226 protein-coding genes, 1 tRNA gene and 1 pseudogene (2 of these 228 running past the window's edge) are annotated in these 222223 nt (G+C 64.0%); 129 read left to right on the top strand and 99 right to left on the bottom strand.

Annotation, left to right across the window (positions count from 1 at the left end; genetic code table 11):
- Positions 1–583 carry the 3' portion of a TetR family transcriptional regulator C-terminal domain-containing protein gene (locus AC5STI_RS03030; RefSeq protein WP_495445532.1) on the top strand. It extends 32 nt beyond the left edge of the window, so only the last 583 of its 615 coding nucleotides appear in the window; its start codon lies beyond the left edge, outside the window; it ends in the stop codon at positions 581–583.
- An 88-nt stretch (positions 584–671) separates the two neighbouring features.
- Here the strand turns inward: AC5STI_RS03030 and preA are convergent, their stop codons facing one another.
- The 8 genes from preA to AC5STI_RS02990 all read right to left on the bottom strand — a co-directional run bounded on the left by preA (position 672) and on the right by AC5STI_RS02990 (position 8652).
- Complete coding sequence (preA, locus tag AC5STI_RS03025) at positions 672–1976, bottom strand: NAD-dependent dihydropyrimidine dehydrogenase subunit PreA (protein ID WP_495445531.1); 1305 nt, start codon at positions 1974–1976, stop codon at positions 672–674.
- A 52-nt stretch (positions 1977–2028) separates the two neighbouring features.
- Entirely contained in the window at positions 2029–3363 is a 1335-nt protein-coding gene (locus AC5STI_RS03020) for an NAD(P)-dependent oxidoreductase (RefSeq protein ID WP_495445530.1), read from the bottom strand.
- Positions 3364–3518: 155 nt separating this feature from the next.
- A complete protein-coding gene (locus AC5STI_RS03015) occupies positions 3519–4160 on the bottom strand; it encodes a cupin domain-containing protein (RefSeq protein ID WP_495445529.1) in 642 nt (213 codons plus the stop codon).
- Positions 4161–4248: 88 nt separating this feature from the next.
- A complete protein-coding gene (locus AC5STI_RS03010) occupies positions 4249–4647 on the bottom strand; it encodes a RidA family protein (protein ID WP_475051537.1) in 399 nt (132 codons plus the stop codon).
- Positions 4648–4767: 120 nt separating this feature from the next.
- A complete protein-coding gene (locus AC5STI_RS03005; RefSeq protein ID WP_495445528.1) occupies positions 4768–5505 on the bottom strand; it encodes an SDR family oxidoreductase in 738 nt (245 codons plus the stop codon).
- The gene (locus AC5STI_RS03000) at positions 5502–6830 is read right to left on the bottom strand and encodes an FAD-binding oxidoreductase (RefSeq protein ID WP_495445527.1); all 1329 of its coding nucleotides are present in this window, start codon (positions 6828–6830) and stop codon (positions 5502–5504) included. Before AC5STI_RS03000 ends, AC5STI_RS03005 begins: the two co-directional genes overlap by 4 nt.
- On the bottom strand, positions 6827–7246 hold the full coding sequence (locus tag AC5STI_RS02995; protein ID WP_495445526.1) for a GtrA family protein: 420 nt from the start codon (positions 7244–7246) through the stop codon (positions 6827–6829). Before AC5STI_RS02995 ends, AC5STI_RS03000 begins: the two co-directional genes overlap by 4 nt.
- On the bottom strand, positions 7243–8652 hold the full coding sequence (locus tag AC5STI_RS02990; RefSeq protein ID WP_495445525.1) for a UbiA family prenyltransferase: 1410 nt from the start codon (positions 8650–8652) through the stop codon (positions 7243–7245). The genes AC5STI_RS02995 and AC5STI_RS02990 overlap by 4 nt, the downstream gene beginning before the upstream one ends.
- Positions 8653–8884: 232 nt before the next feature.
- Between AC5STI_RS02990 and AC5STI_RS02985 the strand changes: the two genes are divergently transcribed.
- Positions 8885–10291, top strand: a complete 1407-nt coding sequence (locus tag AC5STI_RS02985) for a hypothetical protein (protein ID WP_495445524.1) — start codon at positions 8885–8887, stop codon at positions 10289–10291.
- 441 nt (positions 10292–10732) lie between these two features.
- A protein-coding gene (locus AC5STI_RS02980; RefSeq protein ID WP_495445279.1) for an IS3 family transposase occupies positions 10733–11892 on the top strand; the annotation gives its coding sequence in 2 pieces (ribosomal slippage) (positions 10733–10991 and positions 10991–11892; 1161 coding nt in all).
- Between the two features lie 731 nt (positions 11893–12623).
- Here the strand turns inward: AC5STI_RS02980 and AC5STI_RS02975 are convergent.
- Entirely contained in the window at positions 12624–12890 is a 267-nt protein-coding gene (locus tag AC5STI_RS02975) for a DUF2312 domain-containing protein (RefSeq protein ID WP_475051459.1), read from the bottom strand.
- A gap of 193 nt (positions 12891–13083) precedes the next feature.
- Here AC5STI_RS02975 and AC5STI_RS02970 point away from each other — a divergent pair, with 193 nt between their 5' ends.
- Positions 13084–13302 (top strand): hypothetical protein, encoded by a 219-nt coding sequence (locus AC5STI_RS02970; protein WP_475051457.1) that lies wholly within the window; start codon positions 13084–13086, stop codon positions 13300–13302.
- Between the two features lie 20 nt (positions 13303–13322).
- Here AC5STI_RS02970 and AC5STI_RS02965 read toward each other — a convergent pair whose 3' ends face one another.
- On the bottom strand, positions 13323–13538 hold the full coding sequence (locus AC5STI_RS02965) for a hypothetical protein (RefSeq protein ID WP_475051454.1): 216 nt from the start codon (positions 13536–13538) through the stop codon (positions 13323–13325).
- Between the two features lie 290 nt (positions 13539–13828).
- Between AC5STI_RS02965 and AC5STI_RS02960 the strand changes: the two genes are divergently transcribed.
- Genes AC5STI_RS02960 through AC5STI_RS02945 form a run of 4 tightly spaced genes read left to right on the top strand, consistent with a single transcriptional unit; the run spans position 13829 to position 16012 of the window.
- Entirely contained in the window at positions 13829–14692 is an 864-nt protein-coding gene (locus AC5STI_RS02960; RefSeq protein ID WP_490399492.1) for an MBL fold metallo-hydrolase, read from the top strand.
- A 21-nt stretch (positions 14693–14713) separates the two neighbouring features.
- Positions 14714–15142 carry a YeeE/YedE family protein gene (locus tag AC5STI_RS02955; protein WP_495445523.1) on the top strand — a complete coding sequence of 143 codons (429 nt, stop codon included), beginning with the start codon at positions 14714–14716 and terminating at the stop codon, positions 15140–15142.
- The gene (locus AC5STI_RS02950) at positions 15142–15576 is read left to right on the top strand and encodes a DUF6691 family protein (RefSeq protein WP_490399494.1); all 435 of its coding nucleotides are present in this window, start codon (positions 15142–15144) and stop codon (positions 15574–15576) included. The genes AC5STI_RS02955 and AC5STI_RS02950 overlap by 1 nt, the downstream gene beginning before the upstream one ends.
- Before the next feature lie 10 nt (positions 15577–15586).
- Positions 15587–16012, top strand: coding sequence for a protein tyrosine phosphatase family protein (locus tag AC5STI_RS02945; protein ID WP_495445522.1), 426 nt, complete (start codon positions 15587–15589; stop codon positions 16010–16012).
- A gap of 322 nt (positions 16013–16334) precedes the next feature.
- Here the strand turns inward: AC5STI_RS02945 and AC5STI_RS02940 are convergent, their stop codons facing one another.
- From AC5STI_RS02940 to AC5STI_RS02920, 5 genes are all read right to left on the bottom strand, one after another.
- The gene (locus AC5STI_RS02940; RefSeq protein ID WP_495445521.1) at positions 16335–17642 is read right to left on the bottom strand and encodes a FliM/FliN family flagellar motor switch protein; all 1308 of its coding nucleotides are present in this window, start codon (positions 17640–17642) and stop codon (positions 16335–16337) included.
- A gap of 84 nt (positions 17643–17726) precedes the next feature.
- Positions 17727–20405, bottom strand: a complete 2679-nt coding sequence (locus AC5STI_RS02935) for an ATP-binding protein (RefSeq protein WP_495445520.1) — start codon at positions 20403–20405, stop codon at positions 17727–17729.
- Positions 20405–20749 carry a hypothetical protein gene (locus tag AC5STI_RS02930; RefSeq protein WP_490399498.1) on the bottom strand — a complete coding sequence of 115 codons (345 nt, stop codon included), beginning with the start codon at positions 20747–20749 and terminating at the stop codon, positions 20405–20407. Before AC5STI_RS02930 ends, AC5STI_RS02935 begins: the two co-directional genes overlap by 1 nt.
- Positions 20746–21126, bottom strand: coding sequence for a response regulator transcription factor (locus AC5STI_RS02925; RefSeq protein WP_495447723.1), 381 nt, complete (start codon positions 21124–21126; stop codon positions 20746–20748). Before AC5STI_RS02925 ends, AC5STI_RS02930 begins: the two co-directional genes overlap by 4 nt.
- A 92-nt stretch (positions 21127–21218) precedes the next feature.
- A complete protein-coding gene (locus AC5STI_RS02920; protein WP_495445519.1) occupies positions 21219–22526 on the bottom strand; it encodes a short-chain fatty acyl-CoA regulator family protein in 1308 nt (435 codons plus the stop codon).
- A gap of 231 nt (positions 22527–22757) precedes the next feature.
- Here AC5STI_RS02920 and AC5STI_RS02915 point away from each other — a divergent pair, with 231 nt between their 5' ends.
- The 8 genes from AC5STI_RS02915 to AC5STI_RS02880 all read left to right on the top strand — a co-directional run bounded on the left by AC5STI_RS02915 (position 22758) and on the right by AC5STI_RS02880 (position 29681).
- A complete protein-coding gene (locus AC5STI_RS02915; protein ID WP_475051439.1) occupies positions 22758–24104 on the top strand; it encodes a substrate-binding protein in 1347 nt (448 codons plus the stop codon).
- Positions 24105–24234: 130 nt separating this feature from the next.
- Positions 24235–25257 (top strand): branched-chain amino acid ABC transporter permease, encoded by a 1023-nt coding sequence (locus AC5STI_RS02910; protein ID WP_475051437.1) that lies wholly within the window; start codon positions 24235–24237, stop codon positions 25255–25257.
- A 3-nt stretch (positions 25258–25260) separates the two neighbouring features.
- Positions 25261–26463 (top strand): branched-chain amino acid ABC transporter permease, encoded by a 1203-nt coding sequence (locus AC5STI_RS02905; RefSeq protein WP_475051435.1) that lies wholly within the window; start codon positions 25261–25263, stop codon positions 26461–26463.
- Positions 26464–26475: 12 nt separating this feature from the next.
- On the top strand, positions 26476–27231 hold the full coding sequence (locus tag AC5STI_RS02900) for an ABC transporter ATP-binding protein (RefSeq protein WP_495445518.1): 756 nt from the start codon (positions 26476–26478) through the stop codon (positions 27229–27231).
- Between the two features lie 12 nt (positions 27232–27243).
- Positions 27244–27999: an ABC transporter ATP-binding protein gene (locus tag AC5STI_RS02895; protein ID WP_421056005.1), complete on the top strand. Its 756-nt coding sequence runs from the start codon at positions 27244–27246 to the stop codon at positions 27997–27999.
- Between the two features lie 278 nt (positions 28000–28277).
- Entirely contained in the window at positions 28278–28529 is a 252-nt protein-coding gene (locus AC5STI_RS02890; protein ID WP_495445517.1) for a PepSY domain-containing protein, read from the top strand.
- A gap of 61 nt (positions 28530–28590) precedes the next feature.
- Positions 28591–29127, top strand: a complete 537-nt coding sequence (locus tag AC5STI_RS02885) for a cytochrome b/b6 domain-containing protein (protein WP_495445516.1) — start codon at positions 28591–28593, stop codon at positions 29125–29127.
- 2 nt (positions 29128–29129) lie between these two features.
- On the top strand, positions 29130–29681 hold the full coding sequence (locus tag AC5STI_RS02880) for a helix-turn-helix transcriptional regulator (protein ID WP_475051428.1): 552 nt from the start codon (positions 29130–29132) through the stop codon (positions 29679–29681).
- 7 nt (positions 29682–29688) lie between these two features.
- Here the strand turns inward: AC5STI_RS02880 and AC5STI_RS02875 are convergent, their stop codons facing one another.
- On the bottom strand, positions 29689–31185 hold the full coding sequence (locus tag AC5STI_RS02875; RefSeq protein WP_495445515.1) for a class I adenylate-forming enzyme family protein: 1497 nt from the start codon (positions 31183–31185) through the stop codon (positions 29689–29691).
- 88 nt (positions 31186–31273) lie between these two features.
- Here AC5STI_RS02875 and AC5STI_RS02870 point away from each other — a divergent pair, with 88 nt between their 5' ends.
- The 4 genes from AC5STI_RS02870 (at position 31274) to aat (ending at position 34559) form a co-directional block, all read left to right on the top strand.
- Entirely contained in the window at positions 31274–31810 is a 537-nt protein-coding gene (locus tag AC5STI_RS02870) for a LuxR C-terminal-related transcriptional regulator (RefSeq protein WP_475051424.1), read from the top strand.
- A 179-nt stretch (positions 31811–31989) separates the two neighbouring features.
- Complete coding sequence (gene accB, locus AC5STI_RS02865) at positions 31990–32493, top strand: acetyl-CoA carboxylase biotin carboxyl carrier protein (RefSeq protein ID WP_495445514.1); 504 nt, start codon at positions 31990–31992, stop codon at positions 32491–32493.
- Between the two features lie 9 nt (positions 32494–32502).
- The gene (accC, locus tag AC5STI_RS02860; protein ID WP_495445513.1) at positions 32503–33852 is read left to right on the top strand and encodes an acetyl-CoA carboxylase biotin carboxylase subunit; all 1350 of its coding nucleotides are present in this window, start codon (positions 32503–32505) and stop codon (positions 33850–33852) included.
- 74 nt (positions 33853–33926) lie between these two features.
- Positions 33927–34559 carry a leucyl/phenylalanyl-tRNA--protein transferase gene (aat, locus tag AC5STI_RS02855; RefSeq protein WP_495445512.1) on the top strand — a complete coding sequence of 211 codons (633 nt, stop codon included), beginning with the start codon at positions 33927–33929 and terminating at the stop codon, positions 34557–34559.
- Here aat and AC5STI_RS02850 read toward each other — a convergent pair.
- The 6 genes from AC5STI_RS02850 to AC5STI_RS02825 form a co-directional block, all read right to left on the bottom strand.
- Positions 34523–34885 (bottom strand): DUF2155 domain-containing protein, encoded by a 363-nt coding sequence (locus AC5STI_RS02850; protein WP_495445511.1) that lies wholly within the window; start codon positions 34883–34885, stop codon positions 34523–34525. The genes aat and AC5STI_RS02850 overlap by 37 nt on opposite strands.
- Positions 34882–35334, bottom strand: a complete 453-nt coding sequence (gene mlaD, locus AC5STI_RS02845) for an outer membrane lipid asymmetry maintenance protein MlaD (RefSeq protein WP_490399508.1) — start codon at positions 35332–35334, stop codon at positions 34882–34884. The genes AC5STI_RS02850 and mlaD overlap by 4 nt, the downstream gene beginning before the upstream one ends.
- A gap of 23 nt (positions 35335–35357) precedes the next feature.
- Positions 35358–35744 (bottom strand): NADH:ubiquinone oxidoreductase subunit NDUFA12, encoded by a 387-nt coding sequence (locus tag AC5STI_RS02840; RefSeq protein WP_027237966.1) that lies wholly within the window; start codon positions 35742–35744, stop codon positions 35358–35360.
- A gap of 135 nt (positions 35745–35879) precedes the next feature.
- Complete coding sequence (locus tag AC5STI_RS02835) at positions 35880–36245, bottom strand: RidA family protein (RefSeq protein ID WP_495445510.1); 366 nt, start codon at positions 36243–36245, stop codon at positions 35880–35882.
- Positions 36246–36387: 142 nt separating this feature from the next.
- Positions 36388–37656 (bottom strand): ATP-dependent Clp protease ATP-binding subunit ClpX, encoded by a 1269-nt coding sequence (clpX, locus tag AC5STI_RS02830; RefSeq protein ID WP_475051411.1) that lies wholly within the window; start codon positions 37654–37656, stop codon positions 36388–36390.
- A gap of 149 nt (positions 37657–37805) precedes the next feature.
- Entirely contained in the window at positions 37806–38438 is a 633-nt protein-coding gene (locus tag AC5STI_RS02825; protein WP_058287204.1) for an ATP-dependent Clp protease proteolytic subunit, read from the bottom strand.
- 255 nt (positions 38439–38693) lie between these two features.
- Between AC5STI_RS02825 and AC5STI_RS02820 the strand changes: the two genes are divergently transcribed.
- Positions 38694–39701, top strand: a complete 1008-nt coding sequence (locus AC5STI_RS02820) for a GlxA family transcriptional regulator (RefSeq protein WP_490399511.1) — start codon at positions 38694–38696, stop codon at positions 39699–39701.
- A 330-nt stretch (positions 39702–40031) separates the two neighbouring features.
- A complete protein-coding gene (locus tag AC5STI_RS02815; protein ID WP_495445509.1) occupies positions 40032–41471 on the top strand; it encodes a hypothetical protein in 1440 nt (479 codons plus the stop codon).
- A gap of 68 nt (positions 41472–41539) precedes the next feature.
- Here the strand turns inward: AC5STI_RS02815 and AC5STI_RS02810 are convergent, their stop codons facing one another.
- From AC5STI_RS02810 to AC5STI_RS02770, 9 genes are all read right to left on the bottom strand, one after another.
- The gene (locus AC5STI_RS02810; RefSeq protein WP_495445508.1) at positions 41540–42691 is read right to left on the bottom strand and encodes a c-type cytochrome; all 1152 of its coding nucleotides are present in this window, start codon (positions 42689–42691) and stop codon (positions 41540–41542) included.
- Positions 42675–43946, bottom strand: coding sequence for a sulfite dehydrogenase (gene soxC / locus AC5STI_RS02805; RefSeq protein ID WP_495445507.1), 1272 nt, complete (start codon positions 43944–43946; stop codon positions 42675–42677). Before soxC ends, AC5STI_RS02810 begins: the two co-directional genes overlap by 17 nt.
- A 117-nt stretch (positions 43947–44063) precedes the next feature.
- The gene (soxB, locus tag AC5STI_RS02800) at positions 44064–45761 is read right to left on the bottom strand and encodes a thiosulfohydrolase SoxB (protein WP_495445506.1); all 1698 of its coding nucleotides are present in this window, start codon (positions 45759–45761) and stop codon (positions 44064–44066) included.
- A gap of 99 nt (positions 45762–45860) precedes the next feature.
- Positions 45861–46712, bottom strand: a complete 852-nt coding sequence (gene soxA / locus AC5STI_RS02795) for a sulfur oxidation c-type cytochrome SoxA (RefSeq protein ID WP_495445505.1) — start codon at positions 46710–46712, stop codon at positions 45861–45863.
- Between the two features lie 75 nt (positions 46713–46787).
- A complete protein-coding gene (gene soxZ, locus AC5STI_RS02790) occupies positions 46788–47117 on the bottom strand; it encodes a thiosulfate oxidation carrier complex protein SoxZ (RefSeq protein WP_475051398.1) in 330 nt (109 codons plus the stop codon).
- 44 nt (positions 47118–47161) lie between these two features.
- Positions 47162–47578: a thiosulfate oxidation carrier protein SoxY gene (gene soxY, locus AC5STI_RS02785; protein ID WP_475051397.1), complete on the bottom strand. Its 417-nt coding sequence runs from the start codon at positions 47576–47578 to the stop codon at positions 47162–47164.
- A gap of 58 nt (positions 47579–47636) precedes the next feature.
- Positions 47637–48113: a sulfur oxidation c-type cytochrome SoxX gene (soxX, locus tag AC5STI_RS02780; RefSeq protein WP_475051396.1), complete on the bottom strand. Its 477-nt coding sequence runs from the start codon at positions 48111–48113 to the stop codon at positions 47637–47639.
- Positions 48114–48240: 127 nt separating this feature from the next.
- A complete protein-coding gene (locus tag AC5STI_RS02775; RefSeq protein ID WP_495445504.1) occupies positions 48241–48822 on the bottom strand; it encodes a thioredoxin family protein in 582 nt (193 codons plus the stop codon).
- A gap of 19 nt (positions 48823–48841) precedes the next feature.
- Positions 48842–49579: a cytochrome c biogenesis CcdA family protein gene (locus AC5STI_RS02770; protein WP_495445503.1), complete on the bottom strand. Its 738-nt coding sequence runs from the start codon at positions 49577–49579 to the stop codon at positions 48842–48844.
- Between the two features lie 109 nt (positions 49580–49688).
- Here AC5STI_RS02770 and AC5STI_RS02765 point away from each other — a divergent pair, with 109 nt between their 5' ends.
- The 11 genes from AC5STI_RS02765 (at position 49689) to mdoH (ending at position 63631) form a co-directional block, all read left to right on the top strand.
- Positions 49689–50072, top strand: coding sequence for a hypothetical protein (locus AC5STI_RS02765; RefSeq protein WP_490399565.1), 384 nt, complete (start codon positions 49689–49691; stop codon positions 50070–50072).
- Positions 50073–50132: 60 nt separating this feature from the next.
- Complete coding sequence (locus AC5STI_RS02760) at positions 50133–50471, top strand: ArsR/SmtB family transcription factor (RefSeq protein ID WP_475051393.1); 339 nt, start codon at positions 50133–50135, stop codon at positions 50469–50471.
- A gap of 20 nt (positions 50472–50491) precedes the next feature.
- Positions 50492–51550 (top strand): YeeE/YedE family protein, encoded by a 1059-nt coding sequence (locus tag AC5STI_RS02755; RefSeq protein WP_495445502.1) that lies wholly within the window; start codon positions 50492–50494, stop codon positions 51548–51550.
- 171 nt (positions 51551–51721) lie between these two features.
- Positions 51722–53755: a PhoX family protein gene (locus AC5STI_RS02750; RefSeq protein WP_495445501.1), complete on the top strand. Its 2034-nt coding sequence runs from the start codon at positions 51722–51724 to the stop codon at positions 53753–53755.
- A gap of 154 nt (positions 53756–53909) precedes the next feature.
- The gene (locus AC5STI_RS02745; RefSeq protein WP_495445500.1) at positions 53910–54380 is read left to right on the top strand and encodes a DUF302 domain-containing protein; all 471 of its coding nucleotides are present in this window, start codon (positions 53910–53912) and stop codon (positions 54378–54380) included.
- A gap of 147 nt (positions 54381–54527) precedes the next feature.
- Positions 54528–56141 carry a thiamine pyrophosphate-binding protein gene (locus tag AC5STI_RS02740; RefSeq protein WP_495445499.1) on the top strand — a complete coding sequence of 538 codons (1614 nt, stop codon included), beginning with the start codon at positions 54528–54530 and terminating at the stop codon, positions 56139–56141.
- Positions 56128–57327, top strand: coding sequence for a CaiB/BaiF CoA transferase family protein (locus AC5STI_RS02735; RefSeq protein WP_495445498.1), 1200 nt, complete (start codon positions 56128–56130; stop codon positions 57325–57327). Before AC5STI_RS02740 ends, AC5STI_RS02735 begins: the two co-directional genes overlap by 14 nt.
- A gap of 261 nt (positions 57328–57588) precedes the next feature.
- Positions 57589–58950, top strand: coding sequence for a tetratricopeptide repeat protein (locus tag AC5STI_RS02730; protein ID WP_495445497.1), 1362 nt, complete (start codon positions 57589–57591; stop codon positions 58948–58950).
- Positions 58951–58974: 24 nt separating this feature from the next.
- A complete protein-coding gene (locus tag AC5STI_RS02725; RefSeq protein ID WP_495445496.1) occupies positions 58975–60237 on the top strand; it encodes an OpgC family protein in 1263 nt (420 codons plus the stop codon).
- Positions 60234–61742, top strand: a complete 1509-nt coding sequence (locus AC5STI_RS02720; RefSeq protein ID WP_495445495.1) for an OpgD/OpgG family glucan biosynthesis protein — start codon at positions 60234–60236, stop codon at positions 61740–61742. Before AC5STI_RS02725 ends, AC5STI_RS02720 begins: the two co-directional genes overlap by 4 nt.
- 2 nt (positions 61743–61744) lie before the next feature.
- Positions 61745–63631, top strand: coding sequence for a glucans biosynthesis glucosyltransferase MdoH (gene mdoH / locus AC5STI_RS02715; RefSeq protein ID WP_495447722.1), 1887 nt, complete (start codon positions 61745–61747; stop codon positions 63629–63631).
- 257 nt (positions 63632–63888) lie between these two features.
- Here mdoH and AC5STI_RS02710 read toward each other — a convergent pair whose 3' ends face one another.
- Together AC5STI_RS02710 and AC5STI_RS02705 are read right to left on the bottom strand one after the other, a co-directional pair.
- Positions 63889–64728, bottom strand: a complete 840-nt coding sequence (locus AC5STI_RS02710) for a CE1 family esterase (RefSeq protein WP_495447721.1) — start codon at positions 64726–64728, stop codon at positions 63889–63891.
- Entirely contained in the window at positions 64725–65198 is a 474-nt protein-coding gene (locus AC5STI_RS02705) for a rhodanese-like domain-containing protein (RefSeq protein WP_495445494.1), read from the bottom strand. The genes AC5STI_RS02710 and AC5STI_RS02705 overlap by 4 nt, the downstream gene beginning before the upstream one ends.
- Before the next feature lie 281 nt (positions 65199–65479).
- On the opposite strand from AC5STI_RS02705, the gene AC5STI_RS02700 reads away from it, so the two are divergent.
- From AC5STI_RS02700 to selD, 7 genes are read left to right on the top strand one after another with little or no spacing between them, the layout of a single operon-like run.
- Entirely contained in the window at positions 65480–68341 is a 2862-nt protein-coding gene (locus tag AC5STI_RS02700; protein WP_495445493.1) for a monovalent cation/H+ antiporter subunit A, read from the top strand.
- A gap of 2 nt (positions 68342–68343) precedes the next feature.
- Positions 68344–68697, top strand: coding sequence for a Na+/H+ antiporter subunit C (locus tag AC5STI_RS02695; protein ID WP_475051377.1), 354 nt, complete (start codon positions 68344–68346; stop codon positions 68695–68697).
- Entirely contained in the window at positions 68697–70235 is a 1539-nt protein-coding gene (locus AC5STI_RS02690) for a monovalent cation/H+ antiporter subunit D (RefSeq protein WP_495447720.1), read from the top strand. Before AC5STI_RS02695 ends, AC5STI_RS02690 begins: the two co-directional genes overlap by 1 nt.
- Positions 70232–70729 (top strand): Na+/H+ antiporter subunit E, encoded by a 498-nt coding sequence (locus AC5STI_RS02685; RefSeq protein WP_475051376.1) that lies wholly within the window; start codon positions 70232–70234, stop codon positions 70727–70729. Before AC5STI_RS02690 ends, AC5STI_RS02685 begins: the two co-directional genes overlap by 4 nt.
- Entirely contained in the window at positions 70726–70995 is a 270-nt protein-coding gene (locus tag AC5STI_RS02680; protein WP_421056042.1) for a K+/H+ antiporter subunit F, read from the top strand. Before AC5STI_RS02685 ends, AC5STI_RS02680 begins: the two co-directional genes overlap by 4 nt.
- A 9-nt stretch (positions 70996–71004) precedes the next feature.
- Positions 71005–71403: a Na+/H+ antiporter subunit G gene (locus AC5STI_RS02675; RefSeq protein ID WP_495445492.1), complete on the top strand. Its 399-nt coding sequence runs from the start codon at positions 71005–71007 to the stop codon at positions 71401–71403.
- Between the two features lie 48 nt (positions 71404–71451).
- Positions 71452–73614, top strand: a complete 2163-nt coding sequence (selD, locus tag AC5STI_RS02670; protein ID WP_495445491.1) for a selenide, water dikinase SelD — start codon at positions 71452–71454, stop codon at positions 73612–73614.
- A gap of 171 nt (positions 73615–73785) precedes the next feature.
- Here selD and mnmH read toward each other — a convergent pair whose 3' ends face one another.
- On the bottom strand, positions 73786–74838 hold the full coding sequence (gene mnmH / locus AC5STI_RS02665) for a tRNA 2-selenouridine(34) synthase MnmH (protein WP_495445490.1): 1053 nt from the start codon (positions 74836–74838) through the stop codon (positions 73786–73788).
- 163 nt (positions 74839–75001) lie between these two features.
- On the opposite strand from mnmH, the gene AC5STI_RS02660 reads away from it, so the two are divergent.
- Entirely contained in the window at positions 75002–75493 is a 492-nt protein-coding gene (locus AC5STI_RS02660) for a MarR family winged helix-turn-helix transcriptional regulator (protein WP_495445489.1), read from the top strand.
- A 4-nt stretch (positions 75494–75497) separates the two neighbouring features.
- Here AC5STI_RS02660 and AC5STI_RS02655 read toward each other — a convergent pair whose 3' ends face one another.
- The gene (locus AC5STI_RS02655) at positions 75498–76187 is read right to left on the bottom strand and encodes an SOS response-associated peptidase (RefSeq protein WP_495445488.1); all 690 of its coding nucleotides are present in this window, start codon (positions 76185–76187) and stop codon (positions 75498–75500) included.
- 90 nt (positions 76188–76277) lie between these two features.
- Between AC5STI_RS02655 and AC5STI_RS02650 the strand changes: the two genes are divergently transcribed.
- Complete coding sequence (locus AC5STI_RS02650; protein ID WP_495445487.1) at positions 76278–78026, top strand: tetratricopeptide repeat-containing sulfotransferase family protein; 1749 nt, start codon at positions 76278–76280, stop codon at positions 78024–78026.
- 6 nt (positions 78027–78032) lie between these two features.
- Here the strand turns inward: AC5STI_RS02650 and AC5STI_RS02645 are convergent, their stop codons facing one another.
- Complete coding sequence (locus AC5STI_RS02645; RefSeq protein ID WP_490399537.1) at positions 78033–78341, bottom strand: DnaJ family domain-containing protein; 309 nt, start codon at positions 78339–78341, stop codon at positions 78033–78035.
- A 152-nt stretch (positions 78342–78493) separates the two neighbouring features.
- On the bottom strand, positions 78494–80074 hold the full coding sequence (locus AC5STI_RS02640) for a bifunctional metallophosphatase/5'-nucleotidase (protein ID WP_495445486.1): 1581 nt from the start codon (positions 80072–80074) through the stop codon (positions 78494–78496).
- 253 nt (positions 80075–80327) lie between these two features.
- Here AC5STI_RS02640 and AC5STI_RS02635 point away from each other — a divergent pair, with 253 nt between their 5' ends.
- The 3 genes from AC5STI_RS02635 to arsC are packed head-to-tail and all read left to right on the top strand — an operon-like array spanning position 80328 to position 82059.
- The gene (locus tag AC5STI_RS02635; protein WP_495445485.1) at positions 80328–80666 is read left to right on the top strand and encodes a DUF952 domain-containing protein; all 339 of its coding nucleotides are present in this window, start codon (positions 80328–80330) and stop codon (positions 80664–80666) included.
- A complete protein-coding gene (locus tag AC5STI_RS02630; protein WP_495445484.1) occupies positions 80663–81721 on the top strand; it encodes a quinone-dependent dihydroorotate dehydrogenase in 1059 nt (352 codons plus the stop codon). The genes AC5STI_RS02635 and AC5STI_RS02630 overlap by 4 nt, the downstream gene beginning before the upstream one ends.
- Positions 81718–82059, top strand: a complete 342-nt coding sequence (arsC, locus tag AC5STI_RS02625) for an arsenate reductase (glutaredoxin) (RefSeq protein ID WP_495445483.1) — start codon at positions 81718–81720, stop codon at positions 82057–82059. Before AC5STI_RS02630 ends, arsC begins: the two co-directional genes overlap by 4 nt.
- A gap of 112 nt (positions 82060–82171) precedes the next feature.
- On the opposite strand, the gene AC5STI_RS02620 is transcribed toward arsC, so the two are convergent.
- Genes AC5STI_RS02620 through AC5STI_RS02610 form a run of 3 tightly spaced genes read right to left on the bottom strand, consistent with a single transcriptional unit; the run spans position 82172 to position 84433 of the window.
- A complete protein-coding gene (locus AC5STI_RS02620; protein WP_495445482.1) occupies positions 82172–83491 on the bottom strand; it encodes an MATE family efflux transporter in 1320 nt (439 codons plus the stop codon).
- Positions 83492–83495: 4 nt separating this feature from the next.
- Complete coding sequence (locus tag AC5STI_RS02615; RefSeq protein ID WP_421056055.1) at positions 83496–84014, bottom strand: PaaI family thioesterase; 519 nt, start codon at positions 84012–84014, stop codon at positions 83496–83498.
- On the bottom strand, positions 84011–84433 hold the full coding sequence (locus AC5STI_RS02610; protein ID WP_475051358.1) for a PaaI family thioesterase: 423 nt from the start codon (positions 84431–84433) through the stop codon (positions 84011–84013). The genes AC5STI_RS02615 and AC5STI_RS02610 overlap by 4 nt, the downstream gene beginning before the upstream one ends.
- 124 nt (positions 84434–84557) lie before the next feature.
- Between AC5STI_RS02610 and AC5STI_RS02605 the strand changes: the two genes are divergently transcribed.
- From AC5STI_RS02605 to AC5STI_RS02565, 9 genes are all read left to right on the top strand, one after another.
- Complete coding sequence (locus tag AC5STI_RS02605; RefSeq protein WP_475051356.1) at positions 84558–84926, top strand: MerR family transcriptional regulator; 369 nt, start codon at positions 84558–84560, stop codon at positions 84924–84926.
- 413 nt (positions 84927–85339) lie between these two features.
- On the top strand, positions 85340–85741 hold the full coding sequence (locus AC5STI_RS02600; RefSeq protein ID WP_475051355.1) for a MerR family transcriptional regulator: 402 nt from the start codon (positions 85340–85342) through the stop codon (positions 85739–85741).
- A gap of 75 nt (positions 85742–85816) precedes the next feature.
- Positions 85817–87598: an acyl-CoA dehydrogenase C-terminal domain-containing protein gene (locus tag AC5STI_RS02595; RefSeq protein WP_495445481.1), complete on the top strand. Its 1782-nt coding sequence runs from the start codon at positions 85817–85819 to the stop codon at positions 87596–87598.
- A gap of 73 nt (positions 87599–87671) precedes the next feature.
- Entirely contained in the window at positions 87672–87884 is a 213-nt protein-coding gene (locus AC5STI_RS02590; RefSeq protein ID WP_008556741.1) for a hypothetical protein, read from the top strand.
- A gap of 26 nt (positions 87885–87910) precedes the next feature.
- Entirely contained in the window at positions 87911–89059 is a 1149-nt protein-coding gene (locus AC5STI_RS02585; protein ID WP_495445480.1) for an acyl-CoA dehydrogenase family protein, read from the top strand.
- 278 nt (positions 89060–89337) lie between these two features.
- Positions 89338–89970, top strand: coding sequence for a glutathione S-transferase family protein (locus tag AC5STI_RS02580; protein WP_495445479.1), 633 nt, complete (start codon positions 89338–89340; stop codon positions 89968–89970).
- Between the two features lie 10 nt (positions 89971–89980).
- Positions 89981–91192, top strand: a complete 1212-nt coding sequence (locus AC5STI_RS02575; protein ID WP_495445478.1) for an acetyl-CoA C-acetyltransferase — start codon at positions 89981–89983, stop codon at positions 91190–91192.
- The gene (locus AC5STI_RS02570) at positions 91192–91677 is read left to right on the top strand and encodes a cupin domain-containing protein (RefSeq protein WP_495445477.1); all 486 of its coding nucleotides are present in this window, start codon (positions 91192–91194) and stop codon (positions 91675–91677) included. Before AC5STI_RS02575 ends, AC5STI_RS02570 begins: the two co-directional genes overlap by 1 nt.
- Positions 91674–93875, top strand: coding sequence for a 3-hydroxyacyl-CoA dehydrogenase NAD-binding domain-containing protein (locus AC5STI_RS02565; protein WP_495445476.1), 2202 nt, complete (start codon positions 91674–91676; stop codon positions 93873–93875). The genes AC5STI_RS02570 and AC5STI_RS02565 overlap by 4 nt, the downstream gene beginning before the upstream one ends.
- Positions 93876–93945: 70 nt before the next feature.
- Here the strand turns inward: AC5STI_RS02565 and AC5STI_RS02560 are convergent, their stop codons facing one another.
- The 3 genes from AC5STI_RS02560 to AC5STI_RS02550 all read right to left on the bottom strand — a co-directional run bounded on the left by AC5STI_RS02560 (position 93946) and on the right by AC5STI_RS02550 (position 96541).
- On the bottom strand, positions 93946–94626 hold the full coding sequence (locus AC5STI_RS02560; protein WP_475051344.1) for a Hint domain-containing protein: 681 nt from the start codon (positions 94624–94626) through the stop codon (positions 93946–93948).
- A gap of 182 nt (positions 94627–94808) precedes the next feature.
- Complete coding sequence (locus tag AC5STI_RS02555) at positions 94809–95474, bottom strand: sulfotransferase family 2 domain-containing protein (protein ID WP_495445475.1); 666 nt, start codon at positions 95472–95474, stop codon at positions 94809–94811.
- A 143-nt stretch (positions 95475–95617) separates the two neighbouring features.
- Positions 95618–96541, bottom strand: coding sequence for a DMT family transporter (locus tag AC5STI_RS02550; RefSeq protein ID WP_495445474.1), 924 nt, complete (start codon positions 96539–96541; stop codon positions 95618–95620).
- 75 nt (positions 96542–96616) lie between these two features.
- Between AC5STI_RS02550 and AC5STI_RS02545 the strand changes: the two genes are divergently transcribed.
- The 3 genes from AC5STI_RS02545 to AC5STI_RS02535 all read left to right on the top strand — a co-directional run bounded on the left by AC5STI_RS02545 (position 96617) and on the right by AC5STI_RS02535 (position 100285).
- The gene (locus AC5STI_RS02545) at positions 96617–98245 is read left to right on the top strand and encodes an AMP-binding protein (protein ID WP_495445473.1); all 1629 of its coding nucleotides are present in this window, start codon (positions 96617–96619) and stop codon (positions 98243–98245) included.
- 104 nt (positions 98246–98349) lie between these two features.
- Positions 98350–99360 carry a hypothetical protein gene (locus AC5STI_RS02540; protein ID WP_490399553.1) on the top strand — a complete coding sequence of 337 codons (1011 nt, stop codon included), beginning with the start codon at positions 98350–98352 and terminating at the stop codon, positions 99358–99360.
- 112 nt (positions 99361–99472) lie between these two features.
- Positions 99473–100285, top strand: a complete 813-nt coding sequence (locus tag AC5STI_RS02535) for a class I SAM-dependent methyltransferase (protein WP_495445472.1) — start codon at positions 99473–99475, stop codon at positions 100283–100285.
- Positions 100286–100370: 85 nt separating this feature from the next.
- On the opposite strand, the gene AC5STI_RS02530 is transcribed toward AC5STI_RS02535, so the two are convergent.
- The 6 genes from AC5STI_RS02530 to AC5STI_RS02505 form a co-directional block, all read right to left on the bottom strand.
- Positions 100371–101714, bottom strand: a complete 1344-nt coding sequence (locus AC5STI_RS02530; protein WP_495445471.1) for an SPOR domain-containing protein — start codon at positions 101712–101714, stop codon at positions 100371–100373.
- A gap of 180 nt (positions 101715–101894) precedes the next feature.
- Positions 101895–102527, bottom strand: coding sequence for a uracil phosphoribosyltransferase (gene upp, locus AC5STI_RS02525; protein ID WP_475051332.1), 633 nt, complete (start codon positions 102525–102527; stop codon positions 101895–101897).
- 75 nt (positions 102528–102602) lie between these two features.
- Positions 102603–103814: a phosphopentomutase gene (locus AC5STI_RS02520; protein WP_495445470.1), complete on the bottom strand. Its 1212-nt coding sequence runs from the start codon at positions 103812–103814 to the stop codon at positions 102603–102605.
- Complete coding sequence (locus tag AC5STI_RS02515; protein WP_495445469.1) at positions 103814–105118, bottom strand: thymidine phosphorylase; 1305 nt, start codon at positions 105116–105118, stop codon at positions 103814–103816. Before AC5STI_RS02515 ends, AC5STI_RS02520 begins: the two co-directional genes overlap by 1 nt.
- The gene (locus AC5STI_RS02510) at positions 105118–105534 is read right to left on the bottom strand and encodes a cytidine deaminase (protein ID WP_495445468.1); all 417 of its coding nucleotides are present in this window, start codon (positions 105532–105534) and stop codon (positions 105118–105120) included. Before AC5STI_RS02510 ends, AC5STI_RS02515 begins: the two co-directional genes overlap by 1 nt.
- Before the next feature lie 66 nt (positions 105535–105600).
- Entirely contained in the window at positions 105601–106689 is a 1089-nt protein-coding gene (locus AC5STI_RS02505; protein WP_495445467.1) for a cupin domain-containing protein, read from the bottom strand.
- A 164-nt stretch (positions 106690–106853) separates the two neighbouring features.
- On the opposite strand from AC5STI_RS02505, the gene AC5STI_RS02500 reads away from it, so the two are divergent.
- The 4 genes from AC5STI_RS02500 (at position 106854) to AC5STI_RS02485 (ending at position 113312) form a co-directional block, all read left to right on the top strand.
- Entirely contained in the window at positions 106854–109127 is a 2274-nt protein-coding gene (locus AC5STI_RS02500) for an NADP-dependent malic enzyme (RefSeq protein ID WP_495445466.1), read from the top strand.
- Positions 109128–109175: 48 nt separating this feature from the next.
- Positions 109176–109568 (top strand): GFA family protein, encoded by a 393-nt coding sequence (locus AC5STI_RS02495; RefSeq protein ID WP_495445465.1) that lies wholly within the window; start codon positions 109176–109178, stop codon positions 109566–109568.
- A 263-nt stretch (positions 109569–109831) separates the two neighbouring features.
- Entirely contained in the window at positions 109832–111721 is a 1890-nt protein-coding gene (gene prpE / locus AC5STI_RS02490; RefSeq protein WP_495445464.1) for a propionate-CoA ligase PrpE, read from the top strand.
- Between the two features lie 145 nt (positions 111722–111866).
- A complete protein-coding gene (locus tag AC5STI_RS02485) occupies positions 111867–113312 on the top strand; it encodes an amidase family protein (RefSeq protein WP_495445463.1) in 1446 nt (481 codons plus the stop codon).
- Positions 113313–113750: 438 nt separating this feature from the next.
- Here the strand turns inward: AC5STI_RS02485 and AC5STI_RS02480 are convergent, their stop codons facing one another.
- Positions 113751–114512 (bottom strand): NAD kinase, encoded by a 762-nt coding sequence (locus tag AC5STI_RS02480; protein WP_490399563.1) that lies wholly within the window; start codon positions 114510–114512, stop codon positions 113751–113753.
- Between the two features lie 169 nt (positions 114513–114681).
- On the opposite strand from AC5STI_RS02480, the gene glyA reads away from it, so the two are divergent.
- The gene (glyA, locus tag AC5STI_RS02475) at positions 114682–115977 is read left to right on the top strand and encodes a serine hydroxymethyltransferase (protein WP_495445462.1); all 1296 of its coding nucleotides are present in this window, start codon (positions 114682–114684) and stop codon (positions 115975–115977) included.
- 6 nt (positions 115978–115983) lie between these two features.
- Positions 115984–116571: pseudogene (locus tag AC5STI_RS02470) on the top strand (hypothetical protein); the annotation flags it as partial.
- Between the two features lie 243 nt (positions 116572–116814).
- On the opposite strand, the gene AC5STI_RS02465 reads toward AC5STI_RS02470, so the two are convergent.
- Positions 116815–117180, bottom strand: coding sequence for a hypothetical protein (locus AC5STI_RS02465; RefSeq protein ID WP_475051319.1), 366 nt, complete (start codon positions 117178–117180; stop codon positions 116815–116817).
- A 61-nt stretch (positions 117181–117241) separates the two neighbouring features.
- Between AC5STI_RS02465 and AC5STI_RS02460 the strand changes: the two genes are divergently transcribed.
- A complete protein-coding gene (locus AC5STI_RS02460) occupies positions 117242–118042 on the top strand; it encodes an alpha/beta fold hydrolase (protein ID WP_475051318.1) in 801 nt (266 codons plus the stop codon).
- Here AC5STI_RS02460 and AC5STI_RS02455 read toward each other — a convergent pair.
- The 3 genes from AC5STI_RS02455 to AC5STI_RS02445 form a co-directional block, all read right to left on the bottom strand.
- A complete protein-coding gene (locus AC5STI_RS02455) occupies positions 118039–118227 on the bottom strand; it encodes a hypothetical protein (protein WP_495445461.1) in 189 nt (62 codons plus the stop codon). The genes AC5STI_RS02460 and AC5STI_RS02455 overlap by 4 nt on opposite strands.
- A gap of 96 nt (positions 118228–118323) precedes the next feature.
- Positions 118324–119316, bottom strand: a complete 993-nt coding sequence (locus AC5STI_RS02450; RefSeq protein WP_490398475.1) for a sterol desaturase family protein — start codon at positions 119314–119316, stop codon at positions 118324–118326.
- A gap of 23 nt (positions 119317–119339) precedes the next feature.
- Complete coding sequence (locus AC5STI_RS02445; RefSeq protein ID WP_495445460.1) at positions 119340–120098, bottom strand: class II aldolase and adducin N-terminal domain-containing protein; 759 nt, start codon at positions 120096–120098, stop codon at positions 119340–119342.
- Between the two features lie 109 nt (positions 120099–120207).
- On the opposite strand from AC5STI_RS02445, the gene AC5STI_RS02440 reads away from it, so the two are divergent.
- The 8 genes from AC5STI_RS02440 to AC5STI_RS02405 all read left to right on the top strand — a co-directional run bounded on the left by AC5STI_RS02440 (position 120208) and on the right by AC5STI_RS02405 (position 126041).
- Positions 120208–121098: a LysR family transcriptional regulator gene (locus AC5STI_RS02440; RefSeq protein WP_495445459.1), complete on the top strand. Its 891-nt coding sequence runs from the start codon at positions 120208–120210 to the stop codon at positions 121096–121098.
- Between the two features lie 240 nt (positions 121099–121338).
- Positions 121339–122040 carry a 7-cyano-7-deazaguanine synthase QueC gene (gene queC / locus AC5STI_RS02435; RefSeq protein WP_495445458.1) on the top strand — a complete coding sequence of 234 codons (702 nt, stop codon included), beginning with the start codon at positions 121339–121341 and terminating at the stop codon, positions 122038–122040.
- A complete protein-coding gene (gene queD, locus AC5STI_RS02430; RefSeq protein ID WP_495445457.1) occupies positions 122040–122393 on the top strand; it encodes a 6-carboxytetrahydropterin synthase QueD in 354 nt (117 codons plus the stop codon). Before queC ends, queD begins: the two co-directional genes overlap by 1 nt.
- A complete protein-coding gene (gene queE / locus AC5STI_RS02425; protein ID WP_495445456.1) occupies positions 122390–123097 on the top strand; it encodes a 7-carboxy-7-deazaguanine synthase QueE in 708 nt (235 codons plus the stop codon). The genes queD and queE overlap by 4 nt, the downstream gene beginning before the upstream one ends.
- 16 nt (positions 123098–123113) lie before the next feature.
- The gene (gene queF, locus AC5STI_RS02420) at positions 123114–123578 is read left to right on the top strand and encodes a preQ(1) synthase (protein WP_495445455.1); all 465 of its coding nucleotides are present in this window, start codon (positions 123114–123116) and stop codon (positions 123576–123578) included.
- 205 nt (positions 123579–123783) lie between these two features.
- On the top strand, positions 123784–124704 hold the full coding sequence (locus AC5STI_RS02415) for an MBL fold metallo-hydrolase (protein ID WP_495445454.1): 921 nt from the start codon (positions 123784–123786) through the stop codon (positions 124702–124704).
- A 10-nt stretch (positions 124705–124714) separates the two neighbouring features.
- Complete coding sequence (locus tag AC5STI_RS02410; RefSeq protein ID WP_495445453.1) at positions 124715–125104, top strand: rhodanese-like domain-containing protein; 390 nt, start codon at positions 124715–124717, stop codon at positions 125102–125104.
- 250 nt (positions 125105–125354) lie between these two features.
- A complete protein-coding gene (locus tag AC5STI_RS02405; RefSeq protein ID WP_475051304.1) occupies positions 125355–126041 on the top strand; it encodes a hypothetical protein in 687 nt (228 codons plus the stop codon).
- Here AC5STI_RS02405 and AC5STI_RS02400 read toward each other — a convergent pair.
- The 4 genes from AC5STI_RS02400 to AC5STI_RS02385 form a co-directional block, all read right to left on the bottom strand.
- Complete coding sequence (locus AC5STI_RS02400; protein WP_490398484.1) at positions 126018–126749, bottom strand: helix-turn-helix domain-containing protein; 732 nt, start codon at positions 126747–126749, stop codon at positions 126018–126020. The two genes, AC5STI_RS02405 and AC5STI_RS02400, sit on opposite strands and share 24 nt — an antisense overlap.
- A gap of 159 nt (positions 126750–126908) precedes the next feature.
- A tRNA-Leu gene (locus tag AC5STI_RS02395) sits at positions 126909–126994 on the bottom strand.
- Positions 126995–127099: 105 nt separating this feature from the next.
- Entirely contained in the window at positions 127100–127705 is a 606-nt protein-coding gene (locus tag AC5STI_RS02390; RefSeq protein WP_495445452.1) for a tetratricopeptide repeat protein, read from the bottom strand.
- Between the two features lie 66 nt (positions 127706–127771).
- Positions 127772–128242 (bottom strand): Lrp/AsnC family transcriptional regulator, encoded by a 471-nt coding sequence (locus tag AC5STI_RS02385; RefSeq protein ID WP_475051186.1) that lies wholly within the window; start codon positions 128240–128242, stop codon positions 127772–127774.
- Between the two features lie 125 nt (positions 128243–128367).
- Between AC5STI_RS02385 and putA the strand changes: the two genes are divergently transcribed.
- The 3 genes from putA (at position 128368) to AC5STI_RS02370 (ending at position 133185) form a co-directional block, all read left to right on the top strand.
- A complete protein-coding gene (gene putA / locus AC5STI_RS02380) occupies positions 128368–131781 on the top strand; it encodes a bifunctional proline dehydrogenase/L-glutamate gamma-semialdehyde dehydrogenase PutA (protein ID WP_495445451.1) in 3414 nt (1137 codons plus the stop codon).
- Positions 131782–131834: 53 nt separating this feature from the next.
- Entirely contained in the window at positions 131835–132605 is a 771-nt protein-coding gene (locus AC5STI_RS02375) for a rhomboid family intramembrane serine protease (RefSeq protein WP_495445450.1), read from the top strand.
- A gap of 202 nt (positions 132606–132807) precedes the next feature.
- A complete protein-coding gene (locus AC5STI_RS02370) occupies positions 132808–133185 on the top strand; it encodes a GFA family protein (protein WP_495445449.1) in 378 nt (125 codons plus the stop codon).
- A gap of 139 nt (positions 133186–133324) precedes the next feature.
- Here the strand turns inward: AC5STI_RS02370 and AC5STI_RS02365 are convergent, their stop codons facing one another.
- Positions 133325–134110, bottom strand: coding sequence for an inositol monophosphatase family protein (locus AC5STI_RS02365; protein ID WP_019295568.1), 786 nt, complete (start codon positions 134108–134110; stop codon positions 133325–133327).
- A 191-nt stretch (positions 134111–134301) separates the two neighbouring features.
- Here AC5STI_RS02365 and curA point away from each other — a divergent pair, with 191 nt between their 5' ends.
- Positions 134302–135321, top strand: coding sequence for an NADPH-dependent curcumin/dihydrocurcumin reductase (gene curA, locus AC5STI_RS02360; RefSeq protein WP_495445448.1), 1020 nt, complete (start codon positions 134302–134304; stop codon positions 135319–135321).
- A gap of 97 nt (positions 135322–135418) precedes the next feature.
- Here curA and AC5STI_RS02355 read toward each other — a convergent pair whose 3' ends face one another.
- Positions 135419–136324, bottom strand: coding sequence for a LysR family transcriptional regulator (locus tag AC5STI_RS02355; RefSeq protein WP_495445447.1), 906 nt, complete (start codon positions 136322–136324; stop codon positions 135419–135421).
- A gap of 98 nt (positions 136325–136422) precedes the next feature.
- Between AC5STI_RS02355 and metF the strand changes: the two genes are divergently transcribed.
- The 3 genes from metF to AC5STI_RS02340 all read left to right on the top strand — a co-directional run bounded on the left by metF (position 136423) and on the right by AC5STI_RS02340 (position 138446).
- Positions 136423–137292, top strand: a complete 870-nt coding sequence (gene metF / locus AC5STI_RS02350; protein ID WP_495445446.1) for a methylenetetrahydrofolate reductase [NAD(P)H] — start codon at positions 136423–136425, stop codon at positions 137290–137292.
- A 64-nt stretch (positions 137293–137356) separates the two neighbouring features.
- Entirely contained in the window at positions 137357–137836 is a 480-nt protein-coding gene (locus AC5STI_RS02345; protein WP_475051173.1) for a PaaI family thioesterase, read from the top strand.
- Positions 137837–137930: 94 nt separating this feature from the next.
- On the top strand, positions 137931–138446 hold the full coding sequence (locus tag AC5STI_RS02340; protein WP_495445445.1) for a DUF2867 domain-containing protein: 516 nt from the start codon (positions 137931–137933) through the stop codon (positions 138444–138446).
- A gap of 93 nt (positions 138447–138539) precedes the next feature.
- Here AC5STI_RS02340 and AC5STI_RS02335 read toward each other — a convergent pair whose 3' ends face one another.
- Genes AC5STI_RS02335 through AC5STI_RS02325 form a run of 3 tightly spaced genes read right to left on the bottom strand, consistent with a single transcriptional unit; the run spans position 138540 to position 143091 of the window.
- Complete coding sequence (locus tag AC5STI_RS02335) at positions 138540–139616, bottom strand: T6SS phospholipase effector Tle1-like catalytic domain-containing protein (protein WP_495445444.1); 1077 nt, start codon at positions 139614–139616, stop codon at positions 138540–138542.
- On the bottom strand, positions 139594–141891 hold the full coding sequence (locus AC5STI_RS02330) for a xanthine dehydrogenase family protein molybdopterin-binding subunit (protein WP_495445443.1): 2298 nt from the start codon (positions 141889–141891) through the stop codon (positions 139594–139596). The genes AC5STI_RS02335 and AC5STI_RS02330 overlap by 23 nt, the downstream gene beginning before the upstream one ends.
- A gap of 48 nt (positions 141892–141939) precedes the next feature.
- Positions 141940–143091 (bottom strand): type III PLP-dependent enzyme, encoded by a 1152-nt coding sequence (locus AC5STI_RS02325; RefSeq protein ID WP_495445442.1) that lies wholly within the window; start codon positions 143089–143091, stop codon positions 141940–141942.
- Positions 143092–143196: 105 nt separating this feature from the next.
- Between AC5STI_RS02325 and AC5STI_RS02320 the strand changes: the two genes are divergently transcribed.
- Positions 143197–143634: an Lrp/AsnC family transcriptional regulator gene (locus AC5STI_RS02320; protein WP_495445441.1), complete on the top strand. Its 438-nt coding sequence runs from the start codon at positions 143197–143199 to the stop codon at positions 143632–143634.
- A 3-nt stretch (positions 143635–143637) separates the two neighbouring features.
- On the opposite strand, the gene AC5STI_RS02315 is transcribed toward AC5STI_RS02320, so the two are convergent.
- Positions 143638–144519: a LysR family transcriptional regulator gene (locus AC5STI_RS02315; protein WP_495445440.1), complete on the bottom strand. Its 882-nt coding sequence runs from the start codon at positions 144517–144519 to the stop codon at positions 143638–143640.
- 139 nt (positions 144520–144658) lie between these two features.
- Between AC5STI_RS02315 and AC5STI_RS02310 the strand changes: the two genes are divergently transcribed.
- The 17 genes from AC5STI_RS02310 (at position 144659) to AC5STI_RS02230 (ending at position 161978) form a co-directional block, all read left to right on the top strand.
- Positions 144659–145660, top strand: a complete 1002-nt coding sequence (locus AC5STI_RS02310) for a sterol desaturase family protein (protein ID WP_495445439.1) — start codon at positions 144659–144661, stop codon at positions 145658–145660.
- 317 nt (positions 145661–145977) lie between these two features.
- Entirely contained in the window at positions 145978–149049 is a 3072-nt protein-coding gene (locus AC5STI_RS02305; protein WP_495445438.1) for a valine--tRNA ligase, read from the top strand.
- A 184-nt stretch (positions 149050–149233) separates the two neighbouring features.
- Complete coding sequence (locus AC5STI_RS02300) at positions 149234–149527, top strand: DUF1330 domain-containing protein (RefSeq protein ID WP_490398501.1); 294 nt, start codon at positions 149234–149236, stop codon at positions 149525–149527.
- Between the two features lie 43 nt (positions 149528–149570).
- Positions 149571–150032, top strand: coding sequence for a tellurite resistance TerB family protein (locus AC5STI_RS02295; RefSeq protein WP_490398634.1), 462 nt, complete (start codon positions 149571–149573; stop codon positions 150030–150032).
- Positions 150032–150472 (top strand): tellurite resistance TerB family protein, encoded by a 441-nt coding sequence (locus AC5STI_RS02290; protein WP_475051159.1) that lies wholly within the window; start codon positions 150032–150034, stop codon positions 150470–150472. The genes AC5STI_RS02295 and AC5STI_RS02290 overlap by 1 nt, the downstream gene beginning before the upstream one ends.
- On the top strand, positions 150469–151242 hold the full coding sequence (locus AC5STI_RS02285) for a phosphate/phosphite/phosphonate ABC transporter substrate-binding protein (protein ID WP_495445437.1): 774 nt from the start codon (positions 150469–150471) through the stop codon (positions 151240–151242). The genes AC5STI_RS02290 and AC5STI_RS02285 overlap by 4 nt, the downstream gene beginning before the upstream one ends.
- A gap of 134 nt (positions 151243–151376) precedes the next feature.
- Positions 151377–152156 (top strand): ABC transporter ATP-binding protein, encoded by a 780-nt coding sequence (locus AC5STI_RS02280; protein ID WP_475051155.1) that lies wholly within the window; start codon positions 151377–151379, stop codon positions 152154–152156.
- 46 nt (positions 152157–152202) lie between these two features.
- Positions 152203–152910, top strand: coding sequence for a transporter substrate-binding domain-containing protein (locus tag AC5STI_RS02275; protein ID WP_495445436.1), 708 nt, complete (start codon positions 152203–152205; stop codon positions 152908–152910).
- Between the two features lie 111 nt (positions 152911–153021).
- Positions 153022–153906, top strand: a complete 885-nt coding sequence (locus AC5STI_RS02270; protein ID WP_475051151.1) for an ABC transporter permease — start codon at positions 153022–153024, stop codon at positions 153904–153906.
- Entirely contained in the window at positions 153903–154709 is an 807-nt protein-coding gene (locus AC5STI_RS02265; protein ID WP_475051150.1) for an ABC transporter permease, read from the top strand. Before AC5STI_RS02270 ends, AC5STI_RS02265 begins: the two co-directional genes overlap by 4 nt.
- A gap of 191 nt (positions 154710–154900) precedes the next feature.
- A complete protein-coding gene (locus AC5STI_RS02260) occupies positions 154901–156235 on the top strand; it encodes a glutamine synthetase family protein (RefSeq protein ID WP_490398505.1) in 1335 nt (444 codons plus the stop codon).
- Between the two features lie 70 nt (positions 156236–156305).
- Positions 156306–156986, top strand: a complete 681-nt coding sequence (locus AC5STI_RS02255) for a type 1 glutamine amidotransferase (protein WP_475051147.1) — start codon at positions 156306–156308, stop codon at positions 156984–156986.
- The gene (locus tag AC5STI_RS02250) at positions 156986–158344 is read left to right on the top strand and encodes a glutamine synthetase family protein (protein ID WP_495445435.1); all 1359 of its coding nucleotides are present in this window, start codon (positions 156986–156988) and stop codon (positions 158342–158344) included. The genes AC5STI_RS02255 and AC5STI_RS02250 overlap by 1 nt, the downstream gene beginning before the upstream one ends.
- Positions 158345–158449: 105 nt before the next feature.
- The gene (locus AC5STI_RS02245) at positions 158450–159760 is read left to right on the top strand and encodes an NAD(P)/FAD-dependent oxidoreductase (protein ID WP_495445434.1); all 1311 of its coding nucleotides are present in this window, start codon (positions 158450–158452) and stop codon (positions 159758–159760) included.
- A gap of 147 nt (positions 159761–159907) precedes the next feature.
- A complete protein-coding gene (locus AC5STI_RS02240) occupies positions 159908–161113 on the top strand; it encodes a DegT/DnrJ/EryC1/StrS family aminotransferase (RefSeq protein WP_495445433.1) in 1206 nt (401 codons plus the stop codon).
- A gap of 92 nt (positions 161114–161205) precedes the next feature.
- Positions 161206–161727, top strand: a complete 522-nt coding sequence (locus AC5STI_RS02235) for a hypothetical protein (protein ID WP_495445432.1) — start codon at positions 161206–161208, stop codon at positions 161725–161727.
- A gap of 65 nt (positions 161728–161792) precedes the next feature.
- The gene (locus tag AC5STI_RS02230; RefSeq protein ID WP_495445431.1) at positions 161793–161978 is read left to right on the top strand and encodes a hypothetical protein; all 186 of its coding nucleotides are present in this window, start codon (positions 161793–161795) and stop codon (positions 161976–161978) included.
- 87 nt (positions 161979–162065) lie between these two features.
- Here the strand turns inward: AC5STI_RS02230 and phaR are convergent, their stop codons facing one another.
- The gene (gene phaR / locus AC5STI_RS02225; protein WP_475051138.1) at positions 162066–162623 is read right to left on the bottom strand and encodes a polyhydroxyalkanoate synthesis repressor PhaR; all 558 of its coding nucleotides are present in this window, start codon (positions 162621–162623) and stop codon (positions 162066–162068) included.
- Positions 162624–162822: 199 nt separating this feature from the next.
- On the opposite strand from phaR, the gene AC5STI_RS02220 reads away from it, so the two are divergent.
- Positions 162823–163692, top strand: a complete 870-nt coding sequence (locus tag AC5STI_RS02220; RefSeq protein WP_495445430.1) for an NAD-dependent epimerase/dehydratase family protein — start codon at positions 162823–162825, stop codon at positions 163690–163692.
- Between the two features lie 117 nt (positions 163693–163809).
- A complete protein-coding gene (locus AC5STI_RS02215) occupies positions 163810–165558 on the top strand; it encodes a tetratricopeptide repeat protein (protein ID WP_495445429.1) in 1749 nt (582 codons plus the stop codon).
- Positions 165559–165664: 106 nt separating this feature from the next.
- On the opposite strand, the gene AC5STI_RS02210 is transcribed toward AC5STI_RS02215, so the two are convergent.
- Entirely contained in the window at positions 165665–166114 is a 450-nt protein-coding gene (locus tag AC5STI_RS02210; protein WP_495445428.1) for a phasin family protein, read from the bottom strand.
- Between the two features lie 132 nt (positions 166115–166246).
- Positions 166247–168049, bottom strand: coding sequence for a PHA/PHB synthase family protein (locus AC5STI_RS02205; protein WP_495445427.1), 1803 nt, complete (start codon positions 168047–168049; stop codon positions 166247–166249).
- Between the two features lie 133 nt (positions 168050–168182).
- Between AC5STI_RS02205 and phaZ the strand changes: the two genes are divergently transcribed.
- Together phaZ and AC5STI_RS02195 are read left to right on the top strand one after the other, a co-directional pair.
- Positions 168183–169457 (top strand): polyhydroxyalkanoate depolymerase, encoded by a 1275-nt coding sequence (phaZ, locus tag AC5STI_RS02200; RefSeq protein ID WP_475051131.1) that lies wholly within the window; start codon positions 168183–168185, stop codon positions 169455–169457.
- 4 nt (positions 169458–169461) lie between these two features.
- Entirely contained in the window at positions 169462–170034 is a 573-nt protein-coding gene (locus AC5STI_RS02195; protein ID WP_495445426.1) for a DUF6151 family protein, read from the top strand.
- Here the strand turns inward: AC5STI_RS02195 and AC5STI_RS02190 are convergent.
- The 3 genes from AC5STI_RS02190 to AC5STI_RS02180 all read right to left on the bottom strand — a co-directional run bounded on the left by AC5STI_RS02190 (position 170031) and on the right by AC5STI_RS02180 (position 172153).
- On the bottom strand, positions 170031–170753 hold the full coding sequence (locus AC5STI_RS02190) for an alpha/beta fold hydrolase (RefSeq protein WP_475051129.1): 723 nt from the start codon (positions 170751–170753) through the stop codon (positions 170031–170033). The genes AC5STI_RS02195 and AC5STI_RS02190 overlap by 4 nt on opposite strands.
- A gap of 122 nt (positions 170754–170875) precedes the next feature.
- On the bottom strand, positions 170876–171301 hold the full coding sequence (locus AC5STI_RS02185) for a VOC family protein (protein WP_495445425.1): 426 nt from the start codon (positions 171299–171301) through the stop codon (positions 170876–170878).
- Positions 171302–171403: 102 nt separating this feature from the next.
- On the bottom strand, positions 171404–172153 hold the full coding sequence (locus tag AC5STI_RS02180; protein WP_475051126.1) for an alpha/beta hydrolase: 750 nt from the start codon (positions 172151–172153) through the stop codon (positions 171404–171406).
- Positions 172154–172286: 133 nt separating this feature from the next.
- On the opposite strand from AC5STI_RS02180, the gene AC5STI_RS02175 reads away from it, so the two are divergent.
- On the top strand, positions 172287–173291 hold the full coding sequence (locus AC5STI_RS02175) for an Lnb N-terminal periplasmic domain-containing protein (RefSeq protein WP_495445424.1): 1005 nt from the start codon (positions 172287–172289) through the stop codon (positions 173289–173291).
- Positions 173292–173392: 101 nt separating this feature from the next.
- Here the strand turns inward: AC5STI_RS02175 and AC5STI_RS02170 are convergent, their stop codons facing one another.
- On the bottom strand, positions 173393–173641 hold the full coding sequence (locus AC5STI_RS02170) for a hypothetical protein (RefSeq protein WP_475051124.1): 249 nt from the start codon (positions 173639–173641) through the stop codon (positions 173393–173395).
- Between the two features lie 280 nt (positions 173642–173921).
- On the opposite strand from AC5STI_RS02170, the gene thrS reads away from it, so the two are divergent.
- The 5 genes from thrS (at position 173922) to AC5STI_RS02145 (ending at position 178621) form a co-directional block, all read left to right on the top strand.
- Positions 173922–175868, top strand: coding sequence for a threonine--tRNA ligase (gene thrS / locus AC5STI_RS02165; RefSeq protein WP_490398516.1), 1947 nt, complete (start codon positions 173922–173924; stop codon positions 175866–175868).
- Between the two features lie 231 nt (positions 175869–176099).
- Complete coding sequence (locus tag AC5STI_RS02160; RefSeq protein WP_475051121.1) at positions 176100–176405, top strand: BufA1 family periplasmic bufferin-type metallophore; 306 nt, start codon at positions 176100–176102, stop codon at positions 176403–176405.
- Positions 176406–176473: 68 nt separating this feature from the next.
- Entirely contained in the window at positions 176474–177328 is an 855-nt protein-coding gene (gene bufB, locus AC5STI_RS02155) for an MNIO family bufferin maturase (RefSeq protein WP_495445423.1), read from the top strand.
- Positions 177325–178080 (top strand): HvfC/BufC N-terminal domain-containing protein, encoded by a 756-nt coding sequence (locus AC5STI_RS02150; protein ID WP_495445422.1) that lies wholly within the window; start codon positions 177325–177327, stop codon positions 178078–178080. The genes bufB and AC5STI_RS02150 overlap by 4 nt, the downstream gene beginning before the upstream one ends.
- Positions 178081–178084: 4 nt before the next feature.
- The gene (locus tag AC5STI_RS02145; protein ID WP_475051115.1) at positions 178085–178621 is read left to right on the top strand and encodes a DoxX family protein; all 537 of its coding nucleotides are present in this window, start codon (positions 178085–178087) and stop codon (positions 178619–178621) included.
- A 74-nt stretch (positions 178622–178695) separates the two neighbouring features.
- Here AC5STI_RS02145 and AC5STI_RS02140 read toward each other — a convergent pair whose 3' ends face one another.
- Both AC5STI_RS02140 and AC5STI_RS02135 read right to left on the bottom strand, forming a co-directional pair.
- Positions 178696–179064 (bottom strand): hypothetical protein, encoded by a 369-nt coding sequence (locus AC5STI_RS02140; protein ID WP_495445421.1) that lies wholly within the window; start codon positions 179062–179064, stop codon positions 178696–178698.
- A gap of 42 nt (positions 179065–179106) precedes the next feature.
- Positions 179107–179424 carry an ArsC/Spx/MgsR family protein gene (locus AC5STI_RS02135; protein ID WP_495445420.1) on the bottom strand — a complete coding sequence of 106 codons (318 nt, stop codon included), beginning with the start codon at positions 179422–179424 and terminating at the stop codon, positions 179107–179109.
- Positions 179425–179615: 191 nt separating this feature from the next.
- Between AC5STI_RS02135 and AC5STI_RS02130 the strand changes: the two genes are divergently transcribed.
- Entirely contained in the window at positions 179616–179822 is a 207-nt protein-coding gene (locus tag AC5STI_RS02130; RefSeq protein ID WP_475051112.1) for a cold-shock protein, read from the top strand.
- A gap of 71 nt (positions 179823–179893) precedes the next feature.
- Here the strand turns inward: AC5STI_RS02130 and AC5STI_RS02125 are convergent, their stop codons facing one another.
- Both AC5STI_RS02125 and AC5STI_RS02120 read right to left on the bottom strand, forming a co-directional pair.
- Positions 179894–180373 (bottom strand): dihydrofolate reductase, encoded by a 480-nt coding sequence (locus AC5STI_RS02125; RefSeq protein ID WP_495445419.1) that lies wholly within the window; start codon positions 180371–180373, stop codon positions 179894–179896.
- Positions 180374–180391: 18 nt separating this feature from the next.
- Positions 180392–181225 carry a thymidylate synthase gene (locus AC5STI_RS02120; RefSeq protein WP_475051110.1) on the bottom strand — a complete coding sequence of 278 codons (834 nt, stop codon included), beginning with the start codon at positions 181223–181225 and terminating at the stop codon, positions 180392–180394.
- Between the two features lie 247 nt (positions 181226–181472).
- Between AC5STI_RS02120 and AC5STI_RS02115 the strand changes: the two genes are divergently transcribed.
- The 3 genes from AC5STI_RS02115 to AC5STI_RS02105 all read left to right on the top strand — a co-directional run bounded on the left by AC5STI_RS02115 (position 181473) and on the right by AC5STI_RS02105 (position 184315).
- The gene (locus AC5STI_RS02115) at positions 181473–182375 is read left to right on the top strand and encodes a HupA family protein (RefSeq protein ID WP_495445418.1); all 903 of its coding nucleotides are present in this window, start codon (positions 181473–181475) and stop codon (positions 182373–182375) included.
- A gap of 3 nt (positions 182376–182378) precedes the next feature.
- Positions 182379–183812 (top strand): surface lipoprotein assembly modifier, encoded by a 1434-nt coding sequence (locus AC5STI_RS02110; protein ID WP_495445417.1) that lies wholly within the window; start codon positions 182379–182381, stop codon positions 183810–183812.
- 74 nt (positions 183813–183886) lie between these two features.
- Positions 183887–184315: a VOC family protein gene (locus tag AC5STI_RS02105; protein ID WP_475051104.1), complete on the top strand. Its 429-nt coding sequence runs from the start codon at positions 183887–183889 to the stop codon at positions 184313–184315.
- A 134-nt stretch (positions 184316–184449) separates the two neighbouring features.
- Here the strand turns inward: AC5STI_RS02105 and AC5STI_RS02100 are convergent, their stop codons facing one another.
- On the bottom strand, positions 184450–184641 hold the full coding sequence (locus AC5STI_RS02100; protein WP_495445416.1) for a hypothetical protein: 192 nt from the start codon (positions 184639–184641) through the stop codon (positions 184450–184452).
- Between the two features lie 10 nt (positions 184642–184651).
- Positions 184652–184891 carry a YdcH family protein gene (locus AC5STI_RS02095; RefSeq protein ID WP_475051102.1) on the bottom strand — a complete coding sequence of 80 codons (240 nt, stop codon included), beginning with the start codon at positions 184889–184891 and terminating at the stop codon, positions 184652–184654.
- A gap of 143 nt (positions 184892–185034) precedes the next feature.
- Here AC5STI_RS02095 and AC5STI_RS02090 point away from each other — a divergent pair, with 143 nt between their 5' ends.
- Positions 185035–185958 (top strand): hydrogen peroxide-inducible genes activator, encoded by a 924-nt coding sequence (locus tag AC5STI_RS02090; RefSeq protein ID WP_475051101.1) that lies wholly within the window; start codon positions 185035–185037, stop codon positions 185956–185958.
- Positions 185959–186483: 525 nt separating this feature from the next.
- Here AC5STI_RS02090 and AC5STI_RS02085 read toward each other — a convergent pair.
- The 3 genes from AC5STI_RS02085 to AC5STI_RS02075 form a co-directional block, all read right to left on the bottom strand.
- The gene (locus AC5STI_RS02085) at positions 186484–186981 is read right to left on the bottom strand and encodes a MarR family winged helix-turn-helix transcriptional regulator (protein WP_475051100.1); all 498 of its coding nucleotides are present in this window, start codon (positions 186979–186981) and stop codon (positions 186484–186486) included.
- A 76-nt stretch (positions 186982–187057) separates the two neighbouring features.
- Complete coding sequence (locus AC5STI_RS02080; RefSeq protein WP_495447719.1) at positions 187058–187315, bottom strand: succinate dehydrogenase assembly factor 2; 258 nt, start codon at positions 187313–187315, stop codon at positions 187058–187060.
- A 7-nt stretch (positions 187316–187322) separates the two neighbouring features.
- Entirely contained in the window at positions 187323–187739 is a 417-nt protein-coding gene (locus tag AC5STI_RS02075; protein WP_475051097.1) for a helix-turn-helix domain-containing protein, read from the bottom strand.
- 96 nt (positions 187740–187835) lie between these two features.
- Between AC5STI_RS02075 and AC5STI_RS02070 the strand changes: the two genes are divergently transcribed.
- Positions 187836–189038: a pyridoxal phosphate-dependent aminotransferase gene (locus AC5STI_RS02070; RefSeq protein ID WP_495445415.1), complete on the top strand. Its 1203-nt coding sequence runs from the start codon at positions 187836–187838 to the stop codon at positions 189036–189038.
- Positions 189039–189052: 14 nt separating this feature from the next.
- Positions 189053–189466: a hypothetical protein gene (locus AC5STI_RS02065; RefSeq protein ID WP_495445414.1), complete on the top strand. Its 414-nt coding sequence runs from the start codon at positions 189053–189055 to the stop codon at positions 189464–189466.
- A gap of 21 nt (positions 189467–189487) precedes the next feature.
- On the opposite strand, the gene AC5STI_RS02060 is transcribed toward AC5STI_RS02065, so the two are convergent.
- A complete protein-coding gene (locus AC5STI_RS02060; RefSeq protein WP_495445413.1) occupies positions 189488–190267 on the bottom strand; it encodes a hypothetical protein in 780 nt (259 codons plus the stop codon).
- A 145-nt stretch (positions 190268–190412) separates the two neighbouring features.
- On the opposite strand from AC5STI_RS02060, the gene AC5STI_RS02055 reads away from it, so the two are divergent.
- Complete coding sequence (locus AC5STI_RS02055) at positions 190413–190775, top strand: PRC-barrel domain-containing protein (protein ID WP_495445412.1); 363 nt, start codon at positions 190413–190415, stop codon at positions 190773–190775.
- A 13-nt stretch (positions 190776–190788) separates the two neighbouring features.
- Here the strand turns inward: AC5STI_RS02055 and AC5STI_RS02050 are convergent, their stop codons facing one another.
- Entirely contained in the window at positions 190789–191232 is a 444-nt protein-coding gene (locus AC5STI_RS02050) for a nucleoside deaminase (protein ID WP_495445411.1), read from the bottom strand.
- A 173-nt stretch (positions 191233–191405) separates the two neighbouring features.
- On the opposite strand from AC5STI_RS02050, the gene AC5STI_RS02045 reads away from it, so the two are divergent.
- Positions 191406–191774: a DUF1428 domain-containing protein gene (locus AC5STI_RS02045; protein WP_495445410.1), complete on the top strand. Its 369-nt coding sequence runs from the start codon at positions 191406–191408 to the stop codon at positions 191772–191774.
- 25 nt (positions 191775–191799) lie between these two features.
- Here the strand turns inward: AC5STI_RS02045 and AC5STI_RS02040 are convergent, their stop codons facing one another.
- Positions 191800–193182, bottom strand: coding sequence for an MATE family efflux transporter (locus tag AC5STI_RS02040; protein WP_475051086.1), 1383 nt, complete (start codon positions 193180–193182; stop codon positions 191800–191802).
- A gap of 117 nt (positions 193183–193299) precedes the next feature.
- Between AC5STI_RS02040 and AC5STI_RS02035 the strand changes: the two genes are divergently transcribed.
- Positions 193300–193950 (top strand): TIGR02453 family protein, encoded by a 651-nt coding sequence (locus tag AC5STI_RS02035; protein WP_495445409.1) that lies wholly within the window; start codon positions 193300–193302, stop codon positions 193948–193950.
- Between the two features lie 3 nt (positions 193951–193953).
- On the opposite strand, the gene AC5STI_RS02030 is transcribed toward AC5STI_RS02035, so the two are convergent.
- The 6 genes from AC5STI_RS02030 to parE all read right to left on the bottom strand — a co-directional run bounded on the left by AC5STI_RS02030 (position 193954) and on the right by parE (position 200832).
- Complete coding sequence (locus AC5STI_RS02030; protein WP_495445408.1) at positions 193954–194868, bottom strand: nickel/cobalt transporter; 915 nt, start codon at positions 194866–194868, stop codon at positions 193954–193956.
- A gap of 1 nt (position 194869) precedes the next feature.
- The gene (locus tag AC5STI_RS02025) at positions 194870–195505 is read right to left on the bottom strand and encodes a DUF1007 family protein (RefSeq protein ID WP_495445407.1); all 636 of its coding nucleotides are present in this window, start codon (positions 195503–195505) and stop codon (positions 194870–194872) included.
- Positions 195506–195568: 63 nt separating this feature from the next.
- Positions 195569–196510 carry a polyphosphate kinase 2 gene (ppk2, locus tag AC5STI_RS02020; RefSeq protein WP_475051080.1) on the bottom strand — a complete coding sequence of 314 codons (942 nt, stop codon included), beginning with the start codon at positions 196508–196510 and terminating at the stop codon, positions 195569–195571.
- 181 nt (positions 196511–196691) lie between these two features.
- Positions 196692–197300, bottom strand: a complete 609-nt coding sequence (locus tag AC5STI_RS02015) for a carboxymuconolactone decarboxylase family protein (RefSeq protein WP_495445406.1) — start codon at positions 197298–197300, stop codon at positions 196692–196694.
- Positions 197301–198046: 746 nt separating this feature from the next.
- On the bottom strand, positions 198047–198844 hold the full coding sequence (locus AC5STI_RS02010) for a hypothetical protein (protein WP_495445405.1): 798 nt from the start codon (positions 198842–198844) through the stop codon (positions 198047–198049).
- A gap of 29 nt (positions 198845–198873) precedes the next feature.
- Complete coding sequence (gene parE, locus AC5STI_RS02005; protein ID WP_490398536.1) at positions 198874–200832, bottom strand: DNA topoisomerase IV subunit B; 1959 nt, start codon at positions 200830–200832, stop codon at positions 198874–198876.
- A gap of 313 nt (positions 200833–201145) precedes the next feature.
- Between parE and AC5STI_RS02000 the strand changes: the two genes are divergently transcribed.
- The 6 genes from AC5STI_RS02000 (at position 201146) to AC5STI_RS01975 (ending at position 206442) form a co-directional block, all read left to right on the top strand.
- Positions 201146–202561: a pyridoxal phosphate-dependent decarboxylase family protein gene (locus AC5STI_RS02000; RefSeq protein ID WP_495445404.1), complete on the top strand. Its 1416-nt coding sequence runs from the start codon at positions 201146–201148 to the stop codon at positions 202559–202561.
- Between the two features lie 590 nt (positions 202562–203151).
- Positions 203152–203913 (top strand): hypothetical protein, encoded by a 762-nt coding sequence (locus tag AC5STI_RS01995; protein WP_490398539.1) that lies wholly within the window; start codon positions 203152–203154, stop codon positions 203911–203913.
- A gap of 28 nt (positions 203914–203941) precedes the next feature.
- Positions 203942–204598, top strand: a complete 657-nt coding sequence (locus AC5STI_RS01990; protein WP_495445403.1) for a DNA-3-methyladenine glycosylase I — start codon at positions 203942–203944, stop codon at positions 204596–204598.
- 18 nt (positions 204599–204616) lie between these two features.
- Entirely contained in the window at positions 204617–205297 is a 681-nt protein-coding gene (locus tag AC5STI_RS01985) for a hypothetical protein (protein WP_490398541.1), read from the top strand.
- Positions 205298–205451: 154 nt separating this feature from the next.
- A complete protein-coding gene (locus AC5STI_RS01980; protein WP_475051068.1) occupies positions 205452–205886 on the top strand; it encodes a DMT family transporter in 435 nt (144 codons plus the stop codon).
- A gap of 139 nt (positions 205887–206025) precedes the next feature.
- On the top strand, positions 206026–206442 hold the full coding sequence (locus AC5STI_RS01975; RefSeq protein WP_495445402.1) for a hypothetical protein: 417 nt from the start codon (positions 206026–206028) through the stop codon (positions 206440–206442).
- A gap of 41 nt (positions 206443–206483) precedes the next feature.
- Here AC5STI_RS01975 and AC5STI_RS01970 read toward each other — a convergent pair whose 3' ends face one another.
- The 8 genes from AC5STI_RS01970 to AC5STI_RS01935 form a co-directional block, all read right to left on the bottom strand.
- On the bottom strand, positions 206484–206825 hold the full coding sequence (locus tag AC5STI_RS01970; RefSeq protein ID WP_495445401.1) for a zinc ribbon domain-containing protein YjdM: 342 nt from the start codon (positions 206823–206825) through the stop codon (positions 206484–206486).
- 79 nt (positions 206826–206904) lie between these two features.
- Positions 206905–207222 (bottom strand): bactofilin family protein, encoded by a 318-nt coding sequence (locus AC5STI_RS01965; RefSeq protein ID WP_475051063.1) that lies wholly within the window; start codon positions 207220–207222, stop codon positions 206905–206907.
- A 139-nt stretch (positions 207223–207361) separates the two neighbouring features.
- Positions 207362–208006 (bottom strand): hypothetical protein, encoded by a 645-nt coding sequence (locus AC5STI_RS01960; RefSeq protein WP_495445400.1) that lies wholly within the window; start codon positions 208004–208006, stop codon positions 207362–207364.
- Between the two features lie 268 nt (positions 208007–208274).
- Positions 208275–208589: a hypothetical protein gene (locus AC5STI_RS01955; protein WP_495445399.1), complete on the bottom strand. Its 315-nt coding sequence runs from the start codon at positions 208587–208589 to the stop codon at positions 208275–208277.
- Between the two features lie 14 nt (positions 208590–208603).
- Complete coding sequence (locus AC5STI_RS01950) at positions 208604–209287, bottom strand: ABC transporter ATP-binding protein (RefSeq protein ID WP_495445398.1); 684 nt, start codon at positions 209285–209287, stop codon at positions 208604–208606.
- Positions 209280–210566, bottom strand: a complete 1287-nt coding sequence (locus tag AC5STI_RS01945; protein ID WP_495445397.1) for a lipoprotein-releasing ABC transporter permease subunit — start codon at positions 210564–210566, stop codon at positions 209280–209282. Before AC5STI_RS01945 ends, AC5STI_RS01950 begins: the two co-directional genes overlap by 8 nt.
- Positions 210567–210848: 282 nt before the next feature.
- Positions 210849–212207, bottom strand: a complete 1359-nt coding sequence (gene proS, locus AC5STI_RS01940) for a proline--tRNA ligase (protein WP_495445396.1) — start codon at positions 212205–212207, stop codon at positions 210849–210851.
- A 171-nt stretch (positions 212208–212378) separates the two neighbouring features.
- Positions 212379–213980 (bottom strand): BCCT family transporter, encoded by a 1602-nt coding sequence (locus tag AC5STI_RS01935; RefSeq protein WP_495445395.1) that lies wholly within the window; start codon positions 213978–213980, stop codon positions 212379–212381.
- A gap of 287 nt (positions 213981–214267) precedes the next feature.
- On the opposite strand from AC5STI_RS01935, the gene AC5STI_RS01930 reads away from it, so the two are divergent.
- The 5 genes from AC5STI_RS01930 (at position 214268) to AC5STI_RS01910 (ending at position 220306) form a co-directional block, all read left to right on the top strand.
- Positions 214268–215632, top strand: a complete 1365-nt coding sequence (locus AC5STI_RS01930) for an FAD-dependent oxidoreductase (protein WP_495445394.1) — start codon at positions 214268–214270, stop codon at positions 215630–215632.
- Positions 215629–216606 (top strand): isopenicillin N synthase family dioxygenase, encoded by a 978-nt coding sequence (locus AC5STI_RS01925; RefSeq protein WP_495445393.1) that lies wholly within the window; start codon positions 215629–215631, stop codon positions 216604–216606. Before AC5STI_RS01930 ends, AC5STI_RS01925 begins: the two co-directional genes overlap by 4 nt.
- Before the next feature lie 286 nt (positions 216607–216892).
- On the top strand, positions 216893–217966 hold the full coding sequence (locus AC5STI_RS01920; RefSeq protein ID WP_490398635.1) for an AI-2E family transporter: 1074 nt from the start codon (positions 216893–216895) through the stop codon (positions 217964–217966).
- A 5-nt stretch (positions 217967–217971) separates the two neighbouring features.
- Positions 217972–218679 (top strand): HdaA/DnaA family protein, encoded by a 708-nt coding sequence (locus AC5STI_RS01915; protein WP_495445392.1) that lies wholly within the window; start codon positions 217972–217974, stop codon positions 218677–218679.
- A gap of 52 nt (positions 218680–218731) precedes the next feature.
- The gene (locus tag AC5STI_RS01910) at positions 218732–220306 is read left to right on the top strand and encodes a Ppx/GppA family phosphatase (RefSeq protein WP_495445391.1); all 1575 of its coding nucleotides are present in this window, start codon (positions 218732–218734) and stop codon (positions 220304–220306) included.
- Positions 220307–220321: 15 nt separating this feature from the next.
- Here AC5STI_RS01910 and AC5STI_RS01905 read toward each other — a convergent pair whose 3' ends face one another.
- A complete protein-coding gene (locus AC5STI_RS01905) occupies positions 220322–220702 on the bottom strand; it encodes a hypothetical protein (protein WP_141890694.1) in 381 nt (126 codons plus the stop codon).
- 185 nt (positions 220703–220887) lie between these two features.
- On the opposite strand from AC5STI_RS01905, the gene AC5STI_RS01900 reads away from it, so the two are divergent.
- On the top strand, positions 220888–221937 hold the full coding sequence (locus AC5STI_RS01900) for a hypothetical protein (protein WP_495445390.1): 1050 nt from the start codon (positions 220888–220890) through the stop codon (positions 221935–221937).
- 54 nt (positions 221938–221991) lie between these two features.
- Here the strand turns inward: AC5STI_RS01900 and AC5STI_RS01895 are convergent, their stop codons facing one another.
- Positions 221992–222223 carry the final stretch of an endonuclease/exonuclease/phosphatase family protein gene (locus AC5STI_RS01895; RefSeq protein ID WP_495445389.1) on the bottom strand. The gene runs 764 nt beyond the window's last position, so the window shows 232 of its 996 coding nt (coding positions 765–996); its start codon lies off the right edge, out of view; it ends in the stop codon at positions 221992–221994.

Here is a 222223-nt window from a genome sequence, read left to right as displayed (position 1 = left end):
GAAGAAGAATCGCGCTGCCATCCTGGAAGCGGCGCTGGACGTGTTTTCCAGCCACGGCTTCCGCGGCGCGACCGTGGATCAGATCGCAAAGGCGGCGGGGCTGTCGAAACCGAACCTTCTTTACTACTTCCCTTCCAAGGAAGCCATTTTTAACGAACTGATGACGGGGCTGCTGGACACCTGGCTGGACCCCCTGCGCAGCCTGAACCCTGAGGGCGATCCGCTGGAGGAGATCCTCGCCTATGTGCAGCGCAAGCTGCAGATGAGCCGGGATTTCCCGCGCGAAAGCCGCCTTTATGCCAATGAAATCGTACAGGGTGCACCGCGGCTGCGCGAGGTGATCGCGACCGACCTAAAGGTGCTGGTGGAGGAAAAGGCGCAGCTGCTGCAGGACTGGATGGATGCCGGGCGGATCAACCGGGCGCACCCCCAGCACCTGTTGTTCTCGATCTGGTCGCTGACTCAGCATTACGCAGATTTCGACGCCCAGGTGCGCACGCTGATGGGGGAAGAAGACCCGTTCGACGCCGCGCCGGAGTATCTGGAAACCCTGTACCGTCGGATGCTTACGCCCAAAAGCTGACATGAAAAAGGCGGTCCGGATAGACCGCCCTTTCCTCTTGCTCCAAACACCCCCGCCGGAGGCACGTGCCCGTCAGAGCGCGTTTTTCTCACTCCGCGGCCGTGGCCGACGGGTTGTTCGGATGCGTAGTCCAGTTGGCATACTCGCCCGAGACCACCTCGCCGGTCCGCTCGTCGATCTGGCCTGCGGGCACCTCCTCCATGGTAACGCAGCCTTCCACCGGACAGACGTTCACACAAAGGTTGCAGGCGACGCATTCGTCGTCCTTCACGGTGAACACCCGGTCTTCGCTCATCGCAATTGCCTGGTGCGAGGTGTCCTCGCACGCCGCGTAGCAGCGGCCGCATTTGATGCAGTCGTCCTGGCTGATCTTGGCCTTGGTCACATAGTTCAGGTCCAGATACTGCCAGTCGGTTACATTCGGCACCGCCATGCCGATGAAGTCCTGGGTGGAGGTGTAACCTTTCTCGTCCATCCAGTTCGACAGGCCCGAGATCATTTCCTTCACAACGTTGAAGCCATAGGTCATCGCCGCGGTGCAGACCTGCACGTTGCCTGCGCCCAACGCCATGAACTCCGCCGCGTCGCGCCAGGTGGTGACGCCGCCGATGGCGGAAATCGGCAGGCCGCGGGTCTGCGGGTCGCGGGCAATTTCCGCCACCATGTTCAGAGCAATCGGCTTTACCGCCGGGCCGCAATAGCCGCCGTGGGTGCCCTTGCCGCCAATCGTCGGCTCCGGCGCCATGCTGTCGAGGTCCACCGAAGTAATCGAGTTGATGGTGTTGATCAGGCTGACCGCATCGGCGTTGCCGGCGTGCGCCGCCCGCGCCGGGTGGCGGATGTCGGTGATGTTCGGCGTCAGCTTCACGATCACCGGTTTGGAATAGTATTTCTTGCACCACTCGGTGACCATCTGGATGTATTCCGGCACCTGCCCCACCGCGGAGCCCATGCCGCGCTCGGCCATGCCGTGCGGGCAGCCGAAGTTCAGCTCGATCCCATCGGCGCCGGTGGCCTCGACCTGCGGCAGGATGTCTTTCCACGCCTGCTCCTCGCACGGCACCATGATTGAGACGATCACGGCGCGGTCCGGGTAGTCTTTCTTGACCCGGGTGATCTCCTCCAGGTTGGTCTGCAGCGGCCGGTCGGTGATCAGCTCGATATTGTTGAGGCCCAAGAGGCGGCGGTCAGCGCCCCAGATCGCGCCGTAACGCGGGCCGTTCACATTAACCACCGGCGGGCCTTCGGCACCCAGCGTCTTCCAGACCACGCCGCCCCATCCGGCCTCAAAGGCACGGCGGACGTTGTATTCCTTGTCAGTCGGCGGCGCGGAGGCCAGCCAGAACGGGTTGGGGGATTTGATCCCCAGAAATTCTGTTGTCAGATCAGCCATTTGATCTCTCCTCTTAAGGCCAGCTCGGACCGGTCTCCCGGTCTTGGCTTGCTCAGCCCATCAGGCTGGAGTGAATGTCCATTGCAGCGTCGCGGCCTTCCGCCACGGCGGTCACGGTGAGGTCCTCGCCGCCCGATGCGCAATCGCCCCCGGCCCAGACTCCAGCCACGGAAGTGCGCCCGTTGGCGTCCACCTTGATCTTGCGGCCCTCCAGCGCCAGCGCGTCCGGCTGGCCTTCCAGCGTCTGGCCGATCGCCTTGAACAGCTGATCCGCGGCCAAACGCACGGTCTCACCGGTGCCGGAAACCTTGCCGTCCGTGACCTGAGTATACTCCAATTCCACCTCTGCTGCTGCGCCATTGCCGTGCACCGCAACCGGCATCACGTTGAACATCAGTTTGACGCCCTTGGAGGCCGCCAAGTCCTGCTCAAACCGGCTCGCGCCCATCTCCTCGCGGCTGCGGCGGTAGGCGATGGTAACGTTTTCGGCGCCCAAAAGCTTGGACTGCACCGCGGCATCAACGGCGGTCATACCGCCACCGATCACCACCACGTTTCGGCCCACCGGCAGCGCCGTCAGATCGTCCGCCTGCCGCAACTCAGCGATGAAGTCCACCGCGTCGCGGACACCGTCCATATCCTCGCCCGGCGCGCGCAGGGCATTGACCCCGGCCAGACCGATGGAGAGGAACACCGCGTCATACGCCTCCTTCAGCGCATCCAGCGACAAGTCGTCGCCGAGTTTCTTGCCGTAGTCCATGGTGATGCCGCCGATCTGCAGCAGCCAGTCAACTTCGCGCTGCGCAAAGTCGTTGGTAGTCTTATAGGCGGCAATACCGAATTCATTGAGGCCGCCGGCCTTGGACCTGGCGTCATATACCACCACGTCATGGCCCAGCATCGCCAGCCGGTGCGCCGCAGACAAACCCGCAGGGCCCGCCCCCACAACGGCCACCTTCTTGCCGGTCGCGGCGGCGCGGGTGAAGGGATGTTCCCCCTTCGCCATCAGCGTGTCGGTGGCATAGCGCTGCAGGCGGCCGATCTCGACCGGCTTGCCTTCTGCCGTCTCCCGAACGCAAACCTCTTCGCACAGGGTTTCGGTCGGGCAGACCCGGGCGCACATGCCGCCCAGGATATTCTGCTCCAGAATGGTGCGGGCCGCGCTTTCGGGATGGCCTGCCTGGATTTCCCGGATGAACTGGGGAATGTCGATGCTGGTCGGACAGGCCGTCATGCAGGGCGCGTCATAGCAGAAATAGCAGCGATCGGCGGCCACGGCGGCCTCATGCGCTTCATAGGGCGGGTGCAAGTCCGAGAAATTCTCAGCGATCCCGGCAGCGTCAAGCCGCGCTGCCTGAATGCCGGATGCCTGATGGCTGGTCGCCATTGGGTGTCTCCCTGATTTTCGGTTGTTCTTGCTAATCAGAGTGCCACAGTCTGATTTTTTATCAACTGGTAAAATTTTTCAGGCAGGCAAAAATTTTGCCGCCCCCGGAGGAGCGGCATGCAAGAGACTGTTTTGAAAATATAAAACCGCGATGCCTATTCAGCAGTCATTTGCGCAAGATGGCCTGTTTTCATCCATACTTTCGCGCCGCCGGGACCGGCCTGGGCCTCCAGCCGGCTGCCAGGCGGCAGGCGGAGCCAATCCCAGCGGGCGAATTCCTCGCCGTTTTCGCTGTAGCTGCCTTCGACCACAAAGACCTCCAGCCCGCCGGGCGCCTCCAGGTTGACCGCCTGATCAGGCGCCCAGGTTTGCAGCGTCACCGTCTCGACCGCGTCCTGAAACAGCTGCTGCTGAGAGGTGCTGTCATCGGTGCGGGATTTGACCTCGGTGCGGTCCGCGGGGTCGAACTGGTGCAGCTTGACAAGGATCACCGCCCCCTCTACCGCGGCGGGCGTGTGGCTGGTGGTGGGTGGATTGCGGACATAGGAGCCCGCGGGAAAATCGCCGTGCTCATCCTGGAACACGCCGTCCAGCACCAGGAACTCCTCGCCGCCGTCATGCACATGAGGATCAAAGGCGGACCCCGGCGCAAAGCGGACGATGGTGGTGGCGCGGGCAACCTCCTCGCCGACGCGGTCGAGCATCTTGCGCTCTACCCCCGGAGCCGGGCTGGGCACCCAGGGCGTGTCCTCGAAATGCACCGCGGCGCGTTTGGTGAAGTCGGCATTGATACGCATGTCTCTCTCCCCTGACTGCGCCAGCCAATGTGGCGGCTGGCCGGGGGCAAGGGAAGAGCGTTCACGAAACCGTGCTTGATCCGCAGCGTCAGCCGGGCAGCACGGCTGTGGCTTCGATTTCCACTTTGGCTTCATCCTCGACCAGCGCCGAGACGACGACCATGGTCATGGCCGGGAAGTGATAGCCCATCACCGCGCGGTATGCTTTGCCGACTTCCGCCTGGTGGGCGAGGTATTCCGCCTTGTCAGTTACATACCAGGTCAACCGGGTGATGTCTTCGGCGGTGCCGCCTGCGGCTTCGACCACCTCCAGAATGTTGCGCAGCGCCTGGCTCATCTGGCCGATGAAATCTTGCGCCTCGAAAACCTGTTCCGCGGTCCAGCCGATCTGGCCGCCGACAAACAGCAGCTTGCCCTCTGCAACCATGCCGTTGGCGTAACCTTTGGCGGGCTTCCACCCTTCGGGATGCACACTGATGGCCGGCATGGCTGGGCTCCTTTACTGATAATGCCTGCTGCCGACAATAGCGCCGCGGCGGGATTTATTTCAAGCTTAAAACTTATAAGCCTGAAGCAAACCCGCCTTGTAGAGCGGGTGCGCTGCTGTTCAGATGCTCATCTTCTTGAACACGCCTTCCGGGATGTTGCGGATGATCAGCATGATCAGCCGCCAGACCGGCCGCACATAGACGATGCTTTTTTGCTTGGCGGTGGCATCGGTGATGGCGCGGGCGACTTCCTCGGGCTGGGCGGTCAGCTTTTCCGGCAGGTCCATGCCTTCGGTCATCTGCGTGGCGACAAAGCCCGGTAGAACGGTGACCACATGCACGCCCTGGCGGGCCAGCCGGTTGCGCAAGCCGGACAGGAAGGCGGTAAAACCTGCCTTGGCGGAGCCGTAAACGTAATTGGTGGCACGGCCGCGGTCGCCGGCAACCGAGCTGATGCCGACCAGTGTGCCGGAACCGCGCTGCTCGAACCGGCTGGCCAGAACCGACAGGATGCTGGCCGGGCCTTCTAAGTTGCTGCGCAGCACGCGCGCCGCGGCGGCGGGGCTGGTTTCGCTCTCGGCCTGCTCTCCCATGAACCCAACCGCGCAGACCGCAATACCCGGCAGCTCAGGCAGCGCGTCGGCAAAGCCCTCGTGATCCTCCAGCGCCAAGGCATCGAATTCATGCAGGGTGACCGGCACGCCGTGGCGCAGTTCCAGATCGGTCTTCTGAGGGTCCAGATCGCCGGCATTGCGGGCGGCCAGCTGCACCGGGTGGCCTTGCGCAGCATAGGCATGAGCGACCGCCAGGCCGATGTCAGACCGGGCGCCAAGGATCAGAACGGGGGATTTGGTCATAGCGAAAGCCTTTGCGACTGGGCGGACTGGAAGGATGGGTGCAGCCCGGACATCTGCCGCATCCCGGCAAATTCTGCCGCCCTGGGGTCGGCAGCGCGCAGCGTGTCCCGGTTCATCCGGCTATCCTTGGCCAGGTAGAAACGGCCGCCGTGGGCTATGGTGATACGGTCGAGCTCCTGCATCAGCAGCAGGCTGCGGCGGTTGACCGGGAAGTCCAGCGCCAGCGTGTAGCCCTCCAGCGGGAAGGAAAAAGGGCTGTCCTGCGGCCCCAGCCGTTTGAGCACCGCCAGGAAAGACCCCTGCCCGGCGGCGGAGATCGCCTGGAGCAAGGCGCGCAAGCCCGGCCGCGCGCTATTGAGCGGCAGCACGCATTGGAACTGGGCAAAGCCCTTGCGCCCGTAGATCCGATTCCAGCCCAAAAGCGCGTCGAGCGGGAAGAAGTAGCTGTCATAATCGGTGATCTGCCGACCGGCTTTGCGGGCACCCGCCCAGTAATAGGCAGCATTGAATGCGCGCACGGTGAAACGGTTCAGTGCAAAGGATGGGAACACCGGCGGCACGGTGCGCTTGCCTGCGCCGGGGACAGCATAGGGCCGCGCCACCTGTTCATAGCTGAGCTCCTGAAGTCCGGCATGTTCCCCCAGCATAACCAGCGACCGGCCCAGCGTGTCCCCGCCTGCCAGGCAGTCGATCCAGGCAACCGAATAGGTTGCGGCGGCGGAGCGTTCGAAGATTTCGATGGCAGCGTCGAGATTTGCCGCCGGTAGCGTCTCCTGGCGGATCCAGGCAGAGGGCACCTGGCGCAGGCGGATGGCGGCCCGAAGGATCACGCCAGTCAGCCCCATGCCGCCAGCGGTCCAGTTGAATAACTCGCTGTTTTCCCGGGCAGAGCAGCGGCGGACCGTGCCGTCCGCCCCCATCACATCGACCCATTCCAGGCAGCTGCGGAAGCTGCCGTCCTTATGGTGGTTCTTGCCATGCACATCGGCGGCAATCGCACCGCCCAGGGTCACGAACTTGGTGCCCGGCACCACCAGCGGAAACCAGCCGCGCGGCAGGAAAGCTGAGATGATATCGCCCAGCAGCACGCCGCTTTCCGCCACCAACAGGCCGGTCTCCGTATCAAAGGCGATCATCTTGCTGAAATGGCGCATATGCAGCGTCGCTGGCACGCCCGCCGCGCTGTCGCCATAGGCGCGGCCGTTGCCGCGGGCGATTACGGAAGGATTGCGGGCGATCAGCTCCTGCAGCTCCGCCTCGCTGCGCGGCGCTAGCAGCTGCGCCTGGGTGACGGGGTAGTTGCCCCAGCCGGACAGCCGCCTCATTCCGCCTCCGCAGTTCGACTGGCAAAAACGAAATGCCGGTCCAGCTGGTATTTCACCGTGTAGCCGATCACCAGCCCCAGTATCGCCCCGGTCTCGCGGGCCGCATCGGTGCCCCAGGTAAGCCAGAACAGCGTCTCGGTGATCCAGAACACTGCCGTGGTCGCAACCCCCATCACCGAGTACAGTAAAAATGTCCGGCCCTGGTGTTTCAGGCCGCCCTGCTGGTCAAAGAAGATCCAGCGCTTGTCGAGCAGGTATTTGACCACCAGCCCGGCCAGGGTTCCTGCGGCCATGGCGGCGGTGAAATAGGCACCGGTCTCCCCCGCCTGCAGCACCGCGCGCTGGGTGGCGAGGTTCACAGCAGTGGCAGCCGCCGCAAATGCGGTGTAGCGGACCAGAAGCTGCTGCAGGGTCATATCGCGCTGCTCCAGACCGCAAAGGACATCGCGATCAGGAAGCACAGCTGGCTGCCGCGGTCGCGCGCCGCATAGACCACCGGGTCGTCGTGCATCTGACCGCGGTGGGCCAGCATCACCGTGCTGGTGATCCAGTAAAGCAGCACGCAGCAAATCCCCCACAGCCCCTGCGGAGTGGTGTAAAGCCCGGCCACCGCCGGCGAGTTGAGGTAGAGTGCCAGAACCAGAACCGAGACATAGCCCGCGGCGATGGCGATCATCGCGATCACTGGCAGGTCGTCAACATGGTAGCCGCGCCCCTTGGCAGTCAGCTGCTGGCGCTTGGCGCTGTCGACCAGCTCCGCCTGGCGTTTCACAGCGGCCAGCGAAAAGAAGAAGAAGATGGAAAACGCCAGCAGCCAGACCGACAGCGGAATCCCGGTGGCCGCGCCGCCCGCCGCGATGCGGATGGTGTAAAGCCCGGCCAGCAGGCAGATGTCCATCACGATCATCCGCTTGAAATGCAGGGAGTAAGCCGTTGTCATCGCGTAATAAAGCAGGATGACGCCCAGGAACAGAAGACCCAGCGGCAGGGCCGCCGCCAATCCGCCCAGAAACAGCGCCGCCGCCATCCAGCTGCCGTGCTCGATCGGGATGCGACCCGCAGCAAAGGGCCGGAAGCGTTTGCGCGGATGAGCGCGGTCGGCGTTCAGATCCAGCAGGTCATTCACCACATAAACGCTGGAGGCGATCAGGCTGAACGAGAGGAACGCCAGCAGTGACTGCATCAGGGTGACCATGTCCAGCTGATGCGCGGCCAGCATCGGCAGGAAGACCAGGATGTTCTTGAGCCACTGATGCGGCCGCAGCGCCTTGAAATACGCGGCCGGAGAGGTCTCCGCCGTTGCCAGGTGTTCGGTGTCGGAGGCGGCCTGCTCTGCCTTCTGGCGCAGTGCCGGGGCGGCGTTCACCGTGACCGCCTTGGCCGCCAGCCGCCAGACCGGCAGATCGGCAGGGGAGTCCCCCATATAGGCAAAACCGCCCGCGCCAAACCGGCTTTGCAGAAAGTCCGCCTTGACCGGCCCTTTGAGGTTTTCGGTGCCGCTGGAGCCATGCACCTCGTCAAACAGGTCCAGATGGGCCGCAATCTCATCTGCGATGGACTGATCGCTGGCGGTCACCAGCGCTGTCTGGCCGCCGCGCTGCCGCCAGTCCCTGACATACTCCATCACCTCCGGGTCATAAGGGAGGCTTGCCGCGTCGATGCGCGAGGTGCCGGCCAGATGCTGCTTCAGCGCCGCCCGCCCCTGCAGAAGCGCGACCGCCGCGGTAAGGGGGCTTTTCCAGTCGCGGCCGAAGGACGACCAGAAGCTTTCATAGAGGATATTGCTGCGCAGCAGGGTGCCATCCAGGTCGACGGCGAGCATGCCGGGCTGCCCGGCCGGAAGCGATGAAACTGTCGTCAAATGAAGTCAACCGAAAGAAGGTTTTGTCCCTGCTCCGCTTGTACCAGCAGCTCTGCTTTTTGGCTAGGTGTCAACTTGCCAGCGCCGGAACCGCCTGTTGCACCGATGCCTGCGCCGCAGGTGTTGTCCAGCGCGGGGAATTTCCTGCACGTGCCGGGTCGCATATAACCGGGAAAAAGCTTTGAGGTCTGGCATGACAACTCCTCCACACGCTCCCGGCACGGCGCCTTCACCGGCGCTCGGGCCGGCTTCGCTGCCGCGTGAAACCACGGTATTCACCCTTGCCGCTGCGGTGATCGTGCTGGTGTCCCGGGCCCTGGCGGCGCTGCTGCTGGAGATCCGCCCCGATCCCGTCCACCTCTCCGAGGCGTACCAGCACCTGCCGGTGCAGCAGCTGCATGACGGGCTGCTGGATGCGCTGATAACCTTGCATTCGCAGCCTCCGTTCTGGAACTTCCTGCTGGGGCTGGCGGCCAAGGCCTGCAATGCGCAGGAGGCCTGCATGATCCAGCTGATCTGGGGCAGTCATGTGCTGCTGACGGTCGTGACCGCAGCCAGCATGTTCGCAGCCCTGCGCCTGCTAACCCCGTCGCGGCGGATGGCTTGGCTGCTGCCGCTGGCCTACGTGCTGTCGCCGGCCGTGTTCTATTACGAGAACTTCATCCTCTATGCCCATTTCACTGCAGCGCTTTTTGCCCTGTCCTGCCTTTGCGTCCTGATGCTGCTGAAAACGCGCCGGACGCTGTACTTCCTGCTGTTCTGTGCCTTTCTGGCGGTCCTGTCACTGACTTGGACGCTGTTTCACCCGATATACATCCTGCTGGTTGGCGGCCTGGTGCTGTACAAGGCCGGTGCCGGACCGCTGCGCGCCGCCATTCTGGCCCTGACGCTGGCGGTGTCGCTGCTGCCGTCGGTCAAGAACAAGGCAGTCTTTGGCATCTTCAGCTCGGGCAGCTGGCTGGGTCTGAACGTCTCGCAAGTGGCGCCGGAGCGGATTGAGGGCTGTTCCTTCAAGACCTTTGCCGAGACCCATGGGCTGATCGGCCGGCACGTGGGCAGCGCACTGAATGATCCGCGGATGATCACTTATTCCAAGTCCTGCCTGAAGAAATCGCTGGAGGTGATTTCGGCCAGCCCCCTGCGGTATGCTGCCGGTGTCGTTGTGCGCGCCTCCACCAGCCTGTCGCTGTGGCCGAACGAATACCTGTTCCCGCCGCTCAATTGGGACCGCTTCCCCAAGCTGCCCGACACCCATCGGGTGCTGACCGGAGACAACAAGATCGTGATTGATCCCAGCCTGTCGCGGTTCCTGACCCTGGCGCTGAACCTGTTTGCGGTGATTGCGCTGGTGGAGCTGGCGCGCCGGGACCAGGAAGAGGCAAGGCGGGCGTTCTTCCAGGTGATGCTGCTGTCCGTGGTCTTGTTCCTGGGGGTGGCGCACGCGGTGAACGGTCCCGAGCAGGAGCGCATGCGCTATACCCTGCATCCGCTGTTTTGGGGGCTTTATGCGGTGGTGGTCTTGGAGGCTGGCCGCCGCCTCAGGCGGCTGGCCGGGCGCGCGGGTGCAGAGAACCTGCCTTCGGCAGACGGCTCGCGCTAACCACGGACGAAAGCATGTACCCGAAAGACCTCAGCCGAATGCCACGGGAGAAAGCAGAACGGGCTAGAATGGAACCGGAGAAACCGCTTTAGAGGATCAATCTTCCTGCCTAAATCCGCTTGACTGGGACGCCCCGTTAACGAGGTTCAGACCCTAGTTGGACCTGCCTTCAGATTTGAGGGGATGTCTTCTGTCAGCCGTAGAGGTCTCGTCTTTCAACATAAAATTCGCCGCATAACCGTGGATTATGATCGAGAGCAGAATGGTTAGAACTGCGATACGCCAAACAGCGTCGATGTCACTGAACTCTGCATGCGTTTGAGCGTAGGCAATGTAGAAAACCGTTCCCATTCCTCGAATTCCGAAGAAGGCCATGACCTGCCCCCCGCAAAATCCCTCACCATGAAGTAGAGTCTGCCCAACCTATGTAGGAGCAGACGAATGCGTAAGAGCCGTTTCACCGAGGCGCAAATCATTGGGATGATCAAAGAGCAGGAAGCCGGGATGCCGACAGCAGAGGTGTGCCGACGGCACGGCCTGAGCCCGGCGACCTTTTACAAGCTGAAGTCCAAATATGGCGGCATGGAGGTTACGGAGGCCGCGCGGCTGAAGGCGCTGGAAGATGAGAATGCCAAGCTGAAGCGGCTGCTGGCAGACACGATGCTCGACAACGTGGTTTTGAAAGACCTGCTGGGAAAAAGCTGACGACACCGAAAGAGCGGCGAGAGGCAGCGCTCACTGCGATGCGGGATCACGGCATCTCGCAGCGCAGGGCCTGCCGGCTTGTCGGTGTCGACCCCAAGACGGTCCGGCGCGAACGCCCGCCCGACCATCCCGAGATCCGCCAGGAGATGAAAGAGATCGCTGGCAAACGCCGCCGGTTCGGCTACCGGCGGATCGGCGTGCTGCTTGAGCGCAAAGGCATGATCATGAACCACAAGAAACTCTACCGGCTCTACCGCGAAGAAGGCCTTGCGGTAAGGAGGCGGCGGGGCCGCAAGCGTGCCCGGGGCTCGCGAACGCCGATGCCTGAAGCCACGCAGCCCAACCAGCGCTGGTCCCTGGACTTCCTGGCGGATAGCTTCGGCGCGTCGCGGAAATTCCGCATCCTGGCCGTGAATGATGACTGCTGCCGGGAAAACCTGTGCCTGGCCGCGGACACCAGCATTTCAGGAGAGCGCGTTGCCCGGGAGCTGGACGCGCTCGTCCGGATCTACGGGAAACCCGCTTGCATTGTCAGCGACAACGGCACGGAATTCACCAGCCGGGCAATCCTGAAATGGGCCGACAGGAACGGCGTGGATTGGCATTACATCGACCCCGGAAAACCGCAGCAGAATGCCTTCATCGAGTCGTTCAACGGCAGCCTGCGGGACGAGCTTCTCAATGAAGAGCTGTTCGATACCCTGGACGATGCCCGCCGCAAGCTGGCGCTGTGGCGCTACGATTACAACAACGTCAGGCCCCACTCTTCGCTGGGGAACAGAACGCCAAAGCAAGCGCGGCAGGCGCTTGAGCTATTTGAGGGTTCCGCGCCCGCCGCGCTTGCCAAGCCCGAAACCGACGACTACCAAAATCAAACCCGCAGACTCTCCTCATGAGCGAGGGACCAGCGGGGGGCAGGTCATCCGGCTTGTGCCGCTTGTTCGCCATTCTCAGTCCTCCGTTACCTAAACATAACGGTAGGCCAGTTCAGTTACGGACATGGGAAGTTAGCAGAAAGGCACCAAATCAGCCTAAGTTCAGGTTGGATCAGCCAAGGGACTGAGTGTCACGGTGTGAAGGAAACCCAGGAAGCTCTCTAGAGCCCTACCGCAGCGTTGTACGGCGTTCTCTTGTCTATTTTTCGATCAGACTTCTAAATCTGCAGTGTTAGCGTTCCATACTGACACGCATTTCACAGCACCTTCGAATAGACATAACAGACAGACTTCAATTTCAGTCGTAGGAATGCTGCCCGCGCCATCCAGTCCCAACTCTTTACGAAAGAAAACGTACCAACCAGAAAAGACCACATCACAACCATAATTGGCGCAATGATCTATATAGGCCAGACCTTACTTCTTCCGGCGCTGAAGGCGCCGAAACAAAAGTGCGGGCCTTAGGGAGAGGATCTGCCTTTATTGCTTCTACAAGCGCGTCAGACATTCCTCGGTGGTACCCGCTTAGTCGCGAGTAGAAGCCAGGGTTTATCCCTCAATACATAACTTGAGTGTTCGTTGCCCGCTGGCCCGGAACAACTGCGCCACCTGAGGGCTACGCTATTCCGGGCAAGCTGTCGACATGAACCCTCTTACCGAGAACTTGTCCTTAAAAGCACGTGTAAGCGCTTTTATTTCATGTCCAAGGCTTCCTTGTACATTTCCAGCACCGCCTCTTCTTCGGCGATGTCGTTCTCGTCGCGCTTGCGCAGGGCGATGATTTTGCGCATCACCTTGGTGTCATAGCCGCGCCCCTTGGCTTCGGCCATCACTTCCTTCTGCTGCTCGGCGATGGTCTTCTTCTCTTCGTCCAGACGCTCGAACCGCTCGATAAACTGGCGCAGTTCGCCAGCGGTCACACGGTAGTTTTCGCTCTTTTCGTCTTCGGTGATGTCCATCTGCGGCTCCGTCGGCACATGCTGTCTGTTGCTGTCGGAGCAAGGGGATAGCGTCCCGCCCGCCGCGCCGCAAGCCGGGAAAGCGGCAGAGCCGCGCCAAGCGGCAAAATCCGGCACCTGCGCCCGCACGGCTTGCACGCGCGGCCCGGATCAGCTACGCGCGGCGCAGCGAAAAACCCGCAGGAGCACGCCTATGTTCGATCTTATTGTCTGGACCGGAGCCGCCTTGTCCGTTGCCGGGCTGCTTGGGCTGGTCTGGTGCATCATCAAGGTCGCACGCGCCCGCCGCCAGAAACTGGATGACGACGCGCTGCGTGCTGTGGTGCAATCGGTGCTGCCCTATAATCTGGGCGCCCTGTTGTTGTCGGTTTTGGGCCTGATGCTGGTGATGGTGGGAATTTTCCTGGGCTGAAGCCTGGCTCGCCCCTGCCGTCAAACCGGCATATTGTCGAACATCTCTTCCACCGCTTCTTCGCACAGCGCGGCTTCCAGCCGGCGGAACCGGCGCGGGACTTCTGCGCCCTTTTTGCGCATGTGATCCAGCAGCCGGATGAATTCGGGCCGCATCGCCAGCCGGGTGGCTCCGGTCTCCCGCTGAATTCTGCTTTCCAGCTGTTCGACGGTGTGAAACAGATCGTCCATTGTCATAAGCAGTCCTCCCTACGTCCTGCGATTTTGACAGTATTTCGCAACAGGAATACGAAATCCCGCAAAAATTGTTCTCCATGCCGTAAATTTGCGCATCTTTTACGGCCTGCTGCCGCTTTTGCGGCTTTACTAAACACCCCGGCATGCTAGCGCAGCGCCGCATCGCCCACCTTGACACACATCAGACTGCTGCGATGATTTCAAGGGCGCCTGCCGCTCTCAGCACTGGCGGCCTTGAAACATATTCTCAAATCGATATATGATTTCCCATCATCCAGGGAGACTGACAAATGACCCCCGCCGTCAAAGCTTTTTTCGACGAAGCCACCAACACGGTGTCTTATGCAGTGCGCGATCCGGAAGGCACGGCCTGCGCCATCATCGACTCAGTCCTGGACTTTGACCACGCGGCCGGGCGCACCAGCACTGCCTCCGCCGACACCATCATCGCCTGGGTCAAAGCCGAGGGGCTGCGGGTGGAGTGGATCCTGGAAAGCCACGTGCATGCCGACCACCTGTCCGCCGCCCCCTATCTGCAAGAGCATCTGGGCGGTAAGATCGGCATCGGCGACCAGATTACCGTGGTGCAGGACACATTCGGCAAGGTGTTCAACGAAGGCACCGAGTTTCAACGCGACGGCAGCCAGTTCGACCAGCTGTTCCGCGAAGGCGACAGCTTCATGATCGGCCAGCTGCGCGGCGAGGTGCTGCATACACCCGGCCATACACCGGCCTGCCTCACCTATGTGATCGGCGATGCCGCCTTTGTGGGCGATACGCTGTTCATGCCCGACTTCGGCACCGCCCGCTGCGATTTTCCAGGCGGCTCCTCTGCCGACCTTTACAATTCCATCCAGAAAATCCTGGCGCTGCCGGATGAAACCCGGATCTTCGTCGGCCATGACTACAAGGCGCCGGGCCGCGACGACTATGCCTGGGAAACCACCGTGGGCGAGCAGAAAGCGCTGAACGTGCATGTGGGCGCGGGCCGCAGCATCGAGGAATTCGTCGAAATGCGCGACGCCCGCGATGCGACGCTGGGAATGCCGCGGCTGATCCTGCCATCACTGCAGGTGAACATGCGCGCAGGCCAGATGCCTGAGCCGGATGACCAGGGCGATGTGTTCCTGAAGATCCCGGTCAACAAGATCTGACCGGGCCAGCGGAGAAAAATGATGCAAGCAGACTGGATTTGGGGACTGGGCGGCGGCCTGCTGATCGGGCTTGGCGGCGCAGTGTATCTGCTCGGCAACGGCCGGATCATGGGTGCCAGCGGTATCCTGGGCGGGCTGCTGGATGGCAGCGGCCGCAACACCGCGGCAGAGCGGATCGCCTTCATCGCCGGGGTGATTGGCATGCCGCTGCTGATCGCGTTGCTGACTGGCGGCACTCCGGATACCCATGTCACAAGCAATGCTGCGGTTCTGGTGCTGGCCGGCCAGCTGGTGGGCATCGGCACGCGCGTTGCCAATGGCTGCACCTCCGGCCACGGGGTCTGCGGCATTTCCCGCCTGTCCCTGCGCGGGATTGCGGCCACTGCGGTCTTCATGCTGGCAGGCGTCCTCACACTCGCGGTGCTGCGCCAGATGCTGGGGGTGATCTGATGCTTCGTATTATCCTGGCTTTGCTTGCAGGCAGCCTGTTCGGGGCAGGACTGATGCTGTCAGGCATGACTGACACCGCCAAGGTGCAGGGCTTCCTGGATATCTTCGGCCATTGGGATCCCACCCTGGCCTTTGTGATGGGCGGGGCGCTGCTGCCGATGGCGCTGGCATGGCGGTTGACCGCAGGCCGCAAACCCGCCGCCGGCGGAAGTTTCCCCTCCCCGCCCTCTGCAGAGCTGGACCGGCGGCTTGTCCTTGGTTCGGTGCTGTTCGGCATCGGCTGGGGCCTGGTGGGCCTCTGCCCCGGCCCGGCAATGGCCTCGCTCAGCTATAACAGCTGGCAGGGTGCGCTGTTCCTGGCGGCGATGGCATGCGGCATGATAGCCGCCCCTGCGGTCAGCCGGCATCTGGACCGGGGCGCCGCAAACGCGTAAGGACTCACCCATGGAAGCACGCGTAATCACCCCCCGCTATTCGGTCTCGCCGCAGATCTCGGCTGAGGATCTGCCCGCCATTGCCGCCGCCGGTTACAAGACTGTGATCTGCAACCGCCCGGATGAAGAAGTGCCGCCCAGCCATCAGGCCGAGGCGATCCGTGCCGCGGCAGAGGCAGCCGGGCTGCGGTTTGAGGTTCTGCCTCTGACCCATCAGACCATGACGCCGGAGAACGTGGCGCTGCAGCGGGAGCTGTATGAGGGCGGCGAAGGCCCGGTGCTGGCCTATTGCGCCTCCGGCACGCGCAGCTCTGTGGTCTGGGCCCTGAGCCAGGCAAGCGACATGAGCGCGGACGATATTCTGGAGAAAACCGGCGCGGCTGGCTATCAGCTGGATGGGCTGCGCCCTGCGCTGGATTCACTGGCAAGCCGCTGAGCCGTTGACCGGAAGTGTGCCTGCCCCAGCATGGCAGGCGCTTCCAAGCACTCAGCTCTTTGACCCAATGTTTACACCGCGCACCGAGCGGTAATGGAAGGGGCGCCTCCTGTCAGCGCTGATGGGTGCGGGCGGAAGGCGCCGCAATCGTTCAGAGGAAGGGACTGAACGTCTGGCATCGCTTCGGGCGCCGTGCCTCAACCGCTTCCGGACTGCCGGCCGGTGCGGGGGACCGTATCCAGGACATTTACTGGTCTGGCGTATAGGGCTGCGGGTCAATCGCCTGAGCAAGGCCGCGACCAGACAGTTCCAGCTGATTCAATCAGCCGTTTTCCGTCAGCGCGCTGTCCAGGCCGGCCAGCTGCGAGATTTCTGCTGCCGCATCGCCCGACTCGAAATCGCCGAGGTCGGCGGCAGGCAAGTCAGGCAGATCCGGCAGGTCGGGAAGGTCCGGCAAGCCGCCGTCCAGGCCATCCATGCCCAGCCCGCCATCGCCGTCAAGGCCGGACAGGTCCAAGCCATCCAAGCCGGCATCCATTGCCCCCATACCGCCGCTCATTCCGCCGCCATCCAGCGCCGGGGCTGCCTCCAGCGCGGGCAGTCCGTTATCTTCCATCGGGTCCTGCAGCCCCTGGTCGGCGATGCCCATCCCAAGCGCCGGCGGGCCATCCGGCATCGCATCCATGCCAGCGCCGTCGGAGAACGCCATATCGTCCGCGCCGGCATCGCTGACCAGCGTGGTTCTGGGCTGGTTCAGACGGACCGCACGGGCTCCGTTCATCTGCCCCAGCCGCCCTTGCGCCACCGGCTTGCCGCCGATGGTCAGCAAATCGGTTTCATAAAGGTAGGCTTGATCCAGCGGCAGCGTGTCGCCAACCTTCAACCCGGCAAAGTCGCGCAGCGGCACGCGCATCTTGCACAGAACCGCCGTCAGCTCAGCGCGGATTGAATCGAGGTTACGGCCCAGTGACGGCCCCTGGGAGCCGCCGCCCTGACCGTCCTGCAGTTCCTCCGCCGTGGGTTCCGGCAAGATCAGCTTCATCACGCCCTGCATGGCGCCGCAGGCAAGATCCAGGTTCAATTCGATCACCCGGTAATCCTCAGCCTCCAGCCCCAGCACCAGGCTGCGCACGTTCTCAACCTGTGCGCCAAAGCGGTATCCGGAGAAGATGGCCTGATCCGCGTGGCCATCCAGCATCGACATGACCTTGGCAAAGGTGCGTTCCAGAAATTCGGCGGTCATGGCAGCATCGGTGGGGGTATAGACGCGTTCAGCCGGCGCCTTGCCGATCACCGCGCCAATTGTCTGCTGCTGGATCAGCGCGGTCACGGTGGCCGCGTCCATGCTGGCCGCACCGATCCGCCCGTTCGGGCAATCCAGCACCACCAGAAGATCCTTGTCGGACAGGTTCTGGGCAAGATCCTCAGGGATGCGATTGCACTGGCGGGCCGCCAGCACGGCCATCGGAAGCTCGCACAGATCCGCAGCCGCGCGCGCGACAGAACGGCGCAACGCCTTCAGCGTCAGGGAGCTGTTGATCGCCCCGGCGCCTTCCTTGGTTGCTGCCAGCTTGCGTGCAAGCACACTTTGCTTACCGCTGCCCGCCTGTGCTGCTTCTGTCTCAGACATAGGCTGTTTAACCTGCCCCATACGCGTCCCGTTTCCTTGGTTTTACCCGAAAGGAGGTTAACAACTTCTGTATTCCCGCGCAGGTTACGCCGCCTTTTCGCCCGCGGCGGGTAAGGAAACCCGGAAAGCGCCGCCGCTGCGCCCAGGCAGATAGCGGATATCGCCGCCAAGCCGCTGCATGACCTCGCGGCAGATCGCCAGACCCAGCCCGGCCCCGCCCGCGCGTTCAGGGCTGACGCGGGAAAACTTCTCGAAAATCATCTGCTGGAAATCCGCAGGCACGCCGCTGCCATTGTCCGTGAAATCAATATGCAATTGCCCGCCGTCGGCCGTGGTGGAGATGGTCAGCTCCGGGTCGTCCGCGTCGCAGTATTTCTGAGCGTTGGCGATCAGGTTGATGAACACCTGCGCCAGCCGGTCGAGGTCGGAGGAGATGCGGTATGCCTCCGCCTCGGGGCTGCGGGTCACCTTGAGCGGCCTGTCTGACCCCGCCAGAGCAGCGGCGACCGCGTGGTCCAGCACTTCCGTCAGGGTGCCTGCCGTCATGTTGAGGCTCACCTGGCCGTTCTCCAGCACGCTGAGGTCCAGAAGGTCGTTGAGCAGCCGGGTCAGCCGCAGCGTCTCGTCATGGATGATGCCGGCATAGTGGCGCTGCTCCTGCGGGCTGAGCTGAGCGTCGTCGCGCAGGATTTCCGAAAACGCCCGGATCGACGTCATCGGCGTGCGCAGCTCATGGCTCACCTGGCTGAGAAACGCGTCTTTCTGCTCTGAAATCTGCGTAAGTTTCTCGTTTGTTTCCCGCAACTTGCGAGCCGTTGCCGACAACTCCGCCGATTGCGCCTCCAGACGGCTGGAGTATTCCAGCATCTGCGCCGTCTCATCCGCCACCGCCAGCAGATCCTGCACCGAGACCGACGAGCCGCCAACGATCTGCCCGATCATCGCATGCGCCGCCGCAGCCCCGATGGAAGCACTGAGCTCGCGCTCCAGCCGCTCCAGGAAGGCAGGCGTCGGCTCCGGCAGCGGGCCGCGGCCGCCCTGACGCAACCGTTCCCGCTGGAAGAAGGCCTGCGCCTCGGAGGCACCGAGGATCCGCTGCGACATGATCATCAGGTCCTCGGATTGCGCCACAGAGCCGGTCCAGCCGCGCGGGCCCGCGGAATGGTCGAAGACATTGACAAACTGCGCGCCCTGCAGCCGCTCCAGCGGGCTGGGGAAGCTCATCAGCGAGACCAGGCAGAAGGCCGTGGCATTGAGGCTCATCGACCACATTACCGCGTGCACCGTCGGGTCCATTCCCTCGATCCCGAACAACGCTTCGGGCCGCAGCCAGCTGAGGCCGAAAAGCCCTTCACGCAGGATGTGTTCCGGCAGCAGGCCGCCGCCGAGTGCGGGCAGCAGCATCGTATAGAGCCAGATGGCAAAGCCCACGGTGAGACCGGCTAAAGCACCGCTGCGGGTGGCGCCGCGCCAAAACAGCCCGCCAACCAGCGCCGGCAGGATCTGCGCCACTCCGGCAAAGGAGATCAGGCCGATAGCCGCCAGCGCGGCAGCGCCGCCCGAGAGATGATAGTAGAAATACCCCAGCGCCATGATCACCGCGATCGACACCCGGCGGGAGAACAGCACCACGTCGCGCACATCGCCGGAAACCGAGGCCTGGCGGCTTTGCAGCCGCAGCCAGACCGGCATCACGATATGGTTCGACACCATCGTCGACAGCGCCATCGCCGCCACGATCACCATCGAAGTCGCGGAGGAAAAGCCGCCAAGGAAAGACAGCACAGCCAGCCCCTGCTGGCCTTGCTGCAAGGGCACCGTCAGCACGAACATGTCCGGGTTGGCACCCGCGGGCAGCAGCTCCAGTCCGACAACGGCGATCGGCACCACGAACATGGAGATCAGCAGCAGATAGAGCGGGAACGCCCAGGAGGCGATGCGCAGGTGGCGCTCGTCCTCATTCTCCACCACCATCACCTGGAACATCCGCGGTAGGCAGACAAAGGCGGCAGCCGCGAGGAAGGTGATGGTTGCCCAGCGGCTGCCGTCGACGTTCCACTGGCCGATCTGCGAGGCATCAATGCGCTGCAGCGTCTCACCGACACCGCCGGCCACACCCCAGACCACAAAAACCCCCACTGCCAGCAGCGCCGCCAGCTTGACGATGGCCTCGAGTGCAATGGCAGTCACCACCCCGTGGTGGCGTTCATTGGCGTTGAGGTTTCGGGTGCCGAACAGGATTGCGAACACCGCCAGCCCGGCGGCCACCCAGAACACGGTCGAGGTCTCGTTATAGCCGCGTATGGGGTCGGCTTCGGCGAAGATGGCAAAGGACAGGGTCACCGACTGCAGCTGCAGCGAGATATAGGGGGTGACGCCAATCACGGCGAGGATGGTCACCCCGGTGGCCAGCAGGTTCGATTTGCCATAGCGCGAGGATATGAGGTCGGCGATGGAGGTGATCCGCTGGCTGCGCCCGATCCGCACCAGCTTGCGCAGGCCCCACCACCAGCCGATCATGACCAGCGAAGGGCCGAGGTAGATGGTCACGAACTCCAGCCCGGAGCGCGCTGCGTAGCCGACCGCGCCGTAAAAAGTCCAGGCGGTGCAATAGACCGACAGTGACAGCGTGTAGATCAGCGGCGAGCGCATCCAGGCCGCACTGCGGCCGCGGGAGGCCATCCGGTCGGCCCAGAAGGCGATGAAGAACAAAAACGCCACATAGGCAAGGCAGACAAAGGCCAGCACGTTGAGGGAGGCCATCAGCCGTCCTCCCCGTGATCCGGCCGGTCACCGGGCAGCCCTGCCCCGTCCGGCCCTCCGCCGGTCCAGTGATCGGCCCATCGCTGCACCGCCATGCTGAAGACAAAACAAGCGCCGATCAGCCCGATCCAAACCGAAAACACATAGATAACGGCCGAAGACATGCTGACCCCGTCCCGGGCCGCCGGATGGGTGGACGCCTCAGGCCACAACAGCGGCAGCGCCAGCAGCAGCGCCCCCAGCACCGGCAGCAGCCGGGCGATATCCATCAGGCGGCGGCGGCGGTAAGTCTGGCGCTCCGCGCGGGTGCCCGTTTGCTCTTTGGCGCCGCCCTCCCGGGTCATCCCTGCCCGGCCTGGGCGTGCAGGTCCCGCACTGCGGTCAGCACCTCGGCATTGGAAAAGGGTTTGGTCATGAAACGGGTGACGCCCGCTTTCTCCGCCATCTCGCGGTCGCGCATCTGGCCGCGGGCGGTCAGCATCAGCACCGGCAGCGCCTGCATGGCGCTCTCGGCGCGCAGTTCGCGGACAATCTCCAGCCCGCTCTTGCCCGGCAGCATCAGATCGAGAATCACCAGGTCGGGATCGGCATCCCGGATCACCTCGACAGCGGTAGCGCCATCGGTATGCGCATCCACACTCCACCCGTCCCGGGTCAGCAGAAACCGGATGGCCTCGGTGATATTCGGCTCATCTTCGATCAGTACAACATGCCTGCCCATCAGCAGAATTTCCTCCCGGCGCTCCTTGCCGGACAAGCCGGCACAGGCACGCATTCCTTTTTGCGCAGGTTAGCCCCGCGGCCATGCGGCTGTCAAAACTCTTCCTTCAGGATCGACGGCTCGCGCCGGGCCGGACAGCCCTGGCGCGGGCAGATCCGGCAGCTAGCGCCAACCGGCTGCGGGTCCTGCGGGTCCTGCGCCTCCTGGCCGCCGGGCAGGATCAGCATCACCGCCCGGTACAGCGGGTCGGCCCCGAAATCCGGCATCTCCAGCGGCCAGGCGACCGCCATGCAATCAAAGGCCGCGGCATTGCGCCCCTGCTGCACCACTCTGCGCCGCACCGGCACATGCGCGCGCACCAGTGCGGTATAAAGCGGCCACAGCGGACAGGACGCCCCGAAGCGCGGCATGGCAAAGCCGGTGACCGGCTTGCGGAACAACAGCGTGCCGGAGGCATCGCAGATCACCAGCCCGGCTTCCCGCCCCAGCACCTCCTCCGGCAGCGCGGCCAGACGCCGCAGCACCACTGGCAGGCTGCAACCGAACTGCCGCGCCAGCGCCACCGGGTCGAGCCCGCCAGAGCGTATCTGGCGCGACAGTGCCGGCAGCGGCATGGCGCGGGCATCTGCCTGGTATTGCTCCAGCGCAGCGCGGGCCAGGCTGCGGGCGGCTTCGCTTACCAGCTCGGGAGCGTCCCGCACCAGATCCTCCGGTGCAGCAGCGTCCTCCTCCAGTGCCGGGAAGTGGAAACGGCTGGCCTGCAGGAAGGCTTCGGCCTCCTCCTGCGGCATCCCACGGCGGTCCTCGCCGGTATCCCCCTCATCCAGAAAACTCACCAGCGCCCGGCTGCTTTCCGACAGCCGCAGCGAATCCTCGTTGAGGTTTTTATGAAAGCGGTCGCGCCATTCCGGCTCCAGCTCACCGGTTTCCGCCAGGATCGACGCGGTGGAGCGGATCGCGGCGGCGGTCGACAGCACCTCATGCACCGAGGCCGCCAGATTGGGGTCATGGGTCAGCCGGTCCGACAGGGTTTCCACCGTCCGCTCCAGCGTGGCGATGCGGCGGTGGCCGGCGGCCAGCACCTCGGCCCAGCCGGGAAAGCGGCCTGCAAATTCGTCCACCCGGTCCAGCTCCGCCACCGGCACGCCGCTGTCTGCTGCCGCCTCCCGCAGGGTGGAGATCAGCGCCGCCTCCGCCCCCTCGCTCAGCATCGAGGGTTCGACCCCCAAAACCCCGGCAATGCCGACCAGAAGCTTGCCGCCGATTCTGCGCCGGTTGTGCTCAATCAGGTTGAGATAAGAGGCTGAAATCCCTGCCTCCCGCGCCAATTCGGCCTGACGCAATCCAAGGATGAGCCTGCGCTCGCGGATCCGGCTGCCAGTGAGGGTGTCGCGTGCCATTCAGGCGGGCCTCCCAAAACACTTCCAATTCAAGGGCTTTCTGCAACGCAATATAACTTTGTTTACAGTATGCCGCGGAATATTGTTCATTTATTTACAGAATTTTCAAGCTGCAAAAGGGTTTTATTGCTTGGGTTTACATGACGCTCTCATACTGATTTTGCACGAACAGTGCTGGTACCGCGCAGAAGTGAGGAGCTGCAAGGCACCAATCATATTAGGGAGGAATACATGTCTAAATTTGACGTTTCGCGTCGTGGTGTCCTGAGGACCGGCGCACTCGCAGGCGCCGGTGTGGCGCTGCCGACTATCTTTACCGCCTCTTCCGCCGCCGCTTTCACCAATGAGCCGACCGGCGGCACCGTCACCCTGGGCTTCAACGTGCCGCAGACCGGCCCCTATGCCGACGAAGGCGCAGACGAGCTGCGCGCCTATGAGCTGGCGGTCGAGCATCTGAACGGCGGCGGCGACGGCGGCATGATGAACACCTTCAGCTCCAAGGCGCTGCAGGGCAGCGGCATTCTGGGCAAGAAGGTGGAATACGTCACCGGCGACACCCAGACCAAATCCGACGCCGCCCGCGCCTCCGCCAAGTCGATGATCGAGAAGGACGGCGCGGTGATGATCACCGGCGGCTCCTCCTCCGGTGTGGCAATCGCCGTGCAGGGCCTCTGCCAAGAGGCAGGCGTGATCTTCATGGCTGGTCTCACCCACTCCAACGACACGACCGGCAAGGACAAGAAGGCCAACGGTTTCCGCCATTTCTTCAACGGCTACATGTCGGGTGCAGCGCTGGCGCCGGTGCTCAAGAACCTCTATGGCACCGACCGTATCGCCTATCACCTGACAGCCGACTACACTTGGGGCTGGACCCAGGAGGAATCGATCGCCGCCGCCACCGAGGCGCTGGGCTGGCAGACCGTGAACAAGGTCCGCACACCGCTGGCCGCCACCGACTTCTCCTCCTACATCGCTCCGGTGCTGAACTCGGGCGCCGACGTGCTGGTGCTGAACCACTATGGCGGCAACATGGTGAACTCGCTGACCAACGCGGTGCAGTTCGGCCTGCGCGAAAAGGTGGTGAACGGCAAGAACTTCGAGATTGTCGTGCCGCTCTACTCCCGTCTGATGGCCAAAGGCGCCGGTGCCAACGTGAAGGGCATCCACGGCTCCACCAACTGGCACTGGACGCTGCAGGACGAGGGCTCCAAGGCCTTCGTGAAATCCTTCGGCACCAAATACGGCTTCCCGCCGAGCCAGGCCGCGCACACCTGCTATGTGCAGACCCTGCTTTACGCGGATGCGGTCGAGCGCGCAGGCAGCTTCAACCCCTGCGCCGTTGTGGAAGCGCTGGAAGGCTATGAGTTCGACGGCCTGGGCAACGGTCCGACGCTCTACCGTGCCGAAGACCACCAGTGCTTCAAGGATGTTCTGGTGGTGCGCGGGAAAGAGAACCCGACCTCGGAATTCGACCTTCTGGAAGTGGTCGAGGTCACCCCGCGGGCACAGGTGGAATACGCACCGGATCACCCGATGTTCGCTGGCGGCAACCTGGGCGCCTGCAACCCGGGCGCATAAGCCAGCCACAGGGCGCCGGAACTTTGAAAAAATTCCGTGCCGGATTCCGTACCGGAATCCGGCTGCCCCAACCGGCCCGTCCGCTCCCCCGCCGGACGGGCCATCCCGAACCTGACGCACGGTGGGACCCATGGACGCCATTCTCCTGCAAATCCTGAACGGGCTCGACAAGGGCTCGGCCTATGCGCTGATCGCGCTGGGATTGACACTTATCTTCGGCACGCTGGGCGTGGTGAACTTTGCCCATGGGGCCCTGTTCATGATCGGCGCCTTCTGCGCCGTTACCCTGCAACGCATTCTGAACCTCAGCTATGAGGTAGTCGACGAGACCCAGACCGACTTCCTCGGCAACCCTCTCAAGGTGAAAACCCCCTATGTCGAGGCCTGGTTCGGCCCCGAATTCGGCGGTGCCATCATCGACTGGGCGGTGCCGCTGGCGATCCTCTTTGCCATCCCGATCATGATCGGCGTCGGCTATGTGATGGAGCGCGGGCTGATCAAGCATTTCTACAAACGCCCCCACGCCGACCAGATCCTGGTGACCTTCGGTCTCGCCATCGTGCTGCAGGAAGTGGTCAAGTATTTCTACGGCGCCAACCCGATCCAGACCCCGGCGCCGGACGCGCTGAACGGAGTGGTGAACCTGGGTGCCGTGATCGGCATGGACATCATCTATCCTGTCTGGCGCGTGGTCTATTTCTTCTTTGCCGTGCTGATCATCGGCGGCATCTTCAGCTTCCTGCAATTCACCACCTTCGGCATGGTGGTGCGCGCGGGCATGGCCGACCGCGAGACAGTGGGCCTTCTGGGCATCAACATCGACCGCCGCTTCACAATCATGTTCGGAATCGCCGCCGCCGTCGCGGGCCTGGCCGGTGTCATGTACACGCCGATCAACTCCCCCAATTACCACATGGGCATGGACTTCCTGGTCCTCAGCTTCGTGGTGGTGGTTGTCGGCGGCATGGGCTCCCTGCCCGGCGCGGTGCTGGCGGGCTTCCTGCTGGGCATTCTGGAGAGCTTTGCCTCGATGAACGAGATCAAGTCGCTGATCCCCGGCATCGACCAGATCATCATCTATGTGGTCGCAATCATCATTCTGCTGACCCGCCCGCGGGGCCTGATGGGCCGCAAAGGCGTGATGGAGGACTAAGACATGTTCGGACTGGACAAAAGAGACACTTCCCTGCTGATCATCGTCGCCATCCTGACGCTGTTTGCACCCTTCATCCTGAACCCCTTCCCGGCCGGCAGCGCCATGGCGCAGTTCAACGCGGGCTATCCGGACCTGATGCAGCGGTTCGTGATCTTCGGGATCTTCGCCATCGGCTTCAACATCCTGTTCGGCCTCACCGGCTACCTGTCGTTCGGCCATGCTGCCTTCCTCGGCGTCGGCTCCTACTCCGCCGTCTGGATGTTCAAGCTCATCGGCATGAACGTGATCCCGGCCATCGTTTTGTCGGTGATCGTCGCGGGCCTGTTTGCGCTGCTCATCGGCTTCATCAGCCTGCGCCGCTCAGGCATTTACTTCTCGATCCTGACGCTGGCCTTTGCGCAAATGTCCTTCAACCTCGCCTATTCGGTGCTGACCCCGATCACCAACGGTGAAACCGGCCTGCAGCTGACGCTGGAAGATCCCCGTATCCTGGGCGTCTCCGCCACCGCCGACGGCTCGATCCCCGTGACCAACCTGTTCGGGCTGGAGATGCGCTCCACATTCGAACTCGCCGTGGGCCCCTGGGCGTTCCAGTTCAACGCAGGCTATTACCTCTGCGCGCTGATCATGCTGGCCGCCTTCTACCTGGCGATCCGCATCTTCCGCTCGCCTTTCGGCATGATGCTGCGGGCGGTGAAGTCGAACCAGCAGCGGATGAACTACACAGGCCTCAACACCCGGCCCTACACCCTGGCTGCCTTTGTGATCTCCGGCATGTATGCGGGCCTTGCAGGCGGGCTGATGGCCTCGATGGACCCGCTGGCCGGGGCTGAGCGGATGCAGTGGACCGCCTCCGGCGAAGTCGTCCTGATGACCATCCTGGGCGGTGCCGGCACGCTGATCGGCCCGGTGCTGGGCGCAGGCTTCATCAAGTACTTCGAGAACATCTTCTCCAAGATCAACGACAACGTCCTGCACACCTGGTTCAGCTTCCTGCCGGACGGGATGGAGGACGCGGTCGTGTTCCTGATCCACCCCTTCATCGGCAAGGGCTGGCACCTGACCCTCGGCATCCTGTTCATGCTGGTGGTGATCTTCCTGCCCGGCGGCCTGGTCGAAGGCGGCCAGCGGATCAAGGGCTGGCTCAGCCGCCGCAAGGCCAAAGACAGCAACGCCTCTGGCGAAACCAACCCCGCGGAATAAGGAGACAGAACAATGGGTATCCTTGAAGTCAAAGACGTGGGGAAACGGTTCGGCGGCCTGCAGGCGCTGTCCGATGTGAACCTCAGCGTCAAGGAAAACTCGGTCCACGCGATCATCGGACCGAACGGCGCGGGCAAGTCCACCCTGCTCAATTGCCTGGTGGGCAAGCTGATCCCCGACACCGGATCCGTCATGTTCGACGGCCAGTCGGTGCTGGGCCGCGCGCCGTATGAAATCAACCAGATGGGCATCAGCCGCGTGTTCCAGACGCCTGAGATCTTCGGCGACCTGACGGTGCTGGAAAACATGATGATCCCCTGCTTTGCCAAACGGGACGGCGCGTTCGAGCTGAACGCCCTGTCCGCGGTGCTGCGGCAGAAGGACATTCTGGAAAAGGCCGAGCACATGCTGGAAGAGATGAACATGGCAGACAAGCGGCACATGCACGCCGCCGCCATGTCCCGCGGCGACAAGCGGCGGCTGGAGATCGGCATGTGCCTGAGCCAGGAGCCGCGCCTGCTGCTGCTGGACGAGCCGACCGCGGGCATGGCGCGGGCCGATACCAACAACACCATCGACCTGCTGAAACAGATCAGCGATGAGCGCGACATCACCATCGCCATCATCGAACACGACATGCATGTGGTATTCAGCCTCGCCAACCGGATCACGGTTCTGGCCCAGGGCACGCCGCTGGTCGAGGACGATCCGCAGAACATCCGCGGCAACCCGAAGGTGCGTGAAGCCTATCTGGGCGAGAGCGCGTAAAGGAGAAACACCATGAATGTGAAACCCGATTTCTCCAAGAACGCCAATGTGGCCTCCACCGCCCCGGCATTCCTGTCGGTCTGGGATGTGCACGCCTACTACGGCGAGAGCTACATCGTGCAGGGCATCAACTTCAACGTCCACGAGGGCGAGATCCTGGCGCTGCTGGGCCGCAACGGCGCGGGTAAGACCTCGACCCTGCGTTCGATCGCCCGCACCGGCTCGCCGATGGTAACCCGCGGCGAGATCTGGCTGGACCACAAGCCGCTGCACAAGATGACGTCGTATGAGGCCGCCGCCGAGGGACTGGGCCTGGTGCCCGAAGACCGCCGCATCATTCCCGGCCTGACGGTCGAGGAAAACCTGCAGCTGGCGCAGATCGCGCCGCCCATCGGCTGGTCGCTGGAGCGCCTCTATGACCTGTTCCCGCGCCTTGGCGAACGCCGCAAGCAGGAGGGCGTGACCCTGTCAGGCGGTGAGCAGCAGATGCTGGCGATTGCCCGGGCGCTGGCCCGCGACATCAAGGTGCTCTTGCTGGACGAACCCTACGAGGGCCTGGCGCCGGTGATCGTCGACGAGATCGAAAAGACCCTCATCCACATCAAGGAACAGGGCATGACAACCATCATTGTCGAGCAGAACGCGGTCCGCGCCCTGGAACTGGCGGACCGTGCAGTGATCCTCGATACCGGCGGCATCGTCTTTGACGGCACCGCCGCCGAGGTCCTGGCCAACGAAGAGCTGCGCGCCGAATACCTGGCGATCTGAGGCGCGCGCCAAGCCATACATCTCCGTCTTGCCGGCCACCCGCGTGCCGGCATTGGCAGACTGAGGCCGGCTCTCCCCTGAGCCGGCCTTTTTTGCAAACTGCTGGGCCTAAGCCGTAAACATCAGTTTTTGCCGCAATAAACCCCGGTTATACGGCCCCGGTTTCTGCACCCCTCCAACTTGGCGCCTATTCTTCGCAGCCGCTCCGGACGCGATGTCTCTGCCACAGCCCGCGCCATTCCGGCACGGCACCTGACAGGACACAGAAAGGACACCCCATGCGCCACTCGCTGAAACTCCTCGCCCTTGCCCTCGCCCTGCCCGCCGCGGCGGCATTTGCTTCCGAGGGTACACCCAGCGCCGAAACCCAGGCCAAGATCCGCGACCTGCTGACCGCGCAGGGCTATGACGTGCGCAAGATCGAAAGCGAAGACGGCCAGTACGAAGCCTACGCCCTGAAGGACGGCAAGAAATACGAGGTCTACCTGAACGGCAAGCTTGAGGTGGTGAAGATCGAAGAAAACGACTGAGCCCTACAGACCAGCACACCGGGCGCCAACTCCCGGCGCCCGCTTTGATAGGAGGGCTGAAATGCGCCGCACATACGTCTGGGACCCTGTGGTCCGGCTGTTTCACTGGTCGCTGGCCGCGGGCTTTGCCGCCAATGCGCTGTTCACCGATCCGGAGGGCGATCTTCATCTTTACATCGGCTATGCCATTGCCGCGCTGATCGGCATCCGGGTGATCTGGGGCCTCATCGGCAGCCGCTATGCGCGGTTCTCCAGCTTTCCGCCTGATGCCGGTGCTGCGGCCAGTCAGCTCAGCGATATCGCCACGGGGCGGATCCGGCGGCATCCCGGCCACTCTCCGCTGGGCGCGCTGATGATCTACAACCTGCTGCTGACGATCAGCGGCATCGCCTTCACCGGCTATCTGATGACGACCACCCCATTCTGGGGCGTCGAATGGCCGGAAGAGCTGCACGAAATGCTGGTCTCCTGGGCCGAAATCTCCATCGTTCTGCATGTGGCAGCGGTGCTGTTCGAAAGCCGCCGGACCAAAGTCAATCTGGCGCGTGCGATGGTCACTGGCTACAAGGAGATGCCCGGCACCTCAGCGGAGACCTGACAATGCGCCAGAACCGGCAAGACCCGGCCAAACCCTGGATCCTGATTGCCGTCATCGCCGTGCAGGCCCTCTGCGCGGCGGTGTTCCTTGGCGATGTGATTGCGGATCTCAGCGGGCTCGAGGCTGGTGAGACCGACGACGGCGAACGCAGCCACACATATATCGAAGGGCTTGCCGCGCTGGCGCTGACCGCAGCCATCGTGATCGAAACCCGCATTCTGATGTGGCTGCTGCGGCGCAAGGCGCATCTGGAGGAAAGCCTGAGTTCGGCACAAGCCGCGATTCAGGAGGTGATCGACACAGAGTTCGCCACCTGGAAACTGACGCCCGCCGAGCTGGATGTTGCGACGTTCCTGGTCAAGGGCCTCAGCACCGCCGAAATCGCCGCCATGCGCGGCAGTGCCGAGGGCACCGTCAAAGCGCAGCTCAATGCGATATACCGCAAGTCCGGCACCGCCAACCGGGCCGAGCTGATGAGCCTGCTGATCGACACCATGATGGGCCAGCGCCAGACCGGCCGCGGCGAAGGCACCGCCGCGGCCCGGCCGGCCTGATCCAAGATCAGACCAGCTTCCGCAGTTCCGTCTTCAGCACCTTGCCGTAATTATTCTTGGGCAACGCCTCAATCCGCAAATACGCCTTGGGCCGTTTGAACCGCGCGATCCGGCTGTTGCACAGGTCATCTAGTTCCGCGTCAGGCGCATCCCCAACGACAAAGGCCACCACTTCCTCGCCCCAGTCTGCATGAGGCCGGCCCACCACCGAGACCTCGCGCACCTGCGGGTGCATCAGCAGCACCTCCTCCACCTCGCGCGGATAAACGTTGGAGCCGCCGGTGATGATCATGTCCTTGGAGCGGTCCTGCAGTGTGAGGTAGCCGTCTTCGTCCAGCACCCCCATGTCGCCGGTCATAAGCCAGCCGTTGATAAGCGTCTTCCCTGTCGCCTCCGGGTTCTGCCAATAGCCCGGCATCACAGCATCCCCGCGCACCATGATTTCGCCGTGGCTCCCTGCAGGCAGGAACTCCCCCTCCGGTGTGCCGATCCGCACCTCCACCACGCTTTGCGCCCTGCCGACGCTGGCCAGCCGCTCGCGCCAGCGCGGATGCGTGCGGTCCTGCACGTCATGGCGGGGCAGCGCGGTGATCGCCATCGGGCATTCGCCCTGGCCGTAAACCTGCACGAAGACCGGGCCGAAATGATCCACCGCCTCGATGATATCAGCGGCATACATCGGCCCGCCGGCATAGACCACGGTCCGGAGCCCCTCCCCCTTGCAGCCCAGCCGTTTAGCTTCCGAGGTCATTCGTGTGACCATCGTGGGTGCTGCAAACATGTGGACGCGCCCGAAATGAGCGGCGAGGCCGAAGATCTCAGTTTCATCAAATGCGCCCGACTCAGGGCAGACATGGCGGGCGCCGGCCAGAACATGCTGGAGCGCATAGATCCCCGCCCCATGACTCATCGGCGCGGCATAAAGCGCGTGATCTTCGGCGCTCACCTGATCCACGTCGGCGAAATAGGCAATGGCCATGGCCGTCAGCATCCGGTGGGTGATCATCACCCCCTTGGGCCGCCCGGTGGTGCCCGAGGTATAAAACAGCCAGGCCAGGTCCTCCGGCAGACGCGAGGCAGGCTCCGCCACCGGTCCGGCATCCAACGCTGCCGCGTATTCAGCGCCGGCAATATCCACGCAGCGCACAGCGGCACCGGTTTCCGCGACCGCCTCGGTCAGCCCCGGAGAGGTGAACACCAGTTTTGCACCTGAGTTTTGCAGGATGAACTCTGCCTCCTTGCCGTGCAGCTTGGCATTGATCGGCACAGCCGCCGCGCCGGCATACCAGATACCGTAAAGCGCACTCAGGTAGTCCGGGCAGTTCTTCATGAAGATGCCGACCCGGTCGCCGGGTGAGACGCCCTGCGCCAGCAGCCAGCCCGCCACCGACGCCGCCCGCGCATGGAACTCTGCATAATCCGCCACCAGCTCCTGCCCCAGAAACAGCGCAGGCCGCGCCCCCTCCGCCGCTGCCATCCGCTGCAGCCACACTGCTATGTTCATCTGCTCCTCCCGGTGCCCAATTGCCCGCCACAAGGCGCGTCACGGCAACCCCTTCAATTTACCGGAATAACCGGGCTAAGAATACCATATGAGCGATCTTGCCTTTGACCATGCCCCCGTGGGCCTTGCCGTGCTGGAACGCCGCGTCATCACGCGGTGCAATCTGCAGTTTGCCGCCACCTTCGGCGGCGCTCCCGCGGACTATACCGGGATGCTGGTAGCCGGTCTCTACCCCAGCCAGGAGGATTTCAACCGTATCGGCGCCCTGCTGCAGCGGCCTGAGGCGCAAAGCGGCAGCTACAGCGACGAGCGCATCATGCGCCGCCGCGCCGGGGAGTTGTTCTGGTGCCGGGTGCGCGGCCGTTCGGTCACGCCAGGGGCGCCGTTCCAGACCGGCATCTGGTCCTTTGCCGATATCTCCGAGGACCGCCCGGTGGTCTCCCTGACCCCGCGGGAGCGCGAAGTGGCGATCCTCACCTGCAAGGGGCTGTCCGCCAAGGAAATCGGCAAGCAGCTGGATCTGTCCTACCGCACCGTGGAAACCCACCGCGCCCGCCTGCTGCAAAAGTTCGGCGCCCGCAAGCTCCCGGAACTGGTGGCAAAGCTGACGGGAATGCCGCTCTGAGGCAGCACCCGAAGGTTGACCGCGGCAGGCAATTGCAAATCCGTCAATCCGCCTCCATGTTACGGCAAGCATCGACAGCGCTTTCCTTGCGGTAATCCTTGCCCTATAAGCGCGCTAATTTCCTGCCTGCCGGGCCTCATGGGCCTGGGCGGGCATGTCGGAACCGGCTTGAGGACAAAATGACGAACAAATCTCACGAAGCGGATGTGGCATTCATCAAGGCGCTGGCGGAACTGCTGCGCGAAAACGATCTGACCGAATTGCAGGTCAAGCGGGAATACGGCGAGGAGGACAGCCTCAATGTCCGCGTCTCGCGCCAGACCGCGATGGCTGCCGCACCGGTGCAGATGGCCGTGCCCGCCGCCGCCGCCCCCGCCCCGGTTGCTGCCGCTGCAACTCCGGCTGCCGCAGCCGCGCCTGCCGCCGCCAACGACGATCCGGCCAGCCACCCCGGCGCCGTGACCTCGCCGATGGTCGGTACTGTGTACCTGCAGGCTGAGCCGGGCGCGCCCGCCTTTATCTCCGTGGGCAAGCAGGTCAGCGAAGGCGACACCCTGCTGATCGTCGAGGCGATGAAGACCATGAACCACATCCCGGCGCCCAAGGCAGGCACCGTGAAGCGCATCCTGGTCGAAGACGGCGCCGCCGTTGAATTCGGGTCGCCCCTGGTCATCATCGAATAAGGGTCTGCCATGTTTGACAAGATCCTGATTGCCAACCGCGGCGAGATCGCCCTGCGCGTGATCCGTGCCTGCCGGGAAATGGGCATCAAGTCGGTCGCGGTGCATTCCACCGCCGACGCCGACGCGATGCACGTGCGCATGGCCGATGAATCGGTCTGCATCGGCCCGCCGTCCGGCGCGCAAAGCTACCTGTCGATTCCCGCCATCATCTCGGCGTGCGAGATCACCGGCGCCCAGGCGATCCACCCGGGCTACGGCTTCCTGTCGGAAAACGCCAACTTCGTGCAGATCATCGAGGACCACGGGCTGACGTTCATCGGCCCCTCGGCCGAACATATCCGCATCATGGGTGACAAGATCACCGCCAAGGATACCGCCAAGAACCTCGGCATTCCGGTGGTTCCCGGGTCCGACGGCGGCGTGCCCGACATTGCCGCGGCCAAAAAGGCCGCCAAGGACATGGGCTACCCGGTCATCATCAAGGCCACCGCCGGCGGCGGCGGCCGAGGCATGAAGGTGGCCAAGGACGAGAAAGAGCTGACCTCAGCCTTCTCCACCGCCCGCTCCGAGGCCAAGGCCGCCTTCGGCAATGACGAAGTCTACATGGAGAAATACCTCCAGAAGCCGCGTCACATCGAAGTCCAGGTCTTTGGCGACGGCAAGGGCACCGGTATCCACCTGGCTGAGCGCGACTGCTCCCTGCAGCGCCGCCACCAGAAGGTGTTCGAGGAGGCCCCCGGCCCCTGCATCACCCCGGAAGAGCGCGCCAAGATCGGTAAAATCTGTGCCGACGCCATTGGCAAGATGGGCTATTCCGGCGCCGGCACCGTCGAGTTCCTGTATGAAGACGGCGAGTTCTATTTCATCGAGATGAACACCCGCCTGCAGGTGGAGCACCCGGTGACCGAAGCGATCTTCGGTGTCGACCTGGTGCGTGAGCAGATCCGGGTAGCCGAAGGCCTGCCGATGTCGTTCACCCAGGACGATCTGGAGATCAACGGCCACGCCATCGAAGTGCGGATCAACGCCGAGAAACTGCCGAACTTTGCCCCCTGCCCGGGCAAGATCACCCAGTACCACGCCCCCGGCGGCCTGGGTGTCCGGATGGATTCGGCGCTCTATGACGGCTATTCGATCCCGCCCTACTACGACTCGCTGATCGGCAAGCTGATCGTGCACGGCCGCGACCGGACCGAAGCACTGGCGCGCCTGAACCGCGCCCTGGGCGAGCTGATCATCGACGGTATCGACACCACCGTGCCGCTGTTCCATGCGCTGTTGCAGGAGAAAGACATCCACACCGGCGACTACGGCATCCACTGGCTGGAACGCTGGCTGGAAGAGAACACGCCGGCCTGACATCTGACGGGGCGCGCCATTGGCGGCGCCCCGTTTTACTTTTCCCTGCATTTTCCCGTTATACTGCCAGCACCATGAGCTTGACTGCGGACCTTCTGCTGCACGCCTATTCCGCCGGTGTTTTCCCAATGGCCGAACACCGCGACGACCCGGACGTGTTCTGGGTCGATCCCAAGCGGCGCGGGATCCTGCCGCTGGACGGTTTCCGCATCTCCCGCTCCCTGGCCAAGCGCATCCGCAACGGCGGCTTTGAAATTACCGTGAACCGCGACTTTGCCGGGGTGGTCGACGGCTGCGCCGACCGGGCGGAGACCTGGATCAGCGCCGAAATCCGCGACCGCTATCTGGAACTGCATATGATGGGCAACGCCCATTCACTGGAGGTCTGGCATCAGGGCGTGCTGGCCGGCGGCACCTATGGCGTCTCGCTGGGCGGTGCGTTCTTCGGTGAAAGCATGTTCTCGCGCCGCCGCGACGCCTCCAAAGTGGCGCTGGCCTATCTGACCGACCGGCTGGTGCAGGCGGGATTCACTTTATGCGACACCCAGTTCCTGACCCCGCATCTGGCCTCGCTCGGCGGTATCGAGGTCAGCCGCGCCCGTTACCGCGCGCTGCTGCGGGAGGCCTTGTCTCAGGATGCGGATTTCACCCGCCCCGCGGTGCCATCGCCTCAGCTGCTGCTGCAGCGGATGACCCAGACATCATAACGGCTGTGGTCCAGCGCGTTCAGCGCCGGGCTGGAGGCGATCATCCAGCCTTCGAACTGCACCGCGCCGTCATCGGGGTTACGCACGGTGAGAAAGGCAAAGGCGTCCCCTGTCGGGTTGTCCGCCGGATACCGGCACTCCGACACGGTGACCAGAACTCCGAACATCTCCGCACTGGCGCCAACGGCGACTTCGGCGTCCATGCTGTGGCCGTTGACCTTGTCCAGCGCCCGCAGCACCGCTGCGGTCCCTTGCGCCGCCTGCTCCTGCGCCACCGCAGGCAGCGCCAGCACAGCGGCTGTCAGGGCTGCGGCCAGGCGTTTCACGACTCTTCCCCGCCGCCTGCGACGAATTTGACCAGCAGCGAAATCAGGCTGACCGCACCTTGCGTGTCCTCGATCTCGTCGCCTGCCTCAAAGGCAAACTGAGAGCCGCCGGGCATAATCTCGACGAAATTGCCGCCCAGCAAACCTTCGGAAGAAATCACCACCGCGCTGTCATCGGGGATTTCGATCCCTTGCTTCACCGAAAACCTGGTGTCGGCGCGGAAAGTCTCGGGGTTCAGATCGACGCCGGTCACGGTGCCGATCTTGACGCCCGCCAGCCGCACATCGGTGCCGACGCTGACGCCCTCCAGCGATCGGAAAGACGCGCTCAGGTCATAGGTGGCGCCGGCGCGCGACAGGCCCGCCGCCTGCCCTGCATAAACGGCAAACGCAACCGCGGCGGCCAGCACAACACCGCCGGCAAAAACTTCAGTAGGATTGTGGGACATGTAACCAGCCTTCTGGCAGATGTTTATTCAGGCACCCAGGCCTCGTAGTCACGGCGCTCCTTAGGCTCGCCGCCCGCGCGGATAGAGCCAGCCGGCGCATAGGCCATCATGGTGCCGGTCAGGTTTTCCTGGTGCGGCTTTTCCCAGGCCTTGTGTTTCAGCGGCTTCTCGCTCGGCACCTCGTCAAAGGTACGGTGCAGCCAGCCGTGCCAGTCCGGGCTGACGCGCGAGGCTTCCACTTCGCCGTTGAACATCACCCAGCGCTTGCTGTCGTCCGCATTGCGGTAGAACACGTTGCCCTGATCGTCTTCCCCCACCTTGATGCCCTTGCGGGCGGTGAAGATCCGGGTGTTCAGGGTGGAGCCGTTCCACCAGGTCACAGCGCGCAGAAGAGTGTTCAGGATTCCCATGGATGCCTCCGGAGTTTTCCGACCTTGATATGGCCCAATTTCCCGCCAAGGTCCAGTGGCTTGCGCCCTCTCTGGCGGCCTTGCGGCGGGAACGGGCAGATTTGCCTCTGCCCCATTGGCGGGGCGTTTGCCGGCTCAGCTTTCCGCCGGTGCCAGCGCTGTCACCTCGATCTCGATGCGGAACTTGGGATCAATCAGGTTGCACTCAATCATCGTTGCCGCCGGCGGGTTGGCGCCAAAGGTCTCAGCCAGAACCGGCCAGCAGGGCTCAAACTCTGCCGCGTCCGGCAGGTAGTAGTTGACTCGCACCACATCGGCAAAGCTGGCGCCCGCTTTCTCCAGCGCCGCGCCGATGGTGTCCAATGCCGACTGGCACTGCGCCACTACATCCTCGCCCTGCCCGACGGTTCCGGCCACATGCACAAAACCGCCCGCAACTACGGCGCGGCAATAGCCGATCTTGGCCTCGAATTCACCGCCGGAGGAAATCCGTTTGATCATAGCCCTTTACCTTCTTCTGGCTGAAAATATCCCGGGGGAGCAGCGGCGGCTGCTGCGGGGGCAGAGCCCCCCAAGCCAAGCCGTCCTCCAAAAAAGAAACGGCGCGGAAGAAACCGCGCCGTTTGAACCAAGTTCTATCCGCTCACCCCGCAGACGCCGGCTCTTTCTCGGCATCCGCGTGGATCATCAGCGGCTGCGCGTCTGAGGTCACCGCCTCTTCGTTCACGACCACCTTGGTCACGCTGTCCATGCCCGGCAGATCGAACATGGTATCCAGCAGGATGTCCTCCATGATCGAGCGCAGGCCACGGGCGCCGGTCTTGCGTTCGATCGCCTTGCGGGCAATCGCCTTCAGCGCCTCGTCGGTAAAGTCCAGCTCGGTGTCTTCCAGTTCGAACAGGCGCTGGTACTGCTTGACCAGGGCGTTTTTAGGCTGGGTCAGAATGGTGACCAGCGCGTCCTCGTCCAGGTCCTCCAGCGTCGCCAGAACCGGCAGACGGCCGACAAATTCCGGGATCAGGCCGAATTTCAGCAGGTCTTCCGGCTCCAGGTCCTGGAAGATCTCGCCGACGCCGCGGTCGTCGTTGTCGCGCACATCCGCGCCAAAGCCCATCGCCGAACCCTTGCCGCGCTGCGCGATGATTTTGTCGAGGCCGGCAAAGGCGCCGCCGCAGATGAACAGGATGTTGGTGGTGTCCACCTGCAGGAACTCCTGCTGCGGATGCTTGCGCCCGCCCTGCGGCGGAACGGAAGCCACTGTGCCTTCCATCAGCTTCAGCAGTGCCTGCTGCACGCCCTCGCCCGACACGTCGCGGGTGATCGAGGGGTTTTCCGACTTCCGGGTGATCTTGTCGACCTCGTCGATATAGACGATGCCGCGCTGCGCACGCTCGACGTTGTATTCCGACGCCTGCAGCAGCTTCAGGATGATGTTCTCAACATCCTCGCCCACGTAACCGGCCTCAGTGAGCGTGGTGGCATCCGCCATGGTAAAGGGCACATCCAGGATCCGCGCCAGCGTTTGGGCCAGCAGCGTCTTGCCGCAGCCGGTGGGGCCGATCAGCAGGATGTTCGACTTTGCCAGTTCAATGTCCGAACCCGCTTTTTGCGCATGATTCAGACGCTTGTAATGGTTGTGCACCGCAACCGACAGCACCCGCTTAGCGGTGGCCTGGCCGATCACGTAATCATCCAGCACCTGGCAGATGTCCTTGGGCGAAGGCACCCCGTCGGTGGCCTTCAGCCCGGAGGCCTTGGTCTCTTCACGGATGATATCCATGCACAGTTCAACGCATTCATCGCAAATGAATACGGTGGGGCCTGCGATCAGCTTGCGCACTTCATGCTGGCTCTTGCCGCAGAAGCTGCAGTAGAGGGTGTTTTTGCTGTCGCCGCCTGAATTCGTCGCCATGGTCTACCTTTCAGTCCGCCCGGTCCGCTGCACCCGCGCTGCGGGGCATTTCATCTTTCTGCCAGCTTAAGCCAGTGCTTAGGCCGCCACAATGTGAAAGTGCGCCCCAAATTCACCGCGGGGCGCACCGCTGTTCACAAGATCAGGCGTCAGGCCTGCTCGTCATCGCCTTTGGCTCGGTTTTCAACGATCTCGTCGATCAGACCGAATTCCTTGGCCTCTTCCGGCGACATGAAATTGTCGCGCTCCAGCGCGTTCACCACGGTGTCATAGTCCTGGCCGGTGTGCTTGACGTAGATCTCGTTCAGGCGCTTCTTCAGCTTCAGGGTCTCTTCGGCGTGGATCATGATATCGGTCGCCTGGCCCTGGAAACCGCCAGAGGGCTGGTGCACCATCACGCGGGAGTTCGGCAAGCTGAAGCGCATGCCCTTTTCGCCGGCGGTCAGCAGCAGCGAACCCATCGACGCCGCCTGGCCGATCACCAGGGTCGAGACCTTGGGCTTGATGTACTGCATGGTGTCATAGATCGACAGGCCAGAGGTCACAACGCCGCCGGGCGAGTTGATGTACATCGAGATTTCCTTGGACGGGTTTTCCGCCTCAAGATGCAGCAGCTGCGCCACGATCAAAGAGCTCATGCCATCGTGAACCGGCCCGTTCACAAAGATGATCCGCTCCTTCAGCAGGCGGGAAAAGATGTCATAGGCCCGCTCGCCCCGGCTGGTCTGCTCAACCACCATCGGGACCAGGGTGTTCATGTATGTTTCTCTGGGATCAATCATTTCGACCTGCCTGCTTTGAATTATGTCCGGCACCATACCCGACAGAGTGTTACCCGAGTCTTAGTATCGCCCCATTTGACCTGCAAGGGGCGGCGGGCATTTTACGCTGCCGCAAACCTGCGTGCGGTGTCGCAATCCGCAGGAACGCTGTCGCTATCCTAGGGCTGCGCCGGGCGGCAGCGCCTTAGGTAGCAAAACCAAGTCCGAATTCCGCCCGGCTGCTGTGCTGCCCGGGTGCTGCGCTGGGGTCCCGTCATGGCCGATGACAGTTTCGTTCAGAAAGGCGCCGCCGCCAATCTCGCCATCCCGTTCGAGGGCGAGCCGCAGGATTTCTATTTCCTGCTGCTGCCCAAGGCGACGATGCTGCCCGTGGCCGCCGCCATCGAACCTTTGCGCATCGCCAACCAGGTCACCGGCACACGGCTTTACCGCTGGTACATCATGACAGAGGACGGCCAGCCGGTGCGCTGCTCCAACGGCATGGTGGTAACGCCGGACACCCCGCTGCAGCCGCTGCCTTCGGATTCGCTGGGTTTTGTCTGTGCAGGCGTCGAACCGCACGCCGCCGCCAGCGAGGTCACCCTGAACTGGCTGCGCCGCGAAAGCCGCTTTGGCCGCTCCATCGGCGGCATCTGCACCGGCGCCTTTGCGCTGGCCCAGGCCGGGCTGATCAAGAATCACAAGTTCACCCTGCACTGGGAAAACCAGCCGGGCTTTCTGGAGAGCTACCCGAACCTGGAGCCCTCGCCCAATATTTTTGAGATCTCGGGTCCGCTGATGACCTGCGGCGGCGGCAATGCCGCAACCGACATGATGCTGCACCTGATCGAGGAACGCCACGGCAAGCAACTGGCGATCATCGTCGCCGACATGTGCCTGCACGTGCGCTCCGGCGGCCAGGCGGCACCGCAGAAATCGAACTATGCGGTGGCCATCGGCAGCCGCAACCAGCGCCTGCTGAACGCGCTGCAGCTGATGCAGGAATCAATCGAGGAGCCGCTGTCGATCGGCGAGCTGTGCGACCGGCTCGACATCTCCCGCCGCCAGTTGGAACGGCTGTTCTCGCGCTATCTGAACCAAAGCCCGATGCACGTCTATTTCGACATGCGCCTGAGCCACGCCTTTGCGCTGATGAACGAAACCTCGATGTCCGTCACCGAGATCGCGCTGGCCTCGGGCTTCAACTCCGCCACCCACTTCTCGCGCCAGTTCAAGCGCAAGTTCGGCGCTTCCCCGCATTTCTTCCGCAAGGGCTGGAGCTGAGCGCCGCTCTGCCCGAAGAAATGGCTGAGCTTGAGGCGCCCCGCCCCGGCGGCGCACTGCAGTGATGCCGCGGTGCAACGCTTACTTGCGTTCTCAATCCATGGTAGCACCAGCCACATATTTGCCTGATTTTTTCTCTATCCCAAGCCACACGCCAAAGGAGATCAAGAAGAAGACACCACACCTGCCGGAATCTGCAGTCCGGCACAGGCCCCCAGCAGCCGGATCGGCCGGATAGAACTTTTTAGCTGCCCATTAATACCCCCGCTCCCCCTCCACCCATTTCAGGAAACGGAGCGACTTAATTTCATTAACCCATCAGGTATTCCCATGCACCGTTTCCCAGTCACCGACCTGCCGCAAGACAGACGCGCGGCGGGCAGCAGCACAAGCACGTTCTTAACGGCTTGTGCCGTGGCGGTCCCGGTGCTGCTCGCCGTGTCGGCGGGGAACCTTGCGGACCCGATAGTCCGTTACGACGACTATCCAGCCCTGTTGGCCCAGCCCGAAGGGTTTTGGCAGAAAACCCTGACCGAAGGCCGCTGGCTCAACTACCTGTGGCACCTGCGCGGCGTCGTCACGCCGGCCTGGCTGAATTTCGTTCTGTTCCAAATCCTGTGGGGTGTGACCGCAGCCGCCATTGCCACTGCCGCAACCCCGCCCGGCAACCGCAGATGGTTTGCCATCGCCTTGGCTCTGACCCTGCTGCCCGCTCCACCGGTATTTCTGATGGCGCCCTGGTCCAGCACTCTTATCCCCGGGTTTGCGGTGCTGGCGCTGTTTGCCTGCCTCGCCCTTGTGCTGTCACAAGCCGCGCTGCGCTGGCTGCTGCCGCCGTTCACGCTGCTTGCATTCACCGCCTACACCACCTTCCCGCTGATCCTGTTCGCGATCTGCCTGATGAGCACCCGTCAGCGCTCGCTGCGGGATCTCACCGGTCTGGTGATCCTGTTCGGGGCCAGTTTCGCCGCTGCCGTGCTGGCGGTCTATACCCTGAACTGGCAGGCGCACGGTGTCTTTGGCATCCCGCTGGACCCCGCCCGCAGCCCCGACCCGGCGCGGGATCTGGCAGGGCTGTGGCCGCATCTGCCGCTGCTGAAAGAAACACTGTCGGTCCTGCTCGGCAAGCTCAGCTTCCAGTCCACGCCGGTTCTGCTGTTTCACCTGTGCCTGATGAGTACTGCCACAGCTGTGCTGCTGCGCCGCCAGCCGCTCGAGGCGCTGTATCTCTGGACCGCGCTTGCGGCAGGGATGGCCCTGATGGCCCTGCAGGTACTGAAACTGGGCGTGACAATCCCGGTGCGGGCCTTTCATTTCACTTGGATCCTCTATGCGGTTCTGATCGTGCGCGCCGCGCAGGAACTCAGCCGCGGCCCTGGCCTGCCGGGGCGGCTGGCGCGCAATGCGGTGCTGCTGGTTGCGCTCAGCTACCTGGTGCAGACTGCGGTGCAATTCACCCGTTTTCGCGACTGGCAGCACGAGACCCGCGCGATGGCCGCCGCCATTGCCGCGCAACCGGGGCCGGTCTACGCCACTGGCAGCATTCTGGACCACCCGGCAGCGCGCAAGGCAGGGCTTCACCGGGCCAGCAGCCTGGCCAGCCGGCTGGAGCTTCTGACCGGGCGCCAAGTCTCCCTCTGCGGGACAGCTCCCGAAACCTGCGCCCATCTGCCGCCAGACCTGCGCAGCCCCGCGCCGGAGCCGCAGCCGCGAGCCCGGCTGGAACGTTTCAAGGGCGCAAGCGTCCTTGTGTTCCCGCCGCGGCAATAGAAGGTCCGGCTCCCAAGTGAAAAAGGGCGCCTTTAGCGCCCTTTCTCAACACCCTTCAGGGCTGCTGCTTACTGTGAATAGGACTGCAGATAGGCGATCACCGCCTCAATATCGCTTTCTTTCTTCAGCCCGGCAAAGGACATCTTGGTGCCCTTCATGTACTTCTTGGGCTTAGCCAGAAAGGCCGCCAGCTCAGCTTCATCCCAGACCAGTCCGCCTTCCGCCGCGGCCTTCATCGCCTTGGAATAGCGGAAGCCTTCCTCATGCCCCGCCGGCGCACCGACGATGCCGTTCAGGATCGGCCCGGTCTTGGACTTGGCGCCCTCGCCGACCTGGTGGCAGGCCTTGCACTTTTTGAAGGTCTTCTCCCCCTTGGCCACCAGCTCCGGGTCAAGAACCGCAGCAGTTTCAACAGGTTCTTCAACCGCCTCTTCCGCTGCTGCTTCCTGCACTGGCGCGGCTTCAGCAGGCGCTTCTGCGCTTTCCTCCTCCGGCGTCACATCCAGCACCAGGGCGCGCATGGTGATCTCGACGTTTTCCTTGCAGTTCTCCATGCAAGGCTCCAGGTTCCAGAAGTGCTTTTCCGCCTCCAGCCGGTCATCCAGAATGAAACCATCCGCATTCGGAAGCTCGACCTGCATGAAGGTCTCGTCGGAAAGAACGAACTCGTCATCCACCAGATCGTTGGAATAGAGGATATAGGCCACGATGGCATAGACCTCATCCGGCGTCAGCGACTGCGCATCGCCAAACGGCATCGACCGGTTCACGTAGTCCCAGGTGGTCGATAAGTAGGGCCAGTAGCTGCCCACCGTCTTCAGCGGGTCCTCATGGTCCAGCGTACCCTGCCCGCCTGCCAGCTTGGGCCAGTTGCCCACGCCCTCGGCAAAATCGCCATGGCAGACCGCGCATTTCTCGGCAAAGACCTCCTCACCGGTGAACACATCACCCGAGCCCGCAGGCAAGCCGGTGCCATCCGGCGCCACGTCCAGATCCCAGGCCGCGATTTCCTCCGGCAAGGCCGGACGGCCCAGGCCGAATTTCTCGGCCGCAACAGGCCCAGCACCCAGAGCCGCCAGCGATGCAGCCAATAGAATGTTCCGCCCGGCCGGCAGGCCGGGCAGCGCCTGTCCGCCCCCATGGGCGGGCGCTTCGCTTTCCGCCCGCGGCCGGGCGCTGCCCTCTGCTCGGTTGTTCAGCCTGTTAGGAAACCTCGACATTTTCCGCCTCCCCGTTTGCCTTGACCCACCAGGTCTGGATGGCGTTGTTGTGATAGATCGAATTCAAGCCCCGCACCTCGCGCAGCTGCGCCTTGGTGGGCTGCACATAGCCGGAAGAATCCTTGGCCCGGCTCTGCAGCAGCATCTCTGAGCCGTCCCAGTTGATATCCAGGTAGAACCGGGTCAGCGCCTTGTCCGTTCCCGGCGCCGCCAGCCGCGCCTCGGCCCAGGTTTTGCCGCCGTCCAGCGACACATCCACTCCAGTGATCGCGCCGCGGCCCGACCAAGCCAGGCCGGTGATCACCAGCGGCCCCGCGCCATGCTTGATGGGCGCCTGCGGGCTGGGGCTGGTGACGACGGATTTCGCATCCATCTCCCAGGTCCACTTGCGGCTGACGCCATTGGCCAGCGTGTCGGTGTATTTTGAGGTCTCCTCGCGGCTTTCGACCGGCTGGTCCATGACCTCGACCCGGCGCAGCCATTTGACCCACATGTTGCCTTCCCAGCCCGGCACCACCAGCCGGACGGGATAGCCATGCTCCTTGCGCAGCGCCTCGCCATTGGCCTTGAAGGCGACCAGCACGTCGTCCATCGCCTTCTCCAGCGGGATCGAGCGCCCGTTGGAGGACGCATCCGCGCCTTCCACATAGACCCATTTGCCTTCGGGCTTGACGCCTGCTTCCTCCAGCAGCGTCCGCAGGGACACGCCGGAGTATTCCATATTGTGGATCATCCCGTGGGTGAACTGCGCGCCATTGAGCTGCGCGCCCGCCCATTCCATGCCGGAGTTCGCCGCGCATTCGCAGAAATAGACACGGTTCTCACGCGGGAAACGCTCCAGGTCTTCGTAAGTGAACACCAGCGGCGTATCGACCAGACCGTTGATCATCAGCCGGTAATCTTCCTTGCGCAGCTCGATGGCACCCGAATGATGACGCTCGAACGCACAACCCTGCGGCGTGATCGTGCCGTCCAGCGCATGGATCGGCGTGAAGTTGATCGAACTGATGGTGTCCGCCGTCAGCCACTCCACATTGCGGCGCACCACGTCGCTTTCGTATTTGATCGGAAGGCCATAGGGCGTGGCATCCACCCCCTCGCCCAGACCGCTGGCCCACTCCTGCACTTCGGTGATCAGCGGATCGGGTGTTGCTGCCTTGGCAGCCCCGGCCGCCACTGCCCCTGCGCCAGCCGCTGCCGCCCCGGTCAGGAACTGGCGGCGCGAGGGCGCCAGGCTCTTGGCGTCGTCACTCATTTTTCTTTGCCTCCTTACATAGATAAATTCACGTTCGTGAATTCAACTGCGCAAAATTTTTTCGGTCTGCCCGCCGCCAGGGCGGGTGTGATCTGCCCCTGCCGGGGCAGGCGCTGATTAGGCGCCCGCCACCTGCACGGAGGTATTCGGATTCAGGCTCACGGTGCCGAGCTTGCGGATATGATCCTCAACCACATCCCAGATCATCGGCCCTTCGGTACCCTCGTTCACGCTGGCCCAGCCGGCCACCACATAGGATTTCGCCGGGTCGATCGCCTCGCCCGTTTTCAGCAGCGTCATCTCGCTGATCCGCTCGCCCTGCGGCTTGGTGATATCGATCCGGTAGCCCATGCCGCCGATCCGCACCATGTCGCCGCCCTGCTGGTAATAGGGATCCGGGTTAAAGATGTTGTCGGCCACGTCCTCCAGGATCACCTTGATGAACTCGCCTGTCATCTCGCTCCGGTAGGCCTCGCCGTAGGACATCGAGGTCACGTTCCAGATATCCTCGCGGGTGATGTCGTCCCCCGGCACCAGCGACGGCCCCCAGCGCACGCCGGGCGACATGGCGATATCCGCTTCCCGCTCGCTCAGCAGCGCATCGCAGATCAGGTCGTCCCAGGTGCCGTTGAAGTTGCCGCGGCGGTACAGCAGCGTATCGGTCTGGCCTATCACCTCTTCCAGCTGCGCCTTGTAAGGCGCGCGTTCGGCCTCGATCAGCTGCGCCACCGCAGGGTCCGGCGCTATCACGTCCGAGAACACCGGGATCAGCTTGTGCCGCAGCCCCATCAGCTGGCCGTCGCGCACATCCAGATCCACGCGGGAGACGAATTTACCGTTCGAACCGGACGCAATGATATGCGTCTTGCCGACCAGCACCGGCTCCGGCAGCGCGTCGTGGGTGTGGCCCGACAGGATCACGTCGATGCCCTGCACCTTGCCGGCCATCTTCTTGTCGACGTCAAAGCCGTTGTGGCTCAGCACCACCACCAGATCCGCGCCCGCCGCGCGGACCTCATCCACCATCATCTGCATGTTCTCGTCACGGATGCCGAAGGAGTACTCCGGGAACATCCAGCGCGGGTTGGCGATCGGCATATAGGGGAAGGCCTGGCCGATCACCGCCACCTTGGCGCCGCCGCGCTCAAAGAACTTGTAGGGCTTAAACAGCTCTGCCGGCTCATCCCATTCCGCATCAAAGATGTTCTGGCCAAGCGCGGCAAAGGGCAGGCCCTCGACAATCTCGTTCACCCGGTCGCTGCCCAGCGTGAACTCCCAGTGAAAGGTCATCGCATCCGGCTTCAGCGCGTTCATCACGTTGACCATGTCCTGGCCTTGCGTGTGATGGCAGGTGTAGGAGCCATGCCAGGTGTCGCCGCCGTCAAACAGCAGCGCATCGGGACGGTCGGCACGGATGGAGTTGATGATCGTCGCCACCCGGTCCATCCCGCCGACACGGCCGTACATGGCGGCCAGCGCCGAGAAATCATCATAGGTCAGCGCATAGGCCGAGGGGCTGCCGTCAGCGATGCCATAGGCCTTGCGGAAGTCCGCGCCGGTGATGTGCGGCACATGGCCCTTGTTCTCGCCAACCCCCAGATTGATCGACGGCTCGCGGAAATAGATCGGCTTAAGCTGCCCGTGAATATCGGTCACATGGATCAGGCTGATGTTGCCAAAGGTGTCAAACTCCAGCAGCTGGTTCTGGGTCAGCGACTGCTGCGCAGCCAGCCGCGCCCAATTGCCAAAGCCTGACGCCCCCACCATGGCCGAGGCGGCCATGGAAACCTGCAGAAAATCGCGGCGCGAGATCATGTGTACCGGTATCCTGTATGCTCACGCGACATATTCACGTGAATGAATGTTTTAGAAGAGACACGCCCCGCACCTGGAAACAGGCGCGGGGCGCAAAGATCAGTTGCGGACGGAAGGAGCTTCGACCGACAGCCCGTTGCCGCGCGAGGCGACATAGAGTTCCAGCGCGACAAACTCCGCCGAGCCCGGCTTGTAGGTCTCGGCGCGGGTGTCGCGCACGCAGCCCTTAAAGCGCGCATGCGCGGTGTTCAGCTTGGTGTTCTTCAGACGGTACACCGGGAAGCCGTTGATCTGGCCCTGGCTCAGATGGTCGGCGCGGATCATGTTGCCATAGTTGTCCTCATGGCAGTTCGCGCAGGACAGCTCCAGCTGGCCGGTGCGCGTGTAATACATCTCCTTGCCCTTCTCCCAGGTCGCCTGGACCGGGCCGTCGATGGCCACGTTCACCGGCATCCCGCGGGACTGGACCGAAATCAAAGCCTCCATCGCGGCCATCTTGCCGCCGGAGTATTTCCACTTCTCGGCGCCCATCTGGTTTTCGCGGCAGTCGTTGATCTGCATGTTCAAGGTGCGGACTTCGCCGGCGGCTTCGTTCCACTTCGGATACACCGCGCGCACGCCTGCCATGCTTTCCTCGACATCGCCGTGGCACGACGCGCAGGACTTGCCCTCGGAGCCGTCGGCAGTGTCCCAGGCTTCCTGCGCCTGATCGACAAACACCATCGCCGGGTTTTCGAAGTCATCCATCTGCAGGGCCTGCGTCTCGTCGGAGCGGAAGTGCCAGCCCGACATCACCTCATCCAGCACATCCGCCACATGGGCGGGTGCTGCGGCCTTGGTGACCATCTCGATATCCTCGTTGACCACCAGCTTGTCGTCATCGGGGCCTGCGCCCGCTGCCATCGGCAGCGCCAGCACTGCGGCAATTGCTGTGATTGCCTTTTTATTCATTCCTTTTCCTCCCTTGGGTGCCTGCCCTGCCCGGTTCACACCGGACAGGACGCGTGCCTGAAGATCCGGAACGGATCAGCCGATGGCGATTTTCTTCTTGGTGTCGTAGACGGAGCCGTCGTCGTCATACCAGGTGAAGACGAACTCGCCCGCTTCCGGCACGGTCGCGTCGAACTCGAAATACGGGTTGGTGGAGATCGCGGGCTCCATTGCGACGTCCAGCACCATGGTGCCGTTGAACTCGCAGGTGAAGCGGTTGATGATCGAGCGCGGGATCAGGTTGCCTTCCTTGTCCTTGCGCTGGCCGCTTTCCATCTTGTGGCTGATCAGCGTCTTGATGGTGACCGCCTCACCGGCGGCAGCGGTTTTCGGGACCTTGACGCGGGGTTTAACACCGGATGCCATGTCTTTAATTCTCCTTAGGAATTCCGTTCAGGGAGCGGGCGGCCTCAGCCGCCGCAGCCGCCGATGGTGACTTTGACGGTGGCGCTGGCCTTGGCAAAGGAGCCGTCTGCCATCTTGGCAACCGCAACCACGTCCTGGGTGCCTGCCAGGCGGATCCGGGTGGAGGCCGACTGCTGCGCTGCGCCTGGGCCGAAGTTGAAGGTTGCAACACCCGGTTCCGGGTTGCCGGTTGCCAGCACCAGGATCGCAGTGGCGCCCGGCGCCTCGACCGAAACCGGAACGGTGTTGCCGTTTTCGGCAATCTCGGGCGCGGTCAGGGTCACGCCCCCTTCGGCCATATCGGCACCGCCGGTAAAGGCGGCGATCCGGTCATCCGCCGCCGCAGTCGCACGGAACGGCAGCACGGTAACCACGGCAGCGCCCAGGCCCATCGCCAGGGTCTCACGGCGTGAGAACTCCATCATATCTCTCCTTTGAATTCACATCGGTGCGGAGCGCGGGACGCCCCCCGCCCGTGCCTTACTCTTCTTTCAGCGTCGCGAGGAACGCGACCACATCCTCGATCTCCTGCGCCGTCAGGATCGGCGGCAGCGGCTCAGCCCCGGCCTCGCCGGTATAGGCATCGCCCGGACGGATGAAGCCCTCGACCTTGTAGAAGGCCGGCATCATCGTGTCCTCGAATGTCATCTTGGCATTGGCGATCAGGCCGCGCAGCTCTTCCTCGGTCCAGCGGTCGCCGGCGCCATCCAGCGACGGGCCGATTTCGCCATGGAACGGCACATCCGCCAGGGCTGTCACCTGATGGCAGGCCACACAGTTGCCCTTGGACTTGGTGCCGGCAATCACCGCGCCGCTGGCCGCATCGCCGGCAACGCCGGTCAGCGAGGCTGCAACCTCACCCGATTCGCCATACTCCACCGCCTTCGGAGCAACCTCCCCGGCCAAAGCCGCAGTCCCGGCCAGGCTTAGCGCCAGTGTCAGAGATGTAAGCTTCATGTTTCCTCCCATTGGCTGCCGCTTTTACCGGGCGGCTTGCTTAGCTTTGCATACCGTAGGGCACAGCGCCCCCGCTACGCAACAACAAATTCATTATTGTGAATTTTTGTAAATGATGCGCAAATCGTCAGTCTGTGGACCCATTGTTGCGCTCCTGAATGCGGCGCGCGTGATAGCGCTGGAAATCTTCCCCGTTATCAAGCGCATAGCGCTTTTCATTGACCCATGTAAACATGTCCTGCGTGGTTCCCGCGCCAAATGCGCCAGGCATGATCGCCACCGCGGCCTCGGGTGCTGTGGCATTGTCCCCCACCTCTTCGGGCAGGAACAGAATCGTCGGCGTGAACAGCACCCCCCATTTGCGGGCCATGTCCTTCTCCGCCAGCGTCTCGCCATCAAAGTCGGTGACCTCCACGTCGCCGTAAAGGTTCAGCTGCACGACAAAGAAATTGTCCTCGATATACTGGCTGATCTCCGGCCGGGGAAAGATCTCCTCATGCATCTTGGTGCAATAGACGCAGCCGCGCTGCTCAAAGATCAGCGCCAGCCGTTTGCCCTCGCCGTTGGCCTCCTCCAGGTCCTCGCGCAGGTCCTTGAAGGTGTCCCGCATCCACGACGTCTTGTGCAGCCCGTCGTCGCCCAGCTCCGCCGCTGCCAGCGGCCCGGCCAGAACCACGACCATTAACACTTTCGCAATACTTCTCAGCATGTTGACCTCCAAACCTAACTTAACCGATTGCGCTGAACCCCGGCACCCAGCGGATCATCGCCTCAGCGATCAGCCGCACCCCGCCGGTGGCGATCAGCACCGCAAACAGAACCAGCATCGCGCCCATGCCTTTCTCGACCCAGGCAAAGGCGCTGCGGTGGCGCGCGACCCAGCCCAGAAACGGCTTGGCAAACAGCGCCGCCACCACAAAGGGCGCCGTCATGCCCAGCCCGTAGACCAGCAGCAGCACCCCGCCCCGCCACACCTCGCCCATGCCGGAAGCAATCATCAGGATCGACGCCAGCGCCGGCCCGACGCAAGGCGTCCAGCCGAACCCGAACGCCAGTCCCATCAGATAAGCACCCAGCACGGTGGACGGCTCCGCGCTGCTCTCCATCCGCGCCTCGCGGTACAGCAGCGGGATCTTCACCACGCCCAGAAAATGCAGCCCGAACAGCAGCAGCAGCGCCGCCGCGCCATAGGACAGAACCTCCAGATACTGGCCGAACAATTGCCCCAGCGCGGTTGCCCCCATGCCCATCAGCATGAACACCGTGGTGACCCCGGCGGCAAAACACACGGCCGACACCAGCAGCCGCCGCTGCGCACCCACGGCAATCGCCCCGTCCCCGCGCAGCTCTGCCATCGACAGCCCGCCCATGTAGGACAGGTAAAACGGCACCATCGGCAAAATGCAGGGGGTGAAAAAGCTCAGCAAACCTGCGATCAAGGCGCCAAACAGGGTAATTTCGAGCATCGCACCCCCAAAAGGCCCCACGCGAACGTTATCCGGGCCCGGCTTGTGTCATTCACATATTCGAATTATGTTGTTTCTAACGGTACCGTCAACAGATGGAATGAAACGCATGCGCTCCTTCCGGCATTTGGCTGCAGCTGCGGCCATAGCCTTTGCAACGCTGCCCGCCTGGGCGGCGGAACTGGTGATGGTCGAACAGCCGGGCTGCGAGTGGTGCGCCCGCTGGAACGCGGAGATCGCCCCGATCTACCCCAAAACGGCTGAGGGCAAATACGCGCCCTTGCGCCGGGTGGATCTGCGCGCCCTGCCCGATGATTTGCAAGTTACCCGCAGGGTCATGTTCACACCGACCTTCCTGGTGGTCGAAGACGGACAGGAGCGCGCCCGCCTCGAAGGCTACCCGGGTGAAGATTTTTTTTGGCCTTTGCTTGCAGATTTGCTAAGCGCCCATACAGGGTTTGTTGATAATACGAACTCAAAGGGCGGCAGCTGACCGCCCTGTTGGGGCAAGTGATAGGAGTGCGGCACCGCGGTGCCGCTCAGGAGACGGCACATGGCACTACCACAGTTTACCGCTGACATGGACCCGGAGGAGATGGACCGGATGGTCGAAAACGCGACCAAGGCGTCCAATTTCCTCAAGGCGATCAGCCACGAGGGCCGGCTGATGATCTTGTGCCATCTGGTCTCCGGCGAGAAATCCGTCACCGAACTGGAGGAGCTCTTGTCGGCCCGCCAGGCCGCCGTCTCCCAGCAGCTCTCCCGCCTGCGTCTGGAAGGGCTGGTCATTCCCCGCCGGGAAGGCAAGGCGATTTTCTACCGGCTGGCAGACGACAAACCCCGCCGGATGCTGGAAGTGGTCTATGACCTGTTCTGCAAGGACGACGGCTGAGGCCCGATTGAAATCCTGACATGTTTGACATCCTGACAGAACACCAGTTGGCCGCCTGCATCGGGCTGCTGGGCGGTGTGCTGCTGGGGCTTGCCGCCCGGCTGGGGCGGTTCTGCACTTTGGGAGCTATCGAAGACCTGCTGTATGGCGGTTCGTCCCTGCGGATGCGGATGTGGGGTGTGGCCATCGGTGTGGCGGTCACCACCAGCTTTGCACTGATCGGGCTGGGCCTGGTGGATGCGGGCCAGTCCTTTTACCTGTCGATCCGCTGGATGCCCGCCGCCTCGATCCTGGGCGGCCTGATGTTCGGCTACGGCATGGCGCTCAGCGGCAACTGCGGTTATGGCGCAATTGCCCGGCTGGGCGGCGGCGACCTGCGCAGCTTTGTGATCGTGCTGGTGATGGGCGTTTCCACTTATGTCGTCCTCGCAGGCCCCCTCGCCCCCGTGCGCAACTATTTCTTCGCGCAGCAGGACGTCACCAATGAAATCCCGCCGGGACTCGCCCATTACGCCGCCGCCTGGAGCGGGCTGCCGCTGGCCGCTATCGGCACCGCCGCGGGCCTGCTGATCCTGCTGCTCTCCCTCGCCAATGCCGAACTGCGCCGCGACAGGCAGGCGCTGTTCTGGTCCGCGGTTGTGGGGCTTGCAGTCACCTCCGGCTGGGCCGGAACCACCTTTGTAAACACCGCAGGGTTCGAGGCGCTGCCGGTGGTTTCCCACTCCTTCTCCGCTCCTTTGGGCGAGACGATCCTGTGGACCATGACCGGTTCCCTGCGACCGCTGTCCTTTGCCGTCGGCTCCATCGCCGGGGTCTGGACCGGCGCCTTCCTCGGCTCGCTGATCAAGGGCCACTTCCGCTGGGAAGCCTGCGAAGACCCGCGCGAGCTGCGCCGCCAGATCATCGGCGCCGCGATCATGGGCACCGGTGCCGTCATCGCCATGGGCTGCACCGTCGGCCAGGGCCTCAGCGCGTTTTCACTGCTGGCGGTATCGGCTCCGGTCACCATGCTGGCGATCTTTGCCGGCGCCGCCATCGGGCTGCGCCAGCTGATCGAAGGCTTCCGCCCCGCAGAATAATCCGCTGTCCCCGCGGGGACAGACCGGGGTTTCAGATTGCCCGCGCAAATGTGAAGTCTTGGTTAATTTTCATTAACGATTACATACGTGTTACACGCCATTCCTAAGACATCCGGGTGTATCCGCCCCGCATCCACCGCATAGACGCCCCATAACACTCCGGAGACCGCCGTGAACCGTAAGCAGATCATCAAAGACCCGCAAAACGGAAACAAGGCGGAAGCTTTTGAAGCCTCCGACGACCTTCCGGTGAACCCGGCCCCCAGCCGTACCATCGGCGATGTAATCGCCGCCCGCTATGGCCGCCGCGCAGTGCTGAAAGGCATGCTGGGCACCTCTGCCGCCACTGCCCTGTTCGGCACCTCCGCCCTGACCGCTCCGCGCCAGGGCAACGCCGCATCACCTGCTGCCCAAAGCCGCTATGCCTTTGACGAGCTGGAATGGGGCAATGATGAAACCCACCATGTGGCGCCGGGCTACGACGCCGATGTCCTGCTTCGCTGGGGTGATCCGATCTATGGAGACGCGCCTGAATTCGACGTGATGAACCAGACCGCGGAAGCCCAGCTGCAGCAGTTCGGCTATAACAACGACTACGTCGGCTTTGTGCCGCTCAACGCTGACGGCACCCGCGGCCTGTTGTGCGTGAACCACGAATACACCAATGAAGAGGTGATGTTCCCGGGCCTCGGCCGCCAGGACAAGGCGGAGTTCGCTGGCATGACCCGCGAACTGACCGAGATCGAGATGGCGGCGCATGGCGGCTCTGTTGTGGAGATCGTCCGGGGCCCAGATGGAAAGTGGGCCGTTGTGCGCGACGGCGCGATGAACCGCCGGATCTCGCCTTTGAACACGGTGATGGCTATCGACGGCCCCGCCGCAGGCCATCCGCGAATGCAGACCAGCGCCGATCCCAGCGGACGCGAGGTTATCGGCACCCTCAACAACTGCGCCGGCGGCATGACACCCTGGGGCACCTGGCTGATGGCCGAGGAGAATTTTCACGGCTATTTCTGGACCGACCGCCTCGACGCCGAAGGTGAGCCGGACCTTTCCGGCCAGCCGGAGGCGGCGCAAATGGCGCGCTACGGCGTTCCCGGCATGTGGTACGCCTGGGGCAAGTACCACGACCGCTTCAATACCGGCAAAGAACCCAATGAAGTGAACCGTTTCGGCTGGGTTGTTGAGGTCAACCCGATGGACCCGCTGTCGAAACCGGTGAAGCACACCGCCCTGGGCCGTTTCGCCCATGAGGGCGCGGAAACCACCCTGTCCCAGGACGGGCGGCTGGTGGTCTACATGGGCGACGATGCGCGGTTTGAGTATGTCTACAAATACGTCTCCGGCGGCACGGTGTCAGAGGACCGCGCGGCCAACTCCCGGCTGCTGAGCGAAGGCACGCTCTACGTGGCCCGGTTTGAGGCGGACGGCACCTGCCGCTGGCTGCCGCTGGTGCATGGCCAGGGTCCGCTGACGGCAGAAAACGGCTTTGCCAGCCAGGCGGATGTGCTGATTGATGCGCGGCTGGCGGCGGATGCGCTGGGGGCCACTCCGATGGACCGGCCCGAGGATGCCTCGCCGCGCGGATACGGCACAGCCTATGTGATGCTGACCAACAATTCCAAGCGCAAGGCCGGCCAGACCGATGCCGCCAACCCGAGGCCGGAGTCGCGGTTCGGGCATATCATCGAGATCCGGGAGGACGGCGGCGACCACGCAGCCGCAAGCGGCCGATGGTCGATCCTGGTGAAATGCGGCGACCCGGAGATTGCCGAGGTCGGTGCGGAATGGCACCCGGAGACGTCGCAGCACGGCTGGTTCGGCTCCCCCGACAACAGCGCGATGGACGCAGAGGGGCGGCTGTGGGTGGCCACCGACCAGGGCCGCAAATGGGGCAAGACCGGCAAGTCGGATGGGCTTTACGGGCTGGAGACCGAAGGCAGCCTGCGCGGCCATTCCAAGCTGTTCTTCCGCTGCCCGGTGGGGGCTGAGCTGTGCGGCCCTTGCTTTACCCCGGACGGTGAGGCGCTGTTTCTGGCCGTGCAGCATCCCGGCACCGACGGCACCAAGGACCTGAAGGGCTTCGGGCGCGCTTCGACGTTTGACGACCCGGCCACACGCTGGCCGGATTTTGATCCGCAAATGCCGCCGCGGCCCTCGGTTGTTGTGGTGACCAGACAGGGCGGCGGCAAGATCGCCGTCTGATCCGGACTCCGCCGTTATCAAGCGGAGCGCGCCCCGCCCGGGGCGCGCGCAGGGTTCAGCCCTGGCGGGCCGCCTGCCGCCTGACGCACGCGATTGTGAGCAGCAAGGCCGCCGGCGTGCTTTAATAGCGGGAGAAACACCGTGGAGACCTGCCATGTATGCCAAGCGCCTGACAGCCGTCCTGTTCCTTGCAACCTCTGCCGCAACCGCCGGAGGCATCGCGCCGCGCGACGGCTGGGCGGTGCATGAAACCGCAAAACCCTATGCGCAGCTGATCGAAGACGTCAAAACCGCCGCCAAGGCCGAAGGGCTGGGGGTGGTCACCCAGGCGGGCCCCACCCAGGCGGCAGCGGCCCGCGGCATTACCATTCCCGGCAACCGTGTCATTGGCCTGTTCAACAATGACTTCGCGGTGAAGATCCTCGCCCTCTCCACCGCCGCAATGATCGAGGCGCCGGTGCGGATGTATGTGACCGAGGAGGCGGACGGCAACGCCACCCTGTCCTACAAGCTGCCCACCTACGTCTTTGCGCCTTACGCGGACGAAGGCGGCGCAGGGCTGGCGGCCCTCGCTGGCCAGCTCGACCGCCGCTTTGCGCTGATCGCCGGACGGGCGCTGAAATAACCGCTCCGGGCTGTTTCCGCGATGCTGCCGGCAGCGCAAGGAATGCGCCGGTTTCCGCCGCAGCATTTCTCACACTGGCGTGAGCGGGCTTGCGCGCGGGCGCAGCCTCGGCAATCTGGCGGTAATTCAACGGATTGGACGGACAAGATGACAGATCCCTTGCGCGCAGCCGACGTTCTGGCCCGGCGGCTTTACGAGGCGGGCTGCCGCCATGCTTTCGGGATGCCCGGCGGCGAGGTGCTGACGCTGGTTGATGCGCTGACCAAGGCGGGCATCGCCTTTCACCTGGCCAAGCATGAAAACTGTGCAGGCTTCATCGGCGAAGGCGTTCACCATGCGGACGGTGCGCCAGTCATTCTGGTCGCCACCCTTGGCCCCGGCGCGCTGAACGGCATCAACGTGGTCGCCAACGCCCATCAGGACCGGATGCCGATGCTGGTGCTGACGGGCTGCGTCGACGCGGCGGAGGAGCAGAGCTACACCCATCAGGTCCTCGACCACCGCGCGGTCTTTGCCCCGATCACCAAGGCTACCTTCCGGCTGGACGCAGACGCCGCGGACCTGATCGCCGACAAGGCGGTTGCGATCGCGACAGAGCCCCGCAACGGGCCGGTGCATATCGACGTGCCGATCTCAACTGCGGACGCGCCGGCCAGAGAGCGCAGCATCCGCCGCGCGCCTGCAAGTGCAACCGTGCCAAGCGGCGAGGCACTGGCGCAAGCGCGTTCCTGGCTGGCAGCCTCGGCACGCCCGGTGGCGGTGATCGGGCTGGATGCGCTGCAGGAGAACGCCGGTACTGCCCTCCGCACCTTCCTCGAAAAACACCAGATCCCCTTCGTCACCAGCTACAAGGCCAAGGGCATCCTCCCCGAGGATCACCCGCTGTGCCTTGGCGGAGCGGGCCTGTCTCCGCTGGCGGACAAACACCTGCTGCCGCTGGTGCGGGAAGCCGATCTGGTGCTCTGCATCGGGTACGACCCGATCGAGATGCGCCCCGGCTGGCGCAATGTCTGGGACGTGGAGACCCAGAACGTCATCGACATCGCCCCCGAGGCCAACACCCACTACATGCACCAGGCGGGCCTGAACTTCCTGTCCGCCATTGCCCCCACGCTGGAGGTGCTGTCCGATGGCACCGAACCGCGCGAGACCTGGTCCCGCGGCCGCCCGGCCGCTGTAAAGGCGGCGCTGGCAGAGGCTTTCCCGCAAGACGACGACTGGGGGCCTGCCGGTGTCATCGCCGAATGCCGTGCCGTGCTGCCCCCGGATACCCTTGCAACCGCCGACAGCGGCGCCCACCGCATTCTGCTGAGCCAGATGTGGGAGTGTTCCGAGCCGCGCGGCCTGATCCAGTCCTCAGCGTTGTGCACCATGGGCTGCGCGGTGCCGATGGCGATCGGCCGCAAACTGGCGCAGCCAGAGCGGCCCGTGGTCAGCTTCTCCGGCGATGCCGGGTTTCTGATGGTTGCGGGCGAACTCTCCACCGCAGCAGAGCTGGGCGTGGCCCCTGTCTTCGTGGTTTTTGCGGATGCCAGCCTTGCGCTGATCGAACTCAAGCAGCGGCAGCGGCAGCTTGCCAACGGCGGGGTGGATTTTGCGGAACACGACTTTGCCGCGATGGGCCGGGCCTTTGGCGGCAATGGGGTGACGGTGACCAGCCGTGCCGAACTGCGCGCCGCCTTGCAGGACGCGCTGACAGCAGACAAGTTCACAGTGATTTCGGCAGTGATCGAACGCGGAGGCTACGATGGCCGCATCTGACATGCTCCCCCACGGCGCCCTGAACGGGGTCAAGGTTCTCGACCTCTCCCGCATCCTGGCTGGGCCCACCTGCACCCAGCTGCTGGGCGATCTCGGCGCCACCGTGATCAAGGTGGAAAACCCCAAGACAGGCGGCGATGACACCCGGCAGTGGGGACCGCCCTATGTGACCGATGCGGACGGAAATCAATCCGACCTCTCGGCCTATTTCATGGCCGCCAACCGCAACAAACGCTCGGTAGCCATTGATATTGCAACGGAAGAAGGCCAGCAGGCCATCCGGCGTCTGGCGGCCGAGGCCGATATCCTGATCGAGAACTTCAAACCCGGCGGGCTGGCCAAATACGGGCTGGATTACGCCAGCCTCAAGGATGATCTGCCCGGCCTGATCTATTGCTCCATTTCGGGGTACGGCCAGACCGGCCCCAACAGCCACAAGCCCGGCTATGACATCATGGCCCAAGGCTTTGGCGGCATCATGTCCCTGACCGGAGAGCCGGACGGCCAGCCGATGAAGGCAGGCGTCGGCATCGCTGATGTGATGTGCGGCATGTACGCCTGCATCGGCATCCTGTCCGCCCTCCACCACCGGGAAAAGACCGGCGAAGGCCAGCAGATCGACCTGGCGCTGGTCGATGCCCAGATCGCCTGGCTGATCAACGAGGGCGTCGCCTATCTGAACACCGGCCAGATTCCCAAGCGCCGCGGCAATGAGCATCCCAGCATCATGCCCTATGGCGTGTATGAGACCTCGGACGGGCACGTGATCCTGGCAGTGGGCAACGACAGCCAGTTCTGCCGCTTCATGGAGTTCCTCAAGCTTGAGGGCCTGGCCGAGGATGCGCGGTTTGCCACCAACCCGGCCCGTCTGCAGCACCGCGATGCGCTGAATGCGATCCTGATCCCGTCCGTGCAGCGGTTCACCACGGATGAGGTTCTGGCCGCCATGGAGGCCCGCAAGGTGCCTGCCGGTCCGGTGCAGAATCTGGAGACCCTGTTTGCCACCGGCCAAGTCGAAGCCCGCAATATGGCCATCGGCATGGACACCGCGGCCGGTCCGGTCAAGCTGTTGGGCAACCCGCTGAATTTCTCCCGCACGCCGGTGACATACCGGCACGCGCCGCCCCGCTGCGGCGAAGGCACGGAGGAGCTGCTGGGGTCCGACTCGCCCTTTGACGGGTCTTGAGCAGGCAGAACCGCGGCGGCTTTCTGCCAAGTGTTACAGTTTCCGGCAAATCACCGCCAAAACAGCGCGGTATTTGCCGGCTGCTGACCGCGCCTCTTGCAGAAATTTGCCCGGGAAACCTACACATCCGGTGAAATTTCCGGCCAGGCGCACACAGGCTATCACCAAACCGCGAGCAGGGTTCGCCCGGGCCAATCCTATGGCCTACTGTTCAGCAGGACACAGACACTGCGCTCAATTCAGAACAATGATTGGACTCTCATGACGCATGATATCTTCGGCCAAGACAGCAGCCTGACCGATGCAGCCGCACAGCAGAATTGGAACGCCGTGCAGCTGGGAGTTCTGTCCCACGCAGCCGTGACCGCGGATCACCTGGGCGCGGTGCTGACGGCCGCGCCGGAGTTTGCCCTGGGCCATGCGATCAAGGGGCTGTCGCTGCTGATGCTGGGGCGCTCTGAGCTGGTGCCGGCTGCGCGCGAAGCGCTGCGCGATGCCAAGGCCTGTTACGAGGGCGCCCTGCCGCGTGAGCGCAAATACGTGGATGCGCTGGAAAACTGGCTGGCCGGCCACCCCACCCTGGCGATCCAGCGGATGGAAGAGGTGCTGGACGTCTGCCCGCAGGACACCCTGGCGATGAAGCTCAGCCACGGCATCCGCTTTATCATGGGCGATCCCGCAGGCATGCGCGCCTCGATCGAGCGGGTGCTGCCGGCCTACGCGCCGGACCATGCGGGCCGCGGTTACCTGCTGGGCTGCCATTCCTTTGCGCTGGAGGAAACCGGCGATTATGAGCGCGCCGCCAATGCCGGGCGGCAGGCGCTGTGGATGGCGCCAGATGATGCCTGGGGCCTGCATGCAGTGGCGCATGTGCACGACATGACCGGCAACGCCGAGGCCGGGCTTGACTGGCTGCACGGCCGCGAGGAAGCCTGGGCGCATTGCAACAACTTCCGCTATCACGTCTGGTGGCACAAGGCGCTGATGCACCTGGACCTGGGCCAGATGGATGAGGCCATCGCGCTTTATGACACCGAGGTGCGCAAGGACCGGACAGACGACTACCGCGACATCTCCAACGCGACCTCGCTGCTGTCGCGGCTGGAGCTGGAGGGGGTGGATGTGGGCAGCCGCTGGGAGGAGCTGGCGAATCTCTGTGCCGCCCGGACCGAGGACGGCAGCCTGATTTTTGCCGATCTGCACTATCTTCTGGCCCTGACCGGGCACCGCAAGGAAGACGCTCACCGGCTGGTGCAGCGGATTCACGCCGATGCGGAACGCGGCGGCACCGAGGCGCGGGCGCGCATGGCGAACCCCGGCTGCGCCGCCGCGGACGGGCTGGAAGCCTTCGGAGACGGTAATTACAAGGCCGCTTTCAACCACTTATCCACAGCCCGCGCCACCCTGCAGCTGGCCGGCGGCAGCCACGCGCAACGCGATGTTTTTGAACGCATAACCATAGACGCGGGAATCCGCTCAGGCCAGCTTGACGAAGTCGAAGCAATCCTTGATGACCGCCGCGCCAAGCGGGGCGGCGCAGAGGACAACTATGCGCTTGCCCGCCGCACCCTGATTGCCGAGGCCCGGGATCCGTCCGGGGCCAAAAGCGTACCTGCCGAATAAGACCCTCAAGGACCAAAACCACAGATGTCCAGCGTTGCGCCCTTTCCCGGGCCTCAGAAAGACCCAGCTGCCGCCAACCGCGCAGTGCCCCCGCCGCAGGCGGTCCAGACGCGCGTGCGCGACCCGCGGCTCGACTTCTACCGCGGCATCGCCATGTTCATCATCCTGGCAGCCCATATCCCGGGCAACCGCTGGGCGGGATGGATCCCGGCGCGGTTCGGGTTTTCCGACGCAACCGAGATCTTTGTGTTCTGCTCCGGCATGGCTTCCGCCATCGCCTTCGGCAGCTCCTTTGACCGCCAGGGATGGTGGCTGGGCACTGCCCGCGTCGCCTACCGCTGCTGGCAGGTCTACTGGGCCCATATCGGGCTGTTCTTCTTCCTTGCCGCATCAATGGCGGCACTGGACCTCTATGGCAGCTTCGACAAGAGCTATATCGGCTCCTTGAACCTGCACTGGTTCTTCAACAACACCGTGCAGCAGCTCACCGGCATCTTTACCCTGACCTATGTCCCCAACTACTTCGACATCTTGCCGATGTATCTGGTGGTGCTGCTGCTGATGCCGCTGATGATGGGGCTGGAGAAGGCCGGGGTGTGGGCCGTGGCGATGGCGTCGGTGCTGATCTGGCTTACCGCTAACCCCTACATTCTCGGCCTCGGCCCCAACGGCGTCTCGCTGCCGGCAGAGCCGTGGTCCGACCGCGAGTGGTTCTTCAACCCCTTCGGCTGGCAGCTGCTGTTCTTCACCGGTTTTGCCTTCATGAAGGGCTGGCTGCCCAAGCCGCCGGTTTCCAAGGTGCTGGTTGTGCTCGCCGCCGGTTTCGTCATCTTCTCCGCGCCCTTCGGCTCCGGCAAGGTGCTGGGCTGGGTCGAGTACTGGAACATGGATCTGGCCGATGCCATCCGTGAAACCTGGAAACCGAGCAGCGAATGGCGCGAGAAAACAGACTTCGGCCTGCTGCGCTATACCCACTTCCTGTCGCTCGCCTATCTGGGCTGGGCCGCTGCCGGTGAGGGAGGAAAACGGCTGATTGCCACCGGCCATTCACTGGCTGCAAGAATTTGGTCCGTATTGTTGCAGGTCGTTACCAAAGTCGGCCAGCAATCGCTTGCGGTCTTCGTGTTTTCGATGGCGCTGGCCCGCTTCATCGGCTTTGCGCTTGACCAGACCGACCGCGCGGTTATGACCACGGCATTCGCCAATCTCATTGGATTTTTCCTAATCATTGGCTGCGCTTACGGCGCCGCCTGGTTCAAGTCACAACCCTGGAGAGCCAAGAAATGAGCTCTTTTTCCCGCCGTACCTTCCTGGCTGCCGCGCTTGGCAGCACCGCCCTGTCCGCGCTGCCCGGGCTGGCCAGCGACGCCGAGCCCTTCAGCCGCGACGCGGTGGTGGCCAAGGCCCGCGCGCTGGCCGCAGAGGACTATGCCGAACGCCCGGCTGTGCCGCAGGACTGGCTGGACCAGTCCTATGACGACTACAAGGCGCGCTGGTTCCGCAGCAAGGACGCGCTGTGGTCCAAGACGGACCGCAGCTACAACGTCGATTTCTTTCTGCCCGGGCTCTATTTCCCGCGTGCGGTTCAGATCAACACCGTGACCGGCGGGCTGGCACAGCCCGTGGCCTTCGACCTGTCGCTGTTTGACAAGACCGACAAGGCGCCAGAGCTGACAACCGAGGGCCACCTCGGGTATTCCGGCCTGCGCCTGCGCACTGTTCTTGATGATCCCACCCAGAAGACCGAATTCTGCGTTTTCCAGGGGGCCAGCTATTTCCGCGCCATCGGCATCGGCAATGCCTACGGGCTGTCGGCCCGCGGCCTGGCGCTGAAGACCGCAGATCCCGAGGGCGAAGAGTTCCCCGAGTTCATCGAATTCTGGCTGGAGGCCCCTGCCCCCGGCCAGCGCCACATGGTGGTGCACGCGCTGATGGACTCGCCCTCCGTTACCGGCGCCTACCGGTTCACCATCACCCCCGGCAGCAGCACGGTGATGGAGGTGGAGGCGACCCTGTTCGCCCGCGAGGACCTGAACCACGCGGGCCTTGCGCCGCTCACCTCGATGTTCCTGTTCGACGCCACCAACCGCAACCGCTTTGACGACTTCCGCCCGGCGGTCCATGACAGCGACGGCCTGCTGGTGGTCAACGGCAACGGCGAAACCCTGTGGCGGCCGCTGGCCAACCCCACGCGGCTGCAGGTCTCGTCCTTCGTCGATGACAACCCGCGCGGCTTCGGCCTGATGCAGCGGTCGCGCAAGCTGTCGGATTTCAACGACCTGGAAGCGTTTTACCACAACCGTCCCTGCCTGTGGGTGGAACCCAAGGAGGACTGGGGCAAGGGTGCCGTCACCCTGGTGGAAATCCCCGCCGACAAGGAAATCTACGACAACACCGTTGCCTACTGGCGCCCGCGCGAGCCCTATGCCGCCGGATCGGAGATCAGCCTCAGCTACCGCCTCACCTGGGGCGAGGAGCCGGTGCTGCCGATGCCGCGGGTGATCGACACCGCCGAGGGTGCCCGGATCTTTGGCGGGCCGGGCCGGATCGTCACCATCGACTTTGACGCCCACCCCCTGTTCGAGGACGGGCCCGAAGCCCTTGACGTGCACATTCACTCTCCCCATGTGGCGACCAGCGAAGGCGTGCTGCAGCGCAACCCGGAAACCGGCGGCCTGCGTCTCGCCTTCTACTTCGATCCTGGCGATCAGGATCACGTTGAACTTCGCGCCCAGCTCAGGAAAGACGGCAGCCCCGCTTCCGAGGTCTGGCTTTACAGGTGGACCGCATGAACATGGACCGCATGACCACATGTGATCTTATGCCCCCGGAACAGCCGCTGGCGATGCCGGAGCAGGATTTCAGCAAGGACTTCAGGGACGCCGCCGCCCCCGGCGACGCTGCGCCCCGCCAGGTGGCGCTGTGGCGCCTGCTGGCGTTTTCGCCGGCGATGGCCGCCACGGGTGTGCTCACCTGGGTGATGCAGGGCTGGTTCGCCGATGATGGCTTTTCCGTGCTGGAAGCCGTTCTGCTCGCACTGATCGCCTTCAACTTCTTCTGGATCGCCTTCACCGTCTCCACCGTGCTGCTGGGCCTTTACGGCCTGTCGCGCCGGGAAAAGACCGTGGCGCGCGGCCCCGCGCGCCCGATGAAGGTGGCGCTGCTGATGCCGGTCTACAACGAAGTGCCCTGGTATGTGCTGGGCAACGCCCAGACCATGCTGCAAGAGCTGCACGGCCGCGGCGGCCAGCATGAATACGCGATGTTCATCCTGTCCGACACCCGCGACGACGGGATTGCCGAACAGGAACGCGCCAGCGTCGAGGCGCTGCGCACCATGCTGCCCGAAGGCGCTGAGCTCTACTACCGCCGCCGCGCCGACAACGAAGGCCGCAAGGTCGGCAATATCTCCGACTGGGTACGCCGCTGGGGCGCAGGCTATGAGGCTATGCTGGTGCTGGACGCCGACAGCCTGATGACCGGCCGCGCCATTGCCCGCCTTGCCGATGCGCTGGCCCGCGATCCAAGCGCCGGCCTGATCCAAAGCTATCCGCAGCTCATTGGCGCACAGTCGGTCTTTGGCCGCATGCAGCAGTTCGCAAATGGCGTCTATGGCCTCGCGCTGGCCGAGGGCCTGGCCCGCTGGGCCGGGCATGAGGGCAACTACTGGGGCCACAACGCCATCATCCGCACCCGCGCCTTTGCCGCCTGTGCCGGCCTGCCGCTCCTGCGCTCGCGCTTCGGCGGCGGTGAAAAGCTGATCATGAGCCATGATTTCGTCGAGGCCGGCCTGCTGCGCCGGGCCGGCTGGTCGGTGCGCTTCCTGCCCCGCATCCGCGGATCATATGAGGAAACCCCGGCAACCCTGATCGACCACATCCTGCGCGACCGCCGCTGGTGCCAGGGCAACCTGCAGCACCTCAATCTGCTGCACGCCAAGGGCTTCCGCGCGATCTCCCGCTTCCACCTGTTTGCGGGCGCCATCGGCTACCTGATGGCACCGGTGTGGTTTGCGCTGCTGGTCCTTTGGGCCATCATCGGCCGCAGCGAAGAGGCGTCCGTCATCAGCTATTTCAGCGAGGCCAACCCGTTCCGCCCCAACTGGCCGGATATGTCGGAGCCCAAGCACGTGCTGGTGATCATCCTGATCTACGCGATGCTGCTGGCCCCCAAGATCCTGGCGGCTGCGGCTCTGCCGCTGACCGGCAGCCGGTTTTCCGAATACGGCGGGCCGGTGCATTTCGCGCTGTCCTTTGTGTCCGAGGTGATGCTCGCGATCCTTTATGCGCCGATCCTGATGGTGCAGCAGATGATCGCGGTGTTCCGCACCGCCCTTGGCCTGCAGCGCGGCTGGGCGCCCCAGGCCCGCGACGGCGGCAGCTACTCCTTGCGCACGCTGCTCACCTGCCACGCGCTCGAAACTGTCAGCGGCGTTGCGCTCTGGGCCGGAATTCTGACCGGCACCGTATCGCTGTGGCTGGCCCCGATTGCGCTGTCGCTGGTGCTGGCGGTGCCGCTGTCGGCACTGTCGGGTGTCAAGACAGTGAACCGCATCCGCCACTGGATGGCCACGCGGGAGGAGTTCACCGAACCCCAGATCACCCGCGCCGCCCGCGCCGCCCGCGCTGAGCTGAAGGCGCTGCTGGACGGCAGCCCCGTCCGCGGCACCCCGGCAGAGTAAGCCCGAACCGTAGGGGAAAGTCTCCCGCGCCCGCAGGATACCCCGGCTGCGCCGGGACATCCTTGGCAGCCTTGGGCCCGGCGCCGCGCTGACGCGCTTAAACGCCACGACCTGTCCAAGGGCAGTCCGCCGCCATCACAGAACCACAGCAGCGCGCCCACAAGGGCGCGCTGCCGGGCCCAACGCTTTGACGGAAATCTCTGATTTACGGGCAAAGGGGCTGGAGGCCGCGGCCCGGACCGGGTGCTACGGCACGTTCAGCGCACAGCCGGTTCACTCTCGAACCAATCCGCCATCCAGCCCGCCCAGCCCTTGGGCACCGTATGGCCACCGTCAAACAGCACCATTTCGATATCCGCCCCCGGCCCGCAGTCCCAGCGGCGGCGCAGCAGGCCGTCTTCGCTCCATGCTCTGTCCGGCGCATGAGAGGTGCAGCCATTGACCTGCCGCCACAGTTCCAGCCCGGCAAAGATGTCGCCCTGCTCCCAGCGCCCGCCGCCCAGCACACGGCCTTCCAGCGGCACCACCTCGTCGCGCCAGCCATGCACCTGCAACAGCCGCACCGGTCCCTCGCAGCGCTCCGGCTGCGGCCGCCAGAAGCCACCCGACAGCGGCGCATAGGCGGCAAAGGCCCCGGAGTCGCGGCAGGCCAGGTAATGGACCATGAAGGCACCTGCGGAAAACCCGGCGAGGACGGTCTGCGCCCGGGACGTGCCAAACCGGCCCGAGGCATCTGCCAGCACCGAGGCAAAGAACGCGCCTTCGTCCCGGCCTTCATCAAAAGGGCCGAAGCCCCAGTTCTGCGGCCCGGTGCCGCCGCGTTTGCGGCCCTCCGGTGCAATCACTGCGTAGCCGCGTGCCGTAAGCCCCTGCACAAGCGCCGCGTTCTTCAGCACTTGCGCACCGCTGCCGCCGTAGCCGTGCAGGAACATCACCACCGGCAGCGGCGCAGCGGACGCCTCCGGCAGCACGATGTGATAGCGGCCGTCCTCCACCGCACAGGGCTCCGGCTCCGCGCCGCAGCCCGCTGCCGCCCCGCTGGCCCATGCCGCAAACAGCGCCGCAGCCGTGGCGCCCTTGGCCAGCCCCCTGATCACCCCTGCCACCGGGCCACCGGCAGGTTGCCTGCAATCCACCCGGGTCCTGCCGCAGAGCCCAGCATGCCTTCGGGGACGTCGATCACATTGGTGAAGCCCGCCTCCGCCAGCGCCAGGGTCATCCGCGCCGAGCGCACGCCCCGGGCGCAGATCAGCGCCAGCGGAACGGCCCGGTCCGGCCCCGCCACCGCCTGCAAGGCGGCCAGGAAATCTTCGCGCCGCATGTCGATCTGGTGGCTGCCCACGGGCACCCCCGACGCGCGCCATTCCTGCGGCGTGCGGATGTCCACCAGGATGATGCCGCCGTCCCGGGCCGCGGCAAAAGCCTCTGCCGCGCTCAGCCGCGGCTGGTCATGCGCGGGCGGCTGCCTGCGGTGCCACCAGTAGCCAAAGCCGCCTGCGGCCGCCGCGCCGCCCAGCAGCATCAGCCGCCGCGTCAGGGTTGCAGTATCCGCCTGTGCTCCGGGCATTTGGCCTCCGCATCTCCGCTTTCCGCCACTGGGCCGTGGTCCTGCCCCCAGATCTAGCAGCTTGAAGCTTTCCAATCACCAGAAATGGAGGGTTTCGGACAGTCAAGTTCTTGTTATTGCGCGCGCATCCCCCAAATATAGGCGCAACAATAGTATCAATTCCGTCCCGGGGCTGCGGCATTCTTACCGTATCAGGGGCGGCGGGGGTGGTTCTGGGCTAAAAAATTGCTTAGCACTGGACCAAAAAATAACGACGCGCCAACCCGACAGGAGACCTGCACGTGTCCCTTTTCCTGATTGCGGCCCTGCCCTTTCTCGGAGCCGTCTTCCCAGCGCTTTTGATCCGCGCCGGACGCAATGCCGCAGCTTCAGCCGCCGGGCTGACCACATTCCTCGCCTTTACGGGTCTGATGCTGCATATCCCGGCCATCTTCCGCGGCGAGACGGTATTTGCCGCAGTGGATTGGCTGCCCGCCCTTGGCCTCAACGCCCATTTCTTCCTCGACGGGCTGGGCTTCCTGTTTGCGGCGATGATCCTCGGGATCGGCCTGCTGATCATCCTCTACGCCCGGTTCTACCTCTCGCGCGAAGATCCGATGGGCCAGTTCTACAGCTATCTCTTGCTGTTTCAGGGCGCCATGGTCGGTATCGTTCTGTCCGACAACATCCTGCTTTTGCTGGTGTTCTGGGAGCTTACCTCGCTCAGCTCTTTCCTGCTGATCGGCTATTGGAAGCACCTGCCCGAAGGCCGCCAAGGCGCGCGGATGGCGCTGGCCGTGACCGGATCCGGCGGGCTGGCGATGATTGCGGGGATGCTGATCCTGGGCCATATCGCAGGCTCCTATGACCTCAGCGTGATCCTGCAGAACAAGGAGGCGATTCAGGCCTCGCCCCTGTATCTGCCCGCCCTGATCCTGATCCTTCTGGGCGCCTTCACCAAATCGGCGCAGTTCCCTTTCCACTTCTGGCTGCCGCACGCGATGGCCGCGCCGACGCCGGTGTCGGCCTACCTGCACTCCGCCACCATGGTGAAGGCCGGGCTGTTTCTGATGGCGCGGCTGTGGCCGGTTCTGGCAGGCACGCCGGAATGGTTCTACATCGTTGCCACCACCGGCCTTGTCACCATGCTGATCGGTGCGGTGATCGCGCTGTTCAAGGATGACCTCAAGGCGCTTTTGGCGTTTTCCACCGTCAGCCACCTGGGCCTGATCACCATGCTGCTGGGCTTTGGCACCAAGTTCGCCGCGGTCGCCGCGGTCTTTCACATCATCAACCACGCCACTTTCAAGGCGGCGCTGTTCATGACCGCGGGCATTGTCGACCATGAGGCCGGCACCCGCGACATCAAGCGCCTTGGCGGATTGCGCCACCTGATGCCTGTCACCTTCACCATTGGCACGGTGGCAGCGCTGTCGATGGCGGGAGTTCCGCCTCTGAACGGTTTCCTGTCCAAGGAGATGATGCTGGAGGAAGCCTCCCACACCATCTGGAACGGCTCGCACCTGATCGTGCCCGCACTGGTCACGGCAGCCGCGGTGTTCTCGGCGGCCTATTCCTTCCGCTTCATCGCCCATGTCTTCCTTGGCCCCAAGCGCGAGGATTACCCCGGCCACCCGCATGACCCCAACACCGGCATGTGGATCGGCCCGGCCTTCCTGGTGCTGCTGGTGGTGCTGATCGGCTTTGCCTCGGCCAAGATCGCAGGCCCGATGGTCGCCACCGCCGCCAGCGCGGTGATCGGCGGCGAGAAGCTGCCCTATTACTCGCTCAAACTCTGGCACGGGCTGACCCCGGCGCTGTATATGTCGATCTTTGCGGTGATCGGCGGTGCGGTCCTGCTGGCGCTGCATAAACCGCTGGCGCGCGCCTGGGATGCGGCCCCGCGGCCCGAAGCCAAGGTGATCTTTGAGGGCCTTATCGGCGCCTTCACGCGTCTCAGCCAGGCAGTGACCGGCGGGCTGCACAACGGTGCCCTCACCCGTTACTCCGCGGTGATGGTTACCTTCACCGTGGTGATTGCCTACCTGGCCTATCGCGGCGGCACCCTGGGCCCGCCGACGCGCAGCTTGCAGGAACCCGGCCTGCTGCCGGTGACCGGCTGGTTCGCCCTGGTGGTGGCGACGCTGTTCATCGTGGTGAAGCACCGCAACCGGCTCTTGTCGCTGGTGCTGATCGGCGTGATCGGCCTGGTGGTGTCGATGTCTTTCAACTACCTCTCGGCGCCGGACCTGGCGCTGACCCAGATCTCGGTCGAGGTGGTGACCATCATCCTGATGCTGCTGGCGCTGAACTTCATGCCCAAGGAAACCCCGGTCGAAACCCCGGTGCTGACCCGTGTGCGCGATGGCGCCATTTCGGTGGTCGCGGGCCTGGGGGCAGGCGGGCTGATCTATGCGCTCCTGATGCGCGATTTTGCCTTCCCGACAATCTCGGATTTCCACCTCGCCAACTCCTACAAGGGCGGCGGCGGCACCAATGTGGTGAACGTGATCCTGGTCGACTTCCGCGGCTATGACACCTTTGGCGAGATCATCGTGCTGGGGATCGCCGCGATGGTGATCTTTGCCCTGACCGAGGCGGTGCTGGGCTCCCGCGTGCGTGCTTACCTGTTGAACCGCGAGCCGGACCTGCCGCAGGCGGGCGACAGCCACCCGCTGATGATGGTCGTGGCGACCCGGGTGATGATGCCGCTGGCGCTGATGGTGGCGGCCTATATCTTCTTCCGCGGCCACAACCTGCCGGGCGGCGGCTTTATTGCAGGCCTGGTCGCAGCAATTGCGATCATCATGCAGTACATGGCCTCGGGCTTTGCCTGGGCGACCGAGCGGCAGCGCTATCCCTACCACGCCATTATCGGCTCCGGCGTGCTGATTGCCGCCTCCACCGGCATGGGCGCCTGGTTCAACGGGATGCCGTTCCTGACCAGCGCCTTCGGCTATATCCACTGGGAACCGCTGGAGGAGTTCGAATGGGCCACTGCCGCGCTCTTTGACCTCGGCGTCTTCCTGGCGGTTGTGGGCGCGGTGCTGCTGGCACTGGAAAGCCTGTCGCGCTTCGCCTGGCAGCCGGGCATCAGCTCTGAACACGCGATGGACATCAACCCGGCCCGCGAGGACGCGGCCAAGACCGGGACGGAGGGATAAGCATGGAACTTCTCGTCGCCTCGGCCGTGGGCATCCTGACTGCGGCCGGCATCTACCTGATCCTGCGCCGCCGCAGCTTCCCGGTGATCCTGGGCCTGTCGCTGATCACCTATGCCGTGAACGTCTTCCTGTTTGCCTCCGGGCGGCTGATGACCGCCGCACCGCCGATCCTCAACAAATACGAGGAGGTGGTTTATACCGATCCGCTGCCGCAGGCGCTGGTGCTGACTGCCATCGTGATCTCCTTTGGCATGACCGCGGTGGTGGTGATGATCGCGCTGGGGGCCTTCCTGTCGTCGCGCGATGACCGCACCGCCCTGCCCGCAGAGCCCGAAGGCGCTGGGGAGGACGCATGATGGAGCACCTTCTGATCGCGCCGGTGGTGCTGCCTGCCCTGGTCGCGCCGTTCATCATCATGGTGCTGCGCCACCACCTGGACCTGCAGCGGATCTTCTCGGTCGCCAGCGCGGTGCTGCTGGCCGGCGTGACCCTGGCCCTGGCCGCGCAGGCGGCGGACGGCACCGTCAAGGTCTATGAGCTGGGCGACTGGCCCGCGCCCTTTGGCATTGTGCTGGTGCTGGACCGGCTGTCGGGCATGATGATCGTGCTGACCTCGCTTTTGGCGCTGCCGGTGCTGCTTTATGCCATCGGTTCAGGCTGGGACACCCGCGGCAGCAACTTCCACGCGCTGTTCCAGTTCCAGCTGATGGGCATCATGGGCGCCTTTCTGACCGGCGACGCCTTTAACCTGTTTGTCTTCTTCGAGGTGCTGCTGATCGCCTCCTATGGCCTGATGATCCATTCCGGCGGCACCCGCCGGTTCCAGGCCGGCGTCCAGTACGTGGTGTTCAACCTTCTGGGCTCGACCCTGTTCCTGTTCGCGCTCGGCACGCTGTATTCGGTGACCGGCACGCTGAATATGGCCGACCTCGCGGTGAAGGTCTCGCAGATCCCGGCCGAGGATACCGCCCTGCTGCGGGCCGGTGCGGTGATGCTGCTCCTGGTCTTTGCCATCAAGGCGGCGCTGCTGCCGCTGCATTTCTGGCTGCCCTCGGCCTATGCCAACGCGCCGATGCCGGTGGCGGCGCTGTTTGCCATCATGACCAAGGTCGGCGCCTATTCGATCCTGCGCATGTACACGCTGGTCTTCGGCCCTGAGGTCGAGGCCACCTCCGGGCTGACCGAAAGCTGGCTGCTGCCCGCCGCGCTGCTGACGCTGATTGCAGGCGCGGTCGGGGTGCTCGGCTCCAACAAGATCGGCCGCCTGGCTGCCTTTGGCGCTATCGCCTCAATGGGCACGCTGCTGATTGCGGTGTCGCTGTTCACCCAGACCGCCACCGCCGCCGCGCTTTACTACCTGGTGCATTCCACCCTGGCCGCGGCGCTGCTGTTCCTGGTTGCCGACCTGGTGATGGAGCGGCAGGGCGGCTGGATCCTGCCGCAGCTGCCGATGCCGCAGACCGGGCTGATCTCGGCGCTGTTCTTTGCCGCCGCCATCGCGCTGGCGGGGATGCCGCCGCTGTCGGGATTCCTGGGCAAGCTGCTGGTGCTCGATGCCACCCGCGGCTCCGAACTCGCCACCTGGATCTGGGCGGTGATCCTCATCGGGTCGCTGATCACCATCATCGGCATGGCGCGCGCAGGCTCGCTGCTGTTCTGGAAAGGCCACGGCCTGCCGCAGCAGAACACCGGCACCAGCGAGGAGCCCCCGGTGGAAGATCTGGCCTCCAGACCGGCCCCGCTGCCGTTTGTCGCGTGCTTCGGGCTTCTGGCAGGGCTTGTGGCGCTCACCGTCTTTGCGGGCCCCGCCACCCGCTATGCCGAGGCCACCGCGGCGCAGCTCTTTGCGCCTGAAGCCTATATCGGTACCGTGCTGGGGGAGGAGGAGAAATGAAACTGTTCCGGCGGCTGCTGCCGCACCCATTGCTCACACTGCTGCTGACCCTCACCTGGCTGCTGCTTGTCAACGGATGGTCGCTGAACTCGCTGCTCTTCGGCTTTATGCTGGGGGTGCTGATCCCGTTTTTCACCCAGCCCTACTGGCCCAACCGGCCGCGGCTCAGCAAACCGCTGAAGATCGCGGAATACGTCCTGGTCGTTCTGATGGACATCATTCAGGCCAATATCATCGTGGCCCGGATCGTGCTGTTCAAACCCAACGCCGACCGCCGCCCCAACTGGATCACCATCCCGCTGGACCTGAAAACGCCCGAGGCGATCACCGCCCTGGCGGGCACCATCACCATGACGCCCGGCACCCTGTCGGCGGATGTTTCGGACGAGGGCCACGCGCTGCTGGTCCACTGCCTGGACGCGCCTAACCCGGACGCGGTGCGCGACGAGATCAAACAGCGCTATGAGCGCCGGCTGATGGAGATCTTCGAATGATCGAAAACGCTGCCTATTTCGCCTTTGCCTGTTTCGCCCTGGCGATGCTGATGAACCTGTGGAAGGTCGTCACCGCCCCGGATATCGCCGACCGCATCCTGGCGCTCGATACCATGTTCATCAACGCCATCGCGCTGATGGTGCTTTACGGCATGGCGCTGGGGACCGAGATGTTCTTTGAGGCGGCGATGATCATCGCCATGCTCGGCTTTGTCTCCACCGTGGCCTACGCGCGCTTCATCCTGCGCGGCAACATCATCGAGTGAGGGGGAAAGATGGCAAGCCTGTTTGAATTCCTTGTCGCCGCCTTCCTGGTGATTGCCGGGATCTTCGGCATTGTCGGCTCCTTCGGGCTGATCAAGCTCGACGATCCGATGTCGCGCCTGCACGCGCCGACCAAGGCCACCACCCTGGGGGTCGGCGGGGTGCTGCTGGCGTCGCTGCTGCATGCGGCAGTGTTCGAGGAATATGTCTCGATCCACGAGCTGATGATCACCATGTTCCTGTTCCTGACCGCGCCGATCACCGCGAATTTCATTGCCAAGGTGCATATTCACCGGCAAGAAACCCGCGAAACCATGCCCCCGGCGGGCGAGGATGACCATTGGGCCACCCATGACACGCCGGAGGACGAGGAACAGAGAACCGCAGGCCGCCCGGACGCCGCGCAATAAGCGCTGCCGCGACACCGGGACAGGCCCGCCGAAGAGGCAGGACAGCATATGGAACCTTCGCGATTGCCGCTCACCCGCGACCTGGTGCTGATCGGCGGCGGTCACACCCACGCGCTGGTGCTGCGCAAATGGGGCATGCGGCCCCTGCCCGGCGCCCGGCTGACGGTCATCAACCCGGGTCCCTCCGCACCTTATTCCGGCATGCTGCCCGGCTTCGTGGCAGGCCACTACGCGCGCGAGGAGCTGGACATCGACCTGGTGCGCCTTGCGCGTTTTGCAGGCGCCCGCGTGGTGCTGGGCGCGGCAGAGCATATCGACACGGCTTCCCAACTGGTGCATGTGCCGGGCCGCCCGCCAATTGCCTATGACGTGGCCTCGATCGATGTCGGCATCACCTCTGCCATGCCGGACCTGCCGGGCTTTGCCGAGCACGGCATCCCGGCCAAGCCGCTGGGACGCTTCGCCGCCCAGTGGGCCGCCTTCCGCGAGGGCAGCGGCCCCGCCCATGCCGCGGTGATCGGCGGCGGCGTTGCCGGCGCGGAGCTGATCCTGGCCATGGCCTATGCCCTGAAATCCCGCGGCCGCCTGGCCCAGGCGACGCTGATCGACAGCGACCAGGCCTTGCGCGCCATCGGGGACACCGCCCGCCGCAAGCTCCTGCGCGCTCTGGTGGAACAAGGCGTCCGGCTGGAGGAGAACGCGCCGGTCGAGCGGATCGAGGACGGCTATATCGTCCTGCAGGACGGGCGCGAGGTCCTGTCGGATTTCACCACCGGCGCCGCGGGCGCCCGCCCCTACGGCTGGCTCGCAGACAGCGGGCTTGACCTGCAAGACGGGTTCATCCGGGTGGGTGAAACCCTGCAAACCTCCGCCGCCAATGTCTTTGCCGCGGGCGACTGCGCCCATATGGACTTTGCCCCGCGCCCCAAGGCCGGCGTCTATGCCGTGCGCCAGGCCCCGGTGCTCTGCCACAACCTGCGCGGCCTCCTGACCGGAGATCCCTTGCGCAAGTACCGCCCGCAGAAGGATTACCTGAAACTGATCTCCATGGGCTCCAGGGAAGCGCTGGGGGAGCGTTTCGGCACCACACTGGCGGGGCCGATGATGTGGAGCTGGAAGGACAGGATCGACCAGGCCTTCATGGAGAAGTTCCGCGACCTGCCTGCGATGGACCCGCCTGACCTGCCGGCCGAACACACGCAAGGCATGGAGGAGGCGCTGGGGGACAAGCCCCTCTGCGGCGGCTGCGGCGCCAAGGTCGGCCGCGGCGCGCTGCTGGGCACGGTGGCCGGGCTGAACAGCCATGGCCGTGATGACATCACCCCCCTGCCCGGCGACGATGCCGCGCTGCTGACCACCGGCGGCGTTAAACAGGTCATCAGCACCGACCACCTGCGCAGTTTCACCAACGACCCGGTCATTATGGCCCGCATCGCCGCCGTGCACGCGCTTGGCGATATCTGGGCAATGGGCGCGGCCCCGCAGGCAGCCACCGCCAACCTGATCCTGCCGCGCATGTCGCAGGAATTGCAGTCCCGCACCCTGCAGGAAATCATGGCAGCCGCCACGGAGGTCATGCAGGACGCAGGCGCCGCCATCGTCGGCGGCCACACGTCGCTGGGTGATGAGCTGACCGTGGGCTTCACTGTTACCGGCCTCTGCCCCCGCGCCCCGATCACCCTTGCAGGCGCCAAGCCCGGCGACGCGCTGATCCTGACCAAGCCCATCGGCTCCGGCGTGCTGATGGCCGCCGAGATGGCGGGCGAGGCCAAGGGAGACTGGGTGGCCGCCGCGCTGGAGCAGATGAGCCAGCCGCAAGGCGCCGCCGCCCTCATCCTGCAGGACGCCCATGCCATGACCGACGTGACTGGCTTTGGCCTCCTCGGCCACCTGCTCGGCATCTGCGAGGCCTCCCGCGCAGGCGCCGAGGTCTTCACTGGTCAGGTGCCCCTGATGCAGGGCGCCGCCGAACTGGCCGAGCGCGGCATCCGCTCCTCGCTGCTGCCTGCCAACCAGGCGGCGCTGCCGGAGTTGAAAACCGCCGGCTGGCAGGACCTGCTGTTCGACCCGCAAACCGCAGGCGGACTCCTGGCGGCTGTTGCCGCAGACCGGGTGGAAAACCTGCTGGAGCAGCTGCGCGCTGCGGGCTGCCCCGCAGCCATTATCGGCAAAGTGACGTCAAACCCGGGGGCAATCACGTTCAGCAGCTAACGGCTGCCGGTCCAAGGAAAACTCCGGACCGGATAGAAGCGCTGCTCCTGGCCTTCTCCTTTGCAAAAATACTCCCGCCGGAGGCGCGCTGCGCGCTAGCGCAGCGCCACGCCCAACGGGAGCGGGGCATCCCAGATGCCCCGGCGACGGGCGGGAGTGCGCTGCTGCCGCTTATAATCCTGCCATGATCCCTGCAATTCGGGCCGCCACCGCATTCAGGCCCGGCTCGTCCAGGTCAGCGGCCTCCACCGTGGCGGCCACCTCCGCCCCGATCGCGGCGCGGGACTTGCGGTAGGCGGGATCGTAATGCTCTGTCATCAGCGCCCCGGTCAGCCCCTCCTTGTCCCCCTCGGCGATATGCTCAAACCAGCCGTCCACCACCGCCCCGGAGCGGTGCGCGCGCAAGGGGCCCAGCTTCTCGCGCAACCGGTCCGCGTCCGACAGGATGTCGTCATAGGCCTGCACCAGATACCGGCAGCGCGCTGCCACCGGCACCTCCAGTTCGATCCTAGGCGCCTGCTTCATGGCATCCCAGACCGCAGGCGGAATGATCCGCTGGCCGATCTTGTTCGATTCCGCCTCGACCAGCACCGGCCGGGCCGGGTCCAGCCGCATCAGCGCCCCGGCAACCGCGGATTCAAACGCCTTTTGCGAGGGCTGCGGCGTCGGCATATCCCCCAACAGGGAACCGCGGTGATTGGCCAGCCCCTCCAGGTCCAGCACCTGCACGCCCAGCTCTCCGGCACGTTTCAGCACCTCGGTCTTGGCCGACCCGGTATAGCCGTCCAGCGCCACCAGCCGGTGCGGCAGCGCGGTCTCGTACATTGCCTTGTGCACCAGCCGGCGGTAGGTCTGATAACCGCCCTGCACCACCTCGGCACGCCAGCCGATCTGCTGCAGCATCCAGGTGAACGACCCCGACCGCTGGCCGCCGCGCCAGCAATAGACCAGCGGCTTCCAGCCCCCCTCATGGTGGCTCAGGCTCTGCTCGATGTGGTTCGCGGCATTGCGGAACACCAGCGCCGCGCCCAGCTTGCGCGCCTTGAAGGGGCTCTCCTGCACATAGATGGTGCCGACCTCAGCGCGCTCCTCGTTGTTCAGAACCGGCAGGCTGATCGCACCGGGCACGTGGTCCTCGGCGTATTCCGCCGGGCTGCGCACGTCGATCACGGTATCGAACCCGTGGCCATAGAACTCTTGCAGGGAGGTGAATGTCAGCGCCATGGCCCATGCCTACCGCGCCCCATGCGCAAGGAAAAGCCGCAAATGCCCGCTCCGCGGCAATAATACTTGCGCGGACTGCGCACGGGGCAGTAAGGCAAACGGAGCGAACAGACCAGCCCGGGCAGAAGGCCCCGCGGCGCCGCACCGGCAAGGACCAGGCCCCATGGACACCGACCCTTTGGACATACACGCACTGCCCGGCCATCTGATCCGGCGGCTGCACCAGATCTCCGTCGCCCAGTTCATGGAGCGGATGGCCGCGGAAGGAGTCGATCTGACCCCGGTGCAGTTCTCCGCCATGGCCGCCATGCGCCGCCATCCGGGCATCGACCAGGCCTCGGTCGCGGGTCTGATCGCCTATGACCGCGCCACCCTGGGCAAGGTGGTGGACCGGCTGGTGGACAAGGGACTGGTGGCGCGCCGGATCTCTGCCGCGGACCGCCGCGCCCGCGAGGTCAGCCTGACCCGTGACGGCGAGGCGCTTCTGGAGCGGCTTTTGCCGGTGGTTCAGGCCGCCCAGCCCGCAATATTCACCGGCCTCACCGAAGCGGAGCAGGAAACCTTCGTGGCGCTGCTGCGCAAGGCAACCCTGGCCGCCAACGAGCTGAGCCGGGCGCCGCAGCGCGACCTGCCCGGCAGCCAGGCGGCCGAATAAACGCTCAGATCAGGTGCCCGCGCGGGGTGTCGCCCTCTTCAAACGGCTCGATCAGCTCCGGCCCTTCGGCGCGGTTGGAGTTCACCGCCGGATCGACCCGGTGATACTCCAGGATTCCTTCCGCCCCCGGCTGCATCAGCGCCGCGGCGCCATGCCCCTCCTCGCCCAGCCATTTGCCCCAGTCCTCAGGCTCCAGGATCAGCGGCATCCGGTGGTGGATCGCCGACAGCCCCTGATTGGCGGCGGTGGTGACAATGGCGCAGGTCTTGACGGGATCCTCCGCCCCCCAGCTGCGCCACACGGCGGCGAACGCCAGCGGCGCGCCGTCGCTGCGGTATATATACCAGGGCAGCCGGGCGCCCTCCTCCGACTTGGTCCACTCATAAAACCCGCTGGCCGGGATCAGGCAGCGCCGCTCGCGGCAGGATTTGGCAAAGGCGGGCTTCTCCGCAATCGTCTCTGCCCGCGCGTTGATCAGCAGCGGCCCGGCGGTTTCCGTCTTGTACCAATGCGGCAGGAAGCCCCAACGCATCGCCACCAGCTGCCGCCCGGCCTCCCCCGCCTGCACAACATGCACCGGGTTGGTCGGGCAGACGTTGTAATCGGGCACCTTGGGCAGATCGTTCGCGGGCTGCGCCGCAAACAGCTGTGCCATTGCATCCGCAGGCAGGGTTGTGGCAAATCGTCCGCACATGCTGATTTCTAACCCGGGCCGGGGCGCAGATGCAAAACTTCCCTTGGCCGCCGGTTTTCAGCCGCCCTGACAGGATGATAGATAGACCTCATGACTCTTCAGAATGATCTCCAGTCCGCCTTGGGCTTTCTCAATCAGGGCAAGTTCAAACAGGCGCTGAAACAATCCAAGGGCGGCATGAAGCGGCACAAGAGCCACCCGGACTTTCCCAATATCGCCGGCATCTCCCTGTCCGGCCTGGGCAAGCACCGCGATGCCGTCCCGTACTTCAAAAAGGCGCTGGCGCTGGCCCCCGGCTTTCACGACGCCCGCAAGAACCTGGCGCAGACGCTGCTGTTCCTGCACCAGGGCGAGCAGGCGATGAAGCTGCTGGAGCGGGTGCTGAAGGACCAGCCCGTAGATCAGGCGGCACTGTATCTGCAGGCGCAGGCGCATCTGGTGATGAACGCCCCCAAGGCCGCGATTGAGACCGCCACCGCTGCGCTGGCCCGCGACCCGCGTCAGCCGCGGATGCTGCGGCTGCGCGCCACTGCCTGGAACACGCTGGGCGATGAAAAGGCGGCGCTGGCGGATTACCAGGCCGCGCTCAAGGTGAACCCCAACGACGCCGACGCGCTGCAGAACGCCAGCCTGCTGCTGGCCCGCCTGATGCGACAGGATGAGGCCACCGAGGCCGCGCAGAAGGCCGTCGCGGTGGCCCCCCAGAACGCCGAGGCCCGCAGGCGCCTCGCCAGCCAGCTGATCTCCAACGGCGACTCCGCCGCAGCCCGCGACCACTGTCTGGCGATCCTGGAACTGGACCCCAAGGACACGCAAGTGCTGGAGATGCTGGCGCGTATCAACAGCCGCGAGCAGAACGCGGAGCTGCTGCCGGTGGCGCAGAAGGCGTTGAGGTCCGCCGCCCCCCACTCGCTCGACCGCGCCAACGTCAGCTTTGCACTCGCCCGGATTGCCGATCAGGCCGGCGAGAAGGAGGCTTTCGCCGCGCACAATGACGAGGCCAACGCCTGTATGGCGGCACAGACCCCCTATGACTACGAGGAAAGCGAACGCCAGTTCAGCCGCATCATGGCGGCCTTCCAGGGCCAGATCGCTCCGGCAGAGACCACTCCAGAAGGCCCGCGCCCGATCTATGTGGTGGGGATGCCGCGCTCTGGCACCACGCTGACCGAAACCGTGATCGGCCTGCACCCGAATGTATTCCCGCTGGGCGAACGCGGCGTGCCGGCCTTCCTGCTGCACCCCTACCTGGACAAGGATCAGGACTTCACACCCGAGGCCGCCCGCACTTTCGCGGCCGAGGACATCAGCCGCCTGCCGGACATGCCCGAAGGCACCGCAGCCTATGTCGACAAGATGCCCGACAACTACCGCCTGCTGGGCCACCTTGGCACCGCCTACCCGGATGCACGGTTCGTTCACCTGTGCCGCGACCCGCGCGATGTGGCGCTGTCGATCTGGCGCGGCTATTTCTCCGGCAGTTCGCTCACCTATGCCTATGACCTCAATGCGATGGCGCACCGCTTCAACCTCTACGGCCGGCTGATGCAGCACTGGCGGCAGGTGATGCCGGGGCGGATTTATGACTTGCGCTATGAAAGCTTCGTTGCCGATATCGAGGGTGAAAGCCGCAAGCTGGCCGCGTTCTGCGGACTGGACTGGGTCGAGGACATGGCCCACCCGGAACGGCACGAGGGCCAGGTGCTGACCCTCTCAAACACCCAGGTCCGGCAGACGGCGCACACCCGCTCGATCGGCAAGTGGGAGAAATACGCCGATGTGCTGGCGCCGTTCATCGACGGGCTGGACCCGGAAATCTGGCCGGAAATCAAAGGGTAAGAGGACCTACTTCGCGTAGGCCTTGCGGGCCAGCTCGATCCGCGCGTCCATCATCGACATCTCTTTCAGGATCTCCTGCCGGCGGCTGCGGTCGCCGGTCTCGCGCAGTTCCGCCCGCAGCCGCTGCAACTCGCGCGACAGGCTGACGAACTCCGGCACCCCGCCGCTTTCACGAACCAGCCGGTTGACCAGCTCGTTTTCCGGGTCATCGCATTTGGGCAGCGGCTTGCCTGCGCCTGCGAGATTGTCAAAGGCGCCATCCTTCTCGGCGGCTTCGATGCGGGCGTTGATGAGGTCGATCAGCGGATGGTCCATGGGGGCATTCTGCCATGCCGCCAAGCCACCCGCCAGCCCGTTAACGAAGCGCCGGCAAAGGTTGCCAGCCTCTCAAAATAATGCGGCAGCCCTCCTGCCCGAATGTTTCGCGCGCGAAACATTGGATCCGGTCCGGACCTATATGCGAACGCTTAGTTCACCTGCGCAATCCGCCCGTCGGTATAGGGCGTATACGGGCCTTGCGCCGCCAGATACTCGGCCAGAACATCGGCCAGGTCGGGGCCGAAGTCATAGGCGTTCTTGTCGTCGCCTTCGAACATCGCATAGCCGTCACCGCCATTGCGGACATAGTCGTTGGTGACCACCACATAGGTCTTGGCGGGATCAATGGGAACGAAGCCATCCCTCTCTGCCACCATCACCTCGGTGATGCGGCCCGCATTCGGCGCGGCAGAGCTGTCCCAGCTGAATTTCAGCCCCGCCACCTGCGGGAAGCGGCCCTTGACGTCCTCGACTTGGCTGACGCCGTTCTCCAAGGCCTCCACCAGCGTTTTGCCGTCAATTTCGAAAGTGGAAAGCGTGTTCTGGAATGGCAGGATGGTCAGCACCTCGCCCATGGTGACCTCCCCCGCGTCCAGGCTGGCACGGATCCCGCCAGAGTTCGCGATGGCGATGGTCACGCCCTGGTCCTTCACCCGGTCGAGCATCGCGTCAGCCACCAGATTGCCCATCTGGCACTCCTGCACCCGGCACACATCGCGGCTGCCTTCGACGGGTTCCGCGGCCTCCGCCACTACCTTATTGCGGATCTCGTCCAGCGGCACGGCCAGCTCCGCGATACGGTCCAGTGTGCCCGCGTCCTCGCTGACCGCCGCGTCCATGATCAGCGGCTCGCCAAAGGCGCTGACAACATTGCCTGCATCGTCGAAGGTCACGTTCAGCTCGCCCAGGAACTTGCCATAGGCATAGGCCTGCACGATCTGCACCCCGTTCACCACGGTGGGATACGGTCCAACAGCCTTGTCCGAGGTGTTGGACAGATAGGTGTTCGAATGACCGCCGACGATCACATCGACTCCGGTGGTTTCCGCCGCCACCCGCTGGTCGACGCCATAGCCAGAGTGGCTGAGCACCACGATCTTGTTCACCCCTTCGGCGGTCAGCCGGTCCACCTCCGCCTGCACCGCCGCCACCGGGTCGGAAAAATGCACGTTCTCGCCGGGGCTCGCCAGTTCATGCGTGTCCTCCGGCGTCAGGCCAATCAGGCCGATCCTCTCGCCGCCCCGCTCGATCACCGTGGATTTCCTCAGCACATCGGCCAGCGCAGGCTCGCCCGAGACATCCGCATTGGACATCAGGACAGGAAAACCCACCGCATCCATGAACCCGCGCAACACCTCCGGGCCGTCGTCGAACTCATGATTGCCGACGGTCATGCCGTCATACCCTAGCTTGGTCATGAACTCCGCCGCGGCCTTGCCCTTGTAATAGGTGTAGAACAGCGAGCCCTGGAACTGGTCGCCGCCATCCACCAGGATCGCATTCTCCGCCCGCGCCCGCGCGTCCGCTATGGCCGTCACCAGCCGCGCGGTGCCGCCAAAGCACTCACCCTCAGCCTGATCCTCGGCATCGCAGGTGCTGTCGTATTTGTTGATCGGCTCGAACCGCGAGTGGAAGTCGTTGGTGTGCAGGATGGTCAGCTTGTACTCCGCCGCCGCCGCACCGGCGGTCAGGGCCAGGGCTGCAACCGATGTGAGAATGCGTGCAATCATGAGGAGCGCTCCCGTTGTTCCGTTTTGACCAAGCCTGCGCCCAAAGCCCGCGCCGGTCAAAGGGGAAAAGACAGAAGTCTGTGTCCCCTCACGTCAGCAGGACATATTGGTCCGGGCAAAAGCCCGGGCCGCGCCCGACCCTCCCCACGGGAGGGCGCTTTCACACCCTCCCAGGGTCAGGCGCGGCCCTCCGAAATTGCAGTTATCCCCAATCCCCCTTGATTCATCCGCCGACGCAGGGCATCAGGCCTGCATGCTGATTTACAAGATTTTCCGGGCGGACGAATGGGCCGCGCTGCAAGCCGAGGGCGAGACGCCGGGCGCGCCGATTGATGTTGCGGACGGCTATGTCCATTTCTCCACCGCAACCCAGGCCGCGGAAACCGCGGCCAAGCATTTTGCCGGCGCCGAGGAGCTGACCCTGCTGGCCTGCGATACCGATGCCATGGGCGATGACCTGAAGTGGGAAGTGTCCCGCGGCGGTGCCGAGTTCCCGCATCTCTACCGCAACATCCGCATGTCCGATGTGGTCTGGGCCAAGCCGCTGCCGCTGGTGGAGGGCAGCCACCGGTTCCCGGAGGAGATGGCATGAAGCTGAGTGAGAAGCTGGCCCTGGCGGCGATGCACCGGATTGATCCGGAAGCAGCGCACGGGCTGTCGGTCAAGGCGCTGACCATGGGGCTCGCGCCTGCCCCCGGCCCGGTGACTTCGGCGCGGCTGAAGACCACGCTGGCGGGGATTGAGCTGCCGAACCCGGTTGGTCTGGCCGCGGGCTATGACAAGAACGCAGAGGCGCTGGCGCCGCTGGCGAAATCCGGCTTCGGCTTCATTGAGGTCGGCGCAGCAACGCCCCGCCCGCAGCCCGGCAACCCCAAACCGCGCCTGTTCCGCCTGACCGAGGACAAGGCGGCGATCAACCGCTTCGGCTTCAACAACGAGGGCATGGAGGCGATTGGCATGCGCCTGTCGCAGCGGCCGCGCGATGCAGTGATCGGGCTGAACCTGGGCGCCAACAAAGACAGCGCCGACCGCGCTGCGGATTTTGCCAAGGTGCTGGCGCATTGCGGCGCGCATCTGGACTTCGCCACCGTCAATGTGTCCTCTCCCAACACTGAGAAGCTGCGCGACCTTCAGGGCAAGGCGGCGCTGTCGGCGCTGCTGGCGGGGGTGATCCAAACTCGCGACAGCCTCAGCCGCCGGGTGCCGGTTTTCCTGAAGATCGCCCCGGATCTGGACCGCGCCGGGATCGAGGACATTGCCGCCGTCGCCGTTGAGAGCGGCATCGATGCGGTGATTGCCACCAACACCACCCTGTCGCGCGACGGCTTGCGGAGCGCCCACAAGGGCGAGGCCGGCGGGTTGTCCGGTGCGCCGCTGTTTGAGAAATCCACCCGGGTTCTGGCGCAGCTGTCGGAGCTTCTGGAGGGCCAAGTGCCGCTGGTCGGTGTCGGCGGCATCAGCACGGCGGAACAGGCCTATGCCAAGATCTGCGCCGGCGCCTCGGCGGTGCAGTTCTACACCGCGATGGTCTATGGCGGGCTGTCGCTGGCGGGCGATATTGCCCGCGGGCTGGATGAATTGCTGGCCCGCGACGGGTTTGAGAACGTTGCGCAAGCGGTTGGCACGAAACGGAAGGACTGGCTGTGATCACCTATTGGCATAACCCGCGTTGTTCGAAGTCCCGGGCCGGTCTGGCGCTGCTGGAAGAGCGCGGTGCTGAGGTCGAGCCGCGGCTCTATTTGCAGGACGCACCGTCAGTTGAGGAGATCAAGCAGGTGCAAGCCGCGCTTGGCGTATCCGCGGTGGAGATGATGCGAACCGGCGAGAAGGTCTTCAAGGAGCTGGGCCTGAGCAAGGACAGCGCCGAAGAAGATCTGCTGGCCGCAATGGCCGCGCATCCGATCCTGATCGAGCGCCCGATTGCGATCAAGGACAGCAAGGCGGTTATCGGCCGCCCCACTGAGGCAATCGAAGAGCTTCTGTAACCGTTTCCCGGCGCGGGAAACGGCCAAAAACCCTGCGAGGATTTTTTTGGCGCAAAGCGCCTGTTTTCCGTGCCGGAAAACGGGCCGGAATTCTCGCAGAATTCCGGTACGCTCAAGCCCCCACCTGCGCCTCCAGCCGCGGATAGCGCAGGCCCAGGGTCACTCCGCGGGCAATGTTCAGCACCATCAGCGATGCCCACAGCCCGTGGTTGCCGAACGCAGGCACCAGCAGCAGCAGCGCCAGCACGTAGGCCGCCACCGCCTGCACCATCGCCCGCCGCATCTCGCGGGTCCAGGTGGCGCCGATGTAGATGCCGTCAAACATGTAGCTCGCCACGCTGAGCACCGGGGCCAGCACTACCCAGAGCAAATAGACACGGCCTGCGTCGCGCACCTCGGGCGCGGTGGCCATCAGGTCGATCACCGCAGGCCCGGCCAGGGCAAATCCCGCCCCCAGCAGCAGCGCGCCGCCGGTGCTCCATTGCGCGGCAATCACCGCCGCACGGCGCAGCCTGACGCGGGCCCGGGCACCGACTGCACCGCCCACCAGCGCTTCGGCGGCAAAGGCAAAGCCGTCCAGCGCAAAGGCGGTGACCGACAGGAATTGCAGCAAGATCTGATTGGCGGCGAGGTTCACGTCGCCGACGCCGGAGCTGATGAACAGAAAGGTGGTGAAGGACCCCGTGAGCAGAACCGAGCGCACCATGATGTCGCCGTTCACCTGCATCATCCGCTTGAGCCGCACCGCATCGAACACCCGCGCCCAGTCGCGCCATTGCTCGCCCGCAAAGGCATCGCGGCACAGGTACAGCCCCAGCGCCAGACCGGTCCATTCGGCAATCAGCGTGGCCAGGGCGACACCCTCCACGCCCCAGCCCAGGCCCAGCACGAACCACAGGTCCAGAACGATGTTCAGCCCGTTCATCCAGACCTGCAGCAGAAACACGCCGCGGGTGCGCTCCACCGCGATCAGCCAGCCGGTGACGGCATAGAGCGCAATGGTGGCAGGCGCGCCCCAAATCCGGATTTCAAGGTAATCGCGGGCCAGGCTTTCGACCTCGGCACTGGCGGGAGCCAGCGCAAAGGCGCCCCAGAACACCGTGGCTTGCGCGATGACGAACAGCGCTCCGGCGGCAAAGGCCAGGAGCAGGCCGCGCGTCAAGAGCGCCCCGGTTTCGGCCCAGTCCCCTGCCCCGCGCGCCTGCGCGGCGAGGCCGGTGGTGCCCATGCGCAGGAAGCCGAAGATCCAGTAAACTGCCGCCAGGATCGCGGCACCGATGCCGACTGCGCCAATCGGTGCGGCCTGCCCCATCTGGCCGACCACGCCGGTGTCCACGGCCCCCAGTATCGGCACGGTGACATTGGACAGGACAATCGGCAACGCGATGCTGAGCACCCGTTTGTGGGTGATGTCCGAAGCCGCGCTGGTCATGGGGTCAGTCCTTGCCGTTCGCGTCCTGCGGCATCAGGAAATGGCCGGTGGCCTGGGCAAACAGCTTGTCCTTGTGGTCCTGCCAGGCCTCCACATGCACCGAGGCATAGCGGCGGCCGGAGCGGTTCACCCGGGCGCGGGCATAGGCGTCGCGCGGCAGGCCGGAGCGCAGGTAGTCGACAGTGAAGTCGATGGTCTTGGGCTGGCGCGGCAGGTTGCCCTTGGCCATCTCCGCCGGGTCCAGATCGCCGGATTCGATGCGCGGCCAGAGGAAGGACCAATTGAGAGTGACCATCGACGTGATTTCCAGAAACGCCGCGGTCACGCCGCCGTGGATGGCCGGCAGAAACGGGTTGCCGATCAGCTTGTCATCGAAGTTGAGCTGCGCCGTCAGCTCATCGCCGCGGCGGTCGAAGGTCACGTTCAGGAAGCGGATGTACGGCACCGAGTCCACCAGCGCCGACAGCGCGGCATCGCGGCGCTGCTTGACCACCTGGATCGGTTCGGGACGGGGGCGGCTCAAAATTTCTTCTCCACGGTAAAGGCGCCTGCGGCGGTGGCGACGGGGCGGTCCGCGTCCTCATCCATCGCCACGGCGCGGACAAAGGCAACGGTGCGGGTGATGTGGTGGCAGGTGGCGCGGGTGGTGATCGCCTGGCCGGGTGTGGCGGGCCGCATATAGTCGATGCGCAGGTCGATGGTGGCGGTGCCGCCGGGGGCCGAAGGGTGGCTCATCACCGCCGCGCCGCAGCATGTGTCCATCAGGGCCGACACCGCGCCGCCGTGAATCACCCCGGTCGCCGGGTCGCCGATCAGCTTTTCGTCATAGGCCATGCGGATCTCTGCAGTGCCGTCGCCGATCTCCGTCAGTTTCATCCCCAGTTGCTTGGCATGGGGGATCGCTTCGATGAACTGGCGAGCGAGCTGGGTCTTGTCGGCCATGGGGCTGTCCCTTTGAAATCTCTGCCCTATCTTTGGCTGCGGCCCGGCGAAAGCGCAAGTGTGCCGCCACGGAGGTTGCACTGTTCGCTGCAAGTGCATAGGTTCCCGGCAAGGGAGACGACGGATGACCGACAACAGATTGTCATTCAAAGAAATGTGCGCAGAGTTCGACGTTACGCCGCGGACGCTGCGCTACTATGAATACATCGAATTGCTGCAGCCGGACCGCGAAGGCCGGTCGCGGTATTACGGTGCGCGGGAGCGCGCCCGGATGAAGCTGATCCTGCGCGGGCGCAAATTCGGCTTCCAGCTGGAAGAGATCCGCCAGTGGCTGCTGATCTATGAGGAAGAGGGCAACGACGCCCAGAACCACGCCTTTATGGAAATGGCCGACCGCCAGCTGGTGGAGCTGGAAAAGCAGCGCGAACAGATCACCGAAGCCATCGACGAGCTGAGCGCGCTGCGCGCCAGCACCAAGGCGCAGCTGAAATAAGATGCCAGGTCCGGCTTGGCGCAAGCGCCTGCCGGACTAGCGCCCCCTCCGGCGGGATGGCGCCGGCACCGCGTGCTGGCCACCTTTTCCCTGCCTGCCAGCTCTCATTTCTGAACAAGCTTCTGCACCGCAATAGCACCGGCCCGCGTGACGCAGGCAGGCGCTGGCCCGGTGCCTGCGGCCTGCGTTCCGGCCACCGGATTCGGCCCTGCCCGCCCCTTTCAAGCAGGGGCCGCTGCCGGTCGGGCCTCTGCCCTTCATTGATACGTTGCGTCATTTAACGTTCGTTTTGCGAACTGTTACCGCCCCCAGAAGTGACGCAACGTACAACTTACGTAAACGTAAAGTCAGTCTTGATCGAAAAGCCGGAAGTGCTCAGCTTAGGGCTGCACCAAGCCGTAAGAGTGACGATGATGACAGAGAAAACCATGACCATCCGCGAGATGTGCGAGGCCTTTGACGTAACGCCCCGTACCTTGCGGTTCTACGAAGCCAAGGAACTGCTGTTCCCGATCCGTGACGGCCAGAAGCGGCTGTTCACCAAACGCGACCGCGCCCGCCTGAAGCTGATTCTGCGCGGCAAGCGGTTCGGGTTCAGCCTGGAGGAAATCCGCCAGCTGCTGGACCTGTACCATGTCGGCGACCAGCAGGTGACGCAGCTGACCAAGACATACGAGATTGCCAAGGACCGGCTCAACGATATGGAGCGCCAGCGCGAGGAGCTGACCGAGGCGATCGAGGACCTGAAAGACCAGCTCGCCTGGGGTGAAAAGATGATCGCCTCAATGCGGGCCCAGAAAAAGGCTGCCGAATAGGCAGCCGACCTGCCCCATCTGCCGGCTTGTCCGGCACCCAAACCAAGTCCAACAAGCCCCCCGAAGAGGATCCTAATGCCTTCTTATACAGCCCCCGCGAAAGACGCTCAGTTTATCCTGCATGATGTCCTGAAGGTCTCCGGCCAGGATATTCCCGGCTACAACGAGCTGGAGCCGGAGTTCACCGGTGCCGTGCTGGAAGAAGCGGGCAAGATCGCTAGCGAAGTGCTGCACCCGCTGAACGTGGTGGGCGACCAGGAGGGCTGCCGCCTGGAAAACGGCGTGGTCTACACGCCCAAAGGGTTCCTGGAAGCCTTTGAGCAGGTCAAGGAAGGCGGCTGGCCGGGCATCGACATGCCGGAAGAGTTCGGCGGCCAGAACATGCCCTATGTGATCGGCACCGCAGTGGGCGAGTTCTTCTCGGCCGCGAACCAGGCGTTCACGATGTACCAGGGCCTGACCCACGGCGCCGCTTCGGCGATCCTGGCGCATGGCACCGATGAGCAGAAGAACACCTATCTTCCCAAGATGGTCTCCTGCGAGTGGACCGGCACCATGAACCTGACCGAGCCGCATTGCGGCACCGACCTGGGCCTGATGCGCACCAAGGCGGAACCGCAGGGCGACGGCAGCTTCCGCATCTCCGGCCAGAAGATCTTTATCTCCTCCGGCGATCACGACATGGCGGACAACATCGTGCACCTGGTGCTGGCCAAGATCCCCGGCGGCCCCGAGGGCATCAAGGGTGTCAGCCTGTTCATCGTGCCCAAATTCCTGGTGAACGAGGACGGTTCGCTGGGCGAGCGCAACGGCGTCTCGGTCGGCAAGATCGAAGAGAAGATGGGCATCCACGGCAACTCCACCTGCGTCATGAACTATGACGGCGCGGTGGGCTGGCTGCTGGGCGAAGAGCACAAGGGCATGCGCGCCATGTTCACCATGATGAACGAAGCGCGCCTGGGTGTCGGCATGCAGGGTTTGGCGCAGGCCGAGGCCGCCTATCAGAACGCGCTGGAATACGCCAAGGACCGGCTGCAGGGCCGCGACGTGACCGGCGCCAAGAACCCGGACGGCCCGGCCGATCCGCTGATCGTGCACCCGGACATCCGCCGCTCGCTGATGGACCAGAAAAGCTTTGCCGAGGGCGCGCGCGCATTCCTTCTGTGGGGCGCCACCCTGATCGACCAGGCGCACCGCGCGGGCGACAAGGACGCTGACGGGCTGATCTCGCTGATGACCCCGGTGATCAAGGGCTTCCTGACCGATCAGGGTTACGACATGACCGTGCAGGCGCAGCAGGTCTATGGCGGCCACGGTTACATCGAGGAATGGGGCATGTCGCAATACACCCGCGACGCCCGCATCGCGATGATCTACGAGGGCGCCAACGGCGTGCAGGCGCTGGACCTGGTGGGCCGCAAGCTGGGCCAGCACGGCGGCAAATACGTTCTGGCGTTCTTTGATCTGGTGAAGAGCTTCTGCCAGGAAAACAAAGATATTTCCGAGGACTACACCAAGGACTTCATCAAACCCCTGCAGGCGGCCTCCAAGGATCTGCAGGCGGCTGGCATGTTCTTCATGCAGAACGGCATGAAGGATCCCAACCATGCGCTGGCGGGCTCTTATGACTTCATGCATCTGTTCGGTCAGGTCTGCCTGGGCCTGATGTGGGCCAAGATGGGCAAGGCGGCGCAGGAAGCGCTTGACGCCGGGGCCGATGACGCGGCGTTCTATGAGACGAAGCTCGCAACCGGCCGGTACTATATGGCACGTCGGCTGCCCGCCACCAAGCTGCACCTGGCCCGCATCGAAAGCGGCGCGGACACGGTGATGGCACTGGACGCGGACGCCTTCTGATGCCTTTGGGCGCCCCTTCGCGGGGCGCCCGGACCAGCCCCGGCCGGTGCCTTGACATGCAAAGGACCGAACAATGCCGAAACGATTCCGCCTGACCCGCCGCTTCCCTGTCGCGATGACCGAGGACGGCTACCGCAAGCTCAGGAAGTTTGCCCAGGAGGCCGGGCTGGATGAGGGAGAAGCGCTGTCATTCCTGTTCGAGCATTTCGACAGTGTGACGGACCAAGAGAACCTGACCCACCGGCTGCGGCTGTTCAACGCCGAGCTGGAGGCACGCAAGAAATAGGGCCGCACGCGGCCAAGGGGAGAGAGATGACCAGCACGCAGTCCGCATGGATGACCGAAGAGCACCAGATGCTTGCCGAAATGACGGCTCAGTTCATCACCAATGAATGGACGCCCAAGTTCGAGACCTGGCGCAAGCAGGGCATGATGGACCGGGAGACCTGGCAGCAGGCCGGCGAACTGGGCCTGCTGTGCCCTTCGGTTCCCGAAGAACACGGCGGCGCGGGCGGCGATTTCGGGCATGAAGCTGTGATCCTGATGGAAGGCAGCCGCGCCAATCTGGCGAGCTGGGGCCACGGCATCCACTCCGGCATCGTGGCGCATTACATCCTGTCCTACGGGACAGAGGAGCAGAAGGCGCGCTGGCTGCCGAAGATGGTGAGCGGCGAGCTGGTCGGCGCGCTGGCGATGACGGAGCCCTCCACCGGCTCCGACGTGCAGGCGATCAAGACCAAAGCGCTGAAAGACGGCAACGCCTACCGGCTGTCCGGGCAGAAGACCTTCATCACCAACGGCCAGCACGCCAACCTGATCCTGGTCGCGGCCAAGACCGACCCGGCGGCGGGTGCCAAGGGGGTGTCGCTGGTGGCGGTGGAAACCGACGGCGCCGCGGGCTTCAGCCGCGGCCGCAACCTCGACAAGATCGGCTGCCACGCGGCGGATACCTCCGAGCTGTTCTTTGATAACGTGGAGATCCCGCCGGAGAACATCCTGGGCGGTGCCGAAGGCCAGGGCTTCTACCAGATGATGCAGCAGCTGCCGCAAGAGCGCCTGATCATCGCCTGCGGCGCGGTTGGTGCGATGGAAGGCGCGGTGGAGCGCACCGTCGCCTACTGCAAGGAGCGCGAAGCCTTTGGCGGCCCGATCCTGCAATTTCAGAACACCCGCTTCAAGCTGGCCGAATGCCTGACCAAGACCAAGGTCGCGCGCGCCTTCCTCGACGAATGCATCGCCGAGCACCTGGAGGGCAAGCTGACCGTCGAAAAGGCGGCGATGGCGAAATACTGGATCACCGACACCCAAGGCGAGGTGCTGGACGAATGCCTGCAGCTGCACGGCGGCTATGGCTACATGCAGGAATATGCGGTGGGCGAGATGTGGGCCGATGCCCGGGTGCAGCGGATCTATGGCGGCACCAATGAGATCATGAAGGAGCTGATTGCGCGGTCGCTGTAGGCGCAGGGGCCGCGGCCGCGACGCGGGAGGCCGATGATGGATTTTGAGTATTTGGGGAAAGATGAAGCAAAGGCAGTGTCCCTGCCCCCAAGCCTTCGCCAAATGGGCAGGGACGTCTTCACCTTTCACGGCCATCGGCTCTCCAGCCTGTACCGCAAGACCAGGGTAGCACGCCGCGCGCAGACGCGGGTTAATGCCCCATCATCTTTCCAAAAATACTCCACGGGGGCGCGGGGGTGTGAAACCCCCGCTCCGCCAGCAGACACAGGGAGCAACACATGACAATCAAACTGCATTGCTTCGGCGAAAGCGGCCATTCCTACAAGGCAGCCTTGGCGCTGGAGCTGTCGGGCCTGGCCTGGGAGCCGGTGTTTGTCGATTTCTTCGGCGGCGCGCACCGCACCGAGGATTACCGCGGCCTCAATGTGATGGCCGAAGCGCCGGTGCTGGTGGACGGCGATCTGCGCCTGTCGCAGTCCGGCGTGATCCAGCAGTACATCAGCGACAAGACCGGCAAGTTCGCAGGCGCGCCGGAAGACAAATACGAAGTTCTGCGCTGGGTCCTGTGGGACAACCACAAACTCTCCAGCCAGGCCGGCATGACCCGCTTTCTGATGAACTTCATCCCCGAAGACAAACGCCCGCAGGAGGTGATTGCCTTCATGCAGGGCCGCCTGAAGGCTGCCTTTAAAACCCTGGACACCCATTTGCAGGGCCGCGAGTGGATCGTGGGCGACGGCGTCACCAACGCCGATCTGACCTGCTGCGGCTATCTGTTTTACCCGGAGCCCTTTGGCTTCGACCGGGCCGCATGGCCCCATATCGACGCCTGGCTGGACCGCATCAGCGACCTGCCCGGCTGGAAACACCCCTATGACTTGATGCCCGGCAATCCGTCGGACCGGGCCTGAGGAGAGCAAGATGACAGACGCATATATCTATGACGCGCTGCGCACCCCGCGCGGCAAGGGACGCAAGGACGGCTCCTTGCATGAGGTGACCTCGGTCCGCCTTTCCGCCCTGACGCTGAACGCGATCAAGGAGCGCAACAACCTGGAAGGCCACGCGGTCGAGGATGTGATCTGGGGCAACGTGACCCAGGTGATGGAACAGGGCGGCTGCCTGGCGCGCTCGGCTGTTCTCGCCTCGGACCTGGATGAGCGCATTCCGGGCCTCGCCATCAACCGCTTCTGCGCCTCGGGCATGGAAGCCGTGAACCTGGCCGCAAACCAGGTGAAGGGCGGCGCGGGCGATGCCTATATCGCGGGCGGTGTGGAGATGATGGGCCGGGTGGCCATGGGCAGCGACGGCGCGGCGATTGCCGTTGACCCGAGCCTCGCGATGGAGACCTATTTCGTGCCGCAGGGTATCTCGGCAGATATCATCGCAACCGAATACGGCTTTACCCGCGACCAAGCCGACGCACTGGCGATGGAGTCCCAGCGCCGCGCGGCGAAGGCGTGGGAAGAGAAGCGGTTTGAGAAGTCGGTGATTACCGTGCGCGATCAGAACGGCCTGCCCATCCTGGATCATGACGAATACATGCGCCCCGGCACCGACATGCAGGCGCTTGGCTCGCTGAACCCGGCCTTCCAGATGATGGGCGAGCAGATGCCGGGCTTCGACAAGGTGGCGATGCTGAAGTACCCGCACCTGGAGCGGATCAACCACATCCACCATGCGGGCAACTCCTCTGGCATCGTGGACGGCGCCGCGGCGCTGCTGATCGGCAACAAGGAGTTCGGCGAGAAGCACGGGCTGACGCCGCGCGCGCGGATCAAGGCGACCGCCAAGATCGGCACCGATCCCACCATCATGCTGACCGGCCCGGTGCCGGTGACCGAGAAGATCCTGGCCGACAACGGCATGCAGATCGGCGACATCGACCTGTTCGAAGTCAACGAAGCCTTCGCCTCTGTCGTGCTGCGCTTCCAGCAGGCGTTCGACGTCGACCCGGAGCTGGTCAACGTCAACGGCGGCTCCATCGCCATGGGCCACCCGCTGGGCGCCACTGGTGCGATCATCATCGGCACCCTGCTGGATGAGCTGGAGCGGCAGGACAAGCAGACCGGCCTCGCCACCCTGTGCATTGCATCCGGCATGGGTGCAGCCACCATCATCGAGCGGGTCTGATGCCGAAGCTGGACCTTTCCCAGCTCCCCTGGCGGACCGGCTCGGGCTACCCCGGCAAGCTGGCTGAGGCCTGTGCCGGCCGCAGCGTGCAGCCGCTGGGCGATCCGGGCGGGCTCAGCCAGTTCGGCGTCAACATCGTGCGGCTGGAGCCGGGCGCGATGTCGTCCCTGCGCCACTACCACATGGAGCAGGACGAGTTCGTGATGGTGACAGAGGGCACCTGCACCCTGATCGACGATCAGGGTGCGCACGAGATGCTGCCGGGCGATTGCGCCGCCTTCCCGGCGGGAGACGAGAACGGCCATCATCTGGTGAACCGGTCGGACAAGCCTGCCGCCTTTCTGGTGGTGGGCACCCGCACCGCAACCGAGACCGGCTATTACAGCGATTTGGACATGATGGTGAAATTTGCCGAAGGGCAGTTCACCTTCACCCGTAAGGACGGCAGCCCGCTGACGGCTGACCAGACTGGAGAAGATACATGAGCGATTTCAAATACGACGTGGACGCGGACGGCGTCGCAATCATCACCTGGGACGCCGAAGGCAAGAGCATGAACGTCCTCACCCGCGAGGCATTCGGCCTGGTGGAAGAATACGTGGACCGTGCGCTGGAAGACGAAGCCGTCAAAGGCATCGTCATCACCTCCGGCAAGAAAGACTTTGCCGGCGGTATGGATCTGAACGTGCTGGCGACGATCCGCGAGGAATCCGGTGACAACCCGGCGCAAGGCCTGTTCGACTTCACCATGGGCGGCCACCGCATCCTGCGCAAGCTGGAGCTGGCGGGCATGGACCGCAAAACCAAGAAGGGCGGCAAGCCGGTGGCCTGCGCCATCAACGGCACCTGCGCGGGCATCGGCACCGAGATTGCGCTGGCCTGCCATCACCGGGTGATGACCGACAACCCGAAGGCCAAGATCGGCCTGCCGGAAATCATGATCGGTATCTTCCCCGGCGGCGGCGGCACCATGCGCTATTCCCGTATGGTGGGCGCGATGGCGGCGGCTCCGGTCCTGCTCGAAGGCAAGATGATGGACCCGAAGAAGGCCAAGGGCGCGCAGCTGATCGACGCCGTGGCCGAGGATCCGCTGGCGGCGGCCAAGGAATGGGTGCTGAACGCCAAGGACGCCGATCTGGTCAAGCCCTGGGACGCCAAGGGTTACAAGATGCCGGGCGGCGCGCCCTATCACCCCGCGGGCTTCATGACCTTTGTCGGCGCCTCGGCAATGGTGCACGGCAAGACCCAAGGCGCGTTTCCGGCGGCCAAGGCGCTGCTGTCGTCGATCTATGAGGGTGCGCTGGTCGATTTCGACACCGCGCTGAAGATCGAGGCAAGGCACTTCACTTCGGTGCTGATGAACCCCTCGTCCTCCGCCATGATCCGCTCGCTGTTCCTGAACAAGCAGGCGCTGGAAAAAGGCGCAGTGCGGCCCAAGGGCGTGCCGGACCAGTCGGTCAAGAAGGTCGGCGTGCTGGGTGCCGGCATGATGGGTGCCGGTATCGCGCTGGTCTCCGCCCAGGCGGGCATGGAAGTGGTGCTGATCGACCGCGACCAGAAGGCTGCCGACAAGGGCAAGGCCTATTCCGCGTCCTATATGGACAAGGGCATCAAGCGCGGCAAGGCGACCGAGGAGAAGAAGGAAGCGCTGCTCGGCCAGATCACCGCGACCACCGATCTGGAGGCGCTGAAGGGCTGCGACCTGATCATCGAGGCGGTGTTCGAGGATCCGGGCGTCAAGGCCGAGATGACCAAGAAGGTCGAGGCGATCATCCCCGAAGACTGCATCTTTGCCTCTAACACCTCTACCCTGCCGATCACCGAGCTGGCCAAGGCGTCCGGGCGTCCGGAGCAGTTCATCGGCATCCACTTCTTCTCGCCGGTTGAGAAGATGTTCCTGGTGGAGATCATCAAGGGCAAGGAAACCGGGGACCGCGCGGTGGCCAAGGCGCTGGACTATGTGCGCCAGATCCGCAAGACGCCGATCGTGGTGAACGATGCACGCTTCTTTTACGCCAACCGCTGCATCATCCCCTACATCAACGAAGGGATGCGGATGATCACCGAGGGCGTCTCGCCCGTCCTGATCGACAACGCGGCGCGGCAGCTGGGCTTCCCGGTGGGACCGGTGCAGCTGACCGATGAGACCTCGATTGATCTGGGCGCCAAGATTGCCCGCGCCACCAAGGCGGCGATGGGCGATGCCTATCCGGAAAGCCCGGCGGACGATCTGATCTTCTGGATGGAGGAACAGGGCCGTCTGGGGCGCAAGGCCAACGCCGGCTTCTTCGAGTATGACGACAAGGGCAAACGCGTTGAATACTGGAAGGGCCTGCAGGAGAAGTACCCGCTGGCCGCCGAACAGCCCGATCTGATCGAAGTGCAGGAACGGCTGATGTTTGCGCAGGTGCTGGAAGCGGTGCGGGCGCTGGAGGAAGGCGTGCTGATGGACATCCGCGAGGGCGACGTGGGCGCGATCCTGGCCTGGGGCTTTGCGCCTTGGTCGGGCGGGCCGCTCAGCTGGCTGGACATCCTGGGCACGCCATACGCAGCCGAGCGTTGCGACAGCCTGACGGAGAAGTTCGGCGAGCGTTTCACCTGCCCGGCGCTGCTGCGCGAGATGGCGGAGAAGGGCCAGAGCTTCTACACCCGCTTTGCCCCGGAAGACTCCGCGGCGGCCTGACGGCCTCTGTAAACACAGAACGGCCAGGGATGACCCTGGCCGTTTTCAGTTGAAATTCCGGTGCCGCCTATCAGCTCAGCGGCGGCTGGCAGTCTGCCCGGACCCCGCCGGCGCCAGGGGCGGTCCAATGCTCATCCTCAGCCATGATCGACAGCACCAGCCCGCGCGCCTCCTCGGGCGGCAGCACCCTGTAGGCGCTGTCCTCCTGGAAAACCCGGCCGCACATCAGGTTGCGCGGCGCGGCTGAAAAGCCCAGCATACCGGCCTCCAGATAGATCACCTGGTCCTGAGCAAAGCGCGGCGTGACCAGATCCAGCTGCGCGCCCGGATGCATGCGGCGGATGCCGCGGTAGCCTTCCAGCGCGCAGGCCGGAACAACAGCAAATGGGTCGCCCTGTGCGTCCTCGACCAGCTCGCTCTCCAAGAGCACGCCCTGATCCGGCATCAGCCACAGGGGCACCCGGTTCATCAGCGCATCCCGCGGCACCAGCAGCGGGCAGCGGGCCGGTTCCAGCTCGCCCTCGCCCGGCAGGATGGTTTCGCGCTGCAGTTCCGCAATCACCTGCATTCCGTGATCAAAAGTCAGCACCTTGTCGCCCGGCGTCAGTGCCTCCACCGGACGCCAGCCCAGGTTGGAGGCCACATGCGTGCCCGCCAGAAAACCGCCCTGACCCACAGGGATCAGGGGAAAGCCGCTGTTCATGGCGCGTTCCATCGGCACCTGTGAGCGTTTCAGAAGCCAATCCAGCATCTGCGTTCCTTTCCTGCAGCCAAGGCGGCGCGCCCTTTGGCCGATCCGATCTTTTCTTTTATTCCTTGCCGCTTATGGGCCGGAATTGAGGCAAAAAACGGTCAATGTTTACGTTTTCGCGCCAATCAGGATGGCCGGTGCCGGTTCAAGTCCCAGCCTGCCAATCTCAGCGCTGCATCACGTCACTTGGATAGGAGGGAATCGTTAAAAGAGTATTCAAATTGCGCGATATCCTGCGCGCAGGCGGTGGCAATGGCGTCAGCTGAGGCATCGTCATAATAGGGCCGCCAGTCGCGCTGCCGTCCGCTTTCGTTGGCACGCGGCAGATCCAGCGCAAAGCCGAGATGGTCGAACAGCGGCTGCGCGTCGTCCTTGAAATGCTCCAGCCGGATATAGAGACCGCATTGCTCAGTCCCGTCGGCATGGCACATGTAGGAGGACGCCGGGCTGCCGCGGAAGGCTTTGATGACATCAGGGTGCTGCACAAAGGCGCGGAACGCCAGACTTTGCGCCAGGCCGATTGCCGGATGATCAAAGCTTTGCTCCCGCAGCCAGTGATAATAGCTCACCGCGCGGTCCCAGGGGTTGCGCACCATGGTAAAGGCAAACAGCCCGCGCAGGGTTTCTTCCGGCACCAGCCCCTCGATATCGGCAAGGGAGGAGTGCTTCCACAGACGGCCGCGCGCCTGTGCGTCCTTCAGCCGGCGGCGGCGTTTCAGCGCTTTCGGCGTGTCGCCCAGCATCATGTCGTCCGCCATGGCGCGCGCCTCCAGCGCCAGCGACAGCGCGGTGCCGCCGGTCTTGGGAATATGGATAAAGACGTACCGGCGGCCTTGGGACAGGATCATGAGCAAACCCTATGGCATTGATCCGGAGATGGAAATGCCGATCCGCACCCGCTGGCTCAGACGCCCCCGCCATTTCACCTTTGCAAAAATACTCCGGGGTGAATTGGCCCGAGGGGCCAAGAGGGGCAGCGCCCCTGCCCCGGCTATCGCGACCGCAGCGCGATGGTTGACCCCGCCGCGATGATCAGCGCGATCCCCAGCAGCTGCCAGACGTTCAGGGCTTGCCCCCAATAGGCCCAGGCAACGCCCGGGCCGACGATCATCACCGAATACTCGAACACTGCCACAAAGGACGCCTCGCCCAGCTGGTAGGCCTTGGTGATCAGGAACACGCCGCCGACCGCGGCGCAGCCCTGCAGCAGGATCAGATGCGATATATCCCACAGCGGCCAGACCCATCCGCGGGTGACAAAGCCATCGGCGCCCGCGGGCACCGCCTGCGGCCAGATCTCCAGCCCGGCCAGCAGCATCGCGCCCAGAAAACCCTGGGCCAGCAGGTAGATGAACAGCATCGCGACCGTGCTTTCCCCCTGGCAGTACAACCCGGTCGCCAGCGAACCGAGCGCATAGAACAGCCCGCCCGCCACCGGCACCAGGATCAGCCAGTTGAAGGCCGCGGGATCAGGCTGCAGCACCATCAGCACGCCTGCAAAGCCGCAGAGCACCGCCGCAACCCGGACCCAGCCGATCCGCATTCTGAGGAACAGGACAGAGATCACCACGATCAGAATCGGCGAGGTGAACAGCCCCGCCAGCGCCTGCGCAATCGGCATCAGCGCCACGGCGGAGAAGTAAAACACCATCGACACCGCCACCAGAACCGCGCGCAACAGCACGGCGCCGAAGTTGCGGCAGCGGAGCCCGCCCAGCCCGGCCCGTGCCATCAGCCACAGGAACGGCAGCGCCACAAAGCTGCGCATCAGATAGAACTGCCCCAGGCCGATATGCTCAGCCATCAGCGGCACGGCATTGTCGGTGATGCCGATGATCAGCATGGCCGCAAGCATGGCTTGGGCTGCTGCCGCCTGGCTGCTGGTCTCCGCATTAAGCGTTGCTGTTTGTTTCATGCTCTTCCCATTGCCCGCAACTTTCCGCAATATCTGTTCTCTAAACGACATCAAAGTGATTCAGGGAGGAAACTGATGGGGTGGATGGCGGATGAAACCGGTCTGGAGAAGACCGCCGCGAATTATGTGCCGCTGACGCCGCTGTCGCATCTGAAACGGGCGGCGCAGGTGTTCCCGGACCACTTGGCAGTAAGCTATGGAAAGCACCGCAAGACTTATGCCGAATACCACGAGCGCTGCAGCCGCCTCGCCTCGGGCCTGGCGAAGCTGGGGGTGAAGCCTGGCGATGTGGTGGCGACCCTGCTGCCCAACATCCCGGCCCAGGCCGAGGCGCATTTCGGCGTGCCTGCCTGCGGCGCGGTGCTGAACACCATAAATACCCGGCTGGATGCGGGCACGGTGTCCTACATCTTTGATCACGGCGAGGCCAAGGCAGTGCTGGTCGACCCCCAGTTCCTGGAACTGGCCGAGGCCGCGGTGGAGGAGATGGACGGCCCTGCCCCGGTCTTGATTGAGGTGGCAGACGATCAGGCAAGCTGGCACGCGACCGGCCGGCATACGGAATATGAGGCACTGCTGGCCGGCGGCGATCCGGAGTTCCAGTGGATCATGCCTGAGGACGAGTGGGAAAGCCTGGCGCTGAACTACACCTCCGGCACCACCGGGCGGCCCAAGGGCGTGGTCTACCACCATCGCGGCGCCTATCTGATGACCATGGGCACGGTGGTGTCCTGGCGGATGGTGCTGCACCCGGTCTATCTGACCATCGTGCCGCTGTTCCACTGCAACGGGTGGAACCACACCTGGATGATGCCGCTGGTCGGCGGCACCCTGGTGTGCTGCCGCGATATCAGCGCGCAGAACATCTACAACGCCATCCATTACGAAGGCGTCACCCATTTCGGCGGCGCGCCGATCGTTCTGAACATGCTGGTCAACGCCCTGGACGAAGAGCGCCGCACGTTCGATCACACGGTCGAGGTGTTCACCGCAGGCGCCCCGCCCGCCCCGGCAACGCTGTCGAAGATCGAAGACCTCGGCTTTAACATCACCCATGTCTACGGGCTGACCGAGACCTTCGGGCATGTCACCGAATGCTACTGGAAGGCAGGCGAATGGGACGGGCTGGACAAGGCGGGCATTGCCGCCAGGAAGTCCCGCCAGGGTGTCGCGATGCCGATGCTGGAGCCGGTCGTGGTACGCGACAGCGAACACAATGTGCTGCCGATGGATGGCCAGAGCCAGGGTGAGATCGCGCTGCGCGGCAATGTGGTGATGAAGGGCTATCTGAAGAACCCGGACGCCACTGCCGAGGCCTTCAAGGGCGGCTATTTCAACTCCGGCGACCTCGCCGTGCAGCACCCGGACGGCTATATCCAGATCGCCGACCGCGCCAAGGACATTATCATCTCGGGCGGCGAGAATATCTCCTCTGTCGAGGTGGAGGGCGTGCTGATGGCGCATCCTGATGTGCTGCTGGCCGCGGTTGCGGCGATGCCGGATGAGAAATGGGGCGAGGTGCCTTGCGCCTTTGTAGAGCTGAAACCCGGCTCCAGCACCGACGAGGCCGCGCTGATCGCCTTCTCGCGGGAGACCCTGGCGGGGTTCAAGGCGCCCAAGAAAGTGGTGTTCCAGGAGCTGCCCAAGACCTCTACCGGCAAGATCCAGAAGTTCGAACTGAGAAAAATCGCCAAGTCACTCTAAGATTTTCGGACGAAATGGCATCCGGGGCGGCAAAGCAAATTGCCGCCCCTGTTTTATGTGATTATTCTGGCGGCAATCAAAAACACGGGGGCCGGGCAGGCTGCATGACGGCATTGAAGGAATTTGAGCGGCTGGAGGCTGCGGGCTTGTGGCGCGCAGATCCTGAGGCACAGCGGCGGGATGTAATCATCTCGCTGGGCGATGCGACGCTGACCATTGCCAGCATGAACGACCGCCCTTTGGCGCATTGGTCGCTGGCCGCGGTGGAGCGCGCCAATCCCGGCGAATTTCCGGCCCTCTTCCACCCTGATGGCGACCCTGGCGAGACGCTGGAAATCACCCAGGACGAGACCGCAATGCTGGAAGCGATTGCACGGGTGCAGAACGCCATCGGCCGGTCCCGCGCGCACCCCGGGCGGCTGCGTGCGGTGAGTATCCTGGGGGTCCTCGCGCTGGTTCTGGCGCTGATGGTGCTCTGGCTGCCGGGGGCGGTCACCCGCCATGCCGTCAGCGTGGTGCCTGAGATCAAGCGCAAGGCCATCGGCCAGGCCCTGCTGGGCCGGATCGAGCGGGTCTCCGGCCCTGCCTGCGCCACCCCCGAAGCCGCCCCGATCCTGAGGGACCTGGCGCAGCGGACCGGGGTCCGGCAGCTGGCGATCCTGCGCTCCGGCATTCCCGGCAGCCTGCATCTGCCCGGCGGCATCGTGCTGCTGAACCGGTCCTTTGTTGAGGACTTCGAAGATCCGGCGGTTGCGGCCGGCGCGATCCTTGCTGAACGCGCGCGCGCTGAAGCCAGCGATCCGATGCACGAGCTGCTGCAGGCAGGCGGGGTGACAGCCGCGTTCAAGCTGCTGACCACCGGGGATCTGGACCGGTCCACGCTGGACGCCTATTCCGAAGCCACCCTGGCCAGCCCGCGGCCCGCTGTGCCGGACCAGGTGCTGCTGGCGGAGTTCGCCCGCGCCGCCCTGCCCTCCTCGCCCTATGCCTATGCGCTGGACATCACCGGCGAGTCGGTTCTGGGGCTGATCGAGGCCGACCCGATGGCCGGCCGCGAGTTGCAGCCGGTGCTGAACGACCGCGACTGGGTGCAGTTGCAAAACATCTGCGGCTGACGCTGCCTGCTGCCCTCCGGCCCGCTTGAAGTCCGCGGCAATCGCCTGAAGGTGCCGGATCTGCTATGATCCGCCGCATCTGGGCACATGCACATTCAGGGGGGATTGCGCCATGCCGGGGAAAGCAACCAGTTTCACGGGGGATATTCCAAGCCATTACGACAAGGGCCTGGGACCGGTCATCTTTCATGACTATGCAGATGATCTGGCGGACCGGTGCCGCCGACACAGCCCGAAAGATGTCCTGGAGCTTGCCGCAGGAACCGGGATCGTGTCGCAGCGGCTGAGGAGGAGGCTGCCTGCGGAAAGCAAACTGACCGTCACGGACCTCAACGAGCCGATGCTGAAGCTGGCGCAGGCCAAGCTGTCCGGCATCACGAATGTATCTTTTCACGCTGCCGATGCGATGGAGCTTCCTTTTGAGGACGGCAGCTTTGACCTGGTTGCCTGCCAGTTCGGGGTGATGTTCTTTCCGGACAAGGCTGCCGCCTTCCGGGAGGCCGCGCGGGTGCTGAAACCCGGCGGGCACTATCTTTTCAGCGTCTGGGCACCGATGGCGCAGAACCCGTTTGCGGAAATTGCCCACGCCGAAGCAGCACAGTTTTTTCCCGATGATCCGCCGGGGTTCTACAAGGTGCCGTTCCACTATGGCGATACCGCGGCTGTGACCGCAGACCTGAATGGTGACGACTGGGCAGATGTCAGCCACGACGGGGTCAGGCTGGAAAAACCCATCGGTGACGCGGAGAGATTTGCCGAAGCGCTGGTCTATGGTAACCCGCTGATCGAAGAAATCCGTTCCCGCGGCGGGGTGGATCCCGACGAAGTCGCCAGTGCCATTCTCGACGCCTTGCGCCGCCGCTTCGGGCCGCCGCCGTTGCAAATGCCCCTTGCCGCTGTCGTGTTTACCTGCCGGCGGCAATAGCAGCCCGCCGCGGGCTTTTGCCGGCAACACAACGTCAAAAGGCCGGGCAGAAACCCGGCCTTTGCATCCGATTGCGCCAATGATGCTACTTGCTGAGCCGGGCGCCGCTGAAACCTGCGCGCTGCACCTTGGCCAATGCCGCTGCTGCCTGGCCGCTATCGCGGTACGGTCCCGCCAGAACGACCTTAAGCGGCTTCCCCTTGCGGCTGACGGTCCCCATCCGCACCGGCAGGCCGGACGCCGCCAGCTTGCGGGCGGCGGCCCGGGCCTGATCCGCGTTTGCATAGGTTGCGGCCCGGACATAGCGCTGCGCGGTCACGGCTTGCTTGGGCGCAGCCGCGCCGGGGGCAGAGCGAGTGGAAAGGCGCAGCTTTGATACCCTGGCCTCAGCCGGGCTGCGGCGGGCTTCGCGCGGCAGCCTGACCGTGGGGCGGTCGAGCGGCAGCTGCACCAGTTTGCGCGGCACGCCGTCGCTCCAGATTTGCGCCATCTGCGCGTCCCCTTGAGGCGTGCGGACACCGCGCATGGGGTTCAGGCGGCCATCCGCGCGCTCCACCATCAGATACCCGGCAGGAGCCTGGGAGAAGCCGGTCACCACCGCGGGGCGCACCGTGCGTGTCGCCCGCTGCGGGTTCAGGCGGCCGTCGGTCCAGACCGGGCGGTAGCCCTTGGGCACCGTGAAACTGTTGCTGAGGCGTCGGTCCTGATGGATGTGTGCCTGGACAACACGTGTGTTGGGTGTCAGCCGCAAAGAGGATTGCGGCCCAACGTAGGTAACAGGCGGGGCTGTTTGCGGACCGCAGCGCGCGCCGGTGGAGTTCGTGTACTTGCGGCTGATTTCCGAAATACCTGCGCAGGGGCTGCCGGCGGGGGGCTGCGGCGCAGCAGCGGCCGGTGCCGGTGCCGGTTTCGGGGCCGTACGCACCACTTTTCTGGCTGCGGGTTTGGGCGACGGGGCGGCCGCGGTGGCTGGACGGGCGCTGGTGGTTTGCGGCGTGCGCCGCGGCTTGGCGGTGGTCACCACCTTGGGCGGCGGGCTGGCTGCCGCCGGCTGGGCCGCGGCAGGCGCGGGTTTCGCGGGGGCCGGCTTGGCGGCTGCGGACTGGGCGGGCTGCTGGCTGGGTTCCAGCGTGATCAGTTCCGGCGCCGAGGCTTGCGGCTGCTGCCGTGTGGTCCCGGCCAGCCTGGTCGGTTTGTATCCGCAAACCTGCTTGCGCGAGCGGGTTACCCGCGGCACCCAAGTCACATTGCCGTCAATGCCCGCCCGGATGTAAACACAACCGCGGCTGTCGACGAATTGCCGCCCCTTGTAAGAGGCTGGCGGATATTCGGACGGCGGGCTGGACGGACGCAGGGTTTGTGCCTGTATACCTGCTGCGCCTGTTGTCCCCGCGATGATGGCCAGTGCAATAATTCTAGTTATTTTCATTCCTGCGCCCCACAAAATATGGCTGCAGGATGCCCGACTATGGTCAGTGAGTAAAGATTCTGCGGCAACAATACGGCCGCATCCCGGCAATTTTTGCGCCAATTGAACCTAATTGGCACCGGTTCCGGATTGTCCCGGAAAGCGGCCAAGGCGCGCGGCGGCGCCTTGGCACACCAGCGGTCATTTGGTGCCGAACATCCGGTCGCCGGCATCGCCCAGGCCCGGCAGGATATACCCCTTGGCGTTGATCTCGCGGTCCAGCGAGGCGGTGACGATCGGCACGTCGGGGTGGGCTTCCTTCATCTTGGCAACGCCCTCGGGCGAGGCCAGCAGGCACAGGAAGCGGATGTTGTTGGCACCGGCCTCCTTCAGCAGGTCGATGGCCGCAGCCGAGCTGTTGCCGGTGGCCAGCATCGGATCCACAGCAATCACCAGCCGGTCCTTCAGCCCTTCGGGCGCCTTGAAGTAGTATTGCACCGGCTGCAGGGTTTCCTCGTCGCGGTAGAGGCCGACAAAACCGACACGGGCCGAGGGGATCAGCTCCAGCACGCCGTCGAGCATGCCGTTGCCCGCGCGCAGGATCGAGACCAGCGCCAGCTTCTTGCCCGCCAGGATCGGCGCTTCCATTTCCTCCATCGGGGTTTCGATGTTGGTGGTGGTCAGCGGCATCTCGCGGGTGATTTCATAGGCCAGCAGCTGGGTGATCTCGCGCAGCAGGCGGCGGAAGCCCGCGGTGGACGTGCCCTTGTCCCGCATCAGGGTCAGCTTGTGCTGCACAAGCGGGTGATCAACAACGGTCAGGTGGTCGGTCATGGGGCACTCCTCAGATTTGGTTGCAGCGCTTTTACGGCCTTCGCCGCGGCAGGCAAGCGGGATTTGACCATGAGGTCAAAGAAAACTCTTGCCGGGGCCTTGGGCCGGGACATTCAGGTGGGCCGCAATGGAGACGCCCACATCGGCGAATTTGACCTGCCCGATGGGGCCCGCGTCAAGCCCCGCGATCAGCACCGGCACCTGTTCACGGGTGTGGTCGGAGCCGGGCCAGCTGGGATCATTGCCATGATCGGCGGTCAGCACCAGCATGTCGCCCTTGCGCAGCTTGGGCAGCAGGCGGCCGATTTCGCCGTCGAACCACTCCAGCGCACGGGCATAGCCGGAGATATCGCGGGTGTGGCCGTACAGGCTGTCGAATTCGACGAAGTTGGCGAATGTCAAGCTGCCGTCCTCCGCCGTCTCCACCGCTTCAACCAAGTGCTCCATCAGCCTGGCATCAGAGCCTTTATTCAGTGTGTCGATACCGGACATGGAGAAGATATCGCCGATCTTTCCAATGGCGTGGACCTTGCCGCCCGCCTGCTGCACCCAGTTGGTCAGCACCGGTGCCGGCGGGGTGATGGCGTAGTCGCGGCGGTTGGTGGTGCGGGTAAAGCCCTCCTCCACCGAGCCAAGGAAGGGACGCGCAATGACCCGGCCCACCTTCATCGCGTGCAGGCGCGGGGCGATGGCTTCGCACAGTTTCAGGAGACGGTCGAGGCCGAAGGTCTCCTCATGCGCGGCGACCTGGAAAACGCTGTCGGCGGAAGTGTAGCAGATCGGTTTACCTGTCCGCATGTGCTCCGCGCCGAGGTCGTCCAGAATTACCGTGCCGGAGGCGTGGCAGTTACCCAGGATGCCATCGGTGCCCGCCTGCTCCGCGACGAAGGCGGTCAGGTCATCGGGAAAGGACGGCGCCTGATCAGGGAAATAGTGCCAGTCCCAGGGGACCGGCAGGCCCGCCAGCTCCCAGTGGCCTGAGGGCGTGTCCTTGCCGCGGCTCAGTTCGCGGGCGCAGGCCCAACGGCCCTGCGGCTCTGCCTCCAGGCCCGGAAACGGGACCGAGGACGCCAGCCGCATTGCTGCGCCGAGACCGAGGCGTTCCATGTTCGGCACGTGCAGCGGCCCGCTGCGGCCGTCCTCCGCTTTGCCGGCAGCGCAGGCCTGGGCGATATGGGCCAGCGTATTGGCGCCCAGGTCCGGCAAGTCGCCATTGAAGAAGGTCCCGGCATCCGGCGCGCCGCCGATGCCGGCGGAATCCATCACCACAAGAAAGGCACGGGGCATCAGGAGATCCTTTCGTGAACCAGCGGCGGCAGGGCGTCCGGCGCCTCCCCGATGGAGATTGCCGCGAGAATGGCCGCCTCCGCCACCTCTGCCGCATCATCGCTGGCCGCGTGGATGCGGGCAAGAGTGTCCCCTGCCCCGACCTGCTGGCCCAGGCGGACGATGTCCGAAATACCGACGCCGGGGTGGATGCGGTCGCTTTCCACCATGCGGCCGCCGCCCAGGCTGACAACGGCCAGCCCCAGCGCCTCGCCGTTCATGGCAGAGATATGACCCGCCGATGGTGCCTTGACGTCACGCACGACTTCGGCGCCGGGCAGATGGTCCTGCCACGTGGCGGCAAAATCCGCAGGGCCGCCCAAGGCCGATATCATCCGGGCAAAGCGGTCCGCAGCGCGGCCATCGGAGAGCGTGGCGGCGATCTGAGCCGCGCCCTTTGCCGCATCCGCGGCCAGACCGGCGTGGGCCAGCAGCTCGCCGCCCAGCACCGCGGAGATTTCCGCCAGCGGGCCGGACCCATCGCCTGTCAGCACCTGCATTACCTCCGCCACTTCCAGCGCGTTGCCAAGCGCGGGCGCCAGCGGCTGGTTCATATCGGTGATCAGCGCCGAGGTCCGGCAGCCCGCCGCGTTGGCCGTATCGCAAAGCGATTGCGCCAGCGCGCGGGCCTCATCCGCGGTTTTCATGAAGGCGCCGGAGCCGATTTTCACGTCCAGCACCAGCGCGTCCGGGGAGGCGGCCAGTTTCTTGGACAGGATCGAGGCGGTGATTAGGTCGACGCTTTCCACGGTCGCGGTCACATCGCGGATGGCATAGAGCCGCTTGTCCGCAGGCGCTATCTGGGCAGTAGCGCCGACAATGGCGCAGCCAGCAACCCGCATCATGCCCCGGAGATGGTCTTCGCTGACGTTGATGGAGACGCCGGGAATGGCCTCCAGCTTGTCCAGAGTGCCGCCGGTGTGCCCAAGCCCGCGCCCTGAAATCATCGGCACATAAGCACCGCAGGCCGCAAGCGCCGGCGCCAGCAGCAGCGAGACGCAGTCCCCCACCCCGCCGGTGGAATGCTTGTCCAGCACCGGGCCGTCCAGATCCCATTGCAGCACATCGCCGGTGTCACGCATCGCCAGCGTCAGGGCGCGGCGGCCCTCGACGCTGAGGCCTTGCAGGCAGACGGCCATGGCAAAAGCCCCGGCCTGCGCGTCAGAAACCGCGCCGCTGGCCAGTCCTTCGGCAAACCAGCGCAAGTCCACTTCGCCCGGTGTCTCGCCGCGCCGGAGCTTGGCGTTGATGGCACGGGCGTCCATCAGCTCCGCTCCATGTGATCCGCGTCAAAGGCCCCCGGCAGCAGGCCGCCAATGGTGGTCTCCTGCTCAGCGCCGTCGGTGGTCGCCATGATGACCTTCACATCGCCGCTGGCGAATTCCTTGATCTTCTGACGGCAGCCTCCGCAGGGCGTGATCGGGGTCGGGCAGTCTGCGATCACATAGACCTCTGCCAGCTCTTTCTCCCCCGCAGCCACCATCGCCGCAATGGCGCCCGCCTCGGCACAGGTGCCTTCGGGATAGGCGACGTTTTCGACATTGCAGCCAACGTAGATCTGGCCGGAGGCAGAGCGCACGGCAGCGCCGACCTTGAAGTTGGAATAAGGCGCGTGGGCGTTTTCGCGGACGGCGGCGGCAGCGGCTTTGAGGCTCATGGCGATTCCCCGGTTTTTGATCATTTGGTCAAGATGCCGCAGGATAGCGGAAACGGCCCGGGAAGCGAAAGCCCCCCGAGTGCGGTTCCGTCACTGCCCCAGCATGGTATTGAACACGCCGGGCAAGGTCACCTCCAGCAGTTCCACGTCCTGCGACGGCTCGCTGAGGCGGGTCTTCATGCCGGGCGGGATGACAAAGGCGTCGCCCTGCTCCAGCCGGTAGGGCTCGCGGCCCTCGCCCTCCAGCGTCACCTCGCCGTTCATGACGAACGTGAAATGGATGTCAGTGTCGTGCGCCGCCCATTGCGGCGCGCCCTCGCCCCGGCGCACCACTTGCACGCCGGCCACGCCCTTGGTGTTCTCGGCAATCGTGGTGTCGCGGCAGATGTAGCCCGGCAGGCGGAACGGCATCCACGCGGCGCCCTCGGCCTTGTTGTAGACAAAGCGCTGGCCCTGCCATTCCCGTTCGGGGCGGTAGTGCGGGGTCGGCAGGGTCATCTCGTGGTCGATTTCAGTGACATGTTCTGCCGGCACGCCGATCTCGATCACCTGCACGTTGTCGCTGGCCTCCAGCACCCGGTGGCGGATTTCCGGCGGCTGGATGAAGCAATCGCCCGCAGTCAGCCGCATCTTGTCGCCCTGGTCCTCATAGACCACATCGACCCAGCCGTGGATGCAGAAGATCAGCTGGAAGCCGACGCGGTGGAAATGCACCATGTCCGGCACTGGGCCGCCGTCCGGGATGCGGATGTGGCTGGCAATGATCGAGCCGCCCAGCCGGTCCGGCACCAGGTCGCGGTAATGCATCCCCGCGCGGCCGATGATCCAAGGCGCCTGATCCTTGAGGCGTCGGACGACGAAACTGTGCACCGTTTCCGGCATCACCATCGGCGGGTGGCGTTCCTTGATCTCCACCCTGGTGCCATTGGGCGCGGTCAGGCGGCGCTGGCCTTCGGCAAATCCATCAGGATCTTCTGTCAGAATGCGGATTGTGCCGGGGCTTTCCTCCGCCCCCTTTTCGATGCGCAGGCGCAGCCCGTGGCCGGAAAACACCGCAATCCGCGGATCATCCGCCGGGTAGATCATATCCATCTTCATACCCAAGACTTTGGTGTAGAACGGAATATCGTCGCGCAGTTCCTGCGTGGGCAGTCGGATTTCAGCGATTGTATCGCTCACGTTTTCACTCCCTTTTCATTTGCCCGGAACTGTGGCCGCGGGGCAGGATTTATGCAAGAAGCCGCCGCTTGCCCGCCGCCGCGGCCAATTGCGTCAGTTTAGGCTAGGTTTCCGGCAGGAAAAATGGTTTAACACTAAACAATACCCTTTCCGAGGAGCGCCAGATGTCCGATTCACAGAACTTGCGCCAAGCCGCGCTCAACTATCACGAGTTTCCGCGCCCCGGTAAGCTGGAGATCCGCGCCACCAAGCCGATGGCCAACGGGCGCGATCTGGCGCGCGCCTATTCGCCCGGCGTCGCAGAGGCCTGCACCGAGATCAAGGCGGACGCGGCCAACGCCGCCCGCTACACCTCGCGCGGGAACCTGGTGGCGGTGGTGTCCAACGGCTCGGCGGTTCTGGGGCTGGGCAACATCGGCGCGCTGGCCTCCAAGCCGGTGATGGAAGGCAAGGCGGTTCTGTTCAAGAACTTCGCGGGCATCGATTGCTTCGACATCGAAGTGAACGAAAGCGATCCCGAGAAGCTGGCAGATATCGTCTGCTCGCTGGAGCCGACATTTGGCGCGATCAACCTCGAAGACATCAAGGCGCCGGACTGCTTTGTGGTGGAAAAGATCTGCCGCGAGCGGATGAACATCCCCGTCTTTCACGACGACCAGCACGGCACCGCGATTGTGGTGGGGGCCGCGGCCAAGAACGCGCTGCATGTGGCGGGCAAGTCGTTCGAGGATATCAAGATCGTCTCCACCGGCGGCGGCGCGGCGGGGATTGCCTGCCTCAACATGCTGGTGAAGCTGGGCGTGAAGCGGGAAAACATCTGGCTGTGCGACATTCACGGGCTGGTTTACGAAGGCCGCGAAGAAGACATGAACCCGCAGAAAGCGGCGTTCGCGCAAACCTCGGACCTGCGCACGCTGGACGAGGTGATGGACGGCGCGGACCTGTTCCTGGGTCTTTCCGGTCCCAACGTGCTGCAGCCGGAAATGGTGAAGAAGATGGCGGACCGGCCGATCATCTTTGCGCTGGCCAACCCGACGCCGGAAATTATGCCCGACCTTGCGCGCAAGGTGGCGCCGGATGCGATCATCGCCACGGGGCGCAGCGATTTTCCCAACCAGGTCAACAACGTGCTGTGCTTCCCCTTCATCTTCCGCGGGGCGCTGGACGTGGGCGCGACCGAGATCAACGATGCGATGCAGATCGCCTGCGTCGACGGCATCGCCGAACTGGCCCGCGCCACCACCTCGGCGGAGGCTGCGGCGGCCTATAAGGGCGAGCAGCTGAATTTCGGTGCCGACTACCTGATCCCGAAACCCTTTGACCCGCGGCTGGTGGCGGTGGTGTCCTCTGCCGTGGCCAAGGCGGCGATGGAGAGCGGCGTGGCCACCCGGCCGATCGACGATCTGACAGCCTACAAGCAGCGCCTGAACCAGACCGTGTTCAAATCGGCCCTGCTGATGCGCCCGGTGTTCGAGGCCGCCCGCGCCGCCGCCCGCCGTATCGTCTTTGCCGAGGGCGAGGACGAGCGGGTGCTGCGTGCCGCGCAAGCGATCCTGGAGGAGACCACCGAAACCCCGATCCTGATCGGCCGCCCCGAGGTGATCGAACGCCGCTGCGAAAAACTGGGGCTGGACGTACGCCCGGGCCGCGATTTCCAGCTGGTGAACCCGGAAAACGACCCGCGCTATTACGATTACTGGAACAGCTATCACAAGGTGATGCAGCGCCAAGGCGTGACGCCGGATCTGGCCAAGGCGATCATGCGCACCAATACCACCGCCATCGGCGCCATCATGGTGCACCGGGGCGAGGCCGACAGCCTGATCTGCGGCACTTTCGGCGAATACCGCTGGCATCTGAACTATGTGCAGCAGGTGCTGGGCGGCAACAGCTATTCCCCGCATGGGGCGCTGTCGATGATGATCCTCGAGGACGGGCCGCTGTTCATCGCCGACACCCATGTGCGGATCGAACCGACGCCGGAGCAGATTGCCGAGACCGTGATCGGCGCCGCCCGCCACGTGCGCCGCTTCGGGATCGAGCCGAAGATCGCGCTGTGCTCGCAGTCGCAGTTCGGCAATATCTCCTGCGATACCGGCAGCCGCCTGCGGGACGCGCTGGAGATCCTCGACGATAAGCGCCGCGACTTCGGCTATGAGGGCGAGATGAACATCGATACCGCCCTGGACCCGGAGCTGCGGGCGCGGATCTTCCCCAACTCGCGGCTGGAAGGCGCAGCCAATGTGCTGATCTTTGCCCATGCCGATGCGGCCTCCGGCGTTCGCAATATCCTGAAAATGCGGGCCGGCGGGCTGGAAGTGGGGCCGATCCTGATGGGCATGGGCAACCGCGCCCACATCGTCTCCCCCTCGATCACCGCGCGCGGGCTGCTGAACATGGCCGCCATTGCCGGCACCCCGGTGGCGCACTACGGTTAACTGCGCGGCCGCGAATTACCGCTGGCCGCCCATCCAGGGAGGCCAGCCATGAAAGGGCATTGCCACTGCGGCGCCGTGCATTGGGAAAGCCAGGCCGAGGCGGCCTGGAGCTGCTATTGCCACTGCGCCGACTGCCGCCGTATTTGCGCGGCACCTGTCACCGCATTCTTCGGACTGCCACATGAGGCGGTCAATTGGTCCGGTGCGGAACCCAAGGTCTACAATTCATCGGAAGGCGTCGAACGCCTGTTCTGCTGCGCCTGCGGCACCCAGATGGCCTACCGCACCGCCCGCGATCCGGTGAACATTCACCTCTACACGGCCACGCTGGAAAGCCCCGCCGCTATGCCGCCCAGGTTCCATGTGTTCCATTCCGACCACGTGAGCTGGCTGGAGCTGAAAGACAGCCTGCCGCGCTACGCCAAATCCTCTACCGGGTGATTCCCGGCGGCAGGGCCTGCGGGGCCGCAACTGAATTTGCAGGTTTGCAAAATTTCGGCGCCTTCCCGGATTATTCTGCAGCAAACTCCGGTTTGCAAAGCAGACGGGCTGCAAACCGGCCAAGACTTGTAAATCTGGTAAACCATCTGCGCAAATCCGGGTGAAACCTGTAAATTCCTTGACGAACCTTGCGTACGGAAACGGCAAAACTTGCCCGCTCCCCGGTTCCTCGCCTACCCATTTGGCAGGAGGAGATAGACACCATGGGATATCAGGACATTTACGCCGCCTGGAAACAGGACCCGGAAGGTTTCTGGATGGAGGCCGCCAAGGGCATCAGCTGGGACGAGGCCCCGAAGCAGGCGCTGTTTGACAAGGGCGACGGCCTTTATGAGTGGTTTGCCGATGCCAAGGTGAACACCTGCTACAACGCTGTTGACCGCCATGTCGAAGAGGGGCGCGGCGAGCAGACCGCGATCATCTATGACAGCCCGGTCACCCATACCAAGCGCGAAATCTCCTATGTCGAGCTGCGCAACCGCGTGGCCACCCTGGCCGGCGCGCTGCGCGCCAAGGGGGTGGAGAAAGGCGACCGCGTCATCATCTACATGCCGATGATCCCCGAGGCGCTGGAGGCGATGCTGGCCTGCGCCCGCATCGGCGCGGTGCATTCGGTGGTGTTCGGCGGCTTTGCCTCCAACGAATTGGCGGTGCGGATCGATGATGCCAAGCCCAAGGCGATCATCGCTGCCTCCTGCGGCATCGAGCCGGGCCGCATCGTGCATTACAAGCCGCTGCTGGATGGCGCCATCGACCTGGCGGAGCACAAGCCGGAGTTCTGCGTGATCTTCCAGCGCGAGCAGGAAGTGGCGGAGCTGATCCCGGGCCGCGACGTGAACTGGCACGGCTTCCAGTACGGCGTGGAACCGGCCGAATGCGTGCCGGTCGAGGGCAACCATCCCTCCTACATCCTCTACACCTCCGGCACCACCGGCCAGCCCAAGGGGGTGATCCGCCACACCGCAGGCCAGCTGGTGGCGCTGAACTGGACCATGAAGAACATCTACAACGTCGATCCCGGCGATGTGTTCTGGGCCGCTTCGGATGTGGGCTGGGTCGTGGGCCACAGCTACATCTGCTACGGGCCGCTGATCCACGGCAACACCACCATCGTGTTCGAGGGCAAGCCGGTCGGCACCCCGGATGCAGGGACCTTCTGGCGGGTGATTTCGGAGCATAAGGTCAAAAGCTTCTTCACCGCTCCCACCGCCTTCCGCGCGGTGAAGCGGGAGGATCCCAAGGGCGAGTTCGTCAAGAAGTACGACCTCAGCTGCCTCAGCCAAGTGTATCTGGCGGGCGAGCGCGCTGACCCGGACACCATCACCTGGGCGCAGGAGCAGCTGAAGGTGCCGGTCGTTGACCACTGGTGGCAGACCGAGACCGGCTGGTCGATTGCCGCCAACCCGCTGGGGATCGAGGAGCTGCCGACCAAGCTTGGCTCGCCTGCGGTTCCGATGCCGGGCTATGAAGTGGATATCCTTGACGAGGGCGGCAACCCGGTCGCGGCGGGCGAGCTGGGCGCGATTGCGGTAAAGCTGCCGCTGCCGCCGGGCACGCTGCCGACCCTGTGGAATGCGGAAGAGCGGTTCAAGAAGAGCTATCTCACCACTTTCCCTGGCTATTACGAGACGGGCGATGCCGGCATGAAGGACGAGGACGGCTACCTCTACATCATGGCGCGCACCGATGACGTGATCAACGTGGCCGGCCACCGGCTGTCGACAGGCGGCATGGAAGAAGTACTGGCGGGCCATCCGGATGTCGCCGAATGCGCGGTGATCGGCGTGGCGGACAGCCTCAAGGGGCAGATGCCCGTGGGCTTCCTGTGCCTGAACGCGGGTGCGGACCGCGATCATGGCGAAGTGGTGTCCGAGGTCGTGAAACTGGTGCGCGAGAAGATCGGCCCGGTGGCTGCCTTCAAGCTGGCGGTTGTGGTCGACCGGCTGCCCAAGACCCGCTCCGGCAAAATCCTGCGCGGAACCATGGTGAACATCGCTGACGGGACCCCGTGGAAGATGCCCGCGACGATCGACGATCCCGCGATCCTGGACGAGATCACCACGGCGCTGCAGACCATCGGCTACGCCAAGTAACGCGCGCGTTTCCCGGCACGGGAAACGGCCAAAAATCCTGCGAGGATTTTTTGAAGGCTCCGCCCGCAGGCGGAGCCTGTTTTCCGTCCGGTTTTGCTTGCAACTCCGCCCTGCCCGCCTAGGCTGCGGCCAGGGAGGCTTGAGCATGACAAAACCGGAACTCTGGCAACTGAGCGCCACTGAACTGACAGCCCTGACCCGCGCCGGGGATCTGAGCGCCGAGGACGCGGTGCAAGCCTCCATCAGCCGGATGAACGCGGTGAACCCCGGCCTGAACGCAGTGGTCGAGGATCTGAGTGCCGAGGCGCTGGAACGCGCCCGCGCGCTGGACACGGCGGGTGCAAGCGGCGCACAGCCCGGCCCGCTGCAAGGGGTGCCGGTCACCATCAAGATCAACGTTGACCAAAAGGGCCACGCCACCTCCAACGGCGTTACCGCGCTGAAAGACCTGATTGCCCCGGGTGACGCCCCCGTGGTGGAGAACCTGCACAAAGCCGGCGCGGTGGTGATCGGGCGCACCAATACTCCGGAGTTCTCCTTCCGCGCAGACACAGAGAACCCGCTGTTTGGCCGCACCCATAACCCCTGGGGGCGCCATATCTCGCCCGGCGGATCCTCGGGCGGCGCAGGGGCGGCCGTGATGGCCGGGATCGGCGCGCTGGCGCACGGCAATGACATCGGCGGCTCCCTGCGGTTTCCCGCCGCGGCCAACGGCGCCGTGACGGTAAAGCCGGGCCTGGGCCGGGTGCCTGCCTGGAACCCCAGCCAGACGGCGGAACGCGGGCTGCTGGCGCAACTGATGTCTGTGCAGGGGCTGATCACCCGCACGGCAGAGGACCTGCACCTGTCGATGCCTTCGCTGATTGCCGCCGATCCGCGCGACCCCTTCCATGTGCCGATGCCCTGGCGCGGCGCGGCGCCTGACGGCCCCATCAAGGTTGCCTTTACCAAGAACACCCACGGCTATGATCTGCACCCGGAGGTCGAAGCAGCGCTCGACCTTGCCCGCGATGCGCTGGCAGATGCCGGGTATGCTGTCGAGGAGGCGGAGCCGCCGAATGTCTTTGAGGCCGGTCGCGCTGGCTACCGCGCTTTGATGGGAGAAATCTATGCGCTTATGAAGCAGGACGTGGATGCCGCCGGCTCGCAGACCGTGCGGGATATCTTCGCCGTCTACTTCCAGGAGTTTCCGCCCTTCTCCGGCGAGGAGCTGTTGCAGATGATGGCCAAACGCACCCATTACGCGCGGCAATGGTCACTGTTCATGGAGGACTACCCGCTGGTGCTGTCACCCTTCCTGCCGCAGCCATTCTTCCGGCCCGACCGCGACACCGAGGGCGCGGATGGCGTGCATGAGGTGCTGGGGTGTGCCGTCTATTCCTACGCGATGAACTTCCTCGGCCTGCCTGCCGCCTCCGTTCCGGCCCGGCTGGCGAAGCTGCCCAACGGCCCCCAGCCGATCAATGTGCAGATCGCCGCCCGCCGCTGGCGCGAGGACCTGGCTGTGGACGCCTGCGCCGCAATCGAGGCCCGCGCCGGCCGCATGTGCCTGCCGCTGTGGGAGAAGATGCAGTCTGGTTGCACTGCGTGATCCGGAAGGTTTCAAGCCAAAACGGCGGCGTGCCGGCTTGTGGCCCTGAACAGAAAAAAACCCGGCGATGCTCACTCAACCCAAGTAGCGCTGAGGGCGAAGAAGCGCTGAAGGCACCTTGCCTCCGCAATGGATATGGCTCCGCAATAAACGCTTAGGTCCCGGGGAACGGAGTAAACCGCCCCCGGGGAACTTCCATACCCAGTCAACTCACTACATACGGCAGCCGTCCCGACACACCAGGCGTACCCGGCTTGGGGCACAGGCTCCCTGGGCGTTACCGGCGGAAAACAATGACACTGGTTACTCGAAACACACCGGCACGGCACCGTGGCGCGTCAGCCCTGCGGCAGACGCCATCCACATCTGCCTGTGGAAAAGCATCGCATGGAATCCTTACCGGGAAGTTCACAAACTCGTGAATGTCCCGTTAAACAGTTAAGTAAACTGCTCGGAAATAAGCCTTTCTTCCAGCCCGTGGCCGGGATCGAACAGGATCTTGTGGCGGATCTCCGGATCGGTGCGGATCTCGACCCAGTCTATATCGGCCACCGAAATCGAGTCCGCGTCGGCCATCACCGGGCGCTTGTCCGCCTCGAGCACGTCAAACCGCACCATTGCGTTGCTGGGCAACAGCGCGCCACGCCAGCGCCGCGGGCGGAAGGCGGCAATGGCGGTCAGGGCCAGCACATCGGCCCCGATCGGCAGGATCGGCCCATGCGCCGAGTAGTTGTAGGCAGTGGAGCCGGCAGGGGTGGACACCAGCGCCCCGTCGCACACCAATTCCTCCATCCGCACCCGGCCGTCCACCGACACCCTGAGCCGCGCCGCCTGCGGGCCAGCACGCAGCAGCGACACCTCGTTGATTGCCAGCGCCTTGTGCACCTCGCCGCGGCGGTCCATGGCGGTCATCGACAGCGGGTTGATGATCTCCTTCACCGCATCGCCAAGCCGCTCGATCAGCCCGTCCTCGCGGTATTCATTCATAAGAAAGCCGACGGTGCCGCGGTTCATGCCGTAAACCGGCGCCGGGTGATCGACCATTGTGTGCAGGGTGCGCAGCATGAAGCCGTCGCCGCCGAGCGCCACGATAATGTCAGCCTCTTCGGGGGGCACTTGCCCATAGCGGCGGGTCAGTTCGGCGAGGGCTTTCTGGGCAACCTCCACCTCGCTGGCCAGAAATGCGATTCTCAAACCCATCAAATCTGTTTCCGGTATTAGGCAACTGGTTCCGAAACAATCACAGCTTTCCGCCAAAGGCCATAGTTGCCGTTCTGTCGCAGGGAAATGTCGCTTTACAGGCTTCCTGCGCAAAGATGTTTCCGATAGGAAATCCCTCAATTCTGACCCCTGCTCAAACGGAGCCACCATGACTGAAGCGACCCGTGATCCCGGCTTTTTCACCCAATCCCTCGCCGAGCGCGATCCTGAGCTTTATGCCTCGATCACCGCGGAACTGGGCCGCCAGCGCGACGAGATCGAGCTGATCGCCTCGGAGAACATCGTCTCCGCCGCGGTGATGGAAGCGCAAGGCTCGGTGCTGACCAACAAATACGCGGAAGGCTACCCGGGACGCCGCTACTACGGCGGCTGCCAGTATGTCGACGTCGCCGAAAACCTGGCCATCGACCGCGCCAAGCAGCTCTTTGGCTGCGAATTCGCCAACGTGCAGCCGAACTCCGGCTCGCAGGCCAACCAGGGCGTGTTCCAGGCGCTGCTGAAGCCCGGCGACACCATCCTCGGCATGGATCTGGCCTCCGGCGGCCACCTGACCCATGGCGCGGCGCCGAACCAGTCGGGCAAGTGGTTCAACGCGGTGCATTACGGCGTGCGCCAAAGCGACAACCTGATCGATTACGACCAGATCCAGGCGCTCGCGACCGAGCACCAGCCGAAGCTGATCATCGCCGGCGGCTCCGCCATCCCGCGCCAGATCGACTTTGCCAAGTTCCGCGAAATCGCCGACAGCGTCGGCGCCTACTTCATGGTCGACATGGCCCATATCGCGGGCCTGATCGCGGCCGGTGAGCACCCCTCGCCGTTCCCGCATGCGCATGTGGCCACCACCACCACCCACAAGACCCTGCGCGGGCCGCGCGGCGGCATGATCGTGACCAATGACGAGGCCATCGCCAAGAAGGTGAACTCGGCGATCTTCCCCGGCATCCAGGGCGGCCCGCTGATGCATGTGATCGCAGGCAAGGCGGCGGCCTTCGGCGAGGCGCTGAAGCCGGAATTCAAGGCTTACCAGAAGCAGGTGCGGGCCAACGCGGCGGCGCTGGCGGATCAGCTGATCCAGGGCGGGCTGGACATCGTGACCGGCGGCACCGACACCCACGTGATGCTGGTCGACCTGCGTCCCAAGGGCGTGACCGGCAACATCGCCGACAAGGCGCTGGGGCGGGCCCATATCACCACCAACAAGAACGGCATCCCGTTCGACCCGGAAAAGCCCACTGTGACCTCCGGCCTGCGCCTCGGGACCCCGGCCGGCACCACCCGCGGCTTCGGCGAGGCGGAGTTCCGCCAGATCGCCGACCTGATCATCGAGGTGATCGACGGGCTGGCCGCCAACGGTGAGGAAGGCAACGCCGATGTGGAGGCCTCGGTGCGCGCCAAGGTCGCGGAGCTCTGCGCCAGGTTCCCGCTGTACCCGAACCTGTAAGCCCTTATGGGGACTGAGAAACCGAACCGCCGCGGCCCAGCAGCCGCGGCGGTTTTCTGTTGGCAGCAAAGGAAGTTCTCCCGCGCCCCGCCGGAGCATTCCGGATGCCCTTGCGGGCATCCCGGATGCACCGGCACGGGCCTTGGGCCCGGCAGCGCCCCTTGCAGGGGCGCTGCCCGCGCCGTGCGGCAAGCACGGCGCCCAGCCCAACGTTTTCGGGGCTGCCGCAGGCAGGCCGGGAAGGGGCGGGAGCGTCTGGCCTCGAATTCTGGTTTTTTCAGACCATGGACCGTTCGATCCCCCCCGTATGGGACGCGTCAGATTGAACCGAACCCGGCGGCTGAAGCGCTGTTTGGGAGACTGGATGCGCAAGCGCCTGCCTCTGGCGATCAGCGAATTCCGAATGTTGGCCTTGAAGCAGGGCTGAGCCGCAATCTTTGGCCCCCTGCTTTTGGCAGTGCTGATTTTCCGCGGCTGAATCTGGCAGCCGGAGTGAGGGCTGGCGGCGTTTTTTTTCAACATTTACCTGTGGCTGCCGAGAATGCAGGTACAGGCACCAGGACCTGGCTGTATAACGGGCAGGTCAGCGGCGAGTGGGTTAGCCACGCCAAGATGGGGTCTTGGTACCTGCTGATGCATTTCAGCTTCGTCACCGTCACGCTGGTCTTCCGCGAGGTGCTATCCCCGGCAGCAACTGGCCAGATCCCGGATTTCGCGCTCGCCGGGGCGCCTTCCGGATATGCCAATCCGCGGCGGCCCGGTTTCTGCGGAACGCGGCTTCCGCCGGATTTGAACTGCGCTCAAAGCACTGGGTGCGGCGGCAACGTATGCGGGAAATCAGATCAGCCCGCGCCAGCGCAGGACCACGATCAGCAGGATCAGCACCACCAGAATGGAGAACGCGATATTGCCAAGGATGCCCAGCCAGAAGCCTTTGCGCCGGTCGGCAATGTCGATTTCCTTGAGATGCGCCTTAACCTCGCGGGCGGCGCCGCGCAGCGGTTTTTCGTCCACGGTCTGCCGCAGCTTGGGGTGTTCCAGCGCCGGCAGGGCATCGGCAATTTTCATGCCCTGCTTGTAGATCCGGCGCGGCAGGCGGCGGCGGACGCGTTTCAGCGCGGCGGCGAGGTCGCCGGAGGCATGCTCGCGCTCCTTCAGCAACATGCGGATCTCTTCGATATCCTGGTCCAGGCTGGCGGCCATTCCGGCACTCTCCCTCAACTGCCTATTGCCGCCACCCTAGCCTGCGGCGGCGCCCGTCTCAATGGGGCTGGCAAGCCTCCGCCTGCCCGGCTATCAAGGCGGCATGCTGAACACGATCACTCATGGCTCTGCCACCGGACAACCGCCGCTTCTGATTGCCCACGGTCTTTACGGCTCGGCCCGTAACTGGGGCGTCATCGCCAAACGCCTGTCGGATGAGCGGCTGGTCGTGGCCGTGGACATGCGCAACCACGGCGACAGCCCGCGCACGGACAGCCACACCTACCCGGAGCTGGCAGAGGATCTGGCCGAAGTTATCGCGGCGCATGGCGGGCAGATGGATGTGATCGGCCATTCCATGGGCGGCAAGGCTGCGATGATGCTGGCATTGAACCACCCCGAAGCGGTGCGCCGCCTTGTGGTCGCCGACATTGCGCCCGTCGCCTACGGCCACACCCAGATCCAGTTCATCGACGCCATGCGCTCAGTCAGCCTCGAAACAATCGAGCGCCGCCCCGAGGCCGCAGCGCAGCTGGCGGAGGCCGGGGTGGAGCCGGCGCTCCAGAGCTTTTTCACCCAGTCGCTGGACCTGCCGAACAAGCGCTGGAAGCTGAACCTGGATACGCTGGCGGATCAGATGCCCAGTATTATGTCCTTCCCGCAGACAGAGGCGTCCTGGCAAGGGCCTGCGCTGTTTCTGTCGGGGTCCGAGTCGGATTACGTGCTGCCGGAGCACCGGGATGAAATCCGCGCGCGCTTCCCCTCTGCCCGGTTTGCCAAGCTGCCCGGCGCGGGCCATTGGCTGCACGCCGAGAAACCGCGGGAGTTTGAGGCCGCCGCGCGGGTATTCCTCAACGCCTAGGCGCCGCGGGCATAGAGCTGCTTGGCGACCAGCCAGGCGACCGGCATTCCCGCAACCGCTCCTGCCGCTGCCGAAGCGAGAATCGCCTGAACCGAGACCATTCCTGCCACCAGAACCGCGATCACGCCAACGCCTGCCAGGCTGCTGCCGATCAGTGAATAGAGGATGGATGCAAGGCGCAACATGGGCTTTCTCCTATGCCTTCGACTGTCTTGCGCACGGGCATATGGATTCGCGAATATATACGCCTTGATCCTGATCAGTTTGCACCTGAAGCAATCCTAGCGGGTATACATTTGTTTCTTGAAGGCCCGGGTCCTGTCCGTCGCTGCGGCTGAGCCGTCGTGATAGGTGCCGAACCATTTGTCGAAGGGAATTTCCGAAGTGCCGTAGTTGCACTCGAAATACCGGTGATGCAGCTGGTGGAAGAAATCGCCGGCCTTGGCGGCCTCTGTTCCCCCCGCAATCACCCGCTCGAAGCCGGAATGGGACAACACAGGGCTGATCTGCTGGAACATCGCATGAAACGCGAGGTGCAGCGGATGCGAGGGCACGATCAGGTGGATGAAATAGGTGGTGAAGTAGAGCAGGTTTTCATACCAGTGGTTGGAAATCCCCGACCACGGACCAGTGTTTACGTTGCGATGGTGCACCGCGTGGACGTGTTTGTAGAGCCGCGGATGATGCTCCAGCCGGTGCACCCAGTAGAAATGCAGGCCGGACCACATCGGGATCAGCAGCATCCAGAGCACGCACCAGACCGGCGCTTCTGCAAATGTCACCACCGGCACCCAGCCGTTGGCCATCAGCCAGTAGATGCCCCATTGATAGACCGTGGCCACCGTGATGGCGCTGCCGAGAGTCCACCAGATGTTGTCCAGCACCTGGTTTTTGAAAGTGAAGGTGCCGTTGCCGCGGGACAGGTCGCGCTTGTCGAACTTCTTCTGCATGCCCTGGCCCTTGCGCATGTAGAGCCACCAGTGGAGCCCCCCGGCCACCGCCGCCTGCGGCAGCAGGTTGGCGAGCCAGACCTGCAGCATCCAGCCAGGCCGGAATTCGGCCATGTCAGCCAGCGGCGGCAGCAGCCAGGCATAGATGGCAAGCGCAAGCAGGAAGCAAACCGTCAGCGCTGTAATCTCCAGCCAGGCGCCGCGGTACCAGGCAAGCACCGCCGCGGGCCTCGGCGGCCAGCTGAACAAAGGGTTGAGCGGCACCGGCCCCTTGGGGCGGTAGTGCCAGCGCTCAGCTTCGCGGTCGGGGATTGTGCCGTGCATCGGGCTGCCTCCTGCCTGGTGTCTCAGGTTGCGTAGTTGGAACCTTCGTCGTCGAGGATCGCTTTCAGCTCCGCCAGGTGGCGTTCCGCCTGATCCGGGTAGTCCTCCAGTTCCTGCGCGGTTTTCTCGGCGATCTCGTCGCTCAGCACCCGCAGTTTCCGGCCGGTTTGCAGGGCGCGGATATAGGTCTCCGCAGCGCGCTCGAAGTAATAGAGCCGGTTGAAGGTGTCCGCGACGCTGTCGCCGATCACCAGCACGCCGTGGTTGCCCATGATCATGGTTTTGACCTTGGGGTCGGTCAGCATCGAGGCGCAGCGGGCGCCCTCGTCCTCAAACGCCAGACCGCCGAAATCACCGTCAACCACATAGCGGTTGTAGAAGGTGGCGGTGTTCTGGTCGATCGGCGGCAGGGTGCTGTCGGCGAGGCAGGCCAGGACGGTCGCGTGGATCGAATGCACATGCATCACACAGCGCGCGTGCGGGCAGAGCCGGTGGATCGAGCCGTGCAGCCCCCAGGCGGTGGGGTCCGGCGCGTCGGGGCGCTCCATTGTCTTGGGGTCGTTTGCGTCAAGCAGCAGCAGATCCGAAGCCTTTACCCTTGCGAAATGCACCTGGTTCGGGTTCGTCAGGAACTGGCTGCCGTCCTCATTCACGGCAAGGCTGAAGTGGTTCGCCACTGCCTCATGCATGTTCAGCCGCTCGGTCCAGCGGAAGGCCGCGGCCATGTCGACGCGCTCCTGCCAATGGGTGAGGTTCGGGTTCACCGCTGTTTGCTTGTTCATCTGCACCTCCAAAGCCGGTTTACCTAGTGGTGCCAGCCGCATTCCCTGCTGACAAACGATTGATTCAACCGCTATGCATTAATTGAACTAATGCATAGGTCGCGCATCCATGTCTTCGCCCGTTTCGCCATCACCTTCCCTGCCCCCGCTCACCTGGCTGCGCGCCTTTGAGGCCAGCGCCCGGCACCTGTCCTTCACCCGTGCCGCCAGCGAGTTGAACCTGACGCAATCCGCAATCAGCCAGCATGTGCGCAGCCTTGAGAACTTCCTGGGCCGGGAGCTGTTCATCCGCAAAACCCGCGCGCTGGAGCTGTCGGAGGCCGGCGCCAATTACATGCCGATTGTGCGGGAGGCCTTTGACCTGATCGCGGCGGGCACTCAGGCCTTTACCGGCGGCGACCAGGGGCGGCATCTGGTCCTGCAATGCAATATGGCATTCTCAGTATTCTGGCTGTCTCCGCGCCTGCCGCGGCTGTATGCGCGTTTCCCTTGGCTGGTGCTGAACATCGTGACCCCGATCTGGGACCCGGAGCGGCATGCCGCCTCTGCCGGAACGGAAATCCGGTTCGGCCGCCCCAATGACATGTCGGCGGCGGCGGTGCGGCTGACCCGCGACCGGTTCTATCCGGTCTGCGCGCCGGGCTATCAAGGCGGCGAGTTTGATTTCAGCACTGCGACCCTGCTGGATTGTGCGGGCGTCACAGGCTCTTGGGGGGCGTGGTTCAAGTCACAGGATCTGCCGTTTGACCGCAACCATGAGATCAACCTGGCTTCCACCTACGTGATTGCCATGACGGCTGCGGTGAATGGCGCGGGCATGGCGATGTCGCATGACACGCTGGCGGGCGGGCTCTTGGAGAGCGGGCAGCTGGTCCGCGCCAGCGGTCATTCGGCGGAGCTGCTGGAGAACTATTTTCTGATGCCGCCGCCCAGCCATGCCAGCACCCCGGCGTCGCGGGCGTTTCTGGAGTGGCTGGAGGGGGAGATGCCGCCAATTTAGAAAGTTCCGCCCGGCGGCACGCCGGGCAGCGCCCGTCCGCCCCCATGGGCGGGCGCTTCGCTTCCGCCCGCGGACGGTCGCCGCCCTTTTCATGCGCTCACTAGCTTTGAATTTTCAACTTTTCCCTACAAGTCCTGCCGAATGTTCGCAATACGCCCGTACCTTGCACCATTACCCGCTTGCTGCTAAACGCGCGGCACCGGTCGCAGCCTACCCGGTCACCAAAACAAGGGTTCAAACATGAAGACTATCGTTATCTGCTCGGGCGGGCTGGATTCCGTTTCGCTTGCCCATATGGTCGCTGAGGAGCATCAGCTGACCCGTCTTGTCTCCTTCGATTACGGCCAGCGCCACAAGAAGGAACTCGACTATGCCGCCGCCGCAGCCAAACGGCTCGGCGTGCCGCATGACATCATCGACATGAGAGGCATCGGCGCCGCGCTTTCCGGCTCGGCGCTCACCGATGACATCGACGTGCCGGACGGCCACTACGAGGAAGAGACCATGAAGGTCACCGTGGTGCCGAACCGCAACGCGATCATGCTCACCATCGCCTATGGCATTGCCGCTGCAAACGGCGACGACGCCGTGGCCACGGCGGTGCATGGCGGCGACCACTTCATCTATCCGGACTGCCGCCCGGCCTTTACCGAAGCGTTTGACGCCATGCAGCGCGCAGCACTCGACGGCTACGCCAACGTGCAGCTCTACACCCCGTTTGTGCATCGGACCAAGGGCGACATCGTTACCGCCGGCGCCAAGCACAACACGCCCTTTGCCGACACCTGGTCCTGCTACAAGGGCGGGGAGAAGCATTGCGGCCGCTGTGGCACCTGTGTGGAACGGCGCGAAGCGTTCCATCTGGCAGGCGTTGAGGATCCGACGGAGTACGCCGACCCCGATTTCTGGAAGGCGGCAATTGCCGCCAAGGACGGCGCCTGATGTTCCGGATCACCAAGGAGTTCCATTTCTCCGCCTCGCATCAGCTGACCCATCTGCCTACGGACCACCAATGCGCCCGGCTGCACGGCCACAACTATGTCGTGGTGGTGGAACTGGCGGCCAAGGAGCTGAACAGCGACGGGTTCGTGCGCGACTATCACGAGCTGAAGCCGCTGAAGGACTATATCGACGAAACCTTCGACCACCGGCACCTGAACGACGTGCTGGAAGGGCATTCGACGGCGGAGAACATGGCCAAGCACTTCTATGACTGGTGCCATGAGCGGTGGCCGGAAGTCGCCGCCGTGAAAGTCTCGGAGACCCCGAAAACCTGGGCGGAGTACCGGCCGTGACCCTGCGCATCGCGGAAATCTTCGGCCCCACGATCCAGGGCGAAGGCGCCCTGATCGGGGAACCAACGGTGTTTGTACGCGCAGGCGGCTGCGACTACCGCTGCTCGTGGTGCGACAGTATGCATGCGGTCGACAGCGCCCACCGGCATGACTGGGCGGTGATGGCGCCGGAACAGGTCATGGCCGAGGTGCGCCGCCTGTCGGGTGGCAAACCGCTGACGGTGTCGATTTCCGGAGGGAACCCGGCGATCCAGGACTTCGCCCCGGTGATCGCCTACGGCAAGGCGGAAGGCTACCGTTTTGCCTGCGAGACCCAAGGATCGGTCAGCAAGCCGTGGTTTGCCGATCTGGATACGCTGGTGCTGAGCCCCAAGCCGCCCACAAGCGGCGAAACGGTGGACTGGAAGGCCTTTGACCGCTGCCTTGAAGCGGCCGAGGGCTGCGGTCAGGCGGTGATGAAGATCGTGATCTTTGACGACAAGGATTACGCCTGGGCCAAGGCCGCCGCCGAACGCCACCCGGAGCTGCCGCTGTACCTGCAGCCCGGCAACCCTGAGGTTGACCCGGACCTGCCGGTCGACTTGCAGCAGGCCACGGACCGGCTGCTGTGGCTCATCGAAAAAGTGACCGGCGACGGCTGGTTCACCCCCCGCGTCCTGCCCCAGCTGCATGTGCTGGTCTGGGGCAACAAGCGCGGCGTCTGAAGACAAGGAACCTGATATGTCCGACAGCATCTACAGCAACCTGAAACAGCTGGGCGGCGACACCATCGTGCCCGCCAGCCCGGAAGAGGCGGAACTGGAGCGTGTCCAGAACCCGCAGGCCGATGTGGCCTATAACGTGCGTTTCACCGCGCCGGAGTTCACCTCGCTCTGCCCGATGACCGGGCAGCCGGATTTTGCGCATCTGGTGATTGACTATGTGCCTGGCGAATGGCTGGTGGAAAGCAAGTCGCTGAAGCTCTTCCTCACCTCCTTCCGCAACCACGGCGCCTTCCACGAGGATTGCACCGTTTCCATCGCCCGCCGCCTGGCGGACTTCCTGGAGCCGCAGTGGCTTCGCATCGGCGGCTACTGGTATCCGCGCGGCGGCATTCCGATCGACGTGTTCTGGCAGACCGGCCCGATGCCCGAAGGCGTCTGGATCCCGGACCAGGGCGTGCCCCCCTACCGCGGCCGCGGCTGAGCGGATTTTGCAGTACGAAATGGAAACGGCCCGCGAGCACTCAGCTCCCGGGCCGAATTTTTTTGCAGCACGTTTCACCCGCAATTTCCGCGGCGGCGCCCGGCATGTGCTGGAACCGGTCCTCTATCCAAGCGTTAAGCTGATAACGCCGCGGATCCAAATCCTGCGGCCTTCGGCAAAGCGTATGCGTAACGGAGGGCAACTTATGGCAAAGGATTACACCCAAGGGGACCGCATCGTCCGGCATTCCCCCGCAGGCGATGGCAACAGCCCCGAAGTCTGGGGCCTGTACGAGCCGGAAACCGGGTCAGTGCAATACATCTGCGCGGATCCGCAAACACGGAAGGCAGCGCTGATCGACGTGGTCTGGGATTTCGACACGCAGAGCGCCCGCACCACGCAGGACAGCATCGACCACGTGATGCGCGTGGTCGAGAATGAAGGGCTGGAGCCCGCCTGGATTTTGGACACCCATCCGCACGCCGACCATCTGATGGCCTCGGCCCGGCTGAAAGAGCGCACGGCAGCGCCAACGGCCATCGGTGAAAAGGTGCGCGACATCGCTGAGCTGTGGCGCGATTACTACCACATGCCGGACGCGTTCGATCCGGGGCGTGACTTTGACCGCCTGCTGGCGGATGGAGATACTTTGGAGCTAGGCAATCTGCAGATACGGGTAATGCTGTCGCCCGGGCACACGCTGGGCTCGGTCACCTATGTCTGCGGCGACGCGGCCTTTGTGCACGACACGCTGATGCACGTCGACGTTGGCACTGCGCGGGCGGATTTCCCGGGCGGGTCGGCGGAAGAGCTGTGGCAGTCGATCCAAGCTATACTGTCCCTGCCGGAAAAAACCCGGCTCTTCATCGGCCATGACTACGGCACCGATGACCGGGACACCCCGGCTTGGGAAGCCACCGTGGGCGAGCACCTGGAGCACAATCCGCACGTGAAGGCGGGCACCCGGAAGGAAGACTGGATCGCGCAGCGCGAGGAGCGCGACGAGACGCTCGCCCTGCCGGACCGGATGCTGGCAGCACTGCAGGTGAACCTGCGCGGCGGCCGCTTTGCCAAGGCCGAAAGCGACGGCAATCACTACCTGAAAATCCCCGTCAACAAATTCTGAGGTGAGACCCATGGCACTCAGCGTGAAGGAGATGATCGAATCCGCCCGGGCGCAGATCAACAAGGCCAGCCCCCATGAAGCACATGCCGCGGCCGGTACGGGCAACCTGATCCTGGATGTGCGCGAAGCCAATGAGCTGCAGCAGGAGGGCACCGTATCCGGCAGTCTCCACGTCCCCCGCGGCCTGCTGGAATCCAAAGCCGATCCGGACAGCGGCGGCGCCGAGTCCGCACTCACCACCCGGCGTGACGACACGAAAGTCTATGTGCTCTGTGCGTCCGGCGCCCGCGCAGCGCTGGCCGCGCATACGCTCTGCCAAATGGGCTTTGACGCCGCTCTCATTGAAGGTGGATTGGAAGGATGGAAAGATGCCGGCCTTCCGGTTCAGCAATCAGCATAGAGCCGTCCGGCAGCTGTGACCGGACGTTGCCGGGCGCGCCCCGCAGCGCCTCGTCAAACCTGTTTCACAGCAGTTTGTTCTTGGGGCAGCCGTAATAACCCCATGCAGCCGAAAGCTGCATTAATGGGACTCGAAAACCGGTCAATTTTTTGAAAAAATGTTTAAGATTTTATGCAACTCTCACTCTTTGGCGGCGCCAACGGGAGTTTCAGGCTATTGGGAGGGAAAAATTAAATAACGGGGGACCTTAATGAATTCGCTCGATATGGGAAAAACACTTTCAGGCTACTTGCATACGCTTTCGCAGGCTGGCCTTCAGATCGAAATGTTCACCGATTTCGAGAAAGTGCCCGCAACCGCTGCCCTGTCAGGCCGCCAGTTCCAGATGCCGGGTTTTGCAATTGAGCGCGCCGACCACACCGAGAATTCGGCCTTTTGGCTGTTTCTGAAGGAGAATGGCACCTATATCGGCGGCGCGGCGGCGATGCTGCAGGACCTGGGCCGCGAGACTCTGGCGGAATTCCTGCTGCGCACCTCCCGCCACCAGTTTCCCAATGCGGCAGGCGGCGGTGTCGAAAGCGTTGCTGAGCCGCTGGCGCGTGAAGTCAGCGGGCGGCTGGCCTATATCGGCGAGCTGAATTTCCTTCCGGGCCGCCGCGGAAAGCGGGCGGAGCGGCTGGCGCCATTCATGCGGACCTTCCAGATTCTGGCGATCCAGAAATGGGACGTGGACTGGATCTATGCGTTCATTCCAGACCGTCACATGCAAGCGCGGCTGGATCTGGTCTATGGCTTCAGCCGGGCGATTCCCCGCGCGCAGAAATGGCGCGCCCCGGAACCGGAAGTGCGCAGCAGCACCGAATGGTTTGTCGGCTCCTCCCGGCTGGAGATGGAGCACATGCTGCAAAGCGACCTAGCCGAATTTGATATCCTGTGAGAAATTCGCCACCAGCAGCTTGCCGTCCGGCAAGTAGACCGGCGCGAGAACCCGCCGGTACTGCCGGGTAAAGCGGCGGCCGTTCAGCAGCTTTACGTCAAGCGACGGGTGGGTGATGACCGGCTCGCCGCGGTTGATCGCCTCGCTGTGGGCCATCACCAGATCGGCGTTAACCTTGTCGCTGAAGCCGTTCAGCGTGTCCCGCAGCTGACCGCTGCTGGACACCTCAAAGCAGATGGAGGCGAGGCTGTGGGCTCCGGACTGGATCGGCTGGATGCGGTTCTTCTCCGGATCCGGCGGATCAAACATGTCCACCGCGTGCTGCAGCTGATCAAAGCCCTCCAGCCGCCCGCTGTTGGAAAACCACCAGTCCAGGAAATCCTGCAGCGAGACGTCCGTGCCGCAGTACTGCCGGGTGCGGGCAGCGGCCTGCATCTGCGCGTTCAGGATGTCAAAAGCCTTGCTGCTGTGCCCGCCTGCCTGGCGTTCCGGCAACAGCTCCAGCGCCGTCGTCTCAGATGCAAAGTAATGAAACGACACCCCAAGCCCGCGCGCCAGTGCATCAAGGGTGCTCCAGCCGATCTCGCGCTCATTTTTGAGCGCACTGTTGAAAGTGCCATAGGGAATGCCGCATTTCAGCGCTGCTTGGCGGTTGGACAGGTTCATGTCCGCGAGCAGCGCGGAGATTTTTTCGTGTATCAGCGCCATGTGTTAAAGATCTTTCACATTTCAACCGACATCTTGCACAAAACTACCGTTACAGCAATGCAATCTTTACGTGATCACGCCATGTTTCGATTGCTCTGGAGCCAAAGCCGGATCCAGCCGCGGCTGGTGCTCTAGGGGCATTTGCTGCTGAGAAAACAATGGTGCGGACGGCGGGACTCGAACCCGCACGGCCATAAGGCCAGGAGATTTTAAGTCTCCGGTGTCTACCATTCCACCACGTCCGCGTGCAGCATCTGATGCGCTGCCACAACAGCAGGTCTAGCCTCCTGATTTCAGGCGGACAATCGCTTTTCGGCGTTTGCCGGGAATTTTCTGGGTTCCGTGTGCGACTACAATTCAACGTCCCCTGCCCCCGGCGGCGCCAGCGGCCCGCCCGGATCGGCCAAATAGCGCTCCGGCAGCCAGGGATTCAGCGCCAGCGCCGCGGCCAGCGCCTCCCGCGCCTCCTCCATCCGGGACAAGCCGTAAAGCGACAACGCCCGCCCGCTCATCGCCGCGACATGGCGCGGCGAAAGCTCCAGCGCCCGGTCAAGATCCCGCAGCGCCGCGGCAAAATCCCGGCGCAGGTAATGCACAAAGGCGCGCTGGTTGTAGCCCTCCGCGTACTCCGGGCAATAGTCGATCAGCTGGTCGAAATCCTCCAGCGCGCCTAGGAAATCAAAAGACGAGCGCCGGGTCATGCCACGGTTCAGGATCTCTTGCGCGCGCTCATCCGGAGCATCGGCCCAAAACTCCCACATCCGGTTGGCGATCTCGCGGGCCTGCGCCTCGCTGTCAGCCTCCTGAACCTCGCTCAGCAGCGCTTCAAGCGGAGTGCTGTGGTCAGGCGCGGACGGGCAATCCGCCGCGGCAGCCTGAGAAATCAGCGGCACGGCGGCAGCCACCAAGACAAAACAGACCGGAATATGCGGGGCGCGGAACACAGAACAGGACATGCCCTTATGCTGGCACAATTACGGCTTCGTTCAAGTCAACTGTGCGCGCGCTGCATCCGCAACGCCCTATAGCGGCCCCAGCGCCCCGTCCTCCTTCACGGCCTCCATCGCGACATAGGTGGAGGTCGAGGAGACATGCGGCAGCGAGGATATCTTTTCCCCCAGCACCGCCCGGTAGTCGGTCATCGAGCGGGTGCGCACTTTCAGCAGGTAGTCGAAATGCGAGGCCATCATGTAGGCCTGTTCAATCTCCGGCAGCTTGGATACCGCCGCGTTGAATTTGGCCAGAGCCGCCTGCCGGGTGTCGTCCAGCTTAACCTCGACAAAGGCGACGTGGTCCAGCCCCAGGCGGATCGGATCGACCAGCGCACGGTAGCCGGTGATGATCCCCTCCGCCTCCAGCCGCCGCAGCCGGGTTTGGGTCGGAGTTTTCGACAGGCCGATCCGGCGGGCAAGATCAGCGATGGAGATCCGTCCGTCCTCCGCCAGCACATTCAGAATCGCGCGGTCGAACCTGTCGATGTCGGAGAAGGCCATTTGAACCTCAAATTCTCATCTTTTCATCCATTCGACCTGCTTGTGTCACATTTTCGGGCGATTGTCCCGCGTGAAAGCGTGTAATCTAAGCAAAAGCCCTGCATGTTTTCTGTGGAGTTCCCTGCATGACCACCCAACCCAAGCTGCGTTACCGGATCGATGCCGGCACTTACGCCGATCAGACCGCCATGCGCGACCAGCTGATTGCCCAAGCCGCCCTCTCCGAGGCCGACCGCGCCCGTATCTGTTCAAATGCCGCCGCCCTGGTGCGCGACATCCGCGGCCATTCGGCGCCTGGGATGATGGAGGTTTTCCTCGCTGAGTACGGCCTGTCGACCGAGGAAGGCATCGCCCTGATGTGCCTTGCCGAGGCACTGCTGCGGGTGCCGGACGCCGACACCATCGACGCGCTGATCGAAGACAAGATCGCGCCTTCCGACTGGGGCAAGCACCTGGGCAAATCCACCTCCTCGCTAGTCAACGCCTCCACTTGGGCTCTGATGCTGACCGGCAAGGTGCTGGACGAGGAGCGCAGCCCCATCGGTGCCCTGCGCGGTGCCATCAAGCGCTTGGGCGAGCCGGTGATCCGCACCGCAGTCAGCCGCGCGATGAAGGAAATGGGCCGCCAGTTCGTGCTGGGCGAAACCATCGAAAGCGCGATGAACCGCGCCGCCGGGATGGAAGCCAAGGGCTACACCTATTCCTATGACATGCTGGGCGAAGCCGCCCGCACCGAGGCCGACGCGTCGCGCTATCACCTGTCCTATTCCAAGGCGATTTCGGCGATTGCTGCCGCCTGCAATAGCGACGACATCCGCAAGAACCCCGGCATCTCGGTGAAACTGTCGGCGCTGCACCCGCGCTATGAGCTGGCGCAGGACGCCAGCGTGATGGAGCATCTGGTGCCGCGCCTGAAGGCGCTGGCGCTGCTGGCCAAAGCCGCCAAGATGGGCCTGAATGTCGACGCCGAGGAAGCCGACCGGCTGTCGCTGTCGCTGGAAGTGATCGACGCCGTGGTCTCCGACCCGGCGCTGGCGGGTTGGGACGGCTTTGGCGTGGTGGTGCAGGCCTACGGGCCCCGCACCGGACTGGCGATCGACGCGCTGCATGAGATGGCCGAGAAGTACAACCGCCGCTTCATGGTGCGGCTGGTGAAGGGCGCCTATTGGGATACCGAAATCAAGCAGGCGCAGGTCGAGGGTGTCGACGGCTTCCCGGTGTTCACCTCCAAACCGCTGACCGACGTTTCCTATATCTCCAACGCCCGCAAACTGCTGGGGCTGACGGACCGGATCTACCCGCAGTTTGCCACCCATAACGCTCATACGGTCGCCGCTATTCTGCATATGGCGGATGGCATGGATAAGGGTCTTTACGAATTCCAGCGCCTGCATGGCATGGGCGAGACCCTGCACCAGATGGTGCTGGAGCAGAACAAGACCAACTGCCGGATCTACGCGCCCGTCGGCGCGCATCGCGACCTGCTGGCCTACCTGGTGCGGCGTCTGCTGGAAAACGGCGCCAACAGCTCCTTTGTGAACCAGATCGTGGACGAAAACGTGCCGCCGGAAGTCGTCGCCGCCGACCCGTTCGCCGCGGTTGAAGACATTACCCGCAAGATCCCGACCGGGCCGGAGCTCTATTCGCCGGAGCGGCCGAACTCCAAGGGCTTCGACCTGGGCCACGCGCCGACGCTGGCGAAGATCGAAGAAGCCCGCGCGCCTTGGCGCAGCCACCAGTGGCACGCCGGGCCGCTGCTGGCCGGCGATGCCCAGCCGGAGGCCGCAAAAGACGTGACCAGTCCGACCGACCTGAGTGTCGCCGGCACCGTCAGCCAGTGCAGCCCCGAGGATATCGAACTGGCGCTGGCCGTGGCCGACCCTTGGGATGCTCCGGCAGCAGAGCGCGCTGCCATCCTGAACAAGGCCGCGGATCTCTATGAGGAGAACTTTGGCGAGCTGTTCGCCATCCTTGCCCGCGAGGCCGGCAAGACCATTCCCGATGCCGTGGCGGAGCTGCGCGAAGCGGTGGATTTCCTGCGCTACTACGCGGCGCGCATTCCCGATGCGCCGCCCGCAGGCATCTTTTCCTGCATTTCGCCGTGGAACTTCCCGCTGGCGATCTTCACCGGTCAGGTTTCGGCCGCGCTGGCCGCGGGCAATGCGGTGCTGGCCAAACCTGCAGACCAGACGCCGCTGATCGCCCACCGCGCCGTGCAACTGATGCACGAGGCCGGGGTGCCGCGCAGCGCCCTGCAGCTGGTGCCGGGCCGCGGCAGCGTGGTCGGGGCGGCCATCACCTCTGACCCGCGCGTCAACGGCGTTGCCTTCACCGGCTCCACCGCCACCGCCCTGCGCATCCGCAAGGCGATGGCCGACAACCTGCAGCCGGGCTCGCCGCTGATCGCGGAGACCGGCGGCCTCAATGCAATGATCGTCGACTCCACCGCGCTGCCGGAACAGGCGGTGCAGGCGGTGATCGAAAGCGCCTTCCAATCCGCGGGCCAGCGCTGCTCGGCGCTACGCTGCCTGTACCTGCAGGACGACATTGCCGACACCGTGCTGAAGATGCTGAAGGGCGCGATGGACTGCCTGAAACTGGACGATCCCTGGCACCTGTCCACCGACAGCGGCCCCGTCATCGACGAAGGCGCCCGCGCAGGCATCCTGGCCCACATCGACCAGGCCCGGGCTGAAGGCCGGGTCATGAAGGAGCTGATGGCGCCGCAGGGCGGCACCTTTGTGGCGCCCACGATGATCGAGGTGCCCGGCATCAGCGCGCTGGAGGAGGAGATCTTTGGCCCCGTCCTGCATGTAGCGCGGTTCAAGTCGCACGAACTGGACCAGGTGATTTCCGACATCAATGCAACCGGTTACGGGCTCACCTTCGGGCTGCACACCCGCATCGACGACCGGGTGCAGCATGTCTGCGACCGGGTGCATGCGGGCAACATCTACGTGAACCGCAACCAGATCGGCGCGATTGTCGGCAGCCAGCCCTTTGGCGGCGAGGGCCTGTCCGGCACCGGCCCCAAGGCAGGCGGCCCGTTCTACCTCAACCGCTTCTGCGCGCCGGACCGGCAGCAGGTCAACGACGAGTGGGAGACCGAAGCTGCAGGGCTTCCCGGGGCAAGCGGCGTGCCCGCGCAACCGATGACCACCTCCCTGCCTGGCCCAACCGGTGAATCGAACCGCCTGACGGTCTCGGCCCGCCCGCCGCTTCTGTGCATGGGCCCGGGGCCGGAGGCCGCCGCGGAACAGGCAAAACAGGTGATCAGCCTCGGCGGCACCGCGATTGAGGCGCATGGCCTTCTCGGGCTGAACCAGCTGGAAACCATCGAAGGCATCTCCGGCGTGCTGTGGTGGGGCGATGAGAAAACGGGGCGCGACATTGAGCAATGCCTTGCCAAGCGCGACGGCCCGATCATCCCGCTGATCCCCGGCAAGCCCGACCGCGCCCGCGTTCTGGCAGAGCGCCACGTCTGCGTCGACACCACCGCCTCGGGCGGCAACGCGGCGCTGTTGGGCGGCAACGCCTGAGCTACCGGCGCTAAGCACTTGACGCTGGGCCCTTTCCGGCCCAGCGTTCCTCCATGTTTCCGATCCGCGACCACAACCCGTCCGGCCGCAGGCCATATGTCGTGTATGCGCTGATGGCGGCGAATATTCTGGCCTATTTCTATTACTCGGCCAGCTACGCCTCGCCCCTGGCGCTCGCCTACTTCTATGACGCCTACGCTGTGGTGCCGGCCGAGATCAGCCGCGGTTACGGGTTTGAGACGCTCATCACCTCACTCTTCATCCATGCAGGGTTGATGCACCTGGGCGGCAACATGCTGTTCCTGTGGATCTTCGGCGACAACCTGGAGGATGAGATGGGGCATATCCCCTTCCTCCTGTTCTACCTCGCCAGCGGCATTGGCGCCGGGCTGATCCATGTGATGTCAGCGCCCGGCTCCATGGTGCCCACCGTGGGGGCGTCCGGTGCGATTGCAGGCATCATGGGCGGCTACCTGCTGATGTTCCCAAAGGCCCGCGTCGATATCCTGCTGATACTGATTGTCTTTTTCCGCATCTTCTCGATCCCCGCCTTTGTCATGCTGGGTTTGTGGCTGGCGATGCAATTCCTCGGCGGCCTCGGCGCGGATCCCGACCAAGGCGGCGTGGCCTATTGGGCCCATGCCGGAGGATTTGCTGTCGGGCTGATCCTGTGCCTGCCCCTGTGGCTGCGCCGCGGCGGCCCGGCGTTCTGGAACCGCACCCACGGCCAGCCGCCGCATCCGGAAAACGAGTATGAATACTCCGCTAGCCGCATCCCCAAGCTGCCGCGCAAGAAGCGCAATCCCGGGCCTTGGGGAAAGTGAAGCCCCCAGCAGCGCCGTGCTTATAGTGACTGACGTAAAGGACAAAAGCGGCCTGCAGGACCATGGGAACAGGTGACTGGTTAACTCGCAGGCCGCTCCCCCGACGGGCATCGGGGTAAGGAAACGGTAGAGCTGCACTGGAGAATTTTGCGGGGAATTATTGACGGAGTTGCTCAGACTCCACCAATCAAAGGAACCTAACGTGACACACCTGAAAGCCACCTGCCACTGCGGCGCTGTTGAGATCGAGGCGGAGTTCCCTGAAGGCCTCGCCTCTGCCGCGCGCTGCGACTGTTCCTTCTGCCGCCGCCGCGGGGCGGCTGCCGTCACCGCCCTGACCGCCAGCCTGAAGGTGCTGAAAGGGGAGGAAAACCTCGGCCTCTACACCTGGGGCACCCACACGGCCAAACACTACTTCTGCAAGACCTGCGGCATCTATACCCACCACCAGCGCCGCTCTGACCCCAAGGAATGCGGTGTGAACTTGGGCTGTATCGAGGGCGGCAACCCGCGCACGCACGCTGAGACCTATGGCGAGATCCCGTGGAACGACGGGGTGAACCATCCGTCGGATCAATAACTCTTACGCCCGGCCGATAGGCCGGACAGCGCCCGTCCGCCCCCTTGGGCGGGCACTGCCGTCATCGTAGAAAATACCCTCCGCAACAAAAAACGCGGCACAGAGGCCGCGTTTCAAAATCTCATTTTCTCAGGCCGGTTCAGCCGCGGATCACCTTGGCGAAGTTCTCGAAGATCGGCTCGTTCGAGCAGACGACGGAACCGCTGTCGATGATGCCTGCCTCCGGGTCGATCGCCTCGGCCAGGCCGCCAGCCTCCTTCACGATGATGATGCCTGCGGCCAGGTCCCACGGGTTCAGGCGGCGCTCCCAGAAGCCTTCGTAGCGGCCAGCGGCCACATAGGCCATATCCAGCGCCGCGGAACCCCAACGGCGCACACCAGCGCAGGCGGGCATCAGGCGGGCCAGATCCTGCAGGGTCAGCGGCAGGTCGGCGCGGCCGCCGAACGGCACGCCGGTGGCAAAGATGGACTCGATCATCCGGTGGCGGCCCGACACGCGGATCCGGGTGTCGTTCATCCAGGCGCCTGCGCCCTTCTCGGCAAAGAACATCTCATCCTTGGCAGCGTCATAAACCACGCCCGCAACGATCTTGCCCTTGTGTTCCAGCGCAATGGAGATCGCCCAGTGCGGCAGCCCGTGCAGGAAGTTGGTGGTGCCGTCCAGCGGGTCGACGATCCAGCGGCGGGTCGGGTCTTCCCCCTCGATCTCGCCGCCCTCTTCCGCGATCCAGCCATAGGTCGGGCGGGCATTGCGCAGCTCTTCCTTGATGATCTTCTCGGCGGCGATGTCGGCCTTGGAGACAAAATCGCCTGCGCCTTTCATCGACACCTGCAGGTTTTCCACCTCGCGGAAGTCTTTCACCAGGGAACGGCCGGCCTTGCGGGCGGCTTTGATCATCACATTGAGGTTTGCGCTGCCAATCATGTCTGCAGAATCCTGTCACGTCGGGGAGATGCCGGGTCAAACCGTGCCTATACGCCCCCTGCCCCCAATTGCCAAGGGGCTTTACCGGAAAGAGGGTATCGGCTCTGACGCCCGGTCACAGCCCGGTAAGCGGTTGAATTCCGCCCCGGCGAGGCCCAGTCTCGGCTGCAAATAATCGAAGGAGAGCTTTCATGCCCGACCAAATGCAGCGTATCGTGCTGGCCAGCCGCCCCGAAGGCCAGGCCAGCGACGAGAACTTCCGCCTGGAAAGCGTGGACATGCCTCAGCCCGGTGATGGCGAAGTGCTTGTGAAGGTTCACTATATGTCGCTGGACCCCTACATGCGCGGGCGCATGAATGCAGGCAAGTCCTATGCCCCGCCGGTCGAGATCGGCGAGACCATGACCGCTGGCGGCGTAGGGGAAGTGATTGCCTCCAACAGCCCGGACTTTGCCCCCGGCGACTTTGCCCTCGGCGCCTTCGGCTGGGCCAGCCACGCCTGCGCACAGGCCCCCGACATCCGCAAGCTGGACCCGGATATGGCGCCGCTCACCACCGCGCTTGGCGCTCTCGGCATGCCGGGGTTTACCGCCTGGCATGGCTTGGACGCCTATGGCCGCCCGCAAGCTGGCGAAACCCTTGTGGTTGCCGCCGCAACCGGCCCGGTCGGCTCGATGGTCGGCCAGCTGGCCAAGCAGAAAAGCCTGCGGGTGGTCGGCATCGCCGGCGGTGCGGACAAGTGCAAACTGGCGGTAGAAACCTTCGGCTTTGACGCCTGCCTCGACCACCGCGCCTATGCGGATGGCGAAGCGTTGAGCGAGGCCCTGGCGGCGAAATGCCCGGACGGCATCGACATCTATTACGAAAACGTCGGCGGCAAGGTGCTGGAGGCGGTGCTGCCTTTGATGAATAACTTCGGCCGTATCCCGGTCTGCGGCATGATCGCCTGGTACAACAGTGCAGAGACGGATCTGACCGCGCCTGCGATCTGGCGCTCGGTGCTGACCAAGTTCCTGTCGGTCAATGGCTTTATCATCTTCAACCACTACGACCGCTATGCGGCGTTCCTGCAGGAGGTGGCCCCGAAGATCGCCAGCGGAGACATCAAGTATCTGGAAGACATCGCCGAAGGGCTGGAGAACGCGCCCAAGACCTTTCTGTCGATGATGCAGGGCGGCAATACCGGCAAGCAGATCGTCAAACTGGTCTGAGCCGCGCGCCGGCACCTGCCGGATTGCGCAACCGCGCGGAGCGGGCACAGGCGCCGGAACGGCGCAGGCCGCTCCGCGCCTTGCCTGGGTGCGGCCTCTATTGAAGCTGCAGCTTGCGCGCCTCTACCTTGGCCAGCCGGATCAGCTCTTGCATGTAGGGTTTCTCACGGTCCTCGGTCCGGATCGCAGCATACAGGCTGCGGGTAATGCCGGACTTCGTAAGCGGCCGGGTTACGTAGTCTGAGGAGTATTTCACCTCCCGCACCACCCAGTCCGGCAGCACCGACACCCCGCGGTTGGAGGCGACCAGCAGCAGGATCACCGCCGTCAGCTCCACCTGGCGGATCGAGGCCGGCTCCACCCCGGCCGGGATCAGCAGCTGGCTGAACACATCCAGCCGGGTCTTCTCCACCGGGTATGTGATGAGGTTCTGGCCGGTGAAATCCTCCGCCTCGATATAAGGCTTGTCCGCCAGCGGATGCTGGGCGGAGGCAACAAACACAGGATTGTAATCAAACAGCTCGATGAACTCGACGCCATTGATGTCCTCCGGGTCGGAGGAGACCACCAGATCCACCTCCTCCTTTTGCAGCGCGGGCAGCGCGTCAAAAGCCAGGCCGGGCCGGATGTCGACATCCACGTCGCCCCAGTTCTTGCGGAACCCCTCCAGCACCGGGAACAGCCATTCAAAACAGGCGTGGCATTCGATCGCGATATGCATCCGGCCTGTGTTACCATCGCGCAGAGATGAAAATTCTGCTTGCGCTGCCTCAACTTGCGGCAAAACCTGCTCTGCCAGCCGCAGCAGCCGCAGGCCCGCCGGGGATAGTTTCATCGGCTTGGAGCGGCGGATGAACAGCTCCACACCGGCCTGGTCCTCCAGTCCCTTTACCTGATGGCTCAGCGCGCTTTGGGTGATGTTCAGCTGCTCGGCAGCCCGGGCCAGACCGCCGGCCTCATGGATGGCCTTGATGGTGCGGAGATGGCGGAATTCGATATGCATCCTATCAGATCGCTCATGTTAATCTTGAGTATTATGAAATTGTCTCACAATGCTGCGCGTGCAACAAGAGCAGACATAAACCTAGCGAGAGACCTGAGATGACGACGCCCAAGATTTCCTTTGAATTCTTCCCGCCGAAAAATCTCGAAGCCTCCTTCCGGCTTTGGGACACCGTGCAGGTTCTCGCCCCGATGGACCCGCGCTTTGTTTCTGTAACCTATGGCGCAGGCGGCACAACGCGCACCCTGACCCGCGATGCCGTAGCGACCCTGCACAACTCCTCCGGCCTGAATGTGGCGGCGCATCTGACTTGCGTGAATGCTTCCAAGGCAGAAACACTGGAGATCGCGGACCAGTTTGCCGAGGCTGGTGTGACCGAGATCGTCGCCCTGCGCGGCGACCCGCCTAAAGACGAAGGCAAGTTCACCCCGCATCCCGAAGGCTTTGCCGACTCGGTGGAGCTGATCAAGGGGCTGGCCGCGCGCGGCGGCTTCACGATCCGCGTTGGCGCCTACCCGGACTGCCACCCGGAGGCCGCCAGCCAGGCCGCAAATGTGGAATGGCTGAAGCGCAAGCTGGATGCCGGCGCCGATGAGGCTTTGACTCAGTTCTTCTTTGAGGCAGACACTTTTTTCCGGTTCCGCGACGCCTGCGAAAAGGCGGGTATCGACGGCAGCAAACTGACACCGGGCATTCTGCCGATCGAGAACTGGAAAGGCGCGCGCAATTTCGCCAAACGCTGCGGCACCGTCATCCCGGAATGGATCGAGAAGGCGTTCGACAAGGCGCTGCGCGACGGCCGCGAAGAGCTGCTGGCCACCGCGCTTTGCACCGAGCTGTGTTCCGACCTGCTGGAAGGCGGCGTGGACAAACTGCATTTCTACACGCTGAACCGCCCGGAATTGACCCGCGACGTCTGCTTTGCCCTAGGTGTGACCCCCAAGGTAGCGCTGGAGAACGTGGCGTAAGCCTTGCGGGCCCCGGCGCGCGGTTTCTAATGCAGGGGACACCCCTGCCAAGGACCCGCGCGCTATGTTCTATGCCAAACAGCCTTCCGACCTGCTGACGATCGAGCAAATCTCCCGGATTTCCGGCCTCGATTTCATGCGGGGCATTCTGGACGGCCGCCTGCCCGGCCCGCCGATTGCCGAGACGCTGGGTTATCACCTGCACAGCGTGGAGGAAGGCCAGGTCGTGTTCCGCGGCACGCCGGAGTTCCACGTCACCAACCCGATGGGAACTGTGCATGGCGGATGGTACGGCACGCTTCTGGACAGCGCCATGGCCTGCGCCGTTATGACCAAGGTGCCGCTGGGCTCGGTCTACACAACGCTGGAATACAAGATCAACATTCTGCGCCCCATCCCGCTGGGCACGCAGATCGACTGCACCGGCACTATCGACCATGCGGGCCGCTCTACAGGCGTGGCGCACGGTGAGCTGCGCGGGGTCGAAGACGGCCGCCTCTATGCGACCGGCTCCACGACCTGCATCGTGATGCAGATCGCGTGAACAAAGCTACGGGAATGCAGCCCCCCGCCTTGCCGGCCGCAATTCTCCGATTATCTTCAGAGCAGTAAATTGACGAGCAGCGGAAAGGCCGGCCATGCCGCCAAACTCCTTCGCGCGGGCCGCCACCGCCCGCATCCAAATCCTGGCCCCCGCCGCGGAGCTGGATTTCCTGGATACTCAATCCGTCGTCCTGCCAGAACAGATCACTCCGCTGGAGGCCTGGAACCTGATGCACGCGCGGCCGCTGCCGGGCCTGAAACTGGCGTTCTGGCTGCGGGATGCGATATCCGCCTGTTTTGGTGTCAAACGCATCGGCGGCATTACCGGCAAGCCGCGCACGGGCGTGCAGCCCGGCGACAAGCTGGACTTCTTCCTGGTGGAAGCGGTGTCCGGCACGGTACTGACCCTGACGGTGCGGGACCGGCACCTGGACGTGATGACCTGCATCACCAGCAAACACGGTGTTGTATCTGTCACGTCTTCGGTCAAAACCCACAACTGGTTCGGCCGCGCCTACATGATCCCGGTCCGGCCGGCTCATAAGCTGATCGTCGCGCTGTCGCTGAAGCGCTTGGAGCGCGCGCTCAAGCAGCGCCGCGCCGCAGGCTGATCCGCTTCCCAGCTCTCCAGCCGCACAGCCGGCGTCGGAACCGGTCCATTCGCGGAACTTATGCATGCTCCCGGCTGAGCCGCGTGGCAGCTCTCAGGTCTTGGAAAACATCGCCAGCCAGCCGCCGGAAGACGCATCGCTCTGCTTGCCCGCATCGACGCTGCTATGCAGCCGCTCGCTGCCATCCAGCCCGACCCGGCGGCGGCTGCGCAGCAGGAAGATCTTGCCCCAGCCGCGCCAGGTGCCGACCGACGGCGCGTTCGGGTCAACCGGGTACCGCATCCGCCAGTCCAGGGGCAGCGGCAAGCCACGGTCTTCGGCCTTTTCCAGCATCCAGATCAAAGAGACATTGGCCAGCGGCCGGGCGTCTTCATAGCCGCCCAGCTGACCGCCGACATCACCGTGGGCGCCGCTGAACCAGACCTGCTCAACATGACCGTCCCATCCCTTGGGGCAATCCCACAGCACCGGCCGGAACACATCACGGGTCTCGTCCAGCGCCAGCGCGTGGTACCCGCTTTTAACGTGATGGCCCAACTCGTGGTTGTGGAAGTTGTGCCGGTTTTCCGCCCAGCGCCACAGCAGCGGCAGCCGCAGGCCCAGCGCCTTGACGGTGTCCCAGACGCCGACCATCTCGATCTCGATCTCATCATGGCAATGCGCATTGGTGAAGGCGGCGCCGGTCTTGGAGCGCCCGTTCAGCCGGTAGTGCCGGTAGGCTGTGCGGATGTTGCGCACGGTGGCGTGCTCAGCTTTCAGCAGGCCGATCCGGTCGATCACCCCGGCCAGCGACCGCACCGCATAGGCGCCGCGGGAGTAGCCGAACAAGTAGATCTGATCACCGGGGCGGTACCGCGATGCAAGATAGCCATAAGCGCGGCGGATCTGGCGGTTGATGCCGCGCCCCATCATTACATCAGGCGCACTGCCCCAGCCCTTCCACTGGACGCCGGATTCGTAGAAAACCGAAACCGGCCCGCCCATCTGGCGGCACAGACGGTACAGCTGGCCTGCGTGGGTTTCATGCCCCTCCTCCAGCGTCGACATGGTGCCATCCAGGATGATCACATGGGCCTGCGGCCCGCGCAGCTTGGTTTCGCCGGAATGCTCCGAGCGCAGCGGCCGTCCCAGCCACCCTAGAACCCTTTTACTCAGCTGTGTCAGAAACATCCCTAAGCACTTCCCAAATTCTCAGCGGGGTGAACGGCATGTCCACCTGCCGCACTCCGCGGTCCCAGACCGCGTCCTGCACCGCGTTTGCGACCGCTGCCAGCGCGCCGACGGTGCCCGCCTCGCCGCAGCCTTTCATCCCCATCGGGTTCTGTGTCGAAGGCACCGGCTCGGAGGTGAATCCAATCATGGGGACGCCGCTTGCCCGCGGCAAGGCATAGTCCATGAACGAAGCCGTGAGCAGTTGTCCGTCCTCGTCATAGACAACCCGCTCCAGCATGGCCTGTCCCAGCCCCTGCGCCACCCCGCCGTGCACCTGGCCTTCGGCCAGCACCGGGTTGATCAGATTACCGAAATCGTCGACTACAGTGTAGCGCTCCACGTCGGAATTCCCAGTATCCGGATCGATCACGACCTCGGCAACATGGGCGCCGTTCGGAAACGAGCGCCCCGGCAGCCGGGCCCGCGCCGCGTGACGCTGCAGGTCAAGCCGCCCGTGCGCGCGGGCCATCTCTGCCGCTTCCAGCATGGTGGGGGTCAGGTTGGATCCCGGCGCGCGGAAGGTTTCGCCATCAAATTCAACGGCCTCCTCCTCCACGCCCATCTCCTCCGCCAGGAAGGGGATGAAGGCGGCGATCATCGCGTCCACCGCCGCCAGCGTGGCATTGGCCTGGGTTGTCACCGACCGCGACCCGCCGGTGCCGCCGCCTGTGGCAATGCGGTCGCTGTCGCCCTGAATGACCTCGATCTTGTCTGCCGGAATACCGCTCTGATCGGCCAGGAACTGGGCATAGACAGTTTCATGCCCCTGTCCGTTACTTTGCGTGCCAACGTAGATCTGCACCCGGCCGTCCTCCAGAAACTCCACTTCCGCGCCTTCAGAAGGATCGCCCAAAATGCTTTCGATATAGTAACAAAGCCCGACGCCCCGTAACTTGCCGCGTTTACCATCTTCGGCGCGGCGGGCTGCGAATCCTGCGATATCAGCCTCTTGCGCGGCGCGGCTCAGGACTTTGCTAAAATCACCCACATCATAGGTTTCTCCGGTCACGGTGTCATAAGGGAACGCATCAGTCTGAATGAAGTTCCGCCGCCTTAGCTCCCACGGATCCACCCCCAGCTCGCGCGCGGCCCGGTCCATCGCCCGCTCCAGCACATAGATCGCCTCCGGCCGCCCTGCACCTCGGTAGGCATCGACCTGGGTGGTGTTGGTATAGATCCCCTGCACCTGCAGCCAGGCGGTCTGTATGTCATAAACACCTGCCAGCACCCGGCTGAACAGCTGCGTCTGGATCGGCTGCCCGAAATGGGAGTTGTACGCGCCGAGGTTGCAGCGGGTGGTGACCCTGTAGGCGGTGATCTTCAGGTTTTCGTCAAAGGCCAGCTCTGCCAGCGAGGTGAGGTCGCGGCCGCCATTGTCGCTCAGCATCGCCTCGCTGCGGTCGGACATCCAGAACACTGGCCGTCCCAGCGTGCGGGCGGCATGGGCAACGGCGAAATACTCCGGGTAAGGCATCGCCTTCATGCCGAACCCGCCGCCCACATCGGGGGTGGTGACCTTCACGTCAGCTTCATCCAGCCCCAGCTTGGCAACCAGCTGGGACTTCATCGCCCAGACCCCCTGCCCGCCATAGCAGAAATGCAGCCGCCCTTCGGACCATTCAGCAAAACAGCCGCGCGGCTCCATCGAATTGACGATGATCCGGTTGTCGTCGACCTGCAGCGCAACGGTATGGGCGGCGCTTGCGAACGCCGCTTCGGTCGCGGCCTCGTCGCCCATGCCCCAGTCAAACGCCTTGTTGTCCGGCACCCCGTCATGCAGCGGCTCACCGCCGGGCAGTACATCCAGCTTCACCGGCAGGTCGTCGATATCCAGTTCGATCAGCTCGCCGGCGTCGCGGGCCTGATCCAGCGTGTCCGCAATCACCACGGCGACCGGCTCCCCGACATAGCGCACCCGGCCGCGCGCCAGCATCGGGCGCTCGGGCGACGCGCCTTTGGTGCCGTCGCGGTTGGTCACCAGCGAGCCGTCCATTGAGGTGTTGATACCCGCGGCTTCGAGATCGGCCAGGGTGATCACCGCATGGACACCGTCCGCTTCGCGCGCGTCCTCCACATTCAGCGCAGAAATCAACCCATGCGCCACCGGGCTGCGCAGCACCCAGGCGCGCAAGGCATCCGCCGGGGCGGCATCCTCGATGTACCGCCCCTGGCCGGTCAGGAACCTGACGTCCTCGACCCGTTTTACCGGCTGGCTTTTCCCGAATTTTTCCATGCTCGCCCCCTGTCCGCGCTGGCTGCTGTTGCGGGGGCGAGACTACTGTCAGCGGGCCGCTTGTCCAGCCAGCTCGATCACCGTCGCCACGTCAGACAGCCCATAGCCGTTGAATTGCGTGCTCATGGCGGAAGAATAGGCGCCCAGCCCCGGAAACAGCACATAGTCCCCCGCGACGCAATCGCAAGGCAGCGGCAGCCCGTCCGGCAGCCGGTCGAGACTGTCGCAGGTCGGGCCGAACACCACTCGCGGCTTGCGGACGCCGCCGCGGTGGGTGCCGTCGGAGGCGACGACCTCAACCCGGCCCGGCAGGCCCATGTCACGGATATCGACCAGTCCGCCATAGATCCCATCGTTCAGGAACACCACCGCACCGTCCTTGCGCATCCCCTTGATGCGGGCGGCCAAGGTGAAGCTTTCCGAGACCATCGCCCGGCCCGGCTCGCAGATCAGCGTGGGCTTGTCTGCGCCAAACGCCTGATCCGCCGCCTTTCCGATGGCGGCAAAGACCTTTTCGAGATCCGGCGCCACACCGTCACGGTTGGCAGCAAAGCCGCCGCCCACATTCAGCCGCGCAATCCGCACGCCCGCCGTACCGACGATCCGTTTGGCCGCATGGACGTATTCAACCCAAGCCATCTCATCTTCGCATTGGGTGCCCGGGTGGAAGCACAAGGCGGGTGTCCAGCCCTTGGCCGCGACCTGCTTCAGCAGCTCCACCGCCTCCTCCGGCGCGGCGCCGAACTTGCTGCCGAAATCATAGGCCGCCCCCGCCACTGGCAGCGCAAAGCGCACCGCGATCTCGCAGGAGCGCGGCACCGCGTCCAGCTTCTCCAGCTCGCTCAGCTCATCCACCGACCAGCTGGCAACGCCATGTTCGATCCCGGCTGCGATCTCCGCCTCGGACCGCATCGGATTGTTGTAATGCATCACCGCATCGGGGCTGGCGGCACGCACTGCCTCCATTTCTGCGGGCGAGGCCACGTCAAAGGCGGTGATCCCCGCAGCCACAAGGTTGGACAGAACCGCCGGGTGCGGATTTGCTTTCACCGCGTAGGTTACCAGCCCCGGAAACCCCTGGCTGAACCGCCGCGCCACCTCGTGCAAAACGCGCGGCGAGAAATACAGGATCGGATGATCCGGCGCGCTGCGGGCAAGGTGGGATTCAGGCGAAAGCCATAGCGGGGGAATCTGCTGCATCGTGTAACCCTCATTCGTTTTGCATATTTTCCGCGAATTTTCCGTCGATTCCGCTCGTCACTCTGCATATAGTGACGAATACTTTCGTCATATCGCAGGAAAAACATGCAAACCGACGGCACAGACCAGCGCCTTATCGCCCTGCTGCGGGAGAATGCCCGCCGCCCGGTGGCCGAGATTGCCCGCACGCTCGGCCTGGCCCGCACCACCGTGCAGGCCCGGATCGAACGGCTGGAGGCCACTGGGGTGATCACCGGCTACACGCTCAAGTCCTCTGCCGCCGCGCGGCCGCCGCTGCAAGCGACGGTCCTGATGTCGATTGAACCGCGCACCGGTCCGGAGGTGCTGGCCCGGCTGCGCAAGCTGCCGGGGGTTGAGGTGGTGCATACGACCTCCGGCCGGTTCGATCTGCTGGCGCAGGTGGTGGCGCAAAGCACCGCGGAACTTGATGAAACCATCGACAAGATCGCGGAAGCCCGCGGGGTGCGCTCTTCCGAAAGCCTGATCCATCTGGCGACCAAGCTGGACCGCACCGGGCAATAAGGGTCAAACGGTCCGCACGTAGTCCAGCAGCCAGTCCCGGAACAGCTTGGCAGCCGGACGCATGGTACCCCGGTCCGGGTAGATCAGGTGATAGGCCTCCTGCCCCGGCACTTCGACATCCGGCAGACAGCGCACCAGCCCGCTGGCGGCGGTCACCGCGTCAGAAGCGGGCGCCCTCGCCAGCGCAATCCCCATCCCCTGCGCCGACAACTCGGCTGCCATCAGCGAGTTATCGGCAAAGAAATAGCGTGCCTGCCCGTGGGAGAGCCGCAGATGCTTAAACACCTGTATCCAACTGGCGCGGTGGGTGGACACCTCTATCAGTGGAAAGCGGAACAGATCCTGCGGGGATCGGATCTGCACGGCAATATCTGGCGGCGCGACAGGATAAAGCACCTCGCGCAGCAGCTCGTCTCCTTCGGTGCCGAACAGTGACGGATTGCCGAAGACGATCTGCAGATCGGTGAACTGGTTGGCAAAATCCGCCGCCAAATTGCCGGTGCTGAGCGCCAGACTGACCTGCGGGTGCGCTGCCTGGAACTGCGGCAGGCCCCGCGCCAGCACCCCATGTGCGAAGAGCAGCACAGACTGCACGAACAGCCGCTGCTCGCGGCTCTCCCCGAACAGGCCGGTGGTGGCGGTTTCCAGCATCAACAGCGACTGCTGCACCGAGGGCAGATAGGCCCGCCCCGCCTCCGTCAGGGTAACCGCATGGGCGTGACGGTGAAACAGCGGCGTGCCCAGCTGCGTCTCCAGCGCCTTGACCTGCTGGCTGACGGCGGCGGCTGACATGTTCAGCTGCGCCGCTGCGCGGGCAAAGCTTTCGGTGCGCGCCGCCGCCTCGAACACGCGCAGCCAGTTGAGAGAGGGGATCCGGGTCGCCATGCAGGCAGGCTAAGCAGAACTTAGCCTAACCGGCAAGACATACCGTGCTGAGATTTTCCGCCCGCCGCCTAGGGTTTCCAGCAGCGAACAGACCCCGCGGCGGCAGCCGCACTTCCACCACCCACATAAGAGACGCGATATGACAGGTCCCGCCAACGCCCCGCGCCCCAAACGCAAGATCTGGAACTTCACTCCCCAGCTGCCGATCCAGACCTCCCCCTATTGGGATTGGCCGATGAAGCCGTTAGCCTCAATCAAATACCTGCTGCAAAGCTGGAACCCGCTGGCACTGCGGGCGCTGCTGCTGGTGTTTGCCATCATCACCTGGGCGTATCTCACCCCCGCGCTGGACCGCATCGCGACATTCAGCTGGGACTGGGTGTTCGAGATCTGGCTGCGCAACTTCTGTATCCTGATGGTGGTGGCCGGCGGCCTGCATCTTGCCTTGTGGAAGTTCCGCACCCAACAGGATGAATACCGCTATGACATGCGCCCGATGATGAAGGGCGCCAAGGTCTTCACCTTCAAGAACCAGGTCTGGGACAACATGTTCTGGACACTAGGCCCGGCGCTCACCTTCTGGACCTTCTGGGAGAGCTTCATCCTGTATGCCTATGCCAACGGCTGGGTGACGATTATCACACTGGAGAGCAATCCGGTCTGGTTCACGATCATGCCCGTCTTCATCCCGATCTGGGCGGGCTTCCACTTCTACTGGCTGCACCGGCTGCTGCATGTTGGCGCGCTCTATACCAAGGTGCACGCCTGGCATCACCGCAACATCAACACCGGCCCCTGGTCCGGCCTGGCGATGCACCCGGTGGAGAGCTTCTTTCTGATGTTCGACACCATGATCTTTTTCCTGCTGCCGTCGCACCCGGTGCACGCAATCTTTCTTCTGTTCCACCACGGCATCGGCGCTCCGGTTTCCCACGCGGGTTTCGAGCATGTGAAGTTCGGCAATACGGCGAAATTCCTGGTCGGCGACTTCTTTCACCAGCTGCACCACCGCTTCTTCGATTGCAATTACGGCACCTGGGAGACGCCTTGGGACGAATGGTTCGGAACCTTTCACGATGGCACTGAAGCAGGCAACGAAATGGTCAAGGAACGCCGCCGCAAGATCTGGACCTCCGGCTGAACCGCTCAGCCCGCCACCGCGCGATGCCGGAAATCGTGCGCCCGGCCCGTACCGCGGAATGCGCGTCAGCAGGGGCCGGGCGTCTTTGACTGCGGCACCGCTGCAAGGTGCCTGAAAGAGGAATGCGCCCCCGGTGATCCGCGTGGCGCATTGTGACAAAGAAACGCAGCCGCCCCGGTCTGGTTCCAAAAAATTTTAACCGTTGTGACGACGGCCGGCCGCCGGGGCTGCCCCGAGGCCGCTGGGACTTTCCCTTTGCCGCCCCTTTCGGTAAGGGATAGCGCGACCCGAAATGACACCCACGCAGGATCGAGCGCATGGCGATGGAAAAGACATTCAACGCGGCTGAGGCCGAGAGCCGCCTTTACAAGGCCTGGGAAGAGGCCGGCTGTTTCAAGGCAGGCGCAAACGCCAAGCCCGAGGCCTCCACCTATTGCATCATGATCCCGCCGCCCAATGTCACCGGCGTCCTGCACATGGGCCATGCCTTCAACAACACCTTGCAGGACATCCTGATCCGCTGGAAGCGGATGCAGGGGTTCGACACCCTTTGGCAGCCGGGCACCGACCACGCGGGTATCGCGACCCAGATGGTCGTGGAGCGCGAGCTGGCCAAGACCCAGCAGCCCTCGCGCCGCGAGCTGGGCCGCGAGAAGTTCCTGGAGAAGGTCTGGGAATGGAAAGAGAAATCCGGCGGCACCATTGTTGAGCAGCTGAAACGCCTAGGCGCGTCCTGCGACTTCTCCCGCACGGCCTTCACCATGGCGGGCGCCCATGGCGACACCCGCGTCGGCCACGAGAACTCCCCCAACTTCCATGATGCCGTGATCAAGGTGTTTGTGGAGATGTACAACAAGGGCCTGATCTACCGCGGCAAGCGGCTGGTCAACTGGGACCCGCATTTCGAGACCGCGATTTCCGACCTTGAGGTCGAGAACATCGAGGTTGCGGGCCACATGTGGCACTTCAAATACCCGCTCGCGAATGGCGCCACCTACACCTATGTGGAGAAGGATGAAGACGGCAACGTGATCCTTGAGGAGGAGCGCGACTATATCTCCATCGCCACCACCCGGCCCGAAACCATGCTGGGCGACGGCGCGGTTGCGGTGCATCCCTCGGATGAGCGTTATGCGCCCATCGTCGGAAAGCTGTGTGAAATCCCGGTCGGCCCTAAGGAGCACCGCCGCCTGATCCCGATCATCACCGACGAATACCCGGACAAGGACTTCGGCTCCGGCGCGGTGAAGATCACCGGCGCCCATGACTTCAACGACTATCAGGTCGCCAAGCGCGGTGGCATCCCGATGTACCGCCTGATGGACACCAAGGGCCAGATGCGCGACGACGGCGCGCCATACGCGGAGGCCGCGGGCATCGCCATGGCGGTCGCCAAGGGCGAACAGACCCTGTCGGAGAATGAGGCCGACGCCATCAACCTGGTGCCCGATCACCTGCGCGGGCTGGACCGGTTTGAAGCACGCAAGAAAGTGGTCGAGGAAATCACCAGCGAAGGCCTGGCGGTGATGCAGACCGTCACCAAGACCGACCCGGACACCGGCGAGGACGTTCAGGTGCAGGAGCCTTACGTCGAGAACAAGCCGATCATGCAGCCCTTCGGCGACCGTTCCAAGGTTGTGATCGAGCCGATGCTGACCGACCAGTGGTTCGTGGATGCGGAAAAGGTTGTCGGCCCGGCGCTGGATGCGGTGCGCAATGGCGATGTCAAGATCCTGCCGGAAAGCGGTGAGAAGACCTATTACCACTGGCTGGAAAACATCGAACCCTGGTGCATCTCGCGCCAGCTGTGGTGGGGCCACCAGATCCCGGTTTGGTACATCCCCGGCGAGGACGATTGGTACGCCATTTGTGCTGCGACCGAGGAAGAGGCGCTGGAAAAGGCCCGCCTTCAGTCCGCCGAAGGCACCGAATTCCGCATCGTCGCCGACCGCCACGAAGCGGCGCAGATCCTTGCCGAACAGGTCAAGCTGATGGATGTGCAGGACGAAGGCGCCATCCGCAGCTTTGACGGGCCGATGCAGGTGCCGATGTTCCGCGACCCCGACGTGCTGGACACCTGGTTCTCCTCCGGTCTCTGGCCGATCGGCACGCTGGGCTGGCCGGACACCACTCCGGAAATGGAAAAGTACTTCCCGACCTCGACCCTGGTGACCGGTCAGGACATCCTGTTCTTCTGGGTCGCCCGGATGATGATGATGCAGCTGGCGGTTCTGGATGAGAACCTGCCGGTCAAGAAACGCATCCCCTTTGACACCGTCTACCTGCATGGCCTGGTGCGCGATGCGAAGGGCAAGAAGATGTCGAAATCCACCGGCAACGTGGTCGACCCGCTGGAGATCATCGAGGAATTCGGCGCCGACGCGCTGCGCTTCTCCTCCGCGGCGATGGCGGCCCTGGGCGGCGTGCTGAAGCTGGATATGGAACGCCTGAAGGGCTACCGGAACTTTGGCACCAAGCTGTGGAATGCGGTGAATTTCGCCCATTTCAACAAGGTCTATGACCCTGAGGTCCCTGCCTATACCTGCCCGGATGCCAAAGCCGCGGTGAACCAGTGGATCATCGGTGAAACCGCCAAGGTGCGGGTCGAGGTGGACGCGGCACTGGAAGCCTACCGGTTCAACGACGCGTCCAATGCGCTTTACGCCTTTGTCTGGGGCAAGGTCTGCGACTGGTATATCGAGCTTTCGAAACCGCTGTTTAACTCCGAGGATGAGGCGGTGATCGCAGAAACCCGCCAGACGCTGGGCTGGGTGCTGGATCAGTGCATGATCCTCTTGCACCCGATCATGCCCTTCATCACCGAAGAGCTGTGGGGCAACACCGCCAAGCGCGAGAAGATGCTGGTACATGCCGATTGGCCGACATACGGCACCGAGCTGGTCAACGCCGAGGCTGACGCCGAGATGAACTGGGTGATCACGGCGATCGAAAACATCCGCTCCACCCGCGCGCAGATGCACGTGCCGGCAGGTGCCAAGATCCCGATGGTGGTGACCGAATTCTCTGATCAGGCGCGTGCGGCCTGGGAGAAGAACGAGGCGATGATCCAGAAGCTGGCCCGCATCACCTCGCTGGAGCAGGTCGAGAGCTTCCCCAAGGGCTGCGCAAGCGTGGCGGCGCCCGGTGCATCCTTCGGCCTGCCGCTGGCGGATGTGATTGACGTGGGCGCCGAAAAGGCGCGTCTGGAGAAGACCTTGGGGAAATTGGCCAAGGAACTGGGCGGCCTGCGCGGGCGGCTGAACAACCCGAAATTCGCGGCTTCCGCGCCCGAAGAGGTTGTGGCGGAAGCCCGCGAAAACCTCGCTGCGCGCGAAGAGGAGGAAGCGAAGGTCCAGGAAGCGCTGGCGCGTCTGGCCGAGATCGGCTGAGCCATCCGTTAATCACGTTTGAAGCGCCCGCCCCATCCGGCGGGCGTTTTCGTTTATTGCGCAACGCGTTGAAACAACCGCAAATTCCGCTGAACCGGGAAATTCTTAATAACCGCCCCATTGTTTTCGCCAGCGTTTTATATAAGCCTGCACTCAACCATAAAAAGAAGGGAGGCTTCACCCCATGCCCAAAGGATACTGGGTCGCCCATGTGGATGTGGATGACGCGGAACGCTACAAGGATTACATCAGCGCTAACGGGCCGGTGTTTGCCGAACATGGCGCCAGGTTCCTGATCCGCGGCGGCCAGAAGGAAGTGCGCGAAGGGCAGATGCGGTCGCGCACCGTGGTGATTGAATTCAAGGATTTCGCAACCGCAAAAGCCTGCTATGATTCAGTGGCCTACCAGGACGCCAAGACCTTGCGTGATCCGGTGTCTGCCGGTGATATGGAAATCATCGAAGGCTACGGCGAATAATCCCGCGCCCCGCTGCGCAGCTGACTGAGGTCACCGAATGCCCCTGCTTAAGAAATTCTTTCAAGCTTTCCGCCCGTCCGAACCGCCGGCCCTGCCCGACCCGGATGCTGAACTGGCGCTGGGGGCGCTGCTGGTGCGGGTGGCGCAATCCGACCGCGACTACCAGCTGGAGGAGATCAGCCTGATCGACCGTATCCTCGCGCGGCTCTACCAGCACAACGCGATCGAAGCCGCCAAGGTGCGCGCGACTTGCGAGAAGCTGCACGCCGCGGCGCCGGAGACCGACACCTTCGGGCGGCTGATCCGCGAGACAACCGGCTTGGAGGAACGCCTCGCCGCGCTCGATGCGCTGTGGGAAGTGGTGCTGGCCGATGGCAGCGCCCACGAGGGCGAGGTCACCATTGTGGAGGACGCGCGCAAGGCGATGGGCCTGTCATACGCCGACAGCCAGAAGGCGCGGGAACGCGCCGAGGAGAAACTCGCCAGCACCGCTGGAGAGCGCTGATGTTCCGGGAGCTTCTGAACCGCCTGCTGGAACCCGCACCTGACACGCTGGATGACGAGGGCGCGCGGCTGGCGCTGACAGCGCTGCTGGTTCGGATCGCACGCTCCGACCACAATTACTCCGAAGTGGAGAAAGACCGCATCGACCGCATCCTGACTGCCCGCTACGGGCTGGACACTGGCGGCGCGCTGATCCTGCGCGAACAGGCCGAGGCGATGGAGGCCGAGGCGCCCGACACCGTCCGCTTCACCCGCGCGATCAAGGACGCGGTGGTTTATGAGGACCGCACCGGCGTCATTGAGGCGCTGTGGCAGGTGGCCCTGGCTGACGGGCACCGCGATGCAAACGAAGACGCGCTCCTGCGGCTGTCCGCCAGCCTGCTGGGAGTATCGGACGTAGACAGCGCAAAGGCGCGCAAACGGGCAGAGGCCGCTTTATGATTGCACATCTCGGTATGTACGACCGCCCGGAAACCGCTGCGGCGAACGACCGGTTCTGGGCCTCGATCCGCGATCATCTTGGCGGCGGACCCGAACAGCTGACCCGCGGCGCCGATTTCTGGGAGGTCTGGAAGTCCCCTGACCTGCTGCTGTCGCAAACCTGCGGCTGTCCCTACCGCACCCGGCTTTATGGCGAGGTGGAACTGGTGGGCACCCCGGATTACGGCCTGCCCGGCTGCCCGCCCGGTTATTACAACAGCGTCTTTGTTACCCGCACCGAGGACGCAGGCCAGCCGCTCGGCAGCTTCGCCGGGCGCCGCTTTGCTTACAACGAAGCACTGTCACAATCCGGCTGGGCGGCACCGATGGTGCATCTGCACGACCGCAGCATCCTGCCCGGCGCGCTGGTGGAAACCGGCGGCCACCGGCTGTCGGCCGAAGCCGTGGCAGAGGGCCGCGCCGATTATGCAGCCCTGGACGCTCTGACCTGGGAAATGGTTCGCGAACACGACGGTTTTGCCGCCGGGCTGACCGAGATCGAGCGTACGGATCCGACCCCGGCCCTGCCCTATATCACCAGCTTGGGCGGTGATGCCGAGGCGCTGTTTTCCGCCATCGAATCCGCCATCCGCGGACTGGACCCGGAGACCCGCAGCCTGCTGCATCTGAAGGGCCTGGTGAAGATCGCTCCCAGCGACTACCTGGCAGTGCCGACACCGCCAGGCCCGGTGCTGACCGGGCAGCGCATCCGCGCGGCGGAGCTGACGTAACGGCCCTTTCCAAAATGGCAGCACAACCGGTCATTTTGGCACCTGCTGTGCCAGCTTGTGCGGTTTGAACGTTGCATTCGGTCTTTTTTTCGGTCCAATAAGAACGAATTTCCACTCATAGGGACAAAGACACCTTGACCGACACAACGCCTGTTCTGCAAATCCGCGGCCTGCACAAATCCTATGGTGAGCTGGAAGTGATCAAAGGCGTGGATATCACCGCCCACAAGGGCGATGTGGTTTCGCTGATCGGGTCTTCAGGGTCGGGCAAGTCTACGCTCTTGCGCTGCTGCAACCTGCTGGAGGACAGCCAGGAAGGCGAGATTCTGTTCAAGGGCGAACCGGTTACGTGGACCGGCCAGGGGCTCAACCGCCGCCCCTCCGACGCCAAGCAGATCCTGCGTATCCGTACAAACCTGAGCATGGTGTTCCAGCAGTTCAACCTGTGGGCCCACATGACCATTCTGCAGAACGTGATGGAGGCGCCGGTCACGGTGCTGGGCCGCGACAAGGCCGAAGTGGAGGAGAAAGCCCGCTATTACCTGACCAAGGTCGGCATTGGCGACAAATGCGATGTCTACCCAGCCCAGCTGTCGGGCGGCCAGCAGCAGCGTGCCGCGATTGCCCGCGCGCTTTGCATGGAACCTGAGGCGCTGCTGTTCGATGAACCCACCTCCGCGCTGGATCCGGAGCTGGAACAGGAAGTGATCAAGGTGATCAAGGACCTGGCTGCCGAAGGCCGCACCATGATGATCGTGACCCACGACATGAAAATGGCTGCTGATGTCTCCAGCCACGTGGTCTTTTTGCACCAGGGCTTGATCGAAGAAGAAGGCACCCCCGACGAAGTCTTTGGCGGCACCCGTTCTGAGCGGCTGCGTGCCTTCCTGTCCTCGACGCGCCACGCGCATTGAGCAATAACTAATAAATCCAAAAACCAAACCAAACGGGAGTAAACTCATGAAATCACTGATCCTTGGCACCGCCGCCCTGGCGCTGACCGCGGGCATGGGCCTGGCGGAAACAGTGCGCCTGGGCACCGAAGGCGCCTATGCGCCCTGGAACTTCGTCAACGACGCGGGCGAGATCGACGGTTTCGAGCGCGAGCTGGGCGACGAGCTGTGCAAGCGCGCCGAACTCACCTGCGAGTGGGTGAAGAACGACTGGGATTCGATCATTCCGAACCTGGTCTCCGGCAACTACGACACCATCATCGCCGGCATGTCGATCACCGACGAGCGGGACGAGGTCATTGACTTCACCCAGCCCTACACGCCGCCGGATCCGTCCGCCTATGTGGCCCAGGCGGCTGACGTCGATCTGGCATCCGGCGTGATCGCAGCCCAGGCCACCACCATCCAGGCCGCCTTCATCGCTGAGCAGGGCTGGACCCTGGTTGAGTTCGCCACCCCGGAAGAAACCGTCGCCGCTGTGCGCAACGGCGAAGCGGACGCGGTTCTGGCCGACAAGAGCTTCCTCGACACCGTGGTCGGCGACGATCTGGTGATGCTGGAGAAATCCGAATCGCTGGGCGGCGGCGTTGGCATGGGCTTCCGTGAATCGGATGCCGAACTGCGCGGCAAGTTCGACGCGGCGATCCAGTCGATGAAAGACGACGGCTCGCTGAACGAGCTGATCGCCAAGTGGGAAGTTTCCTCCCAGTGGTAATCTGATCCTGTTACAGGATCTTGCAGGCCCGCCGCCGCGGCGCGCGGGCCTCATTCATTCTCTTCCGGCAGGCACGCTGCCGGGCACGGCCGGAGAAAGACAGGCACCAACATGTTTTCCTATTGCACGGACCCGACCACGCTTGAAGGGCTGAGCTGGCTCAGCTGCTACCTGACCACAGGCAAGCATCTGAACCTCTATATCTCGGTTTTTGTGGTTCTGACCCTGCTGGCCATCACTGCCCCGGTTGCCCTGCTCTTCGGGTTTGGCGCTGCCAGCGCTGCCCGCTCCAAATTCCCGCCGCTGCGCTGGTTCGGCAAGGGCTACACCAGCATCGTGCGCGGCGTGCCGGACATTGCGTTTTTCCTGTTCTTCGTCATCGCGCTCGACCAGGCGTTCGAGTGGATGCGCCACAAGGTGAAATGCCCGGACTGGGATCAGCCGATCCGCCAGGGCATCGACTTTGTGGTCTGCGACGCGGCCAAGCTGCCGCTGTCGACCGCACCTCAGTGGGTGCATGAAACCTACGGCTTCTTCCTGGCGGTCCTCACCTTCTCGATCGTGTTCGGAGCCTTTGCCGCGAACGTTTTGTTTGGTGCCATGCGGGCCGTGCCGCGCGCCCAGATCGAAACCGCCGAAGCCTATGGAATGACCTCCCGCCAGGCGTTCTGGCGCATCCTGGTGCCGCAGATGTGGGTCTATGCGCTGCCGGGCCTGTCGAACCTGTGGATGGTGCTGATCAAGTCCACGCCGCTCTTGTTCCTGCTGGGGGTCGAGGACATCGTCTATTGGGCCCGTGAACTGGGCGGCACCAAGACCGCACGCTTCACGGACTACCCGCACCCGAACTGGCATGTCTGGTACTTTGCCGCGTTGCTGGTGTTCTACCTTTGCTTCACCAAAGTGTCCGAAGTGTTGCTGGACCGGATCATGAAGCGCCTGACAAAAGGCCAGGCCACTGCGGGCGGCGAAGCACAAAGAAAGGCAGCGGCATGAGTTGCGTTGAAACCATCCAGGCCTATGCCTTCCGATCCTTGGGTTTTGGCGAACGGCTGCTGCCGCGCGGCGAGTATACCCTGTGCGAGCATTTCACCCTGATCGGCTCAGGCCTGATCTGGAACGTCTACTTCGGCGCGTTGGCGCTGATGACCGGCTTTTTCCTGGCGGTTGCCCTGGCGGTCGGGAAATCCAGCCCCAACCCGCTGTGGCGCAAACCGGCGGAGTGGTTCATCTTCGTGTTCCGCGGCAGCCCGCTGTTCATCCAGTTTTTCTTTGCCTACGCATGCTTCCTGAGCCTCAAGAGCGTTTCGAGCTTCTTCGACCCGTTCACCTCGGCCTGGCTCGGGGCGCTGATCGTACTGTTCTGCAACACCGCCGCCTACTCGGGTGAAATCTTCTATGGCGCGCTGCTGTCGATCCCCAAAGGCGATATCGAGGCCGCGGATGCATACGGCATGACCGGCTGGACCCGGTTCCGCCGCATCACTTTCCCGACCATGCTGCGGCTGGCCTGGCCCGCCTACACCAACGAGGCGATTTTCTTGTTCCACGCCACCACGCTGGTGTTCTTCACCGGCTTTCCGGCCTGGCGGCAGCAGGGCGATGCGCTCTACTACGCCAGCTATTTCGCGGACAAGACCTTCAACCCGTTCATCCCCTACCCGATCCTGGCCTTCTACTTCATCCTGCTGACCTTGGTGATCATCGCCATTTTTGGCCTGGTGAATAAACGGCTGAACAAACACCTGCCCCAGGAACGGCGGAGAAAATTTCGCTTGCGTCCTAATCTGATCCGGTAGTATCCATTATTTGATCAAATTCAAAGCCCGGGTGTCTGACCGCAGAATCCTGCGAGTTCATGGGCAAATTCAAGGCTGCGTTGGATTATGATCAAAAAAATGGACCAGGGGTGATAAGCTGCCCCGGCCCTGCTGCGCCCCGTCCGGGGCGCTGGCGGCCGGCGGTGCCCCCGAAACCGTCAGGTGATTGGATGAAGAACTGGCTCAGGAAAAACCCGCATGTGCGCACCATCCGCGTTGCGGCGGCGGACATCAACGGTCAGGCCCGGGGCAAGCGTGTCCCTGCCCGCTTTGCCGACAAGGCGGTCGAGGAAGGCACCCGCTTTCCGCTGTCGGTTCTCAACCTGGACATCTGGGGCGAGGACATCGACGACAGCCCGCTGGTGTTCGAGAGCGGCGACGCCGACGGCGTGCTGAAGCCGACTGAGCGCGGCTTTGTGCCGATGCCCTGGCTGGAATCGCCCTCCGCTATGCTGCCGATCTGGATGTACCGCGAAGACGGCCGCCCCTATGACGGCGACCCGCGCCACGCGCTGCGCGCCGTGGTCGACCGCTACAAGGAACTGGGACTGACCCCGGTGGTTGCTGTGGAGCTGGAATTCTTCCTGATCGACGACAGCGGCAAGAACCTGCAGGTGCCGACCTCGCCACGATCCGGCAAACGCCGCAAGGCGGCGGAGACCATGTCGATCCGGGCGCTGGACCAGTTCGACACGTTCTTTACCGATCTCTATGACGCCTGCGAGGATATGGACATCCCCGCCGACACCGCGATTTCCGAGGCCGGCCTGGGCCAGTTCGAGATTAACCTGATGCACGGCCCCGATGCGCTGCGCGCCGCTGACGATGCCTGGCTGTTCAAGATGCTGGTCAAGGGGCTTGCCCGCCGCCACGGCTTTGCCGCCAGCTTCATGGCGAAACCGTATGAGGATTATGCGGGCAACGGCCTGCACACCCATTTCTCGGTGCTGGATCAGGACGGCAACAACATCTTTGACGATGGCGGCCCCAAGGGTACCGATGCGATGCGTCATGCCGTCGGCGGCTGCCTGAAGGCGATGAGCGATTCCACCCTGGTCTTCGCACCGCATGGCAACAGCTATGACCGCATGGTCCCGGGCGCCCACGCCCCCACCGGCATCTGCTGGGCCTATGAGAACCGCACCGCCGCCATCCGCGTGCCCTCCGGCAGCCCCAAGGCGCGCCGGATCGAGCACCGTTTTGCCGGCGGCGACGTGAACCCCTATCTTATGCTGACCGCCATCCTGGGTGCTGCGCTCTATGGGATCGAAAACAAGATCGAGCCCTCAGAGCCGATCACCGGCAACGCCTATGCGCTGGACCTGCCGCAGGTTCCCAACACCTGGCAAAGCGCCATTGACGCGTTCGAGAACTCGGACGTCATCCCGCATTTCTTCTCTGCCGAGATGATCCGCAACATGGTGCTGACCAAGCGGCAGGAGCTGCGCTACATGGAAGAACTCACCCCGGAAGAACGGGTCGAGATCTACTTGGATACGGTCTGACGGCCCCTTGCCCGCCGTCTCGGCGGCGGGCTACCGTCCCGCGCAGCGAATTCCTTCCAACTGGTGACTTATGAAAATCGGCATCCTGCAAACCGGCCACTCCCCCGAAGACCTGTATGAACCGTTCGGCGACTACGACGGCATGTTCCGCGACATGCTGGATGGCAACGGCTTCGAGTTTCAGACCTGGGCCGTGGTGGACGGCATCTTCCCGGACAGCCCGGAGGACGCCGACGGCTGGCTGATCACCGGGTCCAAGCATGGCGCCTATGAGGATCATGCCTGGATTGCACCGCTGGAGGACCTGATCCGCCAGATCCACGCGCACAAGCGGCCGCTGGCCGGGATCTGCTTTGGCCACCAGATCATCGCCCAGGCGCTTGGCGGCAAGGTTGCCAAGTTCGAAGGCGGCTGGGCGGTGGGCCGCGTCACCTACCAGGTGGACGGCAAGGACCTGACCCTCAACGCCTGGCACCAGGACCAGGTGGTGGAGCTGCCCGAAGGCGCGCGTGTGCTGGGCGGCAACGGCTTTTGCCGGAACGGCATCCTGGCCTATGGCGACCACATCATCTCCTGGCAGCCCCACCCCGAATTCCCCAGCGCCTTTGTTGGCGGCCTGATCGAAAAACGCGGGCGCGGCGTTGTGCCGGACGACTTGCTCGACCGGGCCGCCGCCGATCTGGACGCCCCCGTGGACAACCCCGAAATCGCAACCTTCCTCGCAGAGTTTTACAGGAAAGAGAGGACCTAATGTCAGCTTGGCTCGACGCCCTTCCCGAAGCAGCAAAAACCTATCTGGAGGGCCGTCGTCTCGACGAAGTTGAATGCGTTATCTCGGACCTTCCCGGTATCGCCCGGGGTAAGGCGGTACCGGCATCGAAGTTTGCAAAAACCGATTATTTCCATCTGCCGGACAGCATCTTCTACCAGACCATCACCGGGGACTGGGCCGATGCTGCGGATGACGACGGCTGGATTGAAAAGGACATGACGCTGAAGCCGGACATGTCCACGGCCACGGCCGCGCCCTGGACCGGCGACTGGACCCTGCAAGTGATCCACGATGCCTATGACCGGCACGACCAGCCGATCCCCTACAGCCCGCGCAATGTTCTGAAACGCGTGGTGCAGCTTTATCACGACAAGGGCTGGAAACCGGTTGTGGCGCCGGAAATGGAGTTCTTCCTGGTCGCGCGCAACATCGACCCGGCACACGAGATCAAGCCCATGATGGGCCGCTCCGGCCGCCCGGCAGCGGCGCGGCAGGCCTATTCGATGACCGCGGTGGACGAGTTCGGACCCGTTATCGACGACATCTATGATTTCGCCGAGCACCAGGGCTTTGAGATCGACGGCATCACCCAGGAAGGCGGCGCCGGCCAGCTGGAGATTAACCTGCGCCACGGCGACCCGGTCAAGCTGGCGGACGAGGTGTTCTACTTCAAACGGCTGATCCGCGAGGCGGCGCTGCGCCACGATTGCTTTGCCACCTTCATGGCCAAGCCGATCGAGGATGAGCCGGGGTCCGCCATGCACATCCACCACTCGATCCTGGATGTGGAAACCGGCGAGAACATCTTCTCCGGCCCGCAAGGCGGCGAAACGGATGCGTTCTATCACTTCATCGCCGGCTTGCAAAACCACCTGCCCGCGGGCCTGGCGGTGATGGCGCCCTACGTGAACTCCTACCGCCGCTACGTGAAGGACCACGCGGCGCCGATCAATCTGGAGTGGGCGCGCGACAACCGCACCACCGGCATCCGCATCCCGCTGTCCGGGCCAGAGGCGCGCCGGGTGGAGAACCGCATCGCCGGTATGGACTGCAACCCCTATCTGGGCATCGCGCTGTCGCTCGCCTGCGGCTATCTCGGCCTGATCAAGGAGGAACGCCCGCGCAAGCAGTTCAAGGGCGACGCCTATGAGGGCGAAGGCGATATCCCGCAGGTGATGGGCCAAGCGCTGGATCTGTTCGACGAGGCGACCGAGCTGCACGAAGTTCTGGGACCGGAATTTGCCCGCGTGTATTCCATCGTAAAACGCACGGAGTATGAGGAGTTCCTGCAGGTGATCTCGCCCTGGGAGCGCGAGCATCTGCTGATGAACGTCTGAAACTCCGGCGCTGCGCCACGGTGCAGCGCCCCTTTAATTGAGTATTTATGGAAAGATGAAGAGCAGGTGTCCCGCTTGGGAGCCCTGCTTCTGATGAGGTGCGCGATGGGGATGAACCTGCTCTATTCCAATGACCGCAAGGGCGAATATCCAGACAGCTGGTATGCGGCAACCGCTATTCCGATGGAGCGCTTTGCGGCGCTGGACGGTGAGGTAAAGGCAGATGTCTGTATCGTCGGCGGCGGCTATACCGGCCTGTCGGCGGCGCTGCATCTGGCTGAGGCCGGAATGTCCGTGGTGCTGCTGGAAGCGCAGCGCGTGGGCTTTGGCGCCTCGGGGCGCAACGGCGGCCAGCTCGGCAGCGGCCAGCGGATGGACCAGGAAGGGCTGGAAGCGCTGATGGGCGGGCCGGAGGCGCAGAAGCTCTGGCAACTGGGCGAGGACGCCAAGGACCTGGTTAAATCGCTGATCGCACGCCATGGCCAGGACTGCCATCTGAAGCCCGGCGTGGCCTGGACCGCCTTTTCCGAAAAGGAAGCGGCAGAGCTGCGCGACTATGGCCGCCACCTGCAGGACCAGTACGGCTACAGCAGCATTGAACTGCTCGACAAGGACGCCTGCTGGGCCATGTGCCCCTCGCCTGCTTATAAGGGCGGCATTCTGGATCATGGTGCGGGGCATCTGCATCCGTTGAACTATGCGTTCAGCCTGGCCCGCGCCGCCGCGGCAGCAGGTGCCGGGATTTTTGAAGGCAGCGAGGTTCTGGACATCCAGGAAGGCGCCAAGCTGCGCATCCGCACAGCGGGCGGCAGCGTCACTGCCGACCATCTGATCCTTGCCTGCAACGGCTACCTCGGCGGGTTGAACGGCCAGGTGGCGGCACGGGTGATGCCGATCAACAACTTCGTCGTGGCCACTGAGCCGCTGGGCGAGGACGCCGCCCGGGTTCTGACCCGCGACGTTGCCGTGGCCGATACCAAATTCGTGGTGAACTACTTCCGCCTCAGCCATGACAAGCGGCTGCTGTTCGGCGGCGGTGAGAGCTACGGCTACCGCTTCCCGTCAGATATCTCCGCCACGGTGCGCAAACCGATGACCGGGATCTTCCCGCATCTGAAAGACGTGCAAATCGACTACGCCTGGGGCGGCACCCTGGGCATTACCATGAAGCGGATGCCGTACCTGGCGCGGCTTGCGCCCAATGTGCTGACCGCCTCCGGCTATTCCGGACACGGCGTCGGCACCGCCACCCACGCGGGCCAGCTGATGGCGCAGGCGATCCAAGGGCAGGCCGAGGGGTTCAACACGATGGCCCGCGTCCCGACTCCGCGCTTCCCTGGCGGGCCGCGGATGCGCTCGCCGCTGCTGGTGCTGGCGATGACCTGGTTCGCCCTGCGCGACCGGATGGGAGTTTAAAGCCGGAGCCGCTGGGCCGGTTTCCGCGCAACTTCGCAACAATTCTGTGAAAACCCGCCGGGCGCGGCAATTTCCGCCGCGTCCGGTCTTGGCATCCGCAGCGCTTAGTTTTACATTTCTCAAAGCAACAATTCAGGATTTTGAAATATGGCCCTGCCGCCCAACGTTCATGACGCTGAACCCATTCCCGCAGCCGCCCGCGAGGCCATCGACGCTCTGATGCAGTCGGGCGACCTGTTCCGCTACACCGCGCCCGAAGATGCGCCGGTCACGCTGCTGGAACAGGAGTACGCGGAGCTTCTGGGCAGCAAATACGCGCTGGCGGTTTCTTCCTGCTCGGCAGCGCTGTTCCTGTCGCTGAAGGCGCTCGGCCTGCCGCGCGACGCCCGCGTGCTGATCCCTGCCTTCACCTTCGCCGCCGTGCCCTCCTCGGTCGTGCATGCAGACTGCGTGCCGGTGCTGTGCGAGGTGAGCGAAAACTACCGCGTCGATCTGGCGGATTTCGAAGCCAAGCTGGACAGCGTGCAGGCGGTGATCATCAGCCACATGCGCGGCCATACCTCTGACATGGACGCGATCATGGCGCTCTGCGATGCCCGTGGCATCCCGGTGGTCGAGGACGCGGCCCACTCGCTGGGCACCACCTGGAACGGGCGCAACATCGGCACCATCGGCAAGGTGGGCTGCTTCTCCTTCCAGTCCTACAAGATGGTCAACGCCGGCGAAGGCGGCATCCTGATCACCGACGACGCCGACCTGATCGCCCGCGCCGTGATCATGTCCGGCGCCTATGAGCACAACTGGAAAAAGCACAAGGGCCCGCACGGGGAAAACACCCCGGACCTGGCGCAGGCCTTTGCCAAGTGGCAGAACCAGCTGCCGCTTTATAACCTGCGGATGAGCAACCTTTCTGCTGCCGTAATCCGCCCGCAGTTGCCGGAACTGGCGCGCCGGGTGCGTGACGGTCTGGCCAATCACGACTACGTTGCTGAGCGGCTGAACGGCTCCCCCTTCATTGAAGTGCCCCAGCCGCTGGGCCCGGAACGCCGAGCGCCGGACTCGATCCAGTTCAACCTGGTGGGCCTCAGCGAGGAACAGACCCGCGCCTTTGCCGCCGCTGCCGAAGCCAAGGGCGTCAAGGTGCAGGTCTTTGGCCTGTCGACCGACAACGCCCGCGCCTTCTGGAACTGGCAGTTCCTGCGCGATGTGCCCGACCTGCCGCAGACCCGCGCCATGCTGATGAAGGCCTGCGACGTGCGCCTGCCCGTGCGCCTGACCCGCGCCGAGCTGGACGTGATCGCGGACATCCTGCTGGGTGCTGTTGAAAAAACCATGGGCAAGGCCGCTGCCTGAGACGCAGCCGGACCCTGACTGTTGCAGCCCCGGCCCTGCGCCGGGGCTTTTCATGATTGCAATCCTGGCTTGTGCCGTCCACCTTGCCGCCTATGAAAGCTCCCGCCAAATTCAAACGGCGCCCGGCAACCGCGCTGGTTGCCATGGCAAACTCCCTCAGCATGGGAGATGCCGTCCCCAAAGATGAACTGACCCAGATCATCAGCGCGGTTGTTTCGGACCGGGCGGAGCGGGCTGCGCTGCTGGCCGCCATCCGCGCATCCAATGACCCGGACAGCGGTCTGGCTGTGGCCGACCTGCTGACCGCATTCTCCAGCGAAGCCGCAGAGGCAGAGGCGCGCGCCCGCGACGCGGATCAGGTCATCGGCCAGTGGGCACAGCGGCTGGCAGCCGGCGCGCTGCTGGCGAGCTTTGGTGCGGCGATAGCCGGAACGGTCACCGGCGGGCCGGCCTTCGGCCTCACTTTGCTGTCGTTTTCGGGCTTCGTATTCGCAACGGCCTCCAGGATCGGCGGACGGGTGAAAATGCGCCGCCATGAACAGGCACGCAACAGCGCCGATTCCCTCGCCCGCCACGTCCTGGAAGCCGGCAAACTAAGGCAGGACGGGAAGTGATATGGAATTTTCAGCTTTCCTCGCCTATATTGTCAGTGCAACCGGAGAAACACATGTTTGAAGCCATGGGACTCGAAACAGTCATCGTCAGCACGATCATCGGCGCCTGCGCCCTGTCTTTTGGTGCCAGCGCTTATCTGTTCCTGCGCGCGCGTCCCGCGCCTGAGACAAAGAACCTGGACGAAATCGTCAAGAACGCCCCATATCACCGGCTGCACAACGTGCTGAAGGTTGAGGCCCGTTCCTCCTGATCCGCCCACCACACCAAAACCCGCAAGCGAGAAAAGCCCCCGCCGAACCGGACCGGGGGCTCTGTCATCTGCGCTAGCCGCTAAGCCTCACTTCATCTTGGACAGTTTTTCCTGCAGCGCCGCCAGCTGCTTTTTGATGTCGTCCAGATCCTCGCCGCCGCTTTCGGATTTTTCGTCCTCCTGCGCACCGCCGGTCCAGCCCGCGGCGCCAAAGCCGCCGGTCATCGCCTTCAGGAACGCCTCCTGCTGCGCCTTCACCGCCTCAAACCCTGGCATCTTAGACATCGGGTTCATCGCGTTCATGTTCTCCATCATCTTCGACTGGCTTTCGCGCAGCATGTCGAACGATGTCTGCAGGAACTGCGGCATCACCCCGCCGCCGGGGACCATGTAGCTGCGCACCAGATCGTTCAGCACGTTCACCGGCAGCACGTTCTCGCCGCGGCTTTCATGCTCGGCAATGATCTGCAGCAGGTACTGGCGGGTCAGGTCGTCACCGGTTTTCAGATCGACGATCTGCACCTCGCGGCCATCCCGGATAAACCCCGCGATATCTTCCAGCGTGACGTAATCGCTGGTCTCGGTGTTATACAGCCTGCGGCTTGCATACCTTTTGATCAGCAAGGGTTTGTCCTGTTCTGCCATGTGTTCCCTCCCCGGTCATGACGCATCGCAGCAAAGCCTATGCCACGGCAGAACAAAAGGGAAGCCTAAGCGCAGTTTCCGCAACATTAGTTCCCGTTAGAAATCCTGGTATAGAGCCGCTTCAGTCCTTGACCTGATCCTGACTTGAGCTTTTACAGATCTCTCCTGCACCGCAACCCGCAGCAGGAGCGTTTCCAAAGTGAAAGTTCTGATTCTCGGCGGCACTGGTTCCATTGGCACTGCCGTCACCCGGGAGCTGGTCCGCTATGGCCACCAAGTAACCGGTCTCAGCCGCTCCGCGGCCTCTGACCGCAATCTCGCAGCGATGGGCGCCCGCCCCCTGCGGGGAAATCTGCGCAGCCCCGGCACCTGGGTTCAGGAGGTCGCCAGAACTGATGCGCTGATCCAGCTCGCCGCGACCTTCAACGACGGGATGGCCGAGGCCGATACCACCGCCATTGCCGCCATTCTGGATCAAGCCGCTCTGCGGCCGGAACCGCTGCGGCTGATCTACACCGGCGGCTGCTGGCTGTATGGTGCCACCGGCAACCGGGTCGCGGATGAGACCAGCCCAATGCAGCCGATCAAGCCCTTTTCCTGGATGCAGGAAAACGGTGCGGCCGTACTGGCGTCCCCTGCCGTCTCTGCCGCGGTGGTGCATCCGGCAATGGTTTACCACGAAGACGGCGGCGCCTTCTTCCGTTACCTGGAGGCCGCCCGCGACGGCAGACCGTTCGAAATCTGGGGCAGCATCGCCACCCGCTGGCCGCTGGTTCACCGGGAGGATCTGGCCGGCGCCTACCGGCTGCTGCTGGAACAGCCGCAGCTCACCGGCCATTTCAACGCAAGCGCCGAGACCGGCGTGCCAGTGGCAGAGATCACTGGCGAGATCGCGCGCCGCCACGGGCATGATGCGTCCTATGTGGTGCGCAGCCTGAAACACGTGCTGATCAAATACGGCGCCTGGGCCGAGGGACCCACGCTGGATCAGCAGATGGCATCCGGCAAGCTGCGCCGTATGACCGGCTGGCAGGCGAGGCACCTGAACTTCCGGGGTTCGCGATTTTGACGCTAAAGCGCGCCAAATTGGACAAAAAGCAGAATTATTTGAAACTAAATAGCAACAAAAAATTCTCAATGTGATACAATTAACTCTAAGTCTTTCGAGTCTGTGGTACCGGGGAAAATGGCTGACCAAAGGGACAGGCAAAGACAAGCCGCCATTCTGATCGCTGACGTGGCCGGATACTCCGCCCTGGCTGAGGCGCGGGAATCCGAAACCATCGCGGCGGTCCGCGATCTTGGCAACCGTATCATCGCACCGGTTGCGCAAGAGCATGAAGGATGGCTTGTCAAAACGGTGGGGGACGGCTTCCTGCTTGAGTTCGGGACCGCTGTGCGGGCCGTCAAGGCGGCTCTGGCAATTGCCGCCAAAGCAGCCGCTTGGCGCAACGGCCCCCGCGGGCTGGGCTTGAGACTGAGGATGGGAATCCACGCGGGCAAGGTATTCCCGGCCGACGATGACCTGCTGGGCAATTGCGTAAATATCGCCGCCCGGCTGCAAAGCCTTTCCGCGCCCGGGGAAATCTGCATCTCAGGCACCGTGCATGAGCAGGTTCGCGGCAAGGTCGGCGCAGCTTTCGACGACTTGGGATTGCAGCAGGTCCGCAATATCTCCGAACCCGTCCGGATTTACCGCATAACAGGAAACTCCCTGCCGCCCCTGGATCCCGAAGGCCAATCGCCGGAAGCATCGGTGGCGGTGCTTCCCTTCGCCAATGCCAACCCCGCCAGCGCGGAAACCGAAGCCATTGCGCAAACTCTGACTGAGGACATCACCATTGGCCTCTCCCGGTTCCGGACGCTGCGCGTTGTATCCCGCAATGCGGCGCTGCGCTTTGCCGGCAGCACAGCCGGAGCATCCGTTGTGGCGGCCGAGCTTGGCGTGCGTTTTCTGGCTGAAGGCAGCGTCCGGCAGCTGCCCGGCAAACTGCGGGTCACTGTCACGCTTTCGGACGGTGCCAGCAGCGTGTCGCTGTGGAGCGGCCGTTATGACCGTGACGTCTCATCCGACTTCAGCCAGCAGGACGCCGTTGCCGGGCAGATCACCCAAACCCTCGCTGCGCAGCTCCAGTCCGTGGCAAGGCAAAAGTCAGCGGCGTATGCGGCCAAAGGCGGCAAGCCGACGGCGCGGGATCTTGTGATGCAGGCCAAATCCGTCGTTCTGGATTCCCGCAGCAGGCTGAAGCAGTGCCGTAAGCTGTACCAGCAGGCCTGCGATGCCGACTTTGGCAGCGCTGCGGCGTATTCCGGTCTGGCGCTGACCTATCTGGTGGAATGGATGAGCGGCTGGGGCCTGTCGGCAGAACTGACGCTGGACAAGGCCTTTCCGCTGCTGCGCCACGCCGCCCGGATAGATCCGCTAGACAGCGTTGCGCAGCGCCGGCTCGCCGTTATGCATCTGTGCAAGGGAAACTTCGCGCTGGCAGAGGACCACTTTCAGCGCGCCCTGATGCTCAATCCCAATGACACCGATGCAATGGCCTTCCGCGGGCTGTCCCTGGTCTATCAGGGCAGGCCGGAAAAAGCGCTGGAGGACCTGGATCAGGCGACAGCTCTGAATCCGTTCCACCCGACGTATTTCCACTGGTTCCGGGGGCTCGCGCTGTACATGTGCCGGGCCTATGATCCGGCTGTCTCCGAAGTGAACAAGGCGGTTGAGCTATTTCCGGGCTTCCCGGCACCGCACCGCCATCTGGCGGCTTGCTATGCTCAGCTGGGAGACCGGCCCGCTGCTGCGCGGGAATGCGGGCGCATTCTGGAACTTGAACCCAAATTCTCGATTGACCGCATCAGCAGGACGCTGCCCTTTGCCCGGGCGCAGGATCTGGAGCATTACTGCGATGGACTGCGCCAGGCCGGGCTGCCTGACTAACCGCCGGCATGACCCCTGAATCGCAAAAGGACAGGCCTTGCGGCCTGCCCTTCTTCACGGTCCGGCTCCGTCAGGGAGGAGAGCGAGGGCCGGTCCGCGGACGTTCTTACTTGGCGGTTGCCGAAGCTTTTTTCGCGGCCGTGGTCACCTCTTCGGTGGCCTTTTTCACGGCTGCGGTTGCCTCTTCGGACATGTCTTTGCCAGCTGCCATCATCAGTTCGACGGTTTCCATCTGAACCTTCTTGGCCACTTCAGCAAAGGCAGCCATGTTCTCGGCGGCCACTTCGGCGGAAGCGGAAGCAAAGTCGGTCGCGGCCTTGGCGTAGTCCGCCGGCTCTTCCTTGACCTTGGCGACATCGCTCAGCTTGGCGATGGTCTCTTTGGTCCACTTGTTCGAGATCTCGGCGGATTTGCCGGCAGCGTCCAGCGCAACGGCGGACAGCTTCTCGTTCAGGGCAGCGGTGCTTTTGAACGCGTCTTCCATGGCTTTGGTGTCAACCGGGAAGGCGCCCATGAAGTCTTTCATCATCGCGGTGAAGTCTTGGGTCTTTGCCATAGTTCTAATTCCTCAGAAAGCTGCAGCAGGACCATCCTGCGCTCTTAGCATGAGAGGAATATGCGTGCCGCACCGCAGCATTTCAAGGTTTTTTATGCTGCGGTGCAGAAAACTTTTGCAAACCCCGTGAAATCAATGGTTTGCCTTGACCTTCACATAGGAGCCCGGGGCCGGCATCAAAGAGGGATAGCCCGAATCCCCCACTTCACGCGCGGGAACCTGCTTGCCGGACCGCTTCTTGAGCCAGTCATTCCAGCGCGGCCACCAGGAGCCCTCGTGGTACTCCGCTCCGGCCATCCAGGCCTCGCTGTCTCCCTTCAGGTCGTCGTTGACGTAGTGGCCGTACTTCTTCTTGCTGGGCGGGTTGACGATGCCCGCAATATGGCCGGACTCCGACACAATGAAGCTCTTGCTGCGCGATGCCATCTGCTGCACCCCGTGGTAGCAGTCCTTCCAGCGGGCGATGTGGTCGGTCTCACAAGTGATCGACATCAGCGGCACGTCCACATCCTTGATGTGCAGCTTGTGGCCCATCAGCTCAAAGCCATCGCCGACGAATTCATTGTTCTGACACAGCCCCCGCAGGTACTGGATCGCCATCCGCCCCGGCAGGTTGGCACCATCGCCGTTCCAATAGAGCAGATCAAAGGCGGGCGGCGTCTCGCCCATCATGTAGCTTTTCACTGCCGGGCCATAGATCAGGTCCTTGGAACGCAGGAACGACATAGTCCGCGCAATCACCCATGACCGCAGCAGGCCCTCCTGCTCTACCTGGGCCTCGATCCCGTCGATAAAATCATTCTGCAGGAATGGCGTGAATTCGCCTTGGTCGCCGAAATCGGTCAGCGTGGTGAAAAAGGTCGCCGATTTCACCGATTTGTCGCCGCGCTGTTTCAGCAGCGACAGCGTCAGGCTCAGAGTGGTGCCGGCGATGCAGTATCCCACCGCATTGACCTGATCGACCTTGCAGACCTCCTTGGCGGTTTCAATCGCGGCCAGGAAGCCTTCCTGAATATAATCCTCCATCCCCACATCGGAGTGGCTCGCATCGGCGTTGACCCAGGACACCACGAACAGCGTATAGCCTTGCTCGGTCACCCACTTGATCAGGCTGTTCTGTGCCTTGAGGTCGAGGATGTAAAACTTGTTGATCCAGGGCGGGAACAGAACAATGGGGGTTTCATGCACCGTCTCCGTCACCGGTTTGTACTGGATCAGCTCCATCATCCGGTTGCGGTAGATCACGTCGCCGGGGGTGGTGGCGATATTGCCGCCGAGCTCGAACGCGCTCTCGTCCGCCAAACGCACCACGAGCTCGCCGTTGTTGGCCTCCAGGTCCGTAACCAGGTTCTCCAGCCCGTCGATCAGCGACTGGCCTTCCGTCTCAATCGCCTTCTCCAGCGCATCGGGGTTGGTCGGCAGAAAATTGGTCGGCGACATCATTTCGATGATCTGATCGGCAAAGTAGCTCAGCCGCTGCTTGTCTTTGCCATCCATCTCACCAGCACTCTGCACCGCCTTGCGGATCGCTTCGGCGTTGGTCAGGTACTGCTGTTTGACATAGTTGAAGTACGGGCTGCTTTGCCACAGCGGATTCGAAAAACGGCGGTCCTTGGGGCCGCCGTCATCCGTGCTGTCCATTTGCCCTGCCAGAGCTTTCTGCGCTTCGGCGAAATTCAGCACAGACTTGCTCCAGAATTCGAGCTGATGCTCCAGGAGTTTGGCAGGGTTCTGCATAGCTTCCGTCCAATAGGCGGTTGCTGCGCGCGCATAAAGTTCTTGATTCGGGCCATCCAGCGCCGGGTTATGCGGCACCTTCCGGGACATGACTTCGGCCAGGCGCTTGCTCAGCTCCTCGACACGGCTCATATTTTCCTTAAGTTTTTCAAAGCTCTCAGAATTGGACGTTGCGGATACTTCGTCACTAGTTGTCATATAAAGGAATCCCTCATAGGCTTTCTGCTATGCAGAATACTCTTCTGCAGAAGGCAGGGCAAAGCGGCGATTGGTCCGATGTTCCGGATTTTCTGGTCCGACGACTCGGGGACAGAGCCCGAAGGAGACGCGTATGCGATACATGATGACCTACGACCTGATGGAGACCGTCCGGAACACCAACCAATGGCTGGGCGCAACCGCCCTCTCCATGGCATCTTACCCGGTCTTTTCCGCCTTGCCAAATCCGGCGCTCAGCTGGATGGCCGCCTGGGGCGAAGTAACCGAACGCACCTACCAGCGGATGGTGGTGAAGCCTGACTGGGGCATCCGCACCTTCACCTGCGAAGACGGCAAGGACCATCTGGTCGACATCACCACCGTGGTCGAGCGCCCCTTTGGCGACCTGATCCATTTCAAGGTCAACGGCCGCGAGGAACAGCCCCGCAAAGTGCTGCTGGTTGCCCCGATGTCCGGCCATTACGCCACCCTCCTGCGGTCCACCGTCAAAAGCTTGCTGGTGAACTGTGAAGTCTATGTGACGGACTGGCACAACGCCCGCGACATCCCTGTTTCCGCAGGAAAATTCGATATCGAGGACTATACGCTCTACCTCGTCGATTTCATGCGGGAGCTGGGCCCCGACACCCATGTCGTCGCAGTCTGCCAGCCGGTGCCGCTGACGCTCGCCGCCACCGCCTACCTGGCGGAGCGCGACCCCAAGGCGCAGCCGTCCTCGCTGACCCTGATCGGCGGCCCGGTGGACCCGGACGCGACCCCGACGGAGGTCACCGACTTCGGCCGCCGCGTCACCATGGGCCAGCTGGAGGAGACCATGATCCAGCAGGTCGGCTTCAAATACCCCGGCGTCGGCCGCAAGGTCTACCCGGGCCTGCTGCAGCTTGCGTCCTTCATGTCGATGAACGGCGAGCGCCACACCAAGGCGTTCCTGGACCAGATCCAGCGTGTCTCCCGCGGGGAGGCCTCGGATCACGACGCCCACAACCGTTTCTATGACGAATACCTGGCGGTGATGGACATGACCGCGGAATTCTACCTTTCGACGGTCGAGCGCGTTTTCAAGAACCGCGAGATTGCGCGCAACGATTTCACCGTCAACGGCCACAAGGTCGATTTCAGCAAGATCACCGATGTGGCGGTCAAGACAGTCGAGGGCGCCAAGGACGATATCTCCGCCCCCGGCCAATGCGTCGCGGCGCTGGGCCTCTGCACAGGCCTGCCGGACAGCAAGAAAGCCAGCCACGTGGAGCCGGGCGCGGGCCACTACGGTATCTTCGCGGGCCGCAGCTGGCGCGACAACATCCGGCCGCTGGTGATCGACTTCATGAACGCCAACAGCCGCAGCAAGCCGGCCCGCAAGCCGGCCAACAAGAACACGGCCGCCTGACGGGATGAGTGGCGGGCTGGCATTTTCCTGCAAATGCGGGACCTTGCGCGGCGAAGTTTCAGCAGCGGGTGTCAAAGGCGGCACCCGCGTTGTCTGCTACTGCGCCGACTGCCGCGCCAATGAGCTGTACCACGGCCAGCCGGATCCGGCCCCGGATCCGGTCGACCTGTTCCAGCTCTCGCCCGACACCATCACCATCACCCAAGGGGCGGAACAGCTGAGGGCGATCCGCCTGGGCCGCCGCGGCCCCTTGCGGTGGTACGCCGCCTGCTGCGGCACGCCGTTTGCCAATACACTCGCCAAGCCCGGCCTGCCGTTTGCCGGTATGCGCTCAGATCTGTTCCAGGACAAATCCGCCTTGGGCAAGATCCGCGCCAGGTCCTTCATGCCCGTCCCCGGCAAGCAGTCCAGAACCAAGGGCGGCAGCACCATGGCCTGGGGCATCCTCAGCCGGATGATTACTGCCCGGTTGTCGGGCCGCTGGAAAGACACGCCATTCTTTGATGCGGAAACCGGCAAACCGGTGGCCGAGCCTGAGTTGCTCAGCAAGGCGCAGCGCGCCGCCCTCTACCCCTAGGCCGGCACTGCCAGCCAGTGCAGCAGCGCCCGGTTCACTGCATCGGGCGCCTCCAGCACCGGGAAATGCCCCGCCTCCGGAATGATCTCCAGCCGCGCGTGCGGGATCAGCTGCGCCAGCAACTCCTGCTTGGCAGGCGGCACGATCGTGTCATGCTCCCCCGCCAGCACCAGCGTCGGCATATGCACCCGCCGCATCGTCGCCTGCTGGTCAGACCGCCGCTGCAGAGCGCGCGCTTGCGCCACATACAGCTCCGGCCCCAGTTCCATTCCCATGTGGCAGAACAGGTTGTGCACCTCCAGCCGCGACGGTCCCGGCGCCAGCGCCTCCATCGGCAGCGTCCCGCGCAGCACGTCCTCCAGACGTCCGGCACGTGCCGCAATGATCTGCGGCTCCCGGTCGGCGGCCTGCTCCGGCGTCTCCGCCAGCGGACTCGCCCCCATCAGGCACAGGCGGCTGATCCGCTCCGGTGCCCGGCGCACCAGCTCCATCGCCAGGATCCCGCCCATCGACAGCCCCGCCAGGCAAAAGCGCGGCGGCAGGTGGCTCAGCATCCGGGCAGCAATCTTCTCTACCGTGTCGCCGCCCGCCAGCGGCAGCACCATCACCGGCATACTGCCGGAAAACGTTCTGATCTGAGCTTCAAATATCCGGCCGTCGCACATCATCCCCGGCAGCAGAACCAATGGTTCGCGGCTCGGTTGCTGGTCATAAGGCATATCCTGCCCTCGCGGTTTGCCTGCCACCCGTCGCCTTCACTGTGCGGAGAGCCGGCTGCGGGATCAAGAAAAACCTCACGGCGACAGGCAATCCTCAAGCTGCTGCCGCCGCCACGCCACGCTCAGTAGCCGTTCCAGCGAAAGGCGCCATTCTCCGCCAGCGGAGAAAACGGGTTGAAGGCGATCTCCCAGATATGCCCGTCCGGGCTGCGGAAATAGCCGTGATGGCCGCCCCAGAACACGTCCTGCGCCGGTTTCAGAATTTCCGCGCCGGCAGCCTCGGCCGCCGCCAGCAGGTCCGCCACGTCCTGCTTGCTGCGGGTGTTGTGGCTCAGCGTCACGGCGCCAGTGCCCAGTTCCCCCTCCGGCACACCGATATCCGCGGCCAGCGCCGCCAGCGGGTACAGCCCCAGCGTCTGGGAAATCAGGTCAAAGGCGATCACCCCGTCCGGGCTGTCCGCCCGCTGCCAGCCCAAAGCCTCATAGAAGGCCGCAGCCTTCTCCATGTCCGGCACCCCCAGCGTGATCAGGCTTACCCTTTGATCCATCCTTCACCTCCTTGAATCTTCGCTCTCGCCGCAAAACTGCCCGCGGCTGCAAACGCGGAAAGCCGATACGGCCCGCCCCGGTTCCTGCTCCAGGGCGCGGTGTCAGGCTTCGCCCAGAACGTCCAGCACCGCGTCCTCGATCATCTTCAGGCAAGGCCCGTCCGAGAACCGGTGGTCGGCATCCTTAACGAGGTTAAGCCGCATGTCCGGGCACGTCGCATGCTCCAGCAGCCGCAGCGCGGTGCGGGTGGAAACCGCCGTATCGGCTGTCCCCTGCAGGCAGCGCACCTTGAACGGCAGAAACAGCGGCGAGCGCAGCACCAGCCGCTTGCGCCCGTCCTCAATCATCCGCTTGGAGATGTGGTAGGGCTCCATGTAGTCGCTCGGCAGCTCCACATAGCCGCGGCTCTCCAGCTCCGCCTTCTGCTCCGCCGAGAAATTCGCCCAATACCCGTCCTCGGTGAAATCCGGCGCGGCGGCGATGGTCACCATGCCTTTGATCCGTTCCGGTATCTCCCGCGCCAGCAGCAGCGCCTGCCAGCCGCCCATGGAGGAGCCCACCGGCACGATCTCGCCCTCGGTCAGTTCCTCCACAGCCGCCAGCGTGTCTTCGTGCCAATCCCCGATACAGCCTTCTTCGAATGTGCCCGAGCTTTCGCCATGGCCGGAGTAGTCAAACCGCAGAAACGCCTGCCCGCGCGCCTTGGCCCAGGCCTCCAGATGCACCGCCTTGGTGCCCTCCATGTCCGACTTCAGCCCGCCCAGAAACACCACGCACGGCCCCTGCCCTTCGCTCTTGTGATAGGCAATCCGGCGGCCCTGGGCGGTGTCGAGAAAAGAAGTGGCGGGCATGTCTTTGGTCTCCTGTCCTTTTCCTCAAGATGTGGCACGGCTTCGCCTGCCCTGCAAGCGGCAGCACTGCGCGCTTGCATGCCCCCTGCCGTCCTCCTTATGGTCCGCCAAAATTTTCCGGGGGACCACGGGCATGTTCAAGATCTTCAAAACCGCCGCGCTGGCCGCCGCCATTCTCGCGGTGGCGCTGGCCACCGCCTGGGCCGCGCTGGCGCTATGGTACCGGCTGCCCTTTGGCACTCTGCCGCGCGCCGCCCTGTCGGGCGGGTTTGCCCTGCTGGGCGTTGCCGTCATGGCAGGCCTGTTCCGCAGGCACGCCCTGCGCGCTCTCACGACCTTTGCCCTTGCGCTCGCGGCGGTGATCCTGTGGTGGTCCACCCTCACCCCGCCCGAGCACGGCAACTGGTCCCCCGACGTGGCCCGCCAGGTCACCGGCGAGGTGCAAGGCGATACCCTCACCCTTACAGGTGTCCGCAACTTCACCTGGGAAACGCCCGAGGACTACAAGGTAAACTGGGAAACCCGCAGCTACGACCTGACTGCGCTGCAGACCGTGGACCTGTTCATGTCCTATTGGGCGGGGCCGCAGATGGCGCATATGATCGTCAGCTTCGGGTTTGAAAACGGCGAGCAGATCGCCTGGTCGGTCGAAGTGCGCCGCCAAAAGGGCGGCGGCTTCTCCCCCGTTGCCGACATGTTCAAATCCAACACCCTGGTGCTGATCGCCGCGGATGAGCGCGACCTGATCGGCACCCGGACCAACGCCCGCGGCGAAGACGTGCAGCTGTTCCGCATCGGCGTCAGCCCCGACACCGGCCGCGCCCTGCTGCTGCGCTATGTAGCAGCCGCAAACAGCCTTGCCGCGCAGCCGCAATGGTACAACTCGCTCACCACCAATTGCACCACCGTGGTGATGGCGCTGATCCGCACCTTCGCCGCCGAGGTGCCGCTGGACTGGCGGGTTCTGGCCAACGGCTACCTGCCGGAGTACGCTTGGGAGCAAGGGGTGCTGGATCAGTCCCGCAGCGTCGAAGAGCTCCGCGCCCTCGGCAGCATCACCCCCATCGCCCAGGCGCATGGCCTCACCCCCGACTATTCCGCCGTGATCCGCGACGGCGTCCCTTCGCCGGCACGCTGATCCGCGATCCATTCATCTGGCTGGATATACCCCGGGGAGCGCGAGGTGCCGGCCCCTCGCTCATCGCCCGGCAGCCGTGATACCCGCCGGCGGCTTTGGCGTCAGGACAGGCCGGCAGCCGGTGTTCCGCTGACCTTCTGCGTCTGCAAGCGGCCAAGCAAGCTTTGAATCCTGCCCAAGGCTTCCTTAGTCCGCACTGCCTTCTCCCGGCTCGCCCCGCCTTCGATATGCGCGCAATGCTCGTAGGACAGATGGCGCTGCGACAGGATCTCCCGGGACTGGCACAACGCGGTTTCAATCAGGTCCACATCTTCAACCGTCAGGTCAAAGCTCGGGTTCGGGCGGGTCATCGGAACACTCCTGGTATGTCCATCGGGCCTAAGATTTCGGCCACCCTGCCGCGGATCACCGCCCATGACAACGTTTTTTTCGTTATTTCTCATATAGTTAGCGGTATACATATTTGTGCAATCGCATACGCAAGCACACACTTGGATTTTCCGGCGCAATAACAATCACATGCAAAGCCGCCTTGACTTGCAGCCGCATTGACCGCAAAACGCGCGGACCAAACATATACCCGCAACCGGGCGTTCTGTGGGCGCCAAACCGACGAGGAGCAGCCAGCCAATGGCCCAAATCTCTCTCACCTTCCCCGATGGCAATGCACGATCCTACGACGCAGGCGTTACGCCCGCGCAGGTGGCTTCCAGCATTTCCACATCGCTGGCCAAAAAAGCCATCTCCGCCACCGTCAACGATCAGCACTGGGACCTGCAGTGGCCGATCGAAGCGGACGCCACCATCGCCATCCACACCATGAAGGACGAGGTGCAGGCCAATGAGCTGATCCGCCACGACCTGGCCCATGTGATGGCGCGTGCGGTGCAGGAAATCTGGCCCGACACCAAGGTCACCATCGGCCCGGTGATCGAAAACGGCTGGTACTACGACTTCGACCGGGCAGAGCCCTTCACCCCCGAAGACCTCGGCGCCATCGAAAAAAAGATGAAGGAAATCATCAACAAGCGTGATGAGGTCCGCACCGAGGTGTGGGAGCGCGACCGCGCGATCCAGCATTACACTGACAATAACGAGCCCTATAAGGTCGAGCTGATCGAGAGCATCCCCGGCGATGAGCCGCTGCGGATGTACTGGCACGGCGACTGGCAGGACCTCTGCCGCGGCCCGCACCTGCAGCACACCGGCCAGCTGCCGGGCGACGCGTTTAAACTGATGAGCATCGCGGGCGCCTATTGGCGCGGCGACAGCTCCCGCGCGATGCTGCAGCGGATCTACGGCGTTGCCTTCACCGGCAAGGAGAAGCTGAAAGCGCATCTCACCATGCTGGAAGAGGCCGCCAAGCGCGACCACCGCAAGCTGGGCCGCGAGATGGACCTGTTCCACATGCAGGAAGAGGCGCCGGGCCAGATCTTCTGGCACCCGAACGGCTGGAAGGTTTACACCACCCTGCAGGACTACATGCGCCGCCAGCAGGAAAAGGGCGGCTATGTCGAGGTGAACACCCCGCAGGTGGTTGACCGCAAGCTGTGGGAGGCCTCGGGCCACTGGGAGAAATACCAGGAGAACATGTTCATCGTCGAAGTCGACGAAGAGCACGCCCGCGAAAAGGCGGTAAACGCGCTGAAGCCGATGAACTGCCCCTGCCACGTGCAGATCTTCAACCAGGGCCTCAAATCCTACCGCGACCTGCCGCTGCGCATGGCCGAATTCGGCTCCTGCAACCGCTATGAGCCCTCGGGCGCGCTGCACGGCATCATGCGGGTGCGCGGCTTTACTCAGGACGACGCGCATATCTTCTGCGCCGAAGACCAGATCGAAGCGGAAACCAAGAAGTTCATCGACTTCCTGTCCGAGATTTACAAGGATCTGGGCTTTGAGAAGTTCTCGGTCAAATTCTCCGACCGCCCGGAGAAGCGCTCAGGCTCGGATGAGGTCTGGGACAAATCAGAGTCGGCGCTGAAGGCCGCAACCGAAGCGGCAGGCTGCGAATTCGAACTGAACCCGGGCGAAGGCGCTTTCTACGGCCCCAAGTTGGAGTTCGTGCTGACCGACGCCATCGGCCGCGACTGGCAGTGCGGCACCCTGCAGGTGGACTTCGTTCTGCCGGAACGCCTGGACGCCACCTACATCGGCGCAGACGGTGCCAAGCACCGCCCGGTCATGCTGCACCGCGCAACGCTGGGCAGCTTCGAGCGCTTCATCGGCATCCTGATCGAGGAGCACGCAGGCAAGCTGCCGTTCTGGCTGGCCCCGCGCCAGGTGGTGGTTGCCTCGATCACCTCCGAGGCGGATGACTATGTGATGGAGGTTGTCGCCGATCTGCAAAAGGCCGGTGTGCGCGCCGAGGCCGACATCCGCAACGAGAAGATCAACTACAAGGTCCGCGAGCATTCCGTGGGCAAGGTGCCGGTCATTCTCGCCGTCGGCCACCGGGAAGTGGAGGAGCGCACCGTCTCCGTCCGCCGCCTGGGTGAAAAGCAGACTAAGGTGGAAAGCCTGGAAAATGTTACAAAGGCACTGGCGGCGGAAGCCACCCCGCCGGATCTCCTGTAACAATTTCCCGCATTTTTAACGCAAGCGGCCCCCATCCGGGGGCCGTTTTGTTACAAGCCCCCATCAAATCCCCTAAAAACATAGGCTTACGCATCTTTGGCGCCCTCTTTCGGGTCACAAGCTCTGACGCGGATGTGAGACACGGCCTCGTGACTTAAAGTCCGGCAAACCTCGGGTTAGTGTTTTCCTGTCAACACGACACCGCACGTTAAACCGAAAGGAATTCACGAGATGTCGACCACCGCAAAATCCCTGGCCGTCGCCAGCGCCGTTGCCGCCGCCCTGACCGCAGCTTCCACCATCCCCGCTGCCGCCGGCACCAAGGAAAAGTGCTATGGCGTGTCGCTGGCAGGCCAGAACGACTGCGCCGCGGGTCCCGGCACCACTTGCGCAGGCACCTCGACCGTCGACTACCAGGGCAACGCCTGGACTCTGGTTGACGCAGGAACCTGCGAAGGCATGGAACTGCCGGCCACGGCAGACGGCAGCGAACGCAAGGGCTCGCTGGAGCCGCTGGAGCGCGACCTGCCGGCATAATTAACGTTGGATTTTGGGGGCGGGAGTGCGAATTCCCGCCCCTTTTGCACCCGGACACAGGACCCGCCATGCTTGACGCCGCAGCACATGACAAACTGCCCGCCGCCCCCGGCGTTGGTTACAAGCCGCAGCATTTTGCCCGGATCACTTCGGATCCCGGCACGGTCAAGTGGCTGGAAATCCACGCGGAAAACTACATGGGCGACGGCGGCCGCCCGCTTGCGCAGCTGCGTCGCCTTGCCGAACACTTTGCCATGTCGGTGCACGGTGTCGGCCTCTCGATCGGCGGCGAAGGGGCGTTGGATTCCGATCACCTCGCCCGGCTCAAGCATCTGGTCGGCTGGCTGAACCCCGCCAGCTTCTCTGAGCATCTGGCCTGGTCCACCCACGACAGCCACTTCTACAATGACCTGCTGCCGCTTCCCTACACGGATGCCAGCCTGCAGCGGATCTGCGACCACATTGACGAGGTGCAGGAGACCATCGGGCGGCGGATGCTGCTGGAAAACCCCTCCAGCTACCTCGCCTTTGCCGAAAGCACCTGGTCCGAGCCGGAGTTTCTGGCGGAAATCTCCCGCCGCACAGGCTGCGGGCTGCTGCTGGACGTGAACAACGTCTTTGTTTCGGCCACCAACCTCGATTTCTCCCCCCAAGGCTACATTGACGCCTTCCCGCTGGACAAGGTCGGCGAAATCCACCTTGGCGGACATGACGAGGATGAGGACGGCCACGGCCGCCCCCTCCTGATCGACAGCCACGGGTGCGAGGTGGTGGAACCGGTTTGGGCGCTTCTGGACTACACGCTCGCCAAATCCGGTCCCAAACCGGTGCTGATCGAATGGGACAACGACGTGCCGGACTGGCCGGTCCTTGAGGCCGAGGCCGCCCGCGCCGCAGCCGCGCTGGAGCGCATCCCGGCATGAGTGTGAGCCAAGCAGATTTCACCCGCGCCATGATGGATGCGGGCCAGCCAGTGCCGGAGGGGCTCACCGATCACGTCGGCGAACCCGCGGGCCGCCGCTTCAGCGTATACCGCAACAACGTTGCCGTATCCCTGACCGAGGCAATGCACAGCGCCTTTCCGGTGATTGCCAAGCTCTTGGGCAAGCAGAACATGGACGGGCTGGCGGGCATCTACCTGCGCCAGCACCCGCCGTCTTCGCCCCTGATGATGTTCTACGGCGAACACTTCCCCGCCTTCCTGGAAGGCATGGAGCAGCTCCAGCACTTGGGTTACCTCGGCGATGTCGCGCGGCTGGAGCTGGCCCTGCGCCGCGCCTACCATGCCGCCGATGCTGCTCCCATCGCGCCCGAAACGCTTGGCGCGCTGCCGCCGGATGCGCTGCTGAACACCCGGCTGGCGCTGGCGCCGGCAGTGCAGGTGCTGCGCTCGCCCTGGCCCATTCACGCCATCTGGCGCTACAACACCGAGGAGGGCGCGCCCAAGCCAGCCCCCCAGGCCCAGGACGTGCTGATCACCCGTCCCGAATTCGATCCCATTCCCCAGAACCCGCCGCCCGCTGGCGCGGTCTGGATCCGCGCCCTGATGGCGGGCGCCACCATCGGCGAGGCAATGGAACACGCCGCCGCCGAAGACGAAGCATTCGACCTGGGTGCCACACTGGCCCTGCTGTTGCAGGGCGGTGCGGTAACGGGCCTGGACAGCAAAGGGTAAGACCATGCACGCACTTGTCTCCACATACAATTCCATCACCGGCAAAGCCGACGATCTGTCGGGTTTCCTGGTCCCGACCCTGGCACGGCTGGTCTTTGCGGCCGTCCTGCTGGTCTACTACTGGAACTCCGCCGGGCTGAAGATCGACGGCTCGATCTTCTCCCCCTCGGCCGGTGCTTTCGGGCAGATCTTTCCCAAAGCGGCTGAGGAAGTTCTTTATGACGTCTCGCAGATGAATATCTTCCAGCGGCTGGTGATTTTTGCCGGCACCGTGGCCGAATACGTGCTGCCCGCACTGATCCTGATCGGCCTGCTGACCCGCCTGGCCGCACTCGGCACCATCGGGTTCATCTGGGTGCAGACTCTGGTCGATGTCACCGGTCATGGCGTCAAGCTGGGCAGCCTGTTCGACAACAGCATCGGATTGATCGACCAGCGTGTGATGTGGACCTTCCTGCTGCTGGTGCTGGTGATCAGGGGCGCTGGCCCGCTGTCCGTCGATGCGCTGCTGCACCGGGTGACCAAACCCGCCGCCGCCTGACGACCCGCCCGGCCTGAAACGAATTAAGGCGCCCTGCCCCCGGCAGCGGCGCCTTTTTCGTCCCCTGGCAGGTCTCAGAAATGCGCTTTGGGCTCATCCGGCTGCCCCGCGGCCAGCGCCATCAGCCCGGCGGTGACGGCAAAGCTGATCGGGAAGATGGTAAAGACGTTAAAGCCGAAACCCGCATACATGCCCGCCGCAGACCCCAGCAGCAGCACGCCGCCCCACAGGGCCCGCGCCCGCGCCATCGCTCCGCCGGCAATCGCCAGGAGCGGCGACAGCACAGCCAGCAGCCGCAGCTGCTGCACATTGCCAACCTGTTCGGCCAGCCCTTCGACCTCGCCGAAATGCTCGACCGCAGCGGTGTAGCCGTAGCCGAAAAAACCCACGATCATGCCGAAAATACCGGCGATGATCCCCAGTACCAGCGCTGCATTGCGCATCTTCAATCTCCCAAAATCTGCCGTACCGACATAGTCAGCCGGTCACGCGGCACCAAGGGCAGCGCGCGTGTTCTGATCCCAACCCAGGAATAATTCCCCGTCGCGGTCGATCAGCGGCCGCTTCATCAGCGCCGGATGCGCCCTCAGCAGCGCCATCGGCTCACCGCCCCGCTCCGCCTCGCTGAGCCCGCGCCAAGTGGTTGACCGCGTATTGACCAGCTTGGCGCCGAATTGCGCATATGCCGCCTCCAGCAGAGCGTCCGGCACCCCATCCGCGCGGATATCGACCAAGACCGAATCCGGTAGCTGCTTCAACGCCTTACGGCAGGTATCGCAAGTCTTCAGCCCGTAGATTTTCATGCTTCCTCCCTCCGCCCCACAGAGGGGCGAATACAATTTATGGTAGAATTCACCGGTTTCTCTTGATTTTTGCCCGGCCCGTGCAACACTCATGGCTGTCCGGCCTCACCCTACGGAAATTTGGCAGGGAACGTGCCGGATGCCTTGGGCAGCCCCCAAGGCAGAGTGCAAAGTAGAAGGAGACACGGGAAATGCCAAGCGGCACCGTGAAGTGGTTTAACACCACCAAGGGGTATGGGTTTATTGAACCCGATGAAGGCGGCAAGGATGTGTTTGTGCACATTTCCGCGGTGGAACGGTCGGGCATGACCGGCCTCGCCGACAATATGAAGATCGGCTACGAGCTGTCCGAAGGCCGAGACGGCCGGAAAATGGCTGCTGATCTCAAGGCGCTTTGATCAATTGATTATGCACTGCGCCCGGACTTGGGCTGGGCGCAGGCAATCGCGGGCAGCGCCTTCAGGCTCCGTTACGCCCGCCGCAAATACTCAACCATCACACAGGCCGGATCGCTCTCCCGCAGGAGCGTTTCGCCGGCCTTGATCCAATTGTCCGGGTCGAACTCGGGGAAGTAGGCATCGGCCTCTGCAACGGTCAAATCCACCTCGGTGATCAGCAGCCGGTCCGCCATGCCCAGCATTCCGCGGTAGATCCCCTCTCCGCCAATGCCGTAAACGCGCCTGTACCCTTGCGCATGGGCCTCCGCCACCGCCGCTTCGATCGACGGCAGCACGGTCTCCGCCGCATCAGGGTTCGAGGACACCACCAGGTTCAGCCGGTTCTTCAAAGGCTTCACCGGCAGGCTGTCCCAGGTGTTGCGGCCCATGATGATGGCACCGCCCAGAGTTTCGCGCTGAAACGCCTTCAGATCCTCCGGCGCAAACCAGGGGATGTCATTGTCCTTGCCAATGGCCCCGTTGCGCGCCCGCGCAGCGATCAGGGTAATCATGAGAGCTTTCCTTTGAAATCAGACCGCAACCGGCGCTTTGATCACCGGATCCGGGTCATAGTTCAGGATCTCGAAATCTTCATACTTGAAATCGAAGATCGAGCTGACCTGCCGCTTGATCCGCAGCTGCGGCAGCGGCTTGGGCGTGCGCGACAGTTGCAGCTGCACCTGCTCCACATGGTTGGAATAGATATGCGCATCGCCCATCGTATGCACGAAATCCCCCGCCTCATACCCGGTCACATGCGCCAGCATGGCCAGCAGCAGCGCGTAAGAGGCGATGTTGAACGGCACGCCCAGGAACATGTCGGCGGAGCGCTGGTACAGCTGCAGATGCATCTTGCCGCCCGCCACCCGCACCTGCCACAGCGTGTGGCAGGGCGGCAGCGCCATGTCCGGCACATCACCCGGGTTCCAGGCCGACACGATCAGGCGGCGGCTGTCGGGGCTTTTGCGGATCATCTCCACCAGATCCGCGATCTGATCGACGCTGCCGGCGCGGTAAAGCGGCTCATCCCCCATTGTGCCTTCGGCCAGTTCAAGCTTGGGAAACCGGCGCCACTGATGGCCATAAACCGGACCCAGATCACCGTTTTCATCCGCCCATTCGTCCCAGATCGAAACGCCGTTTTCTTTCAGGTAGCGGATGTTGGTGTCGCCTGACAGAAACCACAGAAGCTCGTGGATGATCGAGCGCAGATGCAATTTCTTGGTGGTCACCAGCGGGAACCCATCGGCCAGGCTGTAGCGTGCCTGCATCCCGAAACAGCTCAGCGTGCCGGTGCCGGTGCGGTCGTCCGACGGCACGCCATTGTCCAGAATGTGGCGTAGCTGATCCAGATACTGCTGCATGGAGCCCCCCTGGTTTTTACCGGATTATCACGCTCCGCAATACCCGCTGGCTGGCCAGCCGCCAAGGGGAAAAATAACCGCTGCGCCCGCCCTGCTGCACAATATATGCCACGCTCAGCCCGCGCGAAACCTACATACAGGTAGCGCATCCGCCACGGTTGCACCGGAATCCGCAGTGTTCAATTGACTTTGCCGCAGCGCCGCCCGAAGGTGGCGCAAAACGATAAAGATATTGAGGTAGAGGCAGATGAGGCGGTTTTGGCTAGGGATCGCGGCGGCGTCCGCGCTGTCCGCGTGCGGCGGGGGCAACCCTTTCATCACGAGTGACGATGACCCGACGGACGTCACCGGAACGATCCCCGAAGATCTTGCGGGGGATGTGGACAGCGTCAGCTACAACGCCGCCGATCAAACCCTGACGGTAACAGGTGTTGGCTTGGATGACTCTCCGTTCTCCGCCACATACGTGCGCAAGCCGGCGCTCGACCGGGCCGGTTATGAAGCCTACACCGTCCAGGACAACGCATTGACGGAACATTCCACTGCCTATGTGCGCGAAACCGAAGGCGGCTATGCAACAGTGGTCGTGACCGGCGGGCAATTCGGCTATTTCCAGGGCGGCACCACCTACGGCCGCAGCGGCAACTATTCTGCACCGGACACCAGTCAAAGCGGCACAGGCATTGTCAGCTACGCCGGCAGCTACGTTGGCCTGCTGAACGTCGACGGCGACAAAGGCGACCTGATCGATCCCTCCAACGGAACCGACCCGTCCATTCTGCCCGGCCAGGCGGCTGAGGTTACCGGCGATGTCTTCATCAACGCCGATTTCACCGACAACCGGGTCAAGGGCAGCATCTACAACCGCCAGATTACCGATCAGCCCTCGACTGCGGTCGAAGACATCGCCCTTACCCCCACCGACATTGCCTCTGACGGCAGCTTCACCGGAGACCTCTCCAATAACGGCAGTTCAGTCGGTCAATATGGCGGCGTCTTCTCCGGGTCCAATGCCGCCGCAGTCGCCGGTTCCATTCACGCCACCGACCACATCAGCGCCCTTAGCGGCGGCACGGTTCCCATTGAAGAATACGGCATCTTCGTCCTGGACTCCTGCGATGGCGCCAGCGCGGACCCGGCCTGCCCCTAAGCCATGCGCAAGGCCGTTGCGGCATGTCTGATGCTGGGCCTGACAACGGCCCAGCCCTCCGCCCAGGAGACCAAACAGCCCCAGATGCACCTGTCGCTCCAGCAGGGGCATGTTCTGGCAGCCCACGCGCTGCGCTCCGGCAACCCGCAGCTGGCGCTGCGGCTGTCGGATGCGCTGCTGCAGGCTGACCGCAGGAATCACGTCGCCTGGCATCTTCAGGCCGCCGCCTATGCACAGGCGGGACAGCCGGGAAAAGGCCGCAAATCCGCTGCCCGCGCCTTCCGCTTTGCCCCCGACAGCGCCACCAAATACCAGATGGCCCAGCTTGCCTCCCGGCTGGCCTTTCAGGGCGGCAGCCCGGTCCTGTCGCAGTACTGGCTGCGCCGCACGGCAGTGTACGCACCAGACAACAAAGCCGAGGAGCTGATCGCCAAGGACTATCAAGCGCTGCGGCGTATCAGCCCCTGGTCCTTCCGGCTGACCGGCGGTCTGAAGCCGTCGAACAATGTGAACAGCGGCTCCGACGCCGCCACACAGGAAATCGACGGTCTCTCCTCGCATGAAAACAGGTTCGGGCCACGGGCCATTGCCCTGTCCGGCCTGACGGGAACCCTTGATGCGGGCATAACCCGCCGCCTGCGCCAAAGCGACGCCAGCCTGACCACGGTCAGCGGACGCCTGTACGTGCAGCGGGTGGCGCTGTCCTCCAGCGCCAAGGAAGAAGCGGCAGACCTCGCCGCCAGCACCGGAACCACAACGCCGCGGAACTCCGAATTCGGATCGACCTATGGCGAGATCACCCTGAGCCACGCCTTCGCCGCCGGCCCCGCGGAAAAGCGCGGCAGCGCCCGGGTTGCCCTGACAGCCGCCACCTCCTGGTACGGCGGCCAAAGGAATTACAATCTTGCGAAACTGTCCGCTGCCCGGAGCTGGGCCTTGTCCCCCCGCAGCTCTCTCACCCTCAACGGCAGTGCCGAACACCGCCTGGACCCGCGTTTGGCCACCTTGAATGCCGACGTCTTCGGCCTGGGCGCATCATTGTCCCGCAAGCTCGAAAACGGCAGCAGCCTCAGCTTCTCACTCGGCCTGCGCGACACTCAGGCCGACAGCGTGAACTCAAGCGGCCATACCGCCACCTTCCGCGTCGGCTATGCCTTCGGGCAGTTGATAGGCCCCGCCAGGATCAGCACCGGCCTGATTCTGGGGACCGCAGATTACCCGGACCACACCTTCTTTGATGGCAGCACCTGGCAACCCATTCCCGGCGGGCGCAAGGACCACTCTGTCTACGCCGATCTGAACCTGTTCTTTGAAGACTATGACTACGCCGGATTTGCCCCGATGCTGCGGGTCCGGGCCGGCAAGCGCAGCTCCAACCACAGCCGCTTCGACAGCTCGGAATTCTCCATCTCCCTGGGGATCGAGTCAAAATTCTGAGACCGCCCGGCGCTTTTACTGGCCTTCGCGCCCTGCCCCGCTAAAGTCCCTGAAAGTGATAACAGGAGACCCCCATGCCCCTCAAATATCTGCACACGATGGTCCGGGTGAAAGACCTGGAGAAATCCATGGCTTTCTATGAGCTGCTGGGCCTCAAGGAAACCCGCCGCTGGGAAAATGAGCAGGGCCGCTTTACCCTGGTCTTCATGGCGCCGCCGGGCCAGGAGGAAACCCCGCTGGAGCTGACTTACAACTGGGACGGCGACGAGGGGCTGCCGGATGACAGCCGCCATTTCGGCCATCTCGCCTATGGGGTGGACGATATCTATGCCACCTGCCAGCATCTTATGGACAATGGCGTCACCATTAACCGGCCGCCGCGTGATGGGCACATGGCGTTCGTGCGCTCGCCCGACAATGTCTCGATCGAGCTGCTGCAAAACGGCGACTCCCTGGCTCCGGCAGAACCCTGGGCAAGCATGGAAAACACCGGCCACTGGTAACCGCCCGGGCAAGCCGCAGGCGTCCCGCGGATCACCCGCGGCCATTGCCATACTCTATGCGCGAACGAAACAGCCCTCCGGCTTGCACCGGAGGGCGTCAGGCGGCGGCGCGGGATGCGCCATCGTGCGGCGCCTCAGGCCCGGCGGACTTTATTTCCGCATGTAACGGTCACACCCGTACCCTTTGCGGCGATGAAAGGGCTGCCGCCGTCGGGACCGTCGTCATCCTCTTCGCCTCCGTCATCGAGTATGGCCGCCCGCATATCGTCCAGGTCGGCGCTGTGCATAAGGCCTGCGCCGCTGAGCGGATGGGTAAACTGAAACATCACCGCCCCCTTACGCGGATTGCTGCTGCTTGAAGCCAGGCAGCCCGGTGCGGCGCAGTTGGCCCAGGCAGCGCATGATCTCATCCTTGGTCCGCAGGCGCTGGCGCTTAAGCCCCTGCAGCATCATGCTGCACGGCGACGGGCGTTTCAGCTCTTTGGCGATTTTCGCCTTCAGCGACTGATGCTTCAGGCGCAGCTTGGCCAGTCTGACCTGCAGCGAGAAAACCTTTACCCGTGGACTGTTCTTCATCAATTGCCTCCTTTTGTCCGGTATCCGGCGACGCGGCAAACCGCGGCCTCCCTTTCAAGATGGGCTGGCGTTACCCTTTAAGAACCCAATAGTATTGCTGATAAAGATAGGTTTTACCTATTCAATGCGAGGAAGGGCCACACATGCCGGAGATCACCCTGCGCCAGCTCCGCTATTTCGCAGTCCTCAGCAAGGCGCTGCAGTACCGCAATGCGGCACGGCAGCTGGGCATCAGCCAACCCTCCCTCAGCCTGCAGATCGCCGCCCTGGAGAAGGCGCTGGACACACGCCTGATCGAACGGCGGCGCAGCGGCCTGATCCTGACACCGGCAGGCCGGGACACCGCGGCCCAGGCCGAAAGGATCCTTCAGGATGTGGAGCGGCTCAGCCAAACGGCCGGGGCCTCCGGCAACCAGCTTGAGGGCACTCTGCGGCTGGGGTCTTCGCCGACCATCGGCCCCTACCTGCTGCCGCGGGTGCTGCGGCGGCTGCATCAGTCCTTTCCGGACCTCAAGCTGGTCATCCGCGACGCCCCCCCGCGCGAGCTGACCGAGGATCTGCTGGCGGGCAGGCACGATCTGATCCTGACCCAGCTGCCGGTCCCGCGCGATGACATCCGCCATACGTTCCTGTTCCGCGAGCCGCTGAGCCTGGCGGTGGCGCGCGACCATCCGCTGGCGGGCCGGGAACGGGTGAGACCTGCGGACCTGGACGGGGAAAGCCTGCTCAGCCTGAACCCGTCCTACACGCTGAGCCGTCAGGTTTCGCACCTCAGCGCGGCGTCAGGCGCAAACCTGCGCGAGGATTTCGAGGGCACCAGCCTCGATGCGCTCCGCCAGATGGTGTCGCTCGGCATGGGCGCAACTCTGCTGCCTGCGCTTTACGTCGAGTCGGAGGTCAAACGCGGAGAAGGCGACGTCGCCGTGGTCCCCATGCAGCCGGTGCTTTACCGGCAAGCCGGGCTCGCCTGGCGCCGCAGCAGCGGCAGCCCGCCCGCCTTCCTCAAGCTTGCAGACTTCATCCGCAGCGTTGTCGAACAGGAATTCGCCAGGCAGGTGATCCTCTGATCCAGGCAACGCAGCCCCTGCCACGCTACTACTGACAGCCGGCAACCGAAGCTAAACCGCTCTGCTCCCGTCCGCTGCCTCGGCTCCTCACGCACAAACAAACCCGGCCGCTGCCGGTGGAGGGCCGGACCCGTCCAGCCACGCCTCCAGGCCCTGCGCTTCAGCCTGCCGAGGTGCAGGCAATCGCATAGCTTCCCAAAACGCAAAAAACCGGTACAGCGCCTGTCTGGTGCTGTCCGCGCCCGGCGGTGCAAAGACCCGCCTTCCGGTTTCCTGCAAAACATCACAACGTCAACCACGCCCCGCGGCAGAGGATTCCCCTGCCCTTGCGGCAAAACACACACCCGGTAACAAGGGCGGTCACTTCTGCAACCTTCAGCCGTGGCCCCTTCCCGGATCCCGGCACTTTACCCTTCAATCCAACCGGAGCACGGTTTCCCCTCATGCCCCGTTTCGGCCTGCCGGTGCTTTGCCGGCATTTTTTTGCGGCCCGTTGCCCGCCGGGATGATCGCCCGGCCAGCGCCTTAGTAAATATAGCGGATCTGATCCGACCAGTAGCGCTCCACCCGCTTGAGCGAGGCGGTAATGTCCTCAATGCCCTGCGAAGAGATCACGTTCTTGCCCTCCAGCCCTTCGGCATGGCGGGAGAACAGCGCCGACACGATATCGCGGATTTCGCGGCCGCGCTGGGTCAGGCGCACCCGCACCGAGCGGCGGTCAATCTCGCAGCGCTGGTGGTGCATATAGCCCATCTCGACCAGCTTCTTCAGGTTGTAGCTGACATTGCTGCCCTGATAATAGCCGCGGGTCTTCAGTTCCCCGGCTGTCACCTCATTGTCGCCGATGTTGAACAGCAAGAGCGCCTGAACCGCGTTGATTTCCAGCACGCCAACGCGTTCAAACTCGTCCTTGATGACATCCAGCAGCAGACGGTGGAGACGCTCGACAAGGGCCAGCGCCTCCAGATAGCCAGTCATGAAACCTTTGCGGTCCGTCTGGCCAATTGGCATTTCCATACTCATTCGCATCTCCGACTCGAATTTGCTTCTGAGACAAGATGCCAACAATTCCCGAAAAATCAGTTAAGCCGGGATTTTATTATTTTTGGTGCGTTTGCGCTATGTCTGCGATCAATGCGCGGAACCGCTCATGCGGTTCCGCCTGGCCGGTCACCCACTGGTACAGATCCTGGTCGTTTTCGTGCAGCAGCTGGTCATAAAGATCCAGCTGCGCAGCGTCCATCTGCTCCAGATTGGCGGCTGCAAAGGCCGACAGCAGGATATCCATTTCCTTGATACCCCGGCGCATAGAGCGCATCTTCAGCCGCTTCAGGCGGATGGTCCGGTCTTCCTGCATTTCGGTCTCAGGCAACTTCGGTGGTCTGGCCGTCATTGACCTGCAGCAGGGTCCGCAGCTTCTTCTCCAGCCGTGCCGCCCGCTCCGCATTCTGGCGCATTTCGCTGCGCAGGTCGCGCAACTCGTTCAGGACGCTTGTGAAATCGCCTGCTTCCAGCTCCAGCGGTGCCGGTTCCGACATGCCTTCGCCTTCGCCGGTCAGCAGCCAGGACATCGACACGTTCAAGACGCCGGCCAGCATCGTCAGCTTGTTGGCGCGCGGCTCAGCCAGGTCGCGCTCCCAGGCGCTGAGGGTCGATTTCTTGATCCCAAGCCGGCGCGCAAGCTGGCCCTGGGTCATCCCGGCAGCCTCGCGCGCAGCCGCTACGCGGTCACCGAAAGTTGCTGCATCCGGGCCGTACCAGTCTGTGTTCTGCTCAGTCATGTCAGTTCTCCTAACTCAAATCGCCAATGCAGCTTGATCGCTGTTTGGCGGCACCCTATGACAGTTCCGCAGAACATACAAACCGGGGCACAGCCAATGTCTTTCCTGTCCGAGACACTCTCGCGCGTCAAACCGTCACCCACCATCGCGATGACGGCAAAAGCCGCCGAACTGAAGGCAGCCGGACGCGACGTCATTGGCCTCAGCGCGGGCGAGCCGGACTTTGACACGCCGCAGAACATCAAGGACGCAGCCGTCGCCGCCATCGCCGCGGGCAAGACCAAATACACCGCCCCCGACGGCATCCCGGAGCTGAAACAGGCGGTCTGCGCCAAGATGAAGCGCGACCACGGTCTCGACTACACACCGGCGCAGGTCTCTGTCGGCACCGGCGGCAAGCAGACGCTCTACAACGCCCTGATGGCCACCCTGAACGAGGGGGACGAGGTGGTGATTCCAGCCCCCTACTGGGTCTCCTACCCCGACATGGTGCTGCTGGCCGGCGGCACCCCGGTCATTGCCGAGACCTCGATCCAAACCAATTTCAAGCTGACCGCCGATCAGTTGGAGGCTGCGATCACCCCCAAGACCAAATGGTTCATCTTCAACTCCCCCTCCAACCCCACCGGCGCGGGCTACAGCCGGGCGGAACTGAAGGCGCTAACCGATGTGCTGCTGCGCCACCCGCACGTCTGGGTGATGACCGACGACATGTATGAGCACCTCGCCTATGACGGGTTCGAATTCTGCACCCCGGCCCAGGTGGAGCCGCAGCTCTATGACCGCACCCTCACCTGCAATGGCGTCTCCAAGGCCTATGCGATGACCGGCTGGCGCATCGGCTATGCCGCAGGCCCGGAACAGCTGATCGCGGCGATGCGCAAGGTCCAGTCGCAGTCCACCTCCAATCCTTGCTCGGTCAGCCAATGGGCCGCGGTGGAGGCGCTGAACGGCACCCAGGACTTCCTGGCCCCCAACAACGAAATCTTCGTGCGCCGCCGTGACCTGGTGGTGTCGATGCTGAATGAAATCGACGGCATCTCCTGCCCCACGCCGGAGGGCGCGTTTTACGTCTACCCCTCCATCGCCGGGCTGATCGGCAAGACCACGCCCGCTGGCAAGGCGATCGAAACCGACGAGGATTTCGCCACCGCGCTTCTGGAAGAGGCAGATGTCGCCGTGGTCTTTGGCGCTGCCTTCGGCCTGTCGCCGAACTTCCGGGTCAGCTACGCCACCTCTGACGCCGCGCTGGAGGAGGCTTGCAGCCGCATCCAGAACTTCTGCGCGTCGCTCAAATAAACAGGAGACCAGACATGAGCGCCGATCTGCCGGAATATTACTTCCGTGTCCGCGAGAACGGCGCTTTTGTCTTCCGCGTCGACACCGAGAACCGCCAGCGGCGGATCGAGATGGACCAGATCGCCGTTGTGAACATCCGCAACGGCGAGATCAAACCGCACGGCCAGCGCCAGCTCAGCGATCAGGACATTGCCGAGATCAAGTCCTGGATGGCGGCCCGCACCGCCACTCTTGCTGCCCGCGATACCGATGATATCCACCGCGCCATCGACCATCTGAACCTCACCGCCCACTGGGCCAACAGCCGTGCCACGGATGAGCAGCTGGAGGAAGTCACAGACGCCCTGCTGCTGGCCATGCACGACCTGCGCAGCGTGCTGGTGCGCAAAAAGGCCGACCGGCTGATCAAGGCCCGGGGCGGCGATTAAGACATTGTTTCCGCGGCCAAATCACCCGCAGATTAGCGACCGCACCGAATAGGACGGGAACCGCATCTGCGGAAGCAGCTGCCCGGACCGGCTGTTCAGCCCCGAAGGCCGCGGCGGCAGCAGCGGGTTGCCCAGCACAAACAGACTGCGCTGCCACCGCTCCAGCTGCGTCCCGGCCCTCGGCCCGCCCAGTTCCAGCCGCCACCGCAGATGCAGAATTGCCCTTGAACGGGCATCGCCGCCCAGCCAGAACGGGCGGCTGGCGCTCGCGCGCCCGGGCAGCGGCTCCGCACCCTCCACGCTGGCAATCTGGCAGATGTACTGGGCCTTCACCGCTGCCCGCACCCCTGCGCCCGGCTGGTCCCGCGACAGCGTCACGACGTGACCGCCCTTGATACCAGCCCCGCGAATGGCGAATTCCAGCGGATGCGGCAGCTCAAACCGCTGCGTCAGGGCACCCGGCCCGAACAGCCGGTCCTCGCCCTGCCAGACCTCCCCGCTGGCAAAACGCAGCACATAGCGCCCAGGCGGCACCAGCACCTTGAAGAATTCGCCGCCCTCGATATAGGCCGCCAGCGCCGCCTCTCCGGTTTGCGCATCGCTGAGGGTGAGATAAAAATCCGCCCCCTCCGGCGTCTTGACCTGCAAGGGGAACACCGCCGGCAGCCCGGTACGGTTCCACATCAGCCCGGCCCGCGGCGGCTCTGCCATCAGCGCCAGCGGCGCAAGGCAGGAAAGCATCAGCGCCAGTACCGCAGCCAGACGCCTGCCTGCGTGTTCAACAGCAATCCTGAGCCCCATGGCAGCCTCCTTTGCGCCGCAGCGGCGGGTTCGCTGCCAGCCTAGCACATATGCCGCTCATCCATCGCCCCGGCCAACGCGCCGCCGGAACAATCGCAGGGCCGGAACGTTGAGTTTCCATCACACCACCAACAGGAGAAAACCCATGCAACAGGCTCAACACGGCACTGACAGCAGTCTCGTCTCCACAAACGATGTGACCGGCACCGCGGTCTATGATGAAGCCGGGGAAAAGGCCGGCACCATTGATCACCTGATGATCGACAAATCATCCGGCAAAGCGGCCTATGCCATCGTGACGTTCGGCGGGTTCCTGGGCCTTGGCGAACAGGAATACGTTATCCCCTGGGGCTCACTTTCCTACGACAGCGGCCTGCAAGGGTTCCGCACCAGCATCACCCCTGAACAGCTGGAAAGCGCCCCCGCGCAATACGAGGGCTGGCACCGGGACCGCAAGCACGAGGAAAGCATCTACGATCATTACCAGGTGCCCTACTACTGGTTCTGACCGCCCGGGCGTCCTACTCGGCGATGTCTTCCGCCCACAGCTCCGGCTTTTCGCGGATGAACCGCTGCATCAGCGCGATGCAGTCCGGGTCCTCGGCAATCACCACCTCGACGCCCCTGGAGCGCAGGAACTCCTCGTTGCCGCCAAAGTTCTGCGTGTCGCCGATCACCACCCGCGGAATGCCGAACTGCACGATGGTGCCGCTGCACATCATGCAGGGAGACAGCGAGGTATACAGCACCGTGTCCCGGTAGGTCTTCTGCCGCCCGGCCTTGCGCAGCGCATCCATCTCGCCATGGGCAATCGGATCGCCCTTCTGCACCCGCTGATTGCGCCCCTGCGCCACCACCTGGCCGCCGCGCGCCAGCACCGAACCGATCGGACAACCGCCCTCGTCAAAACCTGCCTTGGCTTCCTCATAGGCAATCCGCAGCAGTCGCTTGTCGTCGTCGGTCATCATGGCAAGGGGCTTTCAGGTTGAAAATCAGGCTGTTTCGGAATCCTGCCCGCAGGGCACCAGGCGGTCAACCCCGCGCCGCGGCCCTCAGCAAGACGCTGGAGTGAAACGCCGCCCCGTGCCAAACTCGCCAAGGCCGGGCGGTGCCCGGGCCGATCCTAGGGAGGGCCGCCATGTATGTCGCCGGATTTGTGATCCCCGTCCCCGAAGAAAACTTCGAGGCGTACAAGGCCTGGGCCAAGACCAGTGCCGAGCTGTTCCGCGAATACGGCTGCCTGGAAATCGTCGACTCCTGGGAGGACAACGTGCCCGACGGCAAGCACACCGATTTCCGCCGCGCTGTGGCTGCCCGCCCGGGGGAGCGCATCGTCCTCTCCTGGCAGGTCTGGCCCAGCAGGGAGGAGATGGAGGACGCCGAAGCCCGCATCGCCAAGGACACCCGCTTCGACATCCCCGTCGAGATCCCCTTTGACCACCGCCGCTTGATCCTCGGCGCGTTTTCCCCGATCCACATCATGGGACGCGGCAGCGGCACGGACTGACAAGCGCTGTGCGGCCCAGCCCGGCCTACGCGGGCTTCGCCCCCACCAGCTTGATCGACTGGCCCCAGAACCGTTTCATTAGGAACAGCCCCGCCGTGGTCAGGCCGGCAACCAGCCCCATCCAGACGCCAACACCGCCCCAGCCGAATACAAACCCCATCACATAGGAGGCCGGGATACCCACCGCCCAATAGCTGAGCGCGGCAATCACCATCGGCACGCCGGTATCCTGCACCCCGCGCAATAGGCCCAGCGCAATCGCCTGCATCCCGTCCATCATCTGAAACAGCGCCGCCGCCGCTAAAAGGCCCGCACCGATCAGCAGAATCTGATCTTTCTGCGGGTCCGCCGAGTCCAGGAACAGCGACATCAGAGGCCCGGGAATGGTCAGGAACAGGGTGACCCCCACCACTGAAACCCCCAGCGACATCGCCGTCACCACCTTGCCGCCGCGCGCCATATGCGCCCGGTCGCCGCGGCCAAAGGCATTGCCCGCCCGGATGGTGGCGGCATTGGACAGCCCCAGGTGCACCATGAATGTGAGCCCCGCCAGCGAGATCGCAATCCCATGCGCCGCCAGCGGCACTGTGCCCAGCCACCCCATCATCATCGCCGAGGCCGCAAACAGGCTGCTCTCGCTCAGCGTCGTGAGGCCGATCGGCGTGCCCATCCGGAACACCCGGCCCAGCATCTCCCAGTCGGGCCGCTGGAAGTTCTTCAGCAGCTCATGCTCCGGCAGCACCTTCAGCGCATAGGCCAGCACCAGCACAAAGGACACACCGTTGGTCACAAGGGACGCAATCGCCGCCCCGGTAATCCCCAGCTCCGGCGCGCCCCAATTGCCGAAAATCAGCGCATAGTTCACCAGCGCATTCAGAACCGCGCCGAAGACCGACAGCCAAAGAACGATCTGGGTCCGCTCCAGCGCCGCCAGATAGGACTTGGCCACCATGTACAACAGCGCCGGGAAGATCGCCCAGCCGGCAATCCGCAGATACTCTGCCGCCGCATGGGCCACCTCAGGCTCCTGCCCCAGCAGCAGCAGGATCGGCTCCGACCACCACAGCAAGGGCATCGCCAGCGCGCCATAGGCCAGCGACAGCCACAGCCCCATGCGGGTGGAGCGGCGGATCTGCCGCTCCTCTCCAGCGCCCGCCGCAGCCGCCACCATCGGCATCACCGCAAAGGCAAAGCCGGAGCCCAGCAGAAAGATCGAAAAGAAATAGGTCGAGCCCAGCGTCACCGCCGCCAGCGCCTCCACCCCGTACCAGCCCAGCATGACGGTATCGGTCAGGCCGATGGCAAACTGCGCCACATGGCCGCCGATCAGCGGCAGGCCAAGAACGGCAATCGCCCGGGCATGGCCGCCCGGTGACATTTCGGTGTGTCGGTTGGTTAACGTGCTCATGAAGCCAGCCTTAGGCTTGCCGGACGGTTCCGGCAAGAGCAGAGTCTCCTTGCCCCTCGCACAAGCGCATGGTGGTATTCTGCACAGACGCCCCACCGCCTGCAGGAGCCATTTCCGATGACCGACCCTTTTGCGCAGCTTATCCCCGACACCCGCGCCTTTCTGAAAGAGCTGTCGCAGAACAACAACCGCGACTGGTTCACCGCGCACAAGGACCGCTATGAGACGCAGCTCAAGTCGCCCGCCCTGCTGCTTCTGGACGAAGTCGCGCAGGCGATCACCAAACGCACCGGCGCGCAGGCCGTGCCCCGGCTGTTCCGCCCCCAGCGCGACATCCGGTTTTCCAAGGACAAGACGCCCTACAAGACCCATCTGCACATGATGTGGACGGTCAACAACGCAGGCTGCGCGCTGTTCTTCGGCATCGACCCCAAGTCCTGCACCACCGGCGGCGGCATCATGAACTTCACCAAGGCACAGTTGCCTGCCTGGCGCGAGGCGGTGGACGGCGAAACCGGGGATGAGGCCGCAGCCCTCGTGGACATCCTGGCGCTCAAGGGCTTTGCCGCGAATGAACCCGAGCTGAAGCGAGTCCCTGCCCCCTATGGCAAGGCCCATCCCCACGGGCACCTGCTGCAACGCAAGTCCCTCACCTTCTGGCACGAGATGAGTCCGCGCGAACAGGACGCGCCGATGGCGGCGCTGATGTCCGCCTACCTGACGCTGGAGCCGATGTTCACTCTTCTGCAGGAAGCCCTGGACGCGTGACCGTTACAGCGCCCGCAGCATGATCTGACCCGCCAGCACGGCAACAACGCCACCCGCGAGGATCTCCAGCACCGCGGCAGCGCGCAAGGCGCCCGTTCCCTGCATTTGCGCCAGCGCCCCCTTTCGCATGGTCACGGCAGCCGCGGCCACAGCGACGGTGACCGTGGCGGTGCCCAGCCCCATGGCAAAGGCGCCGGCAATCCCGGACCACAAAACGCCCATCCGCCAAGTCAGCAGCAGCAGGAACACCGCCCCGGTGCAAGGCCGCAGCGCCACTGCGCCCACAATCGCCAGCGCATCGCGCAGCGAATGGACATTCGCCGCTTCCTCCACGGTCGGCCCGTGCCGGTGCCCGCAGGAGGAACACACCTCGCCGGCCTCATGATGATGGTGGTGATGGTCATGACTACCATGTGCGCCAGCCCGGCTGCCCAGCAGCCGCCGCAGGCCCCGCGCCAGCAGCCACAGGCCCACCAGCGCAATCAGCCCGTAGGACACCGGCGCCAGCACATCCTCTGCCGCACTGGTCAGCTGCTCGCGCCCCCAGTCCAGCAGCATCAGCCCGCCCGCCACCAGCAGCACCGCCGTGGCCGCCTGCGCCAGCGAGGACGCCAGCGCCAGCCCGGCCAGCCGGGCCAGCGGCACCGGCTTGCCCATGCCATAGCCGCCGATCACCAGCTTGCCATGGCCAGGACCTGCGGCGTGGAAGAACCCGTAAGCAAAGCACAAGCTGAGCAGCGCCATCAGCGCGCCCGGCTCGCCCGCGCGCAAGGCCCGCAGCCCCCGCGCCATCGCGTTCTGCGCCTCCCGCTGCCCCTCAGCCGCCCAGGCCGACACCACCCCGGCTCCGCCAAAACCCCAGAGCCATAGCGCCAGACCCGCCACGCCCAGCGCAGCTATGGTCAGGAAAATCCGCACCTTACGCCCCGCAGCTCAGCCGCACAGTATCGGCAAAGGCCTCGCCCACCTCAGGGTATGCCTCCTCTGCCTGATCGGCCGGCATCGCATACAGCAGCTCCTCCACCTTGGTATAGGCCGCATCCAGATCCGGCGGCGTGATGCTGCCCTGGCAGCCGCCGGAGACCTCCAGCCCGCCGGTCATCGTGTAAGCGGTGTAATAGCCCGGGTCATATGCCTTGATCACCACGCCATCGGCCGCCTGCGGCTGCACCAGGGCGCGGCGGTGACGGGTGGTGATGCGCCCGTCCGCGACTTCCGTCGCCAGATGCACCGGCGCCCCCATTTCCAGCCCGGCGCCGTCGCGGGTCAGGTAAGTATCGCCCTCGAACCCCTCAGTCCAGGCCATGTCGAACCCTTGCAGCTTGGCCAGCTCCTCCGCCGTCAGCGCACCGTCGTAATCGCTGTCCAGCCCCCGGTCCTCGAAAATCAGCAAAGAATAGAACTCGTCATAGGCCCAGGTGATCTCAACCGCTTCCAGCTGCCCCGCGTCCGAGACAATCACCTTCAGCGCGGTATCGACAAAGATATGCGGGTGCGACCCGGCGTCCTGCGGAGCGAGCAGCGCAGCTGCGAACAAGGGAGCAATATGTTTCATGCGTCAAAGCATTACGCGCCTGACTGCAGCCCCGCAACCGCAGGGCTGCGCCGCAGGCGGGCTTCAGCGCGCCCGTGTGCCCGGATGCAAGGCTTTGCCCAGAATGTGATCGGACTGATGGATCACATGATGCGCCTGCCCGACGATCAGCGGATCCGGCTCCTGCACAATCTCAGGGTCCTTGCCGGGGTAATCCAGCGAGGCCAGGAAGTGCCGCATGCAGTTGATCCGCGCCCGCTTCTTGCAGTTGGACTTGATCACCGTCCAGGGCGCATCCGCCGTATCGGTGTAAAAGAACATCGCCTCCTTGGCCTCGGTGTAATCATCCCACTTGCCCAGGGACGCCTTGTCGATCGGCGACAGCTTCCACTGCTTCAGAGGGTCGGTCTCGCGCGAGTCGAAGCGGCGTTTCTGCTCTTCCTGCGTGACCGAGAACCAGTATTTGTAGAGCCGGATGCCCGACCGCACCAGCATCCGCTCGAACTCCGGCGCCTGGCGCATGAACTCCAGGTATTCGTTCGGCTCGCAGAAACTCATCACCCGTTCGACGCCTGCGCGGTTGTACCAGGACCGGTCATAGAACACGATCTCGCCACTGGTCGGCAGATGCCGCACATAGCGCTGGAAATACCACTGCCCGCGTTCCTCGTCCGAAGGCTTGTTCAGGGCAACCACCCGGGCCGAACGCGGGTTCAGGTGCTCGGTGAACCGCTTGATGGTGCCGCCCTTGCCCGCTGCATCGCGGCCCTCGAACAGCATCACGAATTTCTCGCCGGTCTCCTGCGCCCACAGCTGCACTTTCAGCAGTTCCGCCTGCAGCCGGGCCTTTTCCGCCTCGTACTCCTTGCGCACCATCTTGCGCGGGTACGGGTACTTTCCGCTCTCAAAGGCCCGCCGGATATCCTCTGCAGTTGGCGCCCGCGGTACGGCGGGGGGCACCTCCGGCTCCGGTGCCTGAACTGTCCCTGCGGCGCTGTTCACAATGTTCTGTGCTGCGGCGTCCATAAAAAGCTCCTTCTTTGAATCTGCGCCGCAACCATACTGCCGCCGCCGCCGCCCCGCCCTGACCTGCATCAAAAGATGAGCGGTTTGCACACCTAAAAGCGGACGCCAGGCCGCTTGATCCTCTTCATCTGGCTGAAAATATCCCGGGGTGAGGCCCGCCAGGGCCGAGGGGCAGCGCCCCTTACGTATGCCCCCAATCATCCGGGTTCTGCGAATTGTTCGGGCTCAGGCCCAGCACATCGCCCTTGGTGGAGCATCCCAGCCCCAGCACCGTCCGGTTGGCATAGGCGAAATAGGCGGTCACCTGGTTGAGCTCCAGGATCTCCCCGTCGTCAAAGCCTGCGTCCCGCAAGGCCTCGATATCCGCCGCGGTCACGCTGGCGGGGTCCTCCGTCAGCCGCCGCGCATACACCATCGCCTGCGCCTGCCCCGGCTCCAGCGGCGCCGCGCCCGGATCACGCGCCTCGATCGCCGCCCGGATCGCCCGCCCCCGCGCCTCATCCCCCAAAAGCCGCTGCAGCCCGGCGAAATGATGCTCCACGCAATAGGCGCAGTCATTGAGGCTTGAGACCCAGACCCCCAGCACCTCCAGGAACCACTTCGGCACCGTGTTGCCCGTGTGGTGCAGCACATTCTTGTAAAGCGCCATGTGGCCTTCCATCGAATGCGGCCGCAGCGAGTGCACCATCATGATATTGTCGACATTGTTCCCCGGCCCGGTGACCCGCTCATAAAGCTTCTTCAGCTTGCCGGCGGCGTCCTCGAACGGAACGGTTCTGATCCAGGCCATGCGTCTCTCCCTGACTGTTTGGGCGGAAGAGTAGCGGCTGCACGCATCAGTGGAAGACAAAACGGAACGTCAGACGCCTGCCCCCTTGGGACGTGAGGCGCCAGCCGCACGGCCCGCGCCTGACCTTCCCCCGGGGAGTTCACGCCGGTTCCCGCAGGGACAAACAGTCCGGGGGACTGTTTGAGGCGTGGACGGGCGGAGCCCTTCGCTGGTGCCGGTGCCTTGGAAAGTGACGGTGGCGCTGTGCCCCCTCTGGGACGTGGCGCACAGCGGCACGGCCCGCGCCTGATCTTCCCTCCGGGCGTTCGAACCGGTCCGCGCAGCGGCAAACGCTCCGGGGGAGCGTTTGAGGTTCGGACGGGCGGAGCCCTTCGCTGAAACCGGTGCATTAGAAGGTGACAGTGGCGGTGTGCCCTATTGGGACGTGGCGCGCAGCCGCACGGCCCGCGCCTGACCTTACATCCGGGAGTTCACGCCGGTTCCCGCAGGGACAAACAGTCCGGGGGACTGTTTGAGGCGGGGACGGGCGGAGCCCCTCGCTGCTGCCGGTGCTTTGGAACGTGACAGTGGCGGTGTGTCCCTTGGGACGTGGCGCGCAGCGGCACGGCCCGCGCCTGACCTTCCCCCCGGGAAGGCGCATTCGCGCCCTCCCAAGGTCAGGCGCGGGCCTTGTGTTGTCGAAGGGTGGCACAGAGGAACGCGAGCTATGCTCCGTGCGTTTCGGAAAGACCTAAATGCAACGATGGTCAGGCGGCTATCCCAGCAGCGGCAATTTGTTCCCTCACCAATTTTTGAAGCATGGAGTACGCTTTTTTCGACGCTTCACATTGTCTTTCTACCTCGGGAACGATCTCCGACAACTTCAATGGGCTCGGCGCACTGATTGAGTAGCTAGCATTATTCGAATTCGGTGATCTGTAAGTTGATTTTGAAGAGCCAATTTCAATGCCTGGCCAGTGTCTGTGTGTGTAGATATTCCGAAAGGAGCGTGTGTTTTCTTGAAATTCTCTTGAGTTTATTTTCTCGATGGCACTCAACAGTTTTCGTTTGTACTTCCAACTTTTGGCAACCGAACTGGCGATCTCTTGGCTGATTGCTTGATCTAGTGGCAACGTTGAAAGATTGTCTGTTGATGTCCTATTAGTCATCAAATTTGCTTGATGGCTAATTTGTGCCATCGAAAAGTAAAACCGAGCTTGGATAGTGTAAGGGAGAAGTAGAGAGCGTTCGGCCAGAGGAAGGATAAATTCAAACAGTATACTATGTTTATCACCCTTGCCGGGAAACTCCTCTATTACAAAAATCCAGGTGCGTAGTTGCCGCTCAACCGAGATTAGTTCGTTGACAATATTCGCCAAGTCATTTGCGTGCTCCCTTGATGTTTCTAGAAATAGAAACTTCTTCATGCCGCCATCTTCTATAATGTTGTAACTATCTTGAGATGGCACCCATCGGAAGGGCATGTATTCGATGCAGGTTTTGTTTTTTTCAAGAACATCCACATATCTTGAATAACCAGAGATCAAAATGTCTTTCTTTGGCACGCTTTCCTCATGACGTTTTTACCTCCCCCTCAAACATCCAGCTCCTCCACGAACTTCGCGTTCTCCTGAATGTACTGGAAGCGAAGCTCCGGCTTTTTCCCCATCAGGCGCTCGACCAGGTCGCCGGTCTCGCCGGGCTCGTCCTCGTCGATCGTCACCCGGATCAATTTCCGGGTCTTGGGGTCCATCGTGGTCTCCTTCAGGTCCTTGGCGTCCATTTCGCCAAGACCCTTGAAGCGGCTCACATCAATCTTGCCCTTGCCGCCCAGGCCCTTTTCCAGCCAGTGGTCGCGCTCGGCCTCGTCCAGGCAGTAAACACGCCGCGCGCCCTGGGTCAGGCGGAACAGCGGCGGGCAGGCCAGATACAGGTGGCCGCCGTCGATCAGCGGGCGCATCTGGGTGAAGAAGAAGGTCATCAGGAGCGAGGCGATATGGGCGCCGTCGACGTCCGCGTCGGTCATGATGATGATCTTGTCATAGCGCAGATCATCAAGGTTGAACTTGGTGCCAAGGCCGACCCCCAGCGCTTCGCAAAGGTCGTTGATCTCGGCATTCGAGCCGAGCTTGTTGGAGGCCGCGCCCAGCACGTTCAGGATCTTGCCCTTCAGGGGCAGCAGTGCCTGGTTTTCGCGGTTGCGCGCGCCCTTGCCGGAGCCGCCCGCCGAGTCGCCCTCGACGATGAACAGCTCGGTGCCCGCGCGGTTCTTGGCGGTGCAGTCCGTGAGCTTGCCGGGCAGGCGCAGCTTCTTGGTGGCGGACTTGCGCTGGGTCTCTTTCTCCTGCTTGCGGCGCAGGCGCTCCTCGGCGCGCAGGATCAGGAAGTCGAGGATGGCGCCGGCCGATTTGGTGTCGGCGGCCAGCCAGTTGTCGAAATGGTCGCGGACCGAGTTTTCCACCATCTTGTTGGCGGATTCAGTCGACAGGCGGTCCTTGGTCTGGCCGACAAAGGCCGGGTCGGCGATGAAGCAGCTGACCAGCGCGCAGCCGCCCGCCATCAGGTCGTCGCGGGTGATCTGGGCGGCCTTCTTGTTGCTGACCAGCTCGCCATAGGCCTTGATGCCCTTGAGGATGGCGGACCAGAAACCCGCCACATGGGTACCGCCCTCGGGCGTGGGAACGGTGTTACAGTAGGACTGGGTGAAACCGTCGCGCGACGGCGTCCAGTTGATCGCCCACTCCACATAGCCCGGCTCGCCGAACTTCTCGCGGAACTCCACCTTGCCCGCAAAGGGCACGTCTGCGTAGACGGAGGACTTGCCCAGCACTTCGGTCAGGTAGTCGCGCAGGCCCCCGGGGAAGTGGAAGGTGGCCTCTTGCGGCGTTTCGCCGTCGTCGATTTCCGATTTCCAGCGGATCTCGACGCCGGAGAACAAATAGGCCTTGGAGCGCACCAGGGTGAACAGCCGCTTGGGCTTGAAGCGGTGGTGGCCGAAGATTTCCTCGTCGGCGTGGAAGGTCACAAAGGTTCCGCGCTTGTTGGGGGCGGCACCGACCTTCTCGACCGGACCCAATGGCAGACCGCGGGAGAAGCGCTGTTCGAACAGTTCCTTGTTCTTGGCCACTTGCACCACCATGGAATCCGACAGCGCGTTCACAACCGAGGAGCCGACGCCATGCAGGCCGCCGGAAGTCTGATAGGCCTTGCCGGAGAACTTGCCGCCCGCGTGCAGGGTGCACAGGATCACCTCCAGCGCCGATTTGTCCGGGAACTTGGGGTGCGGGTCGATCGGGATGCCGCGGCCGTTGTCTGAGATGGTGACGGCGTAATCGGCGTGCAGCGTCACCTCGATCCGGTTGGCATGGCCCGCAACCGCCTCGTCCATCGAGTTGTCGAGGATCTCGGCCACCATATGGTGCAGCGCGCGCTCATCGGTGCCGCCGATATACATGCCAGGGCGCTGGCGGACCGGTTCGAGGCCTTCCAGAACCTCGATCGAGGACGCGTCATAGGTATCGGCTGCAGGCGTGCTGAGAAGGTCGTCGGCCATGTGCGGGAACTGCTCTTCCTTGGTGTTGATTGGCGGCCATTATGGCAGGTGTCGCAGCCGGGTGGAAGAGGGCTGCGAGGGGCTGTGGATAAGGCCGGGCTGGGCTTCGTACTGCTTTGAATCTTCTACGGACAGGGCTGCGCCTGGCCCCGGATTGGAGGCCATCCGGCGTGCCGCCGGGTGGCGGGCATGAGCGAGTTTTCAAACCATCGAAGCTAAGTTCCGGTTATCCGGGTGCGTCGATATTTTCCGTGCGGCGCAAGGGGCTGCGGGCTACACCTCTGCCAGCTAAGGGCAGAAGGAGGGCGCGCGGGTGGCTGAGAAGGGAATCAAGACGCAGGACTGGGCGGCGTTCCGGGCTGAGGCGCAGCGGATGCTGGACGCCGCGCTCGACCAGATGCAGCAGGCTGCGGAGCGTCCCTGGCAGCCGGTGCCGGACGACATCGATGCGCGCTATGCGGTGACGGCAGAGGCGCTGGGGCCGCGGGCAGCGGTGGACCGGATCATCCGCGACGTGCTGCCCTATCACGGCGGCAACACCCATCCGCGGTTTTGGGGCTGGGTGCAGGGCTCGGGTCTGGCCTCGGACCTGATCAGCTCTCTGGCGGCGGCGGCCGTCAACGCCAACATGGGCGGGCGCGATCACGGCGCGAACTACATGGAGCGCGCGGTGGTTGACTGGACACGCCGCAAGATGGGGATGCCGGACGGCGCCAGCGGGATCTTGGTGACCGGCACCTCGCAGGCGACGGTGATTGCCTTTCAGGCGGCGCGGCTCAGGGTGCTGAAGGACCTGCGCAAGCAGGGCCAAGGCGCTGTGCGGCTGACCGCCTACGCCGGGGACGGCGTCCATAATGCAACGCTGAAGGCGGTGGAGCTCTTGGGCATCGGCTCGGACAACCTGCGCAAGGTGCCGCTGAAGGACGGTCAAATGGACTGCGCTGCTTTGGCGGCGATGGTTGCAAGCGACAAGGCCGCCGGGGAGAAGCCCTTTCTGGTGGTGGGCAATGCCGGCACGGTGGACCTTGGGCTGTTTGACGATCTGAACGCGCTGGCGGATGCCGCGGCGGAGCTGGGCTTGTGGCTGCATGTGGACGGGGCCTTCGGCGCCTGGACGCGGATCGCCGAGGAGCCGTACCGGTCGCTCAGCGACGGGATCGGGCGGGCCGACAGCATTGCGCTGGATTTCCACAAGTGGATGTATGTGGGCTATGACTGCGGCATGGCGCTTTTGCGCAACGAGGACGAGCACCGGGCAGCCTTCGCGGCGCGGCCCGCCTATCTGGAAGGGGCCGAGCGCGGGCTGGCGGGCGGCGAGCCGTGGTTCTGCGACTACGGCATTGATCTCAGCCGCGGCAACCGGGCGCTGAAGGTCTGGACGGCGCTGGAAACATATGGCGAAGCAGCCTTTTCCGAGGCGATCACCGGCAATTGCGAGCTGGCGGCGTTTATGGCGGCAGAGGTGGAGCGACAGCCCGATATGGCGCTGGGGGCGCCGGTGGTGTCGAATGTCTGCGTGTTCACCGCGCGCAGCGATCTGCCGCCGGAGGCGCAGTCGCAGGTGAACGCCCGCATCGCCCAGACCCTGCAGGAAAGCGGCGAGGCGGTATTCTCGACCACCCGGGCAGACGGCCGGGTGATGCTGCGGGCGGCGATCACCAACCACCGCAGCCGCGAGACGGATGTGCGGGCGGCCATCGCTGCAGTGGCGCGGGAAGCGGCAAAATAACGCCCGCTGCGAGTGTGCCGCGGCACAAGGCCCGGGCCTGACCTTGGGACGGCGCGCAGACGCCTGTCCGTTTTGCCGGAGACAAACCTCCAGCCCTTCAGTTCGAAAGGCAGACCGGCGCAGACCTGGCCGCAGGCGGTTCGGTCAAAACGGCTTCCCCGTTGCCTCACGCCGCAAACCACCGCACGCCCCGCTTGCCGCGCCTTAACCCGGCTCTGCCATACTCACCTGCGTCGCGACACATGGTGCGGTCTGACACCCCGCACCGCCAGGAGATACGGAACCCCCAAGACCACCTCCTTCATTGGGTGCAGGGGTTTTCCGCAGATGAGAGCTTTCGAGCGGACATGGGGGCTTGCGACCCCCTGCCCGGCCCTCCGCCCTCTGGCGGCGCCGCCTCCTCTACCCCGGCCGCTGACTACCGGCCGCACGAGACAAGGGGCACCTGCCCCGCACAGCCAGCCGCCCCGGACGGAGACACCCTCCCGCCGGGCCGCAGTCCTGCGCGGTGACAGCTTCGTGAGGGCGGTTGCCTGAAACCCCTGCCTCTTCCTATGGTTAGGCCATCACACCCAGCCAGGAGACCGGGCATGGCCTTCATCGCGGACAACCAGCTGCCCCTGCTCCTCATGTTCTTCTTCGCAGGGCTGATCGGCACCGCCTTCCTTTTTCGCAAACCCGCAGGCCACCGCGCCTGGAAACTGGCGGACCTCGTGTGGGTGGTCCTCGGCGGCTTCGGCGCGCTGGTCGCGGTGATCTCCGGCATCTACGCCGCCGACAGCTCCAAGCTCGAACGCCAGATCGACATCGCCTATGCCGCAACGGCGGCCTTCGACCGCGACGCCGCCCGCTTCCGCCTGCGCTTCTGCGACCCGGCCTATGACGCCGACATCGCCGTCCTGTGCGAAAAGGTCGAATTCCTCTCCGCCTCCACCGCGGGCAACGCCGAGCTGCCCTTGTTCATCGCAGTGACGGATGAGGTCGCGCCGCTGCAGGGCCTCAGCTTCCTGTTCGGCGGCCGCGGCGCAGCAGACGGAATGAAAGAAATGGAAGCCCAGGCCAGCGCCTTCGATCCCGAGGCGTTCCTGGTCTTCACCTCGCTCGACGCCCCGGCCCAGGAAGCCGTGGACAACATGCGCCGCAAGGTGCCCGCCATCGCCGGCGATTACCTGATCATCGCCCGCGCCTATGACGACCTGATCGCCCATGTGTCCAAACTGAAAGAAGAATGGGAATACCTGCAGGACAATGCCCATATCCTGGTCCTGCAGATCATTGCGCTGTGCCTCGTCAGCTTCGCCGCCCCCTTCCGTCTCGGCAAATCCATTGTCGAGCTGCGCCAGCGCCGCTAACCTGACCGGACCGCTAAAAGGACCCGCTATGCGCAGCTTCGACGAGATCTACGCCATTTCCGCAGACCGCCACGGCGGCCCCGCGGCGCTGGAGGAAAAGCTCTCCAAACCCGACCCCAAGGTGACGGCGCTGCCGGAAGACCGCTGGCTGTCCGTGATGACCAAATGCATCTTCCAGGCAGGCTTCAACTGGAAAGTGATCGAGGCGAAATGGGACGGGTTCGAGGAGGTCTTCCACGGCTTCGACCCGGGCCCCTGCGCCTTCATGGCCGAAGACGAGTTCGACCGGATCCTCAGCGACACCCGCGTCGTGCGCAATGGCGCCAAGCTCGCGACCGTCCGCCACAACGCCGCCTTCCTGATGGAGCTGCGCGACGAGGGCGGCGCGGGCCAAGTGCTGGGCGGCTGGCCCTCCACCGATTACATCGGGCTGCTGGACATGCTCAAGAAACGCGGCGCCCGCCTTGGCGGCAACACCGGCCAGTACGCCATGCGCTTTGCCGGCCGCGACAGTTTCATCCTCAGTCAGGACGTCACCACCCGCCTGATCGCCGAAGGCATCATAGACAAACCCGCGACCTCCAAGACCGCGCTGAAGGCGGTGCAAGCAGCCTTCAACGACTGGATGGAGCAATCGGGACGCACGCTCACCGAAATCAGCCGCGTGCTCGCGATGAGCTGCTGACGCAAAGGCCCTGTGCAGATGATCCGCCTGCTGCTCCTCGCATTCCTGATCCTCACCGCCTGCGGCCGCCCGCTGACGCAAACCGAACGCGCCTATCTGGACGGGCTGCACGGCACCAGCCTGAACGCGGACAGGATCCGCATCGTCAAGGGGGCACCGGTCGGCGCGGTCACTTTCCGCCGGATGCCGCGCCCGCGCGTCACCTGCCGCGAGCGCATTCTGCCGCCGGTCAAGGATGAGATCGTCACCTCCTCCCCGGCCGCAGTGGCGCTGTTCAACCGGATCTTCTTCACTCGCGACTGGTACCTGGAAAACTACCTGCCGGAGTACCCGGACCGGCTGCACCTGGTGGAGGCGATGCTGCTGGCGCATGAGATCACCCATGCCTGGCAATGGCAGAACCGCAAGCGCACCGGCTATTCGCCGCTGCGCGCGGCGGTGGAGCATGGACAAAGCCGCGACCCCTATCTGTTCGATTTGCAGGGAGAGCCCGATTTCCTGACCTACGGGTTTGAGCAGCAAGGCGCCATCATGGAGGAATACGTCTGCTGCCGCGCCCTCGCCCCGCAGGCGCCCCGCACCCGGCGGCTGCACAAGATGCTGGCCGCCGCCATGCCGGTGAGCCCGCTGCCGCAAAGCCGCGAAAGCGATGTCTACCTGCCGTGGAACGGTGCAGAGCTGGACGGCATCTGCGACTGACCCGCCGTTTTCCGCCGCGGAAAACAGCCATAGAAAGTCTATTTTTTATGGCCGGAATTGGCGACGGAATCCGGTCCCGGGCCGCAACGTAGCACTTGTGCTGCCAGGGTGTTTCCGTTCACAAAACCGCAGAGACACCTGCAGGAGCCGCGACATGACCCAATACGCCCTCATCATGCTGGCCGCAGGCCTCGGCATCCCGGTGCTGGCGGCGCTGAATGCAGCTTTGGGAAAACTTATCGGCTCCCCCGCATCCGCCGCCGTGGTGCTGTTCCTGATCGCGCTGGTGGCAACAGTTCTTTATGCGCTGATTGCAGGCCCGCAGGCGCTGGCCAAGATCCCGGCGGCACCCAAGCATCTGTTTCTGGCTGGGGTTCTGGTGGCCTTTTACGTCCTGTCGATCACCCATGTGGCGCCGCATTTCGGGGTGGGGAATGCGGTGTTCTTCGTGCTGATCGGCCAGCTGATCTCTGCCGCAGCCATCGACCACTTCGGCCTGTTCGGCGCCCAGATCAGCCCGCTGACGCTCACCCGCGCCGCCGGCATCTCAGTGATGGCGCTGGGGGTCTGGATCACCCAGATGGCGTGATGGCGGCCCCGAACGCGCCCCTTTCCGGGCAGACGCTCCATTGCCCTCCCTAACACGGCCTTGTCCGGGCAATAAAACACCAGACTCGCAGTCCGCAGCCCGGAAGGCCCATTGAGTACGGAAGCGTTAAGAAGCAGATTTGAAACCTTATTATTTCAGGCAATTTCACATGAACAAAAACACACGCCTGCGCCAGCTCCCCCTTCTGTTCGTCTACACACTCACAGGCGGGCTGGCTGGCACTCTGGCTGCAAATCTGCTGCTCCCGGCGATCATCCCCGCTGGCAAACCTCCGGGATTGCCCGACGGACTCATCGTGATACTGGCTTCTTTACCCATGCTCGGCGGTATGCTGGCAGGAATCTGGCTTCACGGCGCCGTTGCCGCCAAGCGGCAGAATTCCGGTACCGCCGTAACAAAACGGTCCCTGCTTTGGCGCATCCCCGCATTCGCGGTCTTTGCCCTGGCGATGTTCACAGCGATTGTGGTGACGGGATCGAAGCTGTCAATTTCGCTGGCAGGCGGAAATGCCGAAGCCGCCGTGCCGCAGCAGTGACGCACCGGCCTCGCGGTTTCCGGCCTGACAGCGCAAAGACTTCAGCCCGCCACCTTCTTCACAAACTGGGATTTCAGCCCGATCGGCCCCACCCCCGGCACCTTGCAGTCGATGTCGTGATCGCCATCCACCAGACGGATGCCGCGCACCTTGGTTCCGACCTTGAGGACGGAGGACGTCCCCTTAAGCTTCAGGTCCTTGATCACCGTCACAGTGTCCCCGTCGCTCAGCAGATTGCCGACACTGTCACGGACTTCCGCGGCAGTGTCCGCAGCCTCCCCCGCCGCCCATTCATGGGCGCACTCAGGGCAGATCAGCAGGGCGTCCACCTGATATGTATAGGCAGAGGCGCATTCGGGGCACGGCGGCAATGTGTCAGTCATGCCTCCGCTCGTAGCCGGCAAGGCGCAGGGAGGCCAGCAGGAATTGCCTGCCCTGCACCGGGCCGCTGCACCAGCGGCCTCAGCTCTTGCCGCTGACCTTGATGTTGCCTTCAACCTGGGCACCGCTTTCGGTCGACATGCTTTGCGCCGAGACGTCGGCCCGCACCCTCGAGCTGGCTGCCAGCCGCAGGTCATCGCACTCGATCTTGCCGCTGTAGGCGCCTTCCACGGTGACCGACTTCGCACTCAGCGCGCCATCGACGGTGCCGCCTTCCAGCACTGTCACCGCCTGCGCCGAGACATCGCCGACCACCCGGCCGCGGACCTCGACGCTGCCTTTGCTGGAGGTGACATTGCCTTCGACCGTCACATCTTTCTCGATTACCGAATTCACCACGTCTCAGCCCTTTCTGCGCATCCCCGGACAGCCTAGCCCGCCCGGCCGGAATTTAACAGCTGATAGCAAACCACCGCCCGGCCGCCAAAGCCGCCTGGCCCCGGCAGGCAAGGTTCCGCCGCCCCGCCCTTCTGCCGGGCTACTCCACCTGGGGAAACGGCGCGGGCAGCGGCGCGGCGCTGTACTGGAACAGCGCCCCCCAGAACCCGCCCGGACTGGGCTGCCAAGGCGCCGTGTTCATGTCCAGCGCCACGCAGGCAGAGGACCGCGTGGCCGGGTTCTCCTTGGCCCGCTCACAGCGCTCCGGCGTGGTGTGGCAGGCTACCAGAAAGTTCTGCGCCCCCTTCCTGCCGCTGTCCTCCTGGTAGCAATAGCGGATCGCCTCCTCCTGCAGCTGCGCGCGGGCCTGCTCGACCAGCTGCTGGTTTCCGGCCACCGTCTTGCTGGCCGCCTCCAGCGCAACGGCGGCGTCCTGCTGCACCAGCTCGGCCTCGCGCTCCAGATCCCCGGTTCCGCCCCCGGCGGCCTGCAGCGCCTCGGTCAGCCGGGCGTTCACCTTCTGCGCCTCCGCCAGCGCCGTCTGCAGCTCCGAGACGGTGGCGTCATATTCGACCAGCTTGGATTTCCATTTGAAGCCGGCAAAGCTGCCCTCCTCAAACCCGGCGCTGACCAGAATGCCGTTCAGTTTCTGCGGAAACAGCAGGAACACCGCAAACAGCGCAATCACCGAAGCATCGCGCAACAGCACCACCAGATCCTTCAGGACCGAGACCGTCTTCTGCATCTGAAACCACCGTCACTGGAGAACGTACCATGCACCAGAGTGGACCAGTGCCGTTGATCAGGTCAAATGGCGGAGAACAGCCGGGCGAGCGCCTGCCCGCGGGGTGGCGCCGTGACGCTGATGCAAGGCAGTTTATCCCTGCCAAATCCGTACGAGTTGTCAGAAGATCACTGCCCCCGCAAAAGCGCCAGCCCGGTGGGGCGGGCAGGCGCTCGCCCGGCGGCGCTGCGCGCCTTGTTCCGGGCTGAAGTAAATCAGATATCTTGGTTCAATTCTTGCAATGCAATAATTGGTCGATGATCCCTTCGATAACGAACCCTAACCCATTGAGTTCGCCATCGCTGCCAATGCCCTCCGCAACGAGCTCATCGCTGAGTGCATCCAGTAGGAAATCCAGTTCCTCAGGGCTGAACTCACCCTTTGCTTTGGCGCGGCCCTTGAACGGTTTGGCATAAAATCTCCCAAGTAGGCCAGGCTTCGAATACCCGCCTTTTGAGAAACGGTCCGCGGGGAGACCATTTAGAAAATCTAGGGCTGCCTGCTCCACCTCAATTTCTATCCGAGCCAAAACACCCCCTTTCACGGCAATAGCCCCGCCTAAACCGGCACCAGCAGCCCGTTCTCCAGCTTCACCTGCCGGTCCATCCGCGCTGCCAGTTCCAGGTTGTGGGTGGCAATCAGCGCCGACAGGCCGGTGCCGCGCACCAGCTCCATCAGCGCCGCAAACACCTGGTCCGATGTGCCGGGATCAAGATTGCCGGTCGGCTCATCCGCCAGCAGCACCCGCGGCGCGTTGGCCAGCGCCCGGCAGAAAGCCACCCGCTGCTGCTCGCCGCCCGACAGCGCCGCCGGGCGGTGATCGGCGCGGCCTGCAAGGCCGACGGTGCCCAGCAGCTCCGCCGCCCGCGCCACGGCGGATTTCTGCGAGGCACCATTAGCCAGCTGCGGCAGCACGATGTTTTCCAGCGCCGAAAACTCCGGCAGCAGGTGGTGGAACTGGTAGACAAAGCCCACCTCCTGACGGCGCACGCGCGTGCGGCGGCGGTCTCCCTTGCGGGTCACGTCTTCACCAGCCACCCGAACCTCGCCCGCGTCCGGCGTGTCCAAGAGCCCCGCGATATGCAAGAGCGTCGACTTGCCCGCGCCGGAGGGCGCGACCAGCGCCACGACCTCACCGGCCTGCATGGCCAGATCGGCGCCGCGCAGCACATCGACCTGGCCCGGCGTTCCGGTCAGATAGGATTTGGTGATCCCCTTCAGCTCCAGCGTGATCTCACTCATAGCGCAGTGCCTCCACCGGGTTGAGCCGCGCCGCGCGGCGGGCCGGGAAAATGGTCACGAAGAACGACAGCCCCAGCGACAGCGCGGTGGCCGAGACCACATCCGCCAGCCGCAGCTCCGCAGGCAGCGCATAGATGCCGCGGATCGAAGGGTCCCAGACGCCGCCGCCCATGATGTAGTTCACAAAGGAGAAGATCGGATCGATATAAAGCGCAAACAGGCAGCCCAGCACCACGCCGCAGATGGTGCCGATGACGCCGGTGAAGGCACCGCAGATGAAGAACACCCGCATCACCGAGCCTTCGCTGAGGCCGATGGTGCGCAGGATACCGATGTCGCGGCCCTTGTTCTTGACCAGCATGATCAGGCCGGAGACGATGTTCATCGCCGCGATCAGCACCAGGATCGACAGGATAATGAACATCACGTTGTCCTCGACCTCCAGCGCCCGCAGGAAGCCGCCGGAGGCATCGCGCCAGGTCCAGACCCCCGCGGTGCCGCCCGCCGCCTGCTGGATATCCAGCGCCAGCGCATCGACATTTTCCGGGTCCTCGACCATCACCTCGATCTCATCCGCCACGCCCTCGCGGTTGAAGAACCCCTGCGCCTCGGCAAACGGCAGGTAGACCCGGGTGCGGTCAATGTCCCAGCGGCCCGCAGTGAACACATAGACCACCTCATAGGCGTTGACCCGCGGGCTGGTGCCAAAGGCGGTTTTGACGCCATTGGGGGAGATCAGCTTGATCTTGTCCCCGACCGAGACCCCAAGCTCCCGCGCCACGCCGGAGCCAATGGCGATCCCCTCTTCAAAGCGCGACAGATCCCCTATGGCCTCTTCGCTTTGGGCGACACCCGGAATGCCCTGAATATCCGCGGCGGAGATGCCATAGACCTCGACCCCCGCATTACGCTGGCGCAGGTTCGCCATCACCTGCCCCTTGACCAGCGGCGCTGCGCGGGTGACGCCCGGCACGGCGGCCACGGTCTCTGCCAGCGCCTCGTAGTCCTTCAGCGAGCGGTCCAGCACACCCGCCTCGTTCACCTCGCCATAGGAATAGACAGTGACATGGGCATTGGCGCCCAGGATGGTGCCGACAAATTCCGACCGGAAGCCGGAGCGCACCGCCAGCGTGGCAATCAGCGCAAACACCGCCAGGGTGATGCCGATCAGGCTGATCCAGGTCATCACGCTGACCCCGCCCTCGGCCTTGCGGGCGCGAAGGTAGCGCCAGGCGATGATCCATTCGAAACGGGAAAACGGCGGTGGTGTCGTGGCCATAGAGGGGTCCTGCCCGGGAAATTTGCCTGCAACCTGTGCTGCATAACGCGCGGGGTCAAGGTGCGGTTGCATATCCGCCGGTAATCCGCCTGCTGCGGGCCGCGCGCCGGCCGCCAGCGGCACAACTCTTTTCCGGAAAAGAGTTGCCAAGAGTTTTCAGAAAACTCTTGGGCGCCAGCCGCGGGCCGCGCCGCAAGCCGCAAGCCGCAAGCCGCAAGCCGCAAAAAAAAGGAGCGTTGCCGCTCCCCTTTCCAAAACCGTTCAGCCGGTTCCCCGCGCTGCTCAGAACCCGCGGCCGGTGCGGTGTTTCTCGTAGATGGCAACCACCTTCTTCACCGCCTCTTCCGGGCTCAGCTCCTCGCTCTCGCCGGTGCGGCGCGAGGTCAGCTCCACCACGCCGTTCTTCAGGCCGCGCGGGCCGACGGTGATCCGCCAGGGCAGACCGATCAGGTCCATGGTGGCAAACTTGCCGCCCGCACGCTCGTTCCGGTCATCGTACAGCGGGTCCAGCCCGGCCGCGGTCAGCGCCGCGTACAGCTGGTTGCAGGCTGCATCGGCTTCGTCGTCGCCCTGCTTGAGGTTGACGATACCGCAGTGGAACGGGGTCACGCCCTCGGGCCAGATGATGCCCTTGTCGTCATGGCTGGCCTCGATGATCGCGCCCAGGAGACGCGACACGCCAATGCCGTGCGAGCCCATGTGCACCGGCACGTTCTGGCCATCCGCGGTCTGCACCGTGGCGCCCAGCGCTTCGGAATACTTGGTGCCGAAGTAGAAGATCTGACCGACTTCGATGCCGCGGGCAAAACGGCGGCGCTCTTCGGGAACTTGCTCCTGGAACACCACCTCGTCGTGGGTCTCATCGGTGCGGGCGTATTTGGAGGTGAATTCCTCCAGCACACCCTGGCACTGATCGACGCTGTCATAGTCGATATCGCGGTCGCCGAAGGTCAGATCGGTCACGGCAGAGTCATAGAACACCTCGGACTCGCCGGTTTCGGCCAGCACCAGGAATTCATGGGTGTAGTCGCCGCCGATCGGGCCGCCGTCGGCGCGCATCGGGATCGCCTGCAGGCCCATGCGTTCGTAGGTGCGCAGGTAGCTGACCAGGTGGCGGTTGTAGGCGTGCAGCGCGTCTTCCTTGGAAAGATCGAAGTTGTAGCCGTCCTTCATGTAGAACTCACGCCCCCGCATCACGCCAAAGCGCGGGCGGATCTCGTCGCGGAACTTCCACTGCACCTGATACATGGTCAGCGGCAGGTCTTTGTAGGAGCTGACATGGGCGCGGAAGATGTCGGTGATCATCTCCTCGTTGGTGGGGCCGAACAGCATGTCGCGGTCGTGGCGGTCCTTGATGCGCAGCATTTCCTGGCCGTAGTCGTCATAGCGGCCCGACTCGCGCCACAGGTCGGCGGGCTGCATGGTGGCCATCAGCATCGGGATGTGGCCCGCGCGGATCTGCTCGTCATGGACGATGCTTTCGATCTTCTTCAGCACCTTGAAGCCGAGCGGCAGCCAGGAATAGATCCCGGCGGAGGATTGCTTGATCATCCCGGCGCGCAGCATCAGCCGGTGGCTGACGATCTGGGCTTCCGAGGGGTTCTCTTTCAGAACCGGCAGAAAATAGCGGGACAGGCGCATCTTGGCTCCATCGGTGATGTGGGTTCGAGTTCCCGCCCGGTTTAGTGGGTGATGGGGATGCGGGCAAGTGGGGAGGTGGGCTTGCCGCTGCCGCTGCGCGCCAGCTCCCGAAAATGAAAACCGCGGGCGCCGGAACGCCCGCGGCAATTTCAAACGGTCTTCTGCGGCGACTTACATCTTCGCCCGCTCGGCCCGCAGCGCCAGCCACAGGCAGTAGCACATCGTCAGCACCACCAGCGTGAACGGGATACCGGTGGAGACCGCCGCGCCCTGCAGCGCCGACAGCCCGCCGCCGAGCAGGAGCGCGATGGCCACCAGACCCTCCAGCGTGCACCAGAACACCCGCTGGATCACCGGGGCGTCCATCTTGCCGCCTGCGGTGATGGTGTCGATCACCAGCGAGCCGGAGTCCGATGACGTCACGAAGAAGATCACGATCAGCACCAGCGAGATGGGGGCGACGATCGAGTACAAAGGCAGCTCCTTCAGGAAGCCGAACAGCGCGCCCTCGGGCTTGTAGCTGTCGATCACCGTGGCCTTAACGCCCTCGGCGCCGCCGGCGTTCAGCATGTCGATGGCACCGCCGCCAAAGGTCGACATCCACAGCGCGCAGACCGCTGTAGGCGCGATCAGCGCGCACAGCACGAATTCGCGCACCGTGCGGCCCTTGGAGATGCGGGCGATGAACATGCCGACAAAGGGCGACCAGGCGATCCACCAGGCCCAGTAGAAGGTGGTCCAGCCGTGGAAGTAGCTGGTGTCCTCGCGCCCGAACGGGTTTGAAAGCGCCGGCAGCAACTGAACATAGTCCACCATCACGCTGAAATAGCGCGCAATTGCGGTGCCGATGCCGGTCACAAGGATCACAAAGATGAACAGACCGACCGCCATCACCATGTTGATTTCCGACAGCCGTTTCACGCCCGCGTCCATGCCCAGCAGAACCGAGCCCAGCGCAATCGCAGTGATGCCGATGATCAGCAGCACGACAACCGTCGGAGTCGGCTCGATCCCGAACACCTCATAAAGGCCGGCCGCGACCTGCTGCGCGCCAAGGCCCAGCGAGGTGGTCAGGCCGAACAGTGTGGCAAACACTGCCAGCGTGTCGATGGCGTGGCCCCACCAGCCCCAGACCCGTTCGCCCAGCAGCGGATAAAACGCCGAGCGCAGGGTCAGCGGCAGGTCGAGGTTGTAGCAGAAGATCGCCAGCGACAGGCCAACCGCGGCGTAGACCGCCCAGCCCTCCAGCCCCCAGTGGTGAATGGTGCCGACAATGCCGATGTATTCATTTCCCGGCTCATTGATGTCGATCCCCAAGGGCCGTGCGGCTCCGCCTTCGGAGAAGTTGTAGTAGACAGGCTCAAGCACGCCGAAGAACAGCAGGCCGATGCCGATGCCGGCCGCGAACATCATCGCAATCCACCCGGCATAGGAATAGTCCGGCTTGGCATCCTTGCCGCCGATCCGGACAGAGCCGACCGGCAGGACGATCAGGGCCAGGCAGAACAGGGTTATGGCATCCACCGACAAGACCAGGAACCAGTCGAAGGTGCTTGTCAGCCACGGCCGCAGCCAGCCGAAGAAGGCCGCTGCCGCCTCCTGGTTGGCAAGCGCGATCAGCACGAAAGCGGCAATCAGGATACTGGAAATCAGGAAGACAGGATTGTGGATATCCAAGCCAAGCGGCCGGATGTTGTCCTGTCCCAGCTCATACTCAGTCTCGAAGTCCCAGACCCTCGGGTCGGGATCGAGCATTTTCTTTGTCTCTGGCATGTTTCCTCCCTAAAACTCGCTAAAAGCCCGCCAAGTGTCGCATCAAACGCGAAAATCTCCTAATTTGCGTGTCTTCCAGCTGTTTTGCGGGGGCTGGCTGCGGAAGTTTCCAGCGCTGCAACTTGCCGGAACCCGGCAAAGACCCTGCTATTTGCGGCATTTGCAGACTCCTGTCGTTTTTGCGGCATCGGGGCGCAAAAGAACTTGAATCGTCATTCAAGATTCGAAAGTGTTAGCGGAAACGCCCCGGACAGACCGGGGCGCACTGAGTCCGTGGGGAGAGAGACGTGACCAAAACCATCCATGAGCCGGCGCGGGAGATCCCGGTCATCCATGAAACAGACGTGCTGGTCGTGGGCTCCGGCCCCGGCGGGCTGGCGGCGGCGCTGGCAGCGGCGCGGGCGGGGGTGGAGGTCACCCTGCTGGACCGGTTCGGCTGCTTTGGCGGCAATATCACCACCGTGGGTGTCGAGGGCTTTGCCTGGTACCGGCACGAGGAGACAGTGGAGGCCGGCGGCATCGGCTGGGAGTTCGAGGAGCGCGCCAAGGCGATGGGCGCGGCGGTGCCGGAGAGCCAGTCGCTCAGCTATGAGCTGGACAGCGAGGGCTTCAAGCTGGTCGCCGACAAGCTGGTCGAAGAGGCCGGCATCCACCCGATGCTGCACCGGGTGTTCGTGGCCCCGATCCGCGAGGGCAGCCGGATCACCGGCGTCATCGTCGAGAGCAAGGCGGGCCGCGAGGCGGTGCTGGCGAAGCGGGTGATCGACGCCACCGGTGACGCCGACATCGCGCATATGATGGGTGCGCCTTGCGTGAAAACCCCGGTTGAGCAGATGCAGGCAGCCAGCGTGATGTTCCACATCGCGGGTGTCGACAAGCAGAAGTTCATGGAGGGCGTGAAGGCCGATCCGCAGACCTATGCCAACTGGTCGACCGGCGAATGGCAGGTGGAGACCTCCGGCAAGGAGGATGAGATGTTCTCCCCCTTCCTGGCCAAGCCGTTCTCCCAAGCCATCCGCGACGGGGTGATCCCGGCGCATCTAAACACCATCGGCGGCACCTGGGGCGCGGTGCATGACTCAGGTGAGATGACCTATATGAACCTGGTGCATCTGGCGGGCATCGACGGCACCGACCCCGACAGCATGACCAAGGGCGAGATCGAGGGGCGCAAGCAGGCGATGCATGCCATTGATGCGCTGCGCGCCTACACCCCGGGCTGCGAGGGCGCGCGGCTGCGCAACTTCGGCATGACCATCGGCATCCGCGACACCCGCAAGATCGACGCGCATCACAACATCACCGAGGATGAGACCCGCAACCAGGGCCGGTTCGAGGACACCATCGGCATCTATCCGGAGTTCATCGACGGCTACGGCGTGCTTATCCTGCCGACCACCGGGCGCTATATGCAAATCCCCTACCGGTCGATGCTGCCCAAGGGCGTTCAGGGCCTGCTGGTCACCGGCCGCGCCATCGGCGGTGACAAGATCGCCCATGCCGCCACCCGCAACATGGCCTGCTGCGCTGTTGCGGGACAAGGCGCAGGCATCGCCGCGGCGCTGTCAGTAAAATCAGGCTGCGAGTTCGACGCGGTGAACATCACCGAGGTGCAGGCGGAGCTGAAACGCCAGGGGGTGCGGATCCATTGACGCAGGCCATCCCGACCATCGACATCACACCGCTGCGGGAGGCCGGCCATCCGCAGCGGCAGCAAACCGTCGCAGCCATTCTGGCGGCGGCTGAGGATATCGGCTTCCTGTCGATCACCGGCACCGGCCTGGCGCAGGAAACGGTGGAGGCGGTGCGGGAGTCGGTCCGGGCGATCTTTGCCGTGGATGAAAAGTCCAAGTGGGATCAGGCAATTACGCGGGAGAATTACCGCGGCTATATCCCGATGGGGTTCTTCACGCCGAACGACGGCTCGGGCACGGCGGACAAGTACGAGGGCTACAAGCTGCATCATGAGGTGGCGGCGGATGATCCCATCCGCGCCGCCTGCCCGCTTTACGGCCCCAACCGCTGGCCCGCTGAAGTGCCGGAGGCGCGCGATGTGATCCTCGGCTACTGGGCGGAGCTGGACGGCGTGTTCCACCTGCTGCTGGGCGCCCTGGCAGAGGGGCTGGGGCTGGACCCGGCGGCGTTTCAGGAGCCTTTCAATAATCCCCTCACCAACATGTCGCTGCTGCACTACCTGCCGCAGGCGCCGGAGGAGGACGGCTTTGGCATCCACCCGCACAAGGACACCGACGCGCTGACCATCATCGCACCGGACCCGGTCGGCGGGCTGGAAGTGCAGACCCGCGACGGCGGCTGGATCACACCGGACTGCCCGCCCGGCGGCTTTGTAGTCAATATCGGCGATATGCTGGAGCTGTGGTCCGGCGGGCGGCTGGTCTCCACCCCGCACCGGGTGCTGAACAAAACAGGGCGGGAGCGCTACTCCTTCCCCTATTTCGCGGTGCCGCGCCATGACGTGGTGGTCGCGCCGCTGCTGCCGCCGGTTCAGGGCTTTGACCGCCCTGCGGTGCATTGCGGCCACTGGTCGGCAGAGATCTGGCGCACCAACTGGCCGGATGAGGACGCAGGCGAAGACACCCCGGAGCTGGGCACCCTTCACAGCTAACCGCCCGCCCGGCCGGCAGGCCGGGCAGCGCCCGACCCTCCCCCACGGGGAGGGCGCTGCCCTATGTGCTTTGCTGCTGATCGTACCGGATCAACAGGCAGATCCTCGGCCCAGGCGGCGCCCCGCTCCAGAAGGAGAACATTTCCTTAACTTGCCCCCGGCCTTTTCCGCCTTATCCCCGCCTTGCCCACAGGGGAATCGCCCGCGCCCCTTGCAAGCCCCTGCCCCTTCAGGAAAGACTGGCGGCAAGATCCTGATGCAACGGACCAAGGACGGCACGCGGACAATGGCGCTTTCAGCAAAACAGCAGTTCAGATACTGGGGCATCGCCGCCATTGCCTTTGCGGTCGTCATGTGGGCGCTTGGCAACGTGCTGATGCCCTTCGTGCTGGGCGCCGCCATCGCTTATCTGATCGACCCGCTTGCCGACCGGCTGGAGGCCTGGGGCATGAGCCGCACAGGCGCCACCGCCACCATCACCGTGGGCGCGCTGCTGATTTTCCTCTTGCTGCTGGTGCTGGTGCTGCCGACGCTGATTTCGCAGATGATCGACCTGGCGCAGGTGCTGCCGCAGCTGCTGCGCGATGCCCGCGCCTTTGCCGCCGAGCATTTTCCCTCCCTGTTCGAGGAAAACAGCCGCATTCACCAGGCGGTGACCTCCTTTGTGCAGACGCTGCAGTCGCGGGCTATGGAAGTGGTGCAGTCAGTGCTGGGCGGCGCGGCTTCCTTCTTTAACATCGTGATCCTGCTGGTCATCGTGCCGGTGGTGGCGGTCTATCTGCTGCTCGACTGGGACCGGATGGTTGCCCGCATCGACGAGCTCTTGCCGCGCGACCACCAGCCGGTGATCCGCCGTCTGGCCAGTGAAATCGACGCGGCGCTGGCGTCCTTTATCCGCGGCATGGGCACCGTCTGCCTGATCCTTGGCACCTACTATGCCGTCGCGCTGATGCTGGTGGGGCTGAACTTCGGCCTCGCCGTCGGCTTCATCGCCGGGCTGATCACCTTCATCCCCTATCTTGGCGCGCTGATCGGCGGCGCGCTGGCGATCGGGCTCGCGCTGTTCCAGTTCTGGGGCGACTGGGTCTCGATCGGGCTGGTGGCGCTGATCTTTGCCATCGGCCAGGTGGTCGAAGGCAACTTCCTGACCCCCAAGCTGGTGGGCGACTCGGTCGGGCTGCACCCGGTCTGGCTCTTGCTGGCGCTGTCGGTCTTCGGCGCCCTGTTCGGCTTTGTCGGGATGCTGGTCGCGGTGCCCGTCGCCGCCGCGCTGGGGGTGGTCGCCCGCTTTGTGACAGAGCGGTACCTGGACAGCCGTCTGTACCAGGGCCAAGGCCACCGGGACGCGGGATCGGAATAAACCAGATGGCACAGCAGCTGAGCTTTGATCTCCCGGCGAAACCGGCGCTGGGGCGGGATGATTTCTTTGTGGCCCCCTCCAACGCGATGGCGGTGGCGCTGCTCGATCCCGGCTTTGCCTGGCCCAGCGGCAAGCTGGTGCTGACCGGGCCCAAGGGGTCGGGCAAGACCCATCTGGCGCATGTCTGGGCCAGCCAGACCGGGGCGCGCATCATCCCCGCGGCCAAGCTGACAGCCGAGGCAGTGCCGGAACTGGCGCACGGCCCCATCGCGGTGGAGGACGTGCCGCAGATCGCCGGCGATACGGCCCGGCAGAACGCCCTGTTCCACCTGCACAACCTGGTGCTGGCGCAGGGGCATTCGCTGGTGATGACCGGCCAGGGCGCGCCGAACCTGTGGGGGCTGACCCTGCCCGACCTGCAAAGCCGGGTGCAGGCCGCCACCCATGCTGAGCTTCAGCCGCCGGACGACCAGCTGCTGGCGGTGGTTCTGGCCAAGCTGTTCAACGACCGCCAGATCACCCCCAAACCGGATGTGATTCCCTATCTGGTGGCGCATATGAACCGCTCATTCGCCGCGGCGGCGCAGATCGTGCGGCGGCTGGACCACCTGTCGCTGGCCGAAAAACGCAGCCTGTCCCGCCCCCTGGCGGTGCGGGCGCTGTCGGAGATCCGCGAAGAGGCAACGGAAAATGACGCATCCGCAAGCGGTTGACCCCTGCCCGCCCATGCACCATCCTGACCGCGGATTGCAAGACGGAGCCCTCATGAACGTCACCCAGGACCCCGCCGACGCCAGTACCGATTGGGGCCCCTTCGGGCGTCCGATCTTTCACGATCCCGGTGCCCGGGCGCTGTCCCGGGTTGGGGTTGTCGATGTCGGCTCCAACTCGGTCCGCCTGGTGGTGTTCGACGGCGCCGCCCGCAGCCCGGCCTATTTCTACAACGAAAAGATCATGTGCGCGCTTGGCGCGGGCCTGTCGGAATCGGGCCGCCTGAACCCCGAGGGCCGCGCCCGCGCCCTGTCGGCGCTGCACCGGTTCCAGTACCTGGCCAAGGGCATGGGTCTGCCGCCCTTGTCCGCTGTGGCGACCGCGGCGGTGCGCGATGCCGAGGACGGGCCGGAATTCTGCGAGGAAGTGCTGCGCCAGACCGGCCTCAAGATCCACGTCATTGACGGGCGCGAAGAGGCGCGGCTGTCGGCACAGGGCGTGCTCTTGGGCTGGCCCGGCGCCTATGGGCTGGTCTGCGATATCGGCGGCTCTTCGATGGAGCTGGCGGAGATCCAGGAAAACACCGTGGGCCGCCGGGTGACCTCGCCGCTGGGGCCGCTCAAGCTGCGCGACGTCAAGGGCGGGCGCAAGGGCCGCAAGGAATACATCAAGACTGTCATCGAGCAGCTGAAGGAAGAGATGGGCACCCAGCGCGACCGGCTGTTCCTGGTCGGCGGCAGCTGGCGCGCCATTGCCCGTATCGACATGCACCGGCGCGGCTATCCGCTGAAGGTGCTGCATGAATACCGGATGTCGGCCAAGGACGTGCGCGAGACCGCGCGCTATATCGAAACCCGTGACCTGGACAAGCTGCGCGACGCCTGCGGGGTTTCCTCCAGCCGGATGTCGCTGGTGCCTTATGCCATCGACGTGCTGACCCGGCTGACCAAGACCTTCAAGCCCAAGGACATCGCGGTGTCCAGCTATGGCATCCGCGAGGGGCTCTTGTACGAACAGATGCCGCAGCGGCTGCGCGCCCGCGATCCGCTGGTCGAGGCGTCGCGCTTTGCTGAGATGAAGGACGCCCGCGTCCCCGGCTTTGGCAAGACGCTTTATGATTTCGTGAGCCCCCTGTTCGCCAATGCGCGCCACAGCAAGCGGCGGCTGGTCAAGGCGGCCTGCCTGCTGCATGACGTCAGCTGGCGCGCACATCCCGATTACCGCGCCGAGGTGTGTTTCGACAATGCGACCCGCGCCAATCTGGGCGGGCTCAAGCATTCGGAGCGGGTGTTCCTGGGGCTGGCGCTGCTGCACCGCTACAGCAACAAGCGGCGCGGCAGCAGTTTCGAATACCTCTATTATCTGCTGGACGAGAAGGGGCAGCACGAGGCCGAGGTTCTGGGCAAGGCGATGCGCTTCGGGGCCATGCTGATGGTCACCGGCAACGGCAACATCGGCTCCTTGCGCTGGCAGCCGCGCAAGCGGGTGCTGCATGTGGAGCTGCCGGATGCGGCGCGGCCGCTTTACGGAGAGGTCGCCGAGGCCCGGCTGCAATCGCTGGGCAAGGCGCTGGAGGCGGAGATTGACCTGAAATTCAGCAAGCCCGCCCCGCCGCCAGAGGCGGAATAACCCAGACGGAGGGCGTCAGATCTCGGTCACGCCTTCCTCTTCGGCGGTTTCCTTGTCGGCGGGCGCGTTGTCCTTGGGCTTTTTGCGGATGATGATATCGCCGTTGGGCAGGATCTCGGGCATCTCATAGACGCTCCAATCCTCCACCTCCTTGGCGATTTCCGCCAGCGCGGGTCCCATCTCAGCCAGGAACGCGCCCATCGCCGGGCCGATCTCCTCCATCATGCCCTGCAGGTCTTCCAGTGCCGGCGCCATCTCCTGGCGCAGGCCCTCCCAGAACAGCTCCGCCCCGCGCTCCATCAGCGAGGGGCCGCTGTCCTCCCCTTCCGCCTCCTGGGCGGCAAGCGGGCTGGAGATGAGGGCAATCAGGGCGGCGGGCAGAAGGATCTGTTTCATGGGGCTAATATAGGGGCACCCGCGCTGCGCGAACAGAGGGGGTGGTAAATGGGGCCGGGCCGGGTGTGTCTTCGGCCCGTAAACACTCAGAGCACTTTGCCGCTGGCACAACCTTATAGATATTAAGCCACAACAAATTAGTGTATTCTGGCTTGGTATGTTAAATTGTACAAGGAGACCACTTCATGCGCTCCCTTTGGGTTTCCCTATTAACTTTGGTCCTCGCCGTTTCCCCTGCTGCGGTTCACGCAAGTGAACTAGCCGAGGCACTGACAAAGCTTCGGGCGTCCTTCGCGCGTACGGCTTTTTCGCATTTCAAGGCCATGCCTCTGCACCTCCGGTACGACGTGGAAGTTGGCGAAGTCATCCGCATCCAGGATGAACAGCGGCTGTTTGAAAGCGCCAAATGCTACCCGGGACTTGAGATTGAAGAAGACACCACAACGGAATCCGTATCCGTTTCGCTGTCGCGGAAATCGGCGGTTGCCTTGGGTCTTGGGGGAAGCGCAAGCGTTTACGGCATCCCCGCTTCCGCCGAGGCTCAGTTCAACAGGAATGTTCGCAGAAGCGTCCAGTCGGTACTGGTGAGAACGTCCCTGGCTTACCCGATGGCCGGTGCAATCGAATTGGTGTCCCCTACAGGGGACAGTCCTGATTGCGAGGCGCTTTTTCCGCCTGCCAGTATTCCGATGGGCCCCGGACTGCTGGTGTCGTCTGTCTTCACCGGCAAACTGATCACGCAGCAGGCAATCGACAGCGACATTGCAGCCGGGATTGAGGCCAGCGCCAAGCTGACACCCAGAGGGCTGCCGGTGGAAGTTACTGGCGATGTGGATGCGAGCACCAGCACAACATCCGTCATCGCCCATCTGCGCCCGGAAGGCAGCATCGCTGTGCAGTCCGCCTTTATCAGCCGCCGCGCCTTGATGGACTATTATGCGCTGGCTCAGAATAATCTGGAGACCTGGGCGGAACTGGAAGCGCTGATCGAAAGCTATATTTCGGGCGAAGAGCCTGGCCTGCTGGCAGACGTTAAAAAAGAAATCTGGTCGCTATGGGAAAGACTCGACCAGCCTGAAGAGAGCCTCACCCAGTACAGGGAACGGCTTTTTGCGTCAGAAGATGCAGATTTTGTGGAGAAGGCCGCAGACTTGGATGTTCCTGAAGAAGCCTGGGATCGTATCGGAGACGTTGCGGCGGCTGAAGTGATCGTCACGACAACCATCGCCGAATAAGCATTTCTTGGCGGCGGCATGGCCGGGGATTATGGCCCGTCCGGACCCCCGCCATCACTCCAGCGCGATATCCAGCGTCACCGGGAAGTGGTCGGAAGCCTTGAGCAGCGCGTCGCGCAGGTCCTCGTCGGCGTAGCATTCCGCATCGTCGAACGGGTGCCAGATCCGCCACTGCGGGCTAAACCTCATCAGGCTGTGTGAGATCATCACATAGTCCAGCAGCGCCGGGAAATAGCGTTTGGTGTCGGGGTTGTAAAACCGCGAGGTGCTGGGCAGCGAGGTGGCG

It is taken from the genome of Leisingera sp. CC-HEC096, assembly GCF_059429235.1.
Note: the sequence above shows the minus strand (reverse complement) of the source record. Positions and strands in the feature narration are given on the sequence as shown.

Excerpts from the sequence above, each read along its gene's own strand:
- AC5STI_RS02210 (WP_495445428.1), bottom strand. The coding sequence starts at position 166,114 with ATGGCAAAGACCCAAGACTTCACCGCGATGATGAAAGACTTCATGGGC.
- AC5STI_RS02675 (WP_495445492.1), top strand. The coding sequence starts at position 71,005 with ATGGCAAGCCTGTTTGAATTCCTTGTCGCCGCCTTCCTGGTGATTGCC.
- AC5STI_RS02310 (WP_495445439.1), top strand. The coding sequence starts at position 144,659 with ATGACAGGTCCCGCCAACGCCCCGCGCCCCAAACGCAAGATCTGGAAC.
- AC5STI_RS02605 (WP_475051356.1), top strand. The coding sequence starts at position 84,558 with ATGACCGACAACAGATTGTCATTCAAAGAAATGTGCGCAGAGTTCGAC.
- AC5STI_RS02285 (WP_495445437.1), top strand. The coding sequence starts at position 150,469 with ATGATTGCACATCTCGGTATGTACGACCGCCCGGAAACCGCTGCGGCG.
- AC5STI_RS02255 (WP_475051147.1), top strand. The coding sequence starts at position 156,306 with ATGAAAATCGGCATCCTGCAAACCGGCCACTCCCCCGAAGACCTGTAT.
- queF (WP_495445455.1), top strand. The coding sequence starts at position 123,114 with ATGTCCGACAGCATCTACAGCAACCTGAAACAGCTGGGCGGCGACACC.
- AC5STI_RS02325 (WP_495445442.1), bottom strand. The coding sequence starts at position 143,091 with ATGCAGCAGATTCCCCCGCTATGGCTTTCGCCTGAATCCCACCTTGCC.
- phaR (WP_475051138.1), bottom strand. The coding sequence starts at position 162,623 with ATGGCAGAACAGGACAAACCCTTGCTGATCAAAAGGTATGCAAGCCGC.
- AC5STI_RS02065 (WP_495445414.1), top strand. The coding sequence starts at position 189,053 with ATGAGCGCCGATCTGCCGGAATATTACTTCCGTGTCCGCGAGAACGGC.
- AC5STI_RS02895 (WP_421056005.1), top strand. The coding sequence starts at position 27,244 with ATGAATGTGAAACCCGATTTCTCCAAGAACGCCAATGTGGCCTCCACC.
- phaZ (WP_475051131.1), top strand. The coding sequence starts at position 168,183 with ATGCGATACATGATGACCTACGACCTGATGGAGACCGTCCGGAACACC.
- AC5STI_RS02940 (WP_495445521.1), bottom strand. The coding sequence starts at position 17,642 with ATGTCTGAGACAGAAGCAGCACAGGCGGGCAGCGGTAAGCAAAGTGTG.
- AC5STI_RS02655 (WP_495445488.1), bottom strand. The coding sequence starts at position 76,187 with ATGTGCGGACGATTTGCCACAACCCTGCCTGCGGATGCAATGGCACAG.
- AC5STI_RS02735 (WP_495445498.1), top strand. The coding sequence starts at position 56,128 with ATGGCCGCATCTGACATGCTCCCCCACGGCGCCCTGAACGGGGTCAAG.
- AC5STI_RS02405 (WP_475051304.1), top strand. The coding sequence starts at position 125,355 with ATGAATTCGCTCGATATGGGAAAAACACTTTCAGGCTACTTGCATACG.
- AC5STI_RS02880 (WP_475051428.1), top strand. The coding sequence starts at position 29,130 with ATGCGCCAGAACCGGCAAGACCCGGCCAAACCCTGGATCCTGATTGCC.
- AC5STI_RS02330 (WP_495445443.1), bottom strand. The coding sequence starts at position 141,891 with ATGGAAAAATTCGGGAAAAGCCAGCCGGTAAAACGGGTCGAGGACGTC.
- AC5STI_RS02660 (WP_495445489.1), top strand. The coding sequence starts at position 75,002 with ATGGACACCGACCCTTTGGACATACACGCACTGCCCGGCCATCTGATC.
- AC5STI_RS02545 (WP_495445473.1), top strand. The coding sequence starts at position 96,617 with ATGGGGTGGATGGCGGATGAAACCGGTCTGGAGAAGACCGCCGCGAAT.
- preA (WP_495445531.1), bottom strand. The coding sequence starts at position 1,976 with ATGGCTGATCTGACAACAGAATTTCTGGGGATCAAATCCCCCAACCCG.
- AC5STI_RS02755 (WP_495445502.1), top strand. The coding sequence starts at position 50,492 with ATGTTTGACATCCTGACAGAACACCAGTTGGCCGCCTGCATCGGGCTG.
- AC5STI_RS02970 (WP_475051457.1), top strand. The coding sequence starts at position 13,084 with ATGTTCGATCTTATTGTCTGGACCGGAGCCGCCTTGTCCGTTGCCGGG.
- AC5STI_RS02185 (WP_495445425.1), bottom strand. The coding sequence starts at position 171,301 with ATGGATCAAAGGGTAAGCCTGATCACGCTGGGGGTGCCGGACATGGAG.
- AC5STI_RS02820 (WP_490399511.1), top strand. The coding sequence starts at position 38,694 with ATGGCCGATGACAGTTTCGTTCAGAAAGGCGCCGCCGCCAATCTCGCC.
- AC5STI_RS02085 (WP_475051100.1), bottom strand. The coding sequence starts at position 186,981 with ATGAGTATGGAAATGCCAATTGGCCAGACGGACCGCAAAGGTTTCATG.
- AC5STI_RS02560 (WP_475051344.1), bottom strand. The coding sequence starts at position 94,626 with ATGCTGGATTGGCTTCTGAAACGCTCACAGGTGCCGATGGAACGCGCC.
- AC5STI_RS02345 (WP_475051173.1), top strand. The coding sequence starts at position 137,357 with ATGTTCTATGCCAAACAGCCTTCCGACCTGCTGACGATCGAGCAAATC.
- AC5STI_RS02070 (WP_495445415.1), top strand. The coding sequence starts at position 187,836 with ATGTCTTTCCTGTCCGAGACACTCTCGCGCGTCAAACCGTCACCCACC.
- soxC (WP_495445507.1), bottom strand. The coding sequence starts at position 43,946 with ATGAGTGACGACGCCAAGAGCCTGGCGCCCTCGCGCCGCCAGTTCCTG.
- AC5STI_RS02390 (WP_495445452.1), bottom strand. The coding sequence starts at position 127,705 with ATGTCCTGTTCTGTGTTCCGCGCCCCGCATATTCCGGTCTGTTTTGTC.
- AC5STI_RS02925 (WP_495447723.1), bottom strand. The coding sequence starts at position 21,126 with ATGGGCAGGCATGTTGTACTGATCGAAGATGAGCCGAATATCACCGAG.
- AC5STI_RS02105 (WP_475051104.1), top strand. The coding sequence starts at position 183,887 with ATGCCCCTCAAATATCTGCACACGATGGTCCGGGTGAAAGACCTGGAG.
- AC5STI_RS02265 (WP_475051150.1), top strand. The coding sequence starts at position 153,903 with ATGAGTTGCGTTGAAACCATCCAGGCCTATGCCTTCCGATCCTTGGGT.
- AC5STI_RS02935 (WP_495445520.1), bottom strand. The coding sequence starts at position 20,405 with ATGGCCTCCCTCAACGTGCTGGCCTTTGTCTGCCTTGCCTATGTGGCG.
- AC5STI_RS02460 (WP_475051318.1), top strand. The coding sequence starts at position 117,242 with ATGGGGCTGGCAAGCCTCCGCCTGCCCGGCTATCAAGGCGGCATGCTG.
- AC5STI_RS02135 (WP_495445420.1), bottom strand. The coding sequence starts at position 179,424 with ATGAAAATCTACGGGCTGAAGACTTGCGATACCTGCCGTAAGGCGTTG.
- AC5STI_RS02760 (WP_475051393.1), top strand. The coding sequence starts at position 50,133 with ATGGCACTACCACAGTTTACCGCTGACATGGACCCGGAGGAGATGGAC.
- AC5STI_RS02920 (WP_495445519.1), bottom strand. The coding sequence starts at position 22,526 with ATGGCACGCGACACCCTCACTGGCAGCCGGATCCGCGAGCGCAGGCTC.
- soxZ (WP_475051398.1), bottom strand. The coding sequence starts at position 47,117 with ATGGCATCCGGTGTTAAACCCCGCGTCAAGGTCCCGAAAACCGCTGCC.
- AC5STI_RS02320 (WP_495445441.1), top strand. The coding sequence starts at position 143,197 with ATGCAAACCGACGGCACAGACCAGCGCCTTATCGCCCTGCTGCGGGAG.
- AC5STI_RS02110 (WP_495445417.1), top strand. The coding sequence starts at position 182,379 with ATGCGCAAGGCCGTTGCGGCATGTCTGATGCTGGGCCTGACAACGGCC.
- prpE (WP_495445464.1), top strand. The coding sequence starts at position 109,832 with ATGGGATATCAGGACATTTACGCCGCCTGGAAACAGGACCCGGAAGGT.
- AC5STI_RS02960 (WP_490399492.1), top strand. The coding sequence starts at position 13,829 with ATGACCCCCGCCGTCAAAGCTTTTTTCGACGAAGCCACCAACACGGTG.
- AC5STI_RS02140 (WP_495445421.1), bottom strand. The coding sequence starts at position 179,064 with ATGCGCAATGCAGCGCTGGTACTGGGGATCATCGCCGGTATTTTCGGC.
- AC5STI_RS02260 (WP_490398505.1), top strand. The coding sequence starts at position 154,901 with ATGAAGAACTGGCTCAGGAAAAACCCGCATGTGCGCACCATCCGCGTT.
- AC5STI_RS02495 (WP_495445465.1), top strand. The coding sequence starts at position 109,176 with ATGAAAGGGCATTGCCACTGCGGCGCCGTGCATTGGGAAAGCCAGGCC.
- AC5STI_RS02905 (WP_475051435.1), top strand. The coding sequence starts at position 25,261 with ATGTTCGGACTGGACAAAAGAGACACTTCCCTGCTGATCATCGTCGCC.
- AC5STI_RS02680 (WP_421056042.1), top strand. The coding sequence starts at position 70,726 with ATGATCGAAAACGCTGCCTATTTCGCCTTTGCCTGTTTCGCCCTGGCG.
- AC5STI_RS02375 (WP_495445450.1), top strand. The coding sequence starts at position 131,835 with ATGTTTCCGATCCGCGACCACAACCCGTCCGGCCGCAGGCCATATGTC.
- AC5STI_RS02540 (WP_490399553.1), top strand. The coding sequence starts at position 98,350 with ATGACGGCATTGAAGGAATTTGAGCGGCTGGAGGCTGCGGGCTTGTGG.
- AC5STI_RS02550 (WP_495445474.1), bottom strand. The coding sequence starts at position 96,541 with ATGAAACAAACAGCAACGCTTAATGCGGAGACCAGCAGCCAGGCGGCA.
- aat (WP_495445512.1), top strand. The coding sequence starts at position 33,927 with ATGAGCTTGACTGCGGACCTTCTGCTGCACGCCTATTCCGCCGGTGTT.
- AC5STI_RS02810 (WP_495445508.1), bottom strand. The coding sequence starts at position 42,691 with ATGTCGAGGTTTCCTAACAGGCTGAACAACCGAGCAGAGGGCAGCGCC.
- AC5STI_RS02745 (WP_495445500.1), top strand. The coding sequence starts at position 53,910 with ATGTATGCCAAGCGCCTGACAGCCGTCCTGTTCCTTGCAACCTCTGCC.
- soxX (WP_475051396.1), bottom strand. The coding sequence starts at position 48,113 with ATGAAGCTTACATCTCTGACACTGGCGCTAAGCCTGGCCGGGACTGCG.
- soxA (WP_495445505.1), bottom strand. The coding sequence starts at position 46,712 with ATGAATAAAAAGGCAATCACAGCAATTGCCGCAGTGCTGGCGCTGCCG.
- upp (WP_475051332.1), bottom strand. The coding sequence starts at position 102,527 with ATGACCGACCACCTGACCGTTGTTGATCACCCGCTTGTGCAGCACAAG.
- AC5STI_RS02480 (WP_490399563.1), bottom strand. The coding sequence starts at position 114,512 with ATGGGTTTGAGAATCGCATTTCTGGCCAGCGAGGTGGAGGTTGCCCAG.
- AC5STI_RS02910 (WP_475051437.1), top strand. The coding sequence starts at position 24,235 with ATGGACGCCATTCTCCTGCAAATCCTGAACGGGCTCGACAAGGGCTCG.
- AC5STI_RS02530 (WP_495445471.1), bottom strand. The coding sequence starts at position 101,714 with ATGAAAATAACTAGAATTATTGCACTGGCCATCATCGCGGGGACAACA.
- AC5STI_RS01995 (WP_490398539.1), top strand. The coding sequence starts at position 203,152 with ATGGCCTTCATCGCGGACAACCAGCTGCCCCTGCTCCTCATGTTCTTC.
- AC5STI_RS02120 (WP_475051110.1), bottom strand. The coding sequence starts at position 181,225 with ATGCAGCAGTATCTGGATCAGCTACGCCACATTCTGGACAATGGCGTG.
- AC5STI_RS02930 (WP_490399498.1), bottom strand. The coding sequence starts at position 20,749 with ATGACCCGGGAGGGCGGCGCCAAAGAGCAAACGGGCACCCGCGCGGAG.
- AC5STI_RS02385 (WP_475051186.1), bottom strand. The coding sequence starts at position 128,242 with ATGGCCTTCTCCGACATCGACAGGTTCGACCGCGCGATTCTGAATGTG.
- AC5STI_RS02610 (WP_475051358.1), bottom strand. The coding sequence starts at position 84,433 with ATGGCCGACAAGACCCAGCTCGCTCGCCAGTTCATCGAAGCGATCCCC.
- AC5STI_RS02215 (WP_495445429.1), top strand. The coding sequence starts at position 163,810 with ATGGCTGACCAAAGGGACAGGCAAAGACAAGCCGCCATTCTGATCGCT.
- AC5STI_RS01945 (WP_495445397.1), bottom strand. The coding sequence starts at position 210,566 with ATGGCCACGACACCACCGCCGTTTTCCCGTTTCGAATGGATCATCGCC.
- AC5STI_RS02175 (WP_495445424.1), top strand. The coding sequence starts at position 172,287 with ATGTTCAAGATCTTCAAAACCGCCGCGCTGGCCGCCGCCATTCTCGCG.
- AC5STI_RS02650 (WP_495445487.1), top strand. The coding sequence starts at position 76,278 with ATGACTCTTCAGAATGATCTCCAGTCCGCCTTGGGCTTTCTCAATCAG.
- AC5STI_RS02335 (WP_495445444.1), bottom strand. The coding sequence starts at position 139,616 with ATGTTTCTGACACAGCTGAGTAAAAGGGTTCTAGGGTGGCTGGGACGG.
- soxY (WP_475051397.1), bottom strand. The coding sequence starts at position 47,578 with ATGGAGTTCTCACGCCGTGAGACCCTGGCGATGGGCCTGGGCGCTGCC.
- AC5STI_RS02205 (WP_495445427.1), bottom strand. The coding sequence starts at position 168,049 with ATGACAACTAGTGACGAAGTATCCGCAACGTCCAATTCTGAGAGCTTT.
- AC5STI_RS02400 (WP_490398484.1), bottom strand. The coding sequence starts at position 126,749 with ATGGCGCTGATACACGAAAAAATCTCCGCGCTGCTCGCGGACATGAAC.
- AC5STI_RS02055 (WP_495445412.1), top strand. The coding sequence starts at position 190,413 with ATGCAACAGGCTCAACACGGCACTGACAGCAGTCTCGTCTCCACAAAC.
- accC (WP_495445513.1), top strand. The coding sequence starts at position 32,503 with ATGTTTGACAAGATCCTGATTGCCAACCGCGGCGAGATCGCCCTGCGC.
- AC5STI_RS02885 (WP_495445516.1), top strand. The coding sequence starts at position 28,591 with ATGCGCCGCACATACGTCTGGGACCCTGTGGTCCGGCTGTTTCACTGG.
- proS (WP_495445396.1), bottom strand. The coding sequence starts at position 212,207 with ATGCGCCTGTCCCGCTATTTTCTGCCGGTTCTGAAAGAGAACCCCTCG.
- AC5STI_RS02640 (WP_495445486.1), bottom strand. The coding sequence starts at position 80,074 with ATGATTGCACGCATTCTCACATCGGTTGCAGCCCTGGCCCTGACCGCC.
- AC5STI_RS02765 (WP_490399565.1), top strand. The coding sequence starts at position 49,689 with ATGCGCTCCTTCCGGCATTTGGCTGCAGCTGCGGCCATAGCCTTTGCA.
- AC5STI_RS02535 (WP_495445472.1), top strand. The coding sequence starts at position 99,473 with ATGCCGGGGAAAGCAACCAGTTTCACGGGGGATATTCCAAGCCATTAC.
- AC5STI_RS02945 (WP_495445522.1), top strand. The coding sequence starts at position 15,587 with ATGGAAGCACGCGTAATCACCCCCCGCTATTCGGTCTCGCCGCAGATC.
- parE (WP_490398536.1), bottom strand. The coding sequence starts at position 200,832 with ATGGCCGACGACCTTCTCAGCACGCCTGCAGCCGATACCTATGACGCG.
- AC5STI_RS02725 (WP_495445496.1), top strand. The coding sequence starts at position 58,975 with ATGTCCAGCGTTGCGCCCTTTCCCGGGCCTCAGAAAGACCCAGCTGCC.
- selD (WP_495445491.1), top strand. The coding sequence starts at position 71,452 with ATGGAACCTTCGCGATTGCCGCTCACCCGCGACCTGGTGCTGATCGGC.
- AC5STI_RS02875 (WP_495445515.1), bottom strand. The coding sequence starts at position 31,185 with ATGAACATAGCAGTGTGGCTGCAGCGGATGGCAGCGGCGGAGGGGGCG.
- AC5STI_RS02580 (WP_495445479.1), top strand. The coding sequence starts at position 89,338 with ATGACAATCAAACTGCATTGCTTCGGCGAAAGCGGCCATTCCTACAAG.
- AC5STI_RS02890 (WP_495445517.1), top strand. The coding sequence starts at position 28,278 with ATGCGCCACTCGCTGAAACTCCTCGCCCTTGCCCTCGCCCTGCCCGCC.
- AC5STI_RS02965 (WP_475051454.1), bottom strand. The coding sequence starts at position 13,538 with ATGACAATGGACGATCTGTTTCACACCGTCGAACAGCTGGAAAGCAGA.
- clpX (WP_475051411.1), bottom strand. The coding sequence starts at position 37,656 with ATGGCGACGAATTCAGGCGGCGACAGCAAAAACACCCTCTACTGCAGC.
- AC5STI_RS01915 (WP_495445392.1), top strand. The coding sequence starts at position 217,972 with ATGGCACAGCAGCTGAGCTTTGATCTCCCGGCGAAACCGGCGCTGGGG.
- AC5STI_RS02180 (WP_475051126.1), bottom strand. The coding sequence starts at position 172,153 with ATGCCCGCCACTTCTTTTCTCGACACCGCCCAGGGCCGCCGGATTGCC.
- AC5STI_RS02305 (WP_495445438.1), top strand. The coding sequence starts at position 145,978 with ATGGCGATGGAAAAGACATTCAACGCGGCTGAGGCCGAGAGCCGCCTT.
- AC5STI_RS01960 (WP_495445400.1), bottom strand. The coding sequence starts at position 208,006 with ATGCAGAAGACGGTCTCGGTCCTGAAGGATCTGGTGGTGCTGTTGCGC.
- AC5STI_RS02835 (WP_495445510.1), bottom strand. The coding sequence starts at position 36,245 with ATGATCAAACGGATTTCCTCCGGCGGTGAATTCGAGGCCAAGATCGGC.
- AC5STI_RS02955 (WP_495445523.1), top strand. The coding sequence starts at position 14,714 with ATGCAAGCAGACTGGATTTGGGGACTGGGCGGCGGCCTGCTGATCGGG.
- AC5STI_RS01980 (WP_475051068.1), top strand. The coding sequence starts at position 205,452 with ATGACCCAATACGCCCTCATCATGCTGGCCGCAGGCCTCGGCATCCCG.
- AC5STI_RS02630 (WP_495445484.1), top strand. The coding sequence starts at position 80,663 with ATGAAGCTGAGTGAGAAGCTGGCCCTGGCGGCGATGCACCGGATTGAT.
- AC5STI_RS02075 (WP_475051097.1), bottom strand. The coding sequence starts at position 187,739 with ATGACTGAGCAGAACACAGACTGGTACGGCCCGGATGCAGCAACTTTC.
- AC5STI_RS02815 (WP_495445509.1), top strand. The coding sequence starts at position 40,032 with ATGCACCGTTTCCCAGTCACCGACCTGCCGCAAGACAGACGCGCGGCG.
- AC5STI_RS02500 (WP_495445466.1), top strand. The coding sequence starts at position 106,854 with ATGTCCGATTCACAGAACTTGCGCCAAGCCGCGCTCAACTATCACGAG.
- AC5STI_RS01900 (WP_495445390.1), top strand. The coding sequence starts at position 220,888 with ATGCGCTCCCTTTGGGTTTCCCTATTAACTTTGGTCCTCGCCGTTTCC.
- AC5STI_RS02050 (WP_495445411.1), bottom strand. The coding sequence starts at position 191,232 with ATGACCGACGACGACAAGCGACTGCTGCGGATTGCCTATGAGGAAGCC.
- queD (WP_495445457.1), top strand. The coding sequence starts at position 122,040 with ATGTTCCGGATCACCAAGGAGTTCCATTTCTCCGCCTCGCATCAGCTG.
- thrS (WP_490398516.1), top strand. The coding sequence starts at position 173,922 with ATGGCCCAAATCTCTCTCACCTTCCCCGATGGCAATGCACGATCCTAC.
- soxB (WP_495445506.1), bottom strand. The coding sequence starts at position 45,761 with ATGATCTCGCGCCGCGATTTTCTGCAGGTTTCCATGGCCGCCTCGGCC.
- glyA (WP_495445462.1), top strand. The coding sequence starts at position 114,682 with ATGACTGAAGCGACCCGTGATCCCGGCTTTTTCACCCAATCCCTCGCC.
- AC5STI_RS03020 (WP_495445530.1), bottom strand. The coding sequence starts at position 3,363 with ATGGCGACCAGCCATCAGGCATCCGGCATTCAGGCAGCGCGGCTTGAC.
- AC5STI_RS02190 (WP_475051129.1), bottom strand. The coding sequence starts at position 170,753 with ATGCCTTATGACCAGCAACCGAGCCGCGAACCATTGGTTCTGCTGCCG.
- AC5STI_RS02915 (WP_475051439.1), top strand. The coding sequence starts at position 22,758 with ATGTCTAAATTTGACGTTTCGCGTCGTGGTGTCCTGAGGACCGGCGCA.
- AC5STI_RS02365 (WP_019295568.1), bottom strand. The coding sequence starts at position 134,110 with ATGATTGGCAGCGCAAACCTCAATGTGATGATCAAAGCCGCCCGCAAG.
- bufB (WP_495445423.1), top strand. The coding sequence starts at position 176,474 with ATGCTTGACGCCGCAGCACATGACAAACTGCCCGCCGCCCCCGGCGTT.
- AC5STI_RS02620 (WP_495445482.1), bottom strand. The coding sequence starts at position 83,491 with ATGACCAGCGCGGCTTCGGACATCACCCACAAACGGGTGCTCAGCATC.
- AC5STI_RS02450 (WP_490398475.1), bottom strand. The coding sequence starts at position 119,316 with ATGCACGGCACAATCCCCGACCGCGAAGCTGAGCGCTGGCACTACCGC.
- AC5STI_RS02900 (WP_495445518.1), top strand. The coding sequence starts at position 26,476 with ATGGGTATCCTTGAAGTCAAAGACGTGGGGAAACGGTTCGGCGGCCTG.
- AC5STI_RS02565 (WP_495445476.1), top strand. The coding sequence starts at position 91,674 with ATGAGCGATTTCAAATACGACGTGGACGCGGACGGCGTCGCAATCATC.
- AC5STI_RS02115 (WP_495445418.1), top strand. The coding sequence starts at position 181,473 with ATGAGGCGGTTTTGGCTAGGGATCGCGGCGGCGTCCGCGCTGTCCGCG.
- AC5STI_RS02080 (WP_495447719.1), bottom strand. The coding sequence starts at position 187,315 with ATGCAGGAAGACCGGACCATCCGCCTGAAGCGGCTGAAGATGCGCTCT.
- AC5STI_RS02740 (WP_495445499.1), top strand. The coding sequence starts at position 54,528 with ATGACAGATCCCTTGCGCGCAGCCGACGTTCTGGCCCGGCGGCTTTAC.
- AC5STI_RS02775 (WP_495445504.1), bottom strand. The coding sequence starts at position 48,822 with ATGCTGAGAAGTATTGCGAAAGTGTTAATGGTCGTGGTTCTGGCCGGG.
- AC5STI_RS02520 (WP_495445470.1), bottom strand. The coding sequence starts at position 103,814 with ATGCCCCGTGCCTTTCTTGTGGTGATGGATTCCGCCGGCATCGGCGGC.
- AC5STI_RS02825 (WP_058287204.1), bottom strand. The coding sequence starts at position 38,438 with ATGATTGATCCCAGAGAAACATACATGAACACCCTGGTCCCGATGGTG.
- AC5STI_RS02705 (WP_495445494.1), bottom strand. The coding sequence starts at position 65,198 with ATGCCCGGAGCACAGGCGGATACTGCAACCCTGACGCGGCGGCTGATG.
- AC5STI_RS02170 (WP_475051124.1), bottom strand. The coding sequence starts at position 173,641 with ATGACCCGCCCGAACCCGAGCTTTGACCTGACGGTTGAAGATGTGGAC.
- AC5STI_RS02245 (WP_495445434.1), top strand. The coding sequence starts at position 158,450 with ATGGGGATGAACCTGCTCTATTCCAATGACCGCAAGGGCGAATATCCA.
- AC5STI_RS02415 (WP_495445454.1), top strand. The coding sequence starts at position 123,784 with ATGGCAAAGGATTACACCCAAGGGGACCGCATCGTCCGGCATTCCCCC.
- AC5STI_RS02035 (WP_495445409.1), top strand. The coding sequence starts at position 193,300 with ATGACCGACCCTTTTGCGCAGCTTATCCCCGACACCCGCGCCTTTCTG.
- accB (WP_495445514.1), top strand. The coding sequence starts at position 31,990 with ATGACGAACAAATCTCACGAAGCGGATGTGGCATTCATCAAGGCGCTG.
- AC5STI_RS02045 (WP_495445410.1), top strand. The coding sequence starts at position 191,406 with ATGTATGTCGCCGGATTTGTGATCCCCGTCCCCGAAGAAAACTTCGAG.
- AC5STI_RS02840 (WP_027237966.1), bottom strand. The coding sequence starts at position 35,744 with ATGGGAATCCTGAACACTCTTCTGCGCGCTGTGACCTGGTGGAACGGC.
- AC5STI_RS02040 (WP_475051086.1), bottom strand. The coding sequence starts at position 193,182 with ATGAGCACGTTAACCAACCGACACACCGAAATGTCACCGGGCGGCCAT.
- AC5STI_RS01985 (WP_490398541.1), top strand. The coding sequence starts at position 204,617 with ATGATCCGCCTGCTGCTCCTCGCATTCCTGATCCTCACCGCCTGCGGC.
- AC5STI_RS03015 (WP_495445529.1), bottom strand. The coding sequence starts at position 4,160 with ATGCGTATCAATGCCGACTTCACCAAACGCGCCGCGGTGCATTTCGAG.
- AC5STI_RS02690 (WP_495447720.1), top strand. The coding sequence starts at position 68,697 with ATGGAGCACCTTCTGATCGCGCCGGTGGTGCTGCCTGCCCTGGTCGCG.
- AC5STI_RS02355 (WP_495445447.1), bottom strand. The coding sequence starts at position 136,324 with ATGCATATCGAATTCCGCCATCTCCGCACCATCAAGGCCATCCATGAG.
- AC5STI_RS03005 (WP_495445528.1), bottom strand. The coding sequence starts at position 5,505 with ATGACCAAATCCCCCGTTCTGATCCTTGGCGCCCGGTCTGACATCGGC.
- AC5STI_RS02160 (WP_475051121.1), top strand. The coding sequence starts at position 176,100 with ATGTCGACCACCGCAAAATCCCTGGCCGTCGCCAGCGCCGTTGCCGCC.
- AC5STI_RS02445 (WP_495445460.1), bottom strand. The coding sequence starts at position 120,098 with ATGAACAAGCAAACAGCGGTGAACCCGAACCTCACCCATTGGCAGGAG.
- AC5STI_RS02230 (WP_495445431.1), top strand. The coding sequence starts at position 161,793 with ATGGGACTCGAAACAGTCATCGTCAGCACGATCATCGGCGCCTGCGCC.
- AC5STI_RS02150 (WP_495445422.1), top strand. The coding sequence starts at position 177,325 with ATGAGTGTGAGCCAAGCAGATTTCACCCGCGCCATGATGGATGCGGGC.
- AC5STI_RS02575 (WP_495445478.1), top strand. The coding sequence starts at position 89,981 with ATGACAGACGCATATATCTATGACGCGCTGCGCACCCCGCGCGGCAAG.
- AC5STI_RS01970 (WP_495445401.1), bottom strand. The coding sequence starts at position 206,825 with ATGACTGACACATTGCCGCCGTGCCCCGAATGCGCCTCTGCCTATACA.
- AC5STI_RS01950 (WP_495445398.1), bottom strand. The coding sequence starts at position 209,287 with ATGAGTGAGATCACGCTGGAGCTGAAGGGGATCACCAAATCCTATCTG.
- AC5STI_RS02685 (WP_475051376.1), top strand. The coding sequence starts at position 70,232 with ATGAAACTGTTCCGGCGGCTGCTGCCGCACCCATTGCTCACACTGCTG.
- curA (WP_495445448.1), top strand. The coding sequence starts at position 134,302 with ATGCCCGACCAAATGCAGCGTATCGTGCTGGCCAGCCGCCCCGAAGGC.
- AC5STI_RS02125 (WP_495445419.1), bottom strand. The coding sequence starts at position 180,373 with ATGATTACCCTGATCGCTGCGCGGGCGCGCAACGGGGCCATTGGCAAG.
- AC5STI_RS02985 (WP_495445524.1), top strand. The coding sequence starts at position 8,885 with ATGACAACTCCTCCACACGCTCCCGGCACGGCGCCTTCACCGGCGCTC.
- AC5STI_RS02095 (WP_475051102.1), bottom strand. The coding sequence starts at position 184,891 with ATGAAGAACAGTCCACGGGTAAAGGTTTTCTCGCTGCAGGTCAGACTG.
- mnmH (WP_495445490.1), bottom strand. The coding sequence starts at position 74,838 with ATGGCGCTGACATTCACCTCCCTGCAAGAGTTCTATGGCCACGGGTTC.
- AC5STI_RS02130 (WP_475051112.1), top strand. The coding sequence starts at position 179,616 with ATGCCAAGCGGCACCGTGAAGTGGTTTAACACCACCAAGGGGTATGGG.
- AC5STI_RS02455 (WP_495445461.1), bottom strand. The coding sequence starts at position 118,227 with ATGTTGCGCCTTGCATCCATCCTCTATTCACTGATCGGCAGCAGCCTG.
- AC5STI_RS03010 (WP_475051537.1), bottom strand. The coding sequence starts at position 4,647 with ATGCCGGCCATCAGTGTGCATCCCGAAGGGTGGAAGCCCGCCAAAGGT.
- AC5STI_RS02870 (WP_475051424.1), top strand. The coding sequence starts at position 31,274 with ATGAGCGATCTTGCCTTTGACCATGCCCCCGTGGGCCTTGCCGTGCTG.
- queC (WP_495445458.1), top strand. The coding sequence starts at position 121,339 with ATGAAGACTATCGTTATCTGCTCGGGCGGGCTGGATTCCGTTTCGCTT.
- AC5STI_RS02290 (WP_475051159.1), top strand. The coding sequence starts at position 150,032 with ATGTTCCGGGAGCTTCTGAACCGCCTGCTGGAACCCGCACCTGACACG.
- AC5STI_RS01910 (WP_495445391.1), top strand. The coding sequence starts at position 218,732 with ATGAACGTCACCCAGGACCCCGCCGACGCCAGTACCGATTGGGGCCCC.
- AC5STI_RS02720 (WP_495445495.1), top strand. The coding sequence starts at position 60,234 with ATGAGCTCTTTTTCCCGCCGTACCTTCCTGGCTGCCGCGCTTGGCAGC.
- AC5STI_RS02025 (WP_495445407.1), bottom strand. The coding sequence starts at position 195,505 with ATGAAACATATTGCTCCCTTGTTCGCAGCTGCGCTGCTCGCTCCGCAG.
- AC5STI_RS02270 (WP_475051151.1), top strand. The coding sequence starts at position 153,022 with ATGTTTTCCTATTGCACGGACCCGACCACGCTTGAAGGGCTGAGCTGG.
- AC5STI_RS01920 (WP_490398635.1), top strand. The coding sequence starts at position 216,893 with ATGGCGCTTTCAGCAAAACAGCAGTTCAGATACTGGGGCATCGCCGCC.
- AC5STI_RS02510 (WP_495445468.1), bottom strand. The coding sequence starts at position 105,534 with ATGATCAAAAACCGGGGAATCGCCATGAGCCTCAAAGCCGCTGCCGCC.
- AC5STI_RS01990 (WP_495445403.1), top strand. The coding sequence starts at position 203,942 with ATGCGCAGCTTCGACGAGATCTACGCCATTTCCGCAGACCGCCACGGC.
- AC5STI_RS02250 (WP_495445435.1), top strand. The coding sequence starts at position 156,986 with ATGTCAGCTTGGCTCGACGCCCTTCCCGAAGCAGCAAAAACCTATCTG.
- AC5STI_RS02275 (WP_495445436.1), top strand. The coding sequence starts at position 152,203 with ATGAAATCACTGATCCTTGGCACCGCCGCCCTGGCGCTGACCGCGGGC.
- AC5STI_RS01935 (WP_495445395.1), bottom strand. The coding sequence starts at position 213,980 with ATGCCAGAGACAAAGAAAATGCTCGATCCCGACCCGAGGGTCTGGGAC.
- AC5STI_RS02770 (WP_495445503.1), bottom strand. The coding sequence starts at position 49,579 with ATGCTCGAAATTACCCTGTTTGGCGCCTTGATCGCAGGTTTGCTGAGC.
- AC5STI_RS02995 (WP_495445526.1), bottom strand. The coding sequence starts at position 7,246 with ATGACCCTGCAGCAGCTTCTGGTCCGCTACACCGCATTTGCGGCGGCT.
- AC5STI_RS02410 (WP_495445453.1), top strand. The coding sequence starts at position 124,715 with ATGGCACTCAGCGTGAAGGAGATGATCGAATCCGCCCGGGCGCAGATC.
- AC5STI_RS02695 (WP_475051377.1), top strand. The coding sequence starts at position 68,344 with ATGGAACTTCTCGTCGCCTCGGCCGTGGGCATCCTGACTGCGGCCGGC.
- AC5STI_RS02645 (WP_490399537.1), bottom strand. The coding sequence starts at position 78,341 with ATGGACCATCCGCTGATCGACCTCATCAACGCCCGCATCGAAGCCGCC.
- AC5STI_RS02585 (WP_495445480.1), top strand. The coding sequence starts at position 87,911 with ATGACCAGCACGCAGTCCGCATGGATGACCGAAGAGCACCAGATGCTT.
- AC5STI_RS02570 (WP_495445477.1), top strand. The coding sequence starts at position 91,192 with ATGCCGAAGCTGGACCTTTCCCAGCTCCCCTGGCGGACCGGCTCGGGC.
- AC5STI_RS01905 (WP_141890694.1), bottom strand. The coding sequence starts at position 220,702 with ATGAAACAGATCCTTCTGCCCGCCGCCCTGATTGCCCTCATCTCCAGC.
- ppk2 (WP_475051080.1), bottom strand. The coding sequence starts at position 196,510 with ATGGACGCCGCAGCACAGAACATTGTGAACAGCGCCGCAGGGACAGTT.
- AC5STI_RS02515 (WP_495445469.1), bottom strand. The coding sequence starts at position 105,118 with ATGGACGCCCGTGCCATCAACGCCAAGCTCCGGCGCGGCGAGACACCG.
- AC5STI_RS02300 (WP_490398501.1), top strand. The coding sequence starts at position 149,234 with ATGCCCAAAGGATACTGGGTCGCCCATGTGGATGTGGATGACGCGGAA.
- AC5STI_RS02145 (WP_475051115.1), top strand. The coding sequence starts at position 178,085 with ATGCACGCACTTGTCTCCACATACAATTCCATCACCGGCAAAGCCGAC.
- AC5STI_RS02485 (WP_495445463.1), top strand. The coding sequence starts at position 111,867 with ATGACAAAACCGGAACTCTGGCAACTGAGCGCCACTGAACTGACAGCC.
- metF (WP_495445446.1), top strand. The coding sequence starts at position 136,423 with ATGACGACGCCCAAGATTTCCTTTGAATTCTTCCCGCCGAAAAATCTC.
- AC5STI_RS02600 (WP_475051355.1), top strand. The coding sequence starts at position 85,340 with ATGACAGAGAAAACCATGACCATCCGCGAGATGTGCGAGGCCTTTGAC.
- mdoH (WP_495447722.1), top strand. The coding sequence starts at position 61,745 with ATGGACCGCATGACCACATGTGATCTTATGCCCCCGGAACAGCCGCTG.
- AC5STI_RS02595 (WP_495445481.1), top strand. The coding sequence starts at position 85,817 with ATGCCTTCTTATACAGCCCCCGCGAAAGACGCTCAGTTTATCCTGCAT.
- putA (WP_495445451.1), top strand. The coding sequence starts at position 128,368 with ATGACCACCCAACCCAAGCTGCGTTACCGGATCGATGCCGGCACTTAC.
- AC5STI_RS02730 (WP_495445497.1), top strand. The coding sequence starts at position 57,589 with ATGACGCATGATATCTTCGGCCAAGACAGCAGCCTGACCGATGCAGCC.
- AC5STI_RS02100 (WP_495445416.1), bottom strand. The coding sequence starts at position 184,641 with ATGTTTCAGTTTACCCATCCGCTCAGCGGCGCAGGCCTTATGCACAGC.
- AC5STI_RS02195 (WP_495445426.1), top strand. The coding sequence starts at position 169,462 with ATGAGTGGCGGGCTGGCATTTTCCTGCAAATGCGGGACCTTGCGCGGC.
- AC5STI_RS02015 (WP_495445406.1), bottom strand. The coding sequence starts at position 197,300 with ATGGCCTGGATCAGAACCGTTCCGTTCGAGGACGCCGCCGGCAAGCTG.
- AC5STI_RS02465 (WP_475051319.1), bottom strand. The coding sequence starts at position 117,180 with ATGGCCGCCAGCCTGGACCAGGATATCGAAGAGATCCGCATGTTGCTG.
- AC5STI_RS02975 (WP_475051459.1), bottom strand. The coding sequence starts at position 12,890 with ATGGACATCACCGAAGACGAAAAGAGCGAAAACTACCGTGTGACCGCT.
- AC5STI_RS02060 (WP_495445413.1), bottom strand. The coding sequence starts at position 190,267 with ATGGGGCTCAGGATTGCTGTTGAACACGCAGGCAGGCGTCTGGCTGCG.
- AC5STI_RS02090 (WP_475051101.1), top strand. The coding sequence starts at position 185,035 with ATGCCGGAGATCACCCTGCGCCAGCTCCGCTATTTCGCAGTCCTCAGC.
- AC5STI_RS02950 (WP_490399494.1), top strand. The coding sequence starts at position 15,142 with ATGCTTCGTATTATCCTGGCTTTGCTTGCAGGCAGCCTGTTCGGGGCA.
- AC5STI_RS02315 (WP_495445440.1), bottom strand. The coding sequence starts at position 144,519 with ATGGCGACCCGGATCCCCTCTCTCAACTGGCTGCGCGTGTTCGAGGCG.
- mlaD (WP_490399508.1), bottom strand. The coding sequence starts at position 35,334 with ATGTCCCACAATCCTACTGAAGTTTTTGCCGGCGGTGTTGTGCTGGCC.
- AC5STI_RS02235 (WP_495445432.1), top strand. The coding sequence starts at position 161,206 with ATGAAAGCTCCCGCCAAATTCAAACGGCGCCCGGCAACCGCGCTGGTT.
- AC5STI_RS02635 (WP_495445485.1), top strand. The coding sequence starts at position 80,328 with ATGCTGATTTACAAGATTTTCCGGGCGGACGAATGGGCCGCGCTGCAA.
- AC5STI_RS02240 (WP_495445433.1), top strand. The coding sequence starts at position 159,908 with ATGGCCCTGCCGCCCAACGTTCATGACGCTGAACCCATTCCCGCAGCC.
- AC5STI_RS03000 (WP_495445527.1), bottom strand. The coding sequence starts at position 6,830 with ATGAGGCGGCTGTCCGGCTGGGGCAACTACCCCGTCACCCAGGCGCAG.
- AC5STI_RS02440 (WP_495445459.1), top strand. The coding sequence starts at position 120,208 with ATGTCTTCGCCCGTTTCGCCATCACCTTCCCTGCCCCCGCTCACCTGG.
- AC5STI_RS02990 (WP_495445525.1), bottom strand. The coding sequence starts at position 8,652 with ATGCTCGCCGTCGACCTGGATGGCACCCTGCTGCGCAGCAATATCCTC.
- AC5STI_RS02340 (WP_495445445.1), top strand. The coding sequence starts at position 137,931 with ATGCCGCCAAACTCCTTCGCGCGGGCCGCCACCGCCCGCATCCAAATC.
- AC5STI_RS02555 (WP_495445475.1), bottom strand. The coding sequence starts at position 95,474 with ATGATCCTGTCCCAAGGCCGCCGGTACGTCTTTATCCATATTCCCAAG.
- AC5STI_RS02590 (WP_008556741.1), top strand. The coding sequence starts at position 87,672 with ATGCCGAAACGATTCCGCCTGACCCGCCGCTTCCCTGTCGCGATGACC.